The organism is Gimesia alba (genome assembly GCF_007744675.1).
Classification (GTDB): Bacteria; Planctomycetota; Planctomycetia; order Planctomycetales; family Planctomycetaceae; genus Gimesia; species Gimesia alba.
In genome coordinates this window covers 2,455,217-2,685,902 of sequence record NZ_CP036269.1, presented here as the reverse complement: position 1 = coordinate 2,685,902, position 230,686 = coordinate 2,455,217, and the positions used below count along the sequence as shown (strand labels likewise).

The window sequence follows — 230,686 nt, the reverse complement described above, 5'->3', positions numbered from 1 at the left end:
AACTGGCTTCGCTTAAACCACCGATCAGTAAATAGGGAATACTTAAATTTCTCAATTGAGCGGCATCCAGAACCCGAACCCGGCCCGTCTCTTCTGGCTTCAGTGAGATAGTTTGCTGTTCGAGCAGGTCCAGCAGCAGCCCTCGAAATCCGATTAAATCGAGCGGTGCCGCTTCCCGTTGATGAAACTGTTCGATCTGTTCAATCTGCGAAACCGTATGAAACAATAGTTTCTGAAACCGTTCCCAGACGAATTGATCCCGCTGATCAAGCTGATCCTGTTCGGTGTCGGCTCCCTGCCATGCCTTCTGCAATCCAAATTCATTCGCCAGTGAAATCAAGATTTCAATCCAGGTTACGAACTGCTCTTTGCCCCTCAACCGCTGAGTCGCATCGGCAAGCCGCCTGGCAAGTTGGTTCGCGGCTTCCGTCTCGCTCCGAAGTGATTCCCACTTAGCCTGCTCCGGATAGCGGGTACACAATTCGCGAGCTCTCAGACTTTCTTTTTCCAGTGCATTCAGAAGATCCGTCTTCCCGGAATCAATCTTGAGCTGTCTTAAGACCCGCGACAAACATCGGACGGCGGCTCCCTCCTGATATTCCGGCCAGTCGGGTGAAAAATAATTCGAGTCCAGAATCGACATCATGCTGTCGAAAGACCAGTTCTCAATTTCGATCTGCAAAAAGGCAAAGATCGCTCGCACCACCGGAAACCGGGAAAATTCCTGCTCCAGACCGAGAAAATAAGGAATCCCGGCTGCCGTCAATGTTTCTTCAATCAGGTCGCCATACTCCAGCGTGGAACGGAACGCGATGGTAATCTCTTCTGGCAGAACCCCTTGCAGTAACAGCTGCTTCACTTCCGATGCCAGCACATCGACTTCGTTTCGCTGTCCTGCCACCGCCAGCACTTTGATTTGCTCGGCGGTCGGCAGAGGTTGAATCGCACGTGGATTATCAAACAAGGACTGGCTGATCTGCCGCCGCGATGTTTGAGAACCATCGGCTGTGCAACAAACGGTTTTGATCGTGCCCGGCAAACGAGATTCCAGAATTCGTTTGGCGACCACCGATTTCGCAAACAAATCATTCCGTCGCAACTCACCTTCCAGAGGGAGTGAGATCAAAAGTTGGCCTGTCCGGCGTGCCAGCAGTTCCAGAATTTCATACTGTGTATGTGTAAAGTCGGCAAACCCATCCAGAACAACCAGATCAAATTGTCCAAAGGGCCCCCACAGGCCCTCCTGTAAAGCCGTTCTTGCCGACCAGAAACGCCCCTCTGAGTCATAGCGCCGCATCTCATGCAGCGCAATCTGATACTGATCATAAATCAGCGCCAGCTCCTGATCCTTCTGCCGCGAATCCGAATTGAGTCGTCCGCAGGCTTCTGAAAACTCTTCCGGCCAGATCTCTTCCCGCTTCAACTCGGAAATGAAACTGGATACCAGATCCAGAAAGCCGGTCGTCCCTGCAATAGAACTGAAATACTGAATCTTCCCCGCTGCGATGAAATCATCCACGATAGTCCGCAACAAATACCGTTTGGAGATCTCGGGGAGGGTCTGGATCGGTTCATCCAGAGACTTGAGAATCGTCTCGGCAAACGCTTCAAACGTAAAAACATTCGGGGCAAAACAGACCGGCATCTCTTTACAGAGTAATTGGTCCAGTATCTGCCGTCGCGAGCGGATTGTCGGTGAAAGCCAGAGCGTGGTTCCGGGGCAATGCCGAGCCTGCCCTGACTGCAATGCCCCCCGGTACCGGTCCAGTAAATGTTCCGTTTTCCCGGAACCTGCTGTACCAATCAGGATTTGAACTTCATGCTGCATTGACTGTTGCTCTGTTAAGGAGAATTGTCCAATAAAAACGGTCCCAGAATGAACTGTATCCGGCTGATCGTCAGAATTCAATTTCAGAGGAATTTCTGAGATTAACTCGTTTTAGGCATTTTGGTTACAGAGCAAATCTTGCCACTGGTTTGCCGATCGCCTACACTAATAGTATCGAAAATGAAACTCTCCCGAGTTTCGACACCAGACAAAACACATTTTCAACAATTTGAAATTTTATTTCTAGCTGGTTTGAGTTGTGTTCTGTATATCTCATAAGGAATCATCCATGCAAAAATTCCGCTTGATCAGTTCGTTGTTCTTACTTTTCCTGATGATTTCCGCTCCCCTCTCTCAATCGATCTACGCGGATGAAAAAGAAAAGGGAGATGACTATTATCAGATGATGAAGCTGTTCGCGGATACCTACGAACAGATTGAGCGAAATTATGTGAAAGACATTGATCGACGTGTCTTACTCGAAGCAGCCATCCGAGGGATGGTACAAGAGTTAGACCAGTACTCCAACTATATCAGCCCCAAAGATCTTTCCCGTTTTAACCAGGTTGTGGAACAGGAATTTGGGGGGATCGGAATTCAGGTTCACATCGACGAAAATAACGGCAGACTAACCGTTATGACGCCACTGCCGGGAACTCCCGCCTATAAAGCAGGTATTCGGGCCGGTGATATCATCGATGCGATTGAAGGCAAATCAACCAAGGGCTTTACACTCCCACAGGCGATCAAAATTCTCAAAGGTCGGGCCGGAGAAAAAGTCAATATGTCTGTGATTCACAAAGGGACGAAAAAAGCAAAACCACTCACCATCAAACGCGAAATTATTCACGTAGCCACCGTTCTGGGAGACACGTACAAATCGGATGATTCCTGGGACTTCATGCTAAATAAAAAAGACAAGATTGGTTATATTCGCCTGACGCACTTCAGTCGACACAGCTCCGAAGAATTGCGGGAAGCAATCGAGGATCTAAAAAAACAGGGCATGAAAGGCCTGGTGCTGGACCTGCGATTCAATCCGGGCGGCTTACTTTCTCAGGCCACCGAAATTTCAGATATGTTTATCGAATCAGGAAAAATCGTCAGCACCAAAGGCCGCAACAGTCGCAATCGAAAATGGGAAGCCACCAAAGAAGGCACTTATTCCGGCTTTCCCATGGCAATCATTGTGAACCGCTATTCCGCATCTGCCAGTGAAATCGTCTCTGCCTGCCTGCAAGACCATAAACGGGCTGTGATCGTAGGCGAACGAACCTGGGGAAAAGGCAGTGTCCAGAACGTGATCGAGCTGGAAGAAGGCGATAGTGCCTTAAAACTGACAACAGCCAGCTATCATCGACCCAGTGGAAAAAATATTCACCGTTTCCCGGGAGCCAAAGATACGGATGTCTGGGGCGTGACCCCCGATGAAAACTACCGGTTACGCCTGACAGATGATGAACTGGAAGCATTGGGAGTTTACCGCCGCAATCGCGATATTCTGGACCATAGTGCTAAACTGGATGAGGAGTTCAAAGACAAGCAACTGGAACTGGCATTAAAGTATATCAAGGACTCATTAAGCGGCAAAATAAAGCCGGCTGATAAAGAGGAAGCCAAGAAACCGGAAAAAAAACCGGAAGCGAAAGACGCTAAGCCAGCTAAAAAAGCAGCCGGTCTTCCTCAACCCGCCAAAGAAAAACTTGTCATTAAAACAACCTGATCAATCAATTCTGTTGAACTGAAATCAGCTCACTTTTATTGCAAAGCGACTTTCGGACCACCGTTTTATCCGAACGTCGCTTTTCATTTTCACAGTCAACACCCCCTCATGAACCGACCTGAAGAATACCTGCTGGCAATCGAATCTTCGTGCGATGAAACGGCGGCAGCCGTCATCACACGTGATATGCGGATCCTGTCCAATATCGTCTCATCTCAAACCGACTTGCACGAAAAGTTTGGAGGTGTTGTTCCGGAGATCGCTTCCCGCGCACACCTGGAACGGATTCTGCCAGTCATTGATGACGCGCTAAAACAGGCCGGCATCACGTTAAATCAGTTAACCGCAATCGCTGTGGCGACAGAACCGGGGCTGGTTGGCTCACTACTAATTGGGTTAACCGCAGCCAAAACCCTGGCCATGACGCTCGACCTTCCCTTGATTGCCGTCAACCATATTGAAGGCCATCTGTTTGCCTGCCAGATGCAGGAAACCCGCCCGCTGTTTCCGGCGATCGGGCTCGTTGTGAGTGGCGGCCATACGAATCTGTACCATTGCTCTGAATCATTTGAGTTCAAATTGATCGGCGCCACCATTGATGACGCTGCCGGCGAAGCCTTCGATAAAGTCGCCAAAATATTAGGGCTCCCCTATCCCGGTGGTCCTTCCATCCAGAAAACGGCGGCCCAGGGAAACCCAAAAGCCTTTCCCTTCCCTCGCACGTTCCTGAAAGACCCCGAACTGCGTTTCAGTTTTAGCGGCCTGAAAACCGCGGTACTGTATGCCGCTCTCGGCAATCCGGGCGCAAAACAGCAACCACCGCCACTCACGGAGCAACGCATCGCTGACCTCGCTGCCAGCTTTCAGGAAACCGTCGTGGATGTACTGGTTGGGAAATGCCGGCAGGCACTCGAGAAGTTTGGCTACTCCACGCTCTGTGTTGGTGGAGGGGTCGCTGCGAATGCCCTGTTACGAGAACGCTTAGCGGAAATGACAGACAAAGCCGGCGTTTATTTCAGTATCGCCCCTCCCGACTTATGCACCGATAACGCCGCGATGGCCGCGATCGCCTGGCATCATCTGGATCAGGGGCGGGTTGCCTCACTTGATCTCGATGTGACTCCGGGACTGGTTCGCTAAATTGCCGGAAACAATTAAGGCTGCAAAAAGCTGAATGTAAAGATCTCCGTTACATTCGTAAATTGAGGTGACAAAGACAACCGCACATATCTGCGGTCAGGCGAGACGACAGCCGAGCCTGAGAGGCTGATCCCTTCTGGAATAACGCTAATCACAGGTTGATTGGCAACGCCACCCACATTCTGCACCCCGGTCACAAACGGCGTCTGTCGTCCAGTCGAAATGCCTGCCTGTCGTGAGACGCGAAAACCTTTGAGTGCAGACCGTGATCCGTTTGAAAGTGGTTGACGCAGTTGCATTCGATTTCGAAGCTGACTCGTTTTCTGAGTATTTTGTGCAGGCTTTACGACCTCGGACTTTTCACTACGTCGCCCTTTCGAAAGATCGATGCGAATCAGCTGATCGTCTTTTGCCAGTGGAACAATCCTCGATTGCACCATCGGATGTTTTGACCCTCGATAGCGTGTTACTTTTAAGCGAGCACGCTGACCAACAATGTTTCCCGATACATATCGCACGCGTACGACATAAGTACCAGGAAAACCATACGCACACACGTATTCTTCTTTGCAATTTTCCTGTTTGGGGCCATATCCGTCCTTCAGCAATACGCCGCCTCCTGCGGTCAGAGGTGCCTCAAAAGAACAGACAGTTCCCTGGGGCTCTTCCACAATCAAGTCCAGGTCACCATCCCCGTTCCAAGTCAGCTCCAGTTTGAGATCGCGTTCTAAAGCCTGTTTCCGGGCTGCATCGACTCGTGCTGCTTCAGCCTTTCGCCCCGCTTTGTTGAACGACTGCTCTAGATCAGCCAGCGCATTCAAGGCTTTTTCATGCAAAGCCTGATGATCTTTCACCCACACGTGAGTCAATATGCCAGTCGCTGCCCACAGAATTGCTTCCGCATCCTGCAGCTTCTCAGCCAGTCGTAACCCCATGATATAAGGCTCCGGCCTGGCAGGCTGCAGCTTTGACGCCTGCTGATACAATTTTAGTGCCTGTTCATCGGCATTAAATCGAGAGAGGTAAGCCGCCGAATAAACCATGCTCGGAACATCCGTAGCGGAAAAGTCAATGCGTGAAAGTAACACACGCTGAATTTCCTGCTTCGGCCGTCCGACGATTTCCATCGACAAAGCCAGCACATCATACATCCAAGGTTGCGATTGATTGTGAATCAAAGCCGCATTGATGGCGGCGATCACATGCTCATGCTTCCCCGCCTGATGTAAATTGAAAATCAAATCATTGACGAGCGCTGGATCAGGTTTTCGCTTGGAAAAGTAATCATTCCAGAACGCCACGGGGTCTTTGATATTATTGGTCAGTGGCGCCTTGAATTCGTTTTTCTTTTCAGGCTTCCCTTTAACAGAAACGGAGCCTTTCCCTTGGGAACGGCTCCGTGCTGTTAATTTAGATTGTCCGGGTACCTCAGGTAGCGTCGATTTCTCGCCTACTTTACGGTTTCCGGTTTTTTTTTGAGTTGTTCAATCGTGCGATTATCAAATCGAAACGGATTGTCTTCGACTTGAAACTGCGCTTTCGACTGTTTGGAATCAGCCTCTCCCAGAATGTCGTCCAAAATGGATTTCATTTCCGGATCGTTAATCGGCTTGACTGCTTTCTTAGAGGGAGCGTTTTGGGCCTTTTTGATCATCGGTTTCTGCTGCCCCTGTTTTGGCATTACTCCATTCATCATCAACATTTCCGGGGCGACATTAAACAAACCTTGACCGCCGCCACCACCACCAAAGCCACCCTGGCCACCACCGCCAAAGCCGCCACCACCGAAGCCACCACCCTGCTGGCCACCAATACCACCTTGCTGACCACCAAAGCCACCCTGGCTGCTTCCAACTGAAGACTGCTGAGCAGATACGGAAATCACAAGGTCAGCTACGGGGTAAACACGAGTGCTGTAAATTTCGTCGGCTTTGAGAATCGTTGTGATTTTCATCACTTCGTCTTCAATGACATAGGTCAGACCGATCGGTTTCAAGATGATATTCATCGCACTCTTCAGTTTGATACCACTCAAGGAAACATTGACTGGTTCATCCGGTGTCAAACCTTCTTCTCCCAGATCGTTTGAATTAATCAGGATCGTAATATTATGCAGTTCTGCAAAGTAAGTCATTACTTCGGAAAGCGGGATATCCGGGAAGTTTGCTTCTGTTTCTTTCTGTAACTCTTCAAAGATACGCTGCTCGGCAGGACTGTTTTGATGCAAATCAACAGCGGCCCATTTCTTGCGGCGTTCTGTCAAAGCGGTCCAGACAGGAGCGGCTGGCCAACGAATCGGGGGTTCATCAGGAAATGGAACATGTGACAATTCAACCTGGTAGAGCGTTTCCAGGAAGCGGTCAGCACGCAATGATCGCATCCGGAATACTTTATCCAGCTGTCCGGCTGCCTCTGAGGTAAACAGAGCCGCTGTCGCGGGTCCGTTTCCAGGTTCCATATCCACGGCGACACGAGAAACGGCTTCTGCTTCTTCATAAGCATCACTGTTTCCGTGCTTACCATCCTGAATCAGAGAACGCACACGGTCGATCAACTGCTCCAGTTTTTCGTCTTCCAAAAGAACCTGATCAACCAGACGCTTTTGCTGTTCCAACTGTGCCAACTGCTGTTGCTGGCGAATCCGGCGTGTTTCAGCGACTTCCATCTGACTGCGAACATCGGTCATCATATTATTCAGGCGACGTTCCAGTTGCTGACGCAGATCGATATCGATATCCGAAGTAGATTTGACAAAACCCAAAGTTCGCTTTAATAAACCAAGTGCTCCATCGGGATTTTCAACAGATGTCTGACGTGCCTCTTCGATAGCATTGGAAACCTCGATTTTCATCTGGGCTCCCTTGATCTGGCGTAACTGCTCCACCTTGCTGATGGAATCATCAATCGGAGGCTGAGGATCACTCTTCGCTTCCGGCCCTGCTTTTGCATCAGCGGCTGGCTGCTTGGTATCGGCTTGTGCCAGCTGATCCTGTTTGAATTTGTTAGATAATTTCAGTAACGAATCACCACGCGAATTTCCGGGATCAAGTTGCTGCAGCAGATTACCAAACTTGGCAGCCTGCTCAAAATTACCACTGCGAATCGCCCGTGTGCCTGCGAATTCCAATTGAGCCATCTGCTCTTCGTGGGCGGTACGAGCCAGATTCATCATCCGCTGTCCGGCAAATGCGACGCCCAGTTCCTGTCCCTGCTTATAATTCGCCCAGGGAACAGCCAGGAAGCTGTTGACGGCCTGTGCTACGGGGACATTAAACTTCCAGACACCGTTTAAATCTCTGTTTTTCAATTCCACACTGAGTCTGCCACTGAGATCACCTCTGGCAAGGTAAATCGTTTCACGATCTGTCCGAACTGGCAAAGCCCGTGATGTGTCTAATTCTAATTTTTTATCTGAGACCTGAATCGAATCAGGGAAGAAAACGGGGGCCTGAATCGCTTTGGCCAGTTCTTTCCCAACGATGGCCGGCCGGTCTTGTTCTCCCTCTGCTCGGTCAGTCAAAACAATGCCGCCTGTATAGACGCCTAATGTTCCCAGCAGTTGTAAATCTTTCTGGGGACCAACGGCGTAGCTGTGAACGGGAACATGTTGCGTTGCCAGTTGACGAGTCAGTGCTGCCATTTCCGGGAGAGACAGTAACTTGGCAGAACTCATCCCATCGCCAATATAAACAATTGAACGTGGCTGTTCTTTCTGAAGCCCCTGCATCGCTGTTTTCAATGCTCGGGCAAGGTCTGTAGCCCCCAAAGGAGCCCGCGAGGTTAATGATTCAACAGCAATCGTTGCCTTTCGGCTTTGTGGTGCGACGAATTCATTCACAAATGGTGTGCATTGCACATCGACCGCATACAGGGCAACCGTAGAGTCATTCGGGAGTTCACTCAGTAAAGACTTTAAGACATCCAAAGCCTGTGTTCGGTGCTCGCCAACCTGACTGGCTGAAGTGTCAAACAGGATCGCAATCTGCTTTCCGGAATGAGCAGCGGCTGGCAACCGATGTGCTTTGATTTGTAGAGCGTAAAAATGCTCGCCTTCATTGTTTTGGTAACTGAGGATCTGGCCAATGTTTGATATTTCCGGAACTTGACTCGCAGCGAAGCTTTCCGGGGCACACCATAACATAGCTGCTGTGGCCCAAACAAACATTGATATTCCAAATCTGGATACTGACATGATTTCTCTCTCCCGAGTAACTTTAGGCAAGAATGCTCTAACTTAAGCCAAGATGGACGATTGCCAAATTGCGCATTCTCCTCAATTGTGCATTGTATATTCAGTCTCGGACACCATTGAAGGAAATTCCCCCGATTTTCTCTTAATTCTCCAAATTTGGTCCGACTTGAAAAGGGCTTGGCGGCACGGACTGAAGGATCCGCGTAATTTATAGTCCGATTATGGGGAAATTGAGGATCAACACCCGCTTAGCGAAACCGACGATTTCGAGATCCCTTCACATTAAAACGGTCCCCTCATATTCAATTGTCCATTTGTATAAGTGGATTTTATCAATTTGTGGACGCATAACTTAGAGAGTTTGTGTTGATTCTACTCATTAACCTCCCGCCGATTTGACGATCTTTGACAGAGACTCACCACTGTTTCGCAATTATCACAGCCTGCGGTAGCCAGGATTCTGGTCCACACGGATCGATCTTGCCCCCATGTTCGATCTTACTTCTTTGATTTGTCATTGCGCATGTTACCTCGACGGTTCTTCAACCAGTTCACAGTCTTCTTCTTCGCAATCTCAACGCTATGCATCGCGCTGGGAATTCAAAGCGTACGAACCGCACCCTCGAAAATAAATCCCAGCGTTCCAAAGGTGCTCACTGCCCGTAAACCAGTGTCATCGCAAACCCAGCCTATTGACTGGGATCAACCGGTCAAGATTATTCCCACCGGCAAGCAACCTCGTTTCCCACTTTCTTTGACCGAGGGCGACGAATATCTGTTAATCATCAATAACCTGGAACAAGCCTCTCATCGAACACAAACCGTGCAACTTTCGGCGGAATTCGATTCCGGCAAGAAAACTCCCCTGGACTGTTACTTTCAAAATACGCCCCGCCTCCCGCAAACATTGTCTGAAAACCAGAGGGGCGTTCCATCACAGGCAGTTCGCCTCCCATCACACCAGACCGCAATTCGCGAATCAAATTCGAAACCAGAATCAGCGGCCCGCGAACGCTCCTTCTATTTATTCGTCACTGACGGCAGCCTCTCGGATCGAAACCAGTATTCCAAAATCAAATCGCGATTAATTCAACAAAGCGACCGCGTTGCCATTTATCTGGATCAACAACAGAAAGAAAACGAACTGGCACCAGGCCTCGTTGATGGGATTCTTGAAACACTGGAACATCAGGTGCTGGACAAGATCACCAGTCAATGCGGCCCGATTCGAGACGTCGATCAGGATGGACGATTTACGATATTGCTTTCACCGTGGCTCAGTAAATTACAGGGCGGTAAAACCTCTATCAATGGCTTTGTGCGTCCCAGTGACTTTCGGGAAACAGTTTCAGAACCGTTCAGCAACCATTGTGATATGCTGTATCTCAATTCAGCACTTAAACCAGGTCAGGAGTTACTTGATCTCCTCAGTCATGAAGTAACCCATGCTGCGGTCTCCAGTCTTCGTGCGTTTCAATCCAAGTCCCCTGCTGGTCCTTTAATGGATGAAGAGGACTGGTTGAATGAAGGAATCGCACACATTATGGAACCAGGTTATACCAACCGGGACTACCGCATCAGTGAGTTTTATCGGAAACCCGAAGCCTACCCGCTGGTGGTTCCCGACTACTACCGTGCCCAGCTCTGGCGGAATCATGGCTGCCGAGGTGCCGTCAGTCTGTTTCTGGACTGGTGTAATCAGATCGAATGCACACAGCGTTTCCCCTACCGCTTTACACATCATCCGTTAACAGGCACCCGCAAAATAGAGCAGCTCACAGCACATCCCTTTCCGGAATTGTTCCGCCTGTGGTCTCTCAGTCTCGCCCAGCAAACTCTGCATCCGGGCACTCGGGTAAAGACCGTCGGTGATCAATCTCCCTTTCATTGTGGAAAATTTCTGCTGGCAGGCCCCGCATTCCAGACCTGGGATCTGTCCAACAACCCTCAAGCCAGCATGAACATTGCCTCGACGGCCTCTGGATTCCTGCACCTCAAAACAGACGAGATACAAAATGGGAACATCACCATCAATGTAAACGGATTCTCAAAGATGCAGTTGACTTTGCTCAAAATATCGCAAAACGGCAATAGACTGTCACTGACAGCAACAGAGCATCTTCCTGGTACGAATAATATTCCATCGGTAGAGTTTCTGGACGTTCGCCTCACCTGCAAACACCCGGCAGGTTCCACGGTCGAGACAATCAGTGTCGAAAGCAGCGGCGCTTATCTCTCTCGCAGTTCCAGACGGCCGCGACTGTTTCAAACTGCCAGCCTGAACGCACTCCTGACATCACAATCAGGAAAATTTGAAATGACAAACGAGCGTACTTACGAGGAGAATGGAAAACAGGTAACTGATTTTCTGATTCGGATTCCGCGCACGATACTGCAGAAAGAAACAAAAGCGGACTGCCTGACATTTAAGATGATTGTCCAAACAGAAACACAAATGCATATCGCCGCTCAGACTGATTTCAAGCTCCCCACTCAACCAGTACAGCGCCTGACAGAAGCCTCAAAATCAACAAAGAATTAAGCGATGACCTGCATTAAAAACTGCTGGCGTCATCCTGACTTTCGCCCGTATATTTCAAGCGTGTGGCGAATAATTTTTTCAAACGGGAGACGGGATACATCCGAACGATTTTGTTCTTGTAGGTGATTCTTCCCTGATCATCGCGCCCCAGTTGAGCAGCCACATCAGGTTTTGCCAGACCGGCATACAAACCAGCAAAAGTTTCCGGATCAACACCATTTCCGGCTTCCAGGTCATCCATCGCATTCACACCACCACAGGAAACAGCAAACGTATTCAGACCTTTCGTCGCCGTTCGCATGAAATTCTCCTGCTCCAATGCTAACTGCGCCTCAACCAGTTGTTTCACACCGCGCTTAATCTTATCCTCGGTCTCCTCGGTCGGAGTTCCGCTATTTTGTTGAGCCTGTAATGTGGGAGTCTGAAAAGTCTGTGACGCTCCCAAAACGTAGCCCACAGAAATCAGAAGCAAACCGACTACAACCTGGCTCAACCTGGACATGAAAGACTCCCCGTGAAATCAACTTTTGTTATGATTGACGTCGATTCAAGATGAGAACGCTCCTCAGACTGATCAAATGAATCCAGCCTGATCGCTCAAAGAGAATGACAAAATGCGACAGCAATAGCTCATATTTACTAATAATTGTCGGCTCAGGTCAATAAGAACCCTGAAAAATCAACCAGTAATGCCCTGATCTACGCCGTTTGAAAGTGTAAAGCGTGCTAAAAGCACAATCAGAACCCGATCTCAGAATTCGATTCACAAAAGACGACCGAAGATGACAACCGAAGAATTCCAGCAAGCCCTGACAAATCTTATCAGTCAATTCCAGGCAGCGGATTACGATGCCAGACACCTGTTGCTGGATCTCTCGGAGAAAATTCTGGAGCTAGAGAATCAGGCTCCCTCTATGCTGCCAGACAACCTGAAAGCCGAGTGGAGTTCGATTTGTAAGGAAATTGCAGAAGTGCAACCCGCATTCAAAAGCCATCGAAAAACATCAATTCTGTTTGATCGACAGGGAATGGGCCAGCCGGGACGACAAACCGCGATCGCTCTCATCACAAGAATCGTAGCGATCTCAAAACTGGTAAACAGGCTGGGAAATTAGCTGAACAGGCTACTGGCTTTGTAGCAGAGAAAAAACACCAGATGATTTAGAGTACAATCCGGTCCATATGATTCAGAATAATTTCTTTCTTACGTTCAATTTCCGCCTGATCTTCCGCTTTGCATGCAATTTCCAGATCAGCTGCCAGCTGCGAAAGCTCTTCAAACCCATAACCGGCGCTGGCCCCCTTCATCTGATGCGCTAAAACTTTCAGTTCCTCCACCTGATCTGCAGATGCTGCACGTAGAATTACTTTTTTCTCTTCAATTCCATCAACGAACATCTCAATCAACTCAAGGAAGTCTTCATCATCACAAAAGGATGATCGAACCGGTGTGTTTTCTAAAGCGTTTATCATTTTTCCAGATTCCATCTCGTTTTATAGCTATGAATTTTTTGCTGAAAATTCTTATTTATTCACGCTCACTCAGACGTCTTTCAGTTCGTGACGGCTGATTCTGATGAACTACAACTTCTTTAATTAATAGGTTGAACTATTTTCTCTGCTGAAAAAAACCAGGAATATCCAATTTTCAGGAACAGTAAATCACTGCAGAGAAATGAATGTTCGGATTATGACAGTTCTGCCGATATCATATTTTACCTACCAATCCCTGAGTTCCGTCTGTTACTGCCAAATCAGTCTCAAACCTGCGGATTGGGGCTACAAATCAATGTATACATAAAAACACACCCACTGAGTCTGATATTGACTCGAATCCACTTTTTGCCGTATACAACTCCGGTCAATTCGTATCAACTACAGCCTTCGTAAAACCCGCACCCATTTCTCTTTAGTTCAAGATTAATACCACCAGTCATGCGATTACTTCAGCGCTATATTCTTTTTGAATTGCTGCGCGTTTTCACTTTAATGATCACAGTGCTTACCGTCCTGCTTGTGTTTGTTGGCGCATTCCAGCAAGCCTCCAATCAAGGACTGGGCGCACTTCTGGTCTTGAAGATTCTGCCGTTCATCGTTCCCAGTATGTTGCCCTTTACAATTCCTGCGACACTACTCTTAACGGTCTGCGTAGTTTACGGCCGCATATCCGGCGATCAGGAAATCACCGCTGCCAAAGCAGCCGGCATCAATGTACTCTCCCTGCTCTGGCCTTCCTTTATTCTGGGAGGCTTTCTCAGCCTCGGTTCGCTGCTGCTCAGCGATCAAGTGATTCCCTGGGCAGAAAAGAATATTGAACACACCATTGCCTGCGAACTCGAAACGATCTTCCTGGAAAAACTGCGTTCCCAAAACCAGATCCATGACCCCAACAGCGGTATCTCGATCACCGTCATGGGAGTCCGCGACAAAACGCTACTCGTCCCCACATTTCGTTATTCTCCTCCCGGCAAAAAACCTGTCCATCTGCAAGCAGAAGAAGCAACGCTGGAATTCGATCTCGCGAACCAGCAGGTGATCCTGCACATTGCCAAAGGACACATCGACTTCCCGGGGAAACCCCGCTTTTACGTCGAGAAAGATGTGTTCCCGTTTCCTCTGCCCAGCCAGACCGCCATGGCCAAACCCAGGCACATGAGCGTACGCTCCATTAAATCCGAACTGGGAGATCTGAAAGAAAAAAGAGTCGAATTCGAATTTCAACGCGATATCGAAGTCGCCATGCTGTTAGCCCTTGGCGATTTTAATCGATTTCAATCTCCTGAAGTCAGTACTGACCTGCCTCAGAATCATGTCGAACAAAAACGGAAGAATAAACTCAAAACGGCCCTTGCCAGCCGCTTCGCCCTCAGCTGTAGCTGCTTCTTCTTCGTCCTGGTCGGCTGCCCGTTCTCCATCGCCCAGGCACGCAGACAATTCCTCACCAGCTTCTTCCTGGTCTTTGTCCCGATCCTGCTGTTCTATTATCCGATCGTGTTACTGACGATCAATCTATCGAAACTGGGGAAAATTGAACCAAGCTGGTCACTCTGGGCCGGCAATCTGGGTTTGCTCTGCATCGCGATTCATATGTTGCGGAAAGTACTCCGGAATTAAATCGGCAGCTAAGAATGCTTGCAGCAGTGATAGCCCCGGTCCTTCCGAGGAAAGCACACATCAAAGCGCGATTTCCAATTTCGTATCCCACCAGCGTGTGACACTGTTCGGCTTGTCCGACAGTGCCGATCAACGAGGAACAGCAACCAAAACTCCGGTTCCTCACATTGGTAATGACGCGTTCCAGGTAAGAAACTCGCCCTGGCGATTATTCCGCTGTTTTCCAATCAGAGAAAAATGTCGTCAGCCGCCTGGTTTCGCCAAAAATATACATCGCAGCTGTGATATGTCCCGAATCCAGCCAGACTAGTTCCGGCTTCTTGCCAATCGACTCCCACAGTGCCAGTGCACTTTTGGGAGGCAGAATTTCATCGTGCTTCGCGACCACCATCAACACATCACGGTTCTGCAGTAAATGACCATATGTGTGAGGGTCGACGGGCTTCATAATCTTCAGAAACGATTCGTAAGTTCCTCCATTCTCCAGCCAGTGTTTGCGAAATAACTTGGCATGCGGGTGAGGATTTTCCCAGATTCCCAGAGCCAGATTGCCTCCACCCAGATAGATCGCCACCTTCTTGAACCGAGGCTCAGCTGCAGACGACAGCGCGGACATGATTCCCCCCAGACTGATCCCCGTCACTCCCATCCGCTCTGCATCCACTTCCTCCCGACTGGCCAGCCAGGCTGCTGCCCGCCTCACATCCAGCACGGCCTGAGTCATTCCTTCAGCGGTATGTTCGGGTACAAACGAAATCATCCGCCGCTGGCGATGCTCACCCATTCCCCGCCGCTGGGCATAATAAGGCATTTTAATGGTCAACGCCGCAATTCCCTGTCGTGCCAGTGAATTCGCCGACATCTCGGAAAGCTCAAAACCGCCCCCCAGAATATGCAGGCAGACACACGCCGGAAAAGGACCGGGGCCTTCCGGCTGATAGTAATGCCCGTGCACCGTATTATTCTCTGCGACCTCGGTTTTGACAGGCGAAGGAAACGTAATATCATATACGCGAACCGGCCCGCTCATTCGCTTAAACTGGCAGCTGAAGGGAAACGTATGCGGTTCCAGATGAAACCGCGCGGGAACTTTATCTTCCCCTGCGATCGTTTCAAACTGAACCTGTCCCTGCTCTGGAATGTCCACAAACACAGGCCCTGCAGGTTTGTTTTCCGCCTGGCTTTGACCAGCCAGAGAAAACAAAATGAAGCAGATTCCCCAGATAGTCGTAAGTAAACGCCGATTTGGTATGAGACGATTGAGACAAGCCATTGTGTATCGAATTCCCGTACAGAGATAATTCCAATTGAAGCCACCACTAAATCCGTCATTGGTGACAATAGTGAGAACCAGGCTATTTTAGACCAAAGACAGGGAATTATGTAGACCGATTTCAGGCAGAATCATACAGAAAGGAGTACACAGACTTAGAAATACACAAAGTTTTATGACTGTTCAGGCCAGACCTCAGAAGGAGACTCTTTCTCTCCTCCCTTCCCGGCATTCAGGACCCGCTCAATCTCATCGGCGGACATCCCGGAAGCCAGCATATGGTGTTTCAAATCGATCTCTTTTTGATGACAGGAAATTTTCACCCAGGCACGTGAGATGATGGCCGTCACGCCACACACGAAAGGCAGCCCGAACAGACAAATAATCGCAGTAAATCCAATGACGTCAAAATCATCCATAATTGGCCCTTGAGCAGAATCCAGCGAAATTCAAGTGAATAAAAGAGGGTTCGCTGCCACAGTTGAAATCTTGCCAGAAAACACCAATTTCAGTGGATTTAAGAACACACGACTGAGAACCGGTTCAAAACGGGAATTTTGGCACTAAATTGTTATCTATCAGGAATTTCCGGAAACAAAGTAAATTGACTCCTGCTGACCTGCTGATAATAATGAGACCGGAGCAGAAAGATTTTGCAAATTGTATTGATCTTTTTGTGACGATTTTGCGTATGATAGATGTACTACTAAGACACGGGGGCGATCGGATTCGACTGGTTCACCGTATGTTAAGGTGGCGTGCCGTGGTTGATCAGTTGGCCACGTAAAAAGCTGATCAAAACATAATTGCAAACAAGCAATTTTCAATGGCTGCTTAATATAGCAACCCCGGCTTAGGAATCCCTGTCTGAGGAGTCCGAAGGCTGGTCACAAAATCAGGCTGGTATCAGATCAATGTCCGCTCCGTCTGATACGAGATCCGTGGTGGACTGGTTTCCGAAAGGCTTTGTTTGTCGTGCCCGAAGAAACGAGACACAAACGATAAAATATGCACGTAGAGGCTTTAGCTGAGGGTTCACAGGACGCGGGTTCAATTCCCGCCGCCTCCACTTGAAAACAGCCACTTGCGATTTTCGTGAGTGGCTGTTTTCTGTCATGTAATATGACATGAGCAATTTCCGATCTGTTAACGAATCACAGGTTCAATCCCCAAATTGTCTGTTTTTGGCTCGAGGTGTCTTAGTCTTTGAGCTAAGTCGAACCAGTCTTGACTCTTGAAATCAGTCCGCCCGAGAGAAAAGATCACCTGCATTTTTCGGCACATGAGTGTCGAGAATTCGAACCAAAATGAAACTTGTCTGACATGTCGTGACAAACAGCAGAGTTCTCTCCTTAGCCCCTCCAGCTGGAACACTCCTGTCTTCAAGAAATTCTCTTTTTCCCCTGGCAGATTCATGCTAATTTTCAATCTCATACCGAATGACATTCCGGAGAGTCATGAAACTGAGTTCCGTAATTTTAGAACGATTTTCTTAATTTCCAGCGACGTATAGTACCATCTATGCTACCCGACACCACAAATTCATTGCGGGGTGAAATTGCAACGCTACTGACTGCAGCAGAATGACCGGTAAAACAGGAGATTTCCTGCTTCTGTCCAATGTCCCAATAGCGTACGGTCGCGTCTTCACTTCCAGATACGACGTAGCTCCCAGGTAGATTAAATCGCGTGATTGATGGCATGGCTACGGAATGCACCGGGCCGGAATGCCCTTCCAAAGTCGCCAGTAATTCACCACTTTCGGTATCCCAGACACGCACAGTGCGATCTCCTCCCCCTGCCACCAGTCGCGTTCCGTCTTCGGAAAGATCCATACATAGGACCTGAAATGACATCCCGCTGAATTCTTTCAGTTTCTTCTGCTCGCGCAAATCCCAGAGTTCGATCATCCGCGAATTACTGCAGACATATACCTCATGCTCCGATTGTGGCTTGAAGCAGACTGAATAGACGGGACGCTGCAATTCCAGCACGCCAACCTGTTCCCGATCTGCCAGGTTCCACAAACGAACAGAACCATCCAAGCTGCCTGAAACCAGCATGCGTGCACTGCTGGCACAATCGACGCTCGTGATCCGAGCCTGATGCCCTTCAAAGTGAACGTCATCATACTCCCCCGTCTGCAGACCAATGCGACCAAAGTTCTTCCAAGGTCTGACGCCAATATAATTTACCCTGCTGTTGCTACTCCCCGTAGCGTAGATGATCCCGGAGCCATCCGACATCGAACATAGTGCGGAAACAGGTGAGTTGACCGGGAACGTGGATTCCCGATTCAGTTTCTCCAGTTTCCAGGATCGGATGCGGTTCCGATCTCCCGCTACGATTTCATATCCGTCCGGAGAAAACATCACGGTATTGACCGGAGAATCACAGTTGATCAGATATCCGTCGCGGGGAAACTGTGGCAGCTTCCAGACCCGGACTTCAAATTCTTTCTCAGACCAGTTGGAAAGGGCACACGCCGCCAGAGTTCCATCTCTCGAAACAGCCAACTGGCAGACCTTTTGAATCTGTGGATCGTCAACGACTTTCATTTGCTGACGCACCGCGCCAGTTTCCGAATTCCAGAGTGAAATAAGCCCTTTGGAATCGGCAGTTAAAACCTGCAGACCATTCGCGGAAACAGCAGCGTGGACCACATCGGTCCCAAAGAAAATCCCTTTCTCACCAGTCAGACGATTCCACGAATTGAGAGACTGATCTTTCTGTAATGGAGCGGAAAATCCGATATCGCCGGAATCGGGAACAAACAAAAAGGTCGGCGTTTTTTTGCCTGTGTAGGAAAATCCGGTTTCCTTTTCGCCACTCAATTTTATCTGTCTCAGAGTGACAGGATCAAAGCCGTCCCCGTCAGACAAATAAAAGCCATCTCTCTCGCGGTTCCAGGCAAGTGACCGGACGGCATTGCGTGCAGGAAACCGTTTGATTTCGTGCCCTGTTTTAATGTCCCACAATCGAACCGTCTGATCCTGCCCGCCGGACAGCAGTTGCTTCCCGTCCGGTGTAAATAATAATGACTGTACGACATCGGTATGACCTTTCAGCCTGCGAAACTCGCGTCCATTTCCGTAGGTCGACCACACGCTGATTGAGCCGTCACCTAAACTCATCGCCAGCAGGTCCCCCTCGAGAGAATAAGCCAGGCGGCTGGTCGATTCCAGATGTTCTGTCAGGAAATGCGGCCCGTTATAGGAGCGTTCAGTCACATTCATCTTATTCACAGTGCCATCTGCATGGGAAGTCGCCAGACTGTTGTAGCCCCCCCCAATCATCGACGGGCAGAAGATCAGATCTTTGACCATACTCGGAAAAGCAATCCCCTGCTGCTGATAACCGTCTTCCGAAAGCTGTCTGTTAAAATGAGCCGGTAGTTCACCGGACAGAGTCGATTTTTCGTCGGCGACCTCAAATCGACTTTCATCCCCATCCCAACCGTGGATCAGCAGAGCACCAACCTTCCAGAACAGAAACAGACACGCGCTCGCAACCAGAGTCCCGGCAAACAGATAAGGCAGTAAATTCCGTTTGGCCGTCGCATCCTGCGGCGCTGTTCCCAGCACTGCTCCCCTGGCATGGGCTGCGTGAATCCGGGCATTCAGCAGATCACGCTGACAAATTAGTTGCTGTAATCGCGCATTGATCTGTGCCCGCTGCAGGGCCATAGACTCCAGTTGTTCCTGTTGTTGCACGGACTGACGGCGAACCTCCTCCGCCTGTTGTCTGCAGTGGCTTTGTTCCTGAAACGCCTGCTGTTTCAGATCCGTTTTAGCTGCTGTTTCTGCCCGCGACTGAGCCTCCTCAGCCGCGCTCTGCCAGCGGTCGGCCAGTCGGTTCAGTTCCTGTAATGACGATTCTGCTTCCCGGTAGAGCGTCTCTAAACTGCTTTGTCGCCACTGGTACTCCTGAATGGCCCCCTCAAACTGCTGCTGTGTACTCTTTAACTGCTGCAGCAGTTCGGGAGAGTATTTCCGGAACAGATCCTGCACTTTTCGCAACTGACGCTTCCAGAAACCGGAGGGCTGTTTTTCCTCACATGCATCCGGCAACAGTAGTGCTTCAAAGCGGGGCGATTCAATTATAGTGGTCCAGGACGGTTCCCTAATCGAATCAGATCTGGAGACGTTTGAATTACCGAGGGTAGAAGAGTCAGCCTGGAGTCGCGGTTCAGTTGCGGCATCAAATCTCAAGCGGAATTCACGAAGATCCGCCATCACCAGTTCAGCCGACTCATAACGTTCCACCGGTAATTTCGCCATCAGCCTGTTAATAATCCTCACCAGTGGTTCGGGTACGTCTGGAGCCAGCTTGTGGATCGGCTCAGGCGTTTCATAGGCATGCTGAAAAATCATGGAGGTCGGGCTGTCCGCCTGAAATGGCAGTCGGCCAGTGAGCATCTGATAGGTGAGAACTCCCAGGGAGTATAAATCGGAACGGGGGTCGACAGGTAACCCGCGCCCCTGTTCCGGCGAGATGTAGTCGACCGTCCCCATGATGACTCCGCTCGCCGTCATTTCCGTTTTTGTGAGCAGCGATTTCACCAGGCCGAAATCAGCCAGTAGAACTTTGTGGTTGATGCGATCGAGTAGAATATTTCCCGGTTTGATATCGCGATGAATCATACCTTCCGCATGCGCTGCCGCTAAGCCGCACAGGACCTGCTCGATAATGGTCAGAGTCTGTGTGATCTCAATCGTCGATTTCCGTTTGAGGAGATCGGCCAGAGTTTCTCCCTCGACATACTGCATCACAAAATAATGGTATCCCTGATCTTCTCCAATAAAATAGATGGGAATGATATTGGGATGGACCAGCCGGGCTGCCGCGGTGGCCTCAGCATAAAAGCGTTTTACAAATTCATCCTGCCGAGCAAATTCGAAAGGCAGGACTTTGATGGCAACCTGGCGATCGAGCGCACTTTCATACCCCAGATAGACATCTCCCATTCCTCCCTGCCCGATGCGTTTCCGAATTTGGTAGTGCCCCAGCCTCTGAAACGGGAGCTCACTACCGCTTTGTGATGTGAAAAGTTCAACGGAGTCGATTGCATCCGATTCGGACAGGTCTGCCTGCAGGGGCCTCAAGGCAGCTCGAAAACTCTCGATATCTCTGATCACCGCTGCGGGTTCGAATCCCAGTGTGCGATCAATAAGTGCTCGAAATTCCGTCGGAACTTTCGCTCTGGACCTGGGACTCCGCAGATAGGCATCGACCTTCTCGCCGGTCAGTAAATAACATAAGAGTGCCCCCAACTGGTAGACGTCGATCCGCTCGGGATCAAGTTGCAAGCCAGCCTTTCGGAGAGCTGCTGCTGCATTTTTCCGGTTAACGGAAACTTCCAGTAAATCGACGCTTTGCAGCTCTGGAGGAAACAGTTGCTGATCAAAATCAGTATGTCTGAAAATTCGGCTCTCGTCAGCTACAGATAATTCTGGCTTTCCATCCTGATCCAGAAAGATTTCATCGGGAGCGATCCGGAGATGTAATCGCTGTGACTGGTGCAGAGTGTAAACCTGATCGGCCAGATCGGCAATCAGCGTATAGATCTCATCGCGAGAGAAGTTCTCTCCCTCGAATGCTGTTAGAGACTGATGCGTTTCACTTTTCACTGAGCCATCGATCATAACAGACAGATCATCATTATTCGGGTTTAAGTTCACACGTCTGTACACAGACTATCATCGGGCGGCCTTTCAGTCGATCACTGACCAGAATGATGTGCCTGCTTGAGTTTCTCAAGTTCCTGATCGATTTCGCTATCGCAGACAGCCCTCTCATCCCTGCCGCAGCAGACGGGATCGATTCCCTGCAATTCGGCCAGAGCATCGGCTTCCGCTTCTGCCTGCTCGACTTTCTCTCTCATCTGCTCAAATTTATTGAAAGCAGTATCGTCCAGATCAAGATTCATTTCTCCGGAACGGGCATAGATTTTTTTTCGTACCAGCGCTGCTTTATTCCGGGCCGATAAAGTTGCCAGGCTGCGTTTTGCTTCCGCAAGCTTGGCTTTCATTCCCTCCAGTTGATGTCGCAATGTCTGATTGGCATCCTGACAGACTTTCAGTTGATCGTGGAGCGCGATAGAAAGTTTTTCATGTTCTTTTTTTCGAGAGAGAGCTTTTCGCGCAAGTTCGTCATCTCCCGATGCGACAGCCTGCGCCGCACGTTCCTGCCAGTGCCGGGATTCATTTTCATTATGGGCCATCTCTTTCGCCAGTTTCTTTTCACTTGCCAGCGATTTTGCCGTTTCCAGCATGGCAGTCCTGATAGAACTTTCCATTTCGGAAATCGCCTGCGACAGCATCAGTTCCGGATTTTCGTACTCTTCTAGCATCTCCCCCAGGTTAGCAGAGAGAATATCGCTGATTCTTTTAAATATACCCATTTTAGTACCTTTCTTGCGATTGAATTCTGAGATTTTCCGTCAGAAGTCTTTAGAATGACTTTGATGTAATTACAGAGCAAACAGATATAACTGTAAGCATGGCTGAAACGAACGACCGCATCCTCAACTCATGACCGTCTGCTGAGGAATCGTGATTCTCTCTGGCAGCAGTAATACAGCCGTGATGCCACACACAAACCCGATCAGATGTCCAAAGCTGGTGAGATGTATCTGCCCCCGGAGTAGCCAGATCAGAAATCCCATTAGTTCGAGCATCAGAAACAACATGGAAAACAGCAGCACATGTATGGAAGCCCGATCCCAGCGGATGAACCATTGCAGTCCATATTGGGGCAGCCGTAACAGGCCAAGCAAAATCGTCAGGGGAAACAAAACCAGAAAATGAACTTCAACCCGTTTGGCTGGCAACAGCAACGTTGCTGTTGCCAGCACAGCGAAAACCGCTCCGGAAGAACCAAACAGCACGCTGTTCCCAAAACAGCGTGCCAGAACTCCGATAACAACAATGGTTCCCAGGTAAGTAATCGCATAGTAGAAATTACCAATCCGACGATTCACTGGATTACCAACTACCCACAGATACCACATATTAATCAGAAGATGAAACAGACCACCATGCGCAAAACCGTACGTCAGAATCGTGATCAACCGTGTCCCGGGGCCAGTCATCAGCGACTCCAGCGGAACCAGAAAATAGAACAGCATGTTCAGACCAATCAGCACCAGATTGGCTGCAGGAACCGTTCCGGGGCGAATCGGAGTCTCCAGCTGCATGGGAATCGGAAAAAACATGATCGTCTACCTGTTTTTAAAAGGAATCAAATGACCGTCTTGCGTCACTTCGGATTGAATGGCATCGACAGACCAGAACAGTCTGGTCGGGTCACTCTCTTCATGTAATAAAGATCCGCTTTCGGTTCAGCTTTTAAAAGAATTTTCTTGAGAACTCATATTGGATGTTCAATAATGGAACCCAGCATAATCACGTGACACTGGAGACTCCCCAGTGCGGATTCAGTAAATTCTGAGCACTAAGATCCTTTATTTCCGACAATTCGCTCCCCCCACAGAGCAGCATGGCTGCAGCAGGAAAGTTCCGTTTCGATGCCATTTCCGGAGACACGCCATACTTTAATTCAGCGAATTGCCACCAGCGGGAATGAAGACGATTGGCGGACATTCATGACGGACTATTGGCGGCCCGTCTGTCGCTTTTCCATGCGTTGGGGAAAAATCAATCTTACAGAGGCAGAAGAAGTCGCTTCCTTGACCTTTGTCGCCTTAATTCAAAATCAGCTGCTGTCGCGCTGGCTCTCGAATCCCTCCGCCAGGCTGCGTACTCTGCTCTGTGCGGTGATCCGGAACGTCCTTTCCAATCGCGCTAAAGTCGAGACAGGACGACAGAGCATTCTCACAAAACTGGCCAGAGATCCTGCGCGACCTGACTGGATTCTGGACAGTCAGGCCGCGTCGCCCGAGCAGCTGGACCTCTTCTATGCCACCTGGGTGGAAGAACTGCTGCAGGATTGTGTCGAAACAGTCATGGCAGAATATTATTCCACGAATCGCGGCGATTACTTCAGGGTACTCTACGGCAAGATTTGTGAGCAATTGACAGCCCGGGAAATCGCAGAGCATCTGGGCCTGACAACGATGACCGTCGAAAATTATTTTAAACACAGCCGCAGACAACTGGCAGAATGTCTCGAAAAAACACTGGTAGCCCGGGTTCGTCGTTATAGCGATCCTCAGAATTTTGACATCGAATATAAGCAGGAATGGGAATCCCTGGGCAACTATCTGACAGCGCAGGGAGGCCTGGAAGAGGCAGTCCACAGATCTTATTCCGCATTGGATTCGCTGGAGCTGAGAAAACGAGAGCAGCAGTCGGTAATGGATGTACTGAATCGCCTCGATCATCAGGCTGCCTGCGATCCAGCCCCCGAATCATGAGCAATCGGCTACAGCACCGGCTGCTTCAAACTGCGTACTGCTGAAATTCGAGAGAAATCAACATTTTTCCGGAATTGCGTACCAGATCTGCATTCCGGTTACATGAAATAGACAGCAGGTGCCTGTAACAGGGAGCGACAACCATCGTCAACCGACCTGAGTTCCCCTTATTTGCCAGAAAACAACGTACTCGTTTTGAGATGATTCATGACTGACTCTGAAGAGAAAAAGTTCAGACTGAAATCCCGCCGCGTCTATCGCTGGTCATTCATCGGACTGTTAATGGTGATTGTACTGGTCGAATGGTATGCCCAATCGTCACAAAGCAGGAGCGTTGTTGCTCTGGATGAAGCGATGAACAGGCTGTCCGCGAATCAGGAACTTCCTTTTGAAAAGTTTCAGGCCTTGCAGCAGGGTTTCCCCAGTGTCACCGTTGACGACTCTGGAATCCGGCTCCGCAAGATTCATTATCGCTGGAGCGGAGTCTTCAAAAATTACCATTTGCGTTTTGTTGTGGATCAGAATCAGAACATTGTGACCTACGACACCAAGTCAGAGGGTAATGTGGAAGGCATTACGATTTTCACACAAACCGAGCCCGACAGTCAGCTGAAAAAGGTCATGCAGGAGCAGTCAGCGCTCGAAGAGGTGGAGAAATTCTATGCCAACATGACCCCGGCACTGCCGATGCATATCTCCATGATCGCAGCCCCCAAACAAAAGGCTGATCAGGACTCAGCGGATCCCTCAGCAGAACCGCAGCTGGAACCTGCCCCCGATCACCAGTTGCAAATCCGCTCACGGATCGAAAAGCATTCGCCTACGCCTCTGATCGAACGACCGCAGACAGAGCTGCAGCAGGAGATCGATCTGCGCTGGCAACAGTGGTATCTCAATCGTTTTCTCGGCTCTTATCAGAAATATGGACATCGAGCCCCCCGCTGGGACGAACAGGCTGTCGCCTTCCTGACAGAATGCTGTGCTCTCGCCAGCCAGGGAGACTTCAAAAAAGGAGCTGCAGCCCGTCTGGAGGAACAGGGAAAATTCATCGAGTCGACCGGCTGCGACGATCCCGTTGTCCGCATTTTTTATCTCCGCGCGCGGGCGGCCACCAGGCCCCCGAATCAACAGAAACAGATGCTCGACGAAGCATTGAAAACAGTGCTTTACCATTTTCAGGAAACCCGCTATCCACCAGACATTCAGCTGGAAGGTTCACTGCTCGTCCGTGATCTTGCCAGGGATCCTATCGCCCAGTGGACCGTTCCCGATCATTTGCTGTCCATCTGGGCTAACAAAAAAACAACAGAAGCAGACCATTACTGGAAAGCGGCCCAGCATCTGGTCTCTGTACTAACCAACAGAAAACTGAACCGCGATGAACGCCGTTTCCTGTTGAAGCACATCCTCAACAACTTTGATCTGCGTCTATCCCGCCTGTTCAGGTTGATTGTAGTCACACTGGAACAGTCCGAAAATGCAGACCCCTGGCTGACCCAGATGTTGAAAGGCCATTTATATTATCGTCTGGCCATTGATATCAACGCGATGCATGCCAATTACTGGACCGAACCAGAGAAGACTCGACAACATCTTGAATACCTGTCGTTTTTCCAGCCAGAGCAGGCTGAAATCGCCCGCGACTGTTTTCAGCAAGCCTGGCAACTGGAACCGGATTTGCCCGAGGCCCCCTATCAAGTGATGCTAGTCAATCAATTGATCGTCGAGAAATTTAACAGCCAGGCTGTGACACCAGCTGAATTTCGTTTCTGGTTCGATCAGGTTATCAGCACACAATTTGATCATGCGGCTGCGTACGACACGCTGATTCAGGTCTACCAGCTTCCCATTTTTGCTGAACGCGAAAAACGACTGCTTTCTTTTGGTGAAGAATGTCTGCAGACAAAACGGTTCGATACCATCGTTCCCGGCAAGTACATCAAAATGCTCAGCAGCCTCAAACCGGTTTCGGATCGTAAAGAGCTCCTGACCCGTCCTGCGATCGCGGAGAATCTGACTAAAGTCATTGCGGGATACCACGCCCACCCGGAAACTTCTCCCGAGGTCAGGAATGCAGGTCAGTCCCTGATTGCCTATCTGAAATGGATCAACGGCAATCGGGATGAGTCCCGAAAGATGGTGGATGAACTGGGAACAGATTTCTCTGGAAACCTGCTGACTAACTTTGGAATCACCAGTTCGGAATTCTTCAGCCAGATGACCTCCCCTGCACCTGACAACAAAGCTTATGCCGCCGCGAAAGGTGTTGTCTCACACATCTGCTTTGTCAACGAAGGAAAACAGTTTCTGACGGGGAATGAAAACGGGGTTGTCACGGTCTGGGATGTAAAAACGCAACAAAGTCTGCACGAATTCAAAGACCATACCCGGCCTGTCACATCAATCACCTACTCCAGAAACCAACAACTGGTAGCAACATCTGCCCTGGACGGTAAACTGATCCTGCGCAAAGCGGACGACTTTTCCATCGTCAAAACCATTGAACTGGAAGCGGGTATCTTCCAGTCTCTGTTTTCTCCTGAAGGAACCACCATCGCGGTCTCAACAGGAGCAGACACGCAAACAGGCTTCGGGATCAAACTCTGGGATACCAAAAGTTTCGAACTGACAAGAGCGTTCGAGAATGAAAGTGATCTGGTATTTTCGCTCTCCTGGTCGCCGGATGGAAAACAGCTGGCTGCCACCTCAGCAACTTTTGACAGCTATAAAGTCATCGGCCATTGCGTCAGAGTCTGGGATTCCCAGACAGGTCAGTTGGTCCAGGAACCGATTTCGGTTCTGGCGAACCACCATGGTGTGTGCTGGTCTCCCGATGGAAAAACACTTGCCATATTCGGTGTTGATAAAGTGAAAATTCAGTATACCGACTGGGAAATCCCCAAAGTGAAAATCGTGGACGTTGCCTCCCGGAAGGTCCTGCATACATTTCAGTCCCACATCATGCGGGTCTCGGACATCGCATTCACGGCAGACAGTCAGTCCCTGCTGACGACCGGACTGGATAAGACTCTGGTAACCTGGAATCTCTCTACGGGAAAACGTCAGAGCACCTTCATGGAAACTTCAGAACGTCTGCTTTCGGTCGCTGTTGCACCCGACAATCAACTGGTGGCCTTGAGCGGTACCGAGGGGGAACTGCAGACGCGGCCTTTGAATGAACTGCTGACCTACAAGTATCAGTCACAACCTCTGCTGAAACACCGCTTCCGGGCGATCAGGCACATGCAACTTGATGCTACGGGTGAGCTACTCGCAATCGGGGATTACATCGACGGCGTTCGCATCTGGAATGCACAGACAGGAAAACCACTCCCACTGCACTTCCCTGTACCGGAAGGGAATTATATGAACCACTTCGACATCGCCCGGGAAGGTAATCTGATCGCGCTGGCCTGCGGCACGATGGATCATACCTCGGGCGTTGTCCTGTTATACAATTTAGAAACGGGAGAATTTCTGCAAGAGCACCCGATCGACTGGCATGGAGCACGATGCGTCCAGTTTACTTCTGATGGAAAAACTCTGTTCTCCAACGGTCCTGAAAATGATATCATCGCTTGGGACACCGTTACAGGAAAAACACGCGCGTGGGAAATGCCATTGGGACATCTCACACATATTACCGCCATGGTTCTCTCGCCGGGCGGAAACTACTTATATACATCTTCCCCTGCCGACCAAACGAAAGGAGGGCGAGACATCAACCCCAAACTGAATCGTTGGGAGCTTCCCCAGACTCAGCTCAATGAAAAACACTTCATCGAACCATTCGAATATAACCAAAGAATGTTTCAATACGCCGGAGCTCGCAAGCTGATCCTCTCACTAGATGGCACGCGTCTGTTTGGAGATCGATTTCAGTATGATCTTAATAAGCTATTGAGGCTTAGCCCTGTTCAGGGAATCTTGGTAGCCGTCAGCCCTGCTGGTGATCAATATGCCTGCTGTCTTACTGAAATTAATGTGCCACGCAGGACAAAATCCGTATCCTTGTTATTATATTCCTATAATCAGCCGACTCAGAAACCGCTTAAATTTGCGAACGATCTGAAAGACATGATTCACAATGCAGTCTTCGGCAGAGATGGACAACGGCTCTACTCTGCAAGTGGAAATCAGCAGATTCTGGTTTGGGATCTGAAAACACGCCGCCCCTTAATGAGATTGAATTGATTTACACCATACCAAACCTGCAACCTAATCCCATTATAAATTATCATGAAGAGACAGCTCAACAAGAACTGGATTCTTCGTCAATCCACGGTACCAAACTTTTCCTGTCCGAAATAATGTCCGATACGTTGTCCGACTGTGTCCGATTCAGCAAATCCAAACATCAATCGTCACGCCAGTCGTCTCAACCCAAGTGTTGAATTCAATAGGACTTATTGAGATTATTTTCAGCATAAATATCCCCTCAGGAGCGACACCCGCCGCCTCCACTTGAAAACAGCCACTTGCGATTTTCGTGAGTGGCTGTTTTTATTTGATTTACGGCAATCTCCTTGATTTTCGAGGTTTTTTAAACGTCCGAGAAACAGCTCTTCCGTAAATCACTTGTTTTCAGGTGTTTTCCACTTCCAGTCGGGAACCCCTTCACCTCCAGTTTTCATATTGTAAGCATTTGTTATAAAAGAGTTTGCTGGTTTTATGGACGCGGGATTAGATCCCACGTCTTTTTCTTATTATGATAAGCAGAATTGCTGCTGAAACTCGTTTGCGTAGTAGCATCACTCCAGAACATTCTTTGGGATAATCCCGCTACTCAAGACTTAATAAGGTGTATTACACATGACTGCCTCGACGTCAATTCTCTCGGATAAACTGCACGAGTACCCCCAACAAGATGTTATCGACGGAACCAGCGGAGGATCGGATTCGATTCTCGATGACTGCCTTAACAGTTCCGACGGGGTATTGCAATTACTGCACCGTTACGCTGGCCGGACATTTTGTACGCCAGGGAAACGCCTTCGCCTTGATGCGCAGTCGTACTACCCGGACTACATGAACGGTACGGGCCTCGATGAAATCTGGATGTGTTGCACTGTTCCCATCGTGACGGGGGTCATCGACACACGCACGAATAAGGCCCCTTTCCGCGAAGGTGAATCACACGTACTCACTCCGAACGGACAAGTCATCTCGCTGCAGGATTTGATCCTCGCCAATCCAGAAGCTGTCATGGGTGAGAAGATCACGGCCTTCTCAAAATCGCTGTACGGCGACCCGACCTGGCCGATTGTGTCCAAGAAGTTTGATAATCTGAATCCAATTCCGCACCATCTTCATTGGGCGAAGTGGGAAGTCTATGACATCAATTCTTACGACAACCCGGGAGTCTGTCCGTCACATTATCACACCACAGCAATGGGACTGTACCCGTTCATCACCAAGGATCAGTTTCTTGATTGTATGAAGAGTTTCGGCAAAGGCGATTATAACGGAGTTCGTCATTTGTCTCCGCACACGATGATGCATATTGATAACGGCTTCGTGATGCCAAACGGTGTGCTTCACTCGCCGACGGACCTTTGCACACACGAGCTGCATGTCACGATGGATGAGCACTTCCTGGCTGAGGACCTTACGCTTGATGGGCGTATCGGAGCAGCGGACGCGTTTTATGCCTGCCGGGAAGAAGACTATCCGAAGGATCGGCACGAAGACTGGGAGTACCTGGTTGAAAAATTCGACTTCGAAGCGAATCAGGATCCGGAATTCGTTCTGAAGAATTCACGCCCGGCAATCACCGCCGAAGAATTCGCAGGCGACGGAGTAGACGCCAAGTGGATTGTTTACGGCGATTTCCTCGGCGATCAGAAATGCTCCATTCTTCGTCTCATTATTGAGCCTGGCGCCAAGACGAATTTCCGCCCGGAGAGTCCCGCGCTGTTCCACACGAATGGTGGAAGCGGCCGTGTCGGAAAGCTCAAAGTGCGATATCACCAGGATATGAAGCTGGGCGAGCTCTATCCCGAGATTGGATTCATCACTCAGGCCGCACTTAATAACGGCGGCGTGGAAATCGAAAACACAGGAAACGAACCACTCGTGTTGACCTTCGACTTCCCGCAGAATGCGCACTCCAAAACGCCCGGCGTTTTCTGATGTGAACAACTTACATTCAGGAAACCATCCACTACTCACAGAGGAGTTGTTCCACACGGAATAACTCCTCTTTTTTTTCGATTTCAAATAGCCAGATAGCATTTCTTTAATCGTTCTAAGCGTGATTCTGAGGACAACAGGAAAACCCAATTTCCAACGGCACATTCCGTCAGCGTGTGCCACTGCTCGGCTTGTCCGACAGTGCCGATCAGAGAAAACGGCAACCAATCTGCCGACAACAATCACAATCAGCCATACCGCGTTAGAGCCGGTTCCTCTCTTTAAAAAGAACGATTCGCATTCAGAAACAGAGCCCACTTCCCTGCGTTTTGCTCGCACCATGCTGCCACCTCTTCATCTCTGAAGATCCATCCCCGTCTGCTGTATAAAATTGTCTTGACGCCATTGTGCCGTTCTTCATGATCTCTAGTTATGCGTCGCGCGCATGCACACTACTGGTTCAGGTGCAGACCCGGAACGAAACAAACGGCACCATGCAATAAACCGCTGGTTTGAGCACGATTTTCCCAAACCAACCCCGAAAAAGTTATGCGGGTCGACACACGCCGCCGCACATCACCACATAACCAACACCGCCCGCCGCTCACACAACACGTCCCACCACACTTCTCCACAGAACGTTTCTCAAATCCCCTTGACCGGCTCACGCCATTCGCAAAAATCTGTTTCACAACCATGATACTCTCTCCCGATGTAGGGGCGAGTCGATGTGCTCGCCCGCCTCGCGACATCCCATTCACAAAAAAGAACAACTGGAACCAGCACGACCAACAAAAAAGCAAGCGGGCCGGCGCTAGCCGCCGGTAAAAAAACAAACGAACCACCGGCAAACCAATCCTACCACATCGCCAAGGCACCACGAGAGATAAACATCCCGCACCAGGCCTGAATCAACGACCCCTGATCAAGTTGATCAGCAACCAGAGCGCCTACACTATTAGCCGCAGGGCGCCAGGTAACGTTTATTTAATAGTTCTGATCCTGATTTTGAGGTCTACAGAGTAAGCTATGTAAGAATTCACCTTAGCCGACGGTGTGTTGTTGCCCCTGTTTACTGGACTCTGACCGCAGAAAAGTCCCATTAGCCGCAGGGCGTTAGCCCCGGTTTCTCCCCATTTGCAAAGACCAATTCGAATTAAGAAACGCTACCTGGCCGTGATGAATTCCGGTCTGGCTTAGGTTGCGGTCATGAGAATCACATTCAATCATGAAAGAAACACAACCTGACCCAGCAGGTCTATTTTCTGCTATAGCGCGTCACATTTAACTATAGCGTGTCTCAATCTAATATACTCGAGCCAAATGGCCCTGGAGACGCTACAATAAAACTGGACACAGTCTAGCAGGTCTAGTCGTATGAGATTATAGTGTAAAGTAGAGTTAATCATATTTACTCAATCAATCCTTTGTTTCGTTGAAATCATCAGACGTCATGCGTTGCGCTTTTATATATCTTCTGACCTCCGTTTTTTGCGTGTTGATATGCCTGGTTTTGCAGGCGGCTGAGAAACATCCGCCAAATATTGTTTTGATTCTAGCCGATGATCTTGGTTACGGTGATCTGGGTTGCTACGGAAACCGTCACGTCCGCACTCCCCACATCGATCGACTGGCTGCGAGCGGATTAAAGTTTACCGATTTCCATTCCGCCGGTGCCATGTGTACGCCAACCCGGACCGCGATGCTCACGGGGCAGTACCAGCAGCGTTTTGGATCTGAGTTTGAGGGAGCTTTATCAGGGAAAGCAGATCGCGAGATCGGGCTCCCCCACCAGGCGGTGACCATGGCCGAGCTGCTGAAACAGCGAGGGTATGCGACCGCCTGTTTCGGGAAGTGGCACCTGGGCTACCAGCCTCCCTGGCTGCCCACCAGTCAGGGATTTGATCTGTTTCGAGGTCTGGCCTCGGGGGACGGGGACCATCACACTCACATCGATCGCTCAGGCAATGAGGACTGGTGGCACAACAACGCGATCCAGATGGAAGAAGGTTACACCTCCGACCTGTTGAGCAGATACAGCGTAGAGTTCATCGAAGCCAATCGCATGCGGCCCTTCTTTCTCTATGTACCGCATCTGGCGATTCACTTTCCCTGGCAGGGGCCAAAAGATCCGCCTTATCGGAAAGCGGGACAGCCTTACCATGCAGACAAATGGGGCATCATTCCCGATCCGGCAAATGTCAGTCCGCATACGCGGGCGATGATCGAATCCCTGGATCAGAGCGTGGGACAGATACTGTCTACGATCCAACGTCTGCGACTGGAGAAGAATACGCTCGTCATCTTCACTTCGGATAATGGTGGCTATCTCAACTATGGAAAACAGTTTCACCACATCTCCAGTAACGGTCCCCTGCGCGGTCAGAAGGGGACGCTGTACGAAGGCGGGCATCGCGTGCCCTGCCTGATGTCATGGCCGGGAACGATTCGAACCGGAGTAACAAATCAGACCGCTCATTCCATTGACCTGCTCCCCACCTTTTCGAACGTGGCAGGGATACCAGCGGCGGACTACCAGACCGACGGCATCGACCTCTCGCCACTCTGGAAGTCGGAACGCTCATTAGATAACCGTAACCTGTTCTGGCGGATGGGAAACCGCCGCGCGATCCGCAGTGGACAATGGAAGCTCTGTGTGACCAACAATCGCAACGAGTTGTTTAACCTGGAAGTCGATGTCGGCGAACAGCAGAACCTGGCGGCGGCGCACCCGGAAATTGTCAACAAACTGAACCAGAATTTAAAGGGATGGGAAGCGGATGTGGATACGAGCGCTCAGAAACTTAAAAACTGAAACTAGCCGCGGACAGCGATTTCTATTTGCCTCAGTCATGTTCTGGCTGATGGTCTGCGTGCCAGTTCCGGTACAGGCTGCTATGAAAGAGCGTCCGAATATCATTTTCATCATGGCCGATGATCTGGGTTATGGCGATTTGGGTTGTTACGGACAGAAGCTGATCCAGACGCCTCACATCGATCAGTTGGCCACGCAGGGGATGCGCTTCACTCAAGCCTATGCAGGCGCTTCGGTCTGCACGGCGTCACGGGCTGTGCTAATGACCGGGCTGCACAACGGGCATACTCCCGCGCGGGACAATATCCCCCATTACCCGACCTACCTGCAGGAAACGGATGTCACCATCGCCGAGGTTCTGCAGAAGTCAGGTTACCTGTGTGGCGGCGTGGGAAAATGGTCGCTGGGAGATGCAGGCACTGTCGGACGGGCCACGAACCAGGGATTCGATATGTGGTTCGGCTACCTGAACCAGGACCACGCCCATTATTACTTCACCGAATATCTGGACGACAACGAAGGCCGCCTGGAACTGACGGGGAACCGCAAATCCCGTCAGCAATACAGTCACGATCTGCTGACGGACCGCGCGTTGAAATTCATTCGCAAGTCGGCCGCTCAGCCCTTCTTCCTCTATGCGGCTTATACGCTGCCCCACTTCTCCGCGAAAGCGGAAGACCCGCACGGCTTGGCAGTGCCATCGACCGAACCTTATTCGGACCGGGACTGGGATGCCAAATCAAAAAAATATGCCGCGATGATTCATCGACTGGATCGGGATGTGGGACAGATCACACGCCTCATCGATGAGCTCCAGTTACGCGAGCGAACGCTGATTATTTTTACCAGCGACAACGGAGGCCACAAAGGCGTTCCCAGGCAGTTCCGAACGAACGGGCCGTTGCGGGGTTTTAAACGGGATCTCACGGAAGGAGGCATTCGCGTGCCCTTCATTGCACGCTGGCACGGCGTCATTCCTGCAGGCAAAGTGAGCGACACAGTCATCGCCTTCCAGGACATGCTGCCCACGTTTGCAGAACTGGCGAGGGCCCCGGTTCCCACGGGCCTGGATGGCCTGTCTGTGCTCCAGGCATTCAAGTGCGAGCCTCTACCGGTGAAACATGACTATCTCTACTGGGACTACGGTCACTGCCGGGCTCGCTATGATCAGGCGGTGCGCTGGAAGCACTGGAAAGGAATTCGCCACGGCCAGGAGGGAGAGATCGCCCTCTATGATTTGAATCAGGATCTGGGAGAATCCACGGATGTCGCGGGAAAACATCCCGAGGTCGTGCAACAGATCAAAAAGATCATGGCGACCGCGACAGTGCCCAGTGAACGCTATCCCATCGGCACGCTATACCGCGGGAAAGCACTGTGGCAGCCCTGAGAATGGCGGTGTTTTTTAATGGAATTTACAAGTATGGGCGTTAATTCCCCCGCACCAGAAGTGAATCAACGATCCCTGATCAAGTCGTATCTTATTAAAGTTATTAAAGGGAAAGTTATTAAAGGGGTCAGGACTCTTTTTAAATCAAAGAGTCCTGACCCCTTTTCTATCCTCCAACATGTGTTCTTACGGAAAGTAGTTTCGACGAATGACTGAATACACTGACGCAGAGAAACAACTGATCGACGTCTGGGAAGCCCATACAGCGGCTGAGTTTGAACATCGGGATGCCGATGCAGCCATCGCAACCATGACGGATCACCCGGTGTTAATTCATGTTCCAGTCAACACTGGTGCAACCGGGAAAGAGGCTTTGCGAAAATTTTATGCAGAAATCTTCATTCCCCAGGCACCTCCTGACATCGACCTCCAACTGCTCACCCGCAGTGTAGGACAAAACCGGATCATTGATGAATTCATTCTGCGTTTCACTCACACCCTGCGTATGGACTGGTTCGCACCCGGTATTGAGCCAACAGGTCGCAAACTGGCAGTGCCTCATGTCGGCATCGTCACTTTTGAGGATGGCAAGATCAGCTCTGAGCACATCTACTGGGACCAGGCCACGGCACTGGTACAACTGGGACTCCTGGACGAGAAGTTACCCGTACTCTCCGACACTCAATGCGACCGCCTCCTGGATGAAAATGCCCCCGTCAACCAGCTGATAGAGCGAGGCATGCCTTAAGGGGCACGATTGGAACTGCATTCCGTCTTAACAACAGATCAATTGGAACCAATAAAAAAGTAAGCGGGACGGCGCTAGCCGCCGGTATTTCCCCATTGAATAAGCCGTAGGGCGCCAGGTAGCGTTTCTTTAATCGTTCAGAGCCTGATTTTGAGGTCTACAGCGTTAGCTATGTAAGATCAAACCGTAGCCGATAGTGCGACATTGCCTTTATTGTCTAGGACAATGACCGCAGAAGAAGCCACTAGCCGCAGGGCGTTAGCCCCGGTTAACGTCTTAGCTAGCCACCGTTCGATTTAAGAAACACTACCTGGCCGCGGTTTCAGCTTCCAGCAGAGTCCCACCGAAAGAATGCCGGCCGCGATGCTCCAGACTGCAATCAGTCCAAACTGATCGGCGGCCCAGCCAAACAGTGGTAACAAGACAGCCACCGTCACCGCTCGGGATACACTTTCCAGTGAGAGCAGAGAGGCCCGCTGTGCCTTCAGCATCTGAGTATTGAGTTCGCTGACAAAGATGGGCCGCCTCAGATTCTGCAGGAGTGTCAGCACAGTCAGGATCAGAATTCCCGGCAGCAGCCCCCATTTCAGATTCAACGTACATGCTGCCAGCACCAGACCTGCCAGCAACCCTGCCTGGTACACCCGATTCAGGGCCACACAGCGATCGCCGGTCTGCTGTTCAAAATGGGGGCTGAGCCGCGCGCCCAGACTGCCCACGCTGTCCCGCAGAAATTCACTGAGTCCCACCCAGAACGCCCCCATTGCTGCGATACCGGAAGCGCCTGGAGCAGCGATGATCGAAATCCCCAGCAGCCCCAGTCCGACTTTGAGAAAGGGTTGGGTGAAGTACTTGAGGATGATTTTCAACTGACTCTCAAACAGGACCGACTGAATAAACAGCGCCCGAAAACCGGAATGCTGCCACATCACGCGGAAGGGCCGGCTCTCTACTGGTAGCGAGGCGGTTTGCTGGTGCTGGCGTTCCCGCCACACATCACCTTCCAGACTGCGCGGATAAGTCAGCAGCAAGACAAATCCACAACAGGCGGCTCCCGCGGAAAGATAAAACAAAGGTGCATAGTCGCGCGACCATGTCAGCAGAATTCCGCCGCAAATCGCTGCCGTCGCTGAGGTCAACTTGGAAACCGAGCGGGTACGACCAATGAGTTGAGTCGCCCGTTCCGACTGGCCCGTCGAATCGAGATAGTCGAGCATGATCGCTTTGTGCGAACCAGTGCGCAGGGCCTCGCCCAGCGCGAAAAACATCAGGCATCCCGCCAGCCAGAAGAAAGCCGGTATGTTCGCACCTCCCTGCCCCGTCATCCCGAAACCGACGAATGAAATGGCATACATGGCGAAACAGAGGGCCGTCACCCGCCGGCGCCCCCAATGATCGGCAAGCAGACCGGAGGGAAACTCCAGCAGTACTGTCACCAGATGCTGCAGACTGAGCAACAGTCCCAAACCGGTATACGACAGATCCTGATCCAGAAAAAAGAGAATCAGAAACGGATCGGAAAACCGCAGATTCTTGAAAAAGGAATAGAGGTAGAACCGCAGTATCATTGCTTACATTTCCAGTCCGGATCGTGGAAAACGAGATTCGATTTCCGTTTCAATATCGAGTTCATCCATTCTCAGCTGACTCAGTTCCCACCCGCTCCAGAACGGTTCCCATGAGAGGATTCCCTGTCCCCATCATCACTTTTGCTTTGACGCGAGACAGGCCTGATGGGAACGCAATAGGGGGCGTGGGTTGTTGCATCATTCGACACCTCTGCTTCCACTCCAAAAACTTGAGACAGCATTTCCGTCGTCATGACTTCAGCGGGTGATCCCTGCCAGGCGATCTCTCCTTCACGCAGGGCCACCATGTAATGAGAAAACCGCGCCGCCTGATTAATGTCATGCAGGACTAACACAATCGTTCGCTGATGTTCCTGCTGAAGACGCTGCAGGACGTTAAGTACTTCCAGTTGGTGTGCCAGATCCAGAAAGGTTGTCGGCTCATCCAGCAGCATAATTTCCGCATCCTGCGCCAAGGTCATGGAAATCCACGCCAGTTGCCGCTGCCCTCCAGAGAGTTCTCCGAGCGGGCGGTCCGCCAGATGAGCGATTCCGGCAATGTCCAATGCCCGGTCGATCGCCTGTAGATCCTTTTGACTGGAATATCCCAGCCAATTGGCGTGTGGGAATCGCCCATATGCGAGCAATTCGCGAACCACCAGGCCATCAGGTGCATCAACTTGTTGCGTCAGGATGGAAACGCGTCGAGCGACTTCTCGCGTGTTCATCTTATGGATCTCCTGTCCATCCAGGTACGCGGCACCGTGGGTCGGCTTCATCAATCGTGCCAACCCTTTCAGCAATGTCGATTTCCCTGAACCATTCGGACCGATCAGTGTCGTAATCTGGTTCGCTGGTAATTCCAACGAGAGTTGACGAACAACCTCATCACCATCATAGCGAAGCGAGAGGCTTTTAGATTTCAGTTGAATCATTGTTTACACTCCTCCAGATAGATCAACCGCGCGTCGTCATCAACAGGTACAAAAAATAGGCTCCGCCCAGTGCGCTGACAATGACTCCCGCCGGCATCTCGACGGGAAGAAACAGAGTGCGTCCCAGAGTATCAGCCAGCAACAATAAGGCCGCTCCGACCAATGCCGCAGCGGGAAGCAACGGCAGGTGGTTCGGCCCGACCAACCGTCGCCCAATATGTGGTGCGACCAATCCCACGAACGCGATGCTGCCCACGACAGACATCGCCGCCGCACCAATCGTTACACCGAACAATAATAGAAAGATCCGCCAGCGTCCAACGGCCAGGCCCAGGCCCAGACCGGTTTCTTCTCGCAAACGTAACAGATTCATGATGTGGTGCAAGCTCCACACGACCGGCAATGTGATCCCCAACCAGCCGCCCAAGGCGGCAACATAGTTCCAATCCGCTTTGTTCAGACTGCCCGCCATCCAGGCAACCGCTCGCGCATACGCCTGACGGTCAACATTCAACGACAATACCAATGTGAAGGCCCCAATGGCTGTACTCACGGCGACTCCTGTCAGCAGTAATCGAATCGGCGAAAGAGCATACCGATCATAAGCCAGAATACAAACGAGAAGAACCGTTGTCATCGCGCAAACAATGCTCATTACAGGCAATGTCCAGGGAGAGATCAACTCAGATCCTCCGAAAATGATTGCCAGACTGACGCCCAGATTTCCGCCACTGGAAACTCCCATGATGCCGGGTTCGGCAAGATCATTTCGCAAAACGCACTGCATGAGTACGCCTGAAACGGCCAGGGCGGCGCCGACCATCACGGCCATCAGGATACGCGGTAGCCGAAAGGACAGCAAGATCATGCGCTGGATCTCATCTCCCTCGCCAAACAAGATTTGTCCCAATCGCAAAGGCGAGAAGGATTGGTTCCCCAGGCTCAGACTGGCCAGCGCGATTGCAAGCAATACCCCGAGAAGCAGCAGAAAGATTTGTTTACAAGTCATTCGTTACTCTCCCTCGTCGAGGTTGCGAGCGGACGAACGTCTTCTGGCCAGGTAAACGAAGAACGGAGCACCGATTAAGGTCGTAAACAGTCCGAGTGGCACTTCCCGGCCCTCCACCAGCGAACGCGATGCAATGTCCGCGATCATGGTGAGACAGGCACCCAGAGCGACGGAAAGAGGAATGATGCGACGATAGTCCACACCGGCGAACATCCGGGCAAAATGCGGGACCATCAGACCAACGAAACCGACCGGTCCGGCCACTGCAATCGCTCCGCCGGTCAGCAGCAGCACCGCGAATGTCGCCCCCAATCGCGTCAATGTAGTTCGTTGCCCCAGTCCCGCAGCAATTTCCTCTCCCAAATTGAGAACAGTAACCGCTGGTGACAAGGCCAGCGCCACCACCAACCCAATCAGACAGACAGGTAACAGGACAAATACTTGCGCCCAGGAGACATGTGAGACACCTCCCACGGTCCAGTAGAGCATTTCATCATGGAGTGAGAAATAGATCGTCAGACCATGCGTAATCGCCCCAAACATGGCGGAGACAACGGCGCCCGCCAGTGCAAAACCGGCAGGCGTCATCCCACGTCGCGAAAGCAACGTGACCGAGCAGACGGTCAGGTAACCGCAGACAGCACCGCCCAATGATAATCCGATGGCAGCGCTATAACCCAGACGGGGATTGACTAACAAGCCAATTAACAAACAGAGTGTTCCACCGGCACTGAGTCCCATGATCGATGGTCCCGCCAATGGATTCCGCGTGACGCCTTGCATCAGCGCGCCAGATGTTGCCAGGCACGCACCGACGAGTCCCGCAAGAACAGCACGCGGTAAACGGAGTTCACGTAAGACGAAGTGCGCATCACTGGCGTTGTTGAACTGGGTGAATGCTTGCCAATACTCGTGTCGATGAACCACAGTCGGCCCCACACTCAATGAGTACATGCCTGTGAGCAGAGTCAGCGCTGCGACGATACCGAGTAAAATCCAGTACTGAGTCGAACGCGAGTTTTTCCCTCTGCAGCTGCGATCTGCCGACATTACTGCCTGCCCCGATCTGCAAACTCGCTCGCCGGTGGTGTGTCAGTCTCCATCGTCTCCGGGGCAATCGCGTGCAGAATTTCGTCGAGCATTTGGGACTTCGCCAGAAAACCCGGACGCAGCCACTGATGCTGGTCAGTCAGCGAATACACCTGCCCGGTCTGAACCGCAGGGACTCGCTGCCATGCCGGATGAGACAGCAGAGTACTCCAGGAGCGTTGAGCACCCTGATTGGCCTCTGCAGCGACGAAGATGAATTCCGCATCGAGTTGCAGCAATGATTCCGGAGATAACATAAATCCGCGGGGAGAGTTCTCGATCAGGCCTGGTGCGGCGAGTTCAAGTTCGTCATATAACATCACGCCGCCACGCGTATGACCATGGATGTAAAACTGCTTGCCGAAGATGCGAAAAAAGGCAACTTTGCGGTTGCCGATCTTCGCCTGCAATACTTGCTTTGCCTGTTGAATGCGGGCGTCATAAGCGGCGACGGTTTGCACGGCGATTTCACGACGGCCTAAAAGTGCTCCCAGATCAAGCACCCGTTGACGGTTGTTATCTCCATCGCCCGCCATAACTACGACAGGAGCAATCCGGGAGAGTTGATTGTATGTCTGTGGATCGCCTGAAGAGGAAATAATCAAGTCCGGTTGAACCGTTGCCAGCGTCTCGAAGTTGGGCTGCGCCACTCCCATCAACTGATTGATTCCTACGACGCCTTCCAGACGCTGCGCAAGGTAGTCAGAAAAGCTGCCATTCATGCAGGACGCCGCCGCAGGTTTGACACCGATGGCAAGTAACTCGTCGGTGAACGCCAGGGAACAGATTCGTTCCGGTTGTCGCGGCACGAGGACCGTTCCCATCTGGTGCGTGACCGATAATTCATTGCCCTTACTTGTCACGAGCAAGGGAGTCTTGCCCATGCCCGGCGGTTCGCTCTGTTCCGCTTTGCCAGTGCCTTTCGCTCCCGGCTTCTGTTGGCTGATGTCCCCGGTAGCGGGGGCAAACCGCACCCCAACGACCAGACCGACCATCGTCAGCACACTTGCGAACAGAGCTTTTATCAACGTCGACTGCTTCATCCCAGAGTCAGTTTCATTATCTTTGGTGTGACCACCTCAATTCCTGAATCGTTACGACACATGCCGGATATTGCCTGACACACCGGGTATCGGTAACTTCTGAGCATCACGACCCCTTTAGTACCTTCACGTTCTCCAGAACAATCGGCTTGAGGGTGTTTTCACCTTCGCTAATTGTAATTCGCAATTCCGATGACTTAGGGTCCGCGTACTTTCCCCCCATTCGATCAGCTCCCGGATCATCCCGCCCAGGATATTGTGGCCAGTAGATGGCAACAATGTACTCACCAGAGGGGGCACCATCGTCGATATCGTAACAGGAGAATGTGAACCTTCCGTCCGCGTCCACTTTGCCGGCAGGCCGTGTGCCACGCTCATCGAAATCTCCGTTAACCGGATGCAGACCGATAATCGCACCCGTCGCCGGTTCACCATTCACGGTCAGCAATCCCGATGCCGGATAAACGGTCACCGAACTAACGGAGCCGCCACAACCGACGGCGAACAGACAAATCAGGCTTATCCCAAAAGCATAACTTCGACGTATGTTTGTGTCCTTATAAGACATCTGATTAGAATCCCGTGTCAACAACCTCACCGGCTTGTGAAGTAAGCAGGTGAATAAAAGTCAGATTATGAATAGAATCCGAAATAAAATGGACCGACCCGTCGGCCATCAACACCTGGATTCCGCCAGTGTGAAATGAATACGGTTGCGAGTTTTTGTTGGTCGCATTCACGACGTAAGATCCCCCGTTTGTCGTTCCATCGCGGCTCCAGGATTGTAGCCAGAATGCATTGCCGGATGCCCAGGAGCAGTTGTCTGGAGAAACCTTCAAGGGCGTCCCACTGGTGTCGTTCCATATTTTGTTGAAAAGATACACTTTGTCGCGGCCGTTCGACTCCCAGACTGCCACGGTATTGGTTGTGCCATCGAGAATGTCTCGGAATTTCTGCGGTTGAACCGGATACGCTCGAACGAAAAAGCCCTTGCGCAGATTTTTGTCGCTGGCTTCTGCGGGAAGTAATAAACTTGCGCGGTGCCCACAATTCCCGGCGTAGTCCGATGACCAACCTTTGACTGTCGGATTGATCGCTGTATACTCCGTGGCAAAGTGATCCGTATCAATCAATCCGGTTCCGCCAGGTGTCGAGGGGCATTCGAATGCCGGCAGCTTGCGTGTGACGACATGGGCATTTTCCTGAGCCATCCAGGTGTAATCATAATCGTAGAGTCCTTGAAGATTGCCCTGGTCCAGATAGGGCAAAATCTGTGTCACCCACCCGGTTTTGTACTCGTGGCCGCTCCCATGGTTTATCTCCAGAATCTCATAGCAGGGAAACATGCTGAAGGTGTCGTGGTAATTGTGAAGCGCGAGTCCAATTTGCTTCAAGTTGTTTTTGCATTGCGTCCTGCGAGCCGCCTCGCGAGCTTGTTGTACTGCCGGCAGAAGCAAAGCGATCAAGATGGCAATGATTGCGATAACAACGAGTAGTTCAATCAACGTGAAGCCACGTCGTCTTCCTCGATCGCGATGATGCACGTTATTCATTCGTCTGACTTTCTTTTGGTAATAAACTAAAGCGTATCTGTTTCTTGCATTCGGATGCGTCACTGGAATTTCACATCCTGCACGAAGATGTGAAATCCACTAGACGCTTTTCTGGAGGGCATGAGAGATTATCGGTGTATCCTCACCACTGGAGGCGGACCGGTTGTGATTTACGACTTGGGGCAATAACGCTCCTCACCCGTGTTTGCCTCTTTGCGCATTTGTTTCCAGCCCCCAGCGAGAATAATCTCGTCACCAGCGACTCCGCACGCAAACACAGCGCGATTTGATTTCAGTGGCTCGCATTCCGTCCAGGTATCCGAGCCGATCTCATAGCGATAGACCGTTGAAGTCGGTTTCTTTTCGGTATCGACGCCACCGAGTGAATAGAGCGCTCCACCACAGGCGACAAACGCATGTGCGGTCCGTGAAGCAGGCATGTCGGCCAGTTCCAGAACCTTGCCGCTTTGTGGTTCAAATGCAATGAGTGACTTTTGAAATGTTCCCTTGTTCGGACCAGCCGTCCAGCCGCCACAGTAGTAGATGACCCCATCAAGCGAACAGGCAGCACCGTGACGTGCGCCATAGGGCAGCCTGCCGACTTCGGACCAGCAGTCTTTCACTGTGTCGTAGGCGAAGATTGTATCTGCATCGAGTTCATCTTCGCGTCCGCCAAGTGCATAGAGAATATTGCCGACAGCAGCCAAACCCGGCTTGACGCGTTGCGCTGGCAGCGGAGCACAGGTCTGCCAGCTTCCCTCGTTCGTATCAAGCACTTCCACAACGGTCGAGGGCCCATCGCGATGCTCATCAGGAGGCTGCGATGCGATCGAACCAGCAACGGTATAGATCCGTGTGCCGACTGCAGCGGCAACAGGATTGGCCCGGGGTGTGGGCATTGAGGTGAGGGTACGTCGTTCTCCATTCGGATCCAGCGGTACCACATGCACCGTCCCAAAATGTTCAAACGGGGTGCTGTTGCCTCCAATCACGTAGAATGCCTCTCCGACGACCGTACCCGTCGTACCGCCATGATGCTCGACGGTGTGCTGCTCTAGCTGAGTGCTCATAATTATCTTCCATTAAGCAAGGGTTCAAACAGAACTCCTCGGCTGCTCTGTCCACTGACATCAGGGCCGAAGACGTCCGTAGTCTCTCATAGAAGCACTGAGGCAAATCGCGTACCATTAGTCATTCATTAACGGTTTTCTTCTGAGAGGTGCTCTCAAAACGATGTTAACGAGCCGTAATGCAAGAACTTTTCCAATGCCTCAACGATCTCAGAGCAGTTTTGACAGGGCCTCTTATTTTGAAATTCATAGGTAAGAGCCAACGCCCCACGCCCATCTGTGTCGAAAATGCCGCCACTGGTGGCGAATTATCCACCATGGCGAGTGCAGGCCTCAAAACTTGATGCCGCAGGAATACAAAGGTGTCAGCGATAGTCTTGGATATTGTCAAGCAGAGCGAAGAATTTGATTCCATGTCTGGTTGTGTTTCATCATGGAATTCAGGATCGTGAGAAACGTTCTCGTGCAGGCTGCGATGGCCAGCTTCTTCGGTTTTCCTCTTTCCAGTAAAGAGAGGCACTTAAGGTTCCGAACACCTTTATCTGTCCAATTGGAACCAATAAAAAAGTGAGCGGGACGGCGCTAGCCGCCGGTAGAATTCAGTTCAAACAAACGCTTCACCCGCAAACCAATCCTACCAGAACACAACCGCAACACGAGAGAAACATCCCGCACCAGGCGTGAATCAATAGCACGGGAGGTAAGCACGATTCATTGAGCAGCATCACTTCTTTAGATTGCGGTAAAAAGTGCTGCGAATGTTTCGCATCGACTGCCAGATATTGGCTTTGAAATCTTGTGGCGAAACGCAGACGAACAGATAGCTGTGCTTGCTGGTTTTGTCTGTCCAAACCTGAATGATCAGATTCAGCGTTTGCGGTTTCTGCGTAACAAACGGTTCAGTCCATTCGACCGTTGCCGCATATTCTGCGAGTCCGGGAGGGTAAATCTTCTGCGGATCGACGGGGGTGGCTTTGGTCAGTTTGCAGGTAAACCCACTGGTATCGATGTTCTTTTTTCGGCTGTTGAAAATGGTACGCGACAGCCCCTGATAATACGTGAGTAATTCGCGTTCGATGTTTTTGGGAGTGAGTTCACTGCCGGGATCGATTTGAAATACGAAGAAGTAGGAGAAAAACGAGTTCGACTTTTCCTGAAACATGCCCGGCGAAAACCGGGCTTCTTCGATCCCTTTGAACTGCATTTCTCTAGCAAAGGAAGGGGGCAGTGAAATCTGCTCCCCCCTCCAACCAGCGGGAACCGTGATCTGCTTTGCCAACTCCGAATCGGCAGCCAACACCGTGTTCGACATAAACAGAATTGCAAGTAACATGATCAATCGGCGCATATCAAAATCCTGTTAATTAAAGGGGTCAGTGTTAATTAAAGGTGCCAGGACTCTATTATCACTTAAGAGTCCTGACACGTTTATCTCTACTTACGATCCTGAATACGATAAGGAAAAATAACCAGGCGTGGAATCAAACACTTATTGCCACTTGGCAGATTTTAACAGAGCCACTGCCCACTTTTCTGTCCTGTTCCTCATTTAATCTATCTCTTCCCAGTCAATATTAATACAGGCAAAGTCAATCTTTCGCACTGCAGGATATCCGATTTTTTTTTCAACAAGATCAAGTGCTTGCGACATGTCTGCTATTGCAACAAATAGTTCATCATCTGGTTCTAGTATCAATCCATACTCATTACTCCACGTTTCTCGAAACAGCGTAATGGTGTGCTTCAGTGATGAAGCTCTATTAGGTGAGGCGTTTCTGAGATGAATCTTCGATTCCCACTGCTCACCCACGTCCTGTGGGAAGATCCAGACTTCCGGCTTGCCTACTTTATTAGAGAGACTCACCAGCGAGTATTCTTTACCTTGAAGCTCAGAATTAATTTCATGGATGAGTTTCCGTCCACCCTGTTGTTGAATCACTTTGTTTGCTCGCCATTGAAGTATTATTACTAAGACTGTTGCACCTATCGCAACTACCACTACTGCAACTAACAAAAAAATGATTAGATAAATAATTACCATTATGCTTCGTGTTTTCAATTGTTTTCGTCGTATAGCTCTTCTGCTACACGGAGTAAAATAGAACTCAGCATATTTTCGATAATTCCCACGACTGAACGCATTGTACGCAGAGGTGACAAAAGATAGATAGGGGGGGGGGCATTAAAGGGGTCAGATTAAAGGGGTCAGGACTCTTTTATCGATAAAGAGTCCTGACCCCTTTTTATCTACTACGAAGAATACCACAGTCTAAGTCGAGGCGATTTCGAAGCCGCTGCGGTAGTCTCGCGTCAGATATTTATTCGCAGCCGAGTTGTTCGTGATCTTGACGGCTTTGCCATCGAATTCGAGGGTTTCGCCCGGAAAGTACGCGGCCACATTCCCTAACTGCACAGCTTCGGTCAGATGGCCGCCGTATTCAAACCCGTCGCTGGGCTGTTTTCCGGACAGGCAACCATCGACCCAGCCGTGATAATGGTCGAGACTTTCTACCGGTTCGATTTTCACACCTTCGATGTTGACGAACGGCTGGCCGACATGGGGCAGAATCATGTTCCCTTTTTGACCGACGAAAACTGAGCCGCTGTTCGGCAGAGATTGCCCGGGTAACAGTTTGGCGATTCCGTTACTCGGCCGCCGTCCGCCATCGTACCAGGTTATCGGCAGACTGCGACTGGCCGTATACTGCGTCCCGGGAACAACGTATTTGATGGTTTCCTGGGCGGGCCAGACTTCGTCGTTCATGCCCGTGTGTTCCGAGCGCACGCTCAGGGGGTCGCCGGTGATTTTGAGGGCCGTGTACACCGGGTCGAGCAAATGGCAACCGAAATCGCCGATCGCCCCGGAGCCGAAGTCCTGCCAGTCTCTCCATGTAAAGGGATGGTACACGCGGTTTCCGCCGTAAGGACGCATGGGAGCCACGCTGATCCAGAGGTTCCAATCGAGCGATTTTGGCACCGCTTCATTTTTCACAGGCCGGTCGAGTAAACCGCTGCGTCCATGCCCGGTGGTGCCGACCCAGGAATGGATGGCCTTCACCTTCCCGATAACGCCATCTTGAATCGCTTTCACTCCGGTGCGATAAGCCGAGTGCGAATGGATCTGGTTTCCCATCCGCGTGATGACGCCTGCTTTTTTTGCCTGCTGTCGCATCTGGCGGGCTTCCCAAACCGTGCGCGTCAGCGGTTTCTGGCAGTAAACGTGTTTCCCGCGTTGCATCGCGTCGATGCTGATGATGGCGTGTGTATGGTCGGGGGTCGAAACCGAGACGGCATCGATTTTATCACCCAGTTCATCCAGCATTTTTTTGTAGTCCTGGTAGACAGGAGCCTCAGGGGCCAAAGGCTTGACTTTTTCGGTCCGCGACAAATCGACATCGCAAAAGGCGACACATTTCACTTTGTCGTGGCTGGCGATGAGCTTGATATCGGAATACCCTTTGCCGTCGGTGCCGATGCCCGCAAACTGCAATTGCGAGTTCAAATTTTGTCCGCGGACAAATGCCGGTGCAGCAAAAGCGGACGCGGCGGCAACGGATGTTTTCAAAAAATCGCGGCGAGTCGTATCTGAGGCGGATGTCATGATGGTGGGTTTCCTGTCGAGTCGTTTAGTGTGAAGTATTTTGGGTCAGAGCCGGTTTATGATTTTGGTTAGACCTCGATTATAACATAAACTGTTCCCGATACGTCAATTGAGACAGTATGACGAAGTGTGAACAAATTCGTAATTCGTTCTGCATCCAGATTTGGTGGTAGTCCCTGAATTTTGATTCGTGATTCTGGTGCGCTTGTTTGCTAATATATTAATCAGCGGATGATCCAGGATTCATCAATCGAATGCGATTCTGGAAGGAGCAGTCTGTTTGTCACAATCGGTGCACAGGAAAACCATGACCATTTGATGGAAAGAGGATACTATGTATTGGCGGACCATATTCTTCACCCTGCTCGTCTGGTGTGCCACGGGACCTGCCAGCGAGGCACAGGCCGAGTCGGGTCAACTTCGCGCGGGGGCTTGTGCAGTTGATGTTTCACCACAGTTGTTCCCTGTCAGCCTGCGAAGTGGAAAGGCGATGGACAAAAGTGCCATCCACGACCCGCTGCATGCCAGGGCGATCGTCTTGAATGATGGCAAGACCGTTGTTGCGATTGCCGTACTCGATGCACTCGGCGCTCCCCCCGAAATGTTGAACGAAGCCAAACTGATCGCTTCCAGGAAAACTGGGATTCCCGTTGATCGAATCCTGATTTCATCAACGCATACGCACTCGGCTCCTCCTTCCAACCGGACGGAAGGTTCTCCGGGGGATGTCGCTTATCGGGAAGTTCTGATCAAAGGACTGGCCCAAGCAATCATTCAGGCGTTCGATCAACAGCAAACCGCTTCCCTGGGCATGGCCTCTCATGATCTTCCTGAAGAAGTATTCAATCGACGCTGGTTTCTGAAGCCCGGAAAGATGCCCGCGAATCCCTTTGGGAAAATGGACATCGTGAAAATGAATCCGGGAACCAGCCCGGCCGTGCTGGACCGGCCCGCTGGCCCCACCGATCCGGAATTGATGGTGCTGTCCATTCAGAATCAGAAGCGAAAACCGCTGGCCTTATTGGCCAACTATGCGTTGCACTATGTGGGAGGGATCCCTAAAAAGCATGCTTCCGCAGATTACTTTGGCGAGTTCGCTCGCCTGATGCCAAGTCGTCTGCGCGCCGGTCAGAATTTCGTAGCCATGATGTCTAATGGCGCCTCAGGCGATATCAACAATATCCCCTTTCTCGTGAACCGTCCCCCCCGGGAGCCGTTCGAGCAAGTCCGTATTGTGGCGAGCAAAGCCGCCGATGCCGCTTATTTTGCATACAAAAAAATTGAGACCCACCAGCGCGATATCACCATCGACATGCGGGAGAGACAGGTCGACTTGAAATACCGACGTCCCTCTGCAGAAGATGTGTCCGCAGCACAAAAAGTGCTCGCATTAAAAGACAAGAACAAAATCGCCAGGCTGCCCAAAAAAGCCGTCAACTACGCCCGCAAAGTGGTGCAGGCTCACGAACGTGAAGAAGACTCCCTCACAGTCACCATCCAGGCCATTCGCATTGGTGACTATGCCATTGTGGGCATCCCCTTTGAAACTCTGGTCGAAATCGGACTGGAACTGAAGGATCGGAGCCCGTTCGCACGCACGATGGTCATCGGATTAGCCAACGGTCGACACGGCTACTTACCACCTCCCGAACAACATCGGCTCGGCGGTTACGAAACCTGGCTGGGCACGAATGTCGTCCAAAAAGAGGCTTCAGTCATCCTGACGGACAATCTGTTAGAGATGCTGGAAGAACTTCATCTGCGTAAATAACGCTCAGCAACAGTTGCGAATACACTGCTCGTGGCAGTACGTAAAAGGGGACAGGCCCCTGAATAACAATCAAATAGTCCTGACCCCTTTTTTAGCCACTGAGTCTGCTTGTCTGATGTTTAGAAGTTTCTATTCACTATTTAAAGTTTAGATCGTGGCGATGCGTGAATACTTCCCCACTATCACTTGAGGGATTGCAATAGCTGCTGTTCTGCTTTCGCATGATCCAGTGGCTGATCTGCTGGTCGATCATGAATCAGGATGGCATAGGAGAGTCGAAATGTTTCTCCCCGTTTTACCTGGGTTTTAACGTACGGTTCGCGGCGTTCCCGGGGCTGTTTTGGAAAGGGATTGAAGACGACCACGCCATAATCACGGGCATGCAGCCATGATGGCCGGGGATTCTGAGAAGCAGCCAGCACCATCACTCCGACTTCGCGTCCCTTCACTGTCCCCACATAATCAAACCACCGGGCCTCCTTTCCCCAGACCTGTGCCCCATTTTGCTCTCCGCGATCATTGAGTATGGTGCCACTGCCACCCTGAACCCGTAAGGGAGAAGCGACACGAACTGCCAACCCGGATTCTTCCTGGTCACCAAAATAGAAATCGTGATCATCAGATCGATACTCAGCATCAATTCTCAGGATCAGTCCGTCTGGAGTTCGTTCAAAGCGGTAACGTGTGATTTCGTTACATACGATATCCTGCTTGCTCTGGCTCATAAACAAGTTGCTCACCGCAAAGCTCCCAGCATTTCGACTCCCTACAGGTGGTACAACATATCCATTGTATTTGACCTGGGCCTGCAGTCGCCAGTAATCATTCCCATTAACATCACCGAAACCAATCCACAGTCCCGGATGCATGACCGGATGAATGATTCCGTCTTCCACCTGATACCCCAGGTCGATGTCTTCGGGGCTGCGCGGTGGAAAATTGCGCGTGACCTGAATTCCCCCCGGTGTCATAAGGTTGACGAGTGCCCGACGCGTCAATCGGGGATGCTGTTTGAGATAGGTCGCAATCCGCTGTGATTTGAGAAAAATCTCGATCCGGTCGTTGTATTCCTGAAACGAAAATCCATCACGATCACCAACCTTTTTCTGGGTCAACAGCCAGGCGACGAGGTCAGCAATCTGCTGAGCATTCATCATCTTTCCGAAGCCATTCGGCATCGGGGAAACTTTGGTTCCGATACGTTCTTCGATTTCAGCAACTGCGATCGTTCGGACGACACCATCCGTACCAACCAGTTTCACTGCCTGTTGAGTTTCCTCGATGACGGCTCCCGAGATCACCTTGCCCTCAACGGTGATAATCTGTTGCAGGGCGAAGCCTTCGGTAATGACCTTGCTCGGTTCGAGGATCGATTCGATCAGCACGCGAGGTTCCCTGGCGCGGTTACCGATATCGGACAGATCGGGTGCGAGCACACCGCCAATGCCCTCCATACGGTGACATTTAAAACACCCAGCGCCCTGAGGATGCAGGAACAGTTCCCGCCCCCGCTCCGGACTGGCGGTTCGCATGTGGGAGAGCACCTGATCGGTCGTCGCTGTCTGTGCGTTTTCCACTGGAGATAAGATCTGTCGCTGGAAAATCACGATATAGTTTCCCCGGCCAGAATCGGTCTTCGGTTGATTCGTGTTTCCGCCCAGCACAACCCGACCGGCGGGATAATGTTTGCGATACAGCCGAAAAACGGGATCCGTGGTCATCAGTTTCAGTCCAGTATCTTCAAACCCTCCAGGTTGACCGATCTTCATCCAGCGCAGGTCATCCGGGTTTCGCAGATCGGTTCCCACAATGAGATCGCAGTCTTCGGTTGTGACCAGCGATAGCCATTCTGCTCCCGTTGAGCGATCATCTCCGTTGGCAGTTCTCAGAAACGGTAATCCGGCCAGTCCATCCGGGACCTGAGTAATGTGGTATTTCCGATCCGTATAATGCCGCTTGCCGACATCAAGCCCGGTCCAGTCCAGTTCGTAATAACGAGCGCTGGGAGTCTGAACATCCGAGACGAATTCACGGTGCCGATAAGGGGGAACATGTCGAATCTCATACTCGGCAGTCACAGCCTGGCTACTTCCATTGTTTCCTTGATTGACGGCAACTCGTAACTGTCTCGTGTGGTCTATAGGTATCGGCCCCTTCACACGTTGAGATGTGCGAGTTGGCAGCGATCCATCAAGTGTGTAAGTGAGAAAAGCCCCTGAAATGGTTGTTTGAGCTGTCACGTTGACCGCTCGGGAATACTCACCTGGAGGTGGATTGAATTGCACCAGCGGAGTCGCCTGCCCCGTCTTCTCCAGCCAGTCGTTAACCAGTTTTACAATACGAGGATCATCATCATCTTGAAAAGCAAGTACTGCATTGCCGCTGATGGCGCCGTCGTGAAACAACCCCAGCAACGCTGCCAGTCGAACTCCCGCGCGAGGATCCTGCAGCCATCCTTTTCGCTCCTGGAGGGATGATAGCTCGCGGAGTGCATTCCAGGTTGAGAAAAAAACAATCCGATCTGATTCATCAGCGGCGACCTCCAGTAAATCAGGGATCCACTGTTTTTGTTCTGCCTGCCAGATCGCTTGTACTGCTGCATGTCGTAGTCGGGCATCGATGCTGGCCAACAAGGGGCGGACCGTATCAGACAAAGTCGTACATTGTTCAAACCAGCGAATCCGGTGAGCCAGTATACGCAGTGCCTGAATCCTGGCATTGCGGGTCACTTCCGAACCAGCAAGAATTCCTGCCAGGTATTGATCGATACTGACGGCAGGTGAACTTAACCCGATGGTCCACAGAGCCCAGGTCTGACTGGCAGTGCTCAGCTCGCCCTGGTTCAACCGGGAGAATAAGTATTTCTGAGCCGGCTCTCCTCGTCTGAGTAGTTCACTTTGCGCATTCACGCGCCAGGCGGGAACGTCACTGGCCAAATCCTGAAACAGTTGTTCGAGCGTCCATTGCCCCTGTGGTTTGCGGCGCTGGTCGTGTTGCCAGTCGATGAGGGGATTGTCCGCATAGCGAATTCGATAGACACGCCCTGCATCCACCTGTTTACCCTCTTTGATCGTGGCTCCGTAAGCATGTCCCCAGCTCAGGATATATAAAGTTCCATCAGGGCCGACTTCAATATCAGTGGGCTCAAACATGCGGCCGGAACTCGCTGGTAAAGACCGGCCCCCCTCTGCATGCGCAAAGACCGGAGGAAACTCGCCCGTGCATTTCATCAGTGCTCCGTCCCACCGCGGGCGGAACGCATACACTTCCCGCCGCATCCAGTCATTGACGAAAAACACTCCCTGATACTTTTCGGGAAACTGGTTCGCATGATAATGAATTACACCGGCCCCTGATCCTTCAAAGAGTGGAGCACTGGCGGGGACCGTGGGTAGATGCCCTTCTCCTGTCCAGTGAAAACTCCAGGGATGCCCCCACCCCAGGTGAGCTCCGTAGAATGGCGCAAAGATCTTGTCTCCCTGTGTCTGGTCATTGTCGGTTCCCAGCCAGTGGAAGCCATCATCAAAAGTAATGTCCCAGGGATTCCGGAATCCGCGGGATACGATTTCCAGCCCCTGGCCGGACGGCACTCCATCGCGATAGGGATCGGAGCGCAGAATTCCCCCCTGCTGTCCCCAGTCATCCTGCGGTGTGTGGTATTTGCGTCGGTAGGTCTGTTTTGTAAAAGTTTTGACTGGTGTGTAATCAGGAGCCCCTTCAGGAGAAGGCAGCCCCCAGAGTTCCCGGAATACTTTGGGAGCAAGCTGATCCAACCGGTTGTAACCTTTCGAGTTCCCTTTCGACATATACAATTTACGATCAGGTCCAAAGTTCAAGCCATGCAGTGAGTGTTCCAGATTCCCCAGACCGGTATAGACGCGAATATAAACGTCGGCTTCATCGTCATTGTTAGTATCACGAACAACAGTCAGGTCCGGGGCATTGGCGACCCAGAGATCATCACCGTGCCAGGCCAGCCCCTGGATGGAATTAAACCCCTCGGCAAACGTCTTACGTTGGTCGCTGATCCCATCCCCGTCCGCATCAATGAGAATATCAACACGATCTCCGGGGGTGTCGGGGGTTGGGCCGCGCCACTGGGGGCCCTGAGCTACACAGATTCGTCCCCAGCGGTCAAATGCCATCACGCAGGGATTGCTCACTAACGGCTCCCGGGCAACAACATCGACCTCAAAGCCCTCAGGAACGATCGGTAGATCGTCTTCGGCTTGTAGTAAGGAGTTGACTGACAGCAGCAGGACCAGGAGGGTCAGTCGCACGTTCATTGCTTTCTCCTTTTCAGGTTCACCACAGACATCCCTTCAACCAGTCTCGGCTGCACCGAAACTGTTACCAGTGGTGCTTCTGGATGTTGTAATCTCCAGATCAGTTGATCGACCGCCTGGCGTCCGATCTGCTCGGCACAGATATCAATCGTAGTCACTTCAGGGTAGAGACCTCGTAACAGAGGTAACTCGTTGTTACAGGAAATCAAACTGAGATCCTTACCAATTTGAATCTGGCGACGCGCACAGCAATGATATGCCATCGCCGTGATACTGTCCGCAGGACAGAAAACAGCAGTCGGTTTACTACGCAGTTTCAATAGTTTCCGGATTAGCTGGTCGACCAGTTCGACGTTATTGACGGTCTGAAGAGGAATGGACCAGTTAGATTTCTCTCCAAGAACCCGTTCTACCCTGGCGCCATTTTGAGTGGCGTGCCAGATGAAACTGGCGCTGCGTTGTCCCAGGGTAACGTGACCTGGCTTGGGATCGAGAATGGCGATGCTTTGGTGTCCCCGGGCCAGCAGATATTCCGCCGCCAGTCGCCCGACTTCCGCATCATTTGACTCCACCGCATCCCCCCAGTCGGACCCGTCTGGACGACCAAGAAACCAGACCGTGGGGAGCTGACGCATCCGATTGATTAACTTTGCATCTGCAGTTTCAATCAGCTTTCCCTGCAACGCTGCTTTTATCAGCAAACCATGTGTCTTGGGCGAAGTCAATATTTCAGGAAGCCTGTCCATTTGAGGCAAATCAGCGAAGAGAACATTCGCGCCGGCATGAGAAAGGGCCGATTCAACTCCGTGAATTCCACTCGCAACCGAAGGCAGATTTGCCAACGATCTGTCCATCCCCATGAGCAGGATTGCAATCTGCTTCCGCAACAGCCGCCGATCATCGGAGGCAGACCTCCTTTTACGTAAGGGAGAATACCCCAGTTGTTTGACAGCGGCTCTGACGCGTCGGGCTGTCTCTGCAGAGACATTGGGCTCACCGCTCAAAACACGGCTGACCGTTCCGACGGATACCTCAGCTACTTTTGCTACGTCTTTGACTGTTGCCGGCACCGTAATCTCCTGCATGCTCCCTGAAACAGATACACTACCATCCCTTTATTTCATTGAAATAAAGGATAGTATCAATTGATACTAAAATCAAGCAACTCACCACAACTTGTATCAAAGAACTGGTTTGCTCCTGTATTTTCTGGACAGAAAAAGAGGCCAGCCTCTGATAACCGTTTTCTTCTTAGTCCAGCCAGTTCGGATGTCTGGAAACAAAAGCCTGTATCCCCGCTGATCTGGATACAGGAAAAATGTCCTACTCTGCTGACCTGATAATGTGAATCAGGGTCTGGCACTGATATGATCGAAACTGGCAATCCTGATTTCTAAGGAGCTTTTATTCACAACTTCAGCCACAAAGTAGAAAAGAGACAATGATGCTGAATCGACGTGTTTTGTTAGCAGCGATGGGAGCCGTTATTTACCTGACCGCGACAGAAGTCTCTTTTGCGGCCAAGCCGTACAGGTCCGATAAACCCAACATTATTCTGGTGATGGCGGATGACCAGGGCTGGGGTGACACCGGTTATAATGGTCACCCGTTTGTGCAGACGCCGTCACTCGATGCCATGGCGAAGGACGGGTTCGTCTTTGACCGATTCTATGCCGGTGCGCCGGTCTGTTCGCCGACCCGTGCCAGCGTGATGACCGGGCGTAATCCGAATCGAGCCAAAGTCACCAACCATGGCCGCTACATGCGCCCGCATGAGCAGACCATCGCAGAAACGTTGAAAGCGGCCGGCTATATCACCGGCATTTTCGGCAAAGTGCACCTGGGTTCGGGCCAACCCGACTCGCCCTGCAATCCCAGCGGCATGGGATTTGATGAATGGGTGATCGGCCTCAACTTTTTCGACAACGATCCCTACCTGAGCCGCATGGGAAAGATTGAGCATCGTCAGGGAAAAGGCTCGGTCATCCTGATGGATGACACGCTCGAATTCCTCAAGAAACACAAGGACGGCAATCGCCCGATCTTTACGGTTGTCTGGTTCCCTTCTCCACATGCCCCGCACGCGGAAGTGCCGGAAGGCCCGAGTCTTTACAAAGGCAAACCAAACGCGGCGTACTACCGCGAGATCACACTGCTCGATCAGCAGGTCGGGCGTCTGCGACACGCGATCAGAGAAATGGGCATGGCGGAGAATACGATCCTCTGGTACTGCAGCGATAACGGCGGGCTGGTCAAGGAATCGTCCGGCGGTCGTGAGAAAAAAGGGAGCATCTACGAAGGAGGCCTGCGCGTGCCGGGCATCATCGAATGGCCCGCACGCCAGCTCAAAGGTCGCACCGCGGTCCCTGTGGCGACCTTTGATATCTATCCGACCCTCCTTGCGATGGCCGGCGTGGAGTTGTACGCGCCGCACCCGCTCGATGGCATGGATGTGAGCGGCATCATTTCGGGGTCGGTGACCGAACGCAGCAAGCCGATGGGTTTCTGGCACAAATTACAGGGCGGGCAAGGAACCCGGAGCGACCAGATTCAGAAAGCGATCATGGAAAAGCAGCAGGCCGGCGCCCCCTTACCGCATGATCCAAAAAGAGTTCGCAAAGACGTCAACGAATTCCCCCAGTTTCCCGAAGAGACCACGACCGGGCATGCCGCGTGGACCGACTGGCCCTGGAAACTGCATCGGATCAACGGCACCAAATTCGAACTCTATAATCTAAGCGATGACCCAATGGAAAAAACCGATCTTTCCCAAAATCCTCAACAGACCCAGCGACTGAAACGGATGCAGCAGGAGCTGGATACATGGATGCGATCTGTGATCCGCAGTATCAATGGGAAAGATTATCAGGAAACGAAGTAAAAAACTTAAAAAGGGTCAGTATGTATCAAAGAGTCCAGCCCCTCTTTTAATCGCTTCAGGGTTTAGTGGGACCATTCTAATGCAACAATTCCGTTTGAAATGCCCATGCGGCTACGAATCCAACTTGGCCCCTTTTGGTTCCGATGCCTGGTCGTCAAGCTACTTCGTTCCTGTTGTATTGAGCGATGACGAAGTGTTGCATCGTGTCGAAATCAAGAAAAGAGCAGATGAGCCTGAGGAGGACTTCGACGAACGGCTAGACGAAGCCATTCAAACTCAAGCCCTCGATGAGTTTGGTGAGAACGCGACCATCATGACCCCTTTGGCAATTCGAGGAGATCAGACTGTCAAGTGCCCGAGATGTGGAAGGCAGGAAGCCAAATTTCAATTCGTGGGGTTTTGACCTTGGATTTGCTCGTGGTCAGAAAAAGGTTGTCAGGAAGCTTAATTGATTTCACTGGCATTTAAAGTATCAGTAGTCTTTTAGTAATCCCGAACACTTTTATCTGTCCTATCTTTATTTGCGTCTAGATATAAATCCCATTTATTATCTGCGAAATGAGATTTTAATACTTTGATTCCCTTAAGAAAATGTGAGTCAAATTCACCATTTTGAACTACATGAGAAAACGCTTCACTATCTAGCAAACTATCAACTTCACTCAGCATACCTTCACGAACTTCTACTACTAGAGCATCGACAAAGTGTTTGCCCCATTCTTTTTCTATTAATACAATATTTTCCTCAAAATTTTCTTCCGTAAAGCATTGTGGTAACAAATAGCAGGCTTCCCAAGCAGCGATACTTATATCACTACACAATTTAATTAAATCTTGTAGCTCAAAGACACCCTTAAAAGGCTCAAAACTTTTTTGAATATCATTCCAATTAATAAATTTCATCCATTGTTCTCCAACTTATTTTATTTCATTGTAGAAGCTATTAAAGAGGCCTGGACTCTTTGAATGATTAAGAGTCCTGATCCTTTTTACTATTCATGTTACTGCGATTCAACGCGGGACGGCGATCAAGCCAGACGAGGCCAGGCCCGGTGACCTCATACAGTACTGGATGAAAAAACGCGACGGCACATGGTTCGGTCACGCCGGCATACTTGAGAAAGTCGAAAAAAATGGTAAGACAATTCAAGCGACCATCTTTGGTGCCCACAAGAGTTCAAACGGAATTGCCTCATCTCAGTTCAAATTGAATTTGTCGGGAACAGACCGAAAAATTTTCATTGTCAGGCCGCGATAGCCAGAAAAGGAGGCAGGACTGATTGGCCCTGACCTCTTTACACTCTCTATGTATGTATTGACGTCGCCCACTCCAACGTAGGGGCGGGACCCATGTGTCCGCCCGCCTTGTGACATTCCATTCACAATAAAAAGAACAATTGGAACCAGCGCGAAAAGTATTAAAGGGGCAGACTTTGATCACTTAAGAGTCCCGCCCCTTTTATTCTCCTTTTTATTCTCCTCTCCCCCATTGTCCGGCTCTTCAGGCTGTTGTTCTTTCTTGCCTCCGGGCAGCATTTCGACGATCCGGTTGCGGACTGCTTTTACACCACGTTTGGCGAGATCGCTGCCGGCTTCTTTTGCGGAAACACGAATCGTACGTTCTTCAACAATATCATCGGAGGAACCGGGCACACGGTCTGGCCCCCACGAACGTACGGCGATCTCTGAGCTTAACAACTCCTTGTCTACCCGCAGCTTAATGGGTCGTTGCCACGCGTCGAGGTCGCGCAGCGAACCGGGTATGGGATCCGCAGCATTTTTGTCTTTGATTTGCTGCGTAAACGTATCAGCCAGCTGTTTCACCTGGGAACGCGTCTCTTTAACACGTTGTTCCTGATCTGTTCTGTGTTGTTTTTCACTCCGATAATGGAGATACCCAGGGATCATCACGCATCCGGCCAGCAAGAATAAAACAATCCACTTCAGGATTTCGAATTGTGTCGAGTGGGTGGGCGTTGCTTCGTCCGTTTCCGGAGTGCCTGCTGACGAGTTTGGTATCGCGGGATGTTTTGTACGTTCCTGCATCCGTTTTTTGAACTGCTGTGAAGCCGTAGAGATCCCTTGCGTCAGGGCCAAGTAAACAAATTCCAGGGTCGCGGCGAGGAATTTCGTGACCACTTCAAGAAGCCCAACAAAGAGTGCTTCCAGAGTGGCTAAAACGATAACCCCTATCACGACCAATACAATAATGATGATGTATGTCATAAACCTGATTCAGTCTCTTGCGTGCAGGGCAACGAATTGCCAGAAAAATGATTTGAGTGACAAAAAGAAAGGCATAATCCAAGATAGTCGTTTACTGCTGTTTCTGCCTTATCAGTTCAGGCTTTCCATTATGAATCAAAAAGGCAATGTCGTCCCCTGCTCCATTTTCATCGATCTGATTTAAACCAGTCGAGTAGAGCATAACAGTGCCGTCTTCCTTTCGCTGATAGACAAAAGGTTGATCCCATGCATCATAATAGTTTTCCAGAAAACCACGATTATCATATTTTAAAATGTCAACGCCCCCTAATGACAGCAGGGTCACTTGAACGCACCACGTCTCAGGGTCGGGATATTTGGAATTTGCTTCTTCAAATTCAATGATTTGCCTGCAAACACCCTCTAATCTTATTTTTGTGATTGTCAGTTGTTTCGACAAATGATCAACGTTAGGCATGAAGGTATAAATTAAGATCAAAACAGTAATCACACATACGGACCACTCCACCTTACTGAAAGTTTTCATTGATTTTATTCCGCATAGAGCAAAGCTGTCAGGAAGCGTAAATCCCCAATATACATCGCCGCCAATAGTTTCCTGGAACTTTTTTTGTCTCTGTTATTCCCCACAAACAATTTTACACGGCATTTCCTCTGAATGGAAAAAATGGGCAACAGCAAAAGCATTTTCGCTAATTAAAACAATTACCGATAATCTTCCCAGAGATCCGCGTTTTCATAGCTGTCGCGGATGCGCCATTCTCGGAGGAGGGCGAGCAGTTCTTTCTTCTTTTCAGAATGTGCGGGTGCATCCCAGAGGTTTTCCACTTCCAGAGGATCGGCTTTGAGATCAAACAGTTGGCCCCACGGTTCGTCGAGGAAATGCACCAGTTTCCAATCTTGTGTTCGCACCATGGTCATAAACTTGCTGGTTGTCAGAATGCCATCTTTGGCCTGTTCGGCGAACACGACGTCACGTAAACATGACGCCGCTTCAGGCCCCGATTGGAGCAGCGGCAACAGGCTGCGTGCTGCCATAGGTTCGGGAATGGGAATGTCTGCGATGTCCATCAATGTCGGTCCCAGATCCATCTGCTGAACCAGGCCATCAACGGCCCGCGGTGCTCCAAAGCGATGGGGCGCCCAGATGATCATCGGCACGCGCGTAATGACGTCGTACATGGTCCATTTCTGGCTGTGTCCGTGGTCCGTCAGGCAATCGCCGTGATCAGATGTGAAGATGACAATGGAGTTGTCGAGCAGCCCTTTCTCTTCCAGCGCCGTCATAATCTCACCCACCTTTTCGTCAATCATCGTGACGTTGGCCAGATAATAAGCGCGCTGCCGGTGCCGCTGTTCCGCTGTAGGTTCGAGCAGATGCACGACGGAGTCGTGATCCACCTCGTTGTTATGAATGCGCATCGCCTTTAACGGCTCCGGCTGGTGCGCAAGATCGCTTTCGAGCACGGGTGCGATGTTGAGCTCTTTTTTCAGATACGACTCGGCATACCGGGGAATCGGATCATACGGCGGATGCGGGCCGGGAAAACCAATTTCCAGAAAGAGCGGCTCGCTGACGGGATAGTTGCGGATCCAGTCGACCGCCATGTTCCCCACGAACATGTCGGGATGCATATCCTCATCCAGCAGCCAGTCAAAGGCGCCCAGGCTTTCTTTGTAATCGGGTAACTGGCGGTAGAGTTCCCGTTGCTGTTTCACCAGGCCGCGTGCCCGTAATGCTTTATCCCACTCATCGTAAAAGTAGCGCCCTTCCAGGTAGCGATCTTTGTTCTCCACCACGTAGCGTTGCTCGAAACCCAGGGGAGTGGTGTAAGGCCAGCTGTGCATCTTGCCAATGTTGACCGTCTGGTAACCTCCGTCATGCAGGTTTTCGATCCAGCCATGCTTCCAGGTATCGGCATTTTTCAGAATCCCCGTCGTATGGGGATAATGGCCCGTAAAGAGTGATGCTCTGGCAGGAGCACAGGAAGCGGCGGTGATGAAACAGTTGTTGAAAACAATGCCCTCGCGATGCAAACGATCAATGTGTGGCGTTTCCATGAAATCATAGCCGGCTGCCTGAATCGTATCGAACCGCTGCTGATCGGTAATGATGAGTATGATGTTTGGTCGCTGATCTGTCATTGGAATGCCCTGCGCCCTGCCCCAAGAGTGATATCGGAAATAAGTCGAAGTCGTTAATTGGATCGAAACAGTATTATTTATCTATCAGATCGAAGCGGACAGACGCAAGGACTGCAGTCGGATTTGGCAGAGATGACACTGAAAAACGCTGTTGTTACTGTGAAATCCACCTGCTGTTTCATACTAAGCACACCAGCGAAATCAAGGGAAAAACATCCCGTAATAGACATAGGAGGGGTGGTTGAGTTAGAATAAATGACGGCTTATACATCGAACAGTCTCAGACTCAACCACAATAATCAATCCCAGAGAAGAAACGACTTTGATCTCACGATTTTTATACATCAGCGTATTCGCGGCGATCTGGCTCTCTCCCCTGTTTAGTCAGGGAGCTGAGCGTACGCCTGATCCAAAGGCGGATGCGTTCTCGACCGTCATCCAGCCCCTCTTTCAGCAGAACTGTGTGAAATGTCACGGCAAGAAAGAAAAGGTGGACGGCGAAGTCAATCTGCTCCAGCTGGAACATGCCGACCAGTTGGTAAGTAATCCCGAACTGCTGGAGAATATCATTGAAGCGGTCGACTCTGGGTACATGCCACCCGAGAGCGAAAAGCCGCTTTCTGAAAAGACAAACAAGCAACTGGTCGCCAGTCTGAAAGCGTACTTGAAGAAATCGATTGCATTACAGGGCAACTTGCCAGAAACGCCGATTCGAAGAATGAATCGGTTTCAATACAACAATGCCGTTCAGGATCTGTTCCAACTGAAAGTGGAAGTCTTTTCGCTTCCGGAACGGATGATGCGGGAGCATGACAATTACTTTCAACCACGAACGGGAAAAATGCCCCCGCAGGTGCGGGTCGGCAGTCGTCCGCTGGGCAAGTCCCAGTTGATCGAAAGACGACTTGGCGGAGTGGCCGCATTTCCACAGGACCTGCGTGCGGAAAACGGCTTCGATAACAGAGCCGATCACCTTTCGCTTTCCCCGTTATTGCTGGAATCATTTCTGAGACTGAGCCGTTCCATTGTCTCCAGTGCCGACTTCAACTCGAAGACCTGTGGTATCTGGAAGGAGTTTTTTGAATTTTCGAAAGACCGGTCGACGGAAGAAACGCAGGCGATCGTGGAAGTTCGCTTAAGAAAATTTCTGACACGCGCCTTTCGGCGTCCCGCCAGCGACGAACTTGTCAACCGTTACACTTCTTATGTCATGCGGCAGATACAGAATCAGAAGTCGTTTACGGAAAGCATGCAGGAAGCGGCAGCAGCGGTACTGGCTTCGCCTCAGTTTTTCTATCTGTATGATCAGTCGGCTGACCGGGAGACTCCGAATCAAACACGAATTGATGATTTCAGTCTGGCTTCGCGTCTTTCGTTTTTCCTCTGGGGCAGTATTCCTGACCAGACACTACTCGATCTGGCTGCGGCCGGGAAACTGCATGAGCCTGACGTTTTAACGGCGCAGGTTTCCCGCATGTTGCATGACGAACGTCTGAAACGATTTTGTGACAGCTTTCCAGTCCAATGGCTGCAACTGGAACGGATCATCTCTTCCACTCCCGATCGTCAGCGGTATCCGCAATTCTACTTTGCAAAGTACCGTGCCAGCATGCATATGATGCTGGAGCCATTACTCTTGTTTGAGACACTGCTGATTGAAGATCAGTCCGTGCTGAAGCTGATTGATTCCGATTTCAGTTATCGAAGTGATCTGCTGAATGCCTGGTATCGCGATGGGAAACGGGGAAATCCAGGCTCGCCCGTGACGGTGAATTTTCGGCGCGTTCCTGTGGAAGACCGGCGGCAGGGTGGCGTGATCACCAACGCTGCCGTCATGACGATGACATCGAGTGCCACTCGCACCCAGCCGATTACACGCGGTGCCTGGATTGCGGGCGTCATTCTGAATGATCCTCCCAAACCACCGCCCGCTGATGTCCCCTTGCTGGAGGATAAGCCGAAGGAGGGCGAAGAGAATTTGACGTTGCGTGAGCGCTTCGCCGCCCATCGAAAGCACCCCAACTGCGCGGGCTGTCACCAGCGGATTGATCCATTAGGGTTTGCATTAGAAAATTATGATGCAGCAGGCCTGTGGCGTGAAACATATTCCAATGGACGAACGGTCGACGCCAGTGGCAAGCTGTTAAGCAAACATGAATTCTCAAATATTATCGAGTTCAAAGATGCGTTGCTGGCTGAAAAGGACCGGTTTACTCGTGCCTTTGCGGCGCATTTACTTTCGTTTGCCCTGGGACGCGAAATGGGAGTTGCCGATTCATTGGCATTGGACAAGATTGTGGCTGATACAGCAGCCGCTGATTACCGGTTCCAGTCGCTCATCAAAGAAATCGTCTTGAGCCCCCCGTTCTTACAGAGTACAGTCAGGCAGAGGAACGAGCCCGTCATTGAATAATCAGACGCGCTCTCAAAAACAATCATTAACATGTCAGCTTAGAATGGTAGAATGATGTTTGAAATCAATCGACGCACATTTCTCCGCGGCGCAGCAGGTGCGACCCTGGCATTGCCCTGGATGGAAAGTCTCGCGCACTCTGAAGTCCCTCCGAAACCGGCGCGGCGCCTGGCGGTCTTCTATGTGCCCATTGGTGTGGTGCGTCGTGGTTTCTTTCCGGGCGAACAGGATGCAGCGATCCCCAAATTCACGAGTAGTCAGGAAGAGATTACCCGGGAAACCGGTCTTCAAGTCGGGATGCGACCTCTGCAAGAACTGACTCCCACTCAGCAGCCACTCGAAGCAGTCAAGCAGAAAGTCACACTGATCACCGGCATGGACCGTTTCTACAAGCATGGAAGTGACGTTCATGCGCAGTGTGCCTCCTGTTTTTTAAGCAGTGCCACTGCCCACGCCGTCAAGTCGTCGGTGTACCCCCTGTCCCGGACTCTCGATCATATCATCGCTGACCATGTCGGGGAGAAGACTCCTTTCCGCACTTTGGAACTGAGTTGCAACAGCCATCATGACAACAAAGAGTCGATCTACTTTGATAATATCTCCTGGTATGGGACGGGTCATGTGGCGCCCTCGATTCGTGATCCGCGAAAAGTCTATCGCCGGATGTTCGGCACACAGGAGAATCAGGCCTATCGCGATATCACGGGACTGGTTCTCGAAGATGCGCGTTCATTAAACAGACGACTCGGCCGTGCCGACCGTGAGAAATTTGCGGAGTACTTCGATGGCATCAGGACGATCGAAGAACAGATGGATAAACTCGATCAGATTAAAAATGAAATTGGCAAAGCTTCAGTGAAAGAACCAGATAACTCACAACTCCCCCGTGGCCAATATATTCGCCTGATGGGAGACCTGATGGTGGCAGCACTGCAGGTTGGTTTGACCAATGTGGCCACGTTGATGATTGGGCCCGAACGCTGGGATACACCCATGCGATATGAATCGCTGTTCGACAAACCGATGAGCCATCATCAGATGTCTCATAATCAAAATAAGTTTATGAAAGAACTGTTGCAGGTGGATCGATTCCATATGGAACAGTTTGTGTATCTCGTGCAGAAGATGGATGGAATCCGTGAAGCGAATGGAACGACATTGCTTGATAATACCATTTTCACGTATGGTTCCGGTCTGGGTGATGGTGCCACGCATCAATATACCGACCTGCCCATCGTCGTCGCGGGTTCTGGCGGAGGACAATTAAAGACGGGACAGCATCTGCATTGCTCCGATGGCACCGCCCTGGCAAACCTCTGGCTCACGCACGCACAAGTCATGGGGCTCAAGCTCAAGCGATTTGCCGACAGCACCGGCCCGGTCCAGCAATTATTGACCTGATCCATTCCATGGTTCAGCCTCTTCACCACTGAAACTCCCCTGCCTTTGCTGTATAAAAACATCTTGACGCCGCCCCGCCGTTTGCCATGATCTCTAGTTATGCGTCGCGCGCGAGAACACTACTGGTTCAGGTGCAGACCCGGAACGAAACAAACTGCACCATCCAATAAACCGCTGGTTTGAGCACGATTTTCCCCAACCAACCCCAAAAAAGTTATGCGGGTCGACACACGCCGACGCATAACGCCACACAACCAACACCGCCCGCCACCCTGACAACACATCCCGCCACGCTTCGCCACAGAACGTTTCTCCAATCCCCTTGACCGCCCCACGCCTTTCCCCAAAATCCATTTCACAATCATAATACTCTCTCCCGATGTAGGGGCGAGTCTATGTGCTCGCCCGCCGCGCGACATCCCATTCAAAATAAAAGAACAACGGGAACCAGCACGACAAACAAAAAGTGAGCGGGTCGGCGCTAGGTAGTGTTTATTTATTAGTTCTGAGCGTGATTTTGTGGTCTATAGAGTTATCAATGTAAAAATTCACGGTGGTCGACAGTGTGCTGTTGCTCCTGTTTTGAGGACTATGACCGCAATAAACGACCATTAGCCGCAGGGCGTTAGCCGCGGTTAATACCAACCTGGGTTAGGTTGCGGTCCTGGTAATCACATTCAATCATTAAAGAAACACAACCTGGCCGCCGGTAGATTCCAGTGAAAACAAACGCTTCACCAGCAAACAAATCCTACCAGATCACCACAGCATCATAAGAGATAAACACCCCGCACCAGGGTGAAGAAACGGCCCCTGATCAAGTTGATCGAAAACGTCCGGGCAACGAAATTTTCTCAGATCACGAAATCAGAAACCAGAGTGCCTGCACCATCAGCCGCAGGGCCTTAGCCCCGGTTGAATGTGTCATCGCAAGAAAGAAAAAAGATGTCAGGTCCATAAATTGAATGGACCTGACACCTTAAACTGTTCACAAAACTAATTTAAATAATGGATAATGATTAAATCAGTTCCTTCCTGAATACAGTAATCCAGCCAATCCAGATATGTCTTTCTCGCTGGAAAAATTAGATTTTTCCATAATTCTTTATCTTCCTCAATTTGTTGAGGATTCAGCCCTCTAAAATTCCAAACTTCTTCAAATGTTTTCTGAAGACTGCCTTCCAGTTGTTGTCTTTCTTCTTTGATTTCCTCCAGAGTTAAGTACCCGATATTTTCATCTTTAGGGGGGAATCCAAAGGGTGTCTTATAGTATCCATTTAATTTACTGTTTTCGAATTCCAGATCACAAATTGGGGGCATTTCAAGTAAGTTGCTATCTTTTTCCAACTCTGTTCCAAATAGATCACATATAAACTGAAAGGGAAATTCTAATAAACCGTAAGCCTCTATTGGGTCATGTGAAAGACCAAATATTTTCCTTATATTGGACTCCTGCATCTTGTAGTACTCTAAAAAATCTTCAGATAGTTCGTTGTCAGGAATGTTAGGATCGACATCGTCCTCTTGTTTCACTTGTTCTAAAAATAACTGAATATAACCTTCAGCTTCTTTCTTGTTTATTTTTTGAATCGATTCAATTTTGATAGCAAAACCAATGATGCTTCCACTGATATAACGCATCTGTATGATGTCCCTCACTTGATAATTGGTGCGAGAATAAAGATGTCAGCTCAATATTTTCAAAGCCCTGACACCTTAAACCGTCTAATTCATACTAAGTGAAAATAAAGGGAACAGGAATGCTCTGTAGCAAAGGTCGGGACTCTTTATTTATATAGTCCGACTTCCTTTATTACATGTTTCATATCCTATCTCGATCTCTTTCAAGTCTCACTCTTTGCAATTTTAATGTATGATCGTCAAAATCGAATTGGAACTCATAGAGAAGACCCTGCTGCAGCAATTTAATTACGACCCAGTGCTCATAAGAGTACTCTTGATATAATTCCCAATCGATGCCCTCTGCTGCAAGTATGGCCAGAAGCTTCTCAAATCCGGTCTCGACAGGAAATACGAATCCTGGAATATTGGATGCCGCAGGGAAATTATAAATATTTATAGAAGCTAACACTTCATCAATAAACAAAAACTCATTTGTTTCAATAAAAAATGAGAACCCTCTTTTACTATCTTCTGAATGATAGTGTTTTTTCGGATCTAGACCAAATTTGACAACCCAATCCTTATAAGTTATCCCCATAAGCCTTTTCATGATTAAACTCGTTCCCAGGAAAATTTTAAACAGCAGACATTTAAAGCGTCAGGACTGATGTACCCGAATTTACCGAGTCATCATACACCTGACTTGATGACGCAGCCAACCAACTCCCCAAGGATGGTTTTAGCGACTCTTTTCGGCGGCTTGTAAAATATATCAGCGCCCCGCCCCTTCCCCGGCACACATTCCGCTCCCTACCCTTGTTTACACTGACATATGCAGAAACTATAATGCGTTTATATAAAGGTTGCTGTTTGAGGAGTGATTGAATGTCAGTTTTAGAGGCACGTTTTGTTCGCGGCGTGATTGCCGTTTTGGTGTGGGGCGTCTTGTGGGTCTGTCCGCAGTTTAGTCGGGCTGAGTCCAAGGAGGACAAAACGCTGGCGGCGCGGAAAGCGGATGCGAAGCAGTTTTTCAGTAAGCAGGTCACTCCCTTCATCAAAAAGTATTGCATCGAGTGTCACCAGAACCGACGGCCCACCGAAGCCGGGCTCAGTTTTGACCCTGCGCTACGGAGTCCCGGTCATGCTGCCTTTAGTGAGAAGTGGAAGAAGTCGGCGGCTCGCGTGAAAACGCACGATATGCCGCCGGAGGGGTTGGATCAGCCGACCGATGAAGAACGCCGGATGTTTGCGGAATGGCTGCAGAAGGTGAAATATCTCAGCCCGAAAGATCCAGGGGCGTTTGTCATTCGGCGGCTCACCAAAACGGAATATGGCAACACGCTGCACGATCTGTTGGACGTCGATCCCAACATCGTCGGCAGTCTACCGGACGAAGTCAGCGGCGAAGGATATCTCAATTCGCTCTCCCCGCTGCAACTCGAACAGTATCTGGCCATCTCCGAAAACGTGCTGAATCAGATTCTGGCGCCGGAAGGGGAACCGCCCACCAAAATTCAAAAGCAACTCTTTGGAGAACCACTCCCGTCCGGGACGGACGATCAAGCGACCGCCCGCAAAATGGCATCGTCACTGGCGCGAAAGGCCTACCGCCGGCCCCCCTCTGCTGCGGAAATTGATGTCCTGCTGAAGGTCTTTGACCTGGGACGACAGAACAAACTCAGCTACTACGCCTCCTGTCGGCTGATGCTTAAGGCGATTCTGGTTTCTCCCCAGTTTCTGTTTATCACGCCGGCCAAGGAGATTGAAACCGAGAAGGGAATTGTGCCCCTTGATGATTTTCAGCTTGCCTCGCGTCTCTCGTATCTGTTGTGGGCCACCATGCCCGATGAGGAGCTGATGGCGCTGGCGGATCAGGGAAAGCTGCACGAGCTGCCGGTGCTGAAAGATCAGGTCAGGCGGATGCTGATGGCCCCGCGATCGCGGGCCCTGTTTGACGGCTTTGGTGCGCAGTGGCTGAAGCTGGGAAATCTGCACGAGCGAACGTTTGACCCTGAAAAATTTCCGCAGATGAACGCCGCCCTGCGCACGGCGATGTACGATGAAGCCCGCCTCTTTTTCGAAAGCATCGTGCGTGAGAACCGCAGCATTGCGAATTTTATCGACAGCGATTTTACCTTCCTCAATGAGAACCTGGCGTCGATCTATGGCCTGGAAAAAACCGTCACTGGCTCCGAGATGCGGAAGGTCAAGCTGACCAATGGCAATCGGGGCGGAATCCTGGGAATGCCCGGCGTGCTGGCCGCGACCTCCTTTCCCAACCGGACCAGCCCCGTCAATCGAGGCGTCTGGGTGCTGGAACAGGTGCTCGGGGATCATGTCCCCCCTGCTCCGCCCAATGTGCCGTCACTGGAGAAACAGGATCAAAAACAGGTCGCCAACCTGACACTCCGCGAGCGCACCGAACTGCACCGCTCCGAAGCGGTCTGTGCCAATTGCCATCGCTTACTTGACCCGATCGGATTCGGCCTGGAGAACTTCGACGCCATCGGACGCTGGCGCGACCAGGATGAAAACGGTCAGGCCATCGATGCCTCGGGGGAGCTTCCGGGGGGCCGCCATTTTTCCAATCCTAAAGAATTAAAAGCCATTATCGCCGAGCAGAACACAAAGTTTTCTCGCAATCTGGTCGAGCGACTGTTAGCCTATGCATTATGCCGACGCCTGGAAGGGTATGACGAAATTGTGATCGATGAATTGATGCAGAAGATCGCCAAAGACGACTATCGCATGCAGACACTCATCACCGAGGTCGTCACCAGTTATCCGTTCACGCATCGTCGCATTGAGTGACAGACGAACCACACACCCGATTTTCCTCTGCATTCCAGCCCCCCACCTGAAGGCCTTCCCATGAGCAATTATAAAAAAATCGATCGTCGCACCTGTCTGAAAGGCCTGGGAACCGCACTGGCCTTACCTCTGCTGGATGTCATGGGCTGGGCCGAAGCCAGCGAGAAAAAAGAATTCAAGCCGCCGGTCCGAATGGGGTTCATGTATATGCCGCATGGCGTGATTATGGATCAGTTCTGGCCCAAAGATCCCAAGACGTTTCTGACCTCGCCGCCCCCTGCCCTTGAATCGCTGCGGCCTGTGATTGATCAGTGTCTGCTGATGAAGGGGATCGCCGGCGTTTCCAACGGTCCCTTCCGAGGCGCGCCGCACGCGCTCGAACTCTCGACGTGGCTCACCGCGGCCTTGCCCGATCCGGACAAGCGGGACGAGATCAGTATCTCCATCTCCGCCGATCAGATTGCCGCGAATTCGCTGGGCGCGTTTACCGCTCTGCCTTCACTGGAACTGGCCACGATGCCGCAAACGTGGAAGGAAAACCAGGCGGGGCTGAACGAGGCCTACTATTCGCACTGCAGCTTCCGCTCGCCGACCCAGGCGGTTCCCGCGGAGACCAATCCCCGCAACGTGCTGAATCGTCTGTTCAACAAGAAGGAAAAAGGGGACGGACTGTCGGCGAACGGGATGAGCAGTTTAGACCGGAGCATGCTGGATCTGGTGATCGGCGGTGCCCGCGATTTGCGTCGCACCCTGTCCCAAACCGACCAGAAGAAGCTGGATCAATACCTGGACAGTGTGCGTTCGGTGGAACGACGGATTGCCGCCATTGAAATGCGTCAGAAAGAAGCGGCCCTTGAGAAAGCAGGCATCCGCCCGAGCCGCAGTCATAAGACCGACTCACCCCCCATCGAGATCAAGATTCCCGAGGGGGACAAACGCAGCGAGTACATGCAGGTGATGTGCGACCTCAACGTGCTGGCCTTCCAGACTGATACGACCCGCGTCAGCACCTACATTGGCTCGACCCCGAACGGCGTCTCTTATCCTGAACTTGGATTCAACGACCAGCATCATTCCCAGACGCACCACAACGGCGAGAAGAAGAAGGTCGACAAAGTCGCCGCGATCACGAAATTCAACATCGACCAGTTTGCCTACATGGTCAACAAGATGCACAGCCTGAAAGAAGGGGACGGCACGCTGCTGGAGAACTGCATCATGATGTGGGGCTCCGGACTCGAAGATGGCGACCGGCACACCCGGGCCAACCTGCCCTTCATCCTCGCCGGAAGCGGCGGCGGTGCGATCAACACAGGTCGCTTCCTGCCCGATGTGAAAGGAAACCAGGGCGACTTGCTAAGTACCTTACTGACGTGCATCGGGATTCCGCTGGACCGCCCCGTCGGAATCGCAACGAAACAGATCGCAGAGATCCCTGCCAAATCCTGAAACAGTGACCTAATGCGATGCAAGCGATGCACGGTAGCGGAACTCGTCAAACGTCTCTCTGTGATTTCCGGCTCTGTTCTGTAACGAACGCTTATTTTTCTTTCAATTCAAAACCAGCAGTCACTGTTACATGATACTTCACCTGCTTAGGCAGGACACTCACCGCCTCGGCCTGACTGTCTTCTGAATTCTCAGCAGAGTACAAACTCCGCGCGACGGAGTAGTAAGCAGATCGGTAGCCGTATTCGTTTTCTTCGCCGGAAGATCCAGCATCACTGGAAATCGAGTTCAATTTTCCCAGTTCATAACCCGCGGCTTTCGACAGACGCGATGCTTGCGACCTGGCTTTTTGGAATGCTTCCGCCAGTGCTTTGTCTTCTTCCTCCTGGGAGATCGGACTGGCGAATGAGAACACCGGTTCTCCCGGTTTGGCTTCCCCGTCGCCGCCATACATCGCCCTTTCCCCCATCTCTTCCATAATTTCCTGTTCTTCCGGGGAGAGCTTACTGGCTGCTTTCAGGCCTCCCAGGTCTGCATCCTTAATTTTTTTTTGCAGGGGATGTGTCGTTAATAATAGTTCTTCGACCGTTTTCGCTTTCAGTTTCCATTCTACGGACAATTGCACGGACACCGTGACAGGTGAGGTGGGGGCATTCTTTTTCTGTGTTTTGCCCCGGTTCAGACTTTTCATCCTTTCTAACAGTAACGCCTCCATCTGTTGCTGCCTGTCAGATTTACCCGCTGAAAGTTTTGGTTCGCCAAGTTTGATTGATGCTTTATCGGCTCCAAAGGCGGCAAGTTGGGCGCGCGTTGCTTCAATTCTCTCCTTGAGGCCGGCCAATGCCTCTTTCAGGGAACTGGCCTTGGAAAGCAGATCGATTTGCATGCGCATCACAGCAGGCGTTTTCTTAATCACAACCGTGCCGTTTCCAGAAACAGTTCCTGCTTCACCTTCCAGAATTCCGCTTCCCCCAAATTGCGAGAATGCGGGTTTTCCAGTGGTACACAGTAACACAACCAGCAATGTGCGTATCATCATAGAGTTCATCAAAGTCCTTCTCCTGCCATCAGTTGAGACATTTTTAAATATCGTTTTCGTTTCTAATGATGTCTAATCAGCTTTAACGTAGTCGATGCATTCCGATTTCATCACGAATCCGTTTCCTCAACGCGAGTATATCCGGTCCTGTCATAATACGAATCGTCCAGTAAAATTCTTTCGTCATACTCTTGTAATACCCCAGGGGCTTTATCTGCTGCTCGTAGATTGAGGTTAACAGCGGCACCTGGGATATCTCATTTTTGTAGGCAATCGCCCTGAAAACAAGCCGCGTCCAGCGCAGGTCCTTTTCCCTGGAATAGCTCCAGTAATCCAGCAGGACTGGTAAACCGTCCGGATCATCGAGCAGCGTCAAAAGATAGCCGGCATAGGCTGCGGTTTGTAGATCATCCGAATTCAGTAACGGCTTCAACAATTGAGGGTCGAGTCCATCAGGTGCTTCGGGGATAATCGGCAGTCCCCACTTTTGAGAAAGACTGTCTTCAGGGTTATTGAATTCCAACGCCAGTTTATTGTTCATCACCGACGAAACTGCCTGGGTTCCCATGCTGAGATATGCGAGCGCAATCTTACGCAGCGCGGGACTCTTTTCAGAAAGCCCTTTGATCGCAGAATTCCTGGCCTGCGTCTTGGTTTGCGCAACAAGATAAACATGAAAGGCTACTTCGCGGAGTGGCTCCGATGTGGACTTTTCCGAAAGCAGGGACTCTGAAATTTTCTCGGCTTCTTCACGGGAAACGGACAGCAACACAGCTAAAGCAACGGTTCTCTGCCAGAACACACTCGATTGAATATGGGGAACCATGTCGGCCGCAACCCGTTTTTTTGTGCTGGTCGAATAATCATCGAAATCATAATAGGATTTCCCAAAGTAAATCTGCCTGAAGTTCCTGATAATCATAAAGGCCAGCGCGGCGTCCATATCCTGGCGGGTCAGCAGTTTCCAGAATGCATTCACTGCCCGGTAATCACGAGGTCCCGCCATCCGCCGGACCGTTTCGTATAAATCTGACGGAGCGGGGGCAACCTGAATCATTTCCTCAAAGAGTTGAACTCGATCGTCCCACAGCAACCAGGGCAGAACACTGGCAATGCTGCTGATGTGCTCAGGATGCGATTTTAAAATGGCCTGTATTCGAGGAATGGTATGCTGATCCTTTCCCAGCCCGATCAGGGCGCGAGCGCCAGCCAACTGCTCATCCACCGATTCCTGCGTCAGCATTGATTCCAGCAAGGGCACCAGTTCAAACATCCACGCGGCTCTGAATTTTCCTTCCCGGATCGACTGCAGCCTGTTTTCGTAATCTCGAGTATGCTGTTGATTGGGAACGTCTTCGGTCTGGGTCTTGGGTGCATTTTCTTCATCCTCTTTCTGAGTGTCGCTCCCGGTGGCTCCTGTTTTGTTAGCCAGTGCTGAGTTCAATTTCCTGGTAATCGCGTCTGAAAAAGGGGATCCCACGCTCACCACCGAGGCGGGATTTTTTTCGAACCGGAGAATTTCAAACAAGGCATTTGCCGCAGCCGTCCGTACGGAACTCTCCGGATCAGCCAGCAATTCACGCAGCTCCTCCTTCACTTCTTTGGGTGTGAGTTCACACAAACCGGTGATGGCTGCAGCGCGAACTTCAGCTTCTTTGTGTCTGCAGAACTCACGCAGATAAGGAATTGATTTGACTCTCTGTTTTTCCCCATGGGAAAGCGCTTTGATCACAGATGTCGCCAGCTCCGGATGCCGCGCCGCCACTTTCGCCAACGGTTCCACAGCCACGACCAGATCGGCCTCTGCCAGCGCATCGACCGCACGACTGACTACGAAGCTGTCTTCATCGTCCAGCAGCTTGATCAGGGCCATAAAAATATCGGCATGTAAGGTTTTTTGAGGCGAGTAACGTCCCACGACCTTGGTGATGGCTTCGGCGGCTTCCGCCCGCACTCTCCAGCTGGAATGCGAAAACAGTTTGACCAGTGCTTCCGCTGACGCATTGCCTTTCGCCTCGCGAAAGAATCGCACCGCATGCACAACCAGATCCGGATCTTTTTCCTGTTCCACATACGTGGCAATTGAGGGGACAATACTGGCAGACGGCTTCTCAGCGAGCTGTTTCAGGACTGCAGCGCGGACATTGGGCTCGGGGTCATTCAAGAGTTGGATCAGGGACTTCCTGGCCGAAGTCCCTCCCACTGTGGTCAACGTTCGCAGACTGATTTCCCGGACAAGTGGTGCCGGGTCACTGAAGAGCTCCAGCAGCAGTTCTTCTTCCTGTGATGTCGCACGTTTTGAGAGCTCATCAATGGCCTTGTGCCGGACCGTCACATCGGTCGCCGCCAGTCGATCAATGCCGCCGGGCCATTCCAGCACCAACCTGTCTGGCGCGACCAGCCTGTAACGCAACGCAGTTAAGCGTTCCCGTGCCTGATCTGTTTCGACAGATTTCAACCGAGCAGTCACTTCCGGTAGCAGCAGTCGACCATAGCGGGCCAGGCGTTCTCGGACAGCGCGTGCCTCTTCCGGAGTCGTTGTCAACATCGTGTCTATCATCTTGGAGCAGGAATTCAGCTCGACCGGGGTCAGTTTTTTTCGTACCAGGGTTTCCTGTGTGTCATCAATCTGTTCGAGCCAGCCGGTCAGTTTCTGCAGTCGTTCCAGACTGAGAGAATTTGGATTCCAGGGATCGAGTCCTTCAACGGGGGCCTTCCATTCGCGCAGCAGTTCCAGTGCAGACAGTTGTGAAGCGAGCGGGCCTTCGGAAAATGCATTCACCACCAGCGGCGCTGCGGCATCGGGATAGGGCAGCAGGCGCTGAATGGCGGCCTCACGTAGTGTGGCATCCCGTTTTTTGAACAGTTTGACCAGACGAATCACGTCTAATGCATCGGGAGCGCCGGTAGCCAGCAAGGCTTTCTCCGGAATGACTGCGGCAGCCTCATAATGCTCCTGCAGCCATTCGACGAGATCCCCTGCAGCCATAGCCCCATCCTTCGACTCGATCACCAGGCCGGTCGGCGTCAGCAGACGCAGAGCTGGAATCGGACCGACGGCCATCTGCTGTGCAGCAGCGGGAGACTGGTCGACATCCAGCCGCACCAGCATCCAGCGTTTCAGTTCATTCTGGGCAACCGTTTTCTGAATTTCCTCGTCGAGCACTTTGCAGTAGGGACAGGATTTTCCTTCCAGTCGTAAGAAGATCGGTTTACCATGCTGTTGAGCCTGTTGATAAGCCTGCGGCAGCGACTCCAGCCAGGGCAACTGCTCTGCCTGCGCAACAGCCGGTTTTCTGGCTTCCAATACTTCAGTGTCTGGTTGAGCCACCGCGGGACTCAGCATGACGCAGAGAGACAGTAAACCTGGTAAACCCACACTGCGGACAGCTCGCACCAGAGCATGCGGCACGATGCCAGTTAAATGGATACTCCCTGTCGGGATTCGTCTTGTTCTGCTCATCACGGTTTAGCCTCCGTACCTGTTTCCAGGCGTTGCTGAAACGATGCTGCGACGGCGGGCTGCTGACCGTGGATGATCTGTTTCCAGTATTCTTCGTAATTGAACTCCGGACTGTTTTCCTGGTCGTGGCAGTAAACACATTGATCTCTGGCTAAAAATGGTGTCCTGTTTGCAGAATTCTGAACGTGGGCGGCTGAAGGGCCGTGACAACTTTCACAGCCCACATCGATCCGCTCAGGGCTTTGGCCCCTTGAAACAAAACCACCGGGTAAACCAAAGCCCGTCGTGTGGCATCGCTGACAGTCAGAGTCGACGTGCGCCCCCGATCGGGTTAATGTTTTCCAGGCATGTGCGTGCGCCGAACGTTCCCACTGGTCGCAATCTGCCGGATGGCATTTCAGGCAGGATTCGGTTCCCGCGATCAAGTAACCGGCAGGAGGATTCACCGGCAGAGGTGGAGAAAATCCGGTTTCACTCGCGGTAAAATCCCGTTTTTCGAGTTCCGCATAAAATGCCTGCAGATTCTGTTTTTGCTGCTCGTTGTCGGAAAAGTCTTCCGTCATTTCCACCACGCGCCCCTCCCAGCCAGCCTGGCGGTTTCCGGGGGGCGGCTGCAGCTGCACCAGAAATTTCCCCTGATTGGCTGCCGCCGCCACAGTCGTCGGCCCGATGGAACCGGGAGCGATGCTCTGGTGCGTGGCTCCGCCCAGAATCACATCCGCCTCCGGCAGCTCAGCAGCAAAACGTCGTAACTCTTCTTCTGGCATATACGCCAGCACGATCAGCCAGTCATACAAATCTCTATTTTGATCGACGATTGCCAATACAGCATCGCGGGGGGAACTGATCTGCAAGCCAGAAACAGCATACTGCGGCGAAATAACGCCCACGATCAGCAGACGCGTTCCGCTCGCGTCCACCAGACGTTTTGTCTCCGCAATGAACTTTCCATCGGCATCGCGAATGTTGGCTGAGACGAAAGGGATCTCTATTTTCTTCTGCAGTTCCTGCAGGTAATCGGCTCCCAGTTTGATTTCCGAGCCGCCCAAATTATGAGCGGCGATTCCCATCTGAATTTCTCCCTGCAGAATTGCTTCGAATTTGGTCCGGTTATAGGAAGATTCTCCGCCAGCTGCGCCTCCCACATCGACAAGAACCACTTTTGAGTTCTGCTGCTCAGCAGCAACATAAGTTCCGCGTCGGAGCAGCCCTCCCGATTGATTCGACGTACAGCCACAGGGCACAATCCAGCCTGCCGTATCGCAACTGGCGATCAATGTGATCGGGCGAGCAACGGCAACGTCCTCCTGAGCGGTCTGCGGGAGGTTTTGATCCTGCTTCAGCCCTTTGACGACAGCAACGCTCACGATGGAAATCGCACAAATCCCGACAATCGTCGACAGCAGGATCCGGTTGCGTGGCGTAGGTGAATCATTCATTTCAGGAGCTTTTGCCTGTGTTCATCAAAGTCGAATGTTGGAAACTTTTCCACGATGTACTAATAGATCAATGAGTAAGCGAGAATATTCGCATTGATCTGGACGCAGTTCTTGATTTCATTACCGCCACAACAGCAGCAACCTTGAGTATGTGCGGTATCATTTAAGCCGTCCTGGGAATAAATCACTCCCAGTCGTCCCTCATACGAAACTCCATTGAGCGGACGCGGCTTCCCGTGTTTGGCCACTAATTTTTTGATTTCAAATACCGTGTTAAAAACGGGATGATTCATTGCGATCTGGCTCAGTGAATTTTTGGGAAAGACAGTGGCCATCTCTTTGCGGAATGAGCGATCCCACTCTCCCGATGAACAGCCTGCGGAAGCCAGCAGCAGCCCCCCTCGTTCAACGTAGGTTCTCAGGTTTTTCCGCTCCGCATCGGTCAGCCGGAACTCCCCCTCTCCCGTCATAATCACCATCGGAAAATTGAACAGTTCATCGGAACTGAGTTTGACCGCGTGGAATCGACGACTGGTAGAGATCGCTGAATGTTTTTCGACTTCAACCAGAAAGTGATCTGAAAAACACTGGCTGCTTTTGACACCGGCATAAACCAGGTTGGCGACCTGGACAATGCTTTCCGACTCCCGACCGACCTGCTTGGGATCTGGAACTCGTTGCTGTGTTTTGCTTTTGTCCGACTCTGTCTGACTGGATTCTGGCGTACCAGAAGTCGAAGCGGCCGCCTGCGATTTCGCTTTTCGAGGGGTCACTTGCTGAGCAGCACCATGCATCCCCCAAACAACAAGTGCCCCCAGCAGCACAGTCAATTGAAACCATTTTTGTTTCGATTTTCTATCTAATTTTTTGGGGGTTACCATCATCTGATTCTCCTTTTCTCAGTAAAAACCATCTGGGTACGGACTGAGCACCAGGTAATATCAATTTATTGTTCTCCGACTTCATCAGCGATCCGCTGGAAATAGCGTCCCACTTTTCGTCGGTATTTCAGTGGGACTGCGGCTTCCCCTGTCCCAGAAGCTTGAAAGGCACCGCTGGTATTAAAAGACGAACGCTCCTCCTGCCGCGCAAACGCCTGCCCACCAGAACGACCGGGGGCCTCGCGTGCCTGATCACTGGATGAGCCCTGATGCGCTGCAGACTGATCCATAAAGGGAGTTTCGCCGTAGAGGCCGATATTCTGCATCGTGCTGCGTCTGGCACTGAAGCCCCCACCGGCTCCGGATCCCATTCCATTTCCTTTTCCAGTACCGGGGCGAAAACCAGCTTCTTTCAGCAACTGACTGATCGTTTGCCCGATACAATCGCCGAGCGAAGGATTGAATCCTGGTAAACCACCTCGGCACGCATTCTGCCCAGCCTGGCCGACTCCCTCACATTGTGACAGAAACTTCTGAAGTATGTCGGCTGCTTTCAGTGCCCCGGAGTGCCCTTGTGTACCGGAGAATTTTGCCAGTCCCTGAGCAGCCTCCGTCATCGCCTCTGCGGCTCCACTGACTCTGACTGCGCTAACAAACTCCAGAGCCGATTTACGTAATTCCTCAAACCGCGGTTCCAGTGGCAGTTGCTCAACATGTTCTTCGATATCATTAAGTAGTTGAACAAGTTCTTCCTGAATCATGTTCTGCTCGGCTTCAAGATCGCGCATGCGTGCTTTTAAAACGGGATCATCGGTATCAGATTTCTCTTTCAGAGATTCCAGGCGACTGGCTAGATCCCGCTGTTGTTTGTAAAGCTGAACGAACCGGGACTGATCCAGCATCAACGGCATGATTTTTGAGAGAGTTTCCAGTGGTGCCATCATTTCCGAGTCAAGTTGCTCACGCTGCGATTTCAGAGAGTCCAACATCGCACTCAGTTGTTCCGCCGTCTGTTTATTTGTGGCCTCTTTATTTTTGGTCAGCCTCTGCAGCTGTTCTGACATGTCCTTTAATGCCTCAGCCTGTTTTTTCAGTCCAGGCGACAGTTCCTGATCCAGTTGATAAGGAAGTTGTGAGTCGGCGAGTTTTTTCAGCGTTTCCGCTTCCTGGGCGATCGACTTCGTCAGTTCCTGCAGTTCCTTGAGGGCTTCTTTTTTCAGAGGGGAATCTGCCGGCAGTTGTTCGATTTTCTTCTGCAGCGTTTCCATTTTCTCCGCCAGAGATTCCATGCGGCGGCGGGCCTGCTGATATTTTGACATCAGCATCTGCAGACCATTGCGACTGCGTTGCATGCTTTCAAATTCTTCCTGCGAGATAATCCGAATCACCGCGACCGAGCTTTCCGATCCCTTGCCAATGATGCGTTCTGGATTTGCCGGATCCTGAACTCCCGTGTTCGGGTCGTTATCTTCCACCCGGGCAAACACCCGGATTTCATCTCCCGCTTCGAGACCGTATTCAGCCAGTGGCAACATCACGACTTCATGCGCATGCACGGGAGACGGTTCTGAAAACGGAATGTCCAGGGGCAGGAAACGCGAGTTGTTCAGATTGCGAAACAATTGCAGTCGCGAGAGCCCAAAATCATCTTCGGCTGATATCACAACAGGGATTCTGGCCGTCGGAGTGGACAATGAAAGCGACTGGGGCTGCAGGAGACGGACAAACGGACGCTCGTCGAGCAGCAGTGTGACCGGCGCAGTCACCGTATCTTTTGATTCCTGACCAGCAATATCAACCACAGACAGCACGATCTGGCCTGGCTTTTGAATCGTAAACGTCCCCCTGACTTCTTCGCTGCCTGTCTCAGTCGGATTCAGAACAAACTCCTGCTGCTCCCCTTTCGACAGATAGTTCAGCTTTCCGCCGGAAAGCGGGCGGTTGCTGGACAGGGTGACTTTCACCTGCGTACCAGGCAGACCGGACAGACCATCTCGGGGTATCGGCCCTTCATAATCCGGAAGACCGGTATACCGGGGCGCGATCACCTGAACACGAACATCAACGATTTTCGGAACGGTGATCACTTCGATGTGAAATCGACGGCTGCGCGCATCCCGCGTACGCACATAATAAGTCAGCGGATCCCGAATGTCGGAAATCGTTGCTCTCCAGCGATTACCACTTTCAGCGAACATCGGGAGCACGTCCAAAGGTTCGATCTTTGACTGCTCCTGGTAGGTAACCTGTGTGTTATAGGGTTCAAGCACAAGCTCAAGATCGTCGGCCGGGGTTCCCTGTAGTGTGACGTGAATATCAATCCCTGCTCCAAAAACGAGCTGTGCCCCTTCCGGATCGACTTGAAATCGGATGTGTGAATATGGAGGATGATCACCGGACGGATTCACAAACCGGTTCCACTCTGTTGCAGCCAGCTGCGGTAACAGGAGCGCAAAGAAAATCGGAATCACCAGCAGGCCGGCAAATACCAGAAACGAGCGTTTCATGGGATCGACCGGAATGGCCCGGGAGCAATCTGCTTGCGCCGCCAAGTCCGCGGCTCGGCTGACAGCAATTTCTGCCAGCGCGCTCGTCAACTCCGGGTTAGCAGAACCGGAATAGGAACCGTTCATCAGCGAAAGTTCGAGACCGGAACAGATTTGCCCCTGAGTGCCAGCAACATTGTCGAGCCGCGCGGCAATCATCCGCGCGTGATTCTGGAGCGTAGCTTTAAACAACATTACAAAAATCAGTACTGCGCAGGCCGCCAGTGCCAGAATGAGAGTTGCAATCCGCAGGGCGGGAGTGAATTCAAACAGCAGATCCATCCAGATGCCCAGAATCAGGCACACCAGCCCCAGAGCCAGCCCCCAACCGAAGGCGGATCCCCCTTCGATCCAAAGTTTGCGGCGTCGAAGCTTTAAGAGAACTTCGGTTAACAATCGATGGGCCATCACGATTTCCTCGTGTCTGAAAAGATGATGAACCGCAGATCCAGTCCGGAAATACCAGGTCTTATCCTGACGGTGATCCGCAGTAGTTTTTTGATGATTGGATAACAATCGACGGCGCTTCGTATCAGGTATTGTATGGCATTCAGAGCCAGTCTACAAATTGATCGCATCTGTCTGCTCCATTCCGACGTTTCGGCAGCATGTAAACATTTCATACTAATCCCCCTGCCCGTCTCATTCCCCAGGCCGTGCCCCAGATCAGCACCACACATATTAATACCCACCAGCGATCCCAGGCGGAAAAGCGAACGGTCCGCTGGGGAAGTGAATCGGAAAGGTGTTCCTGAAATTCCCGGGCGAACTGCTCTGGATTGGGATCCTCGATCACGGTACCCCCACTTTCACTGGCGATTCTCGCCATAATATCAGAGCGGGCTGCCACCTCGATTTTTTCCAGGAACTGCTGACGGACATCAAAGGCGATCTCGGACGATCTTTGATCCGTTTTTCCTGTTGTATTTTTGATAAAAGAACGATAGCGGCCTTCTGGCAACTGACCAAACAAAACCTGATAAACTCCCGGCTCATCTCCCAGGGGAACCGGTGTGACAGTGTCGAGCGTTTTTCCAGTAGAATCAGTCAGCTCAACGGACGGGACCGCATCCCCGCTGGCGTCTTCGCGCATCAGTAACAAAGCGGAGACGGGCTCATCGGTGGCGTATCTGACTTTTTCCGATCTTAAGACCATATCCTGGCCGGGCACCAGCCCCACACTGGAGACGAGCCAGCGCAACAGACTTTGCCAGAGAGAACCGTAAATTTCGTCATGTTTCTGGAACTGCGGTGCCAGAAACGCCCAGCGCCACATTCCGGAGCCTTCAATTGTCACAACACGTCCTGTGCCGTAAGACTGGTACATGACAACAGGATCACTTTCTGCGGAACTTTGTGAACGGGCCAGCACAACCGCCAGCGGCTTCAGGCGCTCTGGCTTTGCGTGCGTGGTCAGCGAAGGTAGTTGATTGAGCATGCTCTGATCACTTTCTGCGGAAGGCACCAGCCAATTCAGGTTTGCACCACGATCGGTCAGACTCATGCGAAAACGGGATTCCCGGGTCGGCGACCAGCGCACCGGCAACATTTGTGCCAACTCCTGGCTGACGCTGGCCACCGGTGACCCACGATAGCAGACTAAAGATCCGCCATCGCGTGAAACCCAGTTTTTCAATCGCTCGACCAGCGCTTCCGACAAGAAACATTCGGAGTCTCGCCCCAGCACGATCACCTGGTATTGTGAAATCTGCTTCACATCATTCAGCAGTGCATGCGGATCGGAGAGTACCGTGGAAGATTCGGTCCGCTGAATGTCCGCAGCCGGTGAATCGGGATTGCCTGAACTGGCTGTTGGTTGCAGACGAAGTGACCGTTTCAGATATCTGGTTTCTGACATTTTAACGACCGCATCCAGTTCCAACGAAGGATCGGCAGCCAGAGTTCGCATGAGGAATTTTCCATCCCAGTACGGTTTCCCTTCCAGCAGTAAGACACGGATCGGCTCCTTCACAACCTGTAGCAGCAATGTCGCCGAGTTATTAGCCGAAGTGGCTTCCTGAGATAACGGTTTCAGACGGACTTCATATCGATACAGCCCTGGCACTTTTTGTTTGACATTGAAAAGTACGTTCGTCGTCGCATCGGCTGCCAGCCGCACTTCATGGCTCTCGATTTCTTTGCCCTCAGACAGCAGGCTGACCGTCGCTTTATCAGTTACGAGTCCGCGTTGTTTCACTGCCACTTCGACGGGTACATTCTGCCCCGCAAACGATAGTTCCTGCGGGCGGTTCAGCAGGAGTTCCAGGTCCTTCAACTGCAGATTGCCGCCCAGGGTTTTCGTATATACGGGAACCGCCATCGCTTTTGTGGTCCGTAATACGTCCAGCAGAGATTCGATCCCCCCCGGCCCGTTGTGAATGCCGTCGCTGAGCAGAAACAAAGCCTGGCCCTGCGGACGATCATCGGTAATACCGGACGTGATCGCCCCCGTCAAATCGGTGAAGGATCCATCGGGTGTGATCATCGGCAATTCACTCAAGTCTGTGGGAGAGGTGTTACCGGAGAATTTTCTAATTCGCACATCAAAACGAGACTGAAGATCTTTCGTCAATGCTTCCGCGATTCTGATTGCCGACTGAAAACGTGTTTTGCCCTCTTCCACGTCCGCAATGTCCATACTGGCGGAGTTGTCTATCAGGATTGTTAACAGGGGTTTCCCGGCGGGCGGCGCAATCGGTTCAACCCAGATCGGATTGAGTAAAATCAGCAGAACGGCCCCCATCCCGAGCCCCGTTAAGCTGAGGATCCAGATCCAGCGTCGTTTCGACAACGTACCGACCCGCTCCCTGCCATACCAGAACAGCAGGGCAGCTGAGAGGATCGCCAGAGTCATCCACAACGCAGGCGAGATTAAAGGTTCAATGGTGAGCCCTTGAAACATTCAGCTGAACTTTCTTTGATCGCTTCAATCAATCTGGTAATCAGTCTTAGGTACGAAACAGTTTGAGCGCAACAATCTCGCCAATCAGACAGAACATGCAGGCGATCGCCAGCCAGGTCCAGATCAGATCGGTCTCAGTTGCTTCAGTATGATCAATCGTATTGAATTGGATCCGGCGTTCCCCAGCCAGACGTTTTTGTAAAACCTCGGAAGTCAGGCTCCTTAAATCGCTTTCGTCCGGTGACAGGGCCACCACCAATGCATACTCTGTGCCCTGTTGACGCTGGACTCGATAGACGCCGGGCTTGTCAATCCCCTCAGCACTCCAGACCAGACCATACGCTTCCTGAGAAAGGCTCCCGAGACTTTCCGTTTGAAGACGAGGGCCGCTGATTTTCAATCCCTGCAGACTACCTGTTTCGGCGGGTAGATCGACATCAAAGGCTTCCCCGCAGATCCGTTCCTCATTCCCCTGCCCGCGGTGCAGGATGTAGTTTTGCACCAGCTCGGCCAGCAGGGGCACATAAATCGGAGACTGGTGCAGGTTGGAACTCCCCAGATCCGCATTGAAGACAGCCAGAACTCCGGAATCATGCGAGCTGACAACCAGCAGCGCTGATCGATCGCTTAAGGAAGCGAGAATATCGTCTTCCAATGCATTTTCTTTGCGACGCGAAGAGAGCCCGCCTGAAAAACGTAACGGTTCGATTGCTGCATTGAGGTTGTCGCCAAAAATGGAAAATGGTGCACGATCATGCTGCGGCTCTGTCAGCAACAGGTCCTGGCGTCGTTCCGTTAACGCAGGGGGGAAAAAATCGACCGGCAATTGCCCCCCCTCACCAATTGCCTCAGACAGCAGTCGTAAGTTGGTGGCATCGATCGGCTCCGCAGCTACATAAAGAATTCCCCGCCCGCGGCGAAGTAATGCAGCCAGATGTCTGATTGCCTCGAGCGACAGTCGACCTGGATGGTCCAGCACAATCACATCTGCCTCTGCAAGCACCTGGGTATCAAAATTGTCCGGATCCAGTCGGACCAGCCTAGAACTGTTTTGAGTATCTCGCGGTTCCACGGGCAGCAGACCACGTTCAAGATAGTAACTCGAAGAGGGTCGCTGGTTGGCGGGCTGCCTGGTGATCAGCACATAGGCCGGAGGTTGTCGAATTTCAATCGCACAGGGGCGACGGTCGTCGACCGGAAGGGCATCATTGATTCCCACCAGCTTTGCCTCACCGGTTAACCAGCCCGCTTCGCGGGGAATGATTTTGTCGGACAATCTTGTTCTGGAACGGGGCGAACAGAGTCCTTTGATTTGATAGACGGCATCACCCAGAGCAATGTCGACCTGAACCTGTCGCGGTGTGGAAGAATAATTCCCGACGTCGACCACAAGCTGCAATTCCTGCCCCACCTCTGCCCGGCCCTGCGTGGAAACATTGAGAATTGCCAGATTGGGCGGCGTTTCTTCACCAGCCACAGACAGCAGTTGAATTTCAGTATCCTCAGGCAGAACGGAAAAGTTTGCATTGGCCCAATTCGAACGCTGAAAGTCGCTCACAAAGACCAGCTCACGCCGAATATCAGTATTTTCACCGCTTTCCTGAAGCAACAGATCAGAAGCCATATTCAAAGCCAGCTGGACGTTTAACTTTTCCGGTCGGGGAGCCGCTGCAGCCAGTTCCTGCTGTAGTGCGGGAAGGTTTGTGGAAGGAGTGCCGAACACGGCCCTCGATCGCGCACCTGCCAGAATCAGATCTGCCTTCAGATCGGCCTGGTATCCCAGCTTTTTCGACGCCAGTGGTCGCCCACGCTCAAAAAGCTCGACGTTACGGATTCGTGTTGCCATGCTCTGACTCAAATCCATGACAACAACTCGAACGACCCTGGTCTGATCGACGGGTTCCTCTTGCCGCTGCAGACCGATCAGAGGGCGTGCCAGTGCAAAGGTCAGCAAAGCGACGGCAAGCGTTCTCAACGTTAAAACAATAAAATCGCGCAACCGGTGATGTTTACGACGCTGTTGCACCGCACTCTGAATGAAGCGAATTGTGGAACTGGGTACACGGGTTGGCTTCGGCTGAGTCAGTTTGTGAATCAGCAACGGCAAACCAATGGCCAGCGCTCCCAGTAACAAGATCCACGGATGTAAAAACATTTTTTAATTCATTCACTGAAAAAAACAGGCTTCCTGAAACAGGCTCATGATTCCTTCTATCCCGTTGAGTTACCCCTCTCGTTCAACCAGAAATTCCCCGAGCGTCTGCAGATAGGGAATCGCCGTCGATATACGCAGATAGTCACATCCATTCGTAAGCGACAAGGTTCGTACGGAGTCGGTGTGCGCCTGGAAACGCTGCTGGTAGAGCGACTGTATTTCAGCCGGCGAACAATCGACACTCCCTTCATTCTCCAGACCTTCAAAACGATACGCCGTGCCTGCAGGCAGCCGTTCTTCATCAGGATGAATCAGATGCAGGATGATGACTTCTGACTGGCGGTGACGAAACAAACGCACGGCTGCAAACAACTCATCTAGATCTTCAACGAGAAAATCGCTCATCAACATCAGAACGCCGCGCGACTTACTCTGTTCAAATAGCTGCTGCATTGCCCCGGACATACGGGTTTCCGGCACGGGCTGAATCTCTGAAATCAGCTGCTGAATATGAGCAACATGCCCTGGTGTACTTCCAGGCAACAGATACTCCTGCAGTCGATCGGTCAGAATTGCCAGTCCTACCTGATCCTGTCCACGGCAAATCACATGCGACAAAGCGGAAGACAGATACTGGGCATATTCCATTTTGGAGCCCCGCAGGTCTGAACTGCTTTGTGCTCCGAATTTCATTGAGGCACTGGCATCGATGGCCAGGGTACATAACAGATTTTTTTCGTCCTGAAAAAGCCGCACATATGCCTTGCCGGTGCGCGCCATCACTTTCCAGTCGAGCCGCCGCAGGTCTTCTCCATCCGAGTATTCCCTGTAGTCAGTGAACTCTCCTGCTCCTCCCTTTTGGCGAGACTGGTGCCGTCCACTATAGGCCCCCTCAATGCGCTGCCGCGTTGAGAATCGCATATGCTCCAAAGCAGCTAATGCTTTTAGCTCAAGAAACGGGCTTTTTGAATCTGTACTCATCTGATTAGTAAACATATAACGAAATGGCTCGGGAGTTTTTTACTCTTGCGCTGTTTTCAATAAGTGTTCGATCACATCCTGGGTCGATACACCATCTCCCACTGCGCGGTGATTGATACAAATCCGGTGTCTTAATACCGGTAGAGCAACCGCCATGATGTCAGACTCAGTGGGAGCGGTTCTTCCCTTGAGTAAGGCGTGTGCTTTGGCGGCGATGACCAGATTCTGAGAACCCCGGGGTCCTGCTCCCCACGAGATATAATCTTTTACAAACTGGCTGGCACGCGGATCTTGCGGACGGCTGGAACCGCAAAGTAAGACGCTGAATTTCGCGACATTCCGGGGCACGGGAACAGCTAACACCAGATCTCGCAACTGGAGAAACATTTCTCGATCAAGGGCGGCGTCCGGAAGAGCGGGAACGCCTCCGGCCGTTTTCATGACAATTTCTTCTTCCTGATCCGGCTGCGGATATTCGATACGAATCTCCATCATAAACCGATCCAACTGCGCTTCAGGTAAAGGATAAGTACCTTCCTGTTCGATGGGGTTCTGTGTGGCGATCGTGATAAAGGGATCTTCCAGACTGTATGTCTGCCCCCCAACCGTGACCTGTTTTTCCGCCATTGCTTCCAGCATGGCCGATTGTGTTTTGGGCGCTGCGCGATTAATTTCGTCGGCCAGCACCAGATTGGCAAACACCGGCCCGGGCCGAAACGTCATTGTGGGTGAATCGTCATTATTCCGCTTCCCCAGCAGTTCATACCCCGTAATATCTGAAGGCATGAGGTCGGGAGTGAATTGAATGCGGGAAAACTTCCAGTCAAAAGTGGATGCCAACGCTTTGACCATCAAAGTTTTGGCCAGTCCGGGGACCCCCACCAGCAAAGCATGCGATCCGGTTAACGCACAAGTTAACAATAAATCGATCGTTTCATCCTGTCCGACCACAACCTGATGCAGACTCTCTCGAATTGAGCGGACACGACCGACGAATTCTCCAACCTGATCCTCAGCAATTTCTGCTGTCATATCTTGCTCTCTCTTCAAGGAATTTGATCTGAGCAGGGAATACTAAAATATGAGATCTAAGAACGCAGTGCAGCACAGAGAAGTTGAGCTTGGCAACTCTGATCAGAAAATTAATTCACCAGCGCGAAGTTGTTCGATTGCTGGATGAAACAGACACACGCCCCTTAATACTGCTCCAGTCAAACTGCAACAGTCAAAATCATGATCCATAAAGTCTTGCGCTGAGACACTACATCTATTCTGTACATAGACTCAGATTAATGCAAGAAAAATTATATATTTGGTCCCGAATCAGGTACGATACAAGAAGCGCTTAGCAGCCCCCTGTCGGCCTGTTATCCTTCAGGAATTTTTTACTCAGCGGCGCCGGTGAGCGACTTTTTTCTGGAAACCTTGCGAATGGTAACAGACTTGCTTCAGATACAATGCTTGCTCGTCTTCCTCTGTTGTCTCCTGCTTGCCACTCAACTCAGAGCGGACGAAGTTACAGAGTTGGTGAATTTGCTGCAATCGGACAACCCCAAGGTGCGATACGCTGCGGCACGTTCACTGAAAGCACTCGGTCCGAAGGCGAGAATCGCCATCAAGCCGCTGATTGCTGCACTCAATGATCCAGGTAAACCAGTCGATGTAGAATTCAACTTCTTCGGCCCGCGCGTTCAAGATGTTGCGTCTGAGGTACTTGTAGAGATTGGACCACCAGCGGTTCCCTCACTGATTAAAGCACTGAGTCACCGCGACAAGACAGTCCGCCAATATGCCGCGAAAACGCTCGGAGAAATTGGTCCCCCCGCGAATCATTCCTTCAACGCACTAAAAAACCTCCTGACTGACGATGACGAATGGGTTCGCTGGGATGCCGTTCGTGCCGTTGGGAAAGTAGGCGTCACCCCTCAAAAAGCAGTGCCTCTCCTTGAAAGCGTGTTTCGTCGTTCCAAAGAAGAAGACTTCGTTCGCGAAGCCGCCCTGACAACACTTCATGATGCCGACCCGAAAGGGACGCTGGCCATCCCGTTGCTTGTTGAAGGATTAAAGAACGCCAATGGTGACATTGTGGCTGCATCAGCACAGACCCTGGGCAAGTTCCATGGTAGGGCACAATCTGCTGTGCGCGATCTGAATGATCATTTACTCACAAAAAAACGACGGTGGGATGCATATTACGATGTTGGCTACACTAGAGGTTGTCTCATAACGTCAAAAAAAGTGAACGGTTTGGCGCGTCTTTTGCATGAAGTGTTCTCCTGAAAGGAGAATTTCTTATGTATATGACGCTGGTCTGGTGGCCCAAACGAAAACGGGTTTCCACAAAAACAGCGTCCAGGACGGAACGCCCGGTCGTTTTGACCGATAAACAATGGTCTTTAGTCGCAAAACTGTTTCCCTGGACTCCCCCTTCCAAAAAGGGAGGACGTCCAAAAGCCCATCCACGAGATTGCCTGGAAGGCATTCTCTGGATTTTGGTGACAGGAGCACGATGGAAAGATTTACCAAGAGAGTATCCCTCAAAAGCGACGTGCCATCGACGTTTCCAGCAATGGACGATCGAAGGGCGGCTCTTATCTGCCTGGCAAATCATCTTGGAACGAATGGATGATGCTGGCCAGATTGATTTCTCGGAAACCTTTGCTGATGGCACTTTTGCCTCGGCAAAAAAAGGGGTAGAAGAGTTGGCCCGACTCGTCGTGGCAAAGGCACAAAGGTCATGATTTTTGTCGATCGTCACGGGACACCTGTGGCGATCGACACAGAATCGGCCCGTCGTAGCGAAGTCAAGCTGATCGAACCGCTGCTTGAAAAAATCACATTGCAAAATCGACAACCCGAGCGACTTGTTTATGACAAAGCCGCCGATTCGGACTCGTTGCGCAAACGGCTGATGGAAAAGAATATCGATCTGATCTGCCCGCATCGAAAATCGAGAGTCAAACCGCCGACGCAAGATGGTCGAAAGCTTCCACGCTTCAAACGACGTTGGATTGTGGAACGCAGTATTGCCTGGCTCCACAACTATCGTCGCATTGTCACGCGCTGGGAATATCACGATTACCTCTACGAAAGCTTTGTAATTCTTGGGTGTTTATTTACACTATTAAAAAGGTTTTGAGATGCCCTCTATGCCCGTTCGTCTCGACATCATCCGGGCCCTGGCTGACATTGGTCCCAAAGCAGCAGCCGCAGTTCCAACATTGAAGCGGTTTCTGGCGAGTGACGTGCTTATGGACAACGAAAACAGGGAGCAAGAGAGTAGGACCTCTGGGCTCTGGGAGGGGATACACGAGGTTGAGATCGTCAAAGTCTGGGCAGCTGCTGCACTGGTAAAAATCGTCCCGAACCAACCGGAGGCCAAAGCAGGATTCGACTTTCTCGTTCGGAAGGTGCGCGAAGGTCCAACAAATAATACTCAAGCTCAGTCAGAGGCGGTGGAAGCCTTAAGTGTAATTGGCAACGATGCCGCCATAGCCGTGCTCATTCAGGCCCTCGAAATAGAAGATAAGTCGGAATGGGGAACATTTCGGGAGACAGTCTTAAAAGCACTGGGTGGCATCGGTCCCTCTGCCAAGGCAGCCATCCCCGCACTACGGAAGGCGTTAATCGAAAAGAACCCGAATCGTTTCGGCGTCCCACGTGAGGCCGCCCGCGCCTTGGGAGAAATGGGAGCATCGGCCCAAATAGCGATTCCGGATCTCGACAAGCTGCGCGCGTCAGACGATATGTGGCTGCGCGAGATTGCAGAGAATGCCATCCGGAAACTCTCGACAGACAAAAAGAAGACAAATGTCACAAAAGAATAAACCTGCTCGATACAGCATGATTTACCAACCGACGGCTCTCCCGCAACTCTGGTAAACTGGCGCCCCATAGTGCTCAGCAAACCCAAAGACGTTATCTGCAGGAATCTGATCTCGTTCATCATCCTTCAGGCGAAATGCACTTTGGAACAAACATCCTATTTATCCCATCTTCAATATGAAAACAGTTGACTTTTGTCTCAGTAAAAGTTTAGAGTGAACCCACAACTGAACATAAAAACCATCGGTATACAAAACCTGGAACTGAATACTCAATCTTTAGGTCAACTCGGGAGAAGCTGTCGTAATGAAACCAATCCGATCTCAAATCACTTTGACGTCGTGCCTTATGTTGCTAATTCTGTGGATGAGCAGCAACACAGGCTATACACAGAACTTTCAAACCCAGATCGCCAAAACCAAGACGTCAAAACTAAAACGCAGCTTCAAGCATCTGATTCGAAACTCTGCTGACTTCGGAAATGATTTGGTTAATTCAGAGCAGGATTCAAAAGAGGCAGAAACAAACCCGCTCAAAGATCACTTGAAGTTCGAATTACTCACAGGTGGAAAGTGGGTGACGCTCGACTCCTCCAGTTCCCAGATCGAAGCGACAAATCAGCCGCTCAGAATTTCTTATGTCCCCTTAAAAGATCCTGTTAAGAATTCAAATGTGGAACTGACTTTTCAAAAGTGTCATTCTGAGTTTAAAATCAAAAAAGAAAAAGCAATCCTCACTTTCAAGCTCACTCCCTTTTCTCCACAGAAGAAACGTAACAAACTAGGTGGACGGTCTTCAGAAGTAATCTCCAGACTACCCGCAGGAATGTATTCCATTGATATTACGACAAATGATTCTAAAAAAATAATTGATTTCTGGCTCAAAGTATCGGCGGCCTCGCCAGAGCCACCAATCATCAGTTCCATTGATACGCGGCTGGCAGAACAGGGAGAGCTGTCGCTCAAGCTGAAGAACGTTATAGCCGGAGATCAGATCAGCCTGTTTGTCAATGGTGAACCCACGAAGCCTGTGATCATCAGAAAAGAATCCAAACTCGATTCCTATTTCTTGTTTGGACCAATTCTCCCCCCCGGCACTTCGTTGATCACTGTCAAAGTGAAGCGGCACGACAAAGAGAGTGATTATTCATCCGCGGTCAAAACAACTGCACGATCCACCGTCATCATGGCTCGTAATACAGAATTGATCGAGGAAAACTTCAAAAACAGATCACGAAACAGCCAAGATGATCCCCGCCTGGAAGACGATTCCGAATTCGAATTCGTCAACAGTCGGTATTCAAAAAAGAAAAAGAAACGCAAATACGTCACCAAAGACGAATTAAAGGAAGAGTTAGCAGAACAGCTTGAAAAGTTGAATGACTCAATAAAAGGAGAGATCGCACAGGCACATCAGGCGCAGGCTCTCTCTGCATATGAAAAACAAATTGACTCATTAAGCACACTTGTCGAAAAGATTACTAAAGAACTGACTAAGCAGCAGCAGGCAGATCAGGCCCTCCAAAATCAGATCAATGGAAAATTTGCCGACCTGAATCGCGAGATCCAGTCACTGAAAAAATGCATGAAATACCTACGCACAGGCTGGGGTAATGAAGCGGTCTTTAGCTGGCCCTCTCCCGAAGCCGTCAGGGAATCATACCTCAAAAACATTAAACAGCTCGAAACACTACCCTTTTTAACCCATCGCGTACTCATCGAAAAAGAATATAGCGACAAGATTCTGGATGCCTGTAAAAAGTCGGGAGAATTCACTCTTGATATCACTTTTAAAACAATGGATCCCCAGCAGGCAACGAGTGAATTGATGCGAATCGTTTCTTTTTCCCAGGACCCCAATCTGCGGAATTTCACACTGGGGCAGTACAAAGACGAACTGGTTTTTCGGATCAGGACAGACGCTGGGAATGCTCTAGACCAAAACGGGCTGAGCAAAACGAATGGAGGATCTCAAGGAGTTCATTTCAAAAAAGGAATCAAGGCAAACGAAATCCACAATGTCGTGATCAGCTTTTATGACCAGACACTTCACTTCTGGCTGGATGGTAAAAAATTGCCGCTGACCGAAAAATATGCGGCGCCCATCTCAGGCTGGGATAAATCATACAGGCTGCTTCTCGGCGACGAGCTTGTTGTGACTGATGGTAAGCGAAAATGGGACGGCGAAGTCCATTCGTTTTCGATCCGAAACCGAGGCGTTCACCTGGCCAGACCGGATGCCGATGTTTTTGAATGTTTATTTTCAGGAAGCACGCCAAATGCAAATCATACCGTTTCAATAAACGACTCACTGACCACCCAATCACCGGATACCTTCACTGCAAGTCCCACTACAGCGATGAATACTGACCCCACTTCTGAATCTCGTTCTCCTGACACTTCTACTTCCAGCTCCGATTCTGACTCCGATTCCGATACTGATACTGATTCGATTGACCTGGAGACCTCGGAAAGCAAAAAGATCGCGGTCAAGGAATTTGCCTTCCCCTTCCCTGCTTCGTTCCCTCTGCCGCGCTATCATCGCGATGGAAGCTCCTTTGAAACAGAGGGGGCGGTCCTGGATCAAATGCGGTTAGCCATCACCAAAGATGGACGATATCAACTCGACTTCGAAACCCGATCGACAGTTCGGGCCGAAATCACGCTGCAACTACTGGTGCAATTAGATAACGGACAATGGTACCCCCTCACGATTCCCAAACAGACGATCGTCCCCTCAGAGTATAAACAGGACCAGTCCGAATCGGCAAAATATGCCGAAAGCAAGTCCATAAAGGGCTATGCCCCCATCCTGGTCAATCGGAGTGGACAGATCCGCGATATTCGCCGCCGCGGCAATGCCGTGTTTGGCACCCCGCCTTATAACAATTAAGTGCCAATTGAAAATCAGTCAGGCCATGAGTTCCTTCATTCAGATGGAGTTCATGGCTTTTTTCATGAGTTCTTTGCGTTTGAAACGGAATGTTGCCACCACCCATCCTACCCATTCTAACTAACAGGAACCCCTAGGACCCGGATAATCGTTACGGTTTCAATTATTGGAATTATCGATAGGTGTAAATTTCACCCAAGTCGATAAACAGACGTGTATAGAGATTTCACTTCAGCACTAGTGAATTTCAATCCAGATCTTAAGCCTTCTCATTTTGAACAAGCATGGATGCCTCGTCATGAAGAAGTTTCTCGGTTTATTGTTGAATTGTATGGCCGTTTGTCTCTGCTCCGCCATCGGCATTGGAGCCGGCATGTACTGGATACAAACGACCCAACAACATCCGGCAACCGCCCCCACCATCCAGCAGGTAGGCTCCTCTCATACCAGACAACTTGAGCAAGCACCAAATCTAATCAGGGTCCCCGCTGCACCAGCGAGCCAGGCCAGCCCGATCCCTACCTCGGTCGCTCCGCAAACTAGAGTGTTGCAACAAGTGGCCGCAATTAATAGTCAGCCTACTGTTTCCCCAAATGAGACAAGCGTTTCCTTACTCGTCGATAATAAAACAGTTGGAACAATCAATAAAGATGGTACTGGTGGAACCGCTCCCATATTTTATCTAACGCCGGAAGAACTGAAGAGTATTTCATTTCTATTCACAAAAGGAAGTGATATTGGGGCGACTGATATCACCCAGCCGGCAGCAACGGGGATTCAGGGTTCTTTAGTGTTCGCTACGTCCTCTGCGAACCCAGTAACCGCAACGTATTCCATTCCCCCACAGACTTTTGTCAACGGTGATTTGACTATTGTGGTAAGTCTTCCGACTAGTTCGACTGCATCTGATACATTCACTTTCCAGATCAAAAATTATCCCATCATCAAATCCGTTGAAGTGAAATCTCCCAAAACCTCCAGCACGGTCACTTCGATTACGGATGGAGGCGAATATTTTCTGCCTGGTCCCACCGCAAATCTGTCGGTTCTCATTAGTGGCACACAGATCGATTGCAAGCTGGAACTATTTCGCAAAACAGGCACTACCGAAGAATCTTTGCTTTCAGTAAACAAACCAGCCGCCGATTTTGGTAACCCGGTTACGCATGAAATCAAGCAGACGGGTGAGTACGTATTGAAACTGTTTGAACAAGATAAACCAGCTCCCTACGAAACGTTCGAATTCAAAATCAAAAACATCATTCAGAACCAGCCTCAATACCCTGAAATCGGCATTGTTACAGATAGTGGTGACGGCGATCCTTCTATGCTCGCCATTGATTATTCCGAACCAAATTCCAACGTAAATGGAACTCCCTGTTATCTGCTTCGCAGTTCGAATCTGATACTCAATATTACGAAATCGAAAGACCGAACAGCCGTCTTCGAATCTCAGAAGATCGATTCGATTCCAGCGACTGCCAATCAATTCGAGTCAAATATAAAAGCGGTCAAAGACGAAGTCTCATCGACTGCAGAAACTTACACTCTCTCTGGACTTGAACATGGTATCTACCAGTTCCGGTTTAAAGACAGTTGGGTCAGCGAACCAGGTAAGGGTCAATCAAAAACGATTACCGTCATGATCCCCAGACCGGCTGCGATCAACCCGTTGAAACCAGCACTCACTTCCTACAAGAATCAGAAATACGCAGAACCCAAAACAAACTTTCAGAACACTCTCAACGTATTTAACGGGTATCTCGTCTTATCCGGAACCAATGCCAGCCCGGATCGTGCGTTAAAATTCATGCTCTTCAACCAGAGCGGCGGCAAACTTCTGCCAGCGACTCCACAACAATTGAAAGTAGACTACCAGCCAGGACAGAACGGTGCCTGGCAGGCAACACTGAAGATCAATAAAGACGGAGCAATTGTTGATGAATCGCTGTATATTCTTAGACAGGAAGGCGATCAATTTTCGTTTTCTAACGCCGTCAAAATTCAACTTCAAAACAGTACACTGACAGAAAACTCAGGAACGATACAGCTTTCTGCTTTCAAGATAGGCTCTGATGAAAAATCACCGGTAGCCATATCTACTACAGAGCCTTTCTTCCTGAATACGAATTCCCCCATCTTTCAGAGTACCTCTGGTGGCTCACAGAATATTCAGTATGTCCTGTTTTCCAAAGGATCGAACAGTCCCATAGGATTTGGTGACTTCGAAAACATGAAAACAGCGAAGTTTCTCGCCCCCTTACCCGACGGTCAATACAAACTCTACATTAAATTTGCGCAAGGCGACCAACTCTCCAGCAGTCAAAGCGAGACATTCACGCTCAACATTCAGAAAGGCGGCTTGGAAGTGGTCGACGTCCAGCCTCCCAACTTCGGAACGGCCCCCGGTGTGGTAAAGCTGAAAATCAAATTTTCTTCCAAGAATCCATTAGAAGGGGATGATAAAGACCCATTTTCTTCTGTTGATCTCAAAAAAATATTCCATCTCATCCCCAGCAAAGGTACCGGCAACTTTCTGAGTGGTGAAACGTTGAATATCACTAAGGGAGTCTACCAGTCGTATGACAATGCAGTAATACTCTCATTTGAAAACATACCAGCCGATATTTATCAACTCGTGATTACAGGAAGTGAACTCAAAGACATTTTCGGCAACAAGCTGGAGGGGAACGATAAACAGCCCGGCACCAATTTTGTCCGTGTTTTAAACAAACCCGGTAGTGACTCCGCCTCTGCCAGTCGCACCGCCGTTCCCGCGGTCCCGACTACGGAATTTGTGGAATATCATGAATATGAAAAACGGGATCTCCCTGCAGATGGATTCAATCCTTCAGACAAAGTCGTGACCCGGGTCGCGCGGCTGTATTACTATCGCGATGCCCATCGGGTTGCACAGATTCTCAATTCGGAAGTTCAGTCGCTGAATCATAAAGGCTACCAGGAGGCCCAGCTGCAAGCCGATCAGGCCAGAGAATCCTACGAAGCAGCCGTCCTCAATCGCCGTCTGCAGGAAGAAAAAGCGATTCGCGCCTCAAAAGAACTGCGGCAAAAAGAAAACGAATACCGTAACCAGCAACAGATTCTCAGCGGCCTGGTGCGTGAACGTGCCAACCCCGATATTGATGACGCGACCAAAAACCAACTCGAGTCTGCCATCACTGATGCTCAGCGGGTCATGAACGACTTGCGGGGCGATATCTCGACACTGTCTTCTGAGATGAATACTGAAGACGACGAGCTCAAAAAACTGGATCTGAAAGAAGACCAACTCAGCGCAGCATTGTTCCGCAGCGAATTGCGGGCGGAAAAAACAGATCTTTATACCATCGGAAACGGTGATCCTGAATCTTACGACGCCGTTCGACAAGTCACGATTAAAGTCATCGGTGAAGGATTGATTCATCTGCGAGGTCCGATCAAAGGGGTGAATATCATCCGGACGATGATCAACCAGATCGATTCCCCCGTCGGACAGGTTCGCATTGCGATGCACACCATCCAGGTCAACGGCGAAGATGCCAAACGTATGGAAAACGTCGCCGACCGGATTCAGAAATCAATCGATCAGAGCCGGTTTCTGACCGTGCAGTCTGCCCAGATGTTACGCAAAGCAATCGTCGCCGTCGCTTCCGAAGTCGCCATCTCCACCTGTCAGGATGGATTCGCGATGACACAGGAACAGCGCGACGAAAAATATCTGTACGCGTTCTTCGGACGCGATTTCATTGAAGCACTTCAGGAAATGGATTCCGAATTCCTGCAGTCCGGCAACAAACTGCTCTCCATTCATTCGATGGACACCACCAGTCTCTCGTCTGCCCTGTTCGTGCTGGCACTAGCCAAAAACGACATTCGGCAGCAGATTCTGGCACGATTTTATGCCTCGATTGAAACAGACCTGCCTAATGCAGAATGCCAGTTCCTCTACCAGGGCGGCATTACGAAAGCGAACAAACATCCGCATAAAATGAACCTGCTGGCACCGTATGCCAACTTCCAGTCCTTCCGGGGTTTCTTCGATCACGAAGTCATCGGCACCGATACCATGACGCCGATCCAACGCGAATTCGTCCGGCTGGCACAAATCTTCAAAGCCAAACTGACCACCGAACGAGAACTCAACCTGCACGTCATGGAACGCGCCATGATCGAACAACGCGTCGGCAACTATCTGGAAGAACTGAAAGCAGCCAAAGCAAAAGAAGATCTCGAAGAACAGGCACTCGCGGAAGTACAAAAATCGGTGCAAGACAGCCAGATCAAAGTCATCCAAACCACAGCCCGATTACAGGCACGCGTTTCTCAAATCAGCAATGAATACGCTGCAGTCACACAGAAATTTGATTCATTTCAGAGGGTCTTCGAACAGGTTGTGAACGAAGTCTTAAGGGCATTTGCGGTTAACAAGACAATCGACATCAATTCGTTATCAGAAGCAGAAAAAGCTCAGCTTATTAAAACTCTGTTTCCTATCGACCCGGAAGAAGGTCAGAATATATATACTCCTTTTGATCAACGGCTTTGGGTTGTCTTAGTGAATTTTTTCCCTGAAATAATTCAAAATTCCCAATCCCTAAACAATCTGAGTTCAAACATTTCACCTTTAATTAAATCATCAAAAAATATTCAGATTACAAATTCAATGATTCAAGAGAGCTTGAGTTCCGTACGACAGAATCTTAATACCCTGAAGAACAAAGAAGGATATGAACTGTACAAGAAGGTAATTCTCAAGCAAAAGGGAAAATTCAAATACGGAAATAAAGTATTCAATTTTAGATTTGAAAATTTTAGTTCAAATAACTCTAACAAAGTCGCTTTAATGATCACTGGTCAACCGAATTTTGATGATCTCGATAAAATCACAAAAGCATATGTCAATGACGCAAGACAGGCGATAAAAAAACTGTATTGGTATAACCAGACGGAAGCGATGCAAAAGAAATTGGATCAGGCACAACATTACCTTAATGAAATCGAAAGTAAAGAAATGGATTCGATGCGAGACATTCATCGCATTGCCCGTGCCTATTACCTAATCAAAGATGTCAGCGAGCATACGGCAGATACAGCCCGACATTTTGTTGAAGAACTTCAAGACGTAAACCAAAAACTGGGTAAAGCAGGAACCGATTCCGCGGGTATTCAAACGGCCTATTCCAATTGGAGAACGGTCAATTCACAGGTCTTTCAATATCTGAAAAGTGGAAATCCGATCTACGAAGAAGCAATCGAACTTTTCCAGACGGTCGACAAATCATTCAATGAACTGTTTGAAGCGGGACTGAAACTGAAATTTGCTGAACAGAATGCGAAAAACTCCCGTCTTTCGCTGGATCACAAAAAGTTCCTCGACATGCAAATCGACCAGACAGAGGATAAATTCATCGAACTGGTCGAAGGAACCCGGGCACATACCGCCAACATCGATAACTATCTGAAGCGCATCGCCACCGCACTGGAAGACGATTTCAATACGCAGTTTTATTATCCCGCCTTCAAGGAAGCCCGTGATGCCAGCCGCTACTGGAATGTTTCGTTCGGCTCGATGGAAACATCCAGCATCCTGACCAACAACCGCTCGCTGGGTAAAGTCGCCCCCAAGGCGACGATCGAATTCGATCTCCCCAAACGGCAGTTGGCCATCGTCGAAGGCATGAATATTGCCGAGGCTGCGTTTAAAGAATATGGCGCCTTGGTGAATGACCCGACCTTCCTGGCAATTACCTCCATGAACGGTGGCGAGAACGTGCAGGGGGGATATACGATCAAACCCGATTCGTTAGACAAACAGGTCTTAGGACAACCGGGATCTCAGGGGCAACGTTTCGGCTCTGCATTTGAAAATTTAATTCCGGACCCAGCCGTGTTCAAATTCGAAACAGGAACCGGCTTCACTGTTCGCCCCGTCATTCAGCCGGACGGTCAGGCGGTCGTCTTCGATCTGAACTATCTCTATCGTACCAATGTGCGGGAACCTGTTCGGGCTGACGAAAAGCATCTGGGAAGAATTAAGGAACACTTCATCGATACCGACGTCCAACTGGGGAACTACGAACTCCGGGAAATCAGCCGCTTTGTGATCGCCTTGAAAGCATCGCGAACTGCTAATGGAGTTCCACTTCTGTCGGACGTACCGGGAGTCGGCGTCCTGTTCCGACCGACGCCAAGTGCAGAAAGTTCTCTGCAACAAAGCCAGATCATGAGTCAGGCGGTCATCTATCCGACCCTGTTTGACTTGATGGGACTCCGCTGGGCTCCCGCGGTCGCTGATGTCGGACCGCTGGAACTGTCTAACCGCGAGTTCATCTCCAAAGGCCGCGATCGCTTCCTGAAAAATCGCGTTTACGACTACGCTGGTTCGCAGGTCGATCAATTCCTGCAGATCAAAGAACCGGAACGACGCTCCGACCTGTACCGTACACAGGAAACCATTCCCGATGTCCATCCCAACGGATACATGGGGCCTGGCTTGAATCTTAAACGAAGTCACCTTCAGGAAAACTTTCATCCTGAACAACAAAATCCTTCCGAACGATTTATCCCCCGTTCCAACCGTGATGGTTTTAGAGACACTGACCGGGCAGTTCCGGTATTACCATCAGGTCCCGGCTTGAATTCACTGCCGCCAATTCCCTCGGCAGCGCCCGCTGAGACTTCAGCAATGCCGGTCCGGGATAACCAGATTCAGCCAGCTTCCTGGACGGCCACAGATTTATCCCCTAAACGGGAGCCGACAATCGTGAGCCCTCAGCAGGAAGCCCGGATTTCTTCACCCAGAAGAGTGGTTTCTCAATCAGTGACGCGTTCAGCTCCGACTGCGGCCACACCAAAGGTACCAGCAAATAATTATCCAGTTCAACAAAAAGCGGCACCTTCACAACCCAAACAAACCAGTATCTACAAACGGTCTGTCTCTCGAATTAAATCACTTTTCAGGAATTAAAACACGCCAAGTGAATCGGCTTTTCTCACTCATAATCCATCAGACTAATTGAACATAAGAGTCTATAATGGTCATTAAAAAAATTGATAAGAACTCGCTGTTGAGGCTCAGCTTTGTGTGCATGGCAGTGATTGTGACAGGCACCGCATTCAGTGAATTGTTTCCCAGGCGCGTTCCAACCCGAACGTGTGGAATTCCCTACAATTATGATTATGACACTCGTACCACCTCTGCCCGCAGCCGAGTGGAATTGACGGAACAGGTCGTGGTTGCAGTCGAAGAGTTTGATACTGAAACAAATCAGATCCGTACCAAAACGAAAACGAGATATTTCCATCGCTCAGACCAGCTCCCCTTGGTGATCCCTGCCGTGCTGACTGAAACCGATTTTCGCTTTCAGGAGACCGGAGAATGGAACTTGGCAGTCAATGCACATTTTAATCCCAGCCGTGGTGAGGCACTTACGGCGATTCAACAAGCGCTCGGAAATCAACCCAATTTTCAGCAATACCTCAAAGGCAGTCGCGTTCACGTGGCAATTCGCTGTTATGCACGAGATGAGAAAAATCTGCAACGAAAATCGTTACTGGCGGCACATAAATTCCCCTTGTTCTGGGTAAAAAGTGGAGAACCCGCTCCCCGACAGTTTACCAGCAACTGGGCCAAACCAACTCAGTTTGAAAGAAATCTTCAGGAATTTTACGACCGAATTAATCTAGTTGAAATGGAACTCTACTACGAGAAGTAAACTGCGAGAAATCATTCAACATGCGAAACGTTCTACAAAAGTTTGAGGAAAATTGGATGTTCCCAAAAACGAAATTCACCTGTATTCGAAAAACGAATTTGATTCATGCCGGAATCATCTGGATCGCCTTGTTTCAAATCAATGCGACGGCTCATGCAGAGAAGAAAGCGCCTGTGCCGGCGACCCAGGAAATCGATGTCATCCTGCCCGGCGTCAGTTCCGACGGCATCCCGGCGGTGCTTGTGGAATCTGATGGAGACAATTCAAAAATTGAAATTCCTCCCACTGTCCTGGTTCACCGATACTACTACACGGGAGACCGCAAGTTTCAAGGTCCTTACATTCCAGGCGGCCCTTCGATCGTGGTGGCAAATCATCCGAAAACGAAATGCCGAGTCTATGCTGATGTGCAATTGCTCCCCGGCGCTCCCGAAGTGCTGTACTCAAAAGACATGATTGAATATCGTTACGGAAAAAGTCGTATTCTCGTTTCGTTTCCCCATGATGGCGGAGCGAAAGTTTCGTACAAGAATCATCTCCCGATCGGAACCACGTTTAAAAATGCGACAGCCGGTACAGCCAAAGCGACCGTTGGCCTGATCAGTAAAACCGGTGTTCCCAAAACAACGTCCCGCGTTTTCAGAACCGTGGGCGGCTATACCTACGACGCCGGGAAATTTGTTGTCGGCAAGTCAAAACAACTGATCTCGAACACCCCGCTTTCAGGACTGCTCATCAAAGATGAAGCGGAACTGGAGTACAAAGAACGGAATCGAAAACTCGAAAGAGCAACTGAAAAAATCCTGAAAACAGGTGGCTCATTTCCAACGAACCAGTAATGATTCATTGAGCCTGTTTCAACTGCTAACCATTCATACTGAACCCATCGTATTTCCAATCCCGCATCTCAACACAAAATGCATGCCCCGCTTGATCCAGGTCATTTTCATACCAGATTTCCCATTTAAAGGGTGACACACCCAAATTCGAAAAGAAGATCTCTGTCAGCTTCATGTGTGAAAACACCTCTTCTGGTGAGGCTCCTTCATTCCGAGGATCAATTCCCTGAAACATCGTTTTTCCAAGTTGCATTTCTACTTCAGCAAAACGATCTCTCACTTGTCTCATGAAATCAAGCTGATCCCCGGGCGGGATGCCAGGAGCTCCGGGAATTGAAAACGGAACTGCTTTTCCAGAAGGTTGAAGCGTAAATTTTCCATTCCAATTCCCATCTCGATCTGAAATCATGACGCCTAGTTCAGGGTCAGAATACTCCTGGGGCTGAAAGCGATTAAAATATTTTGAAAAGAACCCCATTGGGTTGCCCTTGCATCAAACGTAAAAAAGTAAAGCTGCTTTCACATCGAAATTCATGTTTGGATTGATTCTCAATGGAATTCATCGCAAGATACCATAATTGCAGCCTAAAGTATCAGATGAAATCGGTAGTGACAAAATGATCTTTCGCCTTTCCCATAAACTCAACCAGAAAATTAAAACGGGAACACTGACTCTCCGACCCTTAAACCAGAATCCTTTTGCAGACTGGTCCTGTCGCCTGTTTACTGCCGATCGCCGCCAATATATCTTGCTGAGCAACACAAAGTCCCTTTATTCCTGCCTGATGACCGGCAAAGGAATCACTAACCAAAGACAGTTCACAGAATGTGCCTTGAACTGTATCCGGGACTTCACAGCCGCTGATACTCATCAACAGACATTCGAAAAATTCATTGCATCCGAAAGAGAATCCATTCAGTTTGCCAAAGCCTTGAATCATTCTGTCACCAGTTCGATGAATCTGCTGGTTGAATACGCACAAGATCTTTTAATTGAACAACAAATTCCTCTGCTGGAAGTCAGCTATGAACTGAATGATTACCTAACATCCGCCATTGTCGAAAAGAAATCGGATAGTTACTGCACGCCCAATGAAGCATTTCAAAGGATGCTTCATTTGCCAATCGATTTGAACGCTATGGGATTGGCAGAAGCCGAACTAAAAAATGACCGCTCGGCGGAGACTCCCACGGTCTGGTTTGTCTATATCCTCCGGTGTGCTGATCGTTCCTTATACACGGGCATCACGACAGACTTGACCCGCAGATGTCAGCAGCACAACACGGGAACGGGTGCCCGCTATACCCGCAGTCGTCTTCCCGTCAGCATTGAGTATCACGAAACACAAGCCAGCCGCAGCGCGGCTTTGAAACGCGAGTTGGAAATCAAAGCGATGTCACGAGCGGCAAAAGAAGCACTCATCAGTTCTAACAACCGCTAAACGAGGTATCAGTCTGCCTGGTTGACCCAGCGATGGACGACCTCGTTCAAATCGGGTTCTTCACCTTTCGGAGCTTCGAAGTAATAATGTTCCAGCCGGGAAATCGAGACTCCCAGTTCCTGTTTCCCTGCAGGACTTAAACCATTATTGCGTTCAATGTCTTTCAGAAGCCCCAGGACGGTAAACGGCGTAATGTGTTCCGGAACCTGGTAACGGGCCGCCGTCACGGTTTGCGGTTTTCGAGTACTCAATTTGAAAATAATCAGAATCAACAACAGAACGGCGACCACGCCCGTGATCGGCAGAATCCAGGATCGTTCCGGAGTGCCGTATTCCTGTTGCAACATGATTTCCGGTTCAACAGACACCAGATCCGCATCGTCGAAACGCTGGTAGGTGACTTCGTGTTCCTTCAGTTTCGGTAACCCAAACGAGAATGATTCCGGGTGCTTCGTCAGGTCCGGCCGGGCTTCCATCGAAACCATCCAGATGCGTTCTGAATTGACCGCGTTTTCTGGGCCTGTTTTATCAAACTGTGAAACGGAAACCCCTTCATTTTCAATCGAAGTGATCTCAAATTCTTTTGGTTTTAAATCCACAATCTGATCCAGATCGGGAATCAACCCGACCCCGGTCGCACGGACTTCCAGTTTGAGTTTTCCCTCTTTGGCTTCGCGTTCATCAAGGGTCTGTGTGATTTGCAGTTTCTTAAAAGGTCGCAGATCCCCCTGCTCCGGCGCGGCATCAATGGGTAGCGGCGGTGAACTGACCGGAATCACGGCATAGCCCGACGTATCCATGAAATCCATATCGAGGGTCAGGCTCGGAATCTTATCGACTTCTGGTCCTTTCGGCTTCAATAAGAGGTAGGCATAAGGCGTCACGCGCCAGCCATACTTTTCCGTTGCCCGGGAATGCACGTCTTCGCTCTGAAACGTAATCGAGCGAATTTCGAAATGTTCTTCCAATGCCAGTTTGGCTGCTTCCTCAAATTTATCGCGGTAGTTTTCCAAAGGACGACCATAATTATAGTAATAATAGCCTCCTTGATTCTGGTTTTGCAGATACTTGGCAAATCCACCCGACTCGCGCTCAATCTCTTTGGTATGACGCAGATTGACAAATAGACCAAACGGTTCGCCGTGCCCTACTACATCGGAACCATCAATCTCGGCTTCCAGCTTGATTTCGGTCACGAGGTCCTTGTAATAATCGTAGACCTTCTTGGCTTCCCGCGCCTGTTCATGGTCTCCCACAATCTCAAAACCGGCTTTGAGATAACGGAATTTGACACCGGGGTTCAGCGCACTAAGCCGCACAAACAGAGAATTTGCAAACTGATCCATGTGCCGTTTCGCAATTTCTCCAGGCAGTCCTTCAATCGCCTCGCGGATTAAAGGAAACTGCGTCGGATCTGATACGGAGGTATTCGAAATCTTGCCCAAGTCAGGTGCGCCCAGGCTGGCGTAGAACCAGGTTTCATAAACCGTCGATTCCTGTTTTTCCTCCTCGAGTGTCGTCACCTCGGCGGCATAAAGCTTCGCTGCCTTCTGAAATCCGTCCAGTGAAATCTGTCGTCGCTCGGAAAATTCTGTGGTACGGTTCAACTCCTGCTGAAATTCATTTGCATCATGATCCAGAGCCGCTTTGGCAAGCTGAACGGACCAGGACTTCGGATATTTCTGAATCGCTTTCCCCAGAACCTGTTGAGCGGTGGCATACCCTTGCAAGACTTCACGTTCAATGTCTTTCTGTTTGCGATTCGTTTTCGCCGCCTTCTGGGTCGCGGGTAAACGCCAGACTTTCCCCAGGTTTGTTCTCATCGTTTGAATCAGAGACGCCAGCGTATCGGGACTCAGTCCATCCACGGTTCCGTAGATTTTTTCAATCGCGTCCAGCTGATACACTTCTGCGGAACTATGCACCTGTGTGAACGCCTGCGTGATGAGTTTCTCATCAATCGGTTCGATGGGCAGTTCATTGATGCGTTGCAACCACTTTGCGAGTTCTTCCAGATTACGCACCTGTTTCGAACGTGTCAGCGGAATTCCCTGCGCACGCTGATTAAACCCCCACGAAAACATATAGATGCTGGTCCGCTGTCGTTCGGAATTAGGATTATGGTTTTTCGTCCAGACGCGTAAAAACTGCTCGACCTGAGACTTCGCCGCACGCGGATCAAGGGGCGCCAGCTTTTCAATATAGGGGAACGCTTCGTCTTCTTCTTCGACTTTCAGGTACAGTTGGGAGATAGTGGTCATGAATTGCAGATGCAGTGATGGCTCAATGAGTGCCATCCATTTCTCGTTTGGAATCAGTTCGAGAATTTTCCCCGTCTCAATCGCCCGGATTCGATTCGACCGCGACATTTGAGGTTGCATCGATATACTACTGGAATAATAGTAGTTTCCGTAATAATCCCGTTGCATCATCCGTCCCCGACTGGTGGAGTAATCATAGGTCTGAGAGGTTTGCGCTTCCCGTAACCAGTTGACTGCCATCATCTGTAAAGTCGGCTGCCACTCACTAGCCTGTTCGGGAGCTGCAGCCAGCAGGGCATCAACGGCGGTTTTCTGAAGCTCCAGACCCTTCAACCGAAACTGAGTGTTACTGGTCTGCGTCTGCAGTCCGGTGGCGACGGCGGAACCAATGGTCGAAAGAATTTCTTTGCCGCGTTCGGGACGCTTACTGAAACTTTCATTCAGCCAGGCTTGTCCTAATTCCTCTTTAATCCGTGGCGTCAATTCCACCGCACGCTTCAACGCTTCTTCCTTTTCAGACGGACTGATCTCACCAACTGCAAGGACTGCCTGCAGAGCCGTCCATGCGTTTTCCAGATGTTCGTTCCGCTTCTCATGCTGGGGAAGTGCAAGATAATACCGCGACAATAAATTGAGTGCTTCACGATCATCCTGTTTGATAGCCTCATCGAGACCAGGCAGAAACTCCGCCAGATACTGGGCCTGCCCGGAATCGGCCAGGAGTCGGGCGATCTGACGCTTCGTCAGCAAAGTTTTCTCGGAAGCTGCTTTCGACTTTTTTTCAGGCGTCGTTTGATGCATTTCCCGAAAGCGGTTCAGATACTCCTGAATGGAAAACCCGCTTTGCATCGAGATGCGAAACACGCCAGCCAACTGAGTGAATAAAGGATCTTTCTGTTTCAACGGCGCGGAGCTGTCAGAGCCTTCCGGCTTTTTTGACGCATCCTGCTTATCCGTGTCAACGTTCTCAGACGCCACTACCTGTAATAGTGCCGCCAGTTCAAAAAAATCGTCAACGGTGATGACATTCTTTTCCGCCAACTGTGGATAACGCGAACCGGAGGGCCGTACCGGATTCTGTAGTGACGTCAGCAGTTGCAGATAGAGTGCCTTCGACTCTTCTTTCGGGAGTGACTTGAAGAACACTTTGACTTGACTCCACTTTCCGAGTGTGACGTCCTGCTGTAGAGTTTTCAGTTGTTCTTCAAACGCTTTCAACTCGGCATCCAGCTTCTGCTGCAGTGCCTTTTTATCAGCTGCTTTCTGCTGTTCCGGAGTCAGAGGGCGCTCTGCAACGAGAGGTTGATCCGAGCTCGTGGACTTCTCTGAATTCGTTTCGGCTTTCTTCTCCGTGGGAGTGGCCCAGACTTTGATGATGGCCGATGAGCGTCGATCAAACTTTAACTTTTTAATCGCCGCCAGTCGCTTCTGCTGATGCGCTGTTTCCTGCGCATCAGCAGACGAAGCTTGTGCCGAGCTGGATGACGCACTGGAAGTTGACGTGCCCCTGACTGCTGCCTGGGCCGGCACCGCACTAGAGGGTGCCGCATACGCTGGTGACGGCACACTGATCACCTGCCCTGAGGAAGTGACGGCTCGCCCCTGGGCGGAACAGAGATTGGAATTCCCGACAACCAGGAATAGAGCGGATGTGATCGAAAGAGCGAAATGAAGTCGCTGCATCGCTAGTCACCTTTTTAGTACAGAATCAAATAAATAGAAGCATTCTCTTCGGGAGTAAAATCAACCAAAATCGACTGTGGCTCTTATGAACCTCGCTTGTCAGGCGGCGGACCAGAGCTTGCGCCCCGATGATCTTTGGGCTTTTTCTTCCCGCCTCCTTTTTTCTTGCTCTTTTTATTGCCGTTACAGACACCGTTGCAACAGCCCTTGCATTTACATTGCCTGGGAATCGGCATTCCCTGCAAGTCAGTCAGATCCAGATTGGCCAGTCGAATGACGGCTTCCAGATTTTCCTGCTGCTCTTTTAATTCGTCTGACTTTCCTGACTCAGCCGCGTTCTCTGCCAGCATACGATAATTTTGACGCGCTGATTCGATAATCGGTTCCCAACCTTCTTTGCCGACTCCCTCGAGCCGTAAGGTCCAGGTCACATAATATTCCGCATTGGCCATTGCGGAACGCGTCTCTTTGAGCAGTTCTGCATCGGGCTGGGGTTCTGCTTGAAGTTCGTCTAACAGGGCCTGCAGGTCGAGGTAGGCATCGGGAAGCTGCCCGTTCAACATCATGGCCTTATTCCGTTCCAGCCGTAATTTCTGTGCTTCTTTCACTCGATCGGCGGGAACCAGAGGCAGCGCATCGTTATAGAGCTGAACCGCCTGGTCCCAGTCTCCCTGCTTGCCTGCTGCTTGTGCAGCCTTGATCCTCTGATCCACGTCATCAAGCTTTAGCTGTGCCTGACCTGGTCCATAATGATAAGCTCCTAAAAAACAAGGAACCAATCCCCAGCAGAGTAGCAGCATGATTCTCATTGGACTTTCCTTCCTGCAATCAGATCCAATTGCGCGACAGTTAAATTACGTTTCCTGTTTCCGTTTTCCCGACGGTCATGAGGCCGACGGGTGTAATTGTTTTGAATTTTGGGAGCGGTCCGACATTCGACGGGACTTCTCCCTGTTGTTTCGACTCGTTAAGACACCAGGTTTCCAGCCGGTTCCCCAATGATGGAGCAACCAGGGCAAGAGTGCATAAATCAAAGCAGACAAGCCGCAGATCGCCAGAGCATATTCGCGACGGGTCAGTTTTTCGAACGGATTCTCTTCACCGCCGACTGCCAGTTGGTCAATCAGATCGGTACTGAGATGTTTTTCATTTCCGTTGTGATAGGTTCCGTTTAAGCGGATTGCCATCTGCCGCAATGTCGAGACATCCTGCCGTGAATGATGGCCGTTAATGAACGATCCCTTGAGTGAATCGCCGACACCAATCACAACGGTATTCGCGATCGAGACGGGCATTTTCGGCATGCCCACGCCGGGAACCGTATCTCCATCGCTGATCAATAAGAGCGTGGTACTGCGGGGATTCCATGGTTTTGATAATTCGCGGGCTTCTTTCAAGCCGGAAAACAGGTCGGTCTCGCCGGATACAAACGCATGATGCATTGGCAGGTCATTAAAAATGTTCCGAATCACTTCCAGATCTTTTGTTTCTTCGACAACCCGTTTGGCTGCGTTATAGACGGCGACCACACTGGTACGATAGCGATTCATATTGGCTCGCTGGAAAAATGAATTCATGATCACCGCCGCCCGCTTCATGCGAGATTGATCTTTCTCCGTGCCGGCATCTTCGAGCCGCATACTGGGAGAGACATCAAGCACAATCAGCAGATGCTTCATTTCATCATCCTCGATCGTTTCCGCCACATGAATTTTCGGGGGCAACAGCATTAAGGTCACCAGTCCCCAAGAGAGCGCTGTCAGCGTCAGCACGCGAAGCGCGGGAGCAAACCGGGCCCAGTGAGCGGGCTGCGCATCAGGACCGAACACCAGCGGCGCAATCCGCCTGACGCGCCGGGAATGGAGCTGTTCTGCTCCAATGGCAATCACCAACACAACAAGTGCCGCCAGTTCCGCTACCAAGGGGTGTACCTCAATCCGAATAAAGAAAGTGTGCTGCTGCCCAGCAGAATCAAACCAGCCAGACTATAGGGATAAAAATCATCCATCGATTCTGCCGCCGTCCGTTCCATCCGCGTTTCCTGCATTTTGTCGATATGTTGGAATACAGTTTCGAGTGCCGTTGGATTTTCCGGCTCAAAGACTTCGCCCCCTGTCAAACCGGTGATATTGACAACAGAGCCGGGAACCTCGCTGGAGGCGATATGAATCGCATAAACCACGATCCCGTCTTCTTTCAACTTCGCGGCAATTTCCAGATCCTGTCCGTTACTCAAATCGAAACTGTAGCCATCAGAAACGAGTACAATCATCCGGTCTCCTTCTTCACGTGAGATCAGAACCTCCCGACACGCGCGCAAGGCTTTCCCGATCGACGTGCCTCCCAGCCAGTATGGATGCCCGGGACTGGTTGGGTCCATAAATGGAGGCGCGCATTTGATGGCGGAAACATCGGTGGTCAGAGGCACCCAATGCAGTACTTCGTTGCCGAAAAATGTCAGTCCGAAGGCATCACCTTCACGATAATCAAGAAATTTATTGATCGCGGCCATCGATGCATCGTAGCGTGTGCCTTCTCCAAATGAAGACGTCATACTGCCGGAGACATCGACACAAAGTTCGATATTCGTGAGCACGCGTCTGGATTTCGGTGCACTCAACTGCTGAGGTCCTGCCAGAATCAGCACCACTACCGCCAGCAACAGTGCCGGTATTGACTGTGCAAAATTAACAGCCGTACCCCAGCCTCGTCCGCGCGATTGAGTACCATGGTCAAACGGCATCACGACACGCCCCCCTTCCCGCCGCCAGACCCAGGTCAGCAGCAAGATCGGAAAGATTAAAAACAGAAGTATCCAGGGGTGAGTGAAACTCATCGCGTCTGATGACCTGACATAAGAAAACCATGTTCCATTTTAATCATAACGGGGCAATCCCCCGGTCTCCTTTTCAATAGCAACTGTTAATTCCATCGGCTTCCCATTCAGGATGCCAGTGCCGCCAATTCCTCATCTAAAGCTTCCGCCGGTAGATGTTGATAGGGCTCCAGCATCTGAGCGACATTCACTTCCTGATTTGCATCCGGCTGATGCAGCAGAATTTCCAACTGCTGAAGCAACGGGCCGGCTTCTTTGTGTTGTTTCAATATTTGTGTGACCTCGGCAACGTCTGTCTGTTCCAGCTGCAACCGCTTACGCCAGAAGGCGACCAGCATCATCTCCAGTTCCGCCATTTGCGAATTGCTCAATTCTCCCGAAATCGCCTTCTCCACCATCGGCTGGAGTCGCTCCGATAAGGTGGGGGGAGGCTGCTGGTGTTCCTCTCCCTCTGCAGCAGTCTTCCGTCTGGCGAACACAATCAAGAACACTCCCACTCCCCACATGATGAAAATCAGCGTCATCCAGAATCGATATCCGCCAATCCGGGGAATGGAAACCGCATCAGGACTGTTCGGCTCGACCCGGTCCGCAGCCAGAATCGATTCCACCTGCACGGGAACAGCGGAGACTTCACCGAGAGGTGTCCCATCTTTGCGTTCCAGAAAATCGGCGAGATTATATTCACCCGGCTGCAAACCATAATATTCCAGTTCATACCGGAACATGTCCGGCCCGTGGGGATGCGTGCTGATGATTCGTAAAATAATCGGATCGCCGTCTACGATCTTTTTCACCTGCAGCTCTGAACCCGGCAGAATGACTTCTTCGATGCGTGCGGACATTCCGACCGAGGCCGTCGATTGACTCCCCGCGAATCCAGCTTGCGCGTAGACAAGGCAGAACGCGAGCCCAGCGAAAATACGCATCAGATCCAACAGGCGATTTCGTTTCTGTTTCCCGGGCATTAACGGCTCCCTCGTGAGAGAATATCGCGTGCCGAAAAGAACTGACGCAACTGAGGCACAAACGGCTCATCCGTCTCGATCAGCAGATGGTCAATGCCGCTCCGTTTCAACTGAAAATCGATCTGTTCCTGATCGAGCCAGTTCTGTCGCCCGTGGGTGACAAAATCAGCGCCTGTTTCTGCTTCCTGAGCCCGCATCAGCCCCGCGCCTTTCAAATGGACTTCTGCGGGATCGCGAAACTGAATGACCACTGTGTCATGAACTTGCGAAAGTTGTTTGAGAGCCGGCACGGCGCGCGGGTCATGTAGATCAGAGAGAACAATGATCAGCGCCCGGTTTTTCAGGCTCGGACTGAATTCAGCAACTCTCTGTCCCAACGTCGTCTGTTCGTCGTAGCGAAAGCGTCTTAAACGCACCAGCCACTGCATGACCTGATCTTTCGACAGGCTGGGGTGAATGCGAAAATCGGTTTCGCCGACTCCCAAGACGCCGACCGGACTGACTCGCTCCAGGCACGCGAATGCAAGTCCTCCCGCAATATGCAGAGCCAGCGCGTATTTACTTTTCGCAGTGGAACTGATCATCATCGAGGCGGACGTATCGATCAGCAGATAACAGGGGAGCCGCTTGGGAGTTTCGTACTCTTTGATATAAAGCTTCCCGGTGCGGGCGGTCACCCGCCAGTCGATGCTTTTGATCGGATCTCCTTCCTGGTAAGGCCGCGACTGAAAGAATTCGAGCCCCGAGCCGAGAAAAGGAGACCGGTCGGTTCCATAGCTCAAGCTGTCGGCCAGACGCTTCACCGCAATATAAAACTGCCGCGCATTCAGCGGATCAATCTGTTCCAGCAAGCCTTCCATGAATAACCTGTTTCAACTCGGAGAGAAATTGGTAAACGACTAAAAAAACACCGGCTAAGCCTCCCGGGAGATCGAGGAGGGCGTAGCGCCCAGATCACGCAGCATATCCTGCAGGACCGCCTGGCCGGTCAGACCGTCGGCCAATGCTTCGTAATTCAACCGGATGCGATGCAGAATGACGTCTTCCGCCAGCACAAATAGATCTTCGGGTATGACATAATTCCGACCATTGATCAACGCCCGCGCCCGTGAGGCTTTGATCAAGGCAATCCCGCCACGAGGACTGCAACCCAGTTCAATATTCGGATGATTTCTTGTCCGGTTAATGACCTCAATCACATGCTCCAGAAACGTATCGCTGACATGAATGTCATTCACTGCCTGCATACAACTCACCAGATCTTCCGACGAGCCAACCGGTTTGTGTTGCATCACATCAAATTCCGTATTCACAACCGCCCCCCGGTCTTCTTTACGAATGCCGAGTGCCATGTTGCGTTTCAAGACCTCACGTTCTTCGGAAGGCTCCGGATAATTCAAGCGATGACAGAGCATGAACCGGTCGAGCTGTGCTTCCGGCAGTTCGAAGGTACCGGCCTGTTCTACCGGATTCTGGGTCGCGATCACCAAGAACGGTGCGGGCAGGGACAGCGTCTCGTTCCCAATCGTCACTTTTCGCTCCTGCATTGCTTCAAGGAGTGCCCCCTGCACTTTCGGTGCAGCGCGGTTGATTTCATCCGCCAGTAACAGGTTGGTAAAGATCGGCCCGGTGCGGGTGACGAATTCATTCGACTTCTGATCCAGGATTTGTGATCCCAGAATATCCGATGGCAGCAGATCGATCGTAAACTGAATCCGGGAAAAATCGAGCTCAATCGATTTCGACAACACCGAAACCAGCAGCGTCTTGGCCAGCCCGGGCACCCCCTGCAATAGAATGTGGCCGCCTGTGAACAGGGAAATCAGTAAGCGTTCGACGACCTCATCCTGGCCAACCACCACAGTCGCGACCTGATCACGCACATCCTGAATAAAGCGGGTCTTTTCGAGAACTTCATCAGAGACGTCGTTGTGATCAGTCATGGAAGAATTCATCGTCATCCTTCGTTTCAGGCTATTTTTTATTGAAATGCTTACGCTGCAAGCGGAACTACGGTTCTATTGCATGAAGAGAAACAGTGTGCCCCTCAACAGTGATTGGAAAGGTGATTACGATCTAAACAATGGTTCTGTCGTATAAACAAGAGCACAGTGTATCTTAAAATCCCGAGTCACAGGCTGTCAACTACTTTCATCCGTTTTCATGACGTATCTCAAGTCCTGTCAGTTCCTCAAAAATGACAGCTGACTATGAAACAGGAAGAATCCGAAGGAGCGGATCAGGTTGCGAAAATTTCAACTGGCTATAGAAGATCTGATGTCTCAAGACCTGCGCAGGCTTCTTAAGAGCGTTTCTTCAAACGATAGGGCTTTCTCGTCACAAAGAGTTTTTCCCGTTTTTCTAATAGACGTTTGATTCGAAAATGCTTTTGGCTTTTGATGGCATCCCGATTGTATTGCTTCGCCTTATCAAACTGTTTGAGTTCCGCATAAGCAATTGCAATCAGAGCCAGATTAGTGGATTTCTGCTGAGGAAGTAACTTAGCCGCCTGTTGTGCATGCTGCAGAGCCTGCTTTCCGTCTCGAACCTGATCATCGGGGCTGGCGGCCAACAGCAAGGCTAATTTCTGATGCGCTAAAAACGATTCTGGATCTCGTTCTAACACCTGTCGATAATCTTCGACCGCCGCCTGATCTTGGCCCGTCGATTGATAGAACTTGCCGCGACTCATCCACAGTTCTGGTACTTGCGGCGTCAATTCCATCGCTTTCGCAAAATCCTGATCAGCCTGATCGCGTTTTTTCTGAGCAGCGTAATACTCGGCTCGTCGCAAATAAGGCAGGCTTGCCTCCGGAAAGAGCTGCACAGCACGATTCAAATTCACCAGTTCCAGTTCACGTTTTTTATAATACTGGTAAGCGTAGGCACCATCGACCAGTCGTAACATCTGATCGGTGTCCGCATCGAACATGTTTTCATGATACGGGTCTTTTTCGATCTTTAATTTAAGCAGCGTATAGGCGGCCATGCGGGACGTACTCAGAGTCTGCAACGGAGAGGCAGCGGCCAGCTTCAAATAACGGCTTCCCAGTTCAGTCTGTTTTTTCTGCAATAAAGCTTTGCCGATCAGGTAGAGATAGTTACTCCGCACCCTTTGATCAGGAAGTTCCTGCAGATACCAGTCAATCAACGTGGGAGACAGTTCCGGTGTGTTATCCTCGGTGAGAATCTGCTTGATCAACAAGATCTGATTGAGTTGAGGCAGATAATATTCTTTGCCGCGGGACTTATACTCAATTTCAATCGCCCTGCTCAGACTTTTATCTCGCTCCTGATTCAACCCCAGTTCATCCGCAATCAGCGCCGCCAGGACCGCGGGAAACGTTTCTCCCACATAATCATATTCTTCGCTGGCGTACTGCATGACTTCCAGCGCAGTCTTCAATTGATTTTCCAGATACAGGACAACAGCCACTGCTGACAACTGCTCATAAACCAATTGATCCGAGATCAAATGGCGATTGCTCGGTAGTGGAACCTTCGCATAATATTCCAGCGCCGGCTTGAGCGCTGTTCGATTCTGCTCGGGAGGTTCCAGCCCACGCGAACGGCACCAGGCATGAAAAATGTACCACTGCTGATAACGTTTTGACTCCCGTTGACGGATTTCTAATGCAGTATCCAGATCCCCCAGCAACTCATGGCAGAGCGCCTGCATCCGCATTGCCCAACCAGAATTACTTTTTGTTGCCCGCTCCGCATGAGGCAAAGCAGCCTCATAGTCTCCCTGACGAAGATAATATTCCGCCAGATCATGTTCCTGTCGACACCGCCGCATCAACGTATTCGGTATTCCCAGGGCTTCCTGGCGCAGCCTCAATTCCTGCTTGCTTTTATTCTGCAATTGGGCCAGTTGAATTAAAGGATAGATGGTTTCATATGAGGGATCACTACGATACATTCTCTTAAAAACCCATTCTGCGTGGGGATAATCAAAACGAACCAGGTACTGGCTTGCGATCGCATGAAGTAACAAATAAGAGTCTTCATATTTTTTCAGCAGATGCGGAATCCGGTCCTGATTCTGTTCAAACTTGAAACCGATCTCCCGCATGGCTGTATAAGGCGAATGAGGACTGACCGGGCGCAAATAAGGAACCCACGCCCCTTTTTGTACTTCTGGCAACGCGTAATCAATGGAGTAAGCCAGTTCCGAAATCACATGGCTGGCATTTTTGACATATTCCCTCCAGATCGACTCAAGCGGCTTGTCGATCAGATTCAGTTTCCGGTCGCGGAGGAAAATCGGATACGCGGCGGGCACGACATATTCGTCTGGTACAAAGCGTAATTCCTGGAACGCCTCGGTTGCGACACCGTTTTCCCAGGCAAAGCTTTCCAGGTACTTTTTGAACGGATGGTTCGGCACCGAAGTTAAAAATATCTGCAGAGGGACATCGGCTTTCACCCCTTGCATTTGACGCAGGCGGATCATGAGATCCGTCGCTTGCAGAAACGTCAGTTCTTTCATGCTGTTGGCGAACAGAGCCAGCGAAGGCTCTGTTTCCTGGTCCGGCTTCACCGCCTGGGTCAACAGGTCTGACACGATTTTATTACGGCTCTCGATCAGATTTTTTAATTGGCTCCCGGTTCGTTCCGGTAACATGCGAAGCGCGTTCTGCTCCTCGAAATATGAAAATGCGGAATTGATAAAACGAATATTTTCCGTCTCGATCATCTTTTCACTCTGGCGATAACCAATTGTTTTCGGCCTGGTGTAAAAGGCACGAGCCGAATCGGGAACTAGCTTCATAAAGGCATCGACGACCGCATTCTGTTCGGTTGTTGTTCCGTAATAGGTCGCTTGCAGCAGATTCAGATATCGCCACAGCAGTTCATTCTGCGATGCGAATTTGTTTCCTGAAAGTCGATCCGCATCATGCAGGCAATATGCTTCGATTATGGGCAGCCAGATTGGCCTGGGAGTCTGTTCTACTTCCGGGTCTGATAGTTTCTGAATGTCATCCAGCGCGTTCTGCTCCAGACCGACGAGAGTGCGCACCAATGCCCGATAGGAAAGTGCAAATACGGTTTGCGGGCATTTCTGGTGAAGACGTTCTGCATAGAGCAAGGCACGCGCCTTTGTTGCCAGCGGAATCAGACACCAGTACTGCTCCGTTAATGTTCCATACAGTGCGTAGCTCTGGGCCAGCAGCGCCAGTCGTTCCGGGTTCTCTCCCTCTTCGGCAATCGACTGATGTAGCTCATTCAACCGGCTGAACTGATCGCGGTAATTCAACTCGTTCGGCTTAATGAAAAGCGCATGCAATCGAGACAGTTCTGTCGAAGGTGCTTGTAGTTCCTGTGGTGCATAGCCCGCTTTTTGCAGGAGGTCCTTAAACCAGGTACGTGATAATTCTTCTGTGAAGGCAACAACTTCCGAGACCGGAGTCAGATTCGTCATCTTCAGCTTGCGTTTCTCAATCAGCGTCTCGGTGTCGCCTTCCTGTTTGAAGATCCGCACTTCAATTTTGCGCCTGCGATCCATCACAAGATGCACATTAAAAACCAGATCCCCTTTGGTATCCTTCCCAGGGATTTGATCTCCCAGAGAGACATCGCGCGTCCGGTAACCCAATTCATCGCGGGCTGCCACTAGAAACGCCTGTCGAAACAACTCTCTCGTCAGCAGGCTGGGTGCCCGGGTGTTGTACTGGCTATCGAACTTCTGAAAATCCAGGTAGACAAGCTTCCGTTGTGCCGGAGCGGGCTGTTTTTGACTTGCCTGTGTTGCTCGATCAGTGCCCCCGAATGAAACGAGAAACAGAAGCAGAAGCATTCGCAGACAGCGATCTCTCGATAGTATGACAAAACTCTGAATCGGGTCTCGCCCAAAGAAAACACGCGCGTGTTTATGAAAAAATAGCATTGGATCATCCCATGTCGAGGTCTTCTACTGAGTGCTTTGCAAGGCCCCAAAGTAGCGTACGCCAGTGCAGTAGTCAACTAACGAAATCCGGACCAGGTTCCCGAAAATCGAGTGGGGCTATTCCTTGCCCCCTCTTTGGTGGAAAGATCAAGCCGTTGCCATGACCACAAGCGTGTATTTATCCCTTTTTTGCAGAATACCAATTCTTATTATTTCTTAAGAAATTCACTGGAATTATATCCAGAACCTTGATACGTTTAAGTTCAATAGAATGTTTGTATAGATACCATACCCTAACTCTAACTCTGACAAGCTTCTGCGGATTTCAATCAATCCATCCTCTGTACGTTCTCTACCCATAGTTAACGCATCCACAAAACAAAACTGATCATACACAGTCTGGCTAAAGGTCTATTGCAACATGCTCCTGACGAACTGGCTTAGGTCGATCGCAAACCGTTGTCGTTCCCCGCGTAAACACAATCGCAAACTACAACGACGTCAATCACAAAACGTTTCCCTGTCTCGATCTTTCAATTCTGAAAATCGCCAGCTGAACACGATTGAGGCGCTGGAAGACCGGACGATGCTGACGTCGGAGTTTAGCATCAGTTCAGACTTCAGGATTGATGAAGGAGATTCCGGGGACACAATCGCTACATTCACGATCACGAGAAATGGGAGTTATGCCGGGAGTCTCAACTCAATCGCAACGGTGGATTTCCATACCGAAGACGACACGGCACTGTCCGCAGAGGGGGACTATGTCCCAGTCTCGACCACACTCACTTTTGGAGCAGATTCAACATCCCTGAAACAGACTCAGACCGTGGAAGTGATCATTAACGGGGATATTCTGGTCGAAGAAGAAGAGAAATTTAAGGGCATCATTTCGCATAACAGTTCAGGTACCACAATCCGAACCTCGACCGCGGATGAACGGATTGCGAACGACGACCAGGCACGGATTTCGATTAATGATGTGACCGTCAACGAAGCTGCGGGGACTGCAGTATTGACGGTATCGATCGATAAACCCGTAGATTCTTATTTATTAATTGATTATGCAACTGCCCCAGACACGGCAACCAGTGGCGATTTCTTGAGTTCCTCAGGAGACATTTATTTCGCGGCAGGAGAACAGTCAAAAACCATCTCCATAAACATTTTTAACGATGAACGCTTTGAATTTGAAGAGTCTTTTGAGGTTCATTTAACTGGTGTTCGTTCATACCGTTCCGATGTTTTCATTACTGACGATCTCGGAGTCGTCACAATTGAACCGGATTATGATTTCGTTCATCAGTTTGAACTGCAGTCAAAGCTCTTTTCGCCAGGAACTGCTGGTTCCTTTGATGAATATGGAAGATCATTCGATATTGATGATAACTCGATGATTGTCAGTAGCCGTGGCTGGGATGAAGCGGGAGAGAATATAGGTGCTGCCTTTGTATACACTCGAAACAACCAGGGAACTCCCACAATATTTTCCGATGACACCTGGGATTATCAGGCGACATTATTGCCTCCAGTTGGCTATACAACAGATGGTTTTGGATATTCAGTAGCCATCAATGGTAATACTGCAGTCGTCTCTGATTACCGGGATGATGAAGGCGCTGAAAACAGTGGTGCCATCTATGTCTACACACGTTCGAATAATGTCTGGACTTTTCAGCAGAAACTGAAAGCTTCAGAACCTCAAAGAGTCGCCGAATTTGGCCATGTACTGAAGATCGAAAGCGATATGATCTTCGTTGGCGTCGCCAATGCTAATGGTGAATTAATTCCCGGTTCCAGTTATCCCTATTCTGATCATGGCCAAGGTGCCGTTTATGTATTTTCCCGCTCTGGTAATACCTGGTCAGAGATGGCCAGACTCACTGCGTCAGACCCTGAGACATATAAACACTTCGGAGATTCAATTGATGTCGATGGCACGACGCTCGTCGTAGGTGCGGTGGCAGATTCAGATGATAATCTGCATTATAACAGTGGTGCAGTCTATGTATTCGATCTGCAGGACGGAAACTGGATCGAAGTCCAAAAGCTGAAATCTGATTCGCCTCACGATGGCGAATACTTCGGGAACAGTGTGGCTCTGGATGGAGACAACCTTGTGGTTGGCGCTGTTTTTCATGAGTCGTTCAACCCTGATACCGAGCAGTTAGATAACACCGGGGCCGCCTATGTGTTTACCAGAGTTGACGATGTCTGGCTGGAAACACAAACGCTGACAATCACACCCGATGTGTTTAACTCCTACTTTGGAACCTCTGTAGACATTCAGGGTGATTTGATTCTGGTCAGTTCAATAAGAGACCCGGCTTCTCACCTGATAACGGAAAATGGTGCCACTTACCTTTTCAGAAAAGAAAACTCAACCTGGGTGCAGGTAGACATCCTGAGAGATTTAGATCTGAATGATGATGCTTACTTTGGCCGAAAGATAGCCATCTCCCATGATTTGATCCTGATCAATGCGGTACATGATAATGAACAGGAGCAAGCGGCTGGATCCATTTACGTCTACCGCCCGACGGACCTTCCGACCATCTCCATTGACAACATGAGCTTTACGGAAGGTGATACGGGGTCGAAATACGTGACGATTGAGGTCACTCGCACCAGCACAACTCCCGGCGATTTGAGCATCCCTGCGCTGGTCCACTTCGCCACTATGGATGGTGATGCCAAAGTCATGACGGGGGACTATCTGGGAAATTCGGGAACATTGTCTTTTGAAGGTGATCCGGATGCGATTTTTCAAACGCGCACTTTCACGGTCCAGATCTTTGGTGACACCTTTGTTGAAAAAAATGAAACGTTTCTGGTCAAACTCTCAAATCCCCTGGGAAATGCCCGACTGTTAGACAAGACAGCGACCATCACCATCATTGAAGATGATCAGTCACTGGTTCGCATTGATGATGTCAGCTTACATGAAAATGAGGGAACAGCGACAATCTATGTGACGCTGGACAAACCAGTCGATGCAACGGTCAGTGTCGATTACAGCACAGCCAACCGTACTGCCTATTCCACTGCTGACTACATCAGCACATCGGGAACGATCACGTTTACCGCAGGCACGCAATCACAGGCCATCACAGTGCCGATTGTGAACAACAGCCAGGTGGAAACAGAAGAATCGTTTTATATAAACCTGAGCCATATTCAATCTGAAGGAGCCAATGTCGACTTCGGTGACAGTCAGGGCGAGGTCACCATCCAGGACGATGACCAGACCGTTATCCCGCTCCTGACGATCGAAGATGTGGCTGTGAATGAAGATGCGGGAACAGCGACGCTGAATGTCTCACTCAGTTCAGCCATTCCCACGACGGTGACGGTCGATTATATCACGGCCAACGACACCGCTGTCTCTCCCAATGACTACCTGGCCCGATCTGGCACAATCACGTTCAATCCCCTGGAAACAGCCAGAACAATCACCATACCCATTTTCAACTCGGATACAGTCGAAGCCGATGAAACGTTTTATGTCTTTCTGAGCAATATTCAATCAGGAGTTTACCAGGTTCTGATGAACGATGACCAGGCATTGGTCACGATTCTAGATAAGGACCGTCCGCGTCTCACAATCAGTGATCTCATTGTCAATGAATCCGCGGCAACCGCCACACTCTCGGTCAATTTGACGAAAGCACAGACCGAAGCATTTACCGTCGAATATGCCACAGAGGACGTTTCGGCCTATTCGACAACCGACTTTCAGTCTTCAACCGGCGTCCTGACATTTGAAGCAGGCGAAACCATACAAACGATTGATATTCCCCTCACCGATGATGATCTGGTTGAAGCTGATGAAACGTTTCTCGTCAACCTCTTCAATCTGCAGGACGGCTCGCTCAATGTAAGCATATTAGACAACCAGGCTCAGGTCATCATCCAGGACGATGACCAGGCCACCATCTCGATCGATGATATTACAGTACACGAAGATGCAGGCACAGCCACACTTCAAGTTTCGTTGAGTGCCCCAGTCAATGGAGACGTATTTGTCGATTTTTCCACCTCGGATCAGACTGCCACCAGTCCCGGTGATTATGCAGCCACGTCAGGCACACTGCATTTCAGTGCCAATGAGCAGACCAAAACCATTACCGTCCCGATCGTTAATTCGACGCCTCTGGAAGCGAACAAAACGTTCCTGGTCAATTTAAGCCACGTTCAATCGAACGGCTTGATCGTCACACTCGCAGACAATCAGGCCGAAGTGACTATCGTTGATTCCATTCCACTCAGACTGTCCATTGACGCTGTCACTGTCAACGAATCCGGGGGAACTGCAACACTGTACGTCTCACTCAATCAGTCGATTGACAGTGCCTTCAGTGTTGATTTTGATACGTATTCCCAGACGGCTCTTTCCACAAGTGATTATACTGACACATCCGGCACCCTTGTCTTTGCTTCCCACGAAACGACAAAAGCAATTACGATCCCCCTCATAAATGATGACGTAGCCGAACCGGACGAAACATTCCTGATCGTATTAGACAATATTCAATCAGCAGATTATCTGCTTGATTTCACGAACGATCAGGCAGTTGTAACTATCGTAGACGAAGATCAGCCCGAATTGACGATCGGTTCTGCTCCCGTATATGAAGAAGCCGGAACAGCAACTTTGACTGTCACGCTATCAAAACCACACGCCCAGCCATTCAGCGTTGATTACACCACCGCCGACAGCGGTGCTCAGGCCGGACTGGACTACCAGGCAACTTCCGGTACTCTTTATTTCGGTGTCGGACAGACTTCGAAAACCATTTCTATCCCCATCTTCGATGATGAACTGGTAGAAAGTTATGAATCAATTCTGGTCTGGTTGTCTAATGTGCAAACCGGAACAATTGGAGTGATCCTCGCAGACAACCTCGGATCAGTCACCATTCAAAAAAGTGAACAGGCCACCGTTTCCATTGAAGACCTCACGGTCAATGAAGGAGACGGAACCGCATTTGTGACGGTCTCTCTCGACCAGGAAGTTGAGAAAACTGTCACAGTGGCTTATACCACAGAAGACGAGAGTGCCACCAGCAGCGAGGACTATCTGTCCGCATCAGGAACAGTGACTTTCAATCCGGGAGAAACCACAAAAACCATTGAGGTCCCCCTGATTGATTCAAGCTTGGTTGAAGGTACCGAATCATTTGCAATTCAGTTGTCTGGAATCAACTCTGGCTTAGCCGATGTAATCTTCGCTGACGATCGTGCCAGTGTTACAATTCTTGATCAGGGATTACAATCCATTTTCAGTCTGACACCAACCAGCGTGCTGGAAGGAGCAGACGGAACACAAGCATTGACTTTCGAAATTACCCGGACAGGAGCTTCGCCCGGTGACTTGAATTTTGTATCGAGTGTCAATTTCTCAACCCTGGATGGTACTGCGATAGCGGGCATCGACTATACAGCACTGTCAACCACACTAACCTTCGCTGCTAGTGCCACGGGAATTACACAAAGCCAGACGGTGACCATCAATGTCCAGGGGGACCTGATCATTGAAGACTCAGAGACCCTGTTTGGTCAGCTGAGCAATCCCACGGGAGAAAGTATTCTTGCAGGAAACGTCGACACACTAGAGGCCACAGGAGAGATTACCAACGACGATCTGCTTGAGAACAATTTTGAATTTCAGGAGCCCTATTACCCGGAAGATATCCATGCCAATCATACCGGCTACGAGGCGGGAAATTCGATTGCAGTAGACGGGAATTACATGGTCGTTGGTGCCGAGGAGAAGCACACCATTTATGTCTACGCGCGTAATGATCATGGCACAACTGCTGACCAGTCTGACGATACCTGGGAATACGAAACCGTTCTAAACCCAACATCAACTCTTTATACGGATGGTTTTGGTAGATCGGTCGCCATCGAAGGTAATACCATCATCACAGGAGCTTACGACGATAATGGAGGTACAATCTATGCTTTTACAAAATCGGGAGACGATTGGGTAACCGAAGCGCCCCAGATCGAGCGGATCAGACTCTCTGGATTGAGTTACAGCGCTCACCTTGGTTACTCGGTAGCCATCGACGGCAATACCATTGTTGCGGGCGCTACTGGAGTTTCGACAGGAGGAGCCGCTTATATTCTGGAGAAACAGGGAAATTCCTGGACGACTCCCGCGGTTCGAAAATTACAACCTGCTACACTCTCTTCAGGAGATCAGTTTGGGAACTCAGTTGCGATTGAAGGAAATTTGATTGTCGTCGGCGCCTATGGAGATGACGAGAATGGACTCACCAGTGGCGCTGCGTATGTTTATGCCAAATCAGGTTCGAGCTGGATCAGCAGTTCAATCCATGAAACCAGACTGACCGCTTCCGACGGTGAGATCTACGACGAATTCGGAGGAGCGGTCGCAACCAACGGTTATGCTGTTTTAGTGGGAGCCATCAGAGGCGGCGCCTATTTATACGAGAGCAATGGTTTTCTTGCTAATTCTTATGGCCCCTATGAATTGAAATTTACTCCCCATCTCGACACTATTTCAACCACGCTCTTCGGGTATTCTGTCGCGATCAGTACCACAGGCCTTCTGATTGGAGCGACCGGAACCGTGCTGCCTGATAACGAGAATGCGATTACCGGTGCCGCATTTTATTACGAGTTTGCAGGCTACTGGTCTAACAGTGCACTGAAACAGAGAGTAATTTCGGTTGACACCCAAGACAGGGAACACTTCGGTTCAGCGGTTGCCCTTGACGGAACAACTATTGCGGTCGGTGCCACAGGCGCCGACATGGATGGTATCGACAGTGGTGGTGCTTACGTATTTTACGGGCCAGACTATACCAACAAGAGCTATGGGGAATTTCATCTGAATAGCGAACTGCCCCCCGGAGGCCCTCTCACGGCATCGAATGTGGAGGATTTCTACGGTCACACTCTGGCCATGAATGACGACTACCTGATCGTAGGGGCTCCCGGAACGGATTCGACTCTTGCTCCCGGAGGAGGCGTTTATATTTATGCAAAAAACGATCACGGCACGCCTGATTTCGATTCCGATGACAGTTGGATTTACGAAACCACACTCTCTGGCCCAAACCCTGAAGAACTCACCCTGTTTGGATCCAGCATAGCCATCTTTGGTGACACAATTGTCGTCGGAACCTATACAAAATCAGGGCAGTACGAAGTCTTTATCTATGAAAAGAATGGTTCAGACTGGACCACAACGCCCCCGACAGTCACTTCCCTGTTTGACACCGTATCCCGGACAGTCAATATCGATCTGAACAACACATATGAGGATCTGATTGCCTTCACAGGTGATACGATTGTCATCGGAAACCCTGAGGGAGATGGCGTCGAGGCAAATTCGGGAGTCGTCTACGTCTACACCAGAAATGGTACTGACTGGTCCAGTCTGGCGCCGGAAGAATCGATACTGTATGCGACCAATGGAGCAACAGACAGAGAATTTGGAGCTGCCGTCGATATTGATGGAGACACGATTGTCGTTGGCACCCCGGGATGGCTCAATGGCTGGACTGTCTACGTTTACGAAAAACAGACCGACTGGAACGATGCTGTTGAAACCAGCCTCTATAATTCCACAGTTTATACTGGCGGAGGTGAATATGGTTCTGCTGTCGCCATTTCCGGAGACACGGTGTTTGTTGGTTCCCCGAGAAGCATTGAACAGAGGGCCGATAGCGGTGCTGTCTATATTTTTGATGGATCAATGGGCTGGGAGAATGCAGAGGAAATTGAATATCTCCCGACGGCTTGGGATAACTTCTACGGATACGGCAAGAAACTCATTGCAGTGGACAATACCCTGATTGTTGCATCAACACACGGCCCCACCTTTTTTTATGATGGGTCAGCAGGTTGGGAAACACAAAACGAATCCGTGGTTTATTCACCATCATACTACTCAAGTGGATCAACTCGAGATGATCAAAGCATTGCCTATTATGGCAATCACCTGATCACCGACGACGATATCCCGATATACGGAACACCTCTACCTGAAGATGATCGGAAACGCGTCACTCGTATCAACGCATATACGAGACCGGTCCCCACCTTCATCATCGACAATACCGAAATTGTTGAAGGAAATGATGGCACCCAGACTCTGAACCTGACCGTAACCCTGGGAGGATTAACGTCCGATCTGTACGATCAGAACATCACCATCGATTATACAACGCTCGATGGAACTGCCACCACGGCATCCGGCGATTATCAGGCACAGACGGGTACATTAAGCTTTAATCTTGCAGCGGGAACTGCGACTCAAACCAGAACGATTTCCATTCAGATCAATGGCGACGAAAAAATAGAACCCCATGAATACTTCTCAGTCATCCTCAAAAACCCATCGATCAAAGCACTGATCCCACGTGAAAAAGCGACTGTCACAATTCGAGATAATGATACAGCGTTCTTGAACATTTCCGACACGACAGCCTATGAAGGGGATGGAACAGCCACACTGACTCTCACGCTCGATAAGGAAATTGAATACCCATTTACAGTAAACTATTACTTTCATTCCGGTACTGCCATTCTTTTTAACGATTTTCAACAGGCAGACGGCTCGGTCACTTTTAATCCCGGAGAGTTATCAAAAACCTTCACCGTTCCGATCGTTGACGATGATAAAGTAGAGTTGGATGAAACGTTCTGGGTGAACATCGTGGCCGATGTATCGCCGACTGACCTCCAATTCACTAATTCCACAGCGGACATCACTATTGTGGATGATGATCAGGCCATAGTTTCAATTGACGACGTGAGTGTCGATGAAGAATCAGGTACTGCCAGTCTTGTTGTCTCACTGGATAATCCAGTTGATGGAACCATCACAATTGACTACGCCACCACAGACCAGACCGCACTTGCCGGTGAGGATTACCAGGCTACATCCGGCACACTGACCTTTAATCCGGGCGAGCAGTCAAAAACAATTATCGTTGATCTCATCAACTCCGATCTGCTCGAAGTCGATAAAACGTTTCTTGTCAACTTGTCTAATCTTCAGAACTCGGGGCTGGATGTGATACTGCCAGATAGTCAGGCAGAAGTCACCATTCTTGATTCAGATCAGCCATCCCTTTCGATCAACGATGTTGTGATCAATGAAGATGCAGGAACCGCGACCGTCACCGTTTCGCTCAACCAGGCATTGAGCTCTGCTTTAACAGTTGACTTCACAACCGCTAATGACTCGGCTGCCAGTCCATCTGACTATCAGGCGCTTTCAGGAACATTAACCTTCAATCCCGGCGAAACCAGTAAGTCAATCAATATTTCGATCATCGATTCTGATGTCGTAGAACCGAATGAAATCTTCCTGATCAATCTGACGAACCCTCAGTCCAGCGAGTACCAGATCACGCTTTCAGATAGTCAATCTGTGGTCACAATTCAAGATGATGACCAGAGTACAATCTCAATCAATGACGTTACGATCAACGAGAATATGGAAACGGCAACACTCACCGTCTCACTCGATCACGAGGTTGAGGCACCCATTTCAATCAATTACAGCACAGCTGACGGGTCTGCGTTGAGCAGCTCAGACTATCAATCTACATCAGGTATCCTGGCATTTGCTCCTGGCGAGACTTCTAAAACAGTCACCATCTCAATTCATGATTCCGCTCTGGTTGAAATGGACGAAACGTTTTTTGTCAATCTGTCGAATCTTCAAGCGAATGGTGCCAATGTAATTCTCGCTGATACTCAAGGAGTCGTCACAATCCACGATGACGACCAGGCCAGCATCTCGATTAACGATCTATCCGTTGATGAAAATGCCGGTACCGTGGCCCTCACAGTATCACTCGATCGCCCCGTCGACACTACGGTCTCTGTCGACTTTGAAACGCTAAACGGAACGGCTCTCAATGCTTCTGATTATACGACAACCTCGGGAACGCTGACGTTTAATCCGGGCGAAACCACGCAAACCATCACTCTGACAATCATTGACGATGGCCTCACCGAATCACCGGAATCATTTTTCGTCAATCTCACCAACCTGCATGCCAATGGCTTCAACGTGGCCCTTGGAAACGATCAGGCGGAAATTACGATCACAGATGATGACCAGGCAATCCTCTCAATCGATGATATTGTGGTCAACGAAGATGTCGGGACTGCAACTCTAACGGTCTCACTGGATCATATTCTGGAAACAGCCGTTTCAGTCGATTACCAGACTGTAAACGGAACCGCCGTTGAAAATTTGGATTTTCTCTCCAGCACCGGAACTGTGACCTTCAATCCCGGTGATGTCTCTCAGACGATCACAGTCTCCATCATCAACTCGGACACTGTGGAACAGACTGAAAGCATGCAGGTTCTGCTGACCAATCTTCAGGTAGCAGACAATCTGGTCAGTATGCCAGATCCCCAGGGTGAGATTGAGATCCTCGATGATGATCAGGCGACAATCTCGATTGATGATGTTTCAGTAAATGAAAATTTGGGATTCGCAGAACTCACTGTTTCGCTCAGTCAGGCAGTCGACAACTTAGTGACTGTCGACTTCTTCACCAGCCAACAGAGTGCATTCTCTGGTGTTGACTATGAACACTCTGCAGGCACACTAACCTTTAATCCCGATGTACTCACCCAAAAAATCACGATCAATCTGGTCGATAATGAACTAGTAGAGATTGATGAAACGTTTCGAGTATTTCTCAACAAGCTTCAGTCAAATAATTCAGATGTAATTTTTGTTGACGTAATAGGCCAGGTCACAATTGTGGACGATGACCAGGCGACAATCACGATTGATGATGTCTCAGTTGATGAAGACGCGGGGACTGCGGTATTAACAGTTTCACTCCCTCAGATTGTAACGACTCCTGTTACCATTGATTACTCAACATTCAATGGTACTGCAATCAGTGGATCAGATTATTTGGCTACTTCAGGTACGCTCACTTTCAATTTCCGTGAGCACACGAAAACAATTACCGTCAGCCTCATTGATCTTGATCGCGTGGAAGCAGACGAGACCTTTGGGGTTAATTTGAGCAACATCCAGTCTTCTACCGCAGATGTCGTTTTCGCTGATAATCAAGGAGAGGTTACGATTGTTGACGATGATCAGGCTACGATCTCAATCAATGACGTCACAGTTAACGAAGCTGCGGGAACCGCTACAATTTCCGTCTCACTCAGTCAGGCTGTCGATACCGACATCAGTCTTAATTATGCCACGACAGATCAGACAGCCTTTGATTCAGTTGACTACCTCAGCAAATCAGGAAATGTCACTTTCTATTCCGGTTCGAAATCTCGAAACATAACAGTCGATCTTGTTGATGATCAATTCATAGAATTGGATGAAACGTTTTTCGTTGATCTCAGTAATTTTAATTTCAACGGATTCGATGTAATAGTCTCTGACCATCATGCAGTAGTCACAATTCAGGACAACGACCTCGTCGACTACGAATTCAAGTCTAAACTACATGCAGTCAATCCAGAAGTGAATAATGATTTATTCGGTTCTGATGTTGCCGTCGATGGTGACACCATGATTTCAAGTGCTCTCTACTGGGATGCGGACCAACCCAATCAGGGAGCCGCGTTTATCTATGTACGAAATGATCAGGGAACCCCCAATCATCCAGAGGACGATACCTGGGAATACCAGGCAACGCTACTGGCTCCCAACCCTGCCGTAGGCGATTCAGACCGATTTGGTTGGAAAGTCGCCATCAGTGGTGACACCGCTGTTGTAGGGGCGCCATACCAGGATGGAAGTGGGGTCAACAGTGGATCTCTCTATGTCTATACGCGATCAGGAAATACCTGGAGTTTTCAGCAGGAGCTCTCTGTTCCGGAGACAACCGACAATGATTATTTTGGTAATGTGATTGCCATCGAAGGCGATACAATTGTTGTGGGTGTGCAATCCACTGATAATTTCACTGGTGCCGCATATGTCTTTAATCGAGCCAATGGAATCTGGTCCAAGTCAACCACCTTAGTTGCAGAAGATGCAGATGAGAATGACTACTTTGGTAATGCAGTCGACATTGAAAACGCGACAATCGTCATCGGCGCACGCCATGACTCTGAAACGATTTCCCAAAGTGGAGCCGTTTATGTATTTAATTTCGAAAATGGTATCTGGTCGCAAACGCAGAAGATCAAGGATTCAACCCCTGGATTTCGGCGAGAATTTGGTGTCTCTATCAGTCTGGAAGGAAACGATCTGTTAATTGGTTCTTCCTCCAACCGCGATCTGTCATACAGTAGTGGTAAAGCTGACCTTTATACATTCGATCCAGAGAACAATCTTTGGAATCATTCCCAGACTTTAACGGCATCGGACGCTGCTCATAATTCACATTTTGGTATCGATGTCCTTATCAAAGAAGATCTCATTTTGATCGGAGCGGTTTACGATCCTGCAAGTAACAATTTCGATCCCTATAGCAGCTACACTTATGGTGCAGTCTATGTCTTCGAAAAAGAGAACTTGAATTGGGTGGAACAGCAAAAACTGGACCCTGCACAATCAGTCAAAGGGGATAGCTTCGGGCGTGAATTTGACCTCTCCAACGGATCTATCTTTGTAAGCTCGAATTTAGACGATGATGAATTCGAAAACTCTGGATCGGTCTACGTATTTGGACCTAAAAAATTACCTGAAGTTTCAATCGGAAATTTGATTGTCTCAGAAGGGGATAATGGATTACATACAGTCAGTGTTGATGTAACACGAACGGGGACAAATCCAGGTGACTTAATTATGCCTGCCTCTGTCGATTTCCAGAGCATTGATGGTACAGCAACCGTTTCCGCAGGTGATTATCAAGTCATTTTAGGAACAATTAATTTTGGCAGTGAAATAACATCTTTAACTCAAACGGAAACCATCACCTTTCAGGTTTTTGGTGATACACGTGTCGAATTTGACGAAACTTTTGGTATCGAACTATCGAATCTAACGGGGTATGCACAACTCACTCAATCAATGAGTACCATTACGATTCAAAATGATGATCAGGCTGCGATCTCGATCGATGATGTGACCGTCAATGAAGCTATGGGTACCGCCACGCTGACAGTATCATTGGATCAACCATTAAACACAAGTATCAGCGTAGACTTCGCTACCGCCGCCAACAATTCGGCAACGAGCACGTTCGACTATCTCAGTACATCTGGCACTGTGACCTTCAATGCCGAAGAGCAGACGAAAACCTTCACCGTCTCGATCATCAATTCTGATCTTGTGGAACTGGATGAAACCTTTCTGATCAACCTGACTAATCTGCAGGCAAACGGCGCAGATGTCATTCTGGGAGATGACCAAGCGACCGTCACCATCACTGATGATGATCAGGCCAGCTTAACTATCGATGACCTGACGGTTGATGAAAACGCAGGCACCGCGACACTCACCGTCTCACTGGACTCGCCCGTTGATACCAGCGTCAGCGTGGACTACACCACTGCCGACCAGACTGCTACCGCTCCCGATGATTTCACCAGCACCAGCGGCACACTGACCTTCAATCCGGGTGACCAGTCCCAGACAATTGTCATCTCGATCACCAATTCAGACCAGGTCGAACTCACTGAAACATTCCTGGTCAACCTCTCGGGAATTCAGGCCAATGGACGTAATATATCCTTTGCCGACGATCAGGCGCAGGTTACGATTCACGATGATGATCAGGCGACAATCTCAATCGATGATGTGACGGTCGATGAAAACACGGGTACTGCGATGCTCACCGTCTCGTTGGATTTGCCCGTTGATACCACCATCAGCGTGGACTATGCGACTGCTGACCAGACTGCTGCCGCTCCCAATGATTTTACCAGCACCAGCGGCACACTGACCTTCAATCCGGGTGACCAGTCCCAGACATTTGTCATTCCGATCACCAATTCAGACCAGATCGAACTGGATGAAACGTTCCTGGTCAATCTGACCAATCTGCAGGCAAACGGCGCTAACATCATTCTGGGAGATAATCAGGCAACCGTCACCATCACAGATGATGATCAGGCCGCAATCTCAATCAATGATGTGACCGTTGATGAAAACGCAGGCACCGCGATACTTACCGTCTCGCTGAATTTACCCGTCGACACAGCTATTAGCGTTGACTATACCACTGCCGAGGGGACCGCCAGCAGCCCCAATGATTACACCAATACCAGCGGCACACTGACCTTCAACCCCGGTGACCTGTCTCAGACAATTGTCATTCCAATCACCGATACGGACCAAATCGAACTGGATGAAACATTCCTGGTCAATCTGACCAATCTGCAGGCAAACGGCGCAGACATCATTCTGGGAGATAATCAAGCGATCGTTACCATCACAGATAATGATCAAGCCGGCATCTCGATCGATGATGTGTCCGTCGATGAAAACGCAGGCACCGCGACACTTACCGTCTCGCTGGACTCGCCCGTCGATACCACCGTCAGTGTGGACTTCGCCACCGCCGACCAGACTGCTGCCGCTTCCGATGATTACACCAGCACCAGCGGCACACTAACCTTCAACCCGGGAGATCAACAAAAATCGATTACAGTCTCCCTCGTTGATTCCGATCTGCTCGAACCGGATGAAACATTTCTGGTGAATCTGTTCAATCTCCAGGCTGACGGCCGCAACGTGACACTGACCGACAGTCAGGCGGAAGTCACAATTCTCGACGATGAAATTGCCACGGCAGAGATCAATGTGCGGGTGGTGAATACTCCGACAAGCACCCAGCCCAACGGAGAAGCAGCTGCTCTTCCGGAAAATCAGAACTGGATCAGTGAATGGTCGACCTACTGGGTCGAAATCTGGATCGATGCTCATAACCCGACTGAGCAGGGAGTCTTCTCTGCCGCTTTAGACTTCAATTACACCACCGAATATACTTCAGCCACAGAGATCCAATTTGGAGCCGCCTTTACGCAGAACCAAACCGGTGTGATCAACGATCAGACGGGAACCGTCGAAAGTCTGTCTGCAGAAACGAACGCCTCAAGACTGGGAGCCAAGAACCAGCTTCTCTTTGCCCGCATCAAATTTGAACCGCTGGCTGATGACCAGGTCGCCCTCGATCTGTCAGGCAAAAGTATTGGTCCCCATGACCTGGGTCTTGGCGTCAGTTCAGCGCAAGTTAATTTAGAAGGCAACATCCCTGCAACGACGAATCCGGGATCCTTCAACGGAGCCAGCATCTATGCAAATCCTTTAGACTTTGATGACAATGACGCCATCAATATCCGCGACCTTATCATCTTTATCAACGTGTATAACAGTGTTCCCAGTACATCGAGTTCCGACTATTCCTGGTTCGCAGACCTTGATCAAAACGACCATGTCAATATCCGGGATCTGATCCTGTTTATCGGCAACTATGGCAAAAACAAGTCAGGCTCTTCCCCGGTCAACTATCCTGACAATTACCCCGATGACTGGAATGATTTACTGACCGTAGACGCAGAGACAGAACCGCCGTCCACACCACAGACCATCTCACAATCAACGGCGGAAACGGCGCTGGAATCTGTCGTCGAGCAGGTCAGCCCCGCGCTCTCAGCCAGTGAGAGTGAAACGCTCGAACAGATCGACATCCAGGTTGTCGATCTGGAGGGAGACACGTTAGGCCGTGCTGCTGCCGGCACAATCTATATCGACGTCAACGCCGCCGGTTATGGCTGGTTCGTCGATACCACACCCACCGACCATAGTGAATTTGCCGGGTCCAGCGAACTGACGTTGATCGCGTTACCCGACAGCGAAGCGGCTGGACAGATCGACCTCCTGACCGTCATCCTTCACGAACTCGGACACATCCTGGGCTACGAACACGAAAACGAAGGCGTCATGCAGGACGGCCTCGCCCCCGGCGTTCGCAACCTGCCGACATGGGGTGAAGATCTCGATGACTTCTTCTCAGACCTGACTGATGACACCGAAATGTTGTTCTTTTAAAACAACAGAGTTCACAGAAAGACCATTTATTCATCTGACGCCTGAGGCGCATTCAAACGCCTGAGGGGCACCTTCAGAAAGTGCACTCCGTTCCGGTTCATGAAAACGGTGCCAACATGCTGCTCATCAATCTGTATTGTGCGAGCAGAATAGTATCGGGCCGCCACAGCAGTTTTCGGCAGCAAAATCACCGTGCGCTCAGCATCCCATGTCTGACCATCATCGGTTGATAGATTATAACTCAGCCCCTGATTCTGATGGTCCCTGCCCCACGTTACCAGCACGCGGCCGTCAGAAAGCGTCGTCAAATACCGCCCCTCGGCGTTGTCTCGCTTGTCCGGAACAGCCGGGAAGTCTTTGATCAATTTCCAGTTCTGACCCTGATCCTGAGAGTGCAACAGCACTGGCCCCATCGCCAGCAGCGAACCGTTCGCCGTACGCACAATTTGCTGAAACTCGTGCTGTTTTCCATCCGGCCCCACAACAGGAAAACTCGTGAGTGCACCGGTCTGCGGGTCAAACAGTCGCGGCATTCCCACGCGTAGCGGTAGCAACCACCGCCCCTCACTCCAAGGCAAAACATTATGCCGCACTGCTCCCAGATGCTTCCCGTCAACAGGGCCAATCAAGCGCTGTTCGCTCCAGCTGCGTCCCTGATCCTCACTGATCGAAAAAAGTAAAGCACGCTCATAATATCCGTCTTTCGACTTATCATCGGCGATATAATTCCAGGTCACCAGAATTCGACCGTCAGGCAAAGTATCGGCAGTGCCCGGATAGACCTCGAATTTTTTCACTGCCCGAATCAAATCCGGTCGCTTCGCTGAAGTCGGAATGGGCCGGAGTGTTGACCAGCTCGCACCAGAATCACTGGAACGAGAACACATCAACACGTTCTCACCCTTAAACACAACAATCAAAGTCCCATCGCTGGCACGACAAATGGAGGGATGAATATGACCGCCGATCCGCTGAGCAAGAATCGAAACCGGTTTCTCTTCCGCGTGGGTAACTGGGGTTAATCCCAGCGACAGCAAAACAAGAAACGAAACGAACTGAAGCGATCTCTTCATAGCCTATGCCTCACAATGCACTTTAATTCGATTTTATCACGAATCATCGCGAAGTTGGTTGAACTGCTGGTAACTCTTCCAGGCAATTCGTTGCAGGTCAGTACGATCTTTCTCGGAAAACGTTTTCGTAATCGGTTTTCCATCACGGTCTTTTTCACGCTCTTTATTCTTCCAAAACCGAATATCGGTAATCGAATCCACGGGCAGTCCTTCCGGGCTGCGATCAAACAGCGCCGCGTACAGACAACAGGCCGTCAGATACGCCATCGTCTGATTCAAATGCGCATCGTTCACAAAACGCAACGTCAGATCGGGGCGTTCTGTCTGACAATGCAATCCCGCCAACGACATCGGAGCCGCCGACGCATCAATCTGTTTTGCCAGTGCAGCAATTGCTTTCGCCTTTTTCATGACCGCTTTTGATTCGGGAGGATTTTTCAAAGCCTTCGCGTTTTGAGTATTCGGCGTCGTTTCGTACAAAATGACACGTGCCCCCTGTGCTTTCGCCAGCGCAGCGAATTTCGGAGCATACTGGGCATACAGGGAATCCTTCCCATTCAGATCATCACGATACGACTGCAATACCACAACATCCCATTTCGTCCGCTGTGACTCGAAATCCTTCAGCAGTTTCCGATGACGCGCCAGTGCTCCTTTCGCATAGCGATTCTCCGGATCTTTTGCGGCTTCTTTCAGAGTGGCAATCGTCTGCTCCTGCTCAGCGCGCGTTAAGGCATGCTGCTTGACATAGTTCTGCGTACCCAGGTTCCAGTGATCGACCAGCCGCCGCCCCCCGTAAATGACAGTCGTCGGGTTCAACGTCAAACCGGGATTCCCGGCCTCTGCCATCTGCTTCACGACTTGAGCCAGCTTATGCCGAGCGGTGTAACTGTTTCCAATAAACAGCACATTCAACGTCTCTTTTTTCTCAGCCTCCGCAGCCCTCAAACAGGAACTATCAAGATTCAGAATCAGAAACAGACACAACAATGAGACGATCAATCGAAAACGGTTCAACATCATTCAGACTCTTTCCAGTCGCAGGAGAATTTCAGGACAATTCGAAATAATTTCTAGTTGGTTTCGCTGGATCGCGAGTAGATCTTCACATCATCCACCACCGCATTGCGAGGCACCGCCAGACGCAGCAACCGCTTGGTGGGATGCGCAATTCCTTCCGAAGAAAACGAACCCACTTTTTTGCCATCAATCGAAACCGTCAGCGTATCACCGGAAACGCTGACCAGTAGGTCGTACCATTTTCCCGTTTCCAGTTTGTTCGGAAAACGCTTGGTCTTTGTCTTCAACTTTTCTTTCAAGGCGGCAGGTAACTTGCCGGCTTTTCTCAGCTCGCGCGTTTTCAGTTCCATGTTTCCCGTCTTCAGGTCGGTCAGTTCTACACGTTTTGTACTGATTTTCGCAACGAACAAATGCCCGGCATGCACCGGCTTGTACTTCAGGTCGGCAAAGTTCAGCCCCAGACTGTCCTGTGGATCTTCCAGCATGAATCGCAGCGCAATCGCACCATCTTTGAACTCAGCAGGGTGTGTCACAGAAACGGCGTGGTCTGCCACCTTGTGAATGTAAATATACATGGCCCCGTTTTTGAGATCGACCTGCTTATTCCCTTTCGCACGACTCCGACTGTTCGATCCCCAGCCTTTTCCAATTTCATCTTTGGTTTCCTGAGACTCGTTGCGTTCGAAATCATCTTCAAAAATTAATGTGCCACGCTCATCAGCAAAAACAGGTGCAGACAAACAGACGCAAAGAGTCCAGGCGGAAATAAGTAGTCGTTTCACAGGTTGTTACCTCTTTATTAATAAGTGAGCGCTGACAGGTTTGAAGGAATACGAGACGCGTTCCAACAGCCCCAATTTTCCATTCTACTAAGAATCACCACCAATGCTTTAAAATTTATTGGTAAGCGATTTCATAAATTGTACTTTGATCCGAAATCGTTGTCGCTGTTCCAGTGCGCTTTTTATCACCGACGGTGCTCATTTTCGACTTGACGCCCTCCTGCCGTTTGGAAAGATGGTCCCTTATGCGTCGCGCGCGAGAACACTACTGGTTCAGCTGAACTCCATGAATCCCTGAAAAAAACAGCACCATAAAACCCCCTCGTTTCAGCCATATTCAACAAAAAACAGCCTCTCAAAGTTATGCGGGTCGACACATATCAACACACAACTGCCCCTCCCAACCACGCTCACCACAACGCCAACACACATCTGCACTCCCACGCCAAACAAATCCTACCAGATATCCCCCACCGCGCAGGTAAACCTCCCACATCGAAATCCACAATCTCAACTGAAGCCAATAAGCACTGTCGGACAAGCCGATCAGTGGCACACGCCAGTGGAAACCGAATCCGACAATCTGATCTTTTCAGGCCTTGAATACCATTGCGTGTACCTACCGTGAGTGGGTCGGCACCAGGTAGCGTTTATTGATTGGTTTTGAATGTGATTCCCAGGGCCGCAACCTTACCCAAGTCAGAATTAACCGCGGCTAACGCCATGCGGCTGATCTTGTTTTGGGTACTATGCCAGCAGGAAAGACTTATTAGCCGAAGGGCGTTAGCCCCGGTTCCTTCCATTTGCAAAGAGGCATTCGAATTAATAAATACGACCTGGCCGCCGGTAAAAGCCAAAGTAAACCAGCGTTCCACAAATCCTACCCGATGCCTTCCCCGCACCACAGATAAACATCCAGCACCAGCAGAAACAAAACAGCAGATCAATCAATCGTACCCGAGCGCGTTGATTGGATGATTTCAGACCAGATCGCGCTCTGACTGATCACTTCTCAACTGTGTTCACTACTAAAAACCGCCCTTTCGGGGTGTGAACCAGACTTCTGGAAATGTGGCATACGAATTGCTTTATCAATAAAAGCGAATCCTGAGCATTCAGGCACACAGGCGATGATCTCCAAAACGAAAAGGGAAACAGCGTGTCTCAACAGATAAAAAATATCAGTCCGCCTCTGACAAGTCTGCGATTTAAATCTGCAACCAGTAATTCGTACCACCCGGAGCGAACCAATCGCATGGCGCGTTTCGAACGGCTCACCCACTTTCTGGACGATGCCTTCAAAGTCCCCGGCACGAATTTGCGAATTGGCTGGGATACCCTGATCGGAATCGTACCGGGACTAGGAGACATGATTTCGGCCACGCTCTCTGGTTATCTGATCTATGAAGCGAAACAGCTGGGCGCTTCCCGGTGGGTCCTGGCACGCATGATCGGAAACGTAGCGCTCGATTCCGTGCTCGGCGCGATCCCCCTGCTGGGAGACGTCTTCGACGCCTTCTTCAAATCAAACCGCCGCAACGCGCGACTGCTGAAACAGCACTTGAACCGATAAAATTCCGGTTGAGTTTTCATCGGCGGGGTGGCACTGGTGGCTTGCCACCAGTGAAAGACAGTAAAGGTGTTCCCATCTCTTTTGATTGATTGAAGCCATTCATAGATCGAATATTTTCACACACGAACAAGTCACTGCTTTCATGAAGTTGTGACGAAGGGAGCCCCTCTTATTACCCAAGAGTTTGTTCCTGGATGGGACGTCAACTCTCAACACTGTTGGACAAGCCAACAGTGCCACCCGCCCGCCGGTAAAAACGATCAAAACCCATAGTGATAACATTGATGCGTGTTTTAAAATGTAGCGAGCCGTCTCGCAACCTTTACCGAGATTGGTCTAAACCGCGACTAACGCCGTGTGGCTGATCCGGTTTTTGGTAACTTTCCAATCGGAATACCCTATTAGGAAATTCAGACCACAAAATGAGCGTCGGGTAGCACCGAATGAAATTCGGTGTTGTCGCCAGACAACCGGAGGTCTTAGATCTAGCTGGCGCATCTTTGAGTCACCTGGGAATTGAAAATTCAAACAGAAATCGGTGAGACTCTTTTTCTTTGACCAATCAGAGCGCAACCTCCCGCTCGCTACGCTCGGCCCGAATTACATTCGGTCCTACCCAGTTTCATAGTGATCGGCTCAGCGCCAGGTCGTATTTATTTAATCGGCGGGGTGGCACTGGTGGCTGAGGTTTCATCAACACAAAGTCAACAGTCAGGACATTCAGCCTCCACCCTGACAGAAAAGAATGACAGCCAATATCTATTTTGAATACATATTCAATAAATAGCCGGTCATATCTTGACAGAGCGTTCAAAAAATCGATAACCTATCTGCATGACACGTGGCAGACCAAGAGAATTTGACGAGAAAAAAGCTCTCGAAGCGGCTCTGGAAGTCTTCTGGCGCAAGGGCTACGAGGGTGCCTCCTGTGACGAACTGCTGTCTGCGATGGGGCTGAACGCGGGGAGCATGTATGCAGCCTTCGGTGACAAACAAGCATTGTACGACAAAGCGTTTGAGCTTTACTGCGAGACCGTCTTTTCCAAAGGAGCAGCAGCCCTGGATGGCCCGGGTACTCCGTTAGAAAATGTGAAGGCTATGATTCAGGGTATTTCCGATCATATGTCATCTCCCGAATGTAAAGGTTGTTTTGTAGGCAATACCCTCATTGAATTCGGGGCGGAAAATAAAGAAATTGCCGAAATGGCCCGGCGGGTGATGAAACATTTTCAGACCGCATTGGAGCAAAAACTAAAAGCAGCTCAAGAATCGGGAGAGCTGTCCGAAAACGTTGCCCCTACGGAAATGGCGTTGTTTCTGGTTAATATGGCACAAGGGTTAAACGTAATGGCACGTGCGAACGCAGGAAAAGAAGCAATCCAAAGTATTACCCAAACGGCGTTGGCAATGCTCTAATAATCCTTTTTTTACCCATTTATTGAATGACCTTTCAATTTATTTGCCTATTTAATGAATGATCGTTCAATTTATATGTTTTACAGCGACTGACCGACTTTTTTCTTTTACCAACTGAAACAGGAGCAGACTATGAACACGCTTGATTTCATCAAAATGGGCCTCGAAGCAAGCCGGAACTTAACACTGGGACTGCTTGACGACATGCAGGATGCCCCGCTCACCCAGCCCACGTCCAAAGGAGGGAACCATCCACTCTGGATTCTAGGCCATTTAACTTACTCCGAAGCCAATCTCGTGAATCATGTCATCCTCGGAAACGAGAACCCCTTAATTGACTGGAAAGAGATGTTCGGCAGCGAGCGCGAGCCTGTGATCGATGCGAACAGTTATCTTCCCTGGGACCAGGTTCGCCAAACGTTCGATGAAGTCCGCGCACAAACGATGCAGGTCTTAGACGGGTTTTCCGATGACGACCTGGATTTGCCCAGCAAGAACTGCCCTCCAGGACGTGAGCAGTTTTTAGGTACCGTGGCAGGTTGTCTGCTGGTACTGATGTTGCATCCCACAATGCATCGCGGGCAAGTGGCTGACGCGCGTCGTATGGCAGACCGCAAACCATTATTTGCATAACGCATTGCAGGGAATCACAGCGCATATTGGTGCTGTGATTCCTTTTCAGTTTCAATCAACGACAACAAATTACGGCTGCAAAGGAAGATCCCATGACCACATTTTCTGTCCACACACAAGATTCGGCCCCTGAAGACGCGCATGAAGTTCTCAAGAAAGCTCGGAACAACTTTGGCTTCATCCCTAACTTACTAGGAGTCTTAGCCGAAGCCCCCGTCGCTGCTGAAGCCTATCTGAGCATGATTGATCTATGTCGACGCTCAAGTATGACTCCCACAGAAAGGCACGTCACCTGGTTCGCCGTTAATGATGTACATGAATGCCAATACTGCATGGCAGCTCATACAGCGGTCGCAAGGCTGGAAGAGATTCCGGAAGCCGTCATCGAAGCAGCGCGCAACGGCACTACCTATCACGACGAGCGGCTTCAGATCCTGCGCGAGTTCACGCAAAACGTTGTGAATCAGCGAGGAGTCATTCCCCCGGAAGCAGTGACTCAATTTCTGGACGCTGGATTCACCCAAAAGCATGTCTTGGAAATTATCGTATTTGTTTCCACTAAAGTGCTTTCTAACTACACCAACCATATCGCGGGAACACCACTCGACCAGGAGTTTTCCGCGTGTGAATGGAAAAAACCGAACGAAGTATGAACCTAAACACATCTCAAGAATCCACGATCTTTCCCCCTGCAAATAGAAGCATGAGAAATAGAACTGTCCAAAACAGGACACTGCGATATAATGATGGGTCTGGTAATTTATTTTCGATTTAGTCAGGGAGTAAAACAGTGTCACAAACAGGAATTGAGCCCACTACAACAAGGAACGTTGTAGAGATAAACGGAGCGCCTTTTGAATACGATCATTCTTTTGAGAATGAAGAATTCACCTATTTCTATCAAATTGATGATGGTTTGATTCTAGATACAAGAAAAGTCCCCAAATCGAAAACCGATCTTGATTTTGATTGGCGAAAAATAGGATTTTGAGGTGATCAACGAACGCCAACTTGAGTCGATCGTGCACAATCAAACCGAAGCCAGAAAAATGAGGGAGTGTTCTAACCATGGACGAATTCATGCAGGCAGCAATCGAGGAAGCCGAACAGGGTCTGGCAGAAGGGGGCGTGCCCATCGGTTCGGTGCTGGTTTTTGAAGGCAAAATCATCGGCCGCGGCCATAACCAAAGGCAGCAGCAGAACAGCGCCATTCTGCACGGCGAGATGTCAGCCCTGGAAAACGCCAGCCGCCAGACCGCCCGCGTCTATCGCAACAGTGTGATTTACACTACCCTCTCCCCCTGCCCGATGTGCAGCGGTGCGATTCGCCTGTATCAGATCCCCCGCGTCGTCATCGGCGAAAACCAGACCTTCCTGGGTGACGAAGCACTGCTCAAATCCAGCGGCATCGAACTCGAAGTCCTGCAAAACGAACGCTGCATCCAACTCATGCAGGACTTCATCGCCGCCAACCCCGAAATATGGAACGAAGACATCGGCGAGTGACAAAGCGGTAACACAAAACTGACCAGCAAGGCACCAGCCGGCGCACCTGCAAAATCTCTTCACACTTTGGCTTTTTCGGCTGCAGCCGACATGCGATAGACGCGGGCGGTGCCGTCTGCGTGGGCGACTGCCAGGTGACGACCATCGGAAAACAGATCGAGACCGCGGGCTGCCTTGGCGAGTTTCATGGTGTGGAAGAATTCGGCTTCGCCCGGCTTGCGGAACCAGAGTTCTCCCTTGCCGCTCCGGTCTGCACCGGCTCCAATCAGGAAGCCATCCGGATGAAAGCGGACGCCCCAGGCGATGCCTTGAAACGTTTTGTCCGGTTTGAGCTGGGCGGTTTCTTTGCCGGTTTTCCAGTCGAACAGCATGATAATCGGATCCTGCACGCCGGCGAACGAGTTCACCACTTTGGTAATGCCGGCACTCGCCAGTTCGCTGCCGTCCGGGCTGAACTGCAGGTCGCGGGCGCCCCCCATATCAGCGGCAAATTTATTATCGTAGCCGGTCATCACACTCGCATCGATGCTGCGCACTGCTTTGTCTGCTTTGAGATCCCAGACTTTCATGACGCCCATCAAATCCTGAGACACCAGATGTTGACCGTCCGGATGAAAGTCCGCCGCGTAAACGTGCCGCTCGTGGCCGGCGAACGTATGCAACAGACTGCCGTCTTCGATCTTCCAGACCTTCACCAGTAAATCGTTACCGCAGGTCACCAGTTTTGTCTGGTCGGGAGAAACCCGCACCCAGCGCGCCGACCCTTTGTGAGCCGGAATCGTCATTGTCGGCTTCGGCTCAGCCTCGGTCATGTTCCAGACTTTGATATCCCCGCCCCAGCAGGCGGAAAAAAGCGTATTCCCATCGGCCGAGAAATCAAACGACCGTACCCAGCTCGTGTGCCCTTTTAAAGTCCGCTGCGCTTGTGTCGCCAGGTCCCAGACATGGATATCCAAGTCTTGTGCCCCGGCAACGAAATAACGACCCGTGGGATCGACGCGGCAGGAGGTCAGTGGGCACGAATGCTTGAACTGCGCCACCTCGTGAGTTTTGGTCGGATCAATCGCATAATAAGCGGAGTCGGGCTTAGGAGCGACAAGCACTTCGGTTGTGTTTTTCTGTTTCGCGTTCATGCTAGCAACTCCTTGATGGCATCGGCAGTCGGGTCGCCGATGGGAATCGATCGGCCGGCGATCTCGTGGTCGTTCGTGGAATCAATGCCGAGTGCCTGCAGGTAGGTATGGAACAGGTGGCCGGCATCCACTTCGCGATCGGCGACCGCGGTCCCCTTCTCGTTGGTTTTTCCGATAACCGCCCCCGGCTGAATGCCACAACCGCCTAATGCAATCGACCACGCCGTGCCCCAGTGATCGCGTCCATAGCGAACATTGATTTTGGGAGTACGTCCGAATTCCGAATAGACCATGACCAGCGTGCTTTCCAGCATGCCCCGTTCATGCAGATCGTCGATCAGCATCGCAAACGTTTTGTCGAATTCGCCCAGTTGCTCGAGGTGGAAGTTGAAATTCTCAGCATGGGAATCGTAGCCATGATGCGTCACCTTCACACAGGTCGCATTGTTTTCGAGCAGCGTGCGTGCCAACAGACAGTTCCGCCCGAAATCGTGTTTGCCGTAGCGTTCGAGATCTTTCCCGTCGGGCTCTTTCTCGAAAAATGTTTTCCGGGCCATCAGCTTGGCCGCCTGCTGAAACGACACATCAAACGATTCCGTCATCGATTTCGGACGCCCGCGCCCGAACTGTTTGTTGAACTGCTGCCGCAACTGAATGCGGCGAGCCGCCGCCGTTTGATCCAGTCCTTTGGGCAAGCCTAAGTTTTTCGGTGGTTTGACACCTTCAAATTTCAATTGTCCGTGTTGCGCTCCCAGAAACGCAGACGTGCTGTCGTTGAGTCCGCGGGTCGAGATATGAATATAACCGGGCAATTCGCTGTTTGCCGGTGCCAGATATTTCGAGGCAATCGAACCGATGTAAGGATACTCGCCGGCCCGTCGGCCCTTTTCCATAAACAGACGACCCTGGCTGTGATCGTTGGTTTTCAAATTGATACTGCGCACGATTGAGAGCAAATGCATCCGTTGCGCCGTGTAAGGCAGGAGTTCGGAAATGTGCATGCCCGGAACTGACGTCGGAATGGCTCGAAACGGTCCGCCGAATTCGGTACCCGGTTTGGGATCCCACGATTCCAGCTGGCTGACGCCCCCCTGCAGATACACCTGCAGGATGCGTTTGTGCTGGCCTTGTACTTGTTCGGCAATGGCGGGTGCGCCAGACAATCCCAAACTGATCGCACCGCCGGCGGCACCCGCTAAAAACTGGCGCCGGGCCACTTGATGGTCCAGGGGATTGCATCCTTGATTTCGTCGCATTGTCAGTCCTTCTGCCTGTCAAGCAGGAACACATTGAAAAGTCTTAGTGATTGAAGCGGAATTCATCGGACGAGAGTGCCGCCCAGACCAGCTGAGGTAAACCCATATCAGGCTGATCCTGGCTGGCTTTCAGGTAAGCCGCCACCTGTTCGATTTCTGTCTGCTCGGGTAAACGCGAAAAGACGGCGAGATACAGAGCTTCCGCAATTTCGGGCGCTGTTTTCAGTTTCTTCAGTCGGGCCGTTAAGTTTGTACCGGAAGGTTTTAACCAAGATTGCACCAGCGGCCCGTTTAGCAGGAACAAAGCCTGATTCGCCGAAGCGTCAAACCGCGAAGATTGTGCGCCCACCGTCCCGAAGGTGGTGACGAAGGAAGTCACGTTTCCTTTTAACGCGTCGTGCAGTTTTTCTTCCTGCCACTGTGGGTCGTCTGCTTGCTTTGTCCCTTTTTTAGCGTCTACCTTGGCCTGTTTTGCTTTCACGCTGGCTAGAGTTTTGTCTGTGACACCGGTCGCCTGCATCATCGCCCAGGCAAGTTGCTCGGGAGAGAGCGGTTTCAACAGCCCGACGCCAAAATTGACTTTTTCAGGATATTCCGCGTCTACAGAAACATGGCTGCTGCGCTGATAGGTTTTTGACAGTGCCAGTTCACGTAACAGAAATCGCATGTCAGAGTCGTGTTCCTGAAATGCTTTTGTCAATAGCGCCAACACCTTGGGATGCGAGGGAGGATTGTCGGCATGCCACATGTCGAGTGGTTCCACGAAGCCGCGGCCCATCATCATTGCCCACAAGCGATTCACAATGTTCTGCTGAAAGGCGATGTTGTCCGAATTCGTCATCGCATCCGCTAACTGCAGTCGTCTGCTGTAAACCGGCACCGAACGCACATTTTTGGCCGGTTTGACTTTGTAGAGTACTTTCTTTTTCTCCGGGTCAGGAATTTCCGGCAAGTCCAGCATTCGCGGCGCTGTCTTCCCTTCTTCGTTCGTAAACACGGACGTGAACGTCACCAGCCCTTCCGCTTTTTCGCCGATCGTCATTTTCTTGGTCTTGGGATCTTTGAAGAGATAACTGCGACTCAAAAACGCGTTCAAACCGTGATAGTGCCGCTGCAGATAATCATCCACATTCGGATGATTGTGACACTGTGCACATTCCAGATCGCGACCCAAAAACAGTCGCCCCAGATCGCGGGTTACGACTTCGGCTTTCAATTCCCGATCGAGCAGAAACTTGGCCGCCGGTCGTGTTTTCTCATCGGTGCCGTCAACCGTTAGCATTTCCTGAACCAGCGTGTCCCAGGGTTTGTTTTCCAAAAATGATTTTCGCAGATAGTTCCGCCACTCAGCGGCAGGCACATGTTTGTCGCGACGGCGTTCCATTAACATCGTGTCGAACACATATTGCATCCGCCGCCCATGTTCGGGTGATGCCAGTAGCCGATCGACTAACAACGTCCGTTTTTCCGGTGTTGTGTCGGCTAAAAAAGCTTGTACTTCTTCAACGGTCGGAATGGTTCCGGTGAGATCGAGTCTGACTCTTCGCAAAAAAGTTGCATCATCGGCGAGAGGCGCCGCTTGGGCTTCGAACTCCGGTTTTCCCGCACTGATCAAAGAATCGATCTGTTGATGCAGCGGAACTTCAGCAGAGAACGCAGAAACCGACCCGGCAACCAGCAGGGCCGTGCAGAAAACCAGTTGTGGGATGGAACGTAATCTCATAAGGTCACGCCGTTTAGGTAGGGTTAAGCAAGTAGGGACCGACGGAGGAGCGGCCATATATCGGAGTATATTTATTCTATCGAAATTCAGGGCTCATTTCAACAAAATCTCTGCATTCAGCCATTTTTTCAGCATTTCCCTCACAGGTCGAAATCAGGCGGAATCCAGACTTAGACCGAGATCGCTGATATCCACTGAGCATCAGTAGAACCAACGATCCCTGAGCGATATCATCAAATAAACCTGACGTACAATTGAAGCCGCTTCCAATTCAACACACCGAGATCAGAGAACCATCATGCCCGAATCAAATATTCATCCCACTCGTTTTCAAAACCGTGTCGCCCTGGTGACCGGAGGTTCCCGCGGAATCGGTCGAGCCTGTTGCTTACGTCTGGCAAAAGAGGGCGCCCGTGTCGCCATTAATTATCGCAGCGGTCAGGAAGATGCACAGGAAACACTGAAGCAGATCGAAGCAGCCGGTGGAACGGGCATGCTCGTGCAGGCGGATGTCTCCGACAGCCAGGACGTGGATCGCATGGTCGGGGAGATCGAATCAAACTGGGGGCCCGTTGAGTTGCTGGTGAACAATTCGGGAATCTTCATTTATCAGTCGCACACCGAATTAACGGAAAACGACTGGCGGCAGATGCTGGATGTGAATCTGACGGGAACGTTTCTGGTGACCTGGCGTGTGAAGGAAGGCATGCTGAAAAATAACTATGGTCGCATCGTGAATATGAGTTCGCTCTCCGGCCTGCAGCCGCGTCCGATGTCGATCGCGTATGCCGTCAGTAAAGCGGGCGTGGTCTCGTTCACACAAAGTACCGCGGTCGCCTGGGCGAAAGACAATATCCGCGTCAACGCGGTCGCCCCCGGATTGATCGACACCGAAATCCTGACAGGCGTCAACCAGGACGACCTCGATAAAATCATCGAGGCCACGCCAATTCCACGGATGGGTGAAGTTTCGGAGGTCGCGTCGATGGTATCGTTTTTGCTGTCCGATGAAAGCAGCTTCACCACGGGACAGACGCTCGTCATCAGCGGCGGTCGCTGCATGCTGCCTTGAGGTCATTCAAAGATCCCAGGTAGTATTTCTTAATTCCAATGGACCAATTAAAAGTATGTGAACCGGGGCTAACGCCCTTCGGCTAATAAGTCTTTCCCGTTGTAGAAGTACTTAAAACAAGAACGACATTAGAGGGCATCTCAAAACCTTTTTAATAGTGTAAATAAACACCCAAGAATTACAAAGCTTTCGTAGAGGTAATCGTGATATTCCCAGCGCGTGACAATGCGACGATAGTTGTGGAGCCAGGCAATACTGCGTTCCACAATCCAACGTCGTTTGAAGCGTGGAAGCTTTCGACCATCTTGCGTCGGCGGTTTGACTCTCGATTTTCGATGCGGGCAGATCAGATCGATATTCTTTTCCATCAGCCGTTTGCGCAACGAGTCCGAATCGGCGGCTTTGTCATAAACAAGTCGCTCGGGTTGTCGATTTTGCAATGTGATTTTTTCAAGCAGCGGTTCGATCAGCTTGACTTCGCTACGACGGGCCGATTCTGTGTCGATCGCCACAGGTGTCCCGTGACGATCGACAAAAATCATGACCTTTGTGCCTTTGCCACGACGAGTCGGGCCAACTCTTCTACCCCTTTTTTTGCCGAGGCAAAAGTGCCATCAGCAAAGGTTTCCGAGAAATCAATCTGGCCAGCATCATCCATTCGTTCCAAGATGATTTGCCAGGCAGATAAGAGCCGCCCTTCGATCGTCCATTGCTGGAAACGTCGATGGCACGTCGCTTTTGAGGGATACTCTCTTGGTAAATCTTTCCATCGTGCTCCTGTCACCAAAATCCAGAGAATGCCTTCCAGGCAATCTCGTGGATGGGCTTTTGGACGTCCTCCCTTTTTGGAAGGGGGAGTCCAGGGAAACAGTTTTGCGACTAAAGACCATTGTTTATCGGTCAAAACGACCGGGCGTTCCGTCCTGGACGCTGTTTTTGTGGAAACCCGTTTTCGTTTGGGCCACCAGACCAGCGTCATATACATAAGAAATTCTCCTTTCAGGAGAACACTTCATGCAAAAGACGCGCCAAACCGTTCACTTTTTTTGACGTTATGAGACAACCTCTAGAGTGTTGGCCACTATGAATGATTCATCAGGTAATGTTGCAGTCCTCAGCACTACTAAATAAACACTACCTATGCAATAATTTCTTTGACGACGTGAGCTTCTTCGACACCGGTGAGCCGGAAATCGAGCCCCTGGAATTTGTAACTGAACCGCTTGTGATCGATGCCGAACAGATGCAGCAACGTCGCATGAAAGTCACGCACATGCACCGGATTTTCTGCAGCCGCATAACCGAAATCGTCAGTCGTGCCATAACTCTTACCCCCTTGGACGGCGCCGCCTCCCAGCACCATGGAAAAGCCTTTGATATGATGATCGCGACCGGTCCCCTGAGCCATCGGCGTTCTGCCGAATTCGCCGCCGAAGACGATCAGTGTGTCATCATACAGGCCCCGCTGTTTCAGATCTTTAATCAGAGCCGCGGTGGCCTGATCGACTTCTTTGGCGGTGATCTCGATCGAACGTTTAATACCGCCATGGTGGTCCCAGGCGCGGTGATAGAGCTGCACGAAGCGGACGCCCCGTTCGAGCAGTCTTCGCGCAAGCAGACAATTTGAGGCATAAGTGCCATCGCCGCCTTCGGTACCATAGGCCGCCATCGTTTCCTTCGATTCGTTTTTCAGATCCATCAAACCCGGCACACTGGTCTGCATGCGAAACGCCATTTCGTATTGGCCGATGCGGGTCGCGATTTCGGGATCGTGCACTAGATCATCGAAGCCCCGATTCAACTGATTGACCGTATCCACGAGCCGGCGCTGCTGCTGCATCGAGACGCCCTCCGGTCGATTCAGATACAACACCGGCGCCCCGGTGGCCTGAAACTGAACGCCCTGAAAACGCGAAGGCAGAAAACCACTGTGCCATTGACGTGCGGCGATCGGCTGAGCCTGCCCCCCTTTCCCCACACTGGTCAAGACGACATAGCCGGGAAGATTATCGCACTCCTGTCCCAGTCCGTACAACAACCACGAACCCATACTCGGGCGGCCCGCCTGGGAAGACCCGGTATTAAACAGCGTATGCGCGGGATCATGGTTAATCTGGTCGGTATACATCGATCGAATGATGCACAAGTCGTCGGCCACCGAACCGATGTTGGGAAACTGTGAACAGATCCGCTGGCCACTTTCGCCGAAACTGGTAAAATCAAACTGTGGTGCGAAACATTTGAGCTCGCGCCCCTGCAGCTGCGCCACCTGCTGCCCTTTCGTCAGCGATTCCGGCATCGGCTTGCCATGCATCTCGCGTAACGTCGGTTTATCGTCAAACGTTTCCAGGTGCGAAGGCCCGCCCGCCATACAGAGATGGATCACCCGCTTGACGCGCGGCTTAAAGTGCGGCTTGGAAATCACACCCTGACCGAGATCGTTGGCACTTGCATCGCGGGATAACAGCGACAACAGAGCCGCCGGTCCAATGCCCAGTGCCGATTGACGGAGAAAACTGCGTCGCGAAGAATAAAAGTCAAACATATTGAAAGCGCCTTAATATCGTGTGATCGTTTCGTGCAAGTTCAGAACCGCCCGCGCCACGCTGGTCCAGGCCGCCAGCTCAGCGGGATCGATGTCGCCAGACGGTTTGGCCAGACCGACGGACAAAATGCGTTCCGCTTCTGCCTGTTGTGTTTGGTAAAGTTTCAAGTCTGCTTCATACAGAGACTTTAACAATGTTTTTTCATCGTCACGCGGCGCACGCATTAATGTCTGCTGCGTGAGCCAGTTCAATCGTGCTTCAAACTCCGACTTTGGACTTTCTTTCAGAACGCGGGTCGCCAAAACGCGTGCCGATTCAACAAACGTCGGATCATTCAATAACACCAGTGACTGTAGCGGCGTATTTGAGCGGGGACGCCGCGCCGTACATTCTTCACGGGCCGGCGCATCAAAGGCCAGCAGACTCGGATGAAGAAACGTCCGCTGCCAGTGGGTATATAAGCCACGTCGATACTGTTGTGGGCCGTTATCCTGCTGATAGGTCCGTTTGGGAAAATTCAATTGCGCCCAGTACCCGGCTGGCTGATACGGTTTGGCACTCACGCCCCCGATTTCCTCATTCAACAGCCCGCTCAATGCGAGTGCATTATCACGAATCATTTCCGCTTCCAGCCGCCAGCGCGACTGTCGGGCATAGAGCCGGTTATAAGGATCGCGTTCGCGCAGTGCGTCTGGCAATGCCGAAGATTGTTGATACGTGTGCGAGGTGACCATCAATCGCAGCATGTGCTTGACATCCCAGCCGCTTTCCACAAATTCGGTCGCCAGCCAGTCGAGCAGTTCGGGATGCGTCGGCATCTCTCCCTGTGAACCCAGGTCATCCACCGAACGTGCCAGCCCCTGACCGAACATCAGCATCCACAGTCGATTCACAAACGTGCGTGCGACCAGCGGATTTTCGCGTGCGGTCATCCAGCGTGCCAGATCCAATCGCGTCGGACGCGTGTTTTCAGCGACTTTGATCTGCGACAGAAAATGAGGCACCCCCGGCTCAACAATGTCCCCCGAGTCGTCCATCCAGTTACCGCGAGGCAGCACCCGCATCGTGCGCGGCTTCGTCGCCGACGTCGCTAATGTCGTCACAATACTTTTTTCTAACTGATCTTTCTCTTTTCGTAACTGTGCCAGCTGTGCGCGTTCTTTACTCAATAACGGCGTCGCCTCACGAAACGCAGTGTCGATCTGCTTCTGCTGTTCCGCTGTCCGTTTTTCAGCCGGAAGTGTAACGAGTTCCTGAAGCTGTTCGGAAGCAGAAACCTCCGGTTTACTGATATCGACGTTTGTTGAAAACGAAATCCGAAAACGTCCCAGGTTATGACCCGCGACAAAATTCTGCACCAGACGAATTTCACAGGTGTTCTTTTCGTCCTCTTTCTTCGCAGGCTCTTCGGTATTGAACTCCTCTGTTTCCGGCTTCCCGTTTTTGGGCTCGGTCAGCTTTCCTGCCAGAAGCATTTGCTGGCGTTTTCCGATGTGTGGCAGAATCGCCCAGCCATTCTTATGCCCATTGATGACATATTCGGGTGAATGATTGCCTTGAGAATGGGAAGCCGTCGCTTTCTGCCATTTTACCGGTGCATCATTGACGGTCATTTCCACAGCATTCAGAACCAGGTTCCCATTGCCGGCACGTCCCGGCCCCTGTTGAGGCAGAGATTTATCGGGCATGAGTTCAATCCGCAGCGCGAACGGTTTGTCGTCTGGAAGTTTACTGTCACTGAAATCGAGGACATACACATCTTTTGCGGGATTCTTCCCGCTCGCCAGCACCGAACCATCCTCCAGCACTTTCAGTTTCGCGCCCCCTTCCGAGCGGACCTGCTTCGGCTTCCAGACCGTCCAGCGGTCGGTCCCTGTCTTGATCTCCTGCTCCCACCTGCTTCGGTCCGCCTGTAACTCGGGAGTCGTTTTCGCAAATTCGGTTTCCGCCTGTTTGAGCGAGACATCCAGCTCCTGCGTGCGTTTTGCCTGCGCTTCGGTCGGCACCTGAAGTTTGGCGACGTGGTTCGCACCACTCACAATCCCCTGCTCTTTAATGTCGGCAAAAAAGGCAGCGAAACGATAAAAGTCTTTTGTCGTAAATGGATCAAATTTATGATCGTGGCACTCCGCACAGCCCAGCGTTGAACCGAGCCAGACCGCGCCCGTCGTACGCACCCGGTCCGCGGAGTACTTTGCCAGATATTCCTTGGGCTGAACGCCCCCTTCCGCCGAAGCGCGATTCAAGCGGTTATAAGTGGATGCCACTTTCTGCCAGAGAGTCGCCTCGGGCAGCAAGTCACCGGCCAGTTGTTCGGTTGTAAATTGATCGAAAGGTTTATTACTGTTGAACGCGTTGATTACATAATCCCGGTAAGGCGAGACACTCTGAACCTGATCTCCGTGGTAGCCCAGCGTATCCGCATATCGCACCAGATCCAACCAGTACAACGCCATCCGTTCGCCAAAATGGGGTGAACTCAAATATTGATCCACCAACCGGGAATACGCTTCCTCGCTCGGATCTGCTGCAAACGCGGCAACCACCGACGGCTCTGGTGGCAGACCGGTCAGATCAAACGAGAGACGCCGTACCAGGGTGCGCGGATCAGCGGTCGGACTCGATGCAAACCCTTCCTGTTTCAGTTTGCGCTGGATAAAGCCATCAACGGGATTCACTGTCGCAGCGGCTGTCTTTGCCGGAATATCCGGACGCACCAGCGGCGTCAGCGACCAGTGTTGCTGGTATTGTGCGCCCTGATTGATCCAGTTTCGCAGCAGTTCAATCTCGGCTTTGGTAAGCGGCTTGTCGTGATCCGCGGGCGGCATCAATTCACTCTCATCGGTGGCGAGAATCCGCCGCATCAGTTCACTCTCTGCTGCCTTGCCTGCGACAATCGCACGATGCCCCCCTAAATCTACGAGGGCCGCCTCACGATCATCCAGTCGCAGATCGGCTTCACGCGTCTTTTCGTCCGGTCCATGACAGGCAAAACATTTATCCGACAGAATCGGACGTATGTCGCGATTGAACTCGACGGGAGCCTCTGCAAATGCACCAGCCCCCCGAAAACAAAGGCAAACAGCGATCACTATACTGAGTCTCATATCGCGCATACTCCAACTCATGATAAATCATCAAAGCAACTAAATCTGACACGGAATCCAATCAACGCCTGATTACTCTAGTGTAAATACGCACGGCGGCATTTCCTAGCTCAGCGTTCTCATTTTTCACACTTGAGTATAGACCACACGGGACCCAAAGTGAATAATAAAGCCATCACTGGAAGAGACCGATTTATTTCTGGAAATAGAGGATCATGAGGAACGCGTCAATCATTGAATTCGTCAGACCAAACCAGCATCTGCTGAGACTCCTTTTTCTCGGCCTGATCCTGCTCTCCCAGTTCGCGGGTGCCCAGCCTGCTTTCTCAGAGGAACCGCGATGTGCGTCGCTGGAACTCTTCATCCGTAACGACGATGAAGAGAACACGCAGGTCATCAAGCGAGTCAAAGCGTTCGCGGAAAAAAACGGGCACATCAAACTCTATATTCACAATCTTGATGAAGATAAAAAGCATGACGAACGCTTCCAGCAGATTTTAAAGTATTTTCATCTGGAAACCGCCGAAACTCCGGCTCTGTATGGATGTAATTATCTGCTCAGAAAACTCAAGCCCGATGAAACAACAGACACACGGATCCAGTCCCTGTTAACGGTCTCTATCTATACCAGAGCAGGCTGTGCCAAATGTGCAGCCGCCAAGCAGTTCCTGCCTCTGCTCAAAGAGCAATATCCGGTCTTTCAATACAAGATCTATGATATCGTCAGCGATAACAGCGCGCTGGAACGGGTTCAGAAACTCTCAGAGCGATATGGAAAACAAGCCGTCAGTGTGCCCGTCTTCCATTTCTGCAATAAATTGATCGTTGGCTGGGTGAGTGAACAATCGACGGGCGAGAAGCTGGAAGAGACAATGCAGTTCTGGACGAAGGCCTGCCCGAAAGAGAAACCAAAGGCAAAGCCAGCAGACGAAAATCAGAGTTCCAGCAGCACAGACCAGCTTCACCAATCGCCTGCACTAAATTCTCATAAAATTATCAACGTGTCCTTTGTGTCGAATAGCGCATGGCAATTTCAACACCTCGATTTAAGCGCACATCGGGACTTTCACAGTATCAAGCATTCAGTCAGTATCATTCCCCCCGAGCGACTAGCAAGTCTTTCTGATTCGGACGACGAAGCGTCAGATCCGCTGCCACCGATTCCACCTGCCGATGAGGGGCTTCCCCCGATCCCGGGCGGTGATTCCAGCCCGCCACCACTCCCCTTTGGTCAACCGCCGGTGGTGGCAGGCGAAAAACAGCCCCCTCCCACGTTAGAAGAGGGGGACACCATCGAGGTTCCCTTTCTGGGAGAGTTAAGCCAAAGCCGGTTAGGAATGCCGGCTTTTACTTTTTTAATCGGTCTTGTAGACGGGTTTAATCCCTGTGCCATGTGGGTTCTGCTGTTTCTGCTGTCGTTGCTGGTGAACCTGAAGAGTCGCGCTAAAATCGTGGCCGTGGCGGGCACGTTTGTCCTGATCAGCGGCCTAGCCTATCTGGCTTTTATGGCGGCCTGGCTCAACGTCTTTTTGCTGATCGGCTATCTGCCGACAGTGCAGTTTCTGTTGGGACTCTTCGCCGTGATGATCGGATTGATTCACGTCAAAGATTATTTTGCGTTTAAAAAAGGCATCTCGCTTTCGATTCCCGAATGGGCCAAACCGGGACTCTACGCCCGCATGCGGCGGATTGTGAACGCCGAAAATCTGACTGGCGCGATCATCGGCGCGTCGATTCTTGCCGTGCTGGTCAACATCATCGAACTGCTCTGTACCGCCGGCCTGCCAGCGCTTTACACAGAAGTCCTCACCATGCAGAACTACCCTGCCTGGAAATCGTACTCGTACCTCTGCCTGTATATCGTGGCCTACATGCTGGACGATACCATCATGGTCACGATTGTGGTGGTCACGCTGGGCCGTCACAAATTGCAGGAAACGCAAGGACGGTATCTCAAACTCTTCAGCGGCGTCGTGATCCTTCTACTGGGACTGGTTCTGATGATCAAACCATCGCTGCTGTTTTAAACGTCGGCTGATCCGGTTTTTAATGTTTTCGAGCCGGAATAACTTATTAGCCGAAGGGCGTTAGCCCCGGTTCCTTGCATTTGCTAAGAGGCATTTGAATTATTCAACGCTACCTAGAGCGCATCACATTTAACCATAGCGTGTCTCAATCTAATATACTCAATCCAAATGGCCTTGGAGACGCTACAATAAAACTGGACACAGTCTAGCTCAGAATATCGTGAATCACGGCCCCGTAATCCCGTTCCAGCCGTTGTCGGCCCGGATAGTTTAGTTGCGTCGTATCGAGGCCCATCTGATGCAACACCGTCGCATGCAGGTCGGTCACATAGTGACGATCTTCAACGGCATGAAAACCGAGTTCATCGGTGGCCCCATGAATGTGGCCTCCCTTAATGCCGCCCCCGGCCATCGCCACACTGAAACCGTGCGGGTGATGATCGCGTCCCGAGCCCTGCACGGTACTGTTTCCTTCGCGGTGCTCGGCTCCGGGGGTGCGTCCGAATTCCGATCCGATCACCACCATCGTCTCATCCAGCAGACCACGCAGTTTCAAATCTTTAATGAGTCCGGCGATCGGTTGATCGACCTGCGCTGCAAGTTTCGAATGCAGCCGCTTGATGTCTCGATGCGAATCCCAGGCCCCGGCGTTGCCACGATAACCGTGGAACAACTGAATAAACCGCACGCCCTGCTCCGTCAGACGACGTGCAGCCAGACACTTCTCACCAAAGTCTTTCGTGACTTTATCATTCAGACCGTACAGGTTTTGAACCGACTCGGTTTCTTCCTGAAATTGCATGACTTCCGGAACCGTGGATTGCATCTGAAATGCCAGTTCGTACGATTTGATCCGCGCCTGCAGATATTGATCGTCCGGGTATTGAATTCCGGTTTGCCGATTCAATTTTCCTAAGAGACCAAACATTTTCTTTTGTTCGGCCGAAGTCAGCCTTTCATCAGCCGAACGCACGAAGGACAGCGGTTGTTTTGCGTCGACTTTCATCCGCACGCCTGCATGCTCCGGTCCTAAATAAGCAGAGCCGTGCGTCCAGGCAGCACCGCAACAATCGGCACTGGGATTTCCGAGCACCACATAATGCGGCAGATTTTGATTACCCGAACCGAGTCCATAACTGACCCACGAGCCAACCGTAGGAAACGCCCCTTCGGTGATTTTCCGGCCGGTATGGTAAGTCAACTGGGCACCATGATTATTATCAATCGTCCACATCGAACGGACCAGCGTCAGATCGTCGGCACAGGAACCCATGTGGGGGAACCAGTCGCTGATTTCTAATCCGCTCTCGCCATATTTTTTGAAGCCGGTCTGTAGCGGCATCAGTGATTTATAGATTTTTCGTTTCTGCTTCGAGGGATCTAGCAATACTTTGTTAATCTTGTCTTTATTGAGGACCGCATCTCCGAACGGCGTTTCATCGATCGACTTGCCCGCGTATTTGTTGAGCGCCGGCTTGGGATCAAAACTCTCCAGATGGCTCAAGCCTCCAATCAGAAAGATCCAGATCACCGATTTCGCTCGCGGTGCCAGATGGCGGCCTGATCCGGATTCCGAAGCTTGCAATTCCCCATTCTGAAACAACAGCGATGTCAACGCCATACCGGTCATACCCATACCGGTATCTCCCAGAAACGTCCGACGGTTCATGTGAGGCGATGACATAGTAATCTCTTTCTTATGGAATCAACGTCTGATCGTTAGCGAATCGTGACGAAATCATTATGGTTAAACAGCACGGTAATCAACTTCTGAAACTGATCTTGAGAGGGCGTCCCTTGGCCCCCCTCGGTCCCATCAAACAGAAATTCACGACACAGCTTTTTTTCTTCCGCGTTTGGCAGACGGGAAATAATCGACAGAAACGCTTCCTCAATGAAGGCGTCTACATCGCCCGTGGTCTGTTGTTCGATTTTCGCCGTCAACGCTTCACTGGCAAGAAACGATAACTTACTGTTTGCCAGCGCCAACGCCTGGTGCGGCTGGACGCTCGTCTCACGCATATAACACTCTGAGACACTCGGCCCATCGAAGATTTGAACGAACTCGACCAGTTTTTCGTGCGCGTGTCTCAAATAAATACTCTTGCGGCGAGAATCCTGGGCCTGTTCATTGCTGATATCCGGGCCCCCCAGTTGCGGATCAAGTCGTCCGGGAATCGACAGCAGATTATCGCGGACGATCTCACCTTCCATGCGGCGGGCTGACTTTTTCCAGAGATACAGATTATCCGGGTCAATTTTGGAATTCGCTTTCGAACCGGTGCCCGCCATCCGGTAAGTCGCACTGGTGACGATCAACCGGTGCATCTCTTTCATGCTCCAGTTGCGTTTCATCAGTTCCGCAGCCAGCCAGTCCAATAGTGCCGGGTGCGTTGGTTCGCGTCCGTTGCCGCCAAATTCATTTACCGTTGGGACAATGGGCTGACCGAAGTGCCGCAGCCAGATATGATTCATCGCCACCCGCGCAGTCAGCGGGTTGTTCTTATCTGTCAACCAGCGGGCAAATGCCAGACGACGCCCCGAACTCTGTTTCGGATACGTCGGCTGTTTGCGCGGCGTGTACTTCGTCGTCACTTTCGCCTGAGCCGCTTCTTCTGCTTTCTTCAGACTTTTTTCTGCAGCCTTGTGCGCTTGATCGGCTTTCTTGAGTTGTTGTTTCGCTTTGCTGATGGCTGATTTTTTCTTTCCTTTTTCTGCCTTCGCCAGCGTCTGTTTCGCCTGCTCCTGTTTCTCAACCGCGGACATCAACTTCCATTGCGCGTCCTTGAGCGCCGCCTCGCGCTGTAACTGCACCAACTCTTTGGCAGCGGTCTTCCACGCATCCGATTTCTTATCTCCCGCGGCTTCCATCTCTTCAATCGCAAACTGCGCTTCTAAGACGGCGAGCGCACTCTCGGCAGCCAGACGCTGTTCCGGCTGCTTTGCCTGCTCCATCGCACCACGCATCTGGGCCAGGAAGTCCTGTTTGACGAAGTCCCGTCGCGCCGGTTGACTGGCCACCAGAGGCAGGGAAACCGGTTGTACTTCATACGCGCCCCCCAGGAACTTCGGTACCCCGGGGGGAATGCTTTTATCTTTGACGGGCCGCCGCTCATCCCCTTTTTCGAAGAACCAGGTTTTGGCAGTCACCGATTTATCATAGGCCCGCGGAATCCCATTCTCGGAGGTATCCAGCACGCCTTCCACGCGATCGGTGCGTACATGATAAGTTTCAAACACCGCACGCATCTGATAGTACTCGTCTTGCTTGATCGGATCGTACATATGATCGTGGCACTTCGCACAGCCCACGGTAATCCCCAGAAAGGCCTGCGAGGTATGCTTCACCACATCGTCCATCCACTGGTCCCGGACGGCGTGATAGTTGCGTGCCAGAAAGCCGGTTGCGCGCAAGGTATCCCAGTCGTCGGGTTTCAATTCGTCCGCAGCCAGCATCTCGACGACCATCTGATCGTAGCCCTTGTCGGCATTCAACGATTCAATAATCCAATCCCGCCAATGCCAGATATGCCGCTGGCTCACCCGGAGCGCCTCTTTATAACCGGCCCAGTCGCTGTACCGCCAGACATCCATCCAGTGGCGTCCCCAGCGCTCGCCGTAAGCGGGATGCGCGAGCAACCGATCCACTGCCTCTTCGTAGGCCCGTGGATTCGTTTCGCTCTCTTTGAGAAACGCACGAATTTCTTCCGGCGTCGGATTCAATCCGATCAGATCCAGAGAAACGCGTCTTAACAAAATTGATGCCGCCGCTTCACCGGCTCGTTTCAGGCCTTTCTGTTCGTGACCGGCGGCGATGAAATGGTCGATGGGATTCCGTGCCCAGTCCGCATCTTTGATTAGCGGTACTTCAGGGCGTTTCACCGGTTTGAACGGTTTCCAGGCATAACGATTTTGATACTCGCTGAATTCAGCGGTCAACGTCTTCAGCTTTTGAACTGCCGCCGCATCGGGATATTTGGTTTTGTCACCGGGAGCCGTTCCGACCAGAATTTCCTGCAGATTGGAAAAGCCGTCTCCGTCGGCATCCTGGTCGGCGAGCAATTTCAGCCGCAGCGCGATCTCGGGATCGCGATTCGCTTCGCTCAGTTTTTCCCCTTCGAGCCGCAACTGCGTTCCAAACGGATTGTGCGGAAAGTCATCCAGCGACTCAGCCCCTTCGGCATGGGCCCCCACGTGACAGACGCCGCACGAATTCAGGTTCTTAGAAAGATAATTGCCGAAGTAGCGGGTAAACGCACGGCGGTTCGCTGGATTCGCCCAGGCGGGAGTGCAGATTCCCCATCCTGAGACCAGAAGCAGCACACAAATCACTCGTTTGTTCAATCCGTTCATATTTTAACCATCGGAGTTCTACGCGAATGCAGTTGACAAAAAAGTCACAGCAAAAAGACGCAGATAAATCAGGGTTATCAAATTCGGCACTGCGAGCAAAAGCGCTCACATCGCGGGCGAGAATACAGGTAGGAGAGCGAGGCATCCTGTTGAAACATCTGTCCTCAACAGAACACACGCATCAATAGAATAGCATATCAAAATTTCAGGAAAATGCCAGAGAAAACTTCGAACTGAGCCAGTTACCCTGCTTCCCTAATCCGTATTCTTCAGTTCACGGTTTTCTAAAATTTCAGGAGCAAAATCAAAGCGTGATCACCGCTCCCGTCTGTGCCGACTCTGTCGCCGCCGCCATCCAGGCGACAGCCGCACACGACTCCGCTGGTGTAATCCGCTGTGGCGTCTCGCCGCTGCGAACACATTTAGCGAAATAACGCAGTTCTTCCTGTAACACGCCAAAATAGCTGCCCAACGGACGCGGCCAGTACATCGTATCCGGCAGCTTGACGCCTTGCGCATCGTGTATCGCCAGGCCCGCCTCGCCGCAGTTGATATACAGTGCCCCTTCAGTACCGATGATTTCCATGCGCGCGTCAATCGTATACGGTGTCGTTTTCGGTAGATGCCAGACCGACTCAACCACCGCAACCGCGCCACTATCGAGTCGCGCTATCGACCAGCCAGCATCCGGATATTTACTCTGACCAGGATGCACTTCCTGCGCATAGACCGTGGACACATTCGCCTGACTGAACCAGAGCATCAGGTCCGCGTCATGAATGCCGTCCCCCATCAAAGCCGAAATATTCTCGAGCGCGGTCTCGCCGATTTCCTTCGATAGATTCCGTCGTGCGTGCATCGAAATGATGTCTCCAATTCGCCCCTCCTCGATGGCCTGTTTGGCCATCGTCACCCGCGGATCAAAGCGGCAAATATGACCGACCATCAAAAAGCCGTCTGCATTCCGGGCGGCTTCCATGATTTGCTCACAGTCTGCCAGCGTCGGTGCCATCGGCTTTTCCAGCAACACATGCTTCCCGCTGCGCAAAGCGTCGATTGCAATCTCGCGGTGATCATTGATGTGCGTCGTAATGCTGACGACATCAATCTCGGGGTCCGCCAGCAGCTCACGATAGTCAGTATACCGCCGTTCGACTCCCAACCGATCGCTCACTTCGTTCAACCTGTCAGGGCGTCGCGTACAGAGTGCCGCCAGTTCAATCTCCGGCATTTCAGACAGATTGTCGGCGTGGACTTCTCCAAACCACCCCAGACCAATCACAGCCCAGCGAACATTGTTTGATTGACTCATGGTATCACCTCAATTGGCTCAGGACGTCGAACAGATAGATTCGGAATTAGTGATGAGACGCACCCGCGGCATTTACACAATGGCACCCTGCTCTCGCAGTGTCGAACGAAGTAACTCAACATCCACTTCTCGTGGAGTCACACCTTGCTTGATCGACAGACTCGCCGCGGTACCTGCCGCCTCTCCGGTCGCATAACAGGGCGGAATGACGCGAGCCGAAGCGGCGCCTTCATGGTCGGCGGAGATCGGTCGGCCGGCCACCAGCAGATTATTCACCTGTCGCGGCACCAGACAGCGGTACGGTATCTCATAATGGTCGGCATGAATTCCTTCCAGTCGCCCCCGCGGTCCCTGCGGATCATGAATGTCAATCGGATACGAACACTGGGCGATCCCATCCTCAAACTTATGACCTTCGAGTACATCCTGACCGTTGAGCACATAGTCTCCCAGAATATGCCGCGTTTCGCGAACACCAACCTGCGTTCCCGTCGCGATCAACTGCGCATGTTCCAGTCCGGGACAGTGGGAACGGAAAAAGCGGATCAACTCCCACGCTTGACGCCGCCCTTCGATTTCCGCTCGCGACAGATCATCGGGGTTGGTCCCGTCCACATTTTGAATACGCGTCGAATTCACCCGCCATTGACCGGGCGTCGGCTCGCGATAGATATTCAGAAACTCGCGTTCCAACGTCCATTCGCCGCGTTCTCGCGCTTCCTTCACAATGCACTCAAACAGACGCTCCCCGGGATGCAACTTTTCGTGTTCCCGCATCCAGGCTTCCACACGCGCATCATCGACATTTCCTATCGTCAGAAACAACGTGACCGGCATCATCTTGCCATCTTCACGTCGGCCCACTTCAAACGGCGCCCCTGCTTTCGCAGCGATATCACCATCTCCCGAAGTATCAATCACCACTTGGGGGCGCAGCAATCCCAGGCCGGCCTTATCAAGGATGATGATATCGCGAATTCGTTCCCCATCCATCACGACATCAACAAACGACGTATGAAAACGAATTTGCGCACCGGCATCACACACCATTTCCAGAGTCGCCATCTTCAAAGCTTCAACGTGAAACGGCGTCACGTTGGCATGTCCCAGTTCGATAAACGAGGCCCAGGCAGAACCGGCTTCTGTCGTCGCAGGATCGACGGCGCCTCCCATCGCCACCATGCGATCGATGACTTCCTGAAACAGTCCCGCAACGAGTTGGCGTTTACCATCCGGAGTATACGACGTCATAAAAGGACCGACCATCCCGGCCGTCGAGGTCCCACCGAGAAAACCATAGCGTTCAACCAGCACGGTCGACGCTCCATTCCGCGCGGCCGCTGCCGCAGCAGCCACCCCGGCGGAGCCACCACCGATCACAGCCACGTCCACGGAAGCACGTAACGGAATCTCCCACGTGCGACTGATTGTTTCCGGCAGGTCTGACATAAGTACCGATTCCTCTAAAGTGACTTTGATTGATTCATCACTTTAGAAAATAGCAATAGTCTCAGAGAGTCGCAACGCCGCGGTCAGACATCGCTTTCTGCGACCGGAGCGGTCTGCTCCGTTTCTTCGCGCTGATACAGCAACCAGTAGGTCACCGGAATCACTATCAGTGTGAACATGGTTGATGTCAGAATGCCGAAAATGATTGCCCAGGCCAACCCGGAAAAGACCGGATCGAGCGTGATCACCCAATTCGCCAGCAGCGTGGTGCCCGCTGTCAGTAAAATCGGTCGCGTGCGAACGGCAACCGAGCGAATGACCGCTTCCTGAAGCGGGAAGCCTTCTTTTCGCGCCAGGTGAATAAAGTCAATCAACACGACCGAATTCCGCACCACGATTCCCGCCAGCGCAATCATGCCGATCATGGCTGTTGCTGTGAAGAAGACCGGATTGGGATACCCGCCCACCGGCACATCCATGATTACGTTCAGCAACCAGAAGCCGGGCAAAATGCCGATTAACGTCAGCGGGATCGCCAGCATGATCAACACCGGCAATGTCCGCGAGCCGGTTTGAAACATCAAAATAATAAAAATACTCAGTAACGCTGCTGCAAACGCGAAGCCCAGATCTCGAAAGACATCCAGGGTAATCTTCCATTCCCCTTCACCCGCCCAGTTCACGGAATAGCCGGCGGGGATCCACCAGCCAACCCATCCACCTGGTGACATCCACGTGCGGTCTTCCACAGGTCGCACCTCACCTGAATTCTGGACAGGACCTGTTTGCCGATCGGCTTCCAAATCCAGAATCGCATCGGCCGGCGGTCGGCCGGCGACTTCCGCATAGACGTATACAACGCGTTTCAAATTTTTATGATAGATGGTTTTGTCTTCGAGTGTTTTCTTGAATTTTCCGAGCGCCCCCAGTTGCACGACCTGACCGCCGCTCCCCTGCACATAGAGTTCTTCCAGATCATCAATGGCAGACCGGTTGGACCGCGGCAGCTTAAGTTCGATCCAGAGCGGCTCCACCTCATGCGGCAGATGCAGGACCGTTGATTTATCTCCGTTGAGTGCGATGCGAATCGTTTCAGCGACCGCTTCTGTGGAAATTCCTGACAGCGCCGCCTTCGGTTTATCGACGTCAAACACCCAGCGGATCTGATCCTCTTCGGCACTCAAGTCGACATCTACCACACCCGGTTCGCCAGCCAGACGACCTTCCACTTGACGGGCCACATCGATCAGATCGGAATACGTTTTTCCCGGAGGCCCATAAACTTCCGCGGTGATCGTTGACAGTACCGGAGGTCCCGGCGGCACTTCCACCAGCTTTAATTTTGCCCCCAGTGTGTTGGCCAATTCCGTTAAGGGCTCACGGAGACGCAAGATGATTTCGTGAGACTGGGCAACGCGATGATCTTTCCCAATCAGATTCACACGGATGTCGGCTAGAGAAGAGGCGTTTCGCAGAAAGTAGTGCCGCACCATTCCGTTGAAGTCCATCGGCGAAGCCTGCCCGACGTAGATTTCATAATCGCGTACTTCCGAGACACCGCTTAAATATTCGCCGATCTGCGTGGCTGCGGCGGCCGTCCGTTCGAGAGAGGTCCCTTCCGGCATATCCAGCACCACCTGAAATTCATTCTTATTGTCATAAGGCAGCATTTTGACAGGCACCAGCCGCATGACCGGCAGCGTCATCGCACCGATGAGCAGTAATACGATTCCAAACAATACCCCCCAGGAATAAATTCGCCTGGAGAGAATTGGCCCGAGAATCGCACGCGACAACCGATACAACGGCTGTTTTGTCAGGTCATAAGAACGTTCACTCTCTTCCTTAGTTTGTGAAAGTTTCCTGAGAGAGACCATCGCCAGCCAGGGCGTAATCATAAATGCCACGAATGTTGAAAACGTCACGGTCAGCGGCACGTTTAACGCCATCGGCGCCATGTAAGGGCCCATCATGCCGGTAATAAATGCTAAAGGCAAAAAGCTGACGATGATCGCCAATGTGGAAAGTATTAACGCGGGGCGCACTTCCTGCACCGCACGCAACACCGATTGACGCGGCGGTAGAATTCGCATCGCAAAGTATCGGGCGATATTTTCGACGTCTGTAATCGGATCGTCCACCAGCAGTCCTAACGCCAGAATCAGCGCGAACATGGTTACGCGGTTGATCGTATATCCGGCGGTCAGATTGACGAACAACGTCAGGCTGTAACAGACGGGTATCGCCAGCGCAATCACCAGCGCCGCTCTCCAACCGATCACAAACCCAATCAGCGCAATCACCGTCAGCACGGCGACAATCAGACCTTCGACCAGTTCGTTCACTTTTTCATTAGCAGTCTCGCCGTAATCGCGGGTGATGCGATATTCAACGCCATCAGGTAAGTGGGTGATAGACAGCGCTTGCAGTCGCTCTTCCACCGCTGTCGCCACCCAGACCGCATTTGTCCCCTTCCGTTTGGCAACGGAAAGATGGACGGCGGGATACAACTGGTCTTCGCTGGCATGCGATTCATCTGCGGCTCCGAAGCCGATCCAACTGTAACCTTCGACTTCAGCCGGACCATCCACCACCTTCGCGACATTTTTGAGGTAAACCGGTCGGTCTCCCGATACATTCACCACGATATTTTCCAGATCGGACACATCCTTGATAAACGTACCCGACTCAACAATGAACTGCTGGTCCTGTTGTTCAAATTCCCCCGCCCGAATCATCACATTGCTGACCTTGAGCGCATTACGAATCTGCAGAGGTGATGTCTTGTGAGCCGCCAGTCGCTGCGCATCGAGCTCGACACGAATCCGCCGCGGACGGCCGCCGACCACTTCTACACGGTTGGTGTTGGGAATCGCTTGCAGTTCAAGCTGAACTTCTTCGGCGATCCGGCGTAATTCGTGGTCGCTGTGAAGTTCGGGATCCTCACTCCAGAGCGTGGCAATCACAATCGGAACATCGTCCACTTCAATCGGTTTAATCACCCACGAGGTGACCCCCGGCGGAATCAGATCGGTCGATGAATTGATCTTGTTGTACAGCTTCACCAGAGAGTCTTCCCGATCCTCACCGACATAAAATCGGACTGTGACCACACACTGACCGGGCTTGGACATCGAATACAAGTACTCCACGCCATCAATCTGGTACAGCAGCTTCTCCAGTCGATCCGTGACCTTGGCTTCGACCTCTTCGGCTGACAGGCCGGGCGCACTCACAAAGACATCCGCCATCGGGACCACGATCTGTGGTTCCTCTTCACGAGGCGTCAGCCATAAGGCGGCAGCGCCTAACATCAGCGAAACAATAATCAGCAGAATCGCCACGTCGCCACGCAGAAAGACTTCCACCACACGCGTCAGGAAACCAACATTTTCGTCGGAAATCTCATCCCGCTTATTTGTCATCGGTGCTGGACTCCTTCGCTGGAGAATTCGGTTTCAGAATCACCTGCTCTCCCGCCTGAAGGCCGCTTAAGACCTCCTGGCGACCGGGAATGCCGACTTGTCCGGTTTTGATAAAACGTCGTTCCAGAGTTCCATCGGGACGAAGCACATTCACAAATTCGAGTTGACCGATGCGCTCGATCGCATCCATATCCAGACAAAGATGCTTGCGACTTCCGGCGGGAATCCGCAGTCGGCCGAACATTCCTTCATACAGATCTTCCGAACGAGGCAAACTGGCTTTGACCAGAAACGAGCGACTGGGCGCATCCGCCTGAGGCACAATTTCGTCAATCGTCGCGTTGAACTCACGGTTCAATGCATCCACATAGACCTTGAGTTCATCCCCGGGCCTCAGTTTGACGGCCAGATGCTCCATCACTGGTGCTTCGAGCCTCAAGGAAGTCGCGTCATATAATACCAATAGTGGTGCCCCCGGATTCGCGATGTCGCCCGGTTCAGCAAAGCGATCCACAATTCGACCGTTCTTCGCCGCCTTGATCGTGGTATAGGATAATAAGATTTCCGCTTCCGTAACCGCCTGTTTGGCGCGTGACTCTTCCGCTTTCGCCACTTCCAGTTGCCGCTTCGCCCGATCGAAGTCAGACTTCGTCACCACGTTCTTTCTCAAGAGTGTTTCAACTCTTTTAAACTCTTTTTCCGCCTCGTCACGGGTGGCGGTTGCGGCTACCAGTGATTGTTTCGCCTGACTCAGACGCGCCTGATACTCTTTGGCATCCAGCACAATTAACGTCTGCCCTTTGGTGACCTGATCCCCGGCTTTCACGTTGATCTTTTCAATCGTCGCCAGAACCTTGGACGCCACAATCGTGCGACTCGATGCTTTGAGCGTTCCGACCGCTTCCTCAACATAAGGTTTCGTCACCTCATGCACTTCGGATACCGGCTCGGTGGTATGCCGCCGCACGCCTCGTTCATGCCAGTCTGATTTCACCTTCGGCTCAAACATCCCCGAAAGCCAGGCAATCGACAGTACCAGCACGACAAAACCCGCGACCACCAGTAAGATACGGAAGAAGATGATCAAACTTTTGTGAGCGAACATTAGCTTCATCTCTATCCCTTTTCCATTAGATACTCGAATCAACGGTCCTCAGAGTGCTGCCTGCCAAACACGACATATCGTAGTATCACGACATTATAACACATCACAACCCGCTTTTCAAGCCTGCATTTCTCATCTGATCTAACCAATCGTATCAGATTCTTGTCAAATAATCATTGAATCATACTCGGCTCGACTCTGGCTTCATGCGCGTTACCACTGCCTAACCTCAGGACAATGACCGCTTCTTAGAAGTTTTGCGGGGGCTCCTCAGCCAGTAACCTCACCGTTCCTGAAGTCTTGAACTAGCAGCAGCAATGCAGTAAGTTGTCACAAACATCGTTTTAATCAAACTTGGCTCACTTTTCCGATTCCGCATCACAAGTGGCTTATTCGCGCATAGCAAGGAATGACATATGGACGTAACCACCATACTGGTGGAGACTCATATCCTGGTCGAGATATTGCTCATCATGCGCGTCATCCTCAGGCCGCATCGAGAGCCGACCTCGCGACTGGCCTGGATTGTGGTCATTGCGACGCTGCCCGTTGTCGGTATCCTGGCCTACCTGTTCTTTGGTGAAGTCAACATCGGCCGCCGCCGTATCACCCGCATGCAGCACGTCATCGGACGTCTGCCCCCCTTTCCTGCAGACGCGGGTGAAGCTGAAAAACCGGGAATCGTTGAGGTACCAGATCGCTACGACCATCTATTCCGCGTCGGTCAATCCATTAGTGGCTTCCCTGCTGCAGAAGGCAACACGGCTCAACTGCTGCCAGACTCGAATGCGACGATTGATGCGATGGTGGCTGATATCGACGCCGCTCAAGATCATGTGCATTTGCTGTTTTATATCTGGCTGGCCGACAACAACGGCTGCAAAATTGTGGAGGCGCTCAAGCGGGCCGCGGCACGCGGTGTGACGTGTCGGGCGATGGCCGATGGACTCGGTTCACGGTTGATGATCAAATCCCCGTATTGGAATGAGATGAGTGAAGCGGGAGTCCATGTTGCCGTCGGATTGCCGATCGGGAACATCCTCTTGCGTCCGTTCGTCGGACGGATTGATCTGCGCAATCACCGTAAGATTGTTGTGATTGACGGGGACATCACCTACTGCGGCAGCCAGAACTGCGCCGACCCGGAATTTCGTGTGAAACCCAAGTTTGCCCCCTGGGTCGATGCCGTCATTCGCTTTGAGGGACCAGTCGCACTTCAGAATCAATATCTGTTTGCCAGTGACTGGATGACTTATGTGAACGAAGACCTGACCGACCTGCTGCATAAATCGGTCCCGCCACTGCAGTCTGGCATCCCCGCACAAGTCATCGGCACGGGACCGACCGTGCGCTACTCTGCTATGCCGGAAGTCTTTGAATCCCTGATGCATACCGCCCGTCGCGAACTGATCATCACAACTCCCTATTACGTCCCCAACGAATCGATGCAGGACGCGCTCTGCGCAACCGCATATCGGGGTATTGACACGACTATCATCTTTCCTGCGCGGAATGATTCCCGGGTTGTCGCGGCTGCCAGTCGCAGTTATTACGCGGAGTTACTGGCGGCAGGCGTCAAAATCTTCGAATACACCGAAGGCCTGTTACATACGAAATCGCTCACCCTGGATGGTGAGGTCACGCTGATCGGATCTGCGAACATCGACCGTCGCAGCTTCGATCTTAACTACGAAAACAACATTCTGTTTTACGATCCCGCACTGACGGCCACGGTTCGGGAGCGGCAGCAGGAATACCTCGCGCATTCGATCGAAGTCACAGCAGACGCTGTAGCAAACTGGTCAACGCCACACCGATTATGGAACAACACCGTCGCCATGCTCGGCCCGGTTTTGTAGCACAGAGATCCCTGGACTACATCACCAGCCAGAGCCAGCCCGCTGCGATGGATAAGGTGAGCAGCGTCACGGGAATACCGACCCGCGCATGAGTTTTAAAGCTGATCTCGACGCCATCCTGCCGTGCCGCTTCCACCACGATAATATTCGCGACGCTGCCGACAATGATCAGGTTCCCCGCCAGCGTACTGCCCAAAGCAAGCATCGGCCCGACTTCGGCCCCCGGTACGATCTGCAGCAGCAACATAATCGCCGGCACGTTGGAAACCAGGTTACTCAGAATCGCCGTCGTGACAAACAAGTGAGACGGCTGATCGAGTGAAATGCCCGCGGCTTCCGTCTGGGAAACCAGCCACTTCAAGCCGCCGGTCAGCTCAAACGACTCATTGATCATAAACAGACTGATAAACAGCACCAACAGCGGCCAGTCCACCAGCCCCATGACTTTGCGGGTATAAAACTTCCGGCTCATTAACAGAATCCCCGCCGCTCCCAGTGCCAGCAGTTCGCGCGGCCAGGGCGCAAAGACGAAACACCCGATCAAGACAACCAGAATCAGTACACCTTTCCCCGTCTGCCAGCGATCAAAGCGAGTCTCCGTGTCGTCAAGAATTTCTTTTGCTTCAATCAACCACTGCCCCTGATACAAGTGCCTGATCACAGCCCAGACAACCAGCAGTCCCAACAGACAGGGTGGGACTGCGATCAGAAAATAGTGATTAAACGAAAGCTTGAGCGATTCCCCGATCAGGATATTCTGCGGATTCCCGATCAATGTGGTCGCACTGCCAATATTTGACGCACAGGCGAGTGCAATCAGAAAGGGAACCGGATTCAGCTGCTTACTGAGACACATCCGGGAGAGCAACGGCGCCACAGCCAGACAGACAACATCATTCGTCAGTACGGCACTTAATGCCGCGGAGACACCAATTACGACTCCCAACAACGTTGCGGGCGCCATTTCACACATCACCACACGCCGCGTGATCAGAGTATAGAATCCCCCCAGACTGAATTGAGCGGAAACCACCATCAGCCCGAACAGCAGCGCCAACGTAGGAACGTCGATCGCATTCAATGCCTGCTTCTCACTGAGACTTCCACCAGCCAGTAGCAGAATCGCCCCCAAAAGAGCAGCACCGGTCCGATCGACCCGCAGTCCGGGAATTCCCCCCAGCAGCATGCTCAGGTAGACGCCGATATAGACAACAATTACAAAGGTGCTCATTCCCCATCCTGGGTGAAGTGTGAGAAAGCGAAGGCGGATTATAGGAAAATCGAAAAACAACGGTCAAGCTGGGTTTTCACGCTCTCCAGCGGCTTCGCGGCATCATTTTCTTCACACTCATAAAAAATTGAAAAGTGCCCGGTTTTCGCAGTCGCACGATAGAATCACAGTTGATATGATTCGCTCCTGTCCGACTAAAAAGGAACCCGCCCTGGCGCAATTGTGTCGTGAGTGAAGTTGCGTCCTGTTTTTGCCGGAATGGACAGCTCTCCCATCAGCAAAAATCTGAACGAGATTCCGGTTCCCGATGTCGCTATATGTTCCATCCCCAGGCAAGTCAGTACAAATTCTTAGAAGCGCCAAAACCAGATTTTCAAGGATAGATGTTACGTGTGGTCTCTGAAAACGGCACAACGGGCCATTATTGTGGCCGGTTGCCTCGCGATGATTTACACGCAGTTGACAATGTCACCCGCGACGATTGAGTTCGCGCGTTCCCTCGGTGCCACCGGCTTGCACATTGGTATTCTGGGGGCGCTCCCCACGCTGATGCTGTTCATGCAGTTTGTGGCGGCGGTACTCGCAAATCACCTGCAACATCGCCGCTGGGTCTGGTTCTCATTCTGTATCGTTCAAAGACTGGTTCTGATCCCGGTGGCTGTTGGCCCCTGGCTGTTTCCTGAACTATCCAGTCTGACTCTGCTTTGGGGGCTGATTTTCCTGACGGCCATCAATCATGCTCTGATCCATTTTACCACGCCTTTATGGCTCTCCTGGATGGGAGATTACCTGCCGCACAAAGGGCTCAACCGTTACTGGGGCATTCGCCAGTTATGGATGTACTGGAGCGGCGCCCTCTCTCTGTTAGGGGGGGCCTTTTTTCTGGCGGAAAGCGGTTTGAATATCCAGCAGGGCTTCGCTGTATTGATCTGCCTGGGTGGAGTGTTCGGGCTGGTCGACATTCTCATCTTTCTCAAAGTAGATGAGCCCCTCGTCACCAAGGTCAAAGACCCCAAACTGAAAGAAGTGCTGCTCACTCCATTTTACGACAAAAATTTCCGTTCATTTATTTCCTTCACCTGTTTCTGGCATTTTGCCGCCATGCTGGGTGCGCCGTTTATCAGTTATTATCTGCTCGATTATATCGGCATGGACGTCTTCCGTCTGTTATTGTTGTGGACCTGTTCCTGGATTGGGGGCGCCCTCTTATCCAAACGACTGGGGTCTATGGCAGAGCATTTCGGCAATCGGCCGATGCTGATTCTGTGTACGGCGTTCAAATCGACCAATATGCTCGGCCTGTTATTATTACCCCGCGATCCCACGATTGCGTTCTGGATCATGGTCCCCGTTTTCATTCTTGACTCTCTACTGAATGCGGGCATCGCCATTGCCAATAACGGCTTCATGCTGAAAAATTCACCAGCGGAAAACCGAACTATGTTTATCGCCGCCGGTACCGCCGTGGCTGGCATGGTGGGAGGGCTCACTTCCATCGCCGCCGGTGCATTCCTGGTCCTCAGCTCCGGATGGAACTTCCCGCTCCTGGGCATCGATTTCAACAATTTTCATATTCTGTTTACAATCAGCCTGCTGATGCGACTGGTCGCCGCCGTGCTTGCTCGAACCGTTCGCGAGCCGGAATCCCACTGGACGGCACAGGTCGTCGTACAGCTGGTGGGAGTCACCCCGTTTCGGATTCTCCGGTTTCCGGTCGGGCTCTATCGCTCTTTTCGTTCCGACGAAGATCCGGACCAGGCGCTCAAAGCAAAACGGAAGCGGAAACGTCGTGCGAGTTCCGCGAAAAACAAGAAAAGCTAAGCGAAACAACCAATGTGCCCTGGAAATGACAAGGCGCATCGTAGAGCAGGAACGAAACGCTCCGCCCCCCAATCATTCGCAGAAGCAACGTTCTCGACGGCACTCCTGCCAATTCATGAACTAGCCAATCAGTTCGGGAATCGGTTTTCCCTGATCCGCAATAATCGGCGTGGGACGACCGTTGAAATCTTCAATCAGCACATTGGCAGAATCAATGCCTAAGTGATGATAGATCGTCGCCAGGAAATCGCCGGCACCGCAGATCCGCTCGATCGAGTCTTCGCCGAACTTGTCTGTTGCGCCAATAAACCGCCCGGTTTCGATGCCGCCACCAGCCCAGATATTGGAGAAGGCCCGTGCCCAGTGATCGCGGCCAGGCTGCTTGGTGCCAGCCGGGGCACTCGCATTTCCGGCACCCGTACTGGGTTGATAGTTAATTTTGGGAGTCCGCCCAAATTCTCCGGTCACCACCACCAGTACGCGTTCATCCAGACCACGCTCATAAATGTCTTCAATCAGAGCCGAGACGGCCTGATCGTAGGCTTGCGAACGAAACCGAAGCGCATCGAATACATGATGGTTCACGGCATGGTCGTCCCAGTTATTCACGCGGCCGCACAACGGACCACTCAAACTGGTCGAGAGCACATCTACGCCCGCTTCTACCAGACGACGTGCCATCAGCAATTGCTGGCCCCAGGTATTCCGGCCATAACGATCGCGTGTCCGATCATCTTCCTGGGTCAGATCGAAGGCATCTTTCGTTTTAGGGTTCGTCAACAGTGTCATCGCCTGAGTTTCGAACTCGTCCAGCGCCTGCAGTTCCCCTGCCTGATCGAACGAACGTTCGAGCGTATCGAGCTTCTGGCGCAGCGTCGCGCGGCGGTTCAGCTGCTTGACTTCCGCAGTATTCGACAAACCAATATTGGGTACAACAAAATTCGGTTTGTTGGGATCACCAGAAACGGTAAACGGCCCGTAGGCATCCCCCAGATAAGCGGGACCAACACGCTGTGAAGAAAAATTCACAGCCACATTGGGAGGCAGCGGATTCTTCCGGGGACCTTCCTGGGCACGCAGATAGTTCGTGACTGACATCCAGTCAGGATACTTGGGAATTTCCTTATCACGGGTATCGGGGTCACCCGTCAGCATTCGCAAGGTACCCGCAGGGTGACCGGGACTGCCATGACGCATCGATCGCAAAACCGTAAATTTATCGGCAATCTTCGCCTGCATCGGCAGTAGCTCGGTAAAGTTCATACCGGGCACACTGGTCGGAATGGTTCCGAAAGGGCCACTATACTCACTGGGGGCATTCGGCTTGGGATCGTACGTATCAATGTGCGAGCAACCACCCGGCTGCCAGACCATGATGACGGCTTTTTTCTTCTTGTTCTGCACAGGGCTAGCCGCCTGCAGACGCAGAATCCCGGGAAGAGTCAGAGACGCAAATCCCGCCAGACCCATTTTCAGGAACCCGCGCCGGTTTTCCGGTCCGGGACAGGGAGTGATCGATGAAGCGTTAAACGGATCTGTCATCTCTATTTCGCCTTCTTAGCTGGATTCACACGAATGGTAACGGGCGTGGAAACAATAATATCAACGATGTCTTTGGGCTTGGCTTTCGCTGTCGCGCTCTTTAACTGTTTATCGGCAGTTGCAATCCCTGCCTGAGCCATTTTTGCTTTTTCGGCAGCCGCTTTCGCAGCTGTTTCGGCATTTTTTCGCTGTGCATCGGGAGCTGTCTTGGCGGCGTCCGCCAGTTTTTTCGCTTCTGCTGCCAGTGCTTCTGCATCCTGCTGCGCCTGCATCAGTGCGGTTTTTGCTTCGGCAACGGCTTCCAGATCTTCCTGGTACTTGACAACAGCATACCCGTAAAACGCGATCTTGTATTCGCCGGGCCGTGTTTTCAAAGCCGCCAGATCAAGAACCGCCTGCGATTTATCGGCCGTCAAAGGAGCATCGAAAGCAGGCACTTTCTCAAAGCCGGCGCCATAGGTCTTCAAAGTAATATTGGCACCGGAAAATTCACTGCGGCGTTCATGTTTCAGCGGCAGCGTCAATTTTTCACCCGCAGTCACTTCCCACACCTTCTTTTCAGCTGGTGAGATCGTGATCGGCGCCAGCTCGGAAGTGCTGACGGAAACAGGAACATCGGCCATCAAACGCGGGCTGGGGACTTCACTCCAGGCATTCTTGACCGGCCATTGCATCGAGGCCAAATGGCAAGTACGGATGACTTCTTTACCGTCAATCGTAGCCCGTCCAAAAAACTGAGCGCTGGTCAAACCGCGGGGCGCGTTTGCTTCGGCGCTCACCACCATGATCCCGCGCGACTTACCTTTGGGAATTTTGAGCCCGGTTGCGGTCACGCCATCAGGAAGATTATCCATGAACAATTCAATTTCGCCATCAAATCCGTCGCGGCGAACCACCACGACTTCGATGGGCATCGTCGCACCAGCACGCAGTGCGATTGGTTTCGAGAGTGCATTGCGGTCCCCGTTTCGCAGGTTCATATGCAAGGCCCATCCAACCAGTGCAAAATCAGGGGCTGCTTTGCGAATTACCAGACGATAAATATTTTTGGGATCATTTCGAGTACCACCAAACAGATCTCGCAGCTGAAGCCGATGCAGGCCATCCTGCTTAATCACCACTTTGCCCAGTATATCGGATGAACCGGCATTATAGGGAGGGCCATCATACGAGTAACCGTTACTGGAAACTTTCACGGGACTTGGAATATCACTCAGTTCGACTAAATCGGTGATGGTTTCACTGCCAGGCTTTCCGCTGACATGTTGTACGACGATTGAGGGATCTGTGGGACGCCCCAGTCGCTCGGAAGCCACTTCAACCCACCAGACGTCGCCTTTCTTTGCGGTAAATTCGAACGTATCGACATCTGCCGCCGGAAAGAAACTCCCCGTGATGTCACAAGGCAGAGTAATCTTCTGAGCCTCTGCATGCTGGTTATTGGGTTCTGTTTCCGGTTTGATTGATTTGTCTGTCAGACCAACGGGAGGCCAGGAAAAGGCGCTCACCTTTTGGATCGAAGGCATTCGCGCGACGACTTCATCTTTGGCTGCTTTTTTCAGCGCCAGCCGATAGAAGTGATGCGGGCCGCCATCATACGTCAGCCCGTGCAGTTTAATCACATACTTGCCGGTCTCGGGAACTTCAAAATCGAGCATGCCGCCGCGGCGTTCCACTTGCAGATCCATCCCCTGTTCATCCGCAATGATGACCACGGGATTCAGTTTGGAATCGATGCCTTTTGCGGCACAGTCAACGATAATGCGCTGGCCTTTGTTGGCTTCAAATGTATAGAAATCGACCTTCTGCTTCGTCATCACAGCATTGCAGATGGAATTCAAATCCAGCTTCATCGCGGTCTCAAGCGTCGTATTCGCCTTGGCCTGAGTCGCTTCGGGAAGCACACCCACGTTGAACGCACGAGAGGAAGAAATGCCGAGTCGCGTCATCACGCGCGCTTCATGAATTCCCGCTGGACAGTCCTTGGCGATGCTGACCACATATTGACCAGACACAGGCGCGCCGTTTGCTCCCAGTTTGGGTTTCGCGGTGATTGACGGATTGGAAAAACGGAGCTCGTCGCCGGGTTCAATATTTTCCCCGGTGATTTTCACATCAAAGCTGGTACCAACCTGCCCTCCCATCGGCATCGTGGTTAGCAATCGTGGAGCAGGCAGACAGACCAGCTGCGCCAGCGCCGTCGATGTACCTAGACAGCATGCCAGAATAAAGAATCCCACAGCGATAGAGGATTGCAGTCGAAGATGTCTCATAGATTTGAGGCCTCTGGTCAATAAGTTTTAAATGTGTTTTATGAAAGTAAGTATCGCGCCCTGTGTTCAGGGACAAAACGCTCATGATCAGTTTAGTGATTAAACAGGAATTCCTTGGTATTCATCAAAGCCCAGATCAAATCCTGATAGTCTTTGTTTGTCGGCTTTTTCTTTTGACCCGCCTTGGCTTTCGCATCAGGCTCTGGTTGGGTCAGGTATTCCAGTGCGATTTTCATTTCGTCCGGTTTTGGCTTACGAGCAAACGCGGTGAAGTATAATTCGTTGATTTTTTCCTCGATCGTTTTATCCGACTTGGCTAACTGAGCAGCACGACCGCTGCCGTTCGCCAGTTTCGATTTGACTTCATTGGAATTGATCAAGTGCAGGCTCTGGGCGAGACTGGAGGACTGAATCCGCTCGCACTCGCAAACGCTGGCACTGTTAGGACGCCCGAAGACTTTCAGGAACGCCGATGACTTCGTATAGCTGTTATCCGGCAAAGCGATGGCCCGTGTGCCTGGAGGCAGGTTGGCAAACGTGGTCGTCGATCCGGTCAACTGGTCAATCGAATCCAGCAAGACTTCCGCCTGTAATCTGCGGGGATAAAAACGCGAATAATTCTGGCGATCGAGCAGGTTGTACTCGTTCGGCATCGAACTCAGTTGATAGGTGTTTGACTGCGTAATGGCTTTGATCAGTTTTTTCAAATCGTAGCCCGAGCTGATAAAGTGTTCTTCCAGAGCCGCCATCAATTCCGGATTGGATGGCGGGTTCGTATCCCGAATGTCATCTTCGGGTTCAATCAGAGCTCGTTTGAAAAAGTGTTTCCAATAGCGGTTGACCAGCGCCTTGGCGAAAAACGGGTTCTCTTTGGAACTCATCCAGTTCCCCAGACGCAGCCGCGGATCTTCATCGGGAGAAATCGTACCAACATCATCTCCCAGAGCGACCGGCTTCAACATCTCTCCCGTTTTGACATTCTTCGCTTGAGCCAGACCACGTTGATGAAAAATCAGGTCTTCGCCACGCGTGCCGGTTGGCTTGCGGCCTATCTGAGAAAAGAAGGCGGCGAAACTGTAATAGTCGTCCTGGCTCCAGCGTTCGAACGGATGGTGATGGCACTGGGCACACTGCATCCGCACTCCCAGAAACAACTGGGCGATATCTTCCAACTGCTCTTTCGGATCTTTGACCCGCTTATACCAGGCAACCGGAGGATTCGCGACGACGGTTCCTGTCGCACCAAGCAGTTCACGCACCAGTTGATCGTAAGGTACATTGGCCAGCAGACTGTCTCGAATCCAGGCATGAAAGGCAAAGTTCGACGTAATATCACTGGCTGCATCGCGACGGTTCTTTAAGACGGGCGCCCATTTGGAAGCGAAGTAGTCCGCATAGTTCGGGCTGCGTAAGAGTTTCTCCACAACCTGATCCCGTTTATTGGGGTCGGTACTTGTCAGAAATGCTTCAGTCTCCTGCTGAGTCGGAAACCGCCCGCAAATATCGAGCGTCACCCGACGCAGAAAAGTCGCGTCATCACAGATAGCTGATGGCGGAATCCCGAGTTCCTTCAGGTTCGCAAACACATGTTGATCAATAAAATTCTTTTCGGCAGGCACACTTTGAATGGGCGCTCCCAGAGGAATCGCAGCCGTAAACACGGCAATCTTGCCCTGATAACGCACCATCACGGCAACCTTCCCCGGGATGTCGTGAACTTTCACCACACCTTCTTCAGAAACGTCGGCCATGTTTTTGATGTTCGATTCAAACAGCGCCAGACGAGTAATATCTCGTACGCTGCCATCCGAATATTTCGCAATCGCTTTGAGATGCTGTTCTTCTCCCATCTGGACCAGACCGCGCTCTGGCTGGACCTCGACCGACTCCAATGTCGGCTCGTTGCCGGTGGAATAGGTCGATCCTTCCTCAATCCATCTGCGGATCACCTCGTAACCTTCTGATCCCCGAGGAAGTCGGTTTCCCCCACCATGGGGCGTCTCTCCGGATGCTTTCGTAAGCAGCAGACTTTTGGAGGGCACGGAAGGAAAAAGCCGTCGGCCATGCGCTTCTTTTACCAGGCTGTCAAAGTCTTCCAACGGCTCAAAACCGAGCAGAGAAAGTTGAAAGCCGTTTTGCCCTCCGCCCGCTTTGGCATGACAGACTCCCATGTTACAACCGGCCTTGGTCAGCACCGGAATCACATCGTTCACAAAGCTGACAGGAGTTTTCGCTTCTTCTGCCATCACAGCACGACTACTGATGAGCACGATGATGACAACAGGGAGGAAACGACGAAAGAACAGACGTGGTGAAGCAGCATTATGCAATGTATTCATGTCGATTCTAATTGAGGTGGGAACAGGTGTTGGAGGGTATGCGTAAAAAGCGCGGTCTCTTATATAAAACTCTACTATTGCGAACGTCAATTGTCAATATTTAAGTTTTATTTAGTCACGAATTACAGATACATAAGAGCACTATACTGGCAAGACGATGCTTCCTCGCCGAACTTCCTTCGACTTACCAGCTTGAGACCATGAACAACAATCCGTAAAAACGCCGTGTTCCGGATTCAATAATGCTCGTGTGGTCGCAGGCGATGCCCGTCAATTTCGTAATCGCGGGCCGGAATCCCGATCGAGTGCAACACGTGAGTGGACCAACTCGGCCAGGGAGACCAGAACGAGCGGTTCGATGCAGAGACATTCAGAGGAATCCACAACAAGAGCGACAGCAGCGCTGTCATCAAAACCACCGGAATCCTCCAACGATTCGTATTCATCGCAGGCGAACCAGACCAGTCACGGTTGGTCAATCGGCTCACACGTTGCTGGATCAGACTGGGACTGTTCCGAAACACAAATCCCGCTGAGAGGGAATTCCAGCCTTTTTTCTGTTGTTCGGCAAAGTGCAGCAGGCTTTTTAAATAGACCAAAGCTTCGCTGCTGCTATGCACTGACTGGTTGTCACAATAAAACTCTCTGCTGTAAACCGCCTGACGCGAACTCCACCAGACCAGTGGGTGAAACCAGAAAACCGCCTCGACCAGTCGTTGCAAAAACAGATGCAAAGGATGACCGGCCCGAAGATGTTCTGTTTCATGACGAATAATCATCGCCAGTTCGTCTGCCGGCAGAGAAAGAATCGAACGCGGCAGCACAATCAGAGGCTGATGGATCTGCCAGCAGAACGGCGTGTGTGTCTCTTCGCTGCTTAATAACAGGATCGATTTGCCGCCTGTATGCAGGCACGGTTGATCGGTCAGCGATTTTAGTTCGATGGGAATGGCACGACGGAGAATCCGTACCGTCTGAGTGGTTCCTAGCACCAGTAAGACCAATGAGACCGCAACTCCCGCCAGCCAGATCATCATCAGAATCTGGCCGAGACCAGACTCCACGTTCTGAACAGCTTCGAAGTAACCGCCGTATTCAATCAGAGTGGGGGAAAACAATCGTGGATGAGGCACTCCGAATGCCAACAGAAACTGCACCAGTAACAGCATGTGACAAACGGCCCACATCCGATGTGCGGAAGGCGATTTTTTATTCCGAAAGGTCAAGACCCCGATCACGCCAATCAGGACCGCTGATTGTAGTGAGAGAGAACTGATCGTTTCCAGAAAGCCGGCTGGCGTCATTCCTTCGACTCCAGTTTATTGATCGCGTTCTTGAGCGCGGAAATATCATCCTCTGACATATTCTCGTTTTCCAGCAGATTCACCATCAGCGTCGGTAGAGAATCTCCCAGCAGAACCTGTTTCAACTGCCCCAGCATCGATTGCGAAACTTCTTCACGCGTCACAGCCGGTTGATAGATATAGGCGCGACCACGTTTGATACGCTTCAACACTTTTTTCTTCTTCGCCAACAGACTGAGCGTCGTCATCACGGTCGTATAAGCCAACTCACGCGGTAAGGCATCGCACACATCCTGCACGCTTGCTTCTTCGAGTTCCCAGATCACTCCCATCAATTCCAGTTCGTAGTGAGTGAGTCGATAATCTTTCACATTGGTCCTATCTATCGAAAATCGCAAATATTTCTGTGCGCTGATTTTAGCGATTCCCACATTCCCTGCAAACCTGATTCCCAGCGCAATTTCACGCTGATCGGGAAACAAGCGACTTCGCCTGTTGGCCTGTTTTTTGAGAAAATGGCATTTACTACTATATCCATAGTTGTTATGGTTCGCCCCACAAGACAAGGGATTTCGGAAGTCAGGAATCGTAAAACCAGACTGCAATTTAGACAAGGATTCGTCAGATGTCACCTCAGGTATCCTATTACCAACGCATAAATTCCCTGCTGATTGCAGGTTTTGTTGTGCTCAGTATGAGCCTTTCTACCAGCGTTCAGGCACAAGATGCCACAGGCCAGGTGAATACGAAAACAAGTCGCGTCTATACCTTCGTCGGTAAAACCGGCTTCGGACACGAACACGCCGTGATCGGAGAAATCAAATCAGGAACATTGAATCTGGGCGCCAGAAGCAATGCCGGCAAGATTGTATTCGACATGACCACCTGGAAAGCAGACACGGCAGCAGCCCGCAAATACATTGGTCTGAAAGGGATGACTTCTGCCTCAACGCAAAAAGACGTCAACGCGAACATGCTGGGCAGTAGTGTGCTGGATGTCCGCAAGTATCCGACCGCCACATTCGAAATTGCCTCGGCCGTCCCCGTCAAACAAAATGCCCCCACGGGAAAATCATTCTATCAACTGGATGGCAAATTCACCCTGCATGGCGTCACGCGAAATTTGCGCCTGATTGCCGAAGTCACAGATAAAAACCAACAGAACCATGTGCGAACCAGCTTCTCGATCAAGCAGACGCATTTTGGCATTACCCCCTACAGTAAAGCCTTTGGTGCCGTCGGCATTACCGATGAACTGAAAATCTACGGTGAACTCGACGTTGCCAAATAACAGTCTGTTTTATCATGTTACAGTCATCTCTTTCACATCCTGAACCTGGCCTCATCCCATGATTAGTTGTCCCACCGTCCAAAAAGATGTCATTCGCAGCCACTACAATTTAACCACACTGTTTTACCGATTGCTCTGGGGACGACACATTCATCACGGTTTGTGGGATGAACACAGTAATGCCGCGTTGGAACTATCAGACTATGAGAAAACGTCCGCCATCGCACAACAGAAATTGACTGAGACGCTGGCTGAATTTATCGACGTTCAGCCCGATGAGAGTCTGCTCGACGTCGGTTGTGGCATGGGCGGCTCTTCGATTCATCTGGCCAAAACCTTCGGCTGTCAGGTAACCGGCATCACTCTCAGCCCGGTGCAAAAGCGCTGGGCCTCGCTGGAATCACGCTGGCGCGGACAACGTCACAATACCCAGTTTCTCTGCCAGGACGCAGAAACCGCCGAGTTTCCGCCCGAATCGTTCGATGTCATCTGGAGCATCGAATGCACCGAGCATCTGTTTGATAAACAGGCCTTTTTCCACAAAGCCGCTTCCTGGTTACGCCCCGGCGGTCGCATGGTCATTTGTGCGTGGCTGGCCGGCGATCAACTGGAAAGTGAAGACGCGATTCAGCAGGTCTACGATGTCTGTGAAGGTTTCTTCTGCCCGTCACTGGGAAGTGCGGAAGATTATCAGTCCTGGATGGAAAACGGGGGACTGGAATTCCAGGAATATCATAACTGGACCAATCGGGTCTCTCAGACCTGGGAAATCTGTCAGCAACGCGTGCAGAAAACCGGCGTTCGCTGGCTGGCACGATTGATTGATCGGGACACGGTGATGTTCCTGGATCGATTTGAAACCATTCTGAAAGCGTATGAAACTGGTGCAATGCAGTATGGATGCTTCATTGCTCGAAAACCTTTATAATTAAATTAGCGACAACGATTACGAGGATGCAGGGATGCAACGCTTCGTTGGAATCACATTCGGTCTCGCCATACAGTTACTGTTCCTGTTCACGGTCTGGCATCTGTTCTGGTTTCTCAAAGAAGACTACCGCCATCACGCCGCCGGGTTCCTCTGGATCGATGCCGTATTGGCACTCCAGTTTGCCGTCGGACACAGCCTGCTCCTTTATCCCAAAATCCGCAGTCTGATCACGCGCTGGCTCCCCTCGCCCTTTTACGGCTCGCTGTTTTGTCTGCAGACCTGCCTGGGAATCTTGCTCACCGCGTTCTGCTGGCGCAGCAGTCCGCTGGAACTCTGGCACTTCGAGGGCGCAGGCAACGGGCTGATGACCGCCGGGTTTTACGGCTCCTGGCTGGCGCTACTTTATAGCCTTAACCTCACAGGCTTAGGCTACCAGACCGGCTTAACGCAGTGGTGGTTCTGGTTACGCAAGAAACCGCTCCCCCGACGCGAATTTCATCCACGTAGTCTCTACTGCTGCATGCGACATCCGGTTTACCTGAGCTTCATGGGCTTACTCTGGTTCACCCCCGTGATGACACTCGACCGGGCCATTCTGACCGGTATCTGGACGACTTACATTTTCCTGGGCAGCTATCTGAAAGACCAGCGACTCCTGTTTTATATTGGAAAACCGTATCAAGACTATCAAGAGAAAGTTCCCGGTTATCCGTTCCTGTTTTTTGGCCCCCTGGGAAAACGAAAAACAAAACCGGTTCCCGTCAAAACTCCGGAGCCCGTCAAAACTCCGGAAAAAATCAGCGCCTGAAGATCTTCCATGCACTTCCTGATCATAATTCGATCTTTTCCATTCTCAATTTCAGTCATCTTAAAGCTCTTGCTGCATGTCGATTAACCGAAGACGGTTCTGGTTACTGGTAAGCTACCTGCTCCTGCTGCTCCCTCTGATCGGCTACGGCGCCTCGCAGGCGATGCAGACCAAAGTCAACTCACCCATCGACTGGGTCAGCTCTTCCTTCCCCGCGCGCAATGACTACGATCAATTCTGTCAGGTGTTTGGAAACAGCGATACCGTCATCATCAGTTGGCCCGAATGCACGATTGACAACCCCGACCTGGATCACTTCGTCAAAGCCCTGCGCACCGCAGACGAATTTCAGGATGCACAGCAACAATGGTATTTCGAACGCGTCATTTCAGGACGCGAACTCTATCGTTCCCTGAATGCGCCTCAGATGGGTCTGACGACGGAAGAAGTTCACAGCAGACTACGCGGCACCTTCATCGGCGCAGATGGCAAAACCACCTGCATCATCGTCAGCTTTACGCCGGAAGGTTTGCAGAAACGGAAAGCATTGGTCGCTTCCATTCGCGACGCGTTACAGCAACACTGTCAACTCGACACAGATCAAGTTCATCTGGCAGGACCGATCATTGATGGCCTGGAAATTGATCTCGCCAGCAAAGATTCACTCGACCGTTTTGTACTCCCTTCCACGCTGATTGTGCTTTTCATCTGCTGGATCTGCCTGCGTTCGTTTCGGGCGGCCCTCCTGGTATTCGGACTTTCGTTACTCGCCCAGGGAATCACACTCGCCCTCATTCATTACAGCGGCGAAAGTATTACCGCCCTCCTGATTGTCATGCCCCCCTTGATTCAGGTGCTGGCGGTGGCGGGGGGCATTCATCTGGTCAACTATTATTTTGATGCCGTCAAAGATCCCAGCATCAAACAACCGGCGGCCTACGCGTTTCAAATCGGCTGGTTGCCCTGCCTGCTCTCTGCTGGTACGACCGCCATCGGACTCGCCTCACTCTTAGTCAGCGGGTTAACCCCGATCCGGCTGTTCGGAGGATACGCCGCCTGTGGCGTTCTGATTACCACCGGCTTACTGTTGACGCTCATCCCGGGTATGTTTTCTGTCTGGCCCATCAAAAACAAGCCCCCGAAAGCAACAGAGTCAGAGAGTTCCCAATCCGCGCGACATGACGTCTGGTTTTATTTAACAGCCGCACTCAACAAACAACATCTGCCCATTGCCTGTGTTTCACTGGCAGCGATGGCTGCAGCTGGTTTCGGTATTTCCCGAATCAACACGTCGGTCCGCATCGAAACGCTGTTTCCCGAACAGAGCACAATCCTGAATGACTATCACTGGCTGGAAGACAATGTCGGCTCCCTCGTTCCCATTGAAGTCGTTTTGACCTGCACGCCGGAAGCACAACTTTCGTTTCGGGAGCAGTTACTGATGGTCTGGAATATCGAACAGGAACTCAAAAAAACGGAAAACTTGAACCGAACGATTTCCACGATGACGTTCGCACCACGGTTCCCCCGCCCAGCCAATCTCTCGACTCAACTGTTTCAATACCAGGCCAACGAAGCTCTGCTGGGAATGAAATCACGGTTCATCGACTCAGGCTACCTGAAAGAACAGGAGGGGCAGCGTCAGTTTCGCATCAGCACGTATGTCAGTTCATTGAACAACGCCGACTATAATGCGTATCTGGATATGATCGGCAATAAAGTGGATACGACAATTCAAAGCTCGTTCGAAACCGTCCCCCCCGGCATTGCAACACAACGAACCGGCATCATGCCTTTAGTCCACGAAATCCAGCGTCAATTAATGGTTGATCTCTTCAAAAGTTTTCTGTTTGCCTTTGTGATCATCGCCGTCGTCATGACCATCGTTCAAGGTGGCATCGTCGCCGGCCTGGTCTCGATGGTCTCGAATGTCTTCCCCCCTCTGATGATCTTCGGCCTGTTAGGCTGGCTCTCCGTCTCTGTCGACATCGGCTCGGTAATGACGGCCAGTGTAGCACTCGGAATTGCCGTCGATGATACACTGCATTATCTGACGTTCTTTCGGCGTCGACTCGATGCAGGTTATAGTGCCGTCGATTCTGTGCTGTATGCCTATCGACATTGCGGCAAAGCGATGATCCAGACTTCACTGATCTGCGGCCTCGGTTTACTGGTCTTTGCCTTCAGCAATTTTGTTCCGACCTCACGCTTTGCCTGGATGATGTTCGGCCTGCTGTTTATGGCAATTTTGGGAGACCTGATCGTCTTACCGGCGCTCCTGTTAAGTCCCCTCGGACGATTCTTCACGTTGGCGACCGAACGGGATGCAACAGAACCGTCAGCCTAACCAGTTGCGATTTCCGATTAACGAACCAGTGCGGCTTCAATCGTCAGTCCGGGACCAAAGCCCAGCATCACGCACGGCAATGCCGCGTTCTCTGCCTGCAGTTTTTTCAGGATAAACAACACGGTTGGCGACGACATATTGCCGAATTCTGCCAGAATTTCGCGCGAGGGCGTTAGTAACGTTTCATCAAATCCCGCCGCTTCCGCGACCGCATTCAGAATGCGAGGACCGCCCGGGTGAATGGCCCAGCAGCCGATCTCTTCAATCGTCAAATCCTGTTGTGCCAGCCACTGCTCCAGCCAGTTTCGCAGTGTTGCATTGATCAAATCCGGAATCTGGGGAGAAAGCGTCATTTCAAATCCATGATTGCCAATCCGCCAGCTCATCATCTCTTCTGAATCAGGCACCACCGTGGAACCCGAGCAAACCAGCCTCCAGCTTTCTTCCGCCGGATCCGACGCCTGTTTTCCGACCACCGCAGCCGCCCCGTCCGCAAACAGCGCATTGGCCACAATCTTATCCGGACACCAGCCATACTGCTGATGCAGGCTGCACAGCTCCACCGCACAGACCACAACGCGTGCTTCAGGGTTATTGTCTGTAAACGATTTCGCCACCCGCAATCCGTTCAACGCGCCGTGACAGCCCATAAAACCGATGTGAGTGCGTGACACATCTGACGAGAAACCGAGCTCCTTCAACAACAGAATATCAAAACCGGGGGCGCTGAACCCACTGCACGACACCGTCACTAAGTGAGTGATCTCATCGGAATTCACATTCCCGTCCTGCAAGGCCTGGCGGACAGCGGAAATCGCCAGCGCGGACGCATGCGTTTCATAAGCTTCCATCCGGTGCGACGTCGTGGGACCAAAGTCTCCATCAGATGTCGCAGGCGGATAAAAGGTCTGTCGCGCCATTTCCCCGTTGGTACTGCTCTCCAAGACGACACTATGCCGCGTTTTGACTCCCGCCCGACGATACAAAATCGGGAGCAAACGCCGCTGTTGATCCGTCGACACAGCACTGCAACTCAATGCTTCCGCATGCACGGCTGCATCCGCCTGTTCAATCGAATGTTGAGGCGTCGTCGTACCAATTCCCAGTAGTTCAAAACTCATAGAGGCTCTCGCTGAAAGTGCGCTGTTCTTTAATGATTTAAACGGGCGACAATCGGCCGCGCCACTGCCGGAAACAAATGAAATAAACGCAGCCCGATTCCCACCGCAACAGGCAAACGCAACAACTGCGCCAGCCAGCGGCACCAATATAATCTTCCGTCTGTGATCTCATGATGTTTTTTCAACCAGGTCTGCTCAAGGCTCTGATCCCACTCTGAAAGGCCTTGCGGAACGAGCTCCGCGACGGCAACGGCATCCGCAATCGCATTCGCCATCCCTTCTCCTGTAAAGGGTTCCAGATAACCGGCCGCATCCCCCAACACAAACACGCGCTTCCCCACCGGCCGAATGGTTTTGCGGGTGAAGGGAATCGTCCCTTTGAAACTCCCTTCCGAGATTTCAGAGAAGGTCGGAAAACCGGATGCCTTCAAAATCGCCAGCACCGCCGCCGCAGGACTGCCGCTCTGTTTGATAAAGTCCCCGTCGATCGCCGCCGCCAGGTTCACTCTGCCATCTTCAACCCGCACCAGTCCTACATAACCGGATTGATGGATGGCCATATGAATCACGCCCGTCGGGTAGTCTGATAAATTGTCACTCGCCAGTAATGCCCCCACCCCCATGCGGGAACTCTGTGATACGGTACTCTCAAACGCCTCACAATGCTGCAGACTGGGATGCCCTAGCCCATCTGCTGCCAGAACGATTTTCGCAGTCACAGTCCCCGAAGGTTGCCCCTGTTGTGCCAGCTTGACCTGCCGCGTCTGATCCTGCTCTGCATTGTTCTGCAACGTGGCTGTAGTTTCCGGCAAAAAGAATGCGCCCGCGTCCACCGCCGCTTCCACAAGCCGTTCATCGAACACAGCCCGTGAGAGCGCCAGTCCCCCCGGTAAAGGAATCGTCGCCGCCCGTCCGCTAAATCGCATCTCAAACGAATTCAAGGGAACCGCATTTGACTCTTCCAGGAGATCACCCAACCCGATCTCCTGTAACGCGGAGATCGCCCGTTGATTCAGGCAACAGCCACAAACTTTGTATCTGGGAAACGCCTTCCGCTCAATCAATAAAACACGCCGTTTCTGCAGTGCTAACTGACGGGCTGCGACCGTGCCAGCCGGCCCCGCACCGATCACCACCACATCCCAGTCTCTGCTGCAGGCCTCCGTCATACTGATCGCGTGAACCAGAGTCATGTTCGACTCCATTCCAACAGCCAGCGTTGTGGCCAGTGCCGCGTCATTTGAAAGCCGCTCAGTCCCCCTTGCGCAGCTAAGTCAGCGGCTTCCTCCATCGTAAACGCACCCGCGACAGACAGCGGTCCGTCGGTATGCACAATCGGAGAGCGGGTTAACAGACGACAGCCCGCCCAGGCCAGCCAATAGCCGACCCGAGACCGTTTTAAATCATTGACCAGCACCAGATGCCGGGTGGCCTTGGACATAATATTGAATAACTGCACGGCTTGTGCTTCATCCAGATGATGCAGAAACAGAGAGCACATCACCACATCATATTCTCCGTCCACCGGTTCCTGCAGAATATCGCGTTCGTAAAACTGCACCTGATCAAGCTGCATTCGGGCCGCCAGATCCGACGCATGTTTCACGGCGTAAGGGCTGATATCACAGCCATCCACTTCAACGGCAATTCCGGCGCGCTGCGCCCGTCGTGCGAGATTCAAGGCAACATCGCCGCCACCGCTGGCAATATCCAGAATTCGCAAGGGACGCCGCTCGACCGTGTGCGCCAGCTTTTGAATCGAGGGCCATAAAATCGCGCTGCTGCGACTCCACCAGTTCACGCGCCGCAGTCCGTTTAAAGCAGAGCCATGCTCACGCTCTGATAAGCCTGGCTGATCCATCAGCTCTGGTTCTCGTTTGCGAACCTGAAAATTCATATCCTGTTCAATTCGCGTCGCTGTGTGATTCACATTCCTTTGCGTTTTGAGCCGCCCCCAAAACTACTATTAATATAGTATTACCAGAGACGAATCATCGTGAACGCGCCCCTTTTTGTCAATACAAGAACGAACGGCAATCCCAAATCAAGAGCCTCACAACACATCAGAGTGCCTTGATAACAGCAGAAAAAATGAAGCCAGACCAGGCAGATTCAGCGGCGTGTCGCAAATCGTCGATAGGTGGGCGCGTCAATCGAATCGGAAATTGATTTCACATGCCCGTCGCCCCACAGAAAATTCGCACAACCGGGATGTCGGCTGTCAAACTCGCATTCGTCTGCATCACGTCGATTGGGCCCCACATAGGCAAATCCGACCATCCGCCCCTTGGAATCTTCCCCCTCCATCACAATCCCCAGCCAGGTCGAAGGCAGTTTCCGCGCAGTCCGTTCTCCCACCATGATGATATTACTTAATCCATTCTGACATTCCGTAAAACGGAGAAATCGATTGGCCACAAACACCCCATCCCCCGGTTGACTGGCGATCGCATCCGGGTCACTGGTCCCATACACGCCCACATAATTGGCGCTCGGCAAATCAATCAGTCTTGAATGGGACTGCAACCCCGAGGTTTCATGACCTTCTTCGTTTTCTTCAAACAGAGTAAACAAATCCTCGGCCACATCCGACGGACAGCGATAAAAAGCCGGCGTGACGGTTCTCGAAACGGCATTGCCCGCCGCATCTACCGATGACTGAAGATCAACCAGGGACGCTAAATTCGACTGCTCCAGAAATGGGAGCAGACTCGCCCCCCAGCCAAAAGCCGTTTCTCTGGAAGCATCGAGCCGCCATCCCGCCGGCAAACGGCGATACGCATCATGATAGTTATGTAAAGCGGTCCCAATCTGGTGCAGGTGATTCACACACTGAATCTTGCGTGCCGACTCCCGTGCGGAATTTACGGCGGGCAAAATCAACCCAACCAGCAGGCCCACAATCGCCATCACGACCAGCAGTTCCAGAATGGTGAAACCCGGTCGATGGTTGGAAGACTGTTGTCGAAAATGAATGAGGGACGTATTCATAAACCGGCGAAAAAGGCACAGGGGACAGTGAATCGATGGAAACACGAAACGGAACCATAGCAGGATCCATCCGATTTGGGAACCCCGTCATGCCCTAACCAGGAATACTTGAAAGATCCTGATTATGCCGGACAGACGTCCCCTGACCGCTTGACATGACTGACGATTGTCTGAATCAGCTTATTCTGGTTTATCGGTTTGGTGGCGTAGTCATCGCAGCCTGCATCCAGGCATTTTTGCTGGTCTGTTGACATTGCATGAGCGGTTATAGCGATAATGGGTCTGGAGTACCCAATATTTCGCAACCGCCGCGTTGCTGCATAACCATCCAGCACAGGCATCTGCATATCCATCAGGATCACATCGAATGGATCATCCTCTGCCAGAGCTTTCGTCGCCGCGTCCACAGCAACCTGACCATTCTCGACAACAGTGACCTTTGCTCCGGCTTTTTTCAATACGAAACTAATCAGCCGCTGGTTATCGGGACCATCTTCCGCAAACAGAATGCGGTAGTTGTGAAGGGGAGCCTCCGATTTGGCAACAGCGGATGTCTCAGTTTCTGTATGTTCTTCAACTATCGATTCATTAGAGCTTTGAACCATTTTGACATTGTCTAGCGACCCGGTGGCAACAGTCACAGTAAAGGTACTCCCCTCCCCAATTTTACTGGAAACGGAAACCATACCCCCTAAAAGTTCTACAAGTCGTTTGCTAATCGTCAATCCCAATCCAGTTCCGCCAAACTCGCGCGTCGTTGAGCCATCCGCCTGTGTAAACCGTGAAAAGAGTTTTTCGATTTTGTCTTTGGGAATCCCAATCCCACTATCAATCACATCAAACTGCAGCTTGGGTTCATCCTCTGCTCCATTCAACAGTCGAACTACGATTTCAATCGATCCTGTTTCCGTAAACTTGATCGCATTACCGACAAGATTTATCAACACCTGTCGCAGCCTGGTAGGATCAGAACAGATCGTCTCTGGGATCGGACCATCAAAGCGGACCTTCAAATCCAGACCTTTAGAGGCAGAGCGGACTCTCATCAATGAGGCAACGTCTGATACAATCTGATGCGCAGAGCAGTCTATGTGCTCCACATCCAGTTTCCCTGCTTCTATTTTGGATAAATCGAGAATGTCGTTAATCAGCCCGATGAGGCTTTCACCATTCCGTTTAATTATTTTTACTGAATCAATATCCTCAGGTTTGACGACACTACCAAGCAGGACGTCGGTAAAGCCCAAGATCGCTGTCATCGGTGTTCGAATCTCATGACTCATATTGGCGAGAAATTCACTCTTGGTTTGATTGGCCAATTCTGCCGCTTCCTTCGCATGAACTAAATCCTGTTTAGCGACTTTCAATGCCTGATCGATGAGCACACGTTGTGTGACATCAACAGAGTATTTTACGATCTTGAATGGTTCTCCATTCAAATCCAAAATCGGATTGTAAGACGCCTGGATCCAGACAGAGTGACCATGCTTGTCAATACGCTTTAACTGGGCTGTTATATATTCACCTTGTCTGAGCTGCTCCCAGAATGTCGCATATTGCACACTCTCTCGTTCTCTGGGATCAACAAAGACACTATGATGCTGGCCGATCAATTCATCCAGAGAGTAACCCATTGTTTCCAGAAATTTTTCGTTGGCTTTGAGAATCGTTCCATCCAATGCGAACTCTATCACCATCTGTGACTTACTGATTGCTGCAATTTGTCCCTCGTAGTCTGCGTTGAGTTGTCTCTGTTTGACTTCACTCGTCAGATCACGAATAATTCCTGTGAATAGAATTTCTTCATCCTGACCGTCCTCTTCAATGAAAACCTGGCTCACCGAAAGATGGATGGGAAACGTAGTCCCATCTTTATGTTGCCCAACCACTTCGCGACCACTGCCGATAATTTTTGCTTTCCCGGTTGTCAGATAGCGGGCCAGATAGCCATCATGTTCTTCACGGTAGGGTAAAGGCATGAGAATCTTGATGTTCTTTCCAAGAACTTCGCTTGTGGTGTACCCAAACAAACGTTCCGCGGCAGGGTTAAATGCATGGATCTCTCCCTGAGACGTAATCGTAATAATTGCATCGACGACGTTCTCCAAAATCGCCTGATGAGCGGAAATATATTTGATACCGTTTTCCATCGTCCTGTCCAACGCGCAAAATTTATGAGTAGACTCAAAGCCAGTTATGTCATTTAATGAGTGAAAGAAATTGCTACACATCAATAAGATAGGATGTATTTTGGCAACAAGCGGGGAGGCAAAGAACTGAAACCAAGGTAGATCTACCTTGGTTTCAAGGTCGCCAGAAAGGAATATCACTACAACCGGTTTTATCCGTTGGCGCAAAAACAGACGTGCTCAATCGCAGATTGAAGTGACAGTTCAAATCGGCTCGATGAGGAGCACTCAGACAGATCAGCCGATGTTCCGATCTCAGTTATTTCCGAACTGCTAACTCGCCTTTTCAGGAGGTTGTTCCAGAATCTCAGCGACGACTTTCGCAGGACGGCCGTTGGTGATGATTTGCTCCTGGCCGTTATGCAGATACAGCAGCTGTTTATAATCGAGCCCGAACAGCCGCATGATGGTTGCCTGGAAATCGTTGGGAGTCACCACATTTTCGACCGCCCGATGACCAAATTCATCGGTTTTCCCGAACGTCATTCCCCCTTTGACGCCTCCACCGGCCAGCCAGATGCTGAAGCCCTGCCCGTTATGATCGCGGCCCGCTTTTTTCGGATCGCCGTGACTTTGCGTGACAGGCAGCCGTCCGATCTCACCGCCCCAATGCACCAGCGTCGACTCCAGCATGCCGCGCTGCTTCAAATCTTTCACGAGTGCCGCCGAAGGTTTATCCGTCCGGCCGCAAATCCCGGGCAGTCCGGTGATAATGCTACTATGGTTATCCCAAGGCTGACCACCGTGGAACAGCTGAATAAATCGAACCCCGCGTTCTACCAGACGACGGGCAATCAGACACCGCGTGCCGTATTCGCGCGTCTTGGGATCATCCAGGCCGTACATCTCCTGAGTCGCTTTGGTCTCCTGTGAGAGATCGAGTGCCTCGCGGGCCGATGTCTGCATCCGGGCCGCCAGTTCATAGCTCGAAATCCGCGCTTCCAGATCGGATTCATGCGGATGCTTTTCGAAATGCTTGCGATTCAGTTCCTGTAACAGTTCCAGATTTTGTGCCTGCAGCGAACCGCGCAAGTGCGCCGGCGCGTCCAGGTTTAAAATCCGTGGCTCTTTCGGACGCAGCACCGTTCCCTGAAACAGCGATGGCATGAAACCGTTCGACCAGTTGGTGACGCCATCCACGGGCAGCCCGCCCGGATCAGTCAGCACCATATAAGCGGGCAGATTTTGTGACTCGGTCCCTAACCCGTACACCAGCCACGATCCTAAATTCGGTCGCCCCACCACGCCGGGAATGCCGCCGTGAAAATAACGAATCGAAACTTCGTGCCCGTTCGCACCGGTATGCATCGAGCGAATCAGGCAGACGTCATCTACGATCTCGCCCAAATGGGGCAGCAGTTCCGATACCTCGGTGCCGCACTCACCATGCTTGCGGAATTTCCACGGACTGCCCAACAGTTTTTTACTGGCCTGATTGACGAAACTGAATTGAATATCACCTTTGAAATCCGTTCCACTAAACTTGGTCAGTTCGGGCTTCGGATCGGTCAGATCCATGTGCGCAGGACCGCCATGCTGGAACAGCGAGATCATCGCTTTGGCCTGCGGCGCGAACTGCGCTTTTTTCGGCGTCAGATCAAAATGCTGCTGCGCTAAAGTAACGCTCTTTGGCTTGGCCAGCAGATTGTCCTGCTTCAGTAACCAGGCCAGCGCCACCGTACCAATGCCCATGGCATTTTCTGCGAGAAACTGTCGTCTGCTATACTGTGTCATAATTCAAAAACCTGTGAAAAGGCGTTATTTGATTCTCTTTGATTGCGAATTTCCCACTAGGTCATTCTCAATCGATATATAAAAATTCGTTCGAACTCATCAACGCCTGACAGAGATTGGTAACCGTCTGTCGCGCCGGGCTCACACCTTTGGGAATCTGCTCTGGATGCTCCTGCAGATACGCCAGCTGTTTGCCTATGAAACGCACCACCATTTGCAGTTCGTCCGGCGTTGGTTTCCGGCAGAGCGTTAATTCAAACGCATACGCGGCCTGGGCAGGCAGACTCTTCTGTGGTGGTTCCGGCCCACGAAATTCGGCAGCGGAATCCCATTTGAGTGCCGGCCCCTGTTTCCGTTGCAGCGTCAATTGAACACCCCACGAAAAGGAATCGAAGCCGACATCGCCGCCGATGGCATCAGTAATAAAATCAACCGTATCTCCCGGCTCGACCGTCAGCGTCGCAACTTTGGTATCCGCAGCGCCGTTCTTCGCGTTCCATTGACCAGCCAGGCCGGAACGACTGGAGATCACGAGCCCACGCACTCCGTTCCCCTGCGCACTCCCGTGCTGCAGCTTGCCTGTCACAGACAGTGTTCCTGCTGCCGGAGCCGTCCAGCGACGAATCGCAGTATATTGACTCGCAGGATGCCCGCCGCCCGCGTTCAGCGTGACCCATCCCAGTTTCGCATCAGGAAGCTTGGCGCCCCCCTGCCAGCTCGAACCAGTCCAATGAGGCAGTGCGGTAAACGTACTTTTAACCGAAGCCGTTTCATCAAGCGTTCCATAGCCGTAACTCCAGGCCGGCTTCGCAGTCGGCGGAAGCTCCGGTAACGCAGCCAATGCGTCCGGCTGTAATTCAGGCGCTTCACGCGAAATTCGGTCGGTCAGTTTTGCAGCTTGAGACAGGATAAACGAACCGTTCATCAGCATCAGAGACTGCGTCGCCACCGTCGAATTGGAACGTCGTTCACAGTTCGTTTCCATGACGGGTGCATCAAATGTCTGCAGCATGCCGACCGGCTGACTGCGTCGTGCTTGAATATACAGACTCCGTCGCAATTGTTCGCCCGAAACGACCACCTGACCAAAATCATCTTCTTTAATCGCCACAGGAGCACCATACAACTGTCGGTTGAGAACCCCTGATGCCGCCAGCATCCGGTCACGCAACGTTTCCGCTTCGATGCGAATGATCGGCTTTCGCCAGTAGTAATGATTGTCGGCGTCGATCGATTCCTTACTCGGATCATGCGCGCCCGCCTGACGATATGCCGTCGACAGCATAATCGTGCGATGCAGTTGTTTCAGATCCCAGCCTTTTTCCATGAATTCGGCTGCCATCCAGTCAAGCAGTTCCTGATGCGTGGGGCTGGAGCCAAGCTTACCGAATTCGCCGGGCGTTCCCACGATCGCCCGACCGAAATGATGCATCCAGATACGATTGACCAATACACGCGCCACCAGCGGATGCTGTCCGCTCGTCAGCCAGCGGGCAAACGCCAGCCGCCGCCCCGTTGTCGGCAGACTCTTGTCATTCAGTGGAAGTTCATGCCGTTGCCCTTCTGGCGAAACCACAGTCAACGCAGCCGGCTTGATGGTCTGCTTCGGTTGACGGTAATCGCCCCGATGAAACAACTTCGTTTCTGGTACATGATTGTTAGGTTCAATGGCCACACGCAGAAACTCTTCAACCGGTTTCTTCTTGCGGATCTCTGCAATCTGCTGATCGAATTTCTTCAATTCTTCGGCGGCTTTCGGCAAGTATTGATAGAGCACACCGGGAGAAATATTCACGCTCGGATTTTTCTTGAGTAGTGCGACTTGCTCAGGCGTGCGTTTCTTCTTCTCGGTCTGATACGCGGTCTTCAATTGATCACGCAACGGCTGCTCATATTTCGCCAACTCTTTTTCCAACGCTTCTGCCATATATTTGGCCTGCTTCTCATTTTTTTCCTTCACTACTTTTTGCACTTCCGCTTCGACCTCCGCAGCTTTCGCCCGGTCGGCAGCCGTGTAGAGAGAAACCCGACGTTGCTGCGGCGTTTGCCATTTCTGCCAGTCGAAAGTTGGTTCAAATACAGCTCGCAGTGCGAAATAATCGGACTGTGGAATCGGATCGTAGCGATGGTCGTGACACTGTGCACAAGCCACACTTAAGCCAAGCAAGGAAGAACCGACAATTTTCATTGTGTCGGCAATCACCTGATTCCGCGCTTCAGGCGTGTTACTACCGCTGCCGGTTCCATCGGCGGCCATTCTCAAAAATCCGGTCGCCGTCAGTAATTCAATCTGCCGTTCGGTGAGATCCCCTTCCCGCTTTCCAACCAGTTCATCTCCCGCCAACTGCTCGATAATAAACTGATCAAAGGGTTTGCCGGCATTGAGTGACTTGATGACATAGTCACGATACTTCCAGGACCAGGGGCGAACATCATCTTTGACCGTATAACCTTCGGAATCAGCATAGCCGGCCACATCCAGCCAGTGCCGTGCCCAGCGTTCACCGTAATGGGGAGACTTAAGCAGTTCGTCTATTAATGTTTCATACCAGTTCTCCGCATTGTTCGACAGTGCCCGCTGTAGTTCTGCAGGACTCGGAGGCAGACCGGTCAAATCAAAATACGCCCGTTTGATCAACGTCCGCTTATCGGCATCCGGTGAGAACGTCAGCCCTTCCGGCATCGCCTGGAGTAATAACGCATCGATGGGAGTGCGGACTTTGGGATTGTTTTTTACCGCATCAGTCACCTGCGGTCGCTTGATCGGCTGAAAAGCCCAGTACGCCCGCTCTTCCGGAGTGATTCCCAGACCGGGACCAATCGTTTCCGGCTCAGGACGACTTGTTTTGGCACCGGCGGCAATCCAGCGTTTGAGTGTTTCGATCTGATCCTTGGGAACCCGTGCCTCTCCCGGCGGCATATCGCCACTCTCAATGCGGGAGATCAAATTACTCTCTTCCGGTTTCCCCGGCACGATCGCTTCGCCTGATTCGCCCCCTTTGATCAGAAATCGAACAAGACGCAAGTCGAGCCCGCCTTTCAGCTCTTCGGTGGCACCATGACAGTCAAAACAATGGGCACGAAAAATCGGCCGGATGTGTTCCTCATAGGTTAAACTGGCAGGCTTGCCCGTCTCAGCAGCCATGCCTGAACCAGTCAGACCACAAACGATCATGGAAGTCAAACAAATACGTTTGAAGACAGTCGTCATATAAGACTCCATTTAAGTTCTAAATCTAAGTATCACAGTAGTATATCGTATTTGACTGCCCTACAACATTCAAGGATATAGATATTTAGATGCGTGATACGATTCTAGCCCTATTTTCGCACGGTCTGCAGACTCTGGTCAATTGCCGAAGCATAGAAATAGCATCGATTTGTGGAAAATTTGAGCTCGATACATATTCGACTTCCCCAGCTCCTGCCTGAGCAGGTATATTATTACCTTCACACATTAGAAAGACCAGCACTATAATCTAGATGCATCACATATTACAGAGGAACCTTCAATGGAAGTCGACCAGCTACGCTATTTTCTCCGTGTCGCCGAACGCGGGAATTTTACCCGGGCATCCGAAGAATTAATGATTTCCCAGCCTGCTTTGAGCCGTTCGATCCAAAAACTGGAGGATGAACTGGGGCAACCCGTCTTTGAACGAAAAACGCGTTCTCTCGCATTGACCGATGCAGGCGTACTTTTACAGTCTCGCGCGCAACAGATTTTGACGCTCATCGAAGACACCAAAGCCGAAATCTCAGACGATGGCCATACAGGCCAGATTCGCGTCGGCGCCATCCCCACCATCGCCCCTTACTTCCTGCCCGATTTTCTTCGCCAGTTCTCTGCCGAATTCCCCGAGGCCACCCTGATCGTTCAGGAAGAAACCACCGACAAGCTGCTCCATAGTTGTACGCAGGGAGAAATCGATCTGGCGATTCTCGCGTTACCGGTCCCTGCCCGCTACCTGGAAGTAGAAGAACTGTTTCAGGAAGAACTCCTGTTAGTAATGCCGCCGGAGCATCCCCTGGTTGAGAAAACGCAAATCCGCCTGGCCGACATCAAGCCGTTTCCATTCGTCCTGCTGGATGAAGCGCACTGCCTGTCTGATAATATCGTTTCTTTCTGCCGCCAGCGTTCGTATCATCCCGTGGCCGTCGAACACACCAGTCAACTGGCAATGGTCCAGGAACTCGTCTCGCTTTCTCATGGCATTTCGATGGTCCCGCAAATGGCACGCGAGCGGGACGAAACCAACCGCCGCATCTATCGCTCGTTGAGTGGAACCAAACCGATCCGCAAAATCGCCGTGATGTGGAATCCCTACCGCTTTCAAAGCCAACTGCTGGAAACCTTCAAAGACCGCTTGCGCGTTTATACGCAAAAACGCAAAAAACAGCAGAAATGACTTCGATTTTTTGAGTCACAGATAGAACTCCCCCCTTTGCTTTCAGAGACAGTGCGTCTGGTCCACTATGCCTTGAGGGTATGACACCTATCTAAAGAATGCATTAGACATCTTCAATCTTGCCCTCTATAGTTCATTCACAACGAACATTTGACCGATACACTATAATCAGTCCGATCCGATTCCAATCTTCGTCCGCCAGGATGACGCGATATCTGAAGCATATTCAAGGAGCAGAGACCATGACCAAGAAACCAACGCTCACCACCACAGGTGGTGCCCCCATCGCCGATAATCAGAATTCTTTGACCGCCGGCCCACGTGGTCCTGTTCTGCTGCAAGATTATCAGTTGCTAGAAAAGCTCGCGCATCAAAACCGAGAACGGATCGCCGAACGCGTCGTGCATGCCAAAGGCTGGGGCGCATGGTACATTGACGATCGAACACGACATCAGTAAATACACGAAAGCCAAAGCGCTGCAACCCGGAATCCGAACCGACATGATTGCCCGCTTTTCCACCGTTGCCGGCGAAGCGGGTGCCGCCGATGCCGAACGCGACGTGCGCGGCTTCGCGCTCAAATTCTACACCGAAGAAGGCAACTGGGATCTGGTCGGCAACAATACGCCGGTCTTCTTCATCCGAGATGCTTATAAATTCCCCGACTTCATTCACACTCAGAAACGCCATCCCAAAACCAACCTGCGGTCTCCCACCGCGATGTGGGACTTCTGGTCGCTCTCGCCGGAATCACTGCACCAGGTCACAATCCTGTTTTCCGACCGCGGCTTGCCCGTCGGCGTGCGAAATATGAACGGCTACGGCAGCCACACCTACAGTTTTATTAATGAAAAGGACGAACGCTTCTGGGTCAAGTTCCACTTCAAAACTCAGCAGGGACACAAGCACTGGACGAACACAGAAGCCGAACAGGTTGTCGGCAAGACGCGCGAAAGCACGCAGGAAGATCTGTTTTACGCCATCGAAAAAGGCGAATTCCCAAAATGGAAGTTCCAGGTGCAAATCATGCCGGAAAGCGATGCGGACCAGACACCTTATAATCCGTTTGACCTGACCAAAGTCTGGCCGCACAGCGATTACCCCTGTATCGATGTCGGCACTATGGAATTGAATCGCAACCCGGAAAACTATTTCGCGGAAATCGAGCAGGCCGCCTTCTCGCCTTCGAATACGGTTCCCGGTATCGGCTTTTCTCCCGACAAGATGCTGCAGGCCCGCGTCTTCTCCTACGCCGACGCGCATCGGCACCGTCTGGGAACCCACTACGAAGCGTTACCCGTCAACGAACCCAAGTGCCCCGTGCATCATTATCACAAAGATGGTGCGATGCACTTCAAATCGAACGGCTGTCCCGTCGACGCCTATTACGAACCCAACTCCTTCAATGGTCCCGTAGAAAACCCGGATGTCGCCGAACCGCCGTTAAAAATTTCGGGCGACGCCGCCCGCTACGATCATCGCGAAGGCAACGACGACTATTCTCAACCCCGCGCACTGTTCCAGTTATTCGACGACGGCCAGCAAGCCCGACTCTTCTCCAACATCGCCGCCGCGATGCAGGGCGTGCCACAGGAAATCATCGACCGCCAGCTCAAACATTTTGAGTTGGTCGATCCGGCGTATGCAGCCGGTGTGCGGGATGCGTTGAAAGCATCCTGAATAATCAGAGTCTAAGACAAAATCTCCCCTGCCGACGGTATCCTGTCAGCAGGGGATTTCTGTTTAAGAGCCCTTTTTTCGGGCTTCACGTTTCTGATGACGCGCGTAATCTTCGAAACGGATTTTTGCGATCCGACTTCGATCGGAAGTACGCACGACCAGACCTTCCGGCTTCCCGCCTGCTTTGGCATCCAGCGACACTAAAGTAGCGGGAATCATGGATTGCAACCATGCATGCGTCTCGTCAATCGTAATGGGCAGTGTTTCCCGAATTGGAATTCGAGGCGTTAGCTCCATTTGCAGCGTCCTCGCCAACTCGGACAGTTCCCGTTCATTCAGAAACGTCTGACCGGCATTCTCACGCCAGGCAGCAATCGCTTCCAGATTGGCATCGAGATGCTCCACAGAAACTCGACTCACATCGAAAACCCGATAACCGAATTCCCGTTTACTTGTGTACTGCTTCGCTGCAGCCGTCGTTTTGCCACCATAGGTTTCCAGATACACGACGGTGATCACATCTGCTGGAGTTGAGAAAGCAGAGACAATGCGCTCTGCTGTCTGCTTCAGCGTTTCTACAATGCCCAGTGCAGGATTGTGAATCAGATCGCCCCGCGCATGCAGCAGTTCTTCCCGACTGCCGATCAGATAGAAACCATCCGGCATCAGGATGATCCGGCTGTTCGTACCATCCACCTTTTCCGTGGCAATCAAATCCTGACCGTCGAATTCAACAGTATCTTCCAACAGCGCGCCCCGCTCACCCAGTGTGTGATAAGTGGGGATTGAAGGATATTTCGTCGCGCTGTTCAGTTTTCTCAGATCCAGTTCGCGTGTGACTCGCATTTTTCATCCTATTCCAAGTTCTTATATATTCATTTTTTGCACCCGTAAGATATCAAAGCATCTCTTCAACAATCTGCGAACACTCATTTAGGTTGCTAGTACCTCAAAAATCACATCGGAACGCAGCGCATACTTGACGCCTGTTTCAACTCGGTTTCCGCAATGATACAGTTCGTGAGGAAACACAACAGCCAGACCGGTTTCCGGAGTGACCATGGTATGATCAAAGGTTGTTTCCCCGCCGGTATACGCATCATTGAGATAAAACAGAACCGTGTAAAATGTTCGGCGTGTTTCACTCCACTCAAACGCAAAGTCTTCATGCCGCCGGAATTGCTCGCCGGGGAGATATTTGTAACAGCGCAAGACTTCATTCAAGCCACACGATTGAAATTGCTCCACAGGCGCATGCAGGTGCGGATAGGGACTGAAACCGTCGGTATAAGTGTCGGACAAGTCCGGCACATGAGATTGAATGCGTTCCCAGTAAGACTGCGCCAGTTCCCGATCTTCAAAGACACAGCGGGCGCGCACCACCCGGTCACGATCTCCCGAGAGTTGTTCCCGAAAGCCCTCTGATTCCAGGCGCTCGATGAGCGCGGTGCATTCTGCTTTGCTGAGAAAGTTTCTCAATTGGATGATCCGTCTCATGATTTCCTCCGCCCTCTTGATCAGAAGCAATTAACATTAATAAAAAAGTGGACCGGATGGGAATCGAACCCAACACACCGACTTTGCAAAAGTCAGTCGCCCCCAAGGTACATGCCAGCCCTTAAAATAATAAACCGCGAAAAAAAATAGCAGAGCCCGGTAACGATCCGGGTGGTCCAACCTTATGAGAGTCGGCTGGGCACCTGCCCCTCTGCGTCAAAAAAGTAGCCAAGGCGAGATTCGAACTCGCAATCCCCGTGGGAACGACTTTCTGAGAGTCGCGCGTCTACCAGTTTCGCCACTTGGCCATATTTCAAAGTGCGTTGGGACGGAGTTGAACCGCCACAGCGTGAAGCGGGTGGGTTACAGCCACTTGGGCTCGCCAATGCCCAGCCAACGCAGTTTATGAAAGGTGTCAGTAGCGCGGGCGGGAGTCGAACCCGCAGACAATCACGAAATTTTAAGTTTCGTTGCTTTACCAGTTTGCATACCGCGCCGGATTTAAGCGTCCCCGATGGGATTTGAACCCACGACCTTCTGCGTGACAGGCAGACGAGCACTCCGGACTGCTCCGCGAGGACGTATTGTTTTCAGTAGCTCGAGTGGGATTCGAACCCACAGCATCTTTGGTTCTAAACCAAAGTGGTCTGCCAGTTGCCTACCGAGCCGGATTAAATCTACTAAGCACGCCCCCAAGGATTTGAACCCTGATCCACCGGGTTGGAACCGGTAATGCTGCCGTTACACCAGAGGCGTCTGTTTGGGAAAAAATCGCTCCTTTCCCTCAAGCTGCGGTGGCAGGAATCGAACCTGCGTCAAAGCGATTAACAGTCGCCCACCCGTACCAACACGAGTACCACCGCATTATTGATTTTCTCTTTTCTCATCCCGCGATTCGCGGAGTCAGGGTGACTGGATTTGAACCAGTGGTCTCGTGCTTCCAAAACACGCGGGTTAGCCAGACTTCCCCACACCCTGTTAAAATTAAGAGCGCCCAGCGGGAGTCGAACCCGCACTTCCGCCATGGCAAGACAGTAGGCTGCCGTTACATCATGGGCGCTGATTGGTTTTCCTATTTTCAAAATTACCAAAGAGCCTCCGGTGGGAGTCGAACCTACGTTGTCGCATTACAAGTGCGATGTCTTACCAACTTAGACGACCGAGGCCGAGTTTTATTCGAATTTCAAAATGAGGTCGGAGGGACTCGAACCCCCACCTGACTGGTTAAAAGCCAGTAATGCTGCCATTACACCACGACCCCGAAAGGAGACGGGGGCCGTGCGTTTAGAATGAAATACAGAATCCATGACATTAACTCCTTAATCAAAAACGAAAGTGACCCGTGTGGGATTCGAACCCAACCTACCCGACGTGAAAGGCCGGTAACCTCACCAGAAGTTGAACGGGCCGAGTCAAGTACGTACCCCGATCGCAGAGCGATCAAAGCAGTACAAAGATGTTGTAAAATTAATTTCGCTGTTTGCGAAAGACACGAAAAAACCCGCTGCCTTGCGACACCGGGTGATTGAAAGGTTCTCCAATTCAACCAGATGTCAACAGCGCAACCCGAGCATGAGCAATGTTTCAGCCGGGAGGCCGGCATTCAAATCGCTTTTCGCATTGGCTTCGAAATTGGTTGAAAGCAGATAAACAAACATGGAAGATGAAATCCCGTAGTTTTAAAAAGTGTTCGGTGTTTTATAAACGGTCTGCCTACATAGAGGCGTGATCAAGAAAACGGTTCGCCTGTTTTTGAAACATTCTCATATTTTTTATGATGCGCGAGGGATCTGTTTTATTTCAGAAAACTTGAGATTAATTTTGAAAATTGAAAATTCCTAATACGTCGGGTACTGTTGTGACAGCTCCAGCAACTCCTGCAGATAGCGAACCGAGTGCTCTATGACCGCCTGTTTAAAGACTTCGCCTTTGGCCGCGGTCGCCTGTGTCGGATGCCCCGTGTGCCCTTCTCCGCTAGAGAGCGTTTTCATCGACCACATGTCCTGCAGGGGCGCTTTAAAATGGGGAGTGGGATTATCGACTCGTTCTTCTTTCACATGTTCGGGACAAAGCGCTAACATTAACGAAGTTTCGACATCGCCACAGTGCACTTCGAACCCATGAGCAAACTGCTCATAGACAGATTGAGGGACCTGCTCCCAGGGATTGAGATAAAACAGATGGCACAGTTGTTTCTCACAATTCAATTCCCGAATGATCGGTTTGAGAATAAAATTTCCTCCATGCCAGGGGCAGACAATCAATTTCTGAATCCCGGATTGAGACAGTGAGTCCCAGATATCTCGAATAATGGATCGCATCGTAAGCGGAGTAAAACTGATCGTCCCGCGGTAGCCGGTATTCTCTTCGGAAGAAGATACAGGGAGCGTGGGCAGCAAAAAGACTGAACCGGGCCAGTCGAGCTGCTCCAGAATCGTTCTGGAGAGTTGATTGGCCAGAATCGTATCCGTCGCCAGCGGCAAATGACGCGAATGCTGTTCGGTTGCCCCGATTGGCAAAAAGGCAATTTGAGGCTGCTGCTCTTCCAGCTCAAATGCGGTATTGATATCTGATAAAATTTGCATAATGCGCCATTCTGAAAAACGGAACGTGCGATCCTATCGATCGAGTATTTTTCGAATCTGTTTTGCGATCCCACCAGTTCCTTGAGAAGGTTTGAATTCCTGGATCATGCGTCCGTTCGCATCAGTCAAGGCGATAAATGCAGTTTCACTGCGTCCATCAATAATCGGATTCAGTTTCCATTCCTCAATTCGCTGTTGTGTCTCCGCGCGTGCGGCAGGGTCGCTCAAATCAAATTCCTGCGTTTCAATCGTCGGCTCATCCAGCGATTCCGTCAATTCTCGAAAGACCTGCCCCGTCGCGCGACAGTGCGGACATTGGTTATTATGACTGCGAAATGCGACCAGCCGATATTCTACGGGCGAAGCGAGCGGCTGTTTTTCTGGTTGAACCGACTGCGCTGAAACGGATTTTTTCACATCGGGAATCACTGCACTTTGTTCGGAATCCGTTTCACGATGGTCCACCGGGCTGATCTGCCGGGATTCTGATTTGAAACTGGAAAGCAGCAGACTGACAGTCAGCAACAACATTGCCGCCAGTCCTATTGAAGCCGCGATCGCAATTCGTTTCCAGCGTTTTGCAGCCGCGGCAAACGGAATAGCGTCCAGCAAACGTTCGACCGTTTCGGGCTCCAGTTCCATTTCTGTATAGAAATTTCGAATTTCGGATTCGTACGACGGCTTACTCATTTTGACTCCAGTATCTGATCCAGATCGTAACGTTGCTGGATACGCTGCCTGGCTCTGGAAAGCAGACTCAACACCGTTCCACGCGGCTGCTGTGTCAGCGTGCTGATCTCCTGGGCTGTATAACCTTCCACAACCTGCAGAAATAATACTTCGCGTTCTTCTACGCGCAGGCATGACAGAATTTCTGCCAGATCAATTTTTTGCTCAACGATATTTGTATGCGAAGTGGCAGTATCTGCCACTGATTCACTGGAGAGTGGTTCATTTTCGATCCGCTGGCGTTTTCGCAAACTGTCATAAAACAAATTTCGAATTGCCGCAAACAGATAACTTTTACCGACCAATGTCCCCCGTTGACTTAACACCTTCAAACAGGCCTGCTGAATCAGATCTTCGGCATCGTGTCTGTTATGCGAAAGTGAGACGGCGTAACGATAGCCCGACTGAATCAGCTGTCGATCATCGCTACGTTGATTTTCGGGCACGTTGAAACCATTGATCCTGTGACACGATGTCTGCAGACAGAACCGCAGAGAAATGAAAAACTCAGTTTAACCGCGCTGCTACGACATGTAAAACTGAATTATGACAGAAGTCTCCTCGCATACGTTCTCTCTTTTTAAAAAAACAGAATACCTGCATTTTCTCAAAAAAGCTGCAATCAAAGCCGAACTCAAATCGTTATGCTTTTAGTACACATCTAAAAAATCGGATTCATCAAGGGAATGCTCCATGTCTGTCTGCTTTAGAACCCTGCTGTCGCTGCTACTGTTTGGTTTCACAACCAGCACACTTGTTGCGCAAACAGCAGGACAGAATCTGATTCCCATGCTGGATCTCAAATTGGCTCAGATCTCTGGTAACTGGACTAAAACAGACAGGCAGTTAACCGTTTCCGGAAAAAACGCTCGGCTGATGCTGCCGATGAACGTTGCCGGCAGTTATTCCGTCACGATCGAATTCACCCGAAAGTCAGGAGATCAGTCAATCGGAGTGATACTCCCTGTCGGCTCCCGTCAGTGCCTGTTAAACCTGTCTCTGTTTCAGGGAGAAGCGCACGGCATTGGTCTGATCGACGGCAAACTGGCGCGGAACAATCAGACCACGCGCAAACCAGGCACCTTAAAAAATAATCACCCTTATCGTCTTATCATCGAAGTCGATCTGAACCAAAACAAAGCATCCATCGCTGCCGAGTTGGATGGACGCCCTTTATTCAACTGGCAAGGCAACCCTGAGTCTCTCTCTCTGCACGAGGTCTGGAAACTGCCTCAAACGGATCGGGTGGGGTTATATACCAACGCCGATGTCACGTTCCACAGTCTGCAGTTCACGCGGCTGAGTCCCAACATGCGGATGATCAAACCCGCGGTTGCGAAAAAGGAAGCTCAGAATGCAGCCAACACTCCTGTCCTGCTCTACGACCTGATGCATGGCGAACGACCGGCCGTCGGTCTGGATGAAATGTCCAAGAAACAAAAGTTTCTAGTTCAAAACTCCAGTCAGTCACTAACAGAAGATCTGTTGAAACAAGTAGACCTGCTCTATTTACGGGGACCTGCGAAGGCCTTCTCAAAAGACGAGCAGCAGGCCATCATCCAGTTTGTTCAGAATGGGGGAGCACTCTTGCTGGTGATGGATGAAGAACGACGCATGTCACTTGCACAAACGCAAGTCAATCAGATCCTTGCCCCGTTTGGAATGAAACTGACCGACGATCTTCCCTATCTGCACAACTGCGGCGCGATGGCAAAAGCAGGTTTGATCAATGCGTCTGATCGCGAACTCCCCTATAGTGGCGGCCGCGCGGTTACAGGAGGCACCTCTTTTGCATTTCAACTTGATCAGGCGGGCAAACCGGCAGAAGCGTTTGCCGCATATCAGCAAGTGAAAGAGGGCGGAAAAATTATTGTACTTGCAGAAGGTATGGCGGCAGGCTTGATGGGTACGCAAGAGGGAATCCGTCTGAGCGGTGTCTCCCGAAATCCAGCCCGTACAACCTACTGGGGAAAAGACAGCGTCTTGTTTATGAACGACGTCATCACCTGGCTGTTGAGCAAAAATAAATAATGAATGGAGATGATCATTGAGTCCTAGAAACAGCCTCAGCCTGACAGTCAGTTTCCTGCTACTGGTTTCGAACGTTTCCGTTGCGAAAGACTATTACGTCGCCACAACGGGGAATGACAACTTTCCCGGCACACAGAGTCAACCGTTCCGCTCCATTTCATGTGGGCTGCGAAACGCAAGACAACCGGGAGACGCGGTGATTCTCCGCAAGGGCACTTATCCCCAGTCGCGTTCCATCAACCTGATTTTTTCCGGACGCCCGGGAAAATTGATCACACTGCGCGCCTTCCCGGGTGAAGAAGTCATCATTGACGGACGCCAGACGCCCCCCGATACCAGCTTGATCAATGTGCTCGCGCATCATGTGCAGATCCAGGGGCTGACAGTGCGCAACGCAAGTAAAAACGGGATCTGCCTCTGGGGCCCGGGAAGTCGAATTCATGACGTGAATGTCATCGGAAATCAGATTCAAAACTGCCAGTACAGCAGCATCTACGCCGGTTTTAACAGTCTTGAAGATCCGGTTCGTGATCTTCTGTTCGAAAACAACATCGTTTCCCACTGTGTCCTGATGAATGCGGGAAATCAGCATACCAGCTGGAGCTTCGGTTTGGGTGCCGGGCTTTCAAAAAATATCACGATCAGAAATAACAGGGTTTCCCGCTGCTTCGGCGAAGGGATCGGCCTCTACCTTTCCGACAAAGGCGTCATTGAAGGAAATACGGTCTCTGACAATTTCTCTGTGAACGTTTATCTGGATAATACTACCAACACCCTGGTCAGTCGCAATCTGGTCTACTCGACAAAGGACAAGAAATTTTACCGTTTCGATCACCCGGCGTCCGGCATTCAAATCGCCAATGAAAACTACCGTGGTTATTCTAACCCATCCTCGAACAACACCATCATCGGCAATATTTTAATCGATAATCATTTCGCCATTTATTCAGGCAGTTATCAACGAGGGGGTGGATTAAAGCAGACCCTCATCGCACACAACACCGCGTATGGCTCAACGGGTCCCCTGCTCATGATTGATGCAGACAATGGCCATCAACAGTCCCGCATCATCAACAACATTTTTCAGCAAACAGGCCGCGCCCCTTTAACCAGCATCCAGGAACCACTCGCACAGATTGAATTTCACCACAACCTCTGGTATGGTGGCACGCCTCAACAGGGTGTCCGGGGAGCGGGTGATCTCCTTGCCAACCCGTTATTCAAAAACCCAGGCGGCTATTCGATGGATGATTACCAGTTGCGTCTCACTTCACCCGCCAGAAATACCGGAGTCAGACTGGATGAGCTGAAGCCCTACTTGGGGAATCAAAAGCAGAACACAACCGTGAATCTCGGTGCCCAGTGAACCGAGTCGCTTCGGCTGTGTCAAACAGAAAAGATTTTTTCATCTCATAGATCTCTGATTGCAATACAATGCTCGTGATTCAGCATTTTAAAACGGTTTGGACTCAAAAAACGCGTGGCATGCCGGGAGCGGAAAAACGAAAAAAAGTCCCTCACAAACTGCTTCTACCTGACGCGTCTCACCCCCTTCCGCCAGTCCTACTGCATGAAATCACCGCTTACGAATGGGAAGGCTTTCGGTTGCAGCAAACCACAAAACGCCTTGATCAACTGGAGCAATACTGGTCATTCCAGTTTCAACAGCAGGAACATCATCTGGAAATCTGGTTTACCTACAGCAAAACGGAACATGGCAGTCCTGAGCGAGGAACATACCTGCGCAGAATCTTCGACCTGAAAAAGAATCAGACGGCGGCCTTCCACATCAACGGACGTTTTTCGAATGACACAGGTCAATATTATGTGTCGCACTTTGTGAACCTGGGTTTTGTAAATCGTTTCAACGATAATCTGTTTTTAACCAAAGAACCGGATCACGACGTCGATTTAAGAGCACAGCTCTATTAAAGAAATTTATCGCATCGCCAAGAGCGGCACATTGCGATACGGAAACTGTAATACAATCAGCGCCATCGCGGTTGCATATTCGTCGCCGATATTGGCATCGTGCCAGGCCCCCTCGGGTGATTGCTGTGCCAGCAATTCATCGCGAACGGTCGGATACCATCGATCCCATTCACTTTTCCCAGCCTGCCAGGCGGCATGGGTTGCGTAAAAGCGACCGTAGAAATGGTACTCCGCCAGCTGTCCCGGCGAGAGTTCGAGCGGCGGGTGCGGCTGACGCAGATAGTCACGACCGCGTTGTACGACTTCCTCATCCTGCAGGCCGGCACAGGTCAACGCGACCACCGCTGCTGCGGAGCGGGGAAAGAGTGACTCGGGAGGATCGCTCAATCGATAGCGAAATCCGCCATCCGGATTTTGTGCCCGCCGTAAAAATGCAACACTGTGATCAATGGCAGATCGGGGCACGCCAATACCCGCCTGTCGCGCAGAAAACAGGGCCAGCATCTGACAGGTGGTAATCGAGACGTCGGCATCTTCAGGATCAGAAGTGTAACACCAGGCCCCCTGCTCGTCCTGCAGATTCAAAATCAGTTGTGTGGCTGCTTTTAAGACATGACGCACTTGGGGGTCGAACGACTCACCGAAGACCTGCCCGAGAAACAGCGTGGCAAAGCCATGTCCGTAGAGTGGTGCGTGAGTCTTGATATCTGCTTCGACGATCAAGCCATCATTCTGTGCCCTGCTGGTGAGATACCGGATGCACGCCTGAATCGAAGGGCGATAGCGCCCCGTCATCCCACGGTGTGACAGAAATGCCGTCCCCGCCAGTGCACAGACACCGACATTGCGTGCATAAGAGCCGCGTCTGCCAAACCCGCCGTCGGTTACCTGACGAGATGCAAGCCACCGTAAACCTCGTTCAATCGCAGCCCTTGTTTGCGGTGTTACATGTTCGGGATGTGAAACGGCTGCTTCGACTGGCTTTGCTCCGCACCAGCCGCGCACGGCGGCAAGTCCGCTCCAAAACGCGGCCCCCAATGCAAAACGACGGGAATACTTTGATTCTGAGTCAGAAATTTCAGATGGTTCGTGATGAGGCATAAACAGCTCGATGAAAAATAAGATTGTTATTCTATTCTACGCCCAAGAAAGCCCCCTGATAACAGGTTTCTCCGCAGAAAACTGCGTTGTCGTAAATCTTTTTGAGTTCTGAATCATTACCGGTTATCATGAATTCTGTTCACAATACCAGAACCATTCAGAGAAACGATCAAACATGGCGTCTTCGCATCAAAGCATGATCACCAACAATTGGAGGCAGAAATGGTTCTGCTTATGCCTGCTCTTTCTCACCGCATTGCTGATGCCAAAGTCGACACTTTTGTACGGCGGTCCGCCTCCTCAAACCATTCGATTCCTGAAAACCTGGGGCCAGCAAGGACCAAAACCGGGTGAGTTCCATTTCCCAATCGACATCGTCATTAATGCCGCTGACGAAATTTTTGTGACGGACCATCTGAATGATCGAATACAAAAGTTTGATCGGGAAGGAACGCTGTTGGCACACTTCCCTGTGTTGCCCAATCCGGGCGGCCTTGCTCTTGATAAAAGGGGGAACCTGATTTTATCACATATCGTAGCTTCGGGGTCGAGCAAGCATAAAATCGGTGATCGCATCTCTATCTATTCTCCCGCAGGGAAACTCATCCGTCAGTGGGGGGAAACGGGAAGCAAACCGGGACAGTTTAACTGTCCGGGCGGGATCGCAGTCGCTTCGAATGGCCACATCTATGTTGCTGATCAGACCAACCACCGCGTCCAGGTGTTTGATCCGAAAGGAAATTTCCTGTTTCAATGGGGAAAATACGGGAACCAACCCGGTGAGTTTGGCGGAAAGTCGTCTCAAAACTCGCGCGTGGGGGGGCCGCAGTTCATTGCCTTTGATTCGAAAGGAACGGTCTGGACAACAGAAGGCGCCAACTGCCGGATCCAACAGTTTACTGCCGACGGGAAACGAATCCAGCACTGGGGCAGCGATGCGGACCAGCCTGGCGGTTTCGGTGGTCTGTTTACCGGCTTCAAAGGCCGTCCGGCAAAAGGGCTCCTGGGACCAATCGCAGTCTGCATCGATCCGAACAATCAACTTTGGATCTCAGCAGTCAACGGACGCGTCCAACAGTTTTCGCCAGCAGGAAAGTATCTACGTGGTCTAGTGCAGGAACAGGGAGCCGGCCCTGGGCAGTTTTATGCTCCACACGGCATGGCGTTCGACAGCCAGGGTGACCTGTATGTGGTCGATGCCTATAACCATCGCATCCAAAAGTTTGAAATAAAACGTTGAGAGAATATTAGAATACAATTGTTTATATCATTTCTGTGATCAAAAGATATAATCAATTCTGTTGAATCAAAATCGGCTCAACTGTTTCCCATTTAAAATAACAGGATGCAACGATGAAATTTCTACTTCCGATTCTGTGCCTGATTCCGATCTCCACATTTGCTGAAGAATGGACGCCACCTGCAAATCCGGATCCACAGACCATTCTCAGTGAGGCCCAGGCCGATGCACGCGCAAAACGTTACGAAGTGGCGCTGGCGAAACAGGTCTGGATTCATCAAAACGCGCTCAAACATAATCCCGGGTTCTCTGGTGTTCGGTTATCGTTTGCGTTACACGCCTGGCATGACCTTGCGAAAGTTTACCCTCCTGCCCTGGATCAGCTTAGAGAAGCCCGTGATCAAGCAGCCAAAAATGTGCTTGATGGCAAACAACTCTTCAAATCGTTCCAGGAATTCGCCTCGATCAACCGCACTCTGAATGAAAACTCACTCACGGTCAACACATTCATTCAGTTAGAGCTCCAGGATAAAGCAGCCGCGAAAAAAGTCTTTCTTCTGGCAGAACCGTCCTTAATTAGAGGCCAGGAATATAAAATCTGCGGCAAATATCTTGAGCCAAAACGGTCCTATGCACTAATGCTGCAAATACGCGAATCCAATCAACGCCCGGCTAAAAAACCACAATTTGGGCCGAATATTCTGGAATTTACCAATAAAAAATTTACGAACGACATCAGCACGCTCATCGCACTGCTTGTTGTGAACGATCGTAAACAGGAAGCAAAAGAAATCGCCGTCAGCGCCAAAAAAGAGTGGGACAACGACGCCTTCCACGCCGCAATAGACAAAGCCCTGGAAGGCAACGTCCCTACCCCCTGGCCTTAAGATGGTCTATTAACGCATGTTCGATTTGATAATTCAAACTAGTCTATTCTCGCGCAGAAACAGAACAAATGAGTTATCACCATCGTGACAGAAAGAAACGCCTGAGACGGTTCCGCAGTATTTACAGGAACGGCGAAATTCAGTCGGGCCATCTGAAAATCGAACCAGTACACTTCATTCCCGAAACGATTCAGCCTGGCGACGAATTTGATTTCTGGTTCAACAATGGAAAGGATCTTTATCTAGTCACTCTCGAACGAAGTCCGACTCCGCAGATTCACTACGTCCGTACGAACCCGAGATCGCACCTTTATATCAGACTTCAGCTTGATTTTGATTATCTTTCGCCATCAGAGATCATTACAATTTTCAAATGGATTAACGAACTTGGTTTACCAGGTCATCAACGAATCAAACAGAGCAAACAAGTATCGTCACCGCTCTCATGAATCGCTCACGTAAAATCGTGATTCACAGTATCAGAAGAGAAATATCATCGGTTGGGCCACTCATTATATTGAACAACTGAAAGATAATCAGACGGTCACCTTCCGTCCCCGTGGGAATTCCATGAAAGGGAAAATTGAGTCCGGTCAACTCTGCACCGTTGCCCCCGTCGAAGAAGCCGACCTTAAGAAAGGGGATATTGTACTTTGCAAAGTCAATGGAAGCGAATACCTGCACCTCATCAAAGCCATTCAGGGCAAACGTTATCAGATCGGTAATAACATTGGCCGGATCAATGGTTGGATTACATTCAATTCGATCTATGGTAAACTGATCAAAGTCGAACCGTAGGCGTCATCAATTGATCCTGAAACATCGGACTTCACTCGCAGCATTAAGGACATCCTTTGAACACGCTCATCCCATTGGCATTGGAAAATTTCACGCTCAGCTTCCTGATTCTGGGACTACTGGCTTCCGGGATTTCACTTTTGACGAAGCCGCGTCCTCGAACAGCGGCTGTGATCATCGAAGCGTTGTTGGCTTATTTCCTGCTGTTTTCAGTCGGTTTTTCCTTCTTTTATAACTTCGTCATGCATTCCTTTTTCGGAGAGACGGCGGCCCGGTTTATCGGCTGGCAACAGAGCCCGTTTCAGTTTGAAGTTGGAACCGCCAGCCTGGGATATGCTGTCGTTGGCTTTCTGGCATTCCGAGGAAGTCTGGGAATGCGGGCTGCGGCTGTTGTAGGGCCGTCGATGTTTCTACTCGGCGCTGCGGGAGGGCATATCTATCAGATGATCACCGAACATAATTTTGCCCCTGGAAATGCCGGCATCATCTTTTATACGGATCTATTGATTCCCATCGTGGGTTTTGTGCTCTTAGGATTACACGCTCGCTGTCAGCGGTCCGCTCAAACAATTCCGCAGGCCTGAGCTCGTTTCTCCCATCGCAAACACGTATCTGACTTTCAGCTGGGATTGAAAGATCGATGGACATTGACATCCAGAAAGAACTGGCCGGAAAAAACCCGGCCCGCGTAGCGCCTCAAATCAGGCGGAATGTCAAAATCCAGAAACAGCGCGTGCAGATGCATTTGATAATGACGCTGTTCTTTCTGGCCCTTGCAAGTGCGCGTCTGATTTTCTCTTGGGTGCCGCTCTGGGTTCAACTGTTTGCGCTGATTGCCCTGCCTTTCACGGCGCTGGGAATTTACGGCGACGGACGTTTATTGAAGTACCAGAAGCAAAAACTGAAACTGATTGAAGAAATTCTGAATTCCCGGACAGAATCCTGATTTTAGATTGATCCAGTCTACTGCCTGAGCCGTTTTCACTGAGACCAGCGCAGTGTTTTCCATCAACGAAACCGGTATTCTCTAATGTATGGTAACAGCACCATTTTTTTCTGGATACAAAGGTCGTCGTGTTTCATACTAAACGTGGAATTGCTGAATTCTTCTGATCGAATTTTCCTGCGAAAGGCACAACGATGAAATCTCGCGCCCGATTGTTGTTATTGATCACACTCATTCCGATCGCCGGTTGTGCCGCGGCTGCTTCGCCTGCATTTCAAGCAGTGGTCGTTGAAATCGGCAGTGAAGCGGCTCACATGGGCTGGGACGCTTTCGTGAATCAGGTACGAATGCATAAGTTCGGCGATCAGTCTCTGGCAAAAGTGATTCGTCCGGAATATGTCGACGTTGATCCCCAGGACCAGTTACTGGGAACGCTGAATAAACCGGTCCGCGTCATCGTCAATATCGACGGCAATCCGCGCACCATCGCTGTCAATAATGCGCACGTGTTTCGGCCGTTCCCCGAAGCAGACTGGACGCTGGTATCGGAAGACGTTGCTAAAATTGAACAGGAACTCGGACTTTCCTACTGGCAGGGCTCTATTCAATCCAGTAATCGTGCCCAGCAGGTCGATCTGGAACTGCGTGTCATTCAGGAAGGAAAACGCATTCTGGGCACAGTCGCGTATCCCACCTTGGGCAACGCCGCAGCCAAGGTTAAGGGAACCATTGATGATGATGGCAAAGTGGAGTTTGAAGCATACAGTACTCTGCGCAGTTCCAAGTACGTCAAGTTTCCCTGCGTCTATTCAGGCAAGCTGAATGAGGGAGAGATGAAAGGAGTCTGGACAACCGACGGTGCAAAGCGAGAACTCAAAGGCCGGTTCACACTGCATCACATTGAAAAACAGACCGAAGTCCGCGAGATTGATCTGGCAAAAGAAAAACAGGAACCGAGTCCAGCGAACTCACAATAAGAAATGAGTCGCTTCGTCACTCTCAGCTTTCAATCATTCATGCAATGCGAATCACATTGACACGTCAATCGCTGTCTTGAAATTGGCTGTGCCATCACCTGCCAGCCATTTCCATTTAGAATGCCTGCTCTCTCATTTCCAACAGAAATACCTCGCGCTCCGGACTTCCCCACCGTTCTGTGTCAACTTGAGGCATCTCCCTCTATTCGTCTCAACTTCAATTCCTGCTACCTGTTGCATACCAATCTACAATCAGCGCGTGTGAGGAAAAACACTCTAACTGAGGGGGAAAACCTGTTTTTCCCTGCGCATTCTGGAACTCTGACCTAAATTTGGGAGGGAGGCGGTAACGGTACAGAGTCACACCGTCTCCATCAGAGTCTTTCTGGATAACCAGATAAAAGTGAGTAACAAGCCTCACTCAACAATCTTTATCAATATCTGAGAACAATTTTTTGCTCTCATTTTTTCATATAAGAATCAGCCATGTCTTTACGTTTCAAAACGAACTATCGAATCCGGCTTTTCATCCCGACACTCATCTTGGGGATGATTGTTTTTGGTGCGAACTCGTCTCCCCAAGCCGCTGAGTCAAAAACGGAATTGAATTTGAACAAGGCTGGGGAATGTGCCAACGGCCTTTGTCAAAAATCTTCTTCCACAGCCGCGCTGAGTGCCGAAGGACCGGGAACGTTTTTCACAAAGCTGTTCGACACGAGCGACTTCCCGGCACGCTGGTACTGCGGTAGCTGGTCCTCAGACGTCGGCTGGCTACATATCATTTCTGACATCGCCATCTTCGCTGCCTACTTCGCGATTCCGGTTGTGCTGCTCTATTTTTTACTGCAACGCAAAGATTTGCCCTTCCCCAAAATCATCTGGTTATTTGCAGCTTTTATTATGTTTTGTGGTTTCGGACATCTGATCGAGGCTGGCATCTTCTGGTGGCCCGTGTATCGGTTTTCTGGACTGATCAAAGCATGCACTGCCATCGTCTCCCTGATTACCGTCCTGGTATTAATTCGTCTGGTCCCGGAAGCCTTGAAATTTCCTTCGGCAGTCTTGCTTGCCAAGGAACTACAACGGAGTAAAGAACGGCTCGATTTTGCTCTCGAGTCTGGACAGATTGGTGTCTGGGAATGGAATTTAAAGACTGATAGGCTCTCATGGGATCGGAAAACCAGAGAGATTTTCGACATTGATCTGGAACAGACGGAACTTTGTTTCGAAGATTTCAGTAAACGGCTACATCCGGAGGATCGAGCGCGAGTCATTTCCCGAATGAAGGAATGTACTGAGACCAGACAGACTTTTAACGAACAATACCGGGTGATCTATGACAATGGTTCCGTGCATTATGTGCAGTCACAAGGAAGAGTTGTTTTAGGAGATGATGACCAGCCGGAGCAGTTTATCGGCGTCTGTCACGATTTCACAGAAAAACAACTTCAGGAAAATGCACTACTCGAAAGCGAACAGAATTTTCGCAGTACGTTTGAGCAAGTCGCGATGGGAATCGCGCATGTCGCGCCAGACGGTCACTGGTTGCGCGTGAATAGTGGACTCTCTGAAATTGTCGGTTACAGCAGTGAGGAACTTCTGGAACTAACATACCAGGACATCACACACCCGGATGATTTAGAAGCCGATCTGAACAATGTCGAACAATTGATTGCAGGGAATATAGAATCATTTTCGCTGGAGAAACGATATCTCCATAAAAACGGAGCACCGATCTGGACCAACCTGACCGTCTCACTCGTGCGGCACTCCTCGGGTGAACCAAAGCATTTCATTTCGGTCATCGAGAACATTCAAAGACGCAAAGAAGTGGAAGCGTCTCTCGAGATGTACAACCAAAAAGTCAAAAAGCTGTCTCTGGTTGCCAGTAAGACAAAACACCCGGTCATCATTTGTGATGCCCAGGGTAAAATCGAATGGGTTAATGATGCCTTCACCGATTTAACCTGCTATTCATTGAACGATGTCATTGAGAAACATCTGACAGAAATTCTGCACGGCCCAAACACCAATTATGAAATCATGGCGGATCTCAGATACCACATCGAATTAAAAGAAAGTGTTGCTACCGAAATCGCCATTTATGACCGTGAAGGATACGAATACTGGATTGAGCTCAAAATCGACACGGTATTAGGTGATGACGGCGAACTCCTGAATTTCATCGCCACTCAAATCGACGTTACTGCACGTAAACATTCTGAAATTGCCCTAAGAAAGGCCAACGCCCAGTTCAACAAGTTACTGCAAGCCGATATTCTGGGAATTATGATATGCCGTTTCGAAGGGAGAATCGAACAGGCAAATGATGAATTACTGCGGATTCTGGGTTATACACCTGAAGATCTTGATGCAGGCCTGATCGATCTCAAAGCCTTAACTCCTCCGGAATGGCTGGAATGCGATCAGGCAGTACGACGCGAAATTGCGGAAACAGGCGCTGCAAAACCGGTAGAAAAAGAATTTTTCCGTAAGGATGGAACGCGTGTGCCGGTTGTATTTGGAGTTACTCAGTTGGATGAAGCAGACGATTTATGTCTCTGTTTTGTCCTGGATGCAGCTACCCAGAAACAGAAAGAGGAGGAAGCCGCACAGCGTTCACATGAATTGCAAATCGCCACTGAGAAAAGTAAAGCAAACGAAAGACGCATCGAAGCAATTGTGAATACCGCCGTCGACCCCATCATCACCATTTCCGGTACTGGTAAGATCAAATCATTCAACCCGGCAGCAGAACGGCTGTTTGGTTATGCGGCCTCCGAAATTCTGGAACAAAATATCAAACTGCTCATGCCGTCTCCCTATCGCGAAGAGCACGATGGCTACCTGGCCCGTTACCTGGCAACCGGAAAGCAAAATGTCATCGGCAGCGGTCGCGAAGCGGTCGGACAACGTAAAGACGGAACTACCTTCCCGCTGCATCTTTCAGTAAGTCAGGTCGTCGTAGAAAACAGCGGAAAAGACAAAGAAATTCTCTTCACCGGCATCATTCGCGACTTGACCGAGCAAAAACAGAAAGAAGCTGAAGCCGAAGAACGCACGCGTGAACTGCAAATCGCCACGGAGAAAAGTAAATCCAACGAACGCCGCATCGAAGCAATTGTGAATACCGCCGTCGACCCCATCATTACCATTTCCGGTATCGGCAAGATCAAATCATTCAACCCGGCAGCAGAACGGCTGTTTGGTTACACGGCTTCAGAAATTCTGGAACAAAATATCAAACTGCTCATGCCATCTCCCTATCGTGAAGAACACGATGGCTACCTGGCTCGTTACCTGGCAACCGGAAAACAAAATGTCATCGGCAGCGGTCGCGAAGCAGTCGGACAACGTAAAGACGGAACGACCTTCCCGCTGCATCTTTCAGTGAGTCAGGTCGTCGTAGAAAACAGCGGAAAAGACAAAGAAATTCTCTTCACGGGCATCATTCGCGACTTGACCGAACAGAAACAAAAAGAAGCTGAAGCCGCAGAACGCACACGCGAATTGCAAATCGCTACGGAGAAAAGTAAATCTAACGAACGTCGCGCTGAATTGGCAAACAGGACAAAAAGTGACTTTCTTGCGAACATGAGCCATGAGCTCCGCACCCCCCTCAATGGAGTCATCGGGATGACGGAACTGCTGGCCGGTACGAATCTCAGTCAAAGGCAACAGGAATTTGTGGACGCCTGTCGGAACAGCGGCGAATCATTACTCAAGTTGATCAACGATATCCTGGACTTTTCCAAAATCGAAGCCGGTAAGTTAGAACTCGACCTGCATGATTTCGACCTGGAAAACCTGGTTATGGATACCGTGCGCACCATGGTTTGGCGTACCGCAGAAAAGAAACTCGAACTGCCTTGTTACGTTCATCCCGAGTCACGCTTAGTCCTGAAAGGCGACAGCTATCGCCTGCGACAGATTCTGGTCAATCTGGTGGGGAATGCGATCAAATTCACGGACACGGGAGAAATCTTTGTTCGTGCTGAACCCGTTTCGCGTCAGGATGATCAAATCAACATCCGTTTCTCTGTCACCGACACAGGAATCGGTATCGAAGAAGATAAACTCAACCGATTATTTCAGTCGTTCTCACAAGTGGATGCTTCGACAACCAGACATTATGGAGGAACCGGCTTAGGACTGGTCATTTCACAAAATCTGGTCGAACTGATGGGTGGTGAGATTGGGATTGAAAGCCAACGGGGAGTCGGGTCTACATTCTGGTTTGAAATTCCATTTACAGTCGTTTCCGAATCAACGGTAGACTTACCCCTTGAATCACCGATTGCAGGCAAACGAACACTCATTGTTGAAGACAACGAGACAAAACGAACGATTATTCAGACATATATGACGGAATGGAACATTGAATCGGTCGGAACGGCCTCGGTCGATGAAGCCCTGGCTGCGATCGACGAAGCGAATGCCGAGAACAAGCCCTTCGATGTGATCGTGACAGACTTTGATATGCCACACAGAAATGGTCTGGATCTGGCAGAAGCCCTCAAAGATTCACCGGAAAAAATGGTTTTGCTTCTCAGCACAACAAACGTCGATTTTACCGACCGCGAACTGATGGAGTACGGCATTGATATGATACTCCGCAAGCCAATCCAGCGTCATAAACTGTACGAGATGATCTGTAGTTTATTTGCGAACGGTGGTGAAAAACAGTTTGTAAGTCTCTCCAATAATGAACCTGCCAATCAGACTGCAAAAAAACTGCCCACCACTCGTATCCTGCTGGCAGAAGATAACAACATCAACTTGATGTATGTCACAGAGTTGATGAATCAACTGGGTTGTATGTGCGATACGGCAACAAACGGTCTTGAAGCAGTCGAAGCGGTTCAACAACATGAATATGACCTGATTCTGATGGACTGCCAAATGCCTGAGTTAGATGGATTTGGAGCAACACGACAAATTCGACAGTTAGAATCTGATGGCACATTGAAAGGCCACATCCCTATTGTTGCCCTGACCGCCAATGCCATCAAGGGAGATCGCGAACGCTGCTTTGAGTCTGGCATGGATGAATACCTCAGTAAACCCGTCCAGAAAAATCAAATCATCAATGTACTCGAACGAATACTTAGACAGAAAGAAGTCGCTGTGATCGAAACGACCCACGCCAATACTGAACTTACAAATGAAGAAAAATCTTCGACTCCCCCTCCGATTGACGCCGCGCTCTTACTGGAACGCTGCTTTGGAAGCCTTGAACTCGCTGGATCACTATTAGATGAACTGGAAACGACGGGACGAGATCGGGTAAAGGAAATTCAGCAACAAGCTGAAGTCTCAGATGCCCAGGCGCTGGCGCTGGCAGCACATTCACTCAAAGGCGCAACCGGTATTCTATGTGCTTCATCACTACTGAAATTATCTGAAGAAATTGAACTCGCAGGTCACGAAGCAAATCTGGAAGGGATCGAAGCCCTCATTGATGACATTTCCAATGAAATGGAACGCTGTCTGGACAACATCCCACAACTGCGAGAAGAGATGCGGTTAATTAAAGAAGGTGATGTGTAATTCAATGAACAGTTCTAAACGAACCGTTGTGTGACACATTAAGTTAATCTATTCAATCAGCAGCGGAAATGCTGCTACTGGAACGAATCATGAGTGCTACATCTCAAACAATGGAATTTCGCGCATTAGTCGCCGATGACGATAAAATCGTTTGTCGTATGGTTTCTTATGCGCTGACTCAGGAAGGTTTCATCTGTAATACGGCGACTGATGGAGTCCATGCACTGGCTTTACTCAACCAAAAGCCGTACGACCTCGTCATGACAGACTTGCACATGCCGAACAAGAATGGACATTCTCTCGCGGTCGAATTGCTGGAACAAGAATTCCGTCCTGTGGTGATGGTTCATACTGCGATTAAAGATCCCAATTTAACGAGAGACATGACTTTACGTGGAGTCGATGACATTTCTTTCAAACCGACCGATTATGAACTACTGGCATCTAAAGCGCGCGGCCTGGCGGAACGACGTCGTGAAAAACGGGAAGGTGAAGACATCAGTCCCAATAAGGCCAATTTAGAAAATAAAAAAAACACAAATGAAATGCTGCCTGTCAAAAGCAATCTGACAAACGGAATTCGGATTTCACCGACCAAAGTCTATCAACACATGTCCCAACTTGACACTTTTTTCCCTCTGTCTCACGTTCCCTTTGATGTGTACTCGCTGGCTTCGCGGGAAAATGTCAGTGTGGAGGAACTCGCTCAACTCATTGAGCAGGATGAAGCCCTGACAACGGAAATTCTCAATCTTGCGAATTCAGATGATAGTATCTCTGAGAGCAATGAAACGGTCGATCTGGAAAAGGCGATCTTACTACTGGGATGCCAACGGATTGGAGAGCTGGCCATCATGTCGGGTGCGAAACTGGCGTTGACCAGCTGCAGCGCGCCCTGGATCAATTGTGATCTGCTCTGGAAACGAAGTCTGGCCGCCAGTAAAACCGTTCGAATCATTGAAAAGACGCAGTTCACCAATTCCGATGGCTCTGCATTTCTGTGTGCATTACTCCATCCGATCGGTCGCATTATTCTGGCAACACTCTTCCCGGAAGAACATCGTGAATTGACAGAACACTGCCAGGCAACCGGCGAGTCACTTGATTTAGCAGAAGAAGCCGCTTTTGGTCTCTCTTATGGACAGATTGCTGCCCGTTTTTGCTCAACGTGGCGCATTCCTGCAACATCCAGATTACCGTTAGAACATCTCACCCGTACGTTTGATGAAATGATTTCTTTACCCGATCCTGCACGTCAAAATATCGAAATCGTCAAGCTTTCACTGCTGCTTTCACGGATTGCAATGTCGCTGTGGGAGCCCTGTGATATTATTGATATCCCTCGCAGAGCCGTATTAAATAAACTGAATATGCCTTCGGTCCAGAGAACACTTGGCTTAATTCAAGAAGCATGTATTTTTGAAAGTCTCCCCCAGCCGCTTCAACCGGATTTGGAGTCAGACCAGATTTTACCGAAGATCGCAACACTGATTGAATATATTTCCACAGCCGCAACCACGTCAGACTTACTATTCCCCCTGCTCAACTCACTCGGCCTGAATATTCATGATCAACAACTCGAACTAGCCCACTTGAATCTGATTGACGGCGTCTCGCTGGGCAATAAACATCTTCGCGAGTTTATCGAATCACAGAACTTGCCTGATTCCGTTGGCATCGTTCGCCATTACAAAGATGCTTCTCTGTTTAAGCCTGGTGCTGCAATCTGCCTGCCCACTACCGTCCAAAAGCTGTTCACATTTTTCACAAGTTAAATTGAATTCCCAAGCTCGACCTGATTCGAATTCCTGGAAGATTTCATTCTTGATCTGCTCATCTAGATGTCGACTCTAAGCCCCCATCTGCTATAGAAATCGGCAAGCCTTTCTCATGAGTAGGTTCTTGTCATTTTTTTGGCAGACAGTATCCATTTCTGCTGATCATGGGCTTTCTTCCCTCCCACCGAAGCTTATACTGTTTATCATGAAAGCAAGCCTGATCATCTTCTTTCTTGGTCTGACGGTAAGCATCCTGCTCCCCTGGAGCATAGATCGTCAGATAACGGCACCCAAATTTGAAGAACAACCAGAACAGACGCACCGCAGCCGTGATAAGCGGCTCTCAAATACACCTGCGCTGGCCGAACGGCCCGACTTCGAGCGGGCGGTAGAAATTGGCGCTGAGTTATCCGGAGCCTGTTTGCAGGACCGGGACGGGTATATCTGGATTGGCACTTTTGGAGGTGGACTCTATCGCTATGACAGCCGTCACCTCAAACGATTTTCCGCCAGTTCCGGTGAGCTGACTGGCAGTAATGTCACGTCTCTCTACGAAGATTTAGACGGTGTGATCTGGATCGGTACGCTCAGCGGCTTGAATCGGTATGACAAAAACACCGGGCGTTTTTCTCACGTTCCCATCCCCGCAGGTCCCCACCATTCAGGCAAAGCAGGCATCTGGATACTGCAGGGAGCTGAAAACGGCCAACTTTGGATCGGCACAAACGGTGAAGGACTGCTGAAGTTCAATCCAGCAACAAACGAGGTGCTGTGTTACCGTCATTCCAATCAGGATGCCAATACGATCCCACATGATAATGTTTACAAAATTGCCAAAGACCACAATGGAAAACTGTTACTGGCAACGTTCGGCGGAGGTGCCGCCCGCTTCGATCCGGCATCAGGCAAAGTCGATCTGCACATTGGTGTGACTGATGGACTCAATAGCTCTCAAGTCTGGTCGATCTTTGAGGACAGCCAACAAAGGCTATGGATCGGTACCCAGGAAGGACTGGATCGTTTTGATCCCCGGTCCCGCGACATGACTCATTTTCCGTTTGAACCAAACAACCCTCATACTCTGGGCGGCCCTGTTGTCACCAGCGTGCATGAAGATCGAGAGGGTGCGCTCTGGATCACCACTTTTAATGGCGTGGCCAGACTGTCACGCCTTGATCCGGATCAGAGTACCTTTACCCGCTTCGGCCCCACTTCGGGTGGACTCTCTCAGCGTGGTGCCCGCACTGTTTTCGAAGATGCATCAGGAATTTTCTGGATTGTGAGCCTGGATGGGCTGGTCAAATTCGACCCCAATAGCATGGGATTCGATCTGGCAACACTGGGAAGCGGACTACTTCCCATTTATGAAGATCAAGCAGGAACCATGTGGCTCGGTACAATCGCAGGGCTTCGAAAATTCGATCAAAAAAAAGGGACTGCGACGCCTGTCGCCGATTCACAACTGAAAAACCAGCTCGTCTCCGCTTTCGCCGAAGACAGTCGCCAACAGTTCTGGATTGCCATCTATGGCGGCGATCTGCTCCACTTTGATCGAAAGTCAGAGCAAGTTCTAGCCCGCTACAGCCACGACCCTGCTGACCCGCAAAGTCTCCCCGCATCCAACTGCATCCGCCGCATTATGGAAGACAATCTCCACCCCGGTTCGCTCTGGCTCTTGACCCAGGGGGGAGGCCTGGCTCACTTCGATACCCAAACCGGAAAAGCAACACGCTTTGTCCACGATCCTAAAAACCCGGCAAGTCTTGCCAACAATACAGCCAGCTATGGCGCATTGCATCAGGACGATGATGGAACACTCTGGATCGGAACGGACAACGGTCTGGATCGATTGCAGAAGAATGCCACCAACTTCGACCATTACTGGCACGGGGCAGAGAGCTCGGGCGGCCTGCATTCCGGCGTCATCCAATCGATTCATCGAGATCATAAAGGTGCGCTCTGGATCGCGACGTCTGATGGACTACATCGTTTTATCGACGAAGAACAGGGGACCTTCGAACGCTTTAGTGTTGAAGACGGCCTCTCGGACAATATGATCCTCGGCATACTGGAAAACGGAGACCGACTGTGGTTGAGTACGGCCAATGGTCTGACCGCCTTTGATCCAACAGGAAAGCGTCCCCCCCAGGTGTTCGGGCGGGAAGAAGGCTTGCAGGGAGATTCATTTCTGTTAACCTCATTTCACAAAACCCGGGACGGCGAATTCTGGTTTGGTGGCCCGCGCGGCGTGACTCACTTCCGTCCGGAGAAACTCAAGGCCAATGACTATATACCACCGGTGGTCCTGACCAGCCTGACCCAGGCGCAGGTTCCCATGCCTCTGGATGCCGCTCCCAGTCGAGTGCACAATATCGAACTCGCGTGGCCCAAAAATTATTTTGAATTTGAAGCAGCCGCCTTAAGCTATTCAATGCCCGGCCTGAATCGTTACCGGTTTAAACTCGAAGGCTTTGACACAGACTGGTTTGAATCACAGGATGGCTCAGGTCGTTACACCGGTTTGCCGGGCGGTCAATACCTGCTACGCATTCAGGGATCGAATAATTCTGGTCTCTGGAATGAAGCGGGAGTCTCGCTCGGTATCACTGTGCATCCCCCCTTCTGGCAAACGCGTTGGTTTCGAACGCTCGCTTTAGTCCTGGCAACGGTATTGATTGCTGGAACCGTCAGATACGTGGAGGTCCTGCGTTATGAAGTACTCCAGCGCCGTAGTGCGGAACGCAAACGGGATCAGGCAGAAGACCGCATGCGTGAAGCCACGAAAATGGAAGCATTAGGTCGCCTTGCCGGTGGTGTCGCACATGACTTTAACAACCTCCTGACTGTCATTACGTGTGAACTGGAACTGGCTAACCTTCAACTTGCAGAACAACCAAACGACGAAATCAAACCCGTACTAGATTCCATCGAGGAAGCCGCCGAACGGGGAACGGAATTGACACGACAATTACTGACATTCAGCTCCAACCGCTCATCGAATCGGCAGCTGATTCACTACAATGAACTCATCAACCAGACACTCCCCTTCTTTTCCCGGGTCCTCGGCGAAGATATTCAAATTGAATGCGATCTGGAGGAGCCACTGGGATTTGTATTGGCAGACTCCGGAAATCTGCATCAGATTCTCATGAATCTGGTGGTCAATGCGCGACATGCGATGGCCGAGGGAGGCACGCTGACCTTTTCCACATTCGAACAAACGATTCCCCAATCAGAGAGCACTCCGGGACAGCCTGCTGGAGATTATATCGGACTCTCGGTCCGGGATACGGGCTGCGGGATGGACGAAAAAACGAAGCAGCGCATTTTCGATCCCTTTTTCACAACAAAAAGACATGGCGAAGGAACAGGGCTGGGACTGACCTCAGTCAAAGAGATTGTCGAGCTCCATGGAGGTTTCATCGAATTGGAGAGTACACCGGGAGTCGGAACCTGCTTTCGATTATTTCTTCCCAAATCCGATAGTCAAAGCATCGAGCAGCCCATCCTGACAAAACAGACCACTCCACAGAAAGTATCTGGTACGATCCTGCTGATTGAAGACGACCGGAGGGTCAGCAAAGCGCTGCGGGACATGCTGGAACGGGATGGTTATCAGGTCATCGAAGCGGAAAACGCGACCAAGGCACTGGCGATCTGGAAAGAAACACCGTCACACTTTATCGCAGTCGTCTCTGATGTCGTATTACCAGACCTGAATGGCGATGGCGTGGTAGAAAAAATCAGAGAGGAACGCCCCGAAATTCCGGTCCTCTTCATTTCAGGCTATACTCCCAAACAGGTGCAGTTGAACCCCAGCGGTTCAGGTCCCTGGAAAGTGCTTCACAAACCAATCCAGCGAGAAAGCCTGTTGCGTGAATTGTCGGAGCTACTCGTAGAATCTGATCAGCAGGTAATCAGCTAAAACCTTTATAAATAGTACTCACGTTGAATCTTCAATGAATCCCATACAGTCCTTAAGCCCGGATCGAATCGATGGAATTTGACTCGCGTTTCAGAGGGCCGAGCCGGTCTTTGACATCCATTCCCGCCAGCATCGTATTGTAAACATCGATCCCTTCCGCCCCGACATCCATGATTTCACCCGTTTTGAATCGGCCATTGGCGCCGGTAATCGCGTGGAATACACCCGACAATTCGCGTTTCACATCATTGTGACGGCCATCGCCTGACTCGGTAGAAATCGTAATCAGCGAATTTTCCAGAATCGTTCGCCCATTGGCCTCTCTGGAATCAGCATCATTCAGCCGTTGCAGGAAGTAAGCGATCTCACGCATCTTCATATGGGCATGCGCCCGCAGTGCTTCATTTTTCTTCTTCTCGTTGAACTTGTGCCACCATTCGTGGCTGCAGCCCTTGTCACCCGAAGCCTTCTGCTGGCGGGCATCATCAAAATGCCAGATTTTTTTGCCGTCATATTCATAGTCGCCCGTCAATCGAATCCGTTCTCCCGCGGCCAGAAAAGTCAGCGCCCCAAACCGGGTCCGATCCATTTGAATTGCCAGTGCATACAAGTCGGCCATCAAACGCCATTCAGTCGACAGTTCATCCAGCGTGATATCAACGCCCATCCCACCGGGGTCTGCCGGACCGCCGTGAAGAATCTGTGAACGGGGTGGCAGCTTTGGTGCGTTCGGATTTTTGTTCTTTAAAGCAAAGGCACGCTGTTCGAATTCACGAATGCGATCAAGGTGATCGGCAACGCGCGACTTGGAAGCGGACCCGAGTGGCGAATTCGCGCCGGTATAATACTTGTAGTCCGCAACGACCGAATCCAGCACACTCCGCTTGAGCCGTTTGCGTCTCACATCCGATTCATCACCCGAGAGTGCAATCGAACCAAAGACCCGATCAAACAGATCGCGTGGTTTTTCCTGCATTGTGGCGGCGACAGTACAATCCTGATTATAACTATGCACATAACGTCCCACGCGACTGCGCCGGAAAAACGTTCCCCCAATCAATGTCGGCACCATACCGGTGGGTAAGCCTTTTGGATAGTGAGTTTTACGAATCACCTGATCGATCGAAGGCCCTCCTGACCGCGCCTCGCCATTGGGAGGTTCGGCTGTAAACGCACCGGAGGCACCATCGTAGTGTGCGTTGATCCCCTTCTCATCACAGCGGATCTGGTCGACGTTCCGCATAATCAGCAGTTTGTCTTTTAACGGCTTGAGCGGTTCCATCACGCCCTCATAACCTTCGGTCTGCAGTGGCGCGGGTATCCCCAGCCCAAAGAAGACGTTGAATGCCCTGACTGGGACCGTTTTCTCGGGAGCTGCTGCTACCGGGGAATCCAGCATTTCTTCCAGTAACGGCAGTCCTATCGTCGCTGCCCCCATGCTCCGGAGCAGTGTCCGCCGGTTGATCGCTCGTTTCATCATTCTCACTTCTCCGATGAATGGGGTTCCGTTTTTGTCTTCAGCACCAGATCACTCAATACAATCGCGGTCATCAAACTGGCATAGGTGCCCCCATTTTTCTGGGTGGCTTGATGAATCTGATCCAGTATCCGCGCGTCTGCCGCAACCAGGGGCCGACCTAATGCAAATTGCGTGACTTTCCAGGTAATCGATTTCTGAACCCGCGGACTCTCTGCCAGCAGATTCATCAACGCAGCACTTGTCTGATAAGCAACCGGTTTTGCCGCGCCGGGAAACAATATTTCTCCATCCTCACGTAATTGATTGCCATGTTCGTCTTTTTCATGAAAGGCTCCCAGGCCGTCGAACTTCTCCAGACCGAATGCCAGCGGCTCAAATCGGATATGGCAACCACTGCAGGATTCATTTGCCAGCCGCTGTTCTGCAATCCGACGTTGGGACAATCCCGGCTTCGAAGGCACAGGCGTGATGTCAAGACCGGGCGGCGGATCTTTCACAACACCACGCAGGACTCCCTGCATCACAAACAAACCTCGCGTGACCATAGACGCTTCGTCTCCTCCTACCGTCAGCACGCTTCCCTGTGTGAGCAAGCCTCCCCTTGCCGGAATGGAAGACAGATCATAGCGTTTGAGTCCGGGACCTTTCGGCTTGAGACCATAGTGGGCTGCGAGATCAGGCGTGGCAAAAGTCAGCTGGGCGTTCAACAGATCTGCCAGTGGCCGGTTCTGCTCCCAGATGATCTCTTTGAAAAAGGCCTGTGTTTCTTCGCGCATGTCGGCTGCAAGTGCTTCGTTCCAGTTCGGAAACTTCTTACGATCAGGACGAAGATTGTCCAGCCGATCCAGATTCAACCATTCCGAAAGAAACTGCAAAGAACGATTCACGGCCCGCGGGTCCTGTAACATCCGGCGTGCCTGTTTTTCAATCAGGCCGCGGTCGTGCAGTTCGCCCGCGTCGGCCGCCCGCATCAGTTCCCGGTCCGGTGGTCCGCCCCAGATGATATAGCTCATGCGAGATGCGAGCTCGTACTCATCCACGGGCCAGGCACTGCCATCGCCGCGTTGATTTTCGATCCGGTAAATGAACCGGGGCGACTGCAACATCGCTTCAATTGTCAGACGGACTGCTTCCTGGTAATCGCCACCTGCACTGGCCACCGTTGTTGCAATGCCGCTATATGTCGTCACCTCACGATCATCGAGCGGCCCGCGCAAAATCCATTTCCCCATGTCGGCGATGAACTTTCGCATCGTATCATCGGTGGAAAGTTTCCGGCTTTTCGAAAAGCGCGACGCAAACTTCATCACATCCATTCGATCTACTATGATCTCGGCGAGGCGGGCATAGATCTCCACATGTTTGAGATCCACATTGAGATTATAAGCCGTATTGCTGAAGCCATCGGCCCGCAAGTCAGGAGGTAACAGCGCATGGGCTTCCTGAGCAATATCTACGCCGACCGCACTTCGGACAGTTTCGATATACTCGGGAATCGTCAGTCGCTGTAACCAGACTGCCCCCGCGCGGCCCTCATACACATAAACGGCCGGATCAATCAGTTCGACCGACCAGACCGCCCCCTTGTCAATCCACTGTTTGAGTATGTTTTTCTCCTGATTCGTCAGCGGCTCTCCCTCCGGAGGCATCGCCCCGGATTTGATCTGTTCCCACAACAGGCTGTCCCCGGTTTTTCCGGGGACAATTGCTTTTCCGCTTTCTCCCCCCGCAAAGGCGGCCGCCTTACGTGATAAATCGAGCCGACCTTTCTTCGCTGCCGAATCGTGACAATCCAGGCAGTTCCGTGCGAGTAACGGAGCGACCTGCGTTTCAAACTCATACCGTGCCTGTGCCGCGGCAAGCGCTGCTTTGGTTTGTGCGCTGTCCACCTTTGATGTCGCTCCCGCCCGGAAATTCTGTTTCACTTCACCGTCGGTTAAGGCCCGACTGAAAAGCGCCACCAGATGCAATTCACCCAACCAGGGACGATCTCCCGTCTTTTCATTTGCCAGGATCAGACCAAAATCTTTGTCCCAGTTTCTGAGTTTGCCGAAGACCTTCTGCTTAGCCTGTTGCTGCCCATTGATATAAATCCGGGCAGTCCCTCCCGCATCACGGGTATAAACGACATGCGTCAACACGGTTTTCACAAATTTGTCTGGTGTCGCGGTGGAAGGATTTCCATTCACACTGGTCGAAGTCGTGCGTAATCGTACGTCATACTGTTTCCCTTCCTGTCCCAGTGTCAGATTTCTTTTACTGGGATTTCCGGAAAGAGAAATGATCCGAGCTGGACCTTTCTGTCGATCGTTCGCAGGCTTGAGCCATGCTTCAACGGTCAAGCCATTCGCCCGTTTGATCGAGTTAATAATTTTCCTGGCTGGTATCGTCGAACTGATTTTTGTGGACTTCCGAACGACCAGTGCTCCCTTCTTCCAATGCACGGCGGCTGGCTTCTCAATTTTCAAATCGAGCGGCTGCCCGACACCAGAACGATCGCGGACCACGTCTCCCTTTCCAGCATCAAATGTGTACAAGACCTGCAGATCACGGGAAACGCGGGGAGTCGCAGCGGGAAGAGAACCAAGAGACACAGATAAGAACAGCAGCAAACAGACAAGAATACGATTCCCGCTGATAAAATGTTTCAGTGTCGAGGTCATCACATGGTCCTTGTCGTTTGTTTGATACCAACTTGTACAACGTTGGCACAACACCGCTATTCATCCTGCATCATTGAAAAATGCAGGAACATCAGCTTTACCATGTCACTGTGATTTTCCGTGCTGCTTTCGCTTTCGCAACACGGCAAAGAATGAGGAAGAACTCCCCACAGGAATTGACTTTGCTTAAACTCAAACCGAATCACAGAACGTGATCAATCGTAAACCGGTTCCAGGCACATGTCAATCCTCGATCAGGTCTACACTCAAACCGCGGAATACTTGTCACGCGGTGTTTGCAGCGATTTTGCGTTGCTGTCTGAGCTTTGGGAAGGGACCGGCTCCAGCAGGTAATGGGAGACATACCATTCCGAGCCATTCCGATAACCAAACAGTTCCGCAACCGCCAGAAAAAACAGCCGCCAGCGGATCAGCCAGCGCTTTGCCTGCTGTTCGCCGTAAGTCTGGGCGAGAATCGGTAGAATCTGGTCTCGTCTCTGATCAAGGTTTGCCAGCCAGGCTTCGGAAGTATGCTGGTAATGCCGACCATCCCAACGCCAGTGTTGCACTACCTGCATGTGCTCGTTGAACTGTGCCAGATAATCGTCGCCGGGCATAATGCCGCCGGTGAAGAAGTGGCGGGCCATCCAGTCATCGGCACTTTGATCACTGAATTCATAGACAAACTGACGATGACAGAAAATGTGGACGAATAATTTCCCATCGTCGGTCAGCCAGTTGGCGATGCGGTTGAGCAGACGTTGATAGTTCCGCATATGCTCAAACATTTCCACCGACATCACACGATCAAATTTCTGTGACGTCGCAAAGTCATTCATATCAGCGGTCATCACGGTGAGCCGGCTTGAAACTCCCCGCTTAGTTGCCTGTTGCTCGATAGCTGCGCGTTGCGATTGAGAATTCGAAACCGCTGTCACACGACAATGGGGATAATTCTCCAGAATCCAGAGCGACAACGATCCCCAGCCACAGCCCAGTTCCAGCACCTGCATTCCGTCTTCGAGCTGCGCATGCTGACAAGTCTCGCGCAGTGCCGCTGCTTCTGCATCGTCAAGCGTAGAGATATCTTCCGGCCAATAGCAACAACTGTATTTACGACGGCCCCCTAATACCAACTGGTAAAACTCCGCAGGCACTTCATAATGCTGTTCGTTCGCCTTTTCCGGCACCAGGGCAATCGGACTCGCTTTCGCCGCTTCGATAAAGGTTTGCATGTTCTTTCTGTTGGCTTGATCGCTGCCGGCATCCAGAGTCGCCAGACGTTTGCTGCACAGTCTGCGAATCGCTTGCCTTGTAATCCCATCGGGAATCCAGCCTCGCTCAACCAATTCAATCGCGGCATTCATCATCAAATCTGATTTCATACTGTCACCTGTTTCGTTTCAGGAGGCCAGGGAAAAAATGCATTCGTGGTTCGCTGATACTCTCGATAGGCATCCCCCCGACTTTTCAAAGCCTGCGCTTCAGTGGGAGGAATCCCTGTCACATTCAGAATGAAGTGCAACATCAGTAATGGCCCCAAAATCGTGAGCCAGCCCCAGGGAGCCGCCACCGCCAGTCCAACATAAGACCACCAGTGCAACCACTCAAAAAAGTAATTCGGATGCCGGGAGTAGTTCCACAGCCCCTCCTGACAAACGTGTCCCTTATTTTCTGTTTTGGCTCGAAACCGGGCGAGTTGCCGGTCAGCCATCAGTTCCCCCACGATCGCAACGATCCAGATCCCCATCCCCAGAAAATCAAACGCTCCCAGTGGAGCAGTCCCCTGTGCGGCGATCAGCATCGGCAGCGCGAACAACAGGCTGCCGATGGCCTGAAACTGATAAAACCAGAATAGTCTCGATTGTGCGGCGGTGCCCCATTTCTCTTTCAGAGTCTGATAGCGACCGTCTTCCGGCATGGTTAACACGCGCCAAAAGATGTAGCCGCTCAAACGGAGAGCCCAGGCCAGCCCCAGCACCGCCAGCACAATCCGTCGTGCCAAGTCACCATCAAGACTGCCCCAGACAAAAAACAGGGTCAGTAACCCCACGCCCATGCCCCAGGCCACATCCACAATGCCGGCGTCTCCCGTCTTCCGCTGTAACAGCCAGAGCAGCGCCATGACAAATGCCATAACAATCCAACCAAGGCCTACCATCAACCAGGGGTTCACGCCAGCACCTCCTGTTCCTGGGAGACAAATCGTTCAACAGCCTGCTTTTTGACGGGATCAAAACGGCACTCCGGCTTGGCAAACAGCATCTGAACCGTATTGCATTGACGCTCTTCAAAGGCCGCCTCGCAGTAGCTGAAATAGTAGTTCCACATGCGAATAAACGATTCGGAATAGCCCAATTCGCGAACCCGTTCCAGTTGATTTTGAAACTGCTGACGCCAGCAACGTAATGTCTGGGCATAATGCGGGGCGATGTCATCCAACTGCAGTAGTCTCAAGTCGGTCGCTCGGGTCGTCGACTGCAGAATGGCGGCTACGGACGGCAGACAACCGCCGGGAAAAATATAGCGTCGAATGAAATCCACACTGCGGAGATATTCTTCAAACCGCTGATCTTTGATCACGATACTCTGCAGAAACATCATCCCATCATCGCGCAACAACTGACTGCATTTTTCGAAATACGTTTCAAAATACTCAGCACCAACGGCTTCAATCATTTCGATCGAAACCAGCTTGTCATACTCTCCTTCCAGGTCACGATAGTCCGAAAGCAGCACCGTAATCTGATCGGAAAGCCCTGCTGCATGAACGCGTTCCACAGCCAGATCATATTGCTCTCGCGAAATGGTCGTCGTCGTGACTTGGCAGCCATAAAGCTCTGCCGCATAAATTGCCAGTCCGCCCCAGCCCGTACCGATCTCGAGTAAATGATCGCCGGGCTGCAGATTTAAACTGCGGCAGACCCGGTCCAGTTTGGCCAGCGAGGCGTCCTGCATAGTCGCGGATTCCTCTTCAAACACGCCGCTGGAATAGCACATCGTCTCATCAAGGAATAACCGATAGAAATCGTTCCCCAGATCATAGTGCGCATGAATATTGCGGGCAGCCCCTATGCGCGTATTACGCCGCAGCCAGTGACCGGCTCTGGCCGCCTTCTGCCGAAACCAGGCAAAACCGCGTTCAAATTGATCAGCAACTTCCAGATTCCGAATAAAAATCCGGACCAGTGAAGTCAAATCATCGGCGGACCAGTCTCCGTCTATCAAAGACTGAGCAATCCCCAGACCGCCCCCCAGCACGGCGCGACGATAAAACCGTGGATGCTGCACGATCACTTCAGCACGCAAGTCGGCATCGGCTTCACCAAAAGTGAACCGCTCAGTGCCGTCATGCAAAATCACCTGCCCCCGAACCAGTCGTTGTAATCGCTGATACAGCAACTTGCGGCAAACGGAGTTGATCATTCCGGGCTGTAAGTTTTGCTCCCTGTTCCTCAAATCGCTCTGTATCTCAAGTGCCATCAGTGTGTCCTCGAACTTGTACTTTCGTCAGAAGATTCAATCAGGCCGGGATGCGGATAAAAGGGAACGCGTTTGATCCACAATCGCAGTGCCTGCCAGTAAATCGCTGCAATAACGTACCAGGTCATCAGCGGATATCGCATTAAACAGCGCATCAGACTGGCGGTTGTGATTTCGCGTCGCTTCAGTTGCATCGTCACACTCAAAACGGTTTCCGCCTGCCGCTGATTCTCAATTTGGATAGTCAACGCCCGACCGGGTTCAGAAAACCGCCAGAAATATTCCAGATCCATCGGCATAAAAGGCGAAACGTGAAACTCCTTTTGCGTTGAATGTTTCTCTCCTTCGCCCATGAACTGATTTCTTCCTATCACATAACAGTGCTGCTCACCCCAGGGCGTGTTATTCACTTCAGCCACGATGGTTTCGACACGTTCATTGTTTCGATCAAAGCAAAAGTAAAATGAAACCGGATTCATCATGAAGCCAAAATACCGTAAATGAGTCAGCAACCGGATCGCCCCTTCCGGTCGGGGAAAACCCTGCTCCACGACCAGATCTCTGACTGCTTCCAATAACGATTTTTGAGGATCGCCCAGATGGTCTTTGCGTCGAAATTGCGCCAGAGCAATCCTGCGCGTGGACCAGCACCAACGTCTTTCAAACAGGCTCTCCAGTTCGTTCAGATCGAGATACATCAGGAAGATTCGGTTGAGGAAGCTGTGCTCAACCGGCATGAATCGTCTGTGTCTGACCCAACCTTCGTAGATCCCACTTTCCATGTTTCACCAGTCCCCCCTAATGCCTTGCAAACGG

The 230,686-nt window shown here is 51.0% G+C and carries 146 protein-coding genes, 11 tRNA genes, 1 other RNA gene and 2 pseudogenes (2 of these 160 cut by a window edge); 57 read left to right on the top strand and 103 right to left on the bottom strand.

Annotation, left to right across the window (positions count from 1 at the left end; all coding sequences use genetic code 11):
- Window positions 1–1,828, bottom strand: the 5' portion of a protein-coding gene (locus tag Pan241w_RS09975) for a PD-(D/E)XK nuclease family protein (protein ID WP_145214508.1). It extends 1,550 nt beyond the left edge of the window; 1,828 of the gene's 3,378 nt are visible here — the first part of the coding sequence; its start codon is at window positions 1,826–1,828; its stop codon lies beyond the left edge, outside the window.
- A gap of 289 nt (window positions 1,829–2,117) precedes the next feature.
- On the opposite strand from Pan241w_RS09975, the gene Pan241w_RS09970 reads away from it, so the two are divergent.
- Window positions 2,118–3,551, top strand: a complete 1,434-nt coding sequence (locus Pan241w_RS09970; RefSeq protein WP_145214505.1) for a S41 family peptidase — start codon at window positions 2,118–2,120, stop codon at window positions 3,549–3,551.
- A gap of 108 nt (window positions 3,552–3,659) precedes the next feature.
- On the top strand, window positions 3,660–4,691 hold the full coding sequence (gene tsaD / locus Pan241w_RS09965; RefSeq protein WP_145214502.1) for a tRNA (adenosine(37)-N6)-threonylcarbamoyltransferase complex transferase subunit TsaD: 1,032 nt from the start codon (window positions 3,660–3,662) through the stop codon (window positions 4,689–4,691).
- Between the two features lie 14 nt (window positions 4,692–4,705).
- On the opposite strand, the gene Pan241w_RS09960 is transcribed toward tsaD, so the two are convergent.
- Both Pan241w_RS09960 and Pan241w_RS29350 read right to left on the bottom strand, forming a co-directional pair.
- Window positions 4,706–5,992: a hypothetical protein gene (locus Pan241w_RS09960; RefSeq protein ID WP_145214499.1), complete on the bottom strand. Its 1,287-nt coding sequence runs from the start codon at window positions 5,990–5,992 to the stop codon at window positions 4,706–4,708.
- A gap of 149 nt (window positions 5,993–6,141) precedes the next feature.
- A complete protein-coding gene (locus Pan241w_RS29350) occupies window positions 6,142–8,883 on the bottom strand; it encodes a vWA domain-containing protein (protein WP_198000443.1) in 2,742 nt (913 codons plus the stop codon).
- 670 nt (window positions 8,884–9,553) lie between these two features.
- On the opposite strand from Pan241w_RS29350, the gene Pan241w_RS09945 reads away from it, so the two are divergent.
- Window positions 9,554–11,425, top strand: coding sequence for a hypothetical protein (locus Pan241w_RS09945; RefSeq protein WP_145214496.1), 1,872 nt, complete (start codon window positions 9,554–9,556; stop codon window positions 11,423–11,425).
- 13 nt (window positions 11,426–11,438) lie between these two features.
- Here Pan241w_RS09945 and Pan241w_RS09940 read toward each other — a convergent pair whose 3' ends face one another.
- Entirely contained in the window at window positions 11,439–11,927 is a 489-nt protein-coding gene (locus Pan241w_RS09940) for a hypothetical protein (protein WP_145214493.1), read from the bottom strand.
- Between the two features lie 280 nt (window positions 11,928–12,207).
- Here Pan241w_RS09940 and Pan241w_RS09935 point away from each other — a divergent pair, with 280 nt between their 5' ends.
- Complete coding sequence (locus tag Pan241w_RS09935) at window positions 12,208–12,540, top strand: hypothetical protein (RefSeq protein ID WP_145214490.1); 333 nt, start codon at window positions 12,208–12,210, stop codon at window positions 12,538–12,540.
- Window positions 12,541–12,586: 46 nt separating this feature from the next.
- On the opposite strand, the gene Pan241w_RS09930 is transcribed toward Pan241w_RS09935, so the two are convergent.
- Entirely contained in the window at window positions 12,587–12,898 is a 312-nt protein-coding gene (locus tag Pan241w_RS09930; RefSeq protein WP_198000442.1) for an Hpt domain-containing protein, read from the bottom strand.
- A gap of 462 nt (window positions 12,899–13,360) precedes the next feature.
- On the opposite strand from Pan241w_RS09930, the gene Pan241w_RS09925 reads away from it, so the two are divergent.
- Window positions 13,361–14,539, top strand: a complete 1,179-nt coding sequence (locus tag Pan241w_RS09925; protein WP_145214484.1) for an LptF/LptG family permease — start codon at window positions 13,361–13,363, stop codon at window positions 14,537–14,539.
- A gap of 208 nt (window positions 14,540–14,747) precedes the next feature.
- Here the strand turns inward: Pan241w_RS09925 and Pan241w_RS09920 are convergent, their stop codons facing one another.
- Both Pan241w_RS09920 and Pan241w_RS09915 read right to left on the bottom strand, forming a co-directional pair.
- On the bottom strand, window positions 14,748–15,812 hold the full coding sequence (locus tag Pan241w_RS09920; protein WP_145214481.1) for an alpha/beta hydrolase family protein: 1,065 nt from the start codon (window positions 15,810–15,812) through the stop codon (window positions 14,748–14,750).
- A gap of 173 nt (window positions 15,813–15,985) precedes the next feature.
- A complete protein-coding gene (locus Pan241w_RS09915) occupies window positions 15,986–16,231 on the bottom strand; it encodes a hypothetical protein (RefSeq protein ID WP_145214478.1) in 246 nt (81 codons plus the stop codon).
- A 296-nt stretch (window positions 16,232–16,527) separates the two neighbouring features.
- On the opposite strand from Pan241w_RS09915, the gene ssrA reads away from it, so the two are divergent.
- Window positions 16,528–16,884: a transfer-messenger RNA gene (ssrA, locus tag Pan241w_RS09910) on the top strand.
- A gap of 406 nt (window positions 16,885–17,290) precedes the next feature.
- On the opposite strand, the gene Pan241w_RS09905 is transcribed toward ssrA, so the two are convergent.
- The 3 genes from Pan241w_RS09905 to Pan241w_RS09895 all read right to left on the bottom strand — a co-directional run bounded on the left by Pan241w_RS09905 (window position 17,291) and on the right by Pan241w_RS09895 (window position 23,028).
- Window positions 17,291–21,457 carry a protein kinase domain-containing protein gene (locus tag Pan241w_RS09905; RefSeq protein ID WP_145214475.1) on the bottom strand — a complete coding sequence of 1,389 codons (4,167 nt, stop codon included), beginning with the start codon at window positions 21,455–21,457 and terminating at the stop codon, window positions 17,291–17,293.
- 77 nt (window positions 21,458–21,534) lie between these two features.
- Window positions 21,535–22,215, bottom strand: a complete 681-nt coding sequence (locus Pan241w_RS09900) for a PspA/IM30 family protein (protein ID WP_145214472.1) — start codon at window positions 22,213–22,215, stop codon at window positions 21,535–21,537.
- A 123-nt stretch (window positions 22,216–22,338) separates the two neighbouring features.
- The gene (locus Pan241w_RS09895) at window positions 22,339–23,028 is read right to left on the bottom strand and encodes a rhomboid family intramembrane serine protease (RefSeq protein ID WP_145214469.1); all 690 of its coding nucleotides are present in this window, start codon (window positions 23,026–23,028) and stop codon (window positions 22,339–22,341) included.
- Between the two features lie 312 nt (window positions 23,029–23,340).
- Between Pan241w_RS09895 and Pan241w_RS09890 the strand changes: the two genes are divergently transcribed.
- From Pan241w_RS09890 to Pan241w_RS09865, 6 genes are all read left to right on the top strand, one after another.
- Window positions 23,341–24,189: an RNA polymerase sigma factor gene (locus Pan241w_RS09890; protein ID WP_145214466.1), complete on the top strand. Its 849-nt coding sequence runs from the start codon at window positions 23,341–23,343 to the stop codon at window positions 24,187–24,189.
- A gap of 207 nt (window positions 24,190–24,396) precedes the next feature.
- Window positions 24,397–28,383: a WD40 repeat domain-containing protein gene (locus Pan241w_RS09885; protein ID WP_145214463.1), complete on the top strand. Its 3,987-nt coding sequence runs from the start codon at window positions 24,397–24,399 to the stop codon at window positions 28,381–28,383.
- 618 nt (window positions 28,384–29,001) lie between these two features.
- Window positions 29,002–30,321, top strand: coding sequence for a hypothetical protein (locus Pan241w_RS09880; RefSeq protein ID WP_145214460.1), 1,320 nt, complete (start codon window positions 29,002–29,004; stop codon window positions 30,319–30,321).
- A 1,495-nt stretch (window positions 30,322–31,816) separates the two neighbouring features.
- The gene (locus Pan241w_RS09875) at window positions 31,817–33,136 is read left to right on the top strand and encodes a sulfatase-like hydrolase/transferase (RefSeq protein ID WP_198000441.1); all 1,320 of its coding nucleotides are present in this window, start codon (window positions 31,817–31,819) and stop codon (window positions 33,134–33,136) included.
- Window positions 33,137–33,185: 49 nt separating this feature from the next.
- Window positions 33,186–34,526 (top strand): arylsulfatase, encoded by a 1,341-nt coding sequence (locus Pan241w_RS09870; RefSeq protein ID WP_145223318.1) that lies wholly within the window; start codon window positions 33,186–33,188, stop codon window positions 34,524–34,526.
- A 208-nt stretch (window positions 34,527–34,734) separates the two neighbouring features.
- A complete protein-coding gene (locus Pan241w_RS09865) occupies window positions 34,735–35,274 on the top strand; it encodes an ester cyclase (RefSeq protein WP_145214454.1) in 540 nt (179 codons plus the stop codon).
- A gap of 296 nt (window positions 35,275–35,570) precedes the next feature.
- Here Pan241w_RS09865 and Pan241w_RS09860 read toward each other — a convergent pair whose 3' ends face one another.
- The 12 genes and pseudogenes from Pan241w_RS09860 to Pan241w_RS09805 form a co-directional block, all read right to left on the bottom strand.
- Entirely contained in the window at window positions 35,571–36,842 is a 1,272-nt protein-coding gene (locus tag Pan241w_RS09860) for an MFS transporter (RefSeq protein WP_145214451.1), read from the bottom strand.
- Between the two features lie 80 nt (window positions 36,843–36,922).
- Window positions 36,923–37,777 carry an ABC transporter ATP-binding protein gene (locus Pan241w_RS09855; protein WP_145214448.1) on the bottom strand — a complete coding sequence of 285 codons (855 nt, stop codon included), beginning with the start codon at window positions 37,775–37,777 and terminating at the stop codon, window positions 36,923–36,925.
- 22 nt (window positions 37,778–37,799) lie between these two features.
- On the bottom strand, window positions 37,800–38,786 hold the full coding sequence (locus tag Pan241w_RS09850; RefSeq protein WP_145214445.1) for a FecCD family ABC transporter permease: 987 nt from the start codon (window positions 38,784–38,786) through the stop codon (window positions 37,800–37,802).
- A gap of 3 nt (window positions 38,787–38,789) precedes the next feature.
- Window positions 38,790–39,836 carry a FecCD family ABC transporter permease gene (locus Pan241w_RS09845; RefSeq protein WP_145214442.1) on the bottom strand — a complete coding sequence of 349 codons (1,047 nt, stop codon included), beginning with the start codon at window positions 39,834–39,836 and terminating at the stop codon, window positions 38,790–38,792.
- Complete coding sequence (locus Pan241w_RS09840; RefSeq protein WP_145214439.1) at window positions 39,836–40,918, bottom strand: ABC transporter substrate-binding protein; 1,083 nt, start codon at window positions 40,916–40,918, stop codon at window positions 39,836–39,838. The genes Pan241w_RS09845 and Pan241w_RS09840 overlap by 1 nt, the downstream gene beginning before the upstream one ends.
- A gap of 106 nt (window positions 40,919–41,024) precedes the next feature.
- The gene (locus Pan241w_RS09835) at window positions 41,025–41,486 is read right to left on the bottom strand and encodes a hypothetical protein (protein WP_145214435.1); all 462 of its coding nucleotides are present in this window, start codon (window positions 41,484–41,486) and stop codon (window positions 41,025–41,027) included.
- Between the two features lie 4 nt (window positions 41,487–41,490).
- On the bottom strand, window positions 41,491–42,471 hold the full coding sequence (locus Pan241w_RS09830; RefSeq protein ID WP_145214432.1) for a DUF1559 domain-containing protein: 981 nt from the start codon (window positions 42,469–42,471) through the stop codon (window positions 41,491–41,493).
- 170 nt (window positions 42,472–42,641) lie between these two features.
- Window positions 42,642–43,541, bottom strand: a complete 900-nt coding sequence (locus Pan241w_RS09825) for a Kelch repeat-containing protein (protein WP_145214429.1) — start codon at window positions 43,539–43,541, stop codon at window positions 42,642–42,644.
- 387 nt (window positions 43,542–43,928) lie between these two features.
- A pseudogene (locus Pan241w_RS30080) lies at window positions 43,929–44,057 on the bottom strand (IS110 family transposase); the annotation flags it as partial.
- A 208-nt stretch (window positions 44,058–44,265) separates the two neighbouring features.
- Window positions 44,266–44,889, bottom strand: coding sequence for a hypothetical protein (locus Pan241w_RS09815; RefSeq protein WP_145214426.1), 624 nt, complete (start codon window positions 44,887–44,889; stop codon window positions 44,266–44,268).
- 201 nt (window positions 44,890–45,090) lie between these two features.
- Window positions 45,091–45,582: a hypothetical protein gene (locus Pan241w_RS09810; RefSeq protein ID WP_145214423.1), complete on the bottom strand. Its 492-nt coding sequence runs from the start codon at window positions 45,580–45,582 to the stop codon at window positions 45,091–45,093.
- Between the two features lie 228 nt (window positions 45,583–45,810).
- Window positions 45,811–47,142, bottom strand: coding sequence for a Gfo/Idh/MocA family protein (locus Pan241w_RS09805; RefSeq protein WP_145214421.1), 1,332 nt, complete (start codon window positions 47,140–47,142; stop codon window positions 45,811–45,813).
- Between the two features lie 334 nt (window positions 47,143–47,476).
- Between Pan241w_RS09805 and Pan241w_RS09800 the strand changes: the two genes are divergently transcribed.
- Window positions 47,477–48,913, top strand: coding sequence for a hypothetical protein (locus Pan241w_RS09800; RefSeq protein ID WP_198000439.1), 1,437 nt, complete (start codon window positions 47,477–47,479; stop codon window positions 48,911–48,913).
- Window positions 48,914–49,095: 182 nt separating this feature from the next.
- On the opposite strand, the gene Pan241w_RS09795 is transcribed toward Pan241w_RS09800, so the two are convergent.
- Window positions 49,096–53,199 carry a PVC-type heme-binding CxxCH protein gene (locus Pan241w_RS09795; protein ID WP_145214418.1) on the bottom strand — a complete coding sequence of 1,368 codons (4,104 nt, stop codon included), beginning with the start codon at window positions 53,197–53,199 and terminating at the stop codon, window positions 49,096–49,098.
- Entirely contained in the window at window positions 53,196–54,269 is a 1,074-nt protein-coding gene (locus tag Pan241w_RS09790; protein WP_232107404.1) for a LacI family DNA-binding transcriptional regulator, read from the bottom strand. The genes Pan241w_RS09795 and Pan241w_RS09790 overlap by 4 nt, the downstream gene beginning before the upstream one ends.
- 374 nt (window positions 54,270–54,643) lie before the next feature.
- On the opposite strand from Pan241w_RS09790, the gene Pan241w_RS09785 reads away from it, so the two are divergent.
- Window positions 54,644–56,080, top strand: a complete 1,437-nt coding sequence (locus Pan241w_RS09785) for a sulfatase-like hydrolase/transferase (RefSeq protein ID WP_145223316.1) — start codon at window positions 54,644–54,646, stop codon at window positions 56,078–56,080.
- Window positions 56,081–56,159: 79 nt separating this feature from the next.
- Complete coding sequence (locus Pan241w_RS09780; protein ID WP_145214412.1) at window positions 56,160–56,483, top strand: hypothetical protein; 324 nt, start codon at window positions 56,160–56,162, stop codon at window positions 56,481–56,483.
- Window positions 56,484–56,563: 80 nt separating this feature from the next.
- Here Pan241w_RS09780 and Pan241w_RS09775 read toward each other — a convergent pair whose 3' ends face one another.
- The 5 genes from Pan241w_RS09775 to Pan241w_RS09755 form a co-directional block, all read right to left on the bottom strand.
- Window positions 56,564–56,983 carry a hypothetical protein gene (locus Pan241w_RS09775; RefSeq protein ID WP_145214409.1) on the bottom strand — a complete coding sequence of 140 codons (420 nt, stop codon included), beginning with the start codon at window positions 56,981–56,983 and terminating at the stop codon, window positions 56,564–56,566.
- Window positions 56,984–57,050: 67 nt separating this feature from the next.
- The gene (locus Pan241w_RS09770) at window positions 57,051–57,230 is read right to left on the bottom strand and encodes a hypothetical protein (protein WP_145214407.1); all 180 of its coding nucleotides are present in this window, start codon (window positions 57,228–57,230) and stop codon (window positions 57,051–57,053) included.
- Between the two features lie 287 nt (window positions 57,231–57,517).
- Window positions 57,518–58,306, bottom strand: a complete 789-nt coding sequence (locus Pan241w_RS09765) for a hypothetical protein (RefSeq protein ID WP_145214404.1) — start codon at window positions 58,304–58,306, stop codon at window positions 57,518–57,520.
- Between the two features lie 91 nt (window positions 58,307–58,397).
- A complete protein-coding gene (locus Pan241w_RS09760; RefSeq protein WP_145214401.1) occupies window positions 58,398–58,832 on the bottom strand; it encodes a hypothetical protein in 435 nt (144 codons plus the stop codon).
- 179 nt (window positions 58,833–59,011) lie between these two features.
- Window positions 59,012–60,451 (bottom strand): sulfatase family protein, encoded by a 1,440-nt coding sequence (locus tag Pan241w_RS09755; RefSeq protein WP_145214399.1) that lies wholly within the window; start codon window positions 60,449–60,451, stop codon window positions 59,012–59,014.
- A gap of 322 nt (window positions 60,452–60,773) precedes the next feature.
- Here Pan241w_RS09755 and Pan241w_RS09750 point away from each other — a divergent pair, with 322 nt between their 5' ends.
- Both Pan241w_RS09750 and Pan241w_RS09745 read left to right on the top strand, forming a co-directional pair.
- Entirely contained in the window at window positions 60,774–62,864 is a 2,091-nt protein-coding gene (locus tag Pan241w_RS09750) for a DUF1592 domain-containing protein (protein ID WP_198000438.1), read from the top strand.
- Between the two features lie 51 nt (window positions 62,865–62,915).
- Entirely contained in the window at window positions 62,916–64,265 is a 1,350-nt protein-coding gene (locus Pan241w_RS09745; RefSeq protein WP_232107402.1) for a DUF1552 domain-containing protein, read from the top strand.
- Window positions 64,266–65,261: 996 nt separating this feature from the next.
- On the opposite strand, the gene Pan241w_RS09740 is transcribed toward Pan241w_RS09745, so the two are convergent.
- Complete coding sequence (locus tag Pan241w_RS09740) at window positions 65,262–65,906, bottom strand: DUF7691 family protein (RefSeq protein WP_145214396.1); 645 nt, start codon at window positions 65,904–65,906, stop codon at window positions 65,262–65,264.
- A gap of 181 nt (window positions 65,907–66,087) precedes the next feature.
- Entirely contained in the window at window positions 66,088–66,498 is a 411-nt protein-coding gene (locus Pan241w_RS09735; RefSeq protein WP_145214393.1) for a hypothetical protein, read from the bottom strand.
- Window positions 66,499–66,773: 275 nt separating this feature from the next.
- Between Pan241w_RS09735 and Pan241w_RS09730 the strand changes: the two genes are divergently transcribed.
- Window positions 66,774–68,699 carry a DUF1592 domain-containing protein gene (locus Pan241w_RS09730; RefSeq protein ID WP_145214390.1) on the top strand — a complete coding sequence of 642 codons (1,926 nt, stop codon included), beginning with the start codon at window positions 66,774–66,776 and terminating at the stop codon, window positions 68,697–68,699.
- 60 nt (window positions 68,700–68,759) lie between these two features.
- Window positions 68,760–70,148, top strand: coding sequence for a DUF1552 domain-containing protein (locus tag Pan241w_RS09725; protein ID WP_145214387.1), 1,389 nt, complete (start codon window positions 68,760–68,762; stop codon window positions 70,146–70,148).
- 91 nt (window positions 70,149–70,239) lie between these two features.
- Here Pan241w_RS09725 and Pan241w_RS09720 read toward each other — a convergent pair whose 3' ends face one another.
- The 9 genes from Pan241w_RS09720 to Pan241w_RS09680 all read right to left on the bottom strand — a co-directional run bounded on the left by Pan241w_RS09720 (window position 70,240) and on the right by Pan241w_RS09680 (window position 86,586).
- Window positions 70,240–71,196 carry an SIMPL domain-containing protein gene (locus tag Pan241w_RS09720; protein WP_145214384.1) on the bottom strand — a complete coding sequence of 319 codons (957 nt, stop codon included), beginning with the start codon at window positions 71,194–71,196 and terminating at the stop codon, window positions 70,240–70,242.
- A gap of 73 nt (window positions 71,197–71,269) precedes the next feature.
- Window positions 71,270–74,650, bottom strand: a complete 3,381-nt coding sequence (locus tag Pan241w_RS09715) for a HEAT repeat domain-containing protein (protein ID WP_145214381.1) — start codon at window positions 74,648–74,650, stop codon at window positions 71,270–71,272.
- The gene (locus Pan241w_RS09710) at window positions 74,650–76,089 is read right to left on the bottom strand and encodes a multiheme c-type cytochrome (protein WP_145214378.1); all 1,440 of its coding nucleotides are present in this window, start codon (window positions 76,087–76,089) and stop codon (window positions 74,650–74,652) included. Before Pan241w_RS09710 ends, Pan241w_RS09715 begins: the two co-directional genes overlap by 1 nt.
- A gap of 59 nt (window positions 76,090–76,148) precedes the next feature.
- Window positions 76,149–76,973 (bottom strand): DUF4159 domain-containing protein, encoded by an 825-nt coding sequence (locus Pan241w_RS09705; protein WP_145214375.1) that lies wholly within the window; start codon window positions 76,971–76,973, stop codon window positions 76,149–76,151.
- 62 nt (window positions 76,974–77,035) lie between these two features.
- Window positions 77,036–79,924 carry a hypothetical protein gene (locus tag Pan241w_RS09700; protein WP_145214371.1) on the bottom strand — a complete coding sequence of 963 codons (2,889 nt, stop codon included), beginning with the start codon at window positions 79,922–79,924 and terminating at the stop codon, window positions 77,036–77,038.
- A gap of 211 nt (window positions 79,925–80,135) precedes the next feature.
- Window positions 80,136–82,418 (bottom strand): vWA domain-containing protein, encoded by a 2,283-nt coding sequence (locus Pan241w_RS09695; protein ID WP_145214369.1) that lies wholly within the window; start codon window positions 82,416–82,418, stop codon window positions 80,136–80,138.
- A gap of 46 nt (window positions 82,419–82,464) precedes the next feature.
- Window positions 82,465–84,573, bottom strand: a complete 2,109-nt coding sequence (locus Pan241w_RS09690; protein WP_145214366.1) for a BatA domain-containing protein — start codon at window positions 84,571–84,573, stop codon at window positions 82,465–82,467.
- A gap of 69 nt (window positions 84,574–84,642) precedes the next feature.
- The gene (locus tag Pan241w_RS09685) at window positions 84,643–85,554 is read right to left on the bottom strand and encodes a DUF58 domain-containing protein (RefSeq protein ID WP_198000437.1); all 912 of its coding nucleotides are present in this window, start codon (window positions 85,552–85,554) and stop codon (window positions 84,643–84,645) included.
- Between the two features lie 39 nt (window positions 85,555–85,593).
- Window positions 85,594–86,586, bottom strand: a complete 993-nt coding sequence (locus tag Pan241w_RS09680; RefSeq protein ID WP_145214360.1) for an AAA family ATPase — start codon at window positions 86,584–86,586, stop codon at window positions 85,594–85,596.
- Between the two features lie 399 nt (window positions 86,587–86,985).
- Here Pan241w_RS09680 and Pan241w_RS09675 point away from each other — a divergent pair, with 399 nt between their 5' ends.
- The 8 genes from Pan241w_RS09675 to Pan241w_RS09640 all read left to right on the top strand — a co-directional run bounded on the left by Pan241w_RS09675 (window position 86,986) and on the right by Pan241w_RS09640 (window position 100,825).
- Entirely contained in the window at window positions 86,986–87,834 is an 849-nt protein-coding gene (locus Pan241w_RS09675) for a HEAT repeat domain-containing protein (protein ID WP_145214357.1), read from the top strand.
- Between the two features lie 14 nt (window positions 87,835–87,848).
- A complete protein-coding gene (locus Pan241w_RS09670; protein WP_145209666.1) occupies window positions 87,849–88,295 on the top strand; it encodes a transposase in 447 nt (148 codons plus the stop codon).
- A complete protein-coding gene (locus Pan241w_RS09665) occupies window positions 88,292–88,693 on the top strand; it encodes a transposase (RefSeq protein WP_145209663.1) in 402 nt (133 codons plus the stop codon). Before Pan241w_RS09670 ends, Pan241w_RS09665 begins: the two co-directional genes overlap by 4 nt.
- A gap of 1 nt (window position 88,694) precedes the next feature.
- Window positions 88,695–89,381 (top strand): HEAT repeat domain-containing protein, encoded by a 687-nt coding sequence (locus Pan241w_RS09660; protein WP_145214354.1) that lies wholly within the window; start codon window positions 88,695–88,697, stop codon window positions 89,379–89,381.
- Between the two features lie 364 nt (window positions 89,382–89,745).
- Window positions 89,746–92,271 carry a coiled-coil domain-containing protein gene (locus tag Pan241w_RS09655; RefSeq protein WP_145214351.1) on the top strand — a complete coding sequence of 842 codons (2,526 nt, stop codon included), beginning with the start codon at window positions 89,746–89,748 and terminating at the stop codon, window positions 92,269–92,271.
- A 298-nt stretch (window positions 92,272–92,569) separates the two neighbouring features.
- Window positions 92,570–99,238, top strand: coding sequence for a mitotic spindle assembly checkpoint protein MAD1 (locus Pan241w_RS09650; RefSeq protein WP_145214348.1), 6,669 nt, complete (start codon window positions 92,570–92,572; stop codon window positions 99,236–99,238).
- Window positions 99,239–99,305: 67 nt separating this feature from the next.
- A complete protein-coding gene (locus Pan241w_RS09645; RefSeq protein ID WP_145214345.1) occupies window positions 99,306–99,986 on the top strand; it encodes a hypothetical protein in 681 nt (226 codons plus the stop codon).
- Window positions 99,987–100,042: 56 nt separating this feature from the next.
- Window positions 100,043–100,825 (top strand): hypothetical protein, encoded by a 783-nt coding sequence (locus Pan241w_RS09640; RefSeq protein ID WP_145214342.1) that lies wholly within the window; start codon window positions 100,043–100,045, stop codon window positions 100,823–100,825.
- Between the two features lie 25 nt (window positions 100,826–100,850).
- Here Pan241w_RS09640 and Pan241w_RS09635 read toward each other — a convergent pair whose 3' ends face one another.
- Entirely contained in the window at window positions 100,851–101,114 is a 264-nt protein-coding gene (locus Pan241w_RS09635; RefSeq protein ID WP_145214339.1) for a hypothetical protein, read from the bottom strand.
- A gap of 289 nt (window positions 101,115–101,403) precedes the next feature.
- Between Pan241w_RS09635 and Pan241w_RS29700 the strand changes: the two genes are divergently transcribed.
- Window positions 101,404–102,267: a GIY-YIG nuclease family protein gene (locus Pan241w_RS29700; RefSeq protein ID WP_232107401.1), complete on the top strand. Its 864-nt coding sequence runs from the start codon at window positions 101,404–101,406 to the stop codon at window positions 102,265–102,267.
- An 8-nt stretch (window positions 102,268–102,275) separates the two neighbouring features.
- Here Pan241w_RS29700 and Pan241w_RS09625 read toward each other — a convergent pair whose 3' ends face one another.
- The 8 genes from Pan241w_RS09625 to Pan241w_RS09590 form a co-directional block, all read right to left on the bottom strand.
- Window positions 102,276–106,211 (bottom strand): hypothetical protein, encoded by a 3,936-nt coding sequence (locus tag Pan241w_RS09625; RefSeq protein WP_145214336.1) that lies wholly within the window; start codon window positions 106,209–106,211, stop codon window positions 102,276–102,278.
- A gap of 83 nt (window positions 106,212–106,294) precedes the next feature.
- A complete protein-coding gene (locus Pan241w_RS09620; protein ID WP_145214333.1) occupies window positions 106,295–107,020 on the bottom strand; it encodes a hypothetical protein in 726 nt (241 codons plus the stop codon).
- Window positions 107,021–107,095: 75 nt separating this feature from the next.
- On the bottom strand, window positions 107,096–108,133 hold the full coding sequence (locus Pan241w_RS09615; RefSeq protein ID WP_145214331.1) for a vWA domain-containing protein: 1,038 nt from the start codon (window positions 108,131–108,133) through the stop codon (window positions 107,096–107,098).
- A complete protein-coding gene (locus Pan241w_RS09610; protein ID WP_145214328.1) occupies window positions 108,127–109,047 on the bottom strand; it encodes a vWA domain-containing protein in 921 nt (306 codons plus the stop codon). Before Pan241w_RS09610 ends, Pan241w_RS09615 begins: the two co-directional genes overlap by 7 nt.
- A gap of 107 nt (window positions 109,048–109,154) precedes the next feature.
- Window positions 109,155–110,015: a hypothetical protein gene (locus Pan241w_RS09605; protein WP_145214325.1), complete on the bottom strand. Its 861-nt coding sequence runs from the start codon at window positions 110,013–110,015 to the stop codon at window positions 109,155–109,157.
- Entirely contained in the window at window positions 110,015–110,875 is an 861-nt protein-coding gene (locus Pan241w_RS09600) for a DUF58 domain-containing protein (RefSeq protein WP_145214322.1), read from the bottom strand. The genes Pan241w_RS09605 and Pan241w_RS09600 overlap by 1 nt, the downstream gene beginning before the upstream one ends.
- A gap of 54 nt (window positions 110,876–110,929) precedes the next feature.
- Window positions 110,930–111,958, bottom strand: coding sequence for an AAA family ATPase (locus tag Pan241w_RS09595; protein WP_145214319.1), 1,029 nt, complete (start codon window positions 111,956–111,958; stop codon window positions 110,930–110,932).
- A gap of 359 nt (window positions 111,959–112,317) precedes the next feature.
- Window positions 112,318–115,815: a tetratricopeptide repeat protein gene (locus Pan241w_RS09590; RefSeq protein ID WP_198000436.1), complete on the bottom strand. Its 3,498-nt coding sequence runs from the start codon at window positions 115,813–115,815 to the stop codon at window positions 112,318–112,320.
- 676 nt (window positions 115,816–116,491) lie between these two features.
- Between Pan241w_RS09590 and Pan241w_RS09585 the strand changes: the two genes are divergently transcribed.
- Window positions 116,492–131,887, top strand: coding sequence for a Calx-beta domain-containing protein (locus Pan241w_RS09585; RefSeq protein ID WP_198000435.1), 15,396 nt, complete (start codon window positions 116,492–116,494; stop codon window positions 131,885–131,887).
- Window positions 131,888–131,913: 26 nt separating this feature from the next.
- Here Pan241w_RS09585 and Pan241w_RS09580 read toward each other — a convergent pair whose 3' ends face one another.
- The 4 genes from Pan241w_RS09580 to Pan241w_RS09565 all read right to left on the bottom strand — a co-directional run bounded on the left by Pan241w_RS09580 (window position 131,914) and on the right by Pan241w_RS09565 (window position 135,664).
- The gene (locus Pan241w_RS09580) at window positions 131,914–132,960 is read right to left on the bottom strand and encodes a sialidase family protein (protein WP_145214311.1); all 1,047 of its coding nucleotides are present in this window, start codon (window positions 132,958–132,960) and stop codon (window positions 131,914–131,916) included.
- 36 nt (window positions 132,961–132,996) lie between these two features.
- Window positions 132,997–133,983: a hypothetical protein gene (locus Pan241w_RS09575; protein WP_145214308.1), complete on the bottom strand. Its 987-nt coding sequence runs from the start codon at window positions 133,981–133,983 to the stop codon at window positions 132,997–132,999.
- Window positions 133,984–134,033: 50 nt separating this feature from the next.
- A complete protein-coding gene (locus tag Pan241w_RS09570; RefSeq protein WP_145223299.1) occupies window positions 134,034–134,720 on the bottom strand; it encodes a LamG domain-containing protein in 687 nt (228 codons plus the stop codon).
- Window positions 134,721–135,412: 692 nt separating this feature from the next.
- A complete protein-coding gene (locus Pan241w_RS09565; RefSeq protein WP_145214305.1) occupies window positions 135,413–135,664 on the bottom strand; it encodes a hypothetical protein in 252 nt (83 codons plus the stop codon).
- Window positions 135,665–135,921: 257 nt separating this feature from the next.
- On the opposite strand from Pan241w_RS09565, the gene Pan241w_RS09560 reads away from it, so the two are divergent.
- The 6 genes from Pan241w_RS09560 to Pan241w_RS09535 all read left to right on the top strand — a co-directional run bounded on the left by Pan241w_RS09560 (window position 135,922) and on the right by Pan241w_RS09535 (window position 139,890).
- A complete protein-coding gene (locus tag Pan241w_RS09560) occupies window positions 135,922–136,335 on the top strand; it encodes a DUF4112 domain-containing protein (protein WP_232107399.1) in 414 nt (137 codons plus the stop codon).
- A gap of 834 nt (window positions 136,336–137,169) precedes the next feature.
- Window positions 137,170–137,751: a TetR/AcrR family transcriptional regulator gene (locus tag Pan241w_RS09555; protein ID WP_145214302.1), complete on the top strand. Its 582-nt coding sequence runs from the start codon at window positions 137,170–137,172 to the stop codon at window positions 137,749–137,751.
- 132 nt (window positions 137,752–137,883) lie between these two features.
- Window positions 137,884–138,384, top strand: a complete 501-nt coding sequence (locus Pan241w_RS09550; RefSeq protein WP_145214299.1) for a DinB family protein — start codon at window positions 137,884–137,886, stop codon at window positions 138,382–138,384.
- Window positions 138,385–138,476: 92 nt separating this feature from the next.
- Window positions 138,477–139,037, top strand: coding sequence for a carboxymuconolactone decarboxylase family protein (locus tag Pan241w_RS09545; protein ID WP_145214296.1), 561 nt, complete (start codon window positions 138,477–138,479; stop codon window positions 139,035–139,037).
- 137 nt (window positions 139,038–139,174) lie between these two features.
- Window positions 139,175–139,375 (top strand): hypothetical protein, encoded by a 201-nt coding sequence (locus tag Pan241w_RS09540; protein WP_145214293.1) that lies wholly within the window; start codon window positions 139,175–139,177, stop codon window positions 139,373–139,375.
- A 77-nt stretch (window positions 139,376–139,452) separates the two neighbouring features.
- Window positions 139,453–139,890, top strand: coding sequence for a nucleoside deaminase (locus Pan241w_RS09535; protein ID WP_145214290.1), 438 nt, complete (start codon window positions 139,453–139,455; stop codon window positions 139,888–139,890).
- 59 nt (window positions 139,891–139,949) lie between these two features.
- On the opposite strand, the gene Pan241w_RS09530 is transcribed toward Pan241w_RS09535, so the two are convergent.
- From Pan241w_RS09530 to Pan241w_RS09520, 3 genes are read right to left on the bottom strand one after another with little or no spacing between them, the layout of a single operon-like run.
- A complete protein-coding gene (locus Pan241w_RS09530) occupies window positions 139,950–141,023 on the bottom strand; it encodes a WD40 repeat domain-containing protein (protein WP_145214287.1) in 1,074 nt (357 codons plus the stop codon).
- Window positions 141,020–142,279, bottom strand: a complete 1,260-nt coding sequence (locus Pan241w_RS09525; RefSeq protein ID WP_145214284.1) for a DUF1501 domain-containing protein — start codon at window positions 142,277–142,279, stop codon at window positions 141,020–141,022. Before Pan241w_RS09525 ends, Pan241w_RS09530 begins: the two co-directional genes overlap by 4 nt.
- 43 nt (window positions 142,280–142,322) lie before the next feature.
- A complete protein-coding gene (locus tag Pan241w_RS09520; RefSeq protein ID WP_198000434.1) occupies window positions 142,323–144,002 on the bottom strand; it encodes a DUF1549 domain-containing protein in 1,680 nt (559 codons plus the stop codon).
- A 298-nt stretch (window positions 144,003–144,300) separates the two neighbouring features.
- On the opposite strand from Pan241w_RS09520, the gene Pan241w_RS09515 reads away from it, so the two are divergent.
- Window positions 144,301–145,074, top strand: coding sequence for an SDR family NAD(P)-dependent oxidoreductase (locus tag Pan241w_RS09515; protein WP_145214278.1), 774 nt, complete (start codon window positions 144,301–144,303; stop codon window positions 145,072–145,074).
- Window positions 145,075–145,214: 140 nt separating this feature from the next.
- Here the strand turns inward: Pan241w_RS09515 and Pan241w_RS09510 are convergent, their stop codons facing one another.
- From Pan241w_RS09510 to Pan241w_RS30075, 4 genes are all read right to left on the bottom strand, one after another.
- Complete coding sequence (locus Pan241w_RS09510) at window positions 145,215–145,616, bottom strand: transposase (protein WP_145209663.1); 402 nt, start codon at window positions 145,614–145,616, stop codon at window positions 145,215–145,217.
- Window positions 145,613–146,059, bottom strand: coding sequence for a transposase (locus tag Pan241w_RS09505; protein WP_145209666.1), 447 nt, complete (start codon window positions 146,057–146,059; stop codon window positions 145,613–145,615). The genes Pan241w_RS09510 and Pan241w_RS09505 overlap by 4 nt, the downstream gene beginning before the upstream one ends.
- Before the next feature lie 153 nt (window positions 146,060–146,212).
- The gene (locus Pan241w_RS09500) at window positions 146,213–147,619 is read right to left on the bottom strand and encodes a DUF1501 domain-containing protein (RefSeq protein WP_145214275.1); all 1,407 of its coding nucleotides are present in this window, start codon (window positions 147,617–147,619) and stop codon (window positions 146,213–146,215) included.
- A 12-nt stretch (window positions 147,620–147,631) separates the two neighbouring features.
- Window positions 147,632–150,727, bottom strand: coding sequence for a PSD1 and planctomycete cytochrome C domain-containing protein (locus Pan241w_RS30075; RefSeq protein ID WP_198000433.1), 3,096 nt, complete (start codon window positions 150,725–150,727; stop codon window positions 147,632–147,634).
- A 215-nt stretch (window positions 150,728–150,942) separates the two neighbouring features.
- On the opposite strand from Pan241w_RS30075, the gene Pan241w_RS09490 reads away from it, so the two are divergent.
- Entirely contained in the window at window positions 150,943–152,754 is a 1,812-nt protein-coding gene (locus Pan241w_RS09490; protein ID WP_145214269.1) for a hypothetical protein, read from the top strand.
- Between the two features lie 205 nt (window positions 152,755–152,959).
- Here the strand turns inward: Pan241w_RS09490 and Pan241w_RS09485 are convergent, their stop codons facing one another.
- The 6 genes from Pan241w_RS09485 to Pan241w_RS09460 form a co-directional block, all read right to left on the bottom strand.
- The gene (locus Pan241w_RS09485) at window positions 152,960–154,438 is read right to left on the bottom strand and encodes a DUF1501 domain-containing protein (protein ID WP_145214265.1); all 1,479 of its coding nucleotides are present in this window, start codon (window positions 154,436–154,438) and stop codon (window positions 152,960–152,962) included.
- Window positions 154,439–154,473: 35 nt separating this feature from the next.
- The gene (locus tag Pan241w_RS09480; protein WP_145214262.1) at window positions 154,474–157,107 is read right to left on the bottom strand and encodes a DUF1549 and DUF1553 domain-containing protein; all 2,634 of its coding nucleotides are present in this window, start codon (window positions 157,105–157,107) and stop codon (window positions 154,474–154,476) included.
- A 304-nt stretch (window positions 157,108–157,411) separates the two neighbouring features.
- Entirely contained in the window at window positions 157,412–158,419 is a 1,008-nt protein-coding gene (locus tag Pan241w_RS09475; protein WP_145214259.1) for a Gfo/Idh/MocA family protein, read from the bottom strand.
- Window positions 158,420–158,491: 72 nt separating this feature from the next.
- Window positions 158,492–159,868 carry an FAD-dependent oxidoreductase gene (locus Pan241w_RS09470; protein ID WP_145214256.1) on the bottom strand — a complete coding sequence of 459 codons (1,377 nt, stop codon included), beginning with the start codon at window positions 159,866–159,868 and terminating at the stop codon, window positions 158,492–158,494.
- A gap of 83 nt (window positions 159,869–159,951) precedes the next feature.
- The gene (locus tag Pan241w_RS09465; RefSeq protein ID WP_145214253.1) at window positions 159,952–163,293 is read right to left on the bottom strand and encodes an efflux RND transporter permease subunit; all 3,342 of its coding nucleotides are present in this window, start codon (window positions 163,291–163,293) and stop codon (window positions 159,952–159,954) included.
- Entirely contained in the window at window positions 163,283–164,407 is a 1,125-nt protein-coding gene (locus Pan241w_RS09460) for an efflux RND transporter periplasmic adaptor subunit (RefSeq protein WP_145214250.1), read from the bottom strand. Before Pan241w_RS09460 ends, Pan241w_RS09465 begins: the two co-directional genes overlap by 11 nt.
- 407 nt (window positions 164,408–164,814) lie before the next feature.
- Here Pan241w_RS09460 and cls point away from each other — a divergent pair, with 407 nt between their 5' ends.
- Window positions 164,815–166,257 carry a cardiolipin synthase gene (cls, locus tag Pan241w_RS09455; protein ID WP_145214247.1) on the top strand — a complete coding sequence of 481 codons (1,443 nt, stop codon included), beginning with the start codon at window positions 164,815–164,817 and terminating at the stop codon, window positions 166,255–166,257.
- Between the two features lie 16 nt (window positions 166,258–166,273).
- On the opposite strand, the gene Pan241w_RS09450 is transcribed toward cls, so the two are convergent.
- On the bottom strand, window positions 166,274–167,488 hold the full coding sequence (locus Pan241w_RS09450; RefSeq protein ID WP_145214244.1) for an anion transporter: 1,215 nt from the start codon (window positions 167,486–167,488) through the stop codon (window positions 166,274–166,276).
- Between the two features lie 390 nt (window positions 167,489–167,878).
- On the opposite strand from Pan241w_RS09450, the gene Pan241w_RS09445 reads away from it, so the two are divergent.
- Window positions 167,879–169,309 carry an MFS transporter gene (locus Pan241w_RS09445; RefSeq protein WP_232107398.1) on the top strand — a complete coding sequence of 477 codons (1,431 nt, stop codon included), beginning with the start codon at window positions 167,879–167,881 and terminating at the stop codon, window positions 169,307–169,309.
- A 120-nt stretch (window positions 169,310–169,429) separates the two neighbouring features.
- Here the strand turns inward: Pan241w_RS09445 and Pan241w_RS09440 are convergent, their stop codons facing one another.
- The 5 genes from Pan241w_RS09440 to Pan241w_RS29695 form a co-directional block, all read right to left on the bottom strand.
- Window positions 169,430–170,851 (bottom strand): DUF1501 domain-containing protein, encoded by a 1,422-nt coding sequence (locus Pan241w_RS09440; protein ID WP_145214242.1) that lies wholly within the window; start codon window positions 170,849–170,851, stop codon window positions 169,430–169,432.
- A gap of 2 nt (window positions 170,852–170,853) precedes the next feature.
- Window positions 170,854–173,124: a serine protease gene (locus tag Pan241w_RS09435; protein WP_145214239.1), complete on the bottom strand. Its 2,271-nt coding sequence runs from the start codon at window positions 173,122–173,124 to the stop codon at window positions 170,854–170,856.
- A gap of 92 nt (window positions 173,125–173,216) precedes the next feature.
- Window positions 173,217–175,463: a DUF1549 and DUF1553 domain-containing protein gene (locus tag Pan241w_RS09430; RefSeq protein WP_145214236.1), complete on the bottom strand. Its 2,247-nt coding sequence runs from the start codon at window positions 175,461–175,463 to the stop codon at window positions 173,217–173,219.
- Between the two features lie 236 nt (window positions 175,464–175,699).
- A complete protein-coding gene (locus tag Pan241w_RS09425; RefSeq protein ID WP_145214233.1) occupies window positions 175,700–176,767 on the bottom strand; it encodes a M56 family metallopeptidase in 1,068 nt (355 codons plus the stop codon).
- On the bottom strand, window positions 176,764–177,399 hold the full coding sequence (locus Pan241w_RS29695) for a BlaI/MecI/CopY family transcriptional regulator (protein ID WP_232107397.1): 636 nt from the start codon (window positions 177,397–177,399) through the stop codon (window positions 176,764–176,766). Before Pan241w_RS29695 ends, Pan241w_RS09425 begins: the two co-directional genes overlap by 4 nt.
- Between Pan241w_RS29695 and Pan241w_RS09415 the strand changes: the two genes are divergently transcribed.
- The 4 genes from Pan241w_RS09415 (at window position 177,393) to Pan241w_RS09400 (ending at window position 182,144) form a co-directional block, all read left to right on the top strand.
- Window positions 177,393–178,058, top strand: coding sequence for a YceI family protein (locus Pan241w_RS09415; protein ID WP_145214230.1), 666 nt, complete (start codon window positions 177,393–177,395; stop codon window positions 178,056–178,058). The two genes, Pan241w_RS29695 and Pan241w_RS09415, sit on opposite strands and share 7 nt — an antisense overlap.
- A gap of 58 nt (window positions 178,059–178,116) precedes the next feature.
- On the top strand, window positions 178,117–178,986 hold the full coding sequence (locus Pan241w_RS09410) for an SAM-dependent methyltransferase (RefSeq protein ID WP_145214227.1): 870 nt from the start codon (window positions 178,117–178,119) through the stop codon (window positions 178,984–178,986).
- A 34-nt stretch (window positions 178,987–179,020) separates the two neighbouring features.
- Window positions 179,021–179,797 (top strand): hypothetical protein, encoded by a 777-nt coding sequence (locus Pan241w_RS09405; RefSeq protein ID WP_145214224.1) that lies wholly within the window; start codon window positions 179,021–179,023, stop codon window positions 179,795–179,797.
- A gap of 76 nt (window positions 179,798–179,873) precedes the next feature.
- Window positions 179,874–182,144, top strand: coding sequence for an efflux RND transporter permease subunit (locus tag Pan241w_RS09400; RefSeq protein ID WP_145214221.1), 2,271 nt, complete (start codon window positions 179,874–179,876; stop codon window positions 182,142–182,144).
- A 17-nt stretch (window positions 182,145–182,161) separates the two neighbouring features.
- Here the strand turns inward: Pan241w_RS09400 and Pan241w_RS09395 are convergent, their stop codons facing one another.
- The 7 genes from Pan241w_RS09395 to Pan241w_RS09365 form a co-directional block, all read right to left on the bottom strand.
- On the bottom strand, window positions 182,162–183,409 hold the full coding sequence (locus tag Pan241w_RS09395; protein ID WP_261344292.1) for a type III polyketide synthase: 1,248 nt from the start codon (window positions 183,407–183,409) through the stop codon (window positions 182,162–182,164).
- Window positions 183,295–184,458, bottom strand: coding sequence for an NAD(P)/FAD-dependent oxidoreductase (locus tag Pan241w_RS09390; protein ID WP_198000432.1), 1,164 nt, complete (start codon window positions 184,456–184,458; stop codon window positions 183,295–183,297). Before Pan241w_RS09390 ends, Pan241w_RS09395 begins: the two co-directional genes overlap by 115 nt.
- Window positions 184,455–185,195, bottom strand: a complete 741-nt coding sequence (locus tag Pan241w_RS09385; RefSeq protein ID WP_198000431.1) for a methyltransferase domain-containing protein — start codon at window positions 185,193–185,195, stop codon at window positions 184,455–184,457. Before Pan241w_RS09385 ends, Pan241w_RS09390 begins: the two co-directional genes overlap by 4 nt.
- Window positions 185,196–185,377: 182 nt before the next feature.
- Window positions 185,378–186,256 carry a DUF1559 domain-containing protein gene (locus Pan241w_RS09380; protein ID WP_145223292.1) on the bottom strand — a complete coding sequence of 293 codons (879 nt, stop codon included), beginning with the start codon at window positions 186,254–186,256 and terminating at the stop codon, window positions 185,378–185,380.
- A gap of 122 nt (window positions 186,257–186,378) precedes the next feature.
- Window positions 186,379–188,406 (bottom strand): PAS domain S-box protein, encoded by a 2,028-nt coding sequence (locus Pan241w_RS09375; RefSeq protein WP_198000430.1) that lies wholly within the window; start codon window positions 188,404–188,406, stop codon window positions 186,379–186,381.
- A gap of 312 nt (window positions 188,407–188,718) precedes the next feature.
- Window positions 188,719–190,179, bottom strand: coding sequence for a DUF1501 domain-containing protein (locus Pan241w_RS09370; protein WP_232107396.1), 1,461 nt, complete (start codon window positions 190,177–190,179; stop codon window positions 188,719–188,721).
- A 67-nt stretch (window positions 190,180–190,246) separates the two neighbouring features.
- Window positions 190,247–193,390 carry a PSD1 and planctomycete cytochrome C domain-containing protein gene (locus tag Pan241w_RS09365; RefSeq protein ID WP_145214206.1) on the bottom strand — a complete coding sequence of 1,048 codons (3,144 nt, stop codon included), beginning with the start codon at window positions 193,388–193,390 and terminating at the stop codon, window positions 190,247–190,249.
- Window positions 193,391–193,691: 301 nt separating this feature from the next.
- Here Pan241w_RS09365 and Pan241w_RS09360 point away from each other — a divergent pair, with 301 nt between their 5' ends.
- Window positions 193,692–194,588: a LysR family transcriptional regulator gene (locus Pan241w_RS09360; RefSeq protein ID WP_145214203.1), complete on the top strand. Its 897-nt coding sequence runs from the start codon at window positions 193,692–193,694 to the stop codon at window positions 194,586–194,588.
- Between the two features lie 242 nt (window positions 194,589–194,830).
- A pseudogene (locus Pan241w_RS09355) lies at window positions 194,831–196,268 on the top strand (catalase).
- 63 nt (window positions 196,269–196,331) lie between these two features.
- Here the strand turns inward: Pan241w_RS09355 and Pan241w_RS09350 are convergent.
- The 16 genes from Pan241w_RS09350 to Pan241w_RS09280 form a co-directional block, all read right to left on the bottom strand.
- Entirely contained in the window at window positions 196,332–197,114 is a 783-nt protein-coding gene (locus tag Pan241w_RS09350; protein WP_145214200.1) for an RNA ligase family protein, read from the bottom strand.
- An 87-nt stretch (window positions 197,115–197,201) separates the two neighbouring features.
- Complete coding sequence (locus Pan241w_RS09345) at window positions 197,202–197,765, bottom strand: 2OG-Fe(II) oxygenase (RefSeq protein ID WP_145214197.1); 564 nt, start codon at window positions 197,763–197,765, stop codon at window positions 197,202–197,204.
- A 225-nt stretch (window positions 197,766–197,990) separates the two neighbouring features.
- Window positions 197,991–198,073, bottom strand: a tRNA-Leu gene (locus Pan241w_RS09340).
- 111 nt (window positions 198,074–198,184) lie between these two features.
- Window positions 198,185–198,262 (bottom strand) — tRNA-Leu (locus tag Pan241w_RS09335).
- A 9-nt stretch (window positions 198,263–198,271) separates the two neighbouring features.
- Window positions 198,272–198,346, bottom strand: a tRNA-Asp gene (locus tag Pan241w_RS09330).
- Between the two features lie 13 nt (window positions 198,347–198,359).
- Window positions 198,360–198,433 (bottom strand) — tRNA-Leu (locus tag Pan241w_RS09325).
- Window positions 198,434–198,450: 17 nt separating this feature from the next.
- Window positions 198,451–198,521 (bottom strand) — tRNA-Trp (locus tag Pan241w_RS09320).
- Window positions 198,522–198,554: 33 nt separating this feature from the next.
- Window positions 198,555–198,629: transfer RNA gene (locus Pan241w_RS09315), tRNA-Asn, on the bottom strand.
- 39 nt (window positions 198,630–198,668) lie between these two features.
- A tRNA-Pro gene (locus Pan241w_RS09310) sits at window positions 198,669–198,743 on the bottom strand.
- Window positions 198,744–198,754: 11 nt separating this feature from the next.
- A tRNA-Gly gene (locus Pan241w_RS09305) sits at window positions 198,755–198,825 on the bottom strand.
- 33 nt (window positions 198,826–198,858) lie between these two features.
- Window positions 198,859–198,931: transfer RNA gene (locus Pan241w_RS09300), tRNA-Thr, on the bottom strand.
- Window positions 198,932–198,954: 23 nt separating this feature from the next.
- Window positions 198,955–199,026 (bottom strand) — tRNA-Lys (locus Pan241w_RS09295).
- Between the two features lie 75 nt (window positions 199,027–199,101).
- Window positions 199,102–199,174, bottom strand: a tRNA-Glu gene (locus Pan241w_RS29345).
- A gap of 429 nt (window positions 199,175–199,603) precedes the next feature.
- Window positions 199,604–200,350 carry a creatininase family protein gene (locus Pan241w_RS09290; protein WP_145214194.1) on the bottom strand — a complete coding sequence of 249 codons (747 nt, stop codon included), beginning with the start codon at window positions 200,348–200,350 and terminating at the stop codon, window positions 199,604–199,606.
- 33 nt (window positions 200,351–200,383) lie between these two features.
- Window positions 200,384–201,040 (bottom strand): hypothetical protein, encoded by a 657-nt coding sequence (locus Pan241w_RS09285; protein ID WP_145214191.1) that lies wholly within the window; start codon window positions 201,038–201,040, stop codon window positions 200,384–200,386.
- Window positions 201,037–201,525: an RNA polymerase sigma factor gene (locus Pan241w_RS09280; RefSeq protein WP_198000429.1), complete on the bottom strand. Its 489-nt coding sequence runs from the start codon at window positions 201,523–201,525 to the stop codon at window positions 201,037–201,039. The genes Pan241w_RS09285 and Pan241w_RS09280 overlap by 4 nt, the downstream gene beginning before the upstream one ends.
- A gap of 247 nt (window positions 201,526–201,772) precedes the next feature.
- On the opposite strand from Pan241w_RS09280, the gene Pan241w_RS09275 reads away from it, so the two are divergent.
- From Pan241w_RS09275 to Pan241w_RS09265, 3 genes are all read left to right on the top strand, one after another.
- Window positions 201,773–203,110, top strand: coding sequence for a Gldg family protein (locus Pan241w_RS09275; RefSeq protein WP_145214185.1), 1,338 nt, complete (start codon window positions 201,773–201,775; stop codon window positions 203,108–203,110).
- Between the two features lie 16 nt (window positions 203,111–203,126).
- Entirely contained in the window at window positions 203,127–204,476 is a 1,350-nt protein-coding gene (locus Pan241w_RS09270) for a right-handed parallel beta-helix repeat-containing protein (protein WP_145214182.1), read from the top strand.
- Window positions 204,477–204,544: 68 nt separating this feature from the next.
- Window positions 204,545–205,042 (top strand): hypothetical protein, encoded by a 498-nt coding sequence (locus Pan241w_RS09265; protein ID WP_198000428.1) that lies wholly within the window; start codon window positions 204,545–204,547, stop codon window positions 205,040–205,042.
- Between the two features lie 6 nt (window positions 205,043–205,048).
- Here Pan241w_RS09265 and Pan241w_RS09260 read toward each other — a convergent pair whose 3' ends face one another.
- The gene (locus Pan241w_RS09260) at window positions 205,049–206,143 is read right to left on the bottom strand and encodes a prenyltransferase/squalene oxidase repeat-containing protein (protein ID WP_145214175.1); all 1,095 of its coding nucleotides are present in this window, start codon (window positions 206,141–206,143) and stop codon (window positions 205,049–205,051) included.
- Between the two features lie 175 nt (window positions 206,144–206,318).
- Here Pan241w_RS09260 and Pan241w_RS09255 point away from each other — a divergent pair, with 175 nt between their 5' ends.
- The 9 genes from Pan241w_RS09255 to Pan241w_RS09215 all read left to right on the top strand — a co-directional run bounded on the left by Pan241w_RS09255 (window position 206,319) and on the right by Pan241w_RS09215 (window position 222,244).
- Window positions 206,319–207,383 carry an NHL repeat-containing protein gene (locus Pan241w_RS09255; RefSeq protein WP_232107395.1) on the top strand — a complete coding sequence of 355 codons (1,065 nt, stop codon included), beginning with the start codon at window positions 206,319–206,321 and terminating at the stop codon, window positions 207,381–207,383.
- Between the two features lie 113 nt (window positions 207,384–207,496).
- Complete coding sequence (locus Pan241w_RS09250; protein ID WP_145214172.1) at window positions 207,497–208,270, top strand: hypothetical protein; 774 nt, start codon at window positions 207,497–207,499, stop codon at window positions 208,268–208,270.
- A 492-nt stretch (window positions 208,271–208,762) separates the two neighbouring features.
- Window positions 208,763–209,068, top strand: a complete 306-nt coding sequence (locus Pan241w_RS09245; RefSeq protein WP_315940513.1) for a S24 family peptidase — start codon at window positions 208,763–208,765, stop codon at window positions 209,066–209,068.
- A 56-nt stretch (window positions 209,069–209,124) separates the two neighbouring features.
- Window positions 209,125–209,652, top strand: coding sequence for a DUF6790 family protein (locus Pan241w_RS09240; RefSeq protein ID WP_145214166.1), 528 nt, complete (start codon window positions 209,125–209,127; stop codon window positions 209,650–209,652).
- Between the two features lie 56 nt (window positions 209,653–209,708).
- Complete coding sequence (locus tag Pan241w_RS09235) at window positions 209,709–210,014, top strand: hypothetical protein (protein WP_145214164.1); 306 nt, start codon at window positions 209,709–209,711, stop codon at window positions 210,012–210,014.
- 194 nt (window positions 210,015–210,208) lie between these two features.
- Window positions 210,209–210,991 (top strand): hypothetical protein, encoded by a 783-nt coding sequence (locus Pan241w_RS09230; protein ID WP_145214161.1) that lies wholly within the window; start codon window positions 210,209–210,211, stop codon window positions 210,989–210,991.
- A 486-nt stretch (window positions 210,992–211,477) separates the two neighbouring features.
- Window positions 211,478–216,541, top strand: coding sequence for a PAS domain-containing hybrid sensor histidine kinase/response regulator (locus Pan241w_RS09225; protein ID WP_145214157.1), 5,064 nt, complete (start codon window positions 211,478–211,480; stop codon window positions 216,539–216,541).
- A gap of 89 nt (window positions 216,542–216,630) precedes the next feature.
- On the top strand, window positions 216,631–218,316 hold the full coding sequence (locus Pan241w_RS09220; RefSeq protein ID WP_198000427.1) for an HDOD domain-containing protein: 1,686 nt from the start codon (window positions 216,631–216,633) through the stop codon (window positions 218,314–218,316).
- Window positions 218,317–218,524: 208 nt separating this feature from the next.
- Window positions 218,525–222,244, top strand: coding sequence for a hybrid sensor histidine kinase/response regulator (locus Pan241w_RS09215; protein ID WP_198000426.1), 3,720 nt, complete (start codon window positions 218,525–218,527; stop codon window positions 222,242–222,244).
- Window positions 222,245–222,296: 52 nt separating this feature from the next.
- On the opposite strand, the gene Pan241w_RS09210 is transcribed toward Pan241w_RS09215, so the two are convergent.
- The 7 genes from Pan241w_RS09210 to Pan241w_RS09180 all read right to left on the bottom strand — a co-directional run.
- Complete coding sequence (locus Pan241w_RS09210; protein ID WP_145214146.1) at window positions 222,297–223,724, bottom strand: DUF1552 domain-containing protein; 1,428 nt, start codon at window positions 223,722–223,724, stop codon at window positions 222,297–222,299.
- Between the two features lie 2 nt (window positions 223,725–223,726).
- Window positions 223,727–226,387 (bottom strand): DUF1592 domain-containing protein, encoded by a 2,661-nt coding sequence (locus Pan241w_RS09205; protein ID WP_145214143.1) that lies wholly within the window; start codon window positions 226,385–226,387, stop codon window positions 223,727–223,729.
- Window positions 226,388–226,653: 266 nt separating this feature from the next.
- The gene (locus tag Pan241w_RS09200; protein ID WP_232107394.1) at window positions 226,654–227,772 is read right to left on the bottom strand and encodes an SAM-dependent methyltransferase; all 1,119 of its coding nucleotides are present in this window, start codon (window positions 227,770–227,772) and stop codon (window positions 226,654–226,656) included.
- Entirely contained in the window at window positions 227,769–228,563 is a 795-nt protein-coding gene (locus Pan241w_RS09195) for a DUF1295 domain-containing protein (RefSeq protein WP_145214140.1), read from the bottom strand. The genes Pan241w_RS09200 and Pan241w_RS09195 overlap by 4 nt, the downstream gene beginning before the upstream one ends.
- On the bottom strand, window positions 228,560–229,870 hold the full coding sequence (locus tag Pan241w_RS09190) for an SAM-dependent methyltransferase (RefSeq protein ID WP_145214137.1): 1,311 nt from the start codon (window positions 229,868–229,870) through the stop codon (window positions 228,560–228,562). Before Pan241w_RS09190 ends, Pan241w_RS09195 begins: the two co-directional genes overlap by 4 nt.
- The gene (locus Pan241w_RS09185) at window positions 229,870–230,607 is read right to left on the bottom strand and encodes a DUF1365 domain-containing protein (protein WP_198000425.1); all 738 of its coding nucleotides are present in this window, start codon (window positions 230,605–230,607) and stop codon (window positions 229,870–229,872) included. The genes Pan241w_RS09190 and Pan241w_RS09185 overlap by 1 nt, the downstream gene beginning before the upstream one ends.
- Window positions 230,568–230,686, bottom strand: partial view of an NAD(P)/FAD-dependent oxidoreductase gene (locus Pan241w_RS09180; protein ID WP_145214131.1) — the end only. Its footprint extends 1,216 nt past the window's final position; only the last 119 of its 1,335 coding nucleotides appear in the window; its start codon lies beyond the right edge, outside the window; its stop codon occupies window positions 230,568–230,570. Before Pan241w_RS09180 ends, Pan241w_RS09185 begins: the two co-directional genes overlap by 40 nt.

Bases quoted from the DNA above. Each gene is read 5' to 3' on its own strand.
- Pan241w_RS09880 (WP_145214460.1), top strand. From the start codon at position 29,002: ATGACTGCCTCGACGTCAATTCTCTCGGATAAACTGCACGAGTACCCC.
- Pan241w_RS09730 (WP_145214390.1), top strand. From the start codon at position 66,774: ATGTCAGTTTTAGAGGCACGTTTTGTTCGCGGCGTGATTGCCGTTTTG.
- Pan241w_RS09485 (WP_145214265.1), bottom strand. From the start codon at position 154,438: ATGTCATCGCCTCACATGAACCGTCGGACGTTTCTGGGAGATACCGGT.
- Pan241w_RS09265 (WP_198000428.1), top strand. From the start codon at position 204,545: ATGCTCGTGATTCAGCATTTTAAAACGGTTTGGACTCAAAAAACGCGT.
- Pan241w_RS09480 (WP_145214262.1), bottom strand. From the start codon at position 157,107: ATGAACGGATTGAACAAACGAGTGATTTGTGTGCTGCTTCTGGTCTCA.
- Pan241w_RS09285 (WP_145214191.1), bottom strand. From the start codon at position 201,040: ATGAGTAAGCCGTCGTACGAATCCGAAATTCGAAATTTCTATACAGAA.
- Pan241w_RS09885 (WP_145214463.1), top strand. From the start codon at position 24,397: ATGACTGACTCTGAAGAGAAAAAGTTCAGACTGAAATCCCGCCGCGTC.
- Pan241w_RS09515 (WP_145214278.1), top strand. From the start codon at position 144,301: ATGCCCGAATCAAATATTCATCCCACTCGTTTTCAAAACCGTGTCGCC.
- Pan241w_RS09230 (WP_145214161.1), top strand. From the start codon at position 210,209: ATGAAATCTCGCGCCCGATTGTTGTTATTGATCACACTCATTCCGATC.
- Pan241w_RS09845 (WP_145214442.1), bottom strand. From the start codon at position 39,836: ATGTCGGCAGATCGCAGCTGCAGAGGGAAAAACTCGCGTTCGACTCAG.
- Pan241w_RS09865 (WP_145214454.1), top strand. From the start codon at position 34,735: ATGACTGAATACACTGACGCAGAGAAACAACTGATCGACGTCTGGGAA.
- Pan241w_RS09930 (WP_198000442.1), bottom strand. From the start codon at position 12,898: ATGATAAACGCTTTAGAAAACACACCGGTTCGATCATCCTTTTGTGAT.
- Pan241w_RS09550 (WP_145214299.1), top strand. From the start codon at position 137,884: ATGAACACGCTTGATTTCATCAAAATGGGCCTCGAAGCAAGCCGGAAC.
- Pan241w_RS09440 (WP_145214242.1), bottom strand. From the start codon at position 170,851: ATGACAGATCCGTTTAACGCTTCATCGATCACTCCCTGTCCCGGACCG.
- Pan241w_RS09460 (WP_145214250.1), bottom strand. From the start codon at position 164,407: ATGAAGCTAATGTTCGCTCACAAAAGTTTGATCATCTTCTTCCGTATC.
- Pan241w_RS09850 (WP_145214445.1), bottom strand. From the start codon at position 38,786: ATGACTTGTAAACAAATCTTTCTGCTGCTTCTCGGGGTATTGCTTGCA.
- Pan241w_RS09940 (WP_145214493.1), bottom strand. From the start codon at position 11,927: ATGTCCAGGTTGAGCCAGGTTGTAGTCGGTTTGCTTCTGATTTCTGTG.
- Pan241w_RS09390 (WP_198000432.1), bottom strand. From the start codon at position 184,458: ATGACTCTGGTTCACGCGATCAGTATGACGGAGGCCTGCAGCAGAGAC.
- Pan241w_RS09925 (WP_145214484.1), top strand. From the start codon at position 13,361: ATGCGATTACTTCAGCGCTATATTCTTTTTGAATTGCTGCGCGTTTTC.
- Pan241w_RS09360 (WP_145214203.1), top strand. From the start codon at position 193,692: ATGGAAGTCGACCAGCTACGCTATTTTCTCCGTGTCGCCGAACGCGGG.
- Pan241w_RS09220 (WP_198000427.1), top strand. From the start codon at position 216,631: ATGAGTGCTACATCTCAAACAATGGAATTTCGCGCATTAGTCGCCGAT.
- Pan241w_RS09260 (WP_145214175.1), bottom strand. From the start codon at position 206,143: ATGCCTCATCACGAACCATCTGAAATTTCTGACTCAGAATCAAAGTAT.
- Pan241w_RS09890 (WP_145214466.1), top strand. From the start codon at position 23,341: ATGCCATTTCCGGAGACACGCCATACTTTAATTCAGCGAATTGCCACC.
- Pan241w_RS09775 (WP_145214409.1), bottom strand. From the start codon at position 56,983: ATGAAATTTATTAATTGGAATGATATTCAAAAAAGTTTTGAGCCTTTT.
- Pan241w_RS09450 (WP_145214244.1), bottom strand. From the start codon at position 167,488: ATGAGCACCTTTGTAATTGTTGTCTATATCGGCGTCTACCTGAGCATG.
- Pan241w_RS09815 (WP_145214426.1), bottom strand. From the start codon at position 44,889: ATGCGCCGATTGATCATGTTACTTGCAATTCTGTTTATGTCGAACACG.
- Pan241w_RS09370 (WP_232107396.1), bottom strand. From the start codon at position 190,179: ATGACACAGTATAGCAGACGACAGTTTCTCGCAGAAAATGCCATGGGC.
- Pan241w_RS09860 (WP_145214451.1), bottom strand. From the start codon at position 36,842: ATGATACTGCGGTTCTACCTCTATTCCTTTTTCAAGAATCTGCGGTTT.
- Pan241w_RS30075 (WP_198000433.1), bottom strand. From the start codon at position 150,727: ATGAGACTCAGTATAGTGATCGCTGTTTGCCTTTGTTTTCGGGGGGCT.
- Pan241w_RS09745 (WP_232107402.1), top strand. From the start codon at position 62,916: ATGATGTTTGAAATCAATCGACGCACATTTCTCCGCGGCGCAGCAGGT.
- Pan241w_RS09755 (WP_145214399.1), bottom strand. From the start codon at position 60,451: ATGACAGATCAGCGACCAAACATCATACTCATCATTACCGATCAGCAG.
- Pan241w_RS09250 (WP_145214172.1), top strand. From the start codon at position 207,497: ATGAAATTTCTACTTCCGATTCTGTGCCTGATTCCGATCTCCACATTT.
- Pan241w_RS09705 (WP_145214375.1), bottom strand. From the start codon at position 76,973: ATGATGGTAACCCCCAAAAAATTAGATAGAAAATCGAAACAAAAATGG.
- Pan241w_RS09465 (WP_145214253.1), bottom strand. From the start codon at position 163,293: ATGACAAATAAGCGGGATGAGATTTCCGACGAAAATGTTGGTTTCCTG.
- tsaD (WP_145214502.1), top strand. From the start codon at position 3,660: ATGAACCGACCTGAAGAATACCTGCTGGCAATCGAATCTTCGTGCGAT.
- Pan241w_RS09840 (WP_145214439.1), bottom strand. From the start codon at position 40,918: ATGAAGCAGTCGACGTTGATAAAAGCTCTGTTCGCAAGTGTGCTGACG.
- Pan241w_RS09710 (WP_145214378.1), bottom strand. From the start codon at position 76,089: ATGAATGATTCACCTACGCCACGCAACCGGATCCTGCTGTCGACGATT.
- Pan241w_RS09760 (WP_145214401.1), bottom strand. From the start codon at position 58,832: ATGAAAACTTTCAGTAAGGTGGAGTGGTCCGTATGTGTGATTACTGTT.
- Pan241w_RS09595 (WP_145214319.1), bottom strand. From the start codon at position 111,958: ATGACTGATCACAACGACGTCTCTGATGAAGTTCTCGAAAAGACCCGC.
- Pan241w_RS09895 (WP_145214469.1), bottom strand. From the start codon at position 23,028: ATGTTTTTTCCGATTCCCATGCAGCTGGAGACTCCGATTCGCCCCGGA.
- Pan241w_RS09900 (WP_145214472.1), bottom strand. From the start codon at position 22,215: ATGGGTATATTTAAAAGAATCAGCGATATTCTCTCTGCTAACCTGGGG.
- Pan241w_RS09575 (WP_145214308.1), bottom strand. From the start codon at position 133,983: ATGATGTTGAACCGTTTTCGATTGATCGTCTCATTGTTGTGTCTGTTT.
- Pan241w_RS09350 (WP_145214200.1), bottom strand. From the start codon at position 197,114: ATGCGAGTCACACGCGAACTGGATCTGAGAAAACTGAACAGCGCGACG.
- Pan241w_RS09935 (WP_145214490.1), top strand. From the start codon at position 12,208: ATGACAACCGAAGAATTCCAGCAAGCCCTGACAAATCTTATCAGTCAA.
- Pan241w_RS09185 (WP_198000425.1), bottom strand. From the start codon at position 230,607: ATGCCGGTTGAGCACAGCTTCCTCAACCGAATCTTCCTGATGTATCTC.
- Pan241w_RS09475 (WP_145214259.1), bottom strand. From the start codon at position 158,419: ATGAGTCAATCAAACAATGTTCGCTGGGCTGTGATTGGTCTGGGGTGG.
- Pan241w_RS09650 (WP_145214348.1), top strand. From the start codon at position 92,570: ATGAAGAAGTTTCTCGGTTTATTGTTGAATTGTATGGCCGTTTGTCTC.
- Pan241w_RS09680 (WP_145214360.1), bottom strand. From the start codon at position 86,586: ATGACAGCAGAAATTGCTGAGGATCAGGTTGGAGAATTCGTCGGTCGT.
- Pan241w_RS09235 (WP_145214164.1), top strand. From the start codon at position 209,709: ATGGACATTGACATCCAGAAAGAACTGGCCGGAAAAAACCCGGCCCGC.
- Pan241w_RS09470 (WP_145214256.1), bottom strand. From the start codon at position 159,868: ATGTCAGACCTGCCGGAAACAATCAGTCGCACGTGGGAGATTCCGTTA.
- Pan241w_RS09675 (WP_145214357.1), top strand. From the start codon at position 86,986: ATGGTAACAGACTTGCTTCAGATACAATGCTTGCTCGTCTTCCTCTGT.
- Pan241w_RS09190 (WP_145214137.1), bottom strand. From the start codon at position 229,870: ATGGCACTTGAGATACAGAGCGATTTGAGGAACAGGGAGCAAAACTTA.
- Pan241w_RS09800 (WP_198000439.1), top strand. From the start codon at position 47,477: ATGTATTGGCGGACCATATTCTTCACCCTGCTCGTCTGGTGTGCCACG.
- Pan241w_RS09600 (WP_145214322.1), bottom strand. From the start codon at position 110,875: ATGGAAGGCTTGCTGGAACAGATTGATCCGCTGAATGCGCGGCAGTTT.
- Pan241w_RS09380 (WP_145223292.1), bottom strand. From the start codon at position 186,256: ATGAATACGTCCCTCATTCATTTTCGACAACAGTCTTCCAACCATCGA.
- Pan241w_RS09510 (WP_145209663.1), bottom strand. From the start codon at position 145,616: ATGATTTTTGTCGATCGTCACGGGACACCTGTGGCGATCGACACAGAA.
- Pan241w_RS09640 (WP_145214342.1), top strand. From the start codon at position 100,043: ATGTTCCCAAAAACGAAATTCACCTGTATTCGAAAAACGAATTTGATT.
- Pan241w_RS09685 (WP_198000437.1), bottom strand. From the start codon at position 85,554: ATGAGTACAGATTCAAAAAGCCCGTTTCTTGAGCTAAAAGCATTAGCT.
- Pan241w_RS09765 (WP_145214404.1), bottom strand. From the start codon at position 58,306: ATGACATACATCATCATTATTGTATTGGTCGTGATAGGGGTTATCGTT.
- Pan241w_RS09635 (WP_145214339.1), bottom strand. From the start codon at position 101,114: ATGAGACAAGTGAGAGATCGTTTTGCTGAAGTAGAAATGCAACTTGGA.
- Pan241w_RS09690 (WP_145214366.1), bottom strand. From the start codon at position 84,573: ATGTTTTTACATCCGTGGATCTTGTTACTGGGAGCGCTGGCCATTGGT.
- Pan241w_RS09425 (WP_145214233.1), bottom strand. From the start codon at position 176,767: ATGACGCCAGCCGGCTTTCTGGAAACGATCAGTTCTCTCTCACTACAA.
- Pan241w_RS09400 (WP_145214221.1), top strand. From the start codon at position 179,874: ATGTCGATTAACCGAAGACGGTTCTGGTTACTGGTAAGCTACCTGCTC.
- Pan241w_RS09525 (WP_145214284.1), bottom strand. From the start codon at position 142,279: ATGCGACGAAATCAAGGATGCAATCCCCTGGACCATCAAGTGGCCCGG.
- Pan241w_RS09715 (WP_145214381.1), bottom strand. From the start codon at position 74,650: ATGAGCAGAACAAGACGAATCCCGACAGGGAGTATCCATTTAACTGGC.
- Pan241w_RS09870 (WP_145223318.1), top strand. From the start codon at position 33,186: ATGGTCTGCGTGCCAGTTCCGGTACAGGCTGCTATGAAAGAGCGTCCG.
- Pan241w_RS09505 (WP_145209666.1), bottom strand. From the start codon at position 146,059: ATGTATATGACGCTGGTCTGGTGGCCCAAACGAAAACGGGTTTCCACA.
- Pan241w_RS09720 (WP_145214384.1), bottom strand. From the start codon at position 71,196: ATGAACTCTATGATGATACGCACATTGCTGGTTGTGTTACTGTGTACC.
- Pan241w_RS09580 (WP_145214311.1), bottom strand. From the start codon at position 132,960: ATGAAGAGATCGCTTCAGTTCGTTTCGTTTCTTGTTTTGCTGTCGCTG.
- Pan241w_RS09740 (WP_145214396.1), bottom strand. From the start codon at position 65,906: ATGCGTTATATCAGTGGAAGCATCATTGGTTTTGCTATCAAAATTGAA.
- Pan241w_RS09795 (WP_145214418.1), bottom strand. From the start codon at position 53,199: ATGAACGTGCGACTGACCCTCCTGGTCCTGCTGCTGTCAGTCAACTCC.
- Pan241w_RS09660 (WP_145214354.1), top strand. From the start codon at position 88,695: ATGCCCTCTATGCCCGTTCGTCTCGACATCATCCGGGCCCTGGCTGAC.
- Pan241w_RS09970 (WP_145214505.1), top strand. From the start codon at position 2,118: ATGCAAAAATTCCGCTTGATCAGTTCGTTGTTCTTACTTTTCCTGATG.
- Pan241w_RS09430 (WP_145214236.1), bottom strand. From the start codon at position 175,463: ATGAATACATTGCATAATGCTGCTTCACCACGTCTGTTCTTTCGTCGT.
- Pan241w_RS09205 (WP_145214143.1), bottom strand. From the start codon at position 226,387: ATGACCTCGACACTGAAACATTTTATCAGCGGGAATCGTATTCTTGTC.
- Pan241w_RS09825 (WP_145214429.1), bottom strand. From the start codon at position 43,541: ATGAGCACTCAGCTAGAGCAGCACACCGTCGAGCATCATGGCGGTACG.
- Pan241w_RS09500 (WP_145214275.1), bottom strand. From the start codon at position 147,619: ATGTTTGACTTTTATTCTTCGCGACGCAGTTTTCTCCGTCAATCGGCA.
- Pan241w_RS09275 (WP_145214185.1), top strand. From the start codon at position 201,773: ATGTCTGTCTGCTTTAGAACCCTGCTGTCGCTGCTACTGTTTGGTTTC.
- Pan241w_RS09585 (WP_198000435.1), top strand. From the start codon at position 116,492: ATGCTGACGTCGGAGTTTAGCATCAGTTCAGACTTCAGGATTGATGAA.
- Pan241w_RS09290 (WP_145214194.1), bottom strand. From the start codon at position 200,350: ATGCAAATTTTATCAGATATCAATACCGCATTTGAGCTGGAAGAGCAG.
- Pan241w_RS09535 (WP_145214290.1), top strand. From the start codon at position 139,453: ATGGACGAATTCATGCAGGCAGCAATCGAGGAAGCCGAACAGGGTCTG.
- Pan241w_RS09520 (WP_198000434.1), bottom strand. From the start codon at position 144,002: ATGAGATTACGTTCCATCCCACAACTGGTTTTCTGCACGGCCCTGCTG.
- Pan241w_RS09545 (WP_145214296.1), top strand. From the start codon at position 138,477: ATGACCACATTTTCTGTCCACACACAAGATTCGGCCCCTGAAGACGCG.
- Pan241w_RS09655 (WP_145214351.1), top strand. From the start codon at position 89,746: ATGAGCAGCAACACAGGCTATACACAGAACTTTCAAACCCAGATCGCC.
- Pan241w_RS09605 (WP_145214325.1), bottom strand. From the start codon at position 110,015: ATGCCCGGGAAACAGAAACGAAATCGCCTGTTGGATCTGATGCGTATT.
- Pan241w_RS09905 (WP_145214475.1), bottom strand. From the start codon at position 21,457: ATGATCGATGGCTCAGTGAAAAGTGAAACGCATCAGTCTCTAACAGCA.
- Pan241w_RS09780 (WP_145214412.1), top strand. From the start codon at position 56,160: ATGCAACAATTCCGTTTGAAATGCCCATGCGGCTACGAATCCAACTTG.
- Pan241w_RS09645 (WP_145214345.1), top strand. From the start codon at position 99,306: ATGGTCATTAAAAAAATTGATAAGAACTCGCTGTTGAGGCTCAGCTTT.
- Pan241w_RS09670 (WP_145209666.1), top strand. From the start codon at position 87,849: ATGTATATGACGCTGGTCTGGTGGCCCAAACGAAAACGGGTTTCCACA.
- Pan241w_RS09210 (WP_145214146.1), bottom strand. From the start codon at position 223,724: ATGATGAAACGAGCGATCAACCGGCGGACACTGCTCCGGAGCATGGGG.
- Pan241w_RS09255 (WP_232107395.1), top strand. From the start codon at position 206,319: ATGGCGTCTTCGCATCAAAGCATGATCACCAACAATTGGAGGCAGAAA.
- Pan241w_RS09835 (WP_145214435.1), bottom strand. From the start codon at position 41,486: ATGTCTTATAAGGACACAAACATACGTCGAAGTTATGCTTTTGGGATA.
- Pan241w_RS09915 (WP_145214478.1), bottom strand. From the start codon at position 16,231: ATGGATGATTTTGACGTCATTGGATTTACTGCGATTATTTGTCTGTTC.
- Pan241w_RS09805 (WP_145214421.1), bottom strand. From the start codon at position 47,142: ATGACATCCGCCTCAGATACGACTCGCCGCGATTTTTTGAAAACATCC.
- Pan241w_RS09490 (WP_145214269.1), top strand. From the start codon at position 150,943: ATGAGGAACGCGTCAATCATTGAATTCGTCAGACCAAACCAGCATCTG.
- Pan241w_RS09530 (WP_145214287.1), bottom strand. From the start codon at position 141,023: ATGAACGCGAAACAGAAAAACACAACCGAAGTGCTTGTCGCTCCTAAG.
- Pan241w_RS09785 (WP_145223316.1), top strand. From the start codon at position 54,644: ATGCTGAATCGACGTGTTTTGTTAGCAGCGATGGGAGCCGTTATTTAC.
- Pan241w_RS09590 (WP_198000436.1), bottom strand. From the start codon at position 115,815: ATGCTTCTGCTTCTGTTTCTCGTTTCATTCGGGGGCACTGATCGAGCA.
- Pan241w_RS09830 (WP_145214432.1), bottom strand. From the start codon at position 42,471: ATGAATAACGTGCATCATCGCGATCGAGGAAGACGACGTGGCTTCACG.
- Pan241w_RS09695 (WP_145214369.1), bottom strand. From the start codon at position 82,418: ATGTTTCAAGGGCTCACCATTGAACCTTTAATCTCGCCTGCGTTGTGG.
- Pan241w_RS09625 (WP_145214336.1), bottom strand. From the start codon at position 106,211: ATGCAGCGACTTCATTTCGCTCTTTCGATCACATCCGCTCTATTCCTG.
- Pan241w_RS09435 (WP_145214239.1), bottom strand. From the start codon at position 173,124: ATGAGACATCTTCGACTGCAATCCTCTATCGCTGTGGGATTCTTTATT.
- Pan241w_RS09735 (WP_145214393.1), bottom strand. From the start codon at position 66,498: ATGAAAAGGCTTATGGGGATAACTTATAAGGATTGGGTTGTCAAATTT.
- Pan241w_RS09620 (WP_145214333.1), bottom strand. From the start codon at position 107,020: ATGAGAATCATGCTGCTACTCTGCTGGGGATTGGTTCCTTGTTTTTTA.
- Pan241w_RS09610 (WP_145214328.1), bottom strand. From the start codon at position 109,047: ATGAGTTTCACTCACCCCTGGATACTTCTGTTTTTAATCTTTCCGATC.
- Pan241w_RS09225 (WP_145214157.1), top strand. From the start codon at position 211,478: ATGTCTTTACGTTTCAAAACGAACTATCGAATCCGGCTTTTCATCCCG.
- Pan241w_RS09405 (WP_145214224.1), top strand. From the start codon at position 179,021: ATGCAACGCTTCGTTGGAATCACATTCGGTCTCGCCATACAGTTACTG.
- Pan241w_RS29350 (WP_198000443.1), bottom strand. From the start codon at position 8,883: ATGTCAGTATCCAGATTTGGAATATCAATGTTTGTTTGGGCCACAGCA.
- Pan241w_RS09365 (WP_145214206.1), bottom strand. From the start codon at position 193,390: ATGACGACTGTCTTCAAACGTATTTGTTTGACTTCCATGATCGTTTGT.
- Pan241w_RS09700 (WP_145214371.1), bottom strand. From the start codon at position 79,924: ATGGCCCATCGATTGTTAACCGAAGTTCTCTTAAAGCTTCGACGCCGC.
- Pan241w_RS09375 (WP_198000430.1), bottom strand. From the start codon at position 188,406: ATGGAAAACGGTATCAAATATATTTCCGCTCATCAGGCGATTTTGGAG.
- Pan241w_RS09200 (WP_232107394.1), bottom strand. From the start codon at position 227,772: ATGAAATCAGATTTGATGATGAATGCCGCGATTGAATTGGTTGAGCGA.
- Pan241w_RS09215 (WP_198000426.1), top strand. From the start codon at position 218,525: ATGAAAGCAAGCCTGATCATCTTCTTTCTTGGTCTGACGGTAAGCATC.
- Pan241w_RS09665 (WP_145209663.1), top strand. From the start codon at position 88,292: ATGATTTTTGTCGATCGTCACGGGACACCTGTGGCGATCGACACAGAA.
- Pan241w_RS09725 (WP_145214387.1), top strand. From the start codon at position 68,760: ATGAGCAATTATAAAAAAATCGATCGTCGCACCTGTCTGAAAGGCCTG.
- Pan241w_RS09555 (WP_145214302.1), top strand. From the start codon at position 137,170: ATGACACGTGGCAGACCAAGAGAATTTGACGAGAAAAAAGCTCTCGAA.
- Pan241w_RS09345 (WP_145214197.1), bottom strand. From the start codon at position 197,765: ATGAGACGGATCATCCAATTGAGAAACTTTCTCAGCAAAGCAGAATGC.
- Pan241w_RS09410 (WP_145214227.1), top strand. From the start codon at position 178,117: ATGATTAGTTGTCCCACCGTCCAAAAAGATGTCATTCGCAGCCACTAC.
- cls (WP_145214247.1), top strand. From the start codon at position 164,815: ATGGACGTAACCACCATACTGGTGGAGACTCATATCCTGGTCGAGATA.
- Pan241w_RS09415 (WP_145214230.1), top strand. From the start codon at position 177,393: ATGTCACCTCAGGTATCCTATTACCAACGCATAAATTCCCTGCTGATT.
- Pan241w_RS09855 (WP_145214448.1), bottom strand. From the start codon at position 37,777: ATGATTCAACTGAAATCTAAAAGCCTCTCGCTTCGCTATGATGGTGAT.
- Pan241w_RS09810 (WP_145214423.1), bottom strand. From the start codon at position 45,582: ATGGTAATTATTTATCTAATCATTTTTTTGTTAGTTGCAGTAGTGGTA.
- Pan241w_RS09920 (WP_145214481.1), bottom strand. From the start codon at position 15,812: ATGGCTTGTCTCAATCGTCTCATACCAAATCGGCGTTTACTTACGACT.